This window comes from Polaromonas sp. P1_F2 (genome assembly GCF_056405735.1).
This window is the reverse complement of sequence record NZ_JBFUBN010000007.1, coordinates 111,369-273,016: the sequence shown is the minus strand read 5'-3', so window position 1 is coordinate 273,016 and position 161,648 is coordinate 111,369. Positions and strand designations below refer to the sequence as shown.

Here is a 161,648-nt window from a genome sequence, read left to right as displayed (position 1 = left end):
GGGCAAGCGGGAACGGGGACAAAAGACTAAGAAAACCAAATACAACAAGGACTCGCCAAGGCGAGTCCTTGTTTCTCAGGTATTGGTATTCCTTCCCCACCCCTTGTGGATGCGCCGAGGAGCGGAGGTCCAGACGGATCAGGGATCGCGTTGTTTGAGCGAAGCGAGTTTAGCGAGACCCCGTCTGGACTGAGCACCGCAGGTTGCCCGTAGCGAAGCGAAGGGACGCAGCAACCAGGGTCGCCTTTTCTTTGGTGACTTTCTTTTGGCGAAGCAAAAGAAAGTTACTTGCCGCCGGGCAACCCCGGCCAGCAGCCCTCAACAAGAGGCGCACCGCCGGAGCAAGACCGGCCCCTACCCCGCAACCAATTTCAAAAAAGTAATTTCAGAAGGCGCCCCAAACCGTTTGGGCGGCCCCCAATATCCCGTTCCCCGACTCGTATAAACCCAAAGATTCTGCAACTTGTGCAAGCCGGCAGTAAACGGCTGCTGAAACCGCACAAACAGATTCCACGGATAGAACTGCCCGCCATGCGTATGGCCCGACAGCTGCAAATCAAAACCCGCTTTCGCCGCCGCCGCCGCGCTGCGCGGCTGGTGGGCCAGCAGCACGCGCACGGCGTTCAGCGGCGCGCCGCGCAAGGCCGCTTCGGGGTCGCTGCGGTGCGCTGGGTCGAAGTGGCCGGCGCTGTAATCCGTCACGCCGGCCAGCACCAGCGGTTTGCCGTCTTCGCGGCCGGCTGCATCTGAAGGGGGGCGAATCACCACGTGTTCATTCAGCAGCACCGTCAGGCCCAGGCGGCGCAGCTCGTCGACCCAGGCGTGCGCACCCGAGTAGTACTCGTGGTTGCCGGTGACAAAAAAGGTGCCGTGGCGCGACTTCAGATCGGCCAGCGGCGCGGTGTGGGCCGAGAGTTCGCTGACCTTGCCGTCCACCAGATCGCCGGTGATGGCCACCACGTCGGCGTCCAGTGCGTTGACCTTGTCGACGATGCGGCGCAGGTATTGCTGCTTGATGGTCGGCCCGACGTGGATGTCGCTGAGCTGGGCCAGGGTAAAGCCCTGCAGCGCCGGGGGCAGGCCCTTGATGGGCACGTCGACCTTGACCACGGCCGCGGTGCGCCGCGCATTCAAAAAGCCCAGCACGGTGACCAGCACGCCCAGCGCGGGCACGGCTTCGGCCGAGGCGATGCGCAGCCAGGCCAGCGGCAAGCGGCCGGGCGCCAGCAGGTCGGCCAGCCACAGCAGCACGAGGCCCGCGTCGCGCGCCACCGTCAGCACCAGCATCGAGGAGAACAAGCCCATGAACAGCAGGCCCACCCAGGTCAGAACATCGGCTAGCGGTTGTTTCGCGACCCGCCCTGCCATCAGGCCCAGCGGCATCAGCAAGGCCGAGAGTGCCAGGCCCCCGATGAGCAGCCACTGGCCGAGAGGATGGGCTTCAAGCCCCGGCACAAGGCGTGCGCCGATGTAAACATGGAGCAGCGCGGTTACAAGCGCCAGCGGCAGGAAGTTCATGAAAAGTCCAGAGTGATAAGCCCCGCATATGGGTGCAGGGCCCATGCATTCAATGCCGGCGCGGCTTTCTGCGACGGACGGTGACAGCGCACCAAGGCCGTGCGCGCGGCCGATAAGCGTTTCATGCGCTCACAAGTGCGACAAAGCGTGCGCACGAATATGCCGCATCGCGCGCTACCCTCGGCCATCTTTTCTTTTGCCGCCGACACGCCGGCCTCCTCCCGCCATGCGCCTATGACCGTCGCCCTCCAGGCCACCACTCCCGCCACCTTTGAAATCAAGAGCGCCAACCTGCCCCTGGTGGCCTTGCTGCTCAAGTCCACCGACCTCGTCGCCCTGGCACGCGAACTCGAAGCCCGCTTTGGCGATATTCCCGACTTCTTCGACCAGGATGCGCTGCTGGTCGACCTCTCACCGTTGCCGGACTCGGCGGGCGGGATCGACTTTCCCGCGCTGATCAGCCTGCTGGGCGGCTACCAGCTGGTGCCCATCGCCGTGAAAGGCGGCAGCGCCGCGCAGATGGCAGCCGCGCTGCAGGCGGGCTTGCTGCCCGTGCCCGACGCCCACCTGGTGGCGCCGCGGCCCACGGTGGCCGCACCACCCGCGCCGGTTCTGCTGGCGCCGGAACCGGTTCCCCCTGCCCCTGCCGCGCCCCTGGGCGCGCTGGTCGTCGACAAGCCGCTGCGTTCCGGCCAGCAGGTCTATGCACGCGGCCGTGACCTGGTGGTGCTGGCCATGGTCAACGCCGGCGCCGAAGTGATTGCCGACGGCCACATCCACGTCTATGCGCCGCTGCGCGGCAAGGCCATGGCCGGCGCGCGCGGCAACACCGAGGCGCGCATCTTCTCGCTCGCGCTGGAGGCTGAACTGCTCTCCATCGCCGGCGTCTACCGCACCAGCGAACACCCGTTGCCGCCCGGCATGGCGGGCAAGCCAACGCAGGTGCGACTCGTCCCGGGCGACGAGGGCGACAAACTAGTCATGAATGTGATGTCAGCATGAACACCGCCACTTTGCTTCCTCCTGCTCCCGCTCCCGCTGCACACCCGGCCTCCACCCAAAACATCTCTCCCGTTCTCCAAGGAAATTCAAGCATGGCAAAAATCATTGTGGTCACCTCCGGCAAGGGCGGTGTGGGCAAAACCACCACCAGCGCCAGCTTTGCCACCGGCCTGGCGCTGCGCGGCCATAAAACCGCGGTCATCGACTTCGACGTGGGCCTGCGCAACCTGGACCTCATCATGGGCTGCGAGCGCCGCGTGGTGTACGACCTCATCAACGTGATCCAGGGCGAAGCCACGCTGAACCAGGCCCTGATCAAGGACAAGCAGTGCCACAACCTCTACGTGTTGGCCGCCTCGCAGACCCGCGACAAGGACGCGCTGACCAAGTCCGGCGTCGAGAAGGTGCTGAAAGACCTGGCCGGCATGGACTTTGAATACATTGTTTGCGACTCGCCCGCCGGCATAGAGACCGGCGCCTTGATGGCCATGCACTTCGCCGACGAGGCCCTGGTGGTGACGAATCCCGAAGTCTCATCCGTGCGCGACTCCGACCGCATCCTCGGCATGCTCTCGAGTAAGACCCAGCGCGCCATCGCCGGCGGCGACCCGATCAAGGAACACCTCTTGATCACCCGCTACAACCCAGGCCGCGTCGACCAGGGCCAGATGCTTTCGCTCGAAGACATCCAGGATATTTTGCGCATCAAGCTCATAGGCGTGATCCCCGAGTCCGAATCCGTGCTGCAGGCCTCCAACCAGGGCGTGCCGGCCGTGCACATGAACGGCAGCGACGTGTCCGAGGCCTACAAGGACGTGGTCGACCGCTTCCTCGGCGACAAGGACAAGCCCATGCGCTTTATCGACGCGCAAAAGCCCGGGCTCTTCAAGCGCTGGTTCGGGGGGAAGTGATCCATGGCGTCTTTCCTGTCATTCCTGCTGGGCGAAAAGAAAAAGACCGCGAGCGTCGCCAAGGAGCGGCTGCAGATCATCCTGGCGCATGAGCGCACGGACCGCAGCCCCAAGCCCGACTACCTGCCGGCCCTGCAACGCGACCTGATCGCGGTGATCGCCAAATACATTCCCATCAACCCCGAGCACATCAAGCTGAACCTGGAGCGGCAGGATAACCTTGATGTGCTGGAGGTGAAGATTGAGTTGCCTGACAAGAAGTGAGCTCTTGCATGCTCCCGGCGGGCTTGGCTTTCTGTTTTCTCTGCTGAGGGTGGCTGGCCGGGGGTAGCCCGGCGGCTACTCACTTTTCTTTTGCTTCGCCAAAAGAAAAGTAAGCAAAAGAAAAGGCGACCCTGGTTGCTGCGTCCCTCCGCTTCGCTGCGGGCAACCTGCGGTGCTCGGTTCAGGCGGGGTCTCGCTAAACTCGCCTTCGGCTCAAACAACGCGATCCCTGATCCGCCTGAACCTGCGCTCCTCGGCGCATCCACAAGGGGTGGGGAGAGAATACCAATACCGAATACCTAAGAAACAAGGACTCGCCTTGGCGAGTCCTTGTTTGTCTTGGTTTGTTCTTTGTATTTTTCTTCTGTACCCGTTTCCGTTCCCGCTTGCCCCGTCCTGGCTGGGCCGAGGAGCGCAGACGTAGGCGGATCAGGGATCGCGTTGTTTGAGCGAAGCGCAGCGTAGCGAGTTTAGCGAGACCCCGCCGTAGTCGAGCACCGCAGGTTGCCCGAAGCGAAGCGTAGGGACCCAGACTGCGGGTCGCCTTTTCTTTGGTGACTTTCTTTTGGCGAAGCAAAAGAAAGTTACTTGCTGCCGGGCAACCCCCGGCCAGCAGGACTTAGAGGAGAGCACCCCCCCTTGAACAACCCCAAGCACAACGCTACCCTAACCCCATGCCCCAACCCCAAGCCCTCCGCCTCCACCCCGGAGAAGATCTCCGCACAAGCCTGACCAAAGCCTTCGCCGACCTGCAAGCCGGCCAGAACACGACGGCGGCTTGCATCATCTCCGCAGTGGGCAGCCTCTCCCAAGCAGTACTCCGCTACGCCGACCAGCCCGACGGAACGGTGCTGCAAGAACCGCTGGAGCTGATCACGCTGTCGGGCACGCTAAGCCCCGACGGCGTCCACCTGCATGCCTGTGTGGCAACAGCACGCGGCGAGATGCGGGGCGGCCATGTGATGCCGGGCTGCATTGTGCGGACCACGGCGGAGATCGTGCTGGCGCCCCTGCCGGGCTGGGTGTTCACGCGCGAGCATGATGCGCGGACCGGGTTCAAGGAGTTGGTGGCGAGGCCGGCAGGGCCTTCGGCGTGAACACGGCGTCGCATTTGATGTAGGCCTCTTCGCACAGCTGTATGAGCCTGCGGGCAGTGACGGGGGCGTCACAGTGGACGTAGATTGAATGGATCTCACCGCATGCGTGGTGAAAATCCGGTGTGTTCAAGCCGGAAAACAGGAGAGTTGTCATGAAAGCGTTGAACAGCGGTCTGTCGCACTTGGGTCCTCGTTCTGGCGGCGTATGTTTGTCCGCCGTGCTCGCGGCTGTTCTGGGATTTTCGCCCGTGGGTGCGCAGACCACGGGTGGCGCCGCGGGTACGACAGGTAATACAGGCATTACCGGCACCACGGGCACGAACACCAACACGGGGACCGGCACCGGAGGCACCACCATCAACGGCAACAACACCGGCACCACAAGCACCAATACCAATACGGGCACCGGCACGGGCGGCACCAATATCAATGGCGGCAATACCGCCACCGGGGTGCCCGGCACGCCCGGCGCAACGGGTACGAATTCGGGCAGGCCGCTGACCAACCCCCTGAACCGCAACCCGGCACGCCGCGCCGTTGCCAGCGAACCGGCGCAGCCCCTGCCTGTCGATCCCCGGGATTCGACCACGCGGCCGGCGACCGAGCCGGGCACGCCTGATCCGCGCGACAGCACGCGCTAGGTGCTTATGGGCGTCAGAGCCTTGAACGCTCAGTGGGGGTTGATGCGTGAAAGGTCGTGCAGCCACTCGCGGTAGGCGCTTTCGCGCTCGGGTGGCGGTACGCGCAGCAGGGCGGAGGGGTGCAGGGTGACGAGCACCTTGCGCCCGTCCTCGCGTTCCAGGATCTGGCCGCGGTTGGCCATGACCGGCACGGCCTTGCCGAGCAAGGCGCGGGCGGCGGTTGCGCCCAGGGCGACCAGCAGCTCGGGCTGCGCCATGGCGATCTCGTCTTCCAGCCAGTGCAGGCAGGCGGCGATCTCGCGTTGCGCCGGGGTCTTGTGGATGCGGCGTTTGCCGCGCAATTCGAACTTGAAGTGCTTGACCGCGTTGGTCACGAAGACCTTGTCGCGGCCTATGCCGAGCTCGGCCAGCGCGCGGTCCAGCAGGTGGCCGGCGGGGCCCACAAAGGGCTTGCCGGCCAGGTCTTCCTGGCTGCCCGGCTGTTCGCCGACCAGCATGACCCTGGCCTTGCGCGGGCCTTCGCCGCACACGGCCTGCGTGGCGTGTTCGCCGATGGGGCACTCGCGGCAGCGGTTGGTGGCGCGCTGCAGGGCTGTGCGCGAGCGCACCAGCTCGATGATGTGTGTACCGTCCGCGGGTTCCTTGGGTTCCTTGGGTTCTGTGGGTTCTTTTTCCCCTTTTTCCCGTTTGGCCGGCGATGCGGCGCACTCCGCATTCAATTGCTCAGGCCCGGCCGGCATCTGCTTGTGCATGGTTGCCTGTGGTTTCAGCCGTGCCGGAGGGAAGGTGCGCCGGTAAAAGGCCAGCCACAGCTGTTCGCCCGCGTCGGGCGGCGGTGCCTCTGCCGCCTGGGCACCGGGACCGAAGCGTAGTTGCCCGCCGTCCCATTCGAGGCTGCGCTCGGGCGTCAGGATGGCCCAGCGCATTTGTTTGTAGCGGCGCTCAAAAAAGGGCGCGACGGCTTCAATGATGTGGTGTTCGGGCTCGGACCAGGCCACATGCAGCGGGCCGACTTCGGGGTCGGAGCGGAAGGTGTCGTCCAGCACGGTGCGAAAGCGCGTAAAGGCTTTCATCTCATGCATGTCGCGCCGCACGGCCTCGGCCATGCGGCCGGCTTTCACCATGTCGGCGTCGAGCGGGTCCTGCCGCAGGCCGGGCTCGTGGACCAGGCGCCAGAGGATGCGGTACAGCAGGCCGAAGCGGCCCGGGTCGCTGTGCAGGATGACGACCTGGCACAAGGCCATGAATTCGGGCGGCACGCTGACGGCGGGCGCGCCGTTGAACGCGGCCTTGTCGTGGAAGGCGCCACCCGGCGCGCGGGCGGCGGCAAAAAGATCCTGGACAGCGGTGTCGGTGCTGTGCCAGCTGATTTGCTCGGGCAGCATTTGCTGCGCCAGCAGGCCGCGCGCGGCACGGCGGAAGCCCTCGAAGTCGGCCTGGCCCTGCAGCATGACGGGCAGCGGGGCTTGCGGAAAGAGGTCGGTCGTCAGCAGGTCATTCATCACGCCCATGCAAAGATCCTTTCTGCTTCACGTCAGACTTCATGGTGCGGCGGCGGGTTCAACCGCGGCTGTAGGCAAAGAAGCCGACTTCCTGGGTGCGGGCGTCGCATCGGCAGGAAAGAGAACACGAGGGAACATCAAAACACTGTATCAATATACAGTGTTTTGGGGCTATGGACACAGAAGTAAAGGCGAAAACCCTGGCGGCCTGTGGCTTTGGCGCCTAAATCAGCTTGAAGATGGCCGGGCGCGGGGCCCTGGCTTGTCAGCGTGTGGCCGGACGGGCGTTTCGCGGGGGCAGGGCCGCCCGGGCGGCGCGGGCGAGTTTCCGGGCATGGGCTTCCATCACCGCGTAGACCGCCGTGGCGATGCCCAGCGGCGCCAGGTAGTAGATGACGCGGTAGGCCACCAGGGCGGCCAGCAGTTCAGCCTGCGGCATCAGGTGCGACAGCAGGGCGACGAACACCGCCTCCAGCACGCCCAGGCCGGCCGGGATGTGGGTGATGACACCGGCCACGGCGGCCAGCAGCAGCACGCTGACGACGGCGGAAAACTCGATGCGGTGCTGCAGCAGGATGTAGAGGATGCCGGACATGATGAGCCAGTTGCCGGCGCCCATCAGCAACTGCAGGACGGCCAGCCGCGGCGACGGCAGTTCGAGGGTGTGGCCGCGCAGCTCGTAGTGGCGCTGGCGCGTGAAAGTGCAGATGCCCAGGTAGGCCGCGGCCGCCGCGAGCAGCGCGAGGCCGGCCAGGCGCAGGTGGAGGGTGGTGACCGGCCAGTCCAGCGGTAGCGTGGGCGGGTGCAGGCTGAACACCAGCCCGGCCAGCAGCACATACCCCATCCAGTTGGCCAGCATGCTGATGGACATGATGCGCGTGATGGCGCCGGGCTTCAGGCCCAGGCGTGAATACAGCCTGAAGCGAAATGCCACGCCGCCCACCAGCGAGCCGAGGTTGAGGTTGAAAGCATAGCTGGTGAAGGTCACCAGCATCACGGTGGGGGCGCTGAGCTTGTGGCGCGTGTAGTGCCGGCCCAGCAGGTCGAAGCAGCTGTAGAGCGTGAAGCTGGCCGCGGCCAGGGCGACGGCGCCCCAGGCGGCGGTGAGCGGATAGTTCTCGAGGGAATTGAGCACCTCGCCCCAGGCAATGCTGCGCGCCTGCGACACCAGCAGGGCGGCCACCAGCACGAAGAACACGGTGGTGGCGCCGCGCCTGAGCCACGGCCACCAGGGCCGGCTGCGCCAGGGGCCGCGGGCGGGGGGTGGGCTGCGGCTGGCCATCAGGCGCTCACACGGTTTTGGCCTGCTGGCTTACCGCTTCGGCATCTCTGCCGGTGGGGCCGGCAGGGGCGGGGAAGTCCTGGCCGGCGGGCGTGATGCGCGGCGTGTGCGCCGGCAGCCAGCCGGCCCAGGCCGGGTAGCGCCGCAGCAGGTGAAAAACGAAATAGCTGCGCACGGTGCGCCACCAGGTGGGCTCGACCAGGTCGTCGCGCGTCACTTGCTTGCAGCTGTTTTGCATGATCGCGTCCAGCCGCGCGCCCAGCTCCTGGTTGAAGGCGCGGTCGCGGATGACGACGTTGGCTTCCAGGTTCAGCGAGAGGCTCAGCGGGTCGAGGTTGCTGGAGCCGACAGTGGCCCATTCGTCGTCGATGACGGCGACCTTGCCGTGCAGCGGCCGTTCGCAGTATTCGTAAATGCGCACGCCGGCGTCCAGCAGGTGGTGGTAGAGCATGCTGGCGGCGGTCTTGACGATGGCCATGTCGGGCTCGCCCTGCAGGATGAGGCGCACGTCCACGCCGCGCCGCGCCGCGTGGCGCATTTCCCTGAGCAGCCGGTAGCCCGGGAAGAAGTAGGCGTTGGCGATGACGACGCGATGGCGTGCCGTGCGTATGGCCGCGCGGTAGTGCCGCTCGATGTCGTTGGTGTGCTTGCGGTTGTCGCGGGTGACGAACAGCGCGGAGGCCTCGCCCGCCGCTGCGGGGACGCTGTCGCCGCGCCAGGTTCCTGCGAACGAGCGCGCGCGGTTGGAAAAGCGCTCGCGCAGGCCCTCGGGCGGCTCGGCGCCGGCGTTGCGCCGGCCGGCGGCCAGGGCGCGGCGCACAAAGCTGTGGATGTCGGCGACGATGGGGCCTTCGATTTCGACGGCGTAGTCCTGCTTGGCCTGGGGCCCGAAGTCGGCCAGGTGGTCGGCCGAATAATTGATGCCGCCGACGAAGGCGCGCTCACCGTCAACCACCACGATCTTGCGGTGCATGCGGCGAAACAGGTTGGTGCGCCAGCCCCAGAGCCTGGGGCCGGGGTCGAACACATGCAGGCGCACGCCGGCCCGCGTAAGCGTCGAGATGAACTCGGGCGACAGGTCGGGTGAGCCGTAGCCGTCTATGGTCACGTCGACCTGCACGCCGCGCCGCGCCGCCTGGTGCAGGGCCGCATGCAGTTCTTCGCCGACCTTGTCTTCGAACAGGATGAAGGTTTCCAGCACAACTTCACGTTGGGCGGCGGCGATGCATTCGAACACGCGCGGGAAAAATTCCTCGCCGTTCTCCAGCAGGCGGAACTGGTTGCCGCTCACCCATCTAGACATGTCTAGAGCTCGATTTCTGCCGCCAGGGGCGCGTGGTCTGACAAGTGCGACCAGGGCCGCAGCGGCAGCACCACGGGCGCGTGGCCGATGGCGTTGCGCACATAGATGCGGTCCAGGCGCAGCAGCGGCAGGCGCGCGGGGAAGGTGCGCGCCGCATGGCCGTTGGCCTGCACGAAGACCTCGTGCAGCTCGGCGCCTTTTTCGAGCCGCGCGTGGGCGCGGTGCCGCCAGTCGTTGAAGTCGCCGGCGACCACCACCGGGGCATGCGGCGGGATGTCCTTGCGCACCAGGTCGCAGAGCATGTCCATCTGCTGCTCGCGGTGGGTTTCCATCAGGCCGAGGTGCACGCAGATGGCGTGCACGTTGACGCTGCGGCCGGGAATCTGCAGTTCGCAGTGCAGCAGGCCGCGGCGTTCGGGCCCGCTGATGGACACGTCGCGGTTCTCAAACCGCACGATGGGGAACTTGGACAGCACCGCATTGCCGTGGTGGCCGTTGGTGTAGACGGCGTTGCGGCCGTAGGCGAATTGCGGCCAGATGGTGTCGGCCAGGAATTCGTAGTGCGGCGTTTCGGGGTAGTTGTCGAACTTGTCGGCGTGCTTGGCGTGGGTGCCCGTGACCTCCTGCAGGAACACCACGTCGGCGCCCACGCTGCGCACGGCTTCGCGCAGCTCGGGCAGGATGAACTTGCGGTTGAAGAAGGTAAAGCCCTTGTGGATGTTGACCGTGAGCACCTTGAAGGAGAACGAGGACTGCGGACTCACGGCGGCCAGCGCGGTTTGCGTGTCGGCCTCCACGGCGGCCATGTCAACCCGCGTGCCCGCTTTGGGCGGCGTGACGGGTACGGCAACGGACAGCGCATCGGGCGCACCGCGGCGGGAGGCGCCGGAAGGACTTGCAACAGAAGGATCGGGAACGGAAGGTTGCATAAGAAGGGAGGCAAAAGGCAAAGGGCGGGTGATGGAAAACCGGAGGCGCGGACATATCGATACCGGCAAAGAGGCAGCATACGCGCCCGCCGATCACCCTGACGGACATTGTGGCTTCGCGGCTTTCTCCCGAGGTGTAGGACAAAACTTATTTGTACGCCCGGCTGGCGCGCCTCTTGGCCCCTCGGGGAGCCGCCTGCGCAACCACACGCCGCGGGCGCAGTGTCCTACATGGCGCGGCGTGCCTCTCCGGCAAGTCCGCCGCGGCTTGGCGCCTAAATTGAAATCAGCCCCGTTATCGCGTTATCGCATGAGGGCTTGTTTGTTCCACACGCCTTGTTTCTGGGGCCAACCGAAGAGGAAATGACCATGAAGAAGTTTTCAATGAAATCCGTTCCCGTAGCCGCTGCCATCGCAACCGCCTTGCTGATGGGCGGGCAGGTCCAGGCGCAGACCGATACCACGACACCGCCGGGCACGACCAAGCCCAAGGACCAGACCACCGCGGCCCCTGCGGGCGGTGTGGCCAAGACGCCTGAAGCACGCACGGCCGCCAAGGCCGACCGCGCGGCAGCCAAGGCCGAGAAGCGCGAGAAACGGGCAGCCAAGCGCGCCCAGAACTCCGCCGCGCGTGATGCGGCCGCCACCTCGACCGGCGGTGCGCAAGGCCCTGCCGCAGGCGGCACCAAGTAAAACAAGACACCCGCTTTGGGGGAGTGATCCCGCGACCGCGAAGCGGCATGGGCGGGCCACAACGGTCTTCGTTGCGGCCCTGCCGGGTGGTTTGCCCTTGAGGCAGTCCATCGTTTTTTGAAGGAGATTGAAATGTCCAAGTTCTTGATTCGCTCAATTCCCGGCGCCGTGGCGCTGACCCTGGCGGCCGCGCTGGCTGCCCCTGGCGCTTTTGCGCAAAGCCTTGGGGTCGGCGTGGGTGTGGGCGCCGGTGCCGGTGTGAGTGGCAACAGGGCCGCCGGCAACGCCGATGCCGGCCTGGGGGTGAACCTGGGTGTCAATGCCGGCCAGAACGCCAATATTGATGCCTCGACGCGCGCGAACGCAACCGGCGGCGGCGACAGCGGCTCCGGTGCGGTCGGCGGCCGTGTGGGCGCGGGCGTAGGCGCGGGTGCCAATGTCTCCGGTGCGGTGGACGACACCGCACGCGCTACAGGACGCGCGGCAACCCGCACGGGCAACGCCGTGAAGAGCGGCGCCCGGCGCACCTACAACGGCGTGAGTAACGGCGTGGGCAGTGCGGCAGGCAGCCTCCAGGGCGGCGTGCAGGGCAGTGTCCAGGGTGGCGCGGGCGTCAGTGGCGGCACCCATTAAAAACCGGGCCTGAGGCCGGCCGCCCGTTCGCGGGCGCCTCGGCCCAGATCTTCAAAGCCGGGCGCGGGCATGTCCTGCGGGCCGGCTTTTTGCTGCCCCTTTTTTATTTGGGACGCGGCTGCGGTAAATCCTTGTCGGGCTGCAACAGCGTGCCGGCGCGCAACGCCTTCACGGCGCCGGCCACCGCGCTGGCCGCGTTGCGCACCTCGGCCAGCACGGCCTTGTCGGCATCCAGCGTGTCGTGGCTGGTGGCATAGGGTTCGTAATAGCCGATGTAGCGGTCCAGCCGGGCCTGGCTGCCGGCGTCTATCAAGCCCATCCAGTCCAGCCAGTCGCTGAGGCCGCGCCGCGTGCCCTCGATGCCGGCGACGTCGCCGTGCACCACCAGGCCGTAGGCGCGGCCGGCCAGGTGTTTGGGGTAGTCCCAGCCTTTCATCTCGAGCGCCTTGGCTTCTTCCGGCTTTTTGCCGTGGGTGCTGGTGGGGTCGGGATTGCCGCCGTCGGCGCAAACCAGTCGGTCCATCATGAGCTTGAGCGGGCTGGGCGACTGGTACCAGTACACCGGGGTGAGGATCAGCACGCCGTGCGCGGCCGTCCAGCGTTCGTAGATCTCGGCCATCCAGTCGCTGGTCTGCCCCAGCGCATGGTTGGGGTAGCAGCTGCAGGGCCAGTGGCACAGCGGCATCGCGGTGGAGACGCAACCCTTGCAGGGGTGGATGCGCAACTGGTAATCGGAGCTGAGCAGGCTCAGATCCAGCACGTCGGCGTGCATGCCCGCACCTTCCAGCGCGGTTTTGGCGGTGTTGAGCAGGCGCCAGGTCTTGGAGATCTCGCCGGGGCAGGTGCCGTCGTTGCGGGCCGAGCCGCAGACCAGCAGCACGCGGGACGGCGTGGCGGGGTTTTCCCATACAGCCTGCGTCTTCTGCAGGCGCGCGCGGGTTTCCAGCCATTCGGTCGACAGGTCGTAATCAGGGTCGGCGAAACCCTCGCCGGCCTTGCGCGTATGCGGCGCCTTGCGGCCTTCCTTGTACGCATCCCAGGCCAGCGCTGCCAGCCGCTCCAGGGCTTCATCTTCCGCGCGAAAGGCCGGGTCCACAAAAGACTGCATGAAGCGTTCGTGGAACGCCTCGCGCGACAGGACGGCCGGTGCCTGGCCTTTTCGGACTTCGCTCATGGGCCCAGTTTAGTCAGGCCGCGTGGGACAAAGAAGGGCATTCGATAACGTCCTACGCGGGCTTTGGGCGGCGTCCGGCGAAAGCGGATAAGGCACAAAAAAAGCCCGCACCGGTTTGCGGTGCGGGCTTTGGGGAAAGCTCTTCAGTGCGCCGGTGGCTTAGCCCTTTTGCGGGGCCATGCCGCCGTGCTCACGGTGGCCGCCGCGCGGGCCGTGCTTCTTGTGCTCGGCATCAAAGGTTTTTTGCTGCTCGGGGCTCAGCACCGCGTAGAAGGTTTTGGTGGCTTCGCCGCGCTTGTCCATGGCGGTGTTCATTTCAGCCATGCGCTGGGTGCGCATTTCCTTCATCTTGTCGATGCGCTGGGGCGTGGTCAGCTTGTCGAACTCGGCGCGCTGCTCGGGCGTGGGACGCGCGCCGTGGGCGGGCGGCTGCATGGCGGCCGTGTAGCTGGTCCACGCGCCTTCCTGGGCCGGCGTGATCTTGAGCTTGGCCTTGAGTTCGGCCTGGTGCTTGGCGATCATGGCCTGCATCTTGGCGGGGTCATGGCGGCCCATGCGTTCGCCGTGGGGGCCGGCGGGTTTGCCGGCTGCTGGCGGCGAGCCAGCAGGTGGTGCGGGCGGCGTTTGCGCCATGGCGCCGGCGCCCACGGTTGCCAGCAGGCCGGCCAGGACGAGGCTGTTGAGGGAAGCGGAGGGCTTGAATGCGAATTTCATGGAGAACTTCCTTTCAAAGAGAAGATGCCTGAAATCCATCGTCGTGACATACGGCTTTTGGCTTCAGGTTGAAAGCAAGTGTGGTGGTGCTCTGTATCCCCGCCGTTGCCGAGGCGATGAGGGTTTGTAAAGTTAAGGGAAAGCTCACCCCTATCGACACTCACTTCGTGTAGTGCCTTTTCCCCTTCCAGGGGACGGAGCTTGCGTTAACCCCTGTTGGGGCTCACTGCGTGTAGCCCCCTCTCCCCTTGCAGGGGACGGGCGCCTTGCGGCCGGCAAAGCCGGACCGCGGCGCCCGCTGGCAGCATGGCTCACCCCTGCCGTCAGGCGGTGCCGTACAGCAGGGTTTCGAACAAATCCTCGCCGCCCATCTGCCCGCCCTTGAGCATGATCTCCAGTCCGTCGAGCGCGGCTTCGTCGCTGTGCAGGCGGCACAGGGCGACGCCGGGCGCGAGTTGCGCGGCATAGGAAAGGCCCCAGGCCTTGAGCGCCTGCACGGCCAGGCTGGAGGTGTCGCCGCCGGCGATGCCGAGGCGGCGCAGGGGCACGGCCCGCAGCACGCGCCTGAGCAGGGCGCCGCTGGCCTGCGCGAGCGCGCGGCCGTCCACCGGCCAGTCGCAGGCCTGGCCGTCGGCGGCGGTGCAGGCCAGCACGTGGCGGCCCTGGGCCAGCAGCGCCGCGATCTGCGCAGACATCTGCCCGGCATAGGCCGCGTCGGCGGTGAGGCGGGCGGCGTCCAGCGCGACTTGCCGGTAGGAGCTGGCGGCCTGGACCTGCTGCGCCGTCACTGGCGACAGGCTGCCGGCCAGCACCAGCACCGGGCCTGTTGCCGGGGCGATGCGGGGTGCGGCGGCCGGGTCGCCGGACGGTTGCCAGTGCGCGGCCAGGGCCTGCACCACGCTGCTGGGCCCGGCGGCCAGCAGGCGGTGCTTTTGCGCGTGTTGCCAGATCAGCCGGCCGACGGTGGCCAGGTGGCTGTCGTCGGCGACGTCCAGCAGGACCGCATCGGGCTTGCGCGCCAGCAGGCCGGCCAGTTGGCTGTCCAGCGCTTCGGCGTCCTGGCCGTAGTCGGGGTAGGCGATGCCGGCGACTTGCGCCAGGCCCTGCGCGGCCAGGTGGCGCCGCAGGTCGGCCTCGTGCATGGGCGTGATCGGGTGCCGGCTCATGGTGGGATGCCGGTCCAGGCGGTGCACCGCAGGGCCAGCGCCTGCGAACAGGTTGCCGAACACGCAGTAGCGCCGCAGGTTGGGCTGGCCGCCGACGATGGGCACAAAGCTGTTGCCGGCATGCGGCCGCAGGATGCGGATGGCCGCGCCTATGCTGCCGACTTCGGGGGCGCTGTCAAAGGTCGAGCAGGTCTTGTAGTGCATGACGGGCGCGCCCAGGCGCGCGAACAGCCGGCCCACGGGTTCAAGCTCGGCGCGCATCTCGCCGGGGTTCATGGCGCGGGCCGCGCCGGCGATGCCCAGGCAGTCCAGCGGGCCGGCGCGCTCCAGCTGCGCATCGGTCGGCAGGCCGAGGAAAAGCAGGCTGCGCAGGCCGGCGCGCGCGGCTGTGGCCAGGGTATCCGTGGCGCCGGTGAAGTCATCGCCGTAGTAGGCGATTTTGAGAGCGCCGTCGTTCAATCCCATGGTTTATTTGCCGAAGAAGGCCAGGGCTGCCGCGAGTTCAGGCGCGTTACGCGCATGCTCGGCCAATGCCACGCCGGCGCGCGCGGCTTCCCAGGCCTGGCGGATGCTGGCCACGCCGGCCGCGGGCCCGCCCGGGTGCGCGAGTATGCCGCCGCCGGACATGAAGAGCAGGTCGTCGCTCCGGATGGCGGCCCAGGTCGCGGGCACGGTGCCGGCCCACTGGCCGGACGAGAAGGCCGGCATGACGCGGTCGTCAAAACCGGCGGTCAGTGGCGTGTAGCAGTCTCGCGCGGATTCGATCACCTCTTCATCGGCCTGCGAGAACTTGCCCTGCAGGCCGTGCACGTGCATGTGGTCCACGCCGGCCAGGCGCCACAGCGTCTGGTAGGCCTGGAAGGACATGCCCAGCAGCGGGTGCCGCGACAGCGCGCCGTAGCCGTTGCGGTGGCCGTGGAGGGCCAGGCCGGTGTGGCGGCGCAGCGTCTGCATGCCCGAGTAGCCGCACCAGTTGAGGCTGGCCATGACGCAACTGCCGCGTTCGCGCTCGACCAGGTCGGCGTGGCGTTTCATCGCGTCGGTTTCGTCGGTGATGTTGAAGGCCACCATCACGTGCTTGCCGGTGCGCTGCTGGTGATCCCGCACCACGGCCATCACGGCCGGCACGCGCTCACCCAGCGGCGCATGGGCCGGGTTGGCGCAGACCTCGTCGTCCTTGATGAAGTCCACGCCGGCGGCGCACAGGCGGGCGACGAGCTCGGCGGTCTGCGCGGCGCTGAAGCCGACGTTGGGCTTGAGGATGGTGCCGACCAGCGCGCCGCTTGCCACGCCGGTGGCATTGCGTGTGCCGGCGATGCCGACATGCGGCATGTCGAAGAAGGCGCGGTAGCCGGCGGACAGCTTGAGGCTTTCCAGGCGCAGGCCGCTGGCTTCGCCAAGGTCATAAAGATTGCCCGACACGGTGGCCGCCAGCGTCGGCAGGTTGGCGCCCACATTGGCGACCGGGAAGGAGATGCGCACGCGCGCGCGCCGCCACGGCCCGGTATGGCCTTTGCGTTCGAGCAGGGCGTTGGGCAGGCTGGGCGCGTTGACGGATTCGAGTTCGTCGATCTGCTCGACCGTGGCGCGCGCGCGCAGGCGCAGCTCGTCGGTCTCGCCTTCGACGCGCGTGAAGGTGCCGCAGGACTGTTCGCCCGCCATGACTTCGGCGACCTTCTCGGGGGCCAGCGGGGTTTCGATCAGGTAGGTGGCTTCAAAGCGGTCGGCTTGCATGGCGTGCGTCTTTTTTTAGGGGAATCAGAGTTTGCTGAGGTCGGGGAAGGGCCGCACCGGTTCGCTGCCGTCCCAGTTTTCGGAGGAGGCGCGTATCAGGTCGAACATCTTGCCCTTGGGGCCGGCGACTTCGGACAGCTCGATCACGGTCCCGGGGTGGTATTCGGTGTCGAAGTAGATGAAGCGGCCTTTTTCGCCGACCTCGCCGCTCATGACGGGCTTGAAGCCTTGCTTGAGCAGGCGCGCCAGGTCGGCGTCGTAGTCGCTGGTCCAGTAGGCGACGTGCTGCAGGCCGGTGCGGCCGGCGCGCAGGAAGTCGCGGTACATGGAGGGCACGTCGTTGCGCGTCTGGATCAGCTCGACCTGCACAAAACCCGAGTTGGCCAGCGCCACCGAGTTGTGTGGCTCGTGCGCTTCACCCCTGTAACTGTAGTTCTTGATGGGCACCTTGGGGTTGTAGAACCAGGGGCCCACGCCCAGGGTTTTGCTCCAGTAGTCCATCGCGGCTTCGATGTCGGGCACGACGTAGCCCAGCTGGCGGATCTCGCCAAAAAATTTGCTCATGGGTTTGCTCCAGTGAAAGGGTGTTTAGTTTTTAAGGAAGCCGGTGGAGAACCAGGGCACGGCGGCCACCAGTGCCAAGCCTATGAGCAGCGCGCCCATATAGGCCCAGATGTAGGGGATGCCTTCGTCGGGGTCGACCTTGCTGACCGCGCAGGCGCCGTAATAGCCGACACCGAAGGGCGGCGCGAACAGGCCTATGCCCATGGCGAAGATCACCACCATGGCGTAGTGCACGTCGTGCACGCCGACCATGCGGGCGATGGGAAACAGCAGGGGGCCGAACAGCACGATGGCGGGAATGCCTTCGAGCACGCTGCCGAGGATCACGAAGGCGACGATGGACACCGCGAGGAAGCCGTAGGCGCCGCCGGGCAGGCTGCCCATGACGCGCGCCAGGTCCTGCGAGAAGCCCGACTGCGTGAGGCCCCAGGCCATGGCGGTGGCGCAGCCGATGATGAACATGATGGCGCCGGTCAGCGATGCGGTTTCGATCAGCATGGGCATGAGCCGGCGCCACGGGAACTGGCGGTACAAAAAGAGGCCGGCCAGCACCGAATAGAAGATGCCGATGGTGGACACCTCGGTGGCGGTGGCCACGCCCTCGACCACCGCGGCGCGGATCACAAAGGGCAGGATGATGGCGGGCAGGGCGATCAGCAGCAGCTTGCCGATTTCGCGTTTGCTGTGGCGCGCGACGCCGCTCAGGTCTTCATGGCGGTAGCGCCACCAGACGACGGTGCAGAGCGCCGCGCCCAGCACCACGGCCGGCAGCAGGCCGCCGGTGAACAGTGCGGCAATCGACACGCCGGTGACCGAACCTATGGTGATCAGCACGATGGAGGGCGGGATGGTTTCGGTCTGTGCGCCGGTGGCCGACAGCAGGGCCACCAGGTCGCCGGGCTTGGCGCCGCGCTTTTTCATCTCGGGGAAGAGTACGGGCGCAATCGCCGCCATATCGGCGATCTTGGAGCCCGAGATGCCGGAGACCAGGTACATCGCGCCTATCAGCACATAGCTGAGGCCGCCGCGCACATGGCCCAGCAGGCTGGCCAGGAACTGGATCATGGCTTTGGCCATGCCGGTCATCTCGATCAGCGCACCCAGGAAGATGAACAGCGGCACCGCCAGCAGGATCATGTGCGACATGCCTTCGTCCATGCGGCCGACCATGACCAGCAGCGGCGTGGACGTCGTGAGCGCGAGGTAGCCGAAGGTGGCCAGCGCGAAAGAGAAGGCAATCGGCACGCCGGACAGCACGGTGCCGGCGACGACGGCCACAAAAAAGAGGATCAGGTTGAGTTTGCCCAGCGGCTGCAGCAGCGGCTGCGCGAACCAGAACAGCAGGACCACGGCGGCCGTGCCGGCCAGGGCGATGCCAGTCTGTTTGAAGGTGCTGATGCGCAGCAGGCGCAGCACGGCGACGATGACCATCAGCGCCATGCCGATAGGGATGGCCGAGGCACGCCAGGCGTTGTTGACTTCCATCGCCGCGGTGACGATGAAGCTCTCTTCATAAGCGTATTCCGAGGCCGGGTAAATCACCAGCACCAGGAAGGCAATCGACGCTGTGATCGCCAGGGTGTCGAGCAACGCGCGGGTGTGCGGCTGGACCTTGTTGACCAGTGCCGTCATGCGCATGTGCTCGCCGCGGCGCAGCGCGACGACTGCGCCGAGCATGGACAGCCAGAGGAACATGATGGAGGCGAGTTCGTCCGACCAGACCAGCGGCGCATGGAACACGTAGCGCGAGACCACGCCGGCGAAGAGCACAAAGATCTCGGCCAGCACCAGGGCGGCGGCGATGGACTCCACCACAGAACCCAGGCCGCGGTCTGCCTTGTGCGCGAGGTGGCTCAGCGCGTTGGCGGGCGGGGCATCGGCGGGTGCTTGGGGGGATGCGTGGGACATTGGGCGTGAACTCCGGGAAAGGCGGGCGGAAACAGTGAGGCGGTTTGGGTCTTGCTCCTTCCCCCGCTGGGGGAAGGTGGGGATGGGGGCTTGCGGCCGTGGAAAAAGCGCTTGCTCCACCGCCGTCGGCCCCCACCCCTGCCCTCCCCCAGTGGGGGAGGGAGTAAGAGAGGGGAAGAACTCCTTACGCGAGCTTGCCTACGGACTGCTCCAAGAGGCCCCATGCTTCAGCCCCAAAACGCTCTTTCCACTCGTTGTAGAAACCGGCTTCGCGCAGCTTGGCGCGGAAGCTGTCGGCCGTCGGGCGGTTGATGGTGAGGCCCTTGGACTGCAGGTCGGCGACCACGGTCTCGTTGAGCTTCTTGATGTCGTCGCGCTGCTGCAGGCCGGCTTCGTTGATGGCACGGGCCACGATGGTCTTGAGGTCGGCGGGCAGCTTGTCCCAGGCGCGGCCGTTGGCGATGAACCAGTAGCCGTCCCAGATGTGGTTGGTCAGCGAGCAGAACTTCTGCACTTCATACAACTTGGCAACCTGGATGATGGGCAGCGGGTTTTCCTGCGCGTCGACGATTTTGGTCTGCAACGAGGAGTAAACCTCGCTGAACTGCAGGCTGGCGGGCGCGGCGCCCAGGCCCTTGAACATGGAGATGGACAGCGGGCTCACGGGCACGCGGATCTTCAGGCCGTCCATGTCCTTCGCCGTGGTGACCGGCGCCTTGCTGCTGGTGGTCTGGCGGAAACCGTTGTCCCACATCTTTTCAAACGCGTAGAGGCGCGACTTGCTGATGGCTTCGCGCACGTGCGCGCCCAGCTTGCCGTCCATGGCGCCCCAGACCTGGTTGTAGTCGCTGAAGGCAAAACCCACGGCGTTGATGGCGGCCACCGGCACCAGCGTGGCGATGACCAGCGCCGAGGGCGTGAAGAACTCGATGCCGCCGGAGCGCACCTGGGCCAGCATGTCGGTGTCGCCGCCCAGCTGGTTGTTCGGGAAGATCTTGATTTCGACGCGGCCGTTGCTTTCTTTCAGGATGCGGTCGGCGGCCTGCTGGGCGCGGATGTTGAGCGGGTGGGTGACGGGCAGGTTGTTGCCGTATTTGTAGGAGAACTCGGCGGCGCGGGCCATGGAGGGCAGGGCGGCGGCGATGCCGGCGGCGGAGGCTGCGGACAGGGTGCGCAGCACGCTGCGGCGGGTGACTTCGGTCATGGTTTGTCTCCAGTTTTGTTTTGATGTATTTTGATGCATCATTGGGTGAAAGCAGCGCAACGATAGGCGCGGGGCATTTAATCGTCAAACCGAAAAAATGATGGATTTTGATGTATGAGGGTTATCCCTGATGGGTCTGAGGGGCCGCAGCAGCGGGCACGCGTGGTGGACATTGCGCGCGCCGCCGGCGTTTCCACTGCCACTGTAGACCGGGTGCTGAACCAGCGCCCCGGCGTGCGCGGGGCCACCGCGCAAAAAGTGCTGAAGGCTGCGGCCGAGATGGACTACTTGCCGGAGACGGGCCTGTATGCCGCGTTGGCGGCGCCGCCCATGCGGCTGACGTTTTTGTTGCCCGACGGCAGCAACCGCTTTATCCGCATGCTGGGCGACACGGTCGGCTACTCGCAGGAGCACCTGACGCCCTTCAACGTGAAATGCCGCACCGAGCTGTTTGAAAGCTTCAACCCGCAGCAGCTGGCCGCCAGCCTGCAGCAGCAGGGCAAGCGCAGCGAGGGCATCGCCTTCATGGCGCTGGAGCACCCGGCGGTGCGCGAGGCCGTCAGCGAACTCGCCGAAAAAGGCGTGCCCACCATCACGCTGATCTCCGACCTCTCAGGCTCGCAGCGCGCCGGTTATGTGGGCCTGGACAACCGCGCGGCCGGGCGCACGGCCGGCTACCTGGTGGGCCGCTTCATCGCGCCGGGCGCGCGCGGCGGCAAGGTGGCGCTGATCGCCGGCTCGCTGAGCTATCGCGCGCATGAGGAGCGCGAAGCCGGTTTCCTGCATGTGATTGAAGAGATGTTCCCGACGCTGCAGGTGGTGGGCCTGCGCGAGGGGCAGGACGATGCGCAGAAAAATTACCAGCAGACGCGCACGCTGCTCGAGCAATACCCGGACCTCGCGGGCATTTACAACATCGGCGGCGCCTCCGACGGCGTGGCGCGCGCGCTCAAGGAAATGGGGCGCGAGCACAAGGTGGTTTTCATAGGCCACGGCCTCACGCCCGACACGCGCGCCATGCTGATAGACGGCAGCATGGACGCGGTGATCACCCAAAGCCCGCAGTCGGCCATGATGAGCTGCGTGCGCATGTTCACCAACCTGCGTGATGGGCGCGATGTGATGAGCGGGGTCGACGCGGTGCGCAGCCAGGTCATCTTCCGGGAAAACCTGCCCTAAAGCCGGCTCTTGATGGCTGCCGTTGCCACGAAAGGCCTGGGTGCATACAATGGCCCTAGCTTGTCGGGGTGCCAAGGATGTTTCGTAAGGAACGCCAAGGCTGAGATCGCAGTATGCGAGACCCGCTGAACCTGATCGGGGTCATCCCCGCGTAGGGAACAACGCAATTGGCTCCGGCACTCCGTAGCGGCACCCCCAGACGCCGCCCATGGACCTCCCGGCTCCCCAGCAGGCACCCCACCTCCTGGAGAAACACATGGCCAAAACCCGACTCACCGTTGACACCCAAGACCTCACGAGCCGCATCACGCGCGCGCCGTTTCCCGGCTCGAAAAAGATCTACATCGAGGGCTCGCGCCCCGACATCCGTGTGCCTTTTCGCGAAGTCACGTTGACCGACACCCTCGTGCACGAAGGCGCCGGTGAGCCGCGCCGCGAAGCCAACCCGCCCCTGCGCCTGTACGACGCCTCCGGCGTCTACACCGACCCGGCCTCTCCCATCGACATCACGCGCGGCCTGCCGCCGCTGCGCGGCGCCTGGATCAACGAGCGCCAGGACACCGAGGCCCTGCCCGGCATCAGCAGCGCCTACGGCCGCGAACGCCTGAACGACCCGGCCCTGGCCGCGCTGCGCATGGCGCATGCGCCCGTGCCGCGCCGCGCCAAAGCCGGCGCCAACGTGTCGCAGATGCATTACGCGCGCAAAGGCATCATCACCCCCGAGATGGAATACATCGCGGTGCGCGAAAACCTGGTGCGCGCGCAACTGGCCGAGCGCCTGGCGACCGAGCGCATGCCGAAGAAGGGGCACTCTTTCAACGCGTCCATACCCGAGCAGATCACCGCCGAATTCGTGCGCGACGAGGTGGCCCGCGGCCGCGCCGTCATCCCGAACAACATTAACCACCCCGAGAGCGAGCCGATGATCATCGGCCGCAACTTCCTGATCAAGGTCAATGCCAACATCGGCAACTCGGCGGTCACTTCGAGCATCGAGGAAGAAGTCGACAAGCTGGTCTGGTCGATCCGCTGGGGCGCAGACACCGTGATGGATTTGTCGACCGGCGAGAACATCCATGAAACCCGCGAATGGATCTTGCGCAATTCGCCGGTGCCGATTGGCACGGTGCCGATTTACCAGGCGCTCGAAAAAGTCAACGGCAAGGCCGAGGACCTGACCTGGGAAATCTTCCGTGACACGCTGATCGAGCAGGCCGAGCAGGGCGTGGACTACTTCACCATCCATGCCGGCGTGCGCCTGGCCTATGTGCCGCTCACCGCGAACCGCCTGACCGGCATCGTTTCACGCGGCGGCTCCATCATGGCCAAGTGGTGTTTGTCGCACCACAAGGAAAGCTTTCTGTACGAGCGCTTTGAAGAGATCTGCGAGATCATGAAAGCCTACGACGTGTGCTTTTCGCTGGGCGACGGCCTGCGCCCGGGTTCTATCGCCGACGCGAACGACGAAGCGCAGTTCGCCGAGCTGCACACGCTGGGCGAGCTCACGCAGATCGCCTGGAAGCACGATGTGCAGGTGATGATCGAGGGCCCCGGCCACGTGCCGCTGCAGCTCGTGAAGGAAAACGTCGACAAGCAGCTCGAAGCCTGTTTCGAGGCGCCTTTCTACACGCTGGGCCCGCTGATCACCGACATCTCGCCGGGCTACGACCACATCTCCTCGGCCATGGGCGCGGCCAACATCGGCTGGTACGGCACGGCCATGCTGTGCTACGTGACGCCCAAGGAACACCTGGGCCTGCCGAACCGCGACGACGTGAAGCAGGGCCTGATCGCCTACAAGATCGCTGCGCATGCGGGCGACCTGGCCAAGGGCTACCCGGGCGCGCAGATGTGGGACAACGCGGTCTCCAAGGCGCGCTTCGAGTTCCGCTGGGAAGACCAGTTCCGCCTGGCGATAGACCCCGACACGGCCATGGCCTACCATGACGAAACGCTGCCGAAAGAGAACGCCAAAGTGGCGCATTTCTGCTCCATGTGCGGGCCGAAGTTCTGCTCGATGAAAATCTCGCAAGAGGTGCGCGAGTTTGCGCGGCTCAACCCGGCCACCACTACACTGGCGCCGGCGGCGGGGACGATTCCGATCAAGCAGATCGCGACCGGGTTTGAAGAGAAAGCCAAGGAGTTCCGCGAAGGCGGCAGCGAGATTTATTCTTGATGAAATAGTCCCCCTCCTATCCCCTCTCCCTCTGGGAGAGGGTTAGGGTGAGGGCTCCCCGAGTTTGATGGATTTTTATGGTTGACATGCCGCTGGCCCCCACCCCAACCCTCCCCCAGTGGGGGAGGGAGTAAAACCATGAGCGCACTCCACATCGGCATCGCAGGCGCGGGCCTGGCCGGCCGCACGCTGGCCTGGCGCCTGCTGCGCGCCGGCTGCCGCGTGAGCCTGTTCGATGCGCGGGCGCGCGGCGATGCCGCGACGGCTTCCATGACGGCGGCGGCCATGCTGTCGCCGCTGGCCGAACTCGCGGTGTCCGACGCCGCCGTGTTCGCGCTGGGCCAGCGCTCCATGCAGCTGTGGCCGCAATGGATAGGCGAGCTGGCCGATGCGGGCCTGCCGGTGTATTTCCGCCATGAGGGGACGCTGGTCGTGGCGCATGCGCCCGACCAGAGTTCACTGTCGCATTTCGCGGGCTTGTTGCAGCACAAGCTGCCCGAGGCCGTGCGCGCGCAGGTGCACACGCTGGACGCGGCCGCGCTGGCCCGTGCCGAGCCGGCGCTGGCCGGGCGCTTTGGCAACGGCCTGCTGCTGGACGGCGAGGGCCAGCTAGCCAATGACCAGTGGATGGCCGCGCTCGCGGTGGAGATAGACCGGCTGGGCGGCACGTGGCTTGAAGGCGTGGCGGTCGACGCCGTGGAAGACGATCACATCGAGTGCGCGGGGCAGACCTACGGCGTGGATGTCGCGGTCGATGCGCGCGGTGTGGGTGCCAGGGAAAGCTGGCCGCAACTGCGCGGCGTGCGCGGCGAGGTGCTGACCGTTGAATGCGCGGGCGTGAGCCTGCAGCGCCCGGTGCGCCTGATGCACCCGCGCTACCAGCTGTATGTGGCGCCGCGCCCGAATCACCAGTTCGTGGTTGGCGCGACGGAACTTGAATCGGAAGACACCGGGCCGGTGACTTTGCGCTCCACGCTGGAGCTGGGCAGCGCGCTGCACAGCCTGCACCCGGCCTTTGGCGAGGCAAGGGTGTTACGCCTGGCGGCAGCTTTGCGCCCGGCGCTGGATGACCACCGGCCAACGATTGCGCAGCGGCATGGCGTGTGGCATATCAACGGCCTGTACCGCCACGGCTACCTGTGCGCGCCGGCGCTGGTCGAGGACCTGGTCCATCAACTGTTGGGACAGAACCATGAGTGACATGACAACGACGATCAACATCTCGCTGAACGGCGAAAGCATTCAAACCGACGCGCCCACCTTGCAGGCCTTGCTGCTGGCGCGCGGCTACCCGTTGCAAGGCGCGTTTGCCTGCGCCATCAACAACAGCTTTGTGCCGCGGCCGCAATGGCCGGAACGCGCCTTGAACAACGGCGACCGCATAGACATCGTCACCCCCATCACCGGAGGCTAGGCCATGGACACCACCACTGTTTCATCCCCCATCGCCCACGGCAATCCCTGGACCGTCGCCGGCGTCACCTTGTCCAGCCGTTTCTTCCTGGGCACCTCGCACTACCCTTCGCCGCAGGTGCTGGGCGACGCGGTGCGCGCCAGCGGCACCGAGGTGCTGACGGTGGGCCTGCGCCGCCTGCAGCCCGAAAGCGGCGGCGGCAACAGTTTCTGGCAGCGCGTGCAGGCCATGAACTGCCGCATCCTGCCCAACACGGCGGGCTGCCATAGCGCCGAAGAGGCTGTCACGCTGGCGCAGATGGCGCGCGAGATTTTCGGCACGCCCTGGATCAAGCTCGAAGTCATAGGCGACGACTACACGCTGCAACCCGACACCGTGGCGACGCTGGAAGCGGCGACCACGCTGGTGAAGGAAGGCTTTGCCGTGTTCGCCTACACCACCGACGACTTGGTGATGGCGCAGCGCCTGCATGCGGCGGGCTGCGCGGCCGTGATGCCCTGGGCCGCGCCCATCGGCACGGGCCGTGGGCCGCTGAACCCTTATGCGCTTGAAACCATGCGCCGGCGTTTGCCCGATGCGGTGCTGGTGGTCGACGCCGGCCTGGGCCGGCCCTCGCATGCCGCGCAGGTGATGGAGCTGGGCTTTGACGCCGTGCTGCTGAACACCGCGGTGGCACAGGCCGGCGACCCGGTGCGCATGGCGCGCGCCTTTGCCGACGGTGTAGCGGCCGGCCGCGCGGCGTATGAGTCCACGCCCATGCCTGAGCGTGCGGCGGCACAGGCTTCTACCCCCACGGTCGGTGTTCCCTTTTGGCACGCACCTTGATACGTGACCGGTCCGTTCACTCTTGCTCCCTCCCCCACTGGGGGAGGGCAGGGGTGGGGGCCGACGGCGCTCGATCATTTCAAATGCTTCAGCTTCCCCTTCGCAGAGCCCCCATCCCAACCTTCCCCCAGAGGGGGAAGGAGTAAAAAAACCAGTCCGGAATGACTCTCATGAATCCAGCCCCTTTTGCCCCACTCACCGGCCCCATCGGCTTTTATCCTGTCGTGCCCGATGCCGCCTGGGTGCTGCGCCTGCTGGGCTGGGGCGTGCGCACCATCCAGCTGCGCATCAAGGCGGCGGACCACGACGCGGAAGAGATCGCCTGGGAAGTTCGCACCGCCGTGGCGGCCGGGCGCGACGTGCCGGGCGCGCAGGTGTTTATCAACGACCACTGGCAAGTGGCACTGGAAGCCGGTGCCTACGGCGTGCACCTGGGCCAGGAAGACCTGGACACGGCCGACATCGCGGCCCTGCGCGACGCCGGCTTGCGCCTGGGCCTGAGCACGCACACGCCGGCTGAACTGGCGCGGGCCAAGGCGGTGAAGCCGTCCTATCTCGCGATAGGCCCCATCTACCCGACGACGCTCAAGGTCATGCCTTATGAACCGGTGGGGCTGGAGCGCCTGAAAGCCTGGGCGCAGGATGCGGCGCCTTACCCGGTGGTGGCGATAGGCGGGATCTCGCTGGCGCTGGTGCCTGGCGTGATGGCCTGCGGCGTGGATGGCGTGGCGGTGGTCAGCGCGGTGACGCTGGCACCGGACCCGCAGGAGGCCGCGCTGCACGGCTTGCGGCTGGCCAAACGCTAAAAAGAAAAGGGCTGCGGGGAAATCCGGCAGCCCTTTTGCAGTGAACGCCCGCGGCGATCAGGCCGACAGGGCGGGATAGTCGGTATAGCCTTTTTCGCCGCCGCCGTAGAAGGTGTTCTTGTCGGGCGTGTTGAGCGGTGCTTTGGCACGCAGGCGCTCCACCAGGTCGGGGTTGGCGATGTAGGGCTTGCCGAAGGCGATGAGGTCGGCGCCGTCGGCCACGGCTTTTTCAGCGAGTTCCTGGTCATAGCCGTTGTTGACCATCCAGGCGCCCTTGCCGCCGGCCTTGCGGTAGGCGGCTTTGAGCGCTGGGTAGTCGAAGGGCCGGTCATCGAGTTCACGCGGGCCGCCGGTCGCGCCTTCGATGACGTGGACGTAAGCCAGGTTCAGGCCGGCGAGTTGCTTGACCACGTATTCAAACAAGGCCTGCGGCTTGCTGTCGTGCACGTCGTTGGCCGGGGTGACGGGCGACAGGCGTATGCCGGTGCGGCCGCCGCCGACCGCGTCGGTCACGGCGCGAGTGACTTCGAGCAGCAGGCGTGCGCGGTTTTCGATGCTGCCGCCGTAGTCGTCGCGGCGCTGGTTGCTGCCATCCTTGAGGAACTGGTCGAGCAGGTAGCCATTGGCGCCGTGGATTTCCACGCCGTCAAAGCCGGCGGTCTCGACGGCATTGCGCGCCGCCGCCGCGAAGGTATGCACGATGCCGGGTATTTCGCCGAGATCAAGCGCCCGCGGCTCGGAAGTCTCGACAAAGGTCGGCACGCCGTTTTCGATCAGCACCGTTTTCGTCTTGGCGGTGATGGCCGAAGGCGCGACCGGCTTGCCGCCATTGGGTTGCAGCTTGGTATGCGAAACACGGCCCACATGCCACAGCTGCACAACGATCTTGCCGCCTCTTTCATGCACGGCATGGGTGACTTTTTTCCAGCCGTCCAGCTGCTCGCTGCCGTACAGGCCAGGCACGTCGGCATAACCTTGGCCCTGGTGGCTGACGGCGGTGGCCTCGGTGATCAGCAGGCCGGCGCTGGCGCGCTGGGCGTAATAAGTCCGGGCGATGGCCGGCGGCACGGCGTTGGGTGAACGGTTGCGCGTGAGCGGCGCCATGACGATGCGGTTGGCAAGGACGAGGTCACCGGCTTTGTTGGAGTCGAATAAGGTGGGCATGGAAAGGTCCTGAATGGGGGCTGAATGAAAAACAGGGCCAGTTTGGCCCTGTTTCGATTGGCTTGCCCAACACGGGTTGCTGGTTTCGTGCTATTGACCGATGTCCTGTCCCCCCTCCCCGATCCCGATCCCGACCCCGACCCCGACCCCGATCCCGATCCCGATCCCGATCCCGATCCCGATCCCGATTGCCCCGTCCTGGCTGGGCCGAGGAGCGCAGACGTAGGCGGATCAGGGATCGCGCTTGTCTGAGCGAAGCGAGTTTGCGCGAGACCCCGCCGTAGTCGAGCACCGCAGGTTGCCCGTAGCGAAGCGTAGGGACCCAGACTGCGGGTCGCCTTTTCTTTTGCTTACTTTGCTTTTGGCGAAGCAAAAGAAAAGTGAGTTGCCGCCGGGCAACCCCCGGCCCCGGAACGCAACCCAACATCAGCGTCCGAGACGCTAAAAATTATTTAAGCAGCCCTTCATGTTTCATAGCCGCCTGAACAGCAGGCCGCGCAGCAACGCGGTCACGAAAGGACGCAATATTAGAAAACCCAGAAATATCCACCCCAACCCGAGGCGCCCACCCAGTAACAGCAAACAGGTAAGGGTCGGCAACACTAAAGACATCGCCCATCAGGTACTGCTTGCCGCCAAGCTGCCCCTCCACCCACTTGAGCCGCGACAGCACCTTGTCGATAACGATGGTCTTGTAGTCGGCCGGCGTGGCGGCATTGAACAGCGGGGTGAAGCCACGGTGCAGTTCCATGCCGATGAAGGTCAGCCAGGACTGCAGCTTGTAGCGCTCCAGCGTGCCGTTAGCCGGCGCGAGTTTTTTCTCCGGCACCTGGTCGGCGATGTACTGCACGATGGCCGGGCCTTCGGCGATGCGCGTGCCGTCGTCGAGTTCGAGCAGGGGCACGTAACCGAGCGGGTTGATGGTGTAGTAATCGGTGCCGTCTTCCAGCTGGTGGGTCTTGGTGGGCGCCAGCACGTGTTCGAATTTCAGACCGGACTCATGCAGCGTGATGTGCGGGGCGAGGGAGCAGGCGCCGGGGGAGTAATAAAGCTTCATGGTGTCTCATCCTTTGTGGTGGGTGGCGGACTGTGGCGGGAATGTCGCACAGCCCCCGATGCTAGCCGGATCGGCGGGTTTTTGCTGCGGGCGCGCGCCGAGCGCAGGCCACAATAGCCGCATGGCAAAAGTTTTCAAATGGGTGGTGTTCCTGGCGCTGGGCTTGATGGTGTTGCTGGCGGTGGTGGCGTTCACGCTGCACCGCTGGGTGAGCACCGACGGCTTCAGGCAGCGGATGGAGCGCGAGGCCACCGCCGCGCTGGGCGTGCCGGTGGCGCTGGACCGCGTCGCCGTGGACGTCTGGCCGCTGCCGGCGGTGGCGCTCAGCGGCATTTCGGTGCAGAGCAAGCCGGCCATCACGGTCGAACGTGTGGAGGTGCGGCCGCAGTGGCAACCGCTGCTGCAAGGGCGGCTGGTGGTGTCGACCTTGCTGGTGCGCCGGGCGGTGCTGCCGCAGCAGGGCATTGATGCTGTGCTGCTGCTGTTGCAAAAGAAGAAACCCGCGGCGGCCGCCGCGCCCGCGCAAACGCCGGCCGGGCAGCCGCAAACCGCGCAGCTTGACTGGCTGCCGCGCCGCACGGTATTGGACGAGGTGACCTGGATCAGCGCCGCGGGCGCGCCCACCACGGTGCAGGCCGACGCCCGCTTTGGCGACGACGGCCTGCCCGACAGCGTGGCGCTCAAGCTGCTCAAGGGCAACCTGCAGGGCCTGGAAGCCAGCCTCAAGCGAGAGGAGGCAAAGCCCGCAGCGCCGGGCGCCGCCGCCGCCGGCGACGAATGGGGTCTGCGCATCGACGTGGGCGGGGGGAAGGTGGAAGGCAAGCTGGGCTTGAAGAAGGTTCCATCGGGTTCCGCCGCGCGCCCCGGTGAAGAGCTGATGCTGCACGGCAAGTTGCAGACCCGCGATGTCGAGGTGGCGGCGCTGACCGCGCCCAGCAAGTCGCTGACCGGCAAGCTCGAGGCCGACACCACGCTCAGTTCACGTGCCGCGACCACGGGCGCGCTGGTCGATGCGCTGCAGACCCAGACCACCTTCACCGTGCGCAACGCCGTGCTCAATGGCTTGGACCTGGCCAAGGCGGTCAGGACCATAGGCCTGAGCCGCGGCGGCCAGACGCAGCTGGACACCCTGGCCGGCCAGGTGAGCACGCAGGGCAAGTCGGCGCAGCTGACCAACCTGGTGGCGAGTTCGGGTGCGCTGAGCGCGACCGGCAATGTCGCCATCTCGCCGGCCAAGGCGCTGAGCGGCCGTGTCAGCGTGAACGTGGCGGGCGACAGCAAGCTGGGCAATGCCATAGGCGGCGCGGTAGGCGTGCCCCTGACGGTGGGCGGCACGCTGGACAACCCCGAAGTCACGCTGTCGCGCTCGGCCCTGCTGGGCGCGGCCATAGGCACGGCCCTGCTGCCCGGCGTGGGTACCGGCGCCGGCGCCAACCTGGGCGACCGCGTGGGCGAGGGCTTCCGCAGCCTGTTCGGCAAGTGACCTTCGTGCGGCCTCGCACAGTGGGGCTGCCGCGCTAGCAAAAGAATAGCGATCCGGGGAACCGCGTCCTTGTCCTACAGCGGCAAGCGGGCGCTGCTGATGGGGCCCCCGGCCATGCACTTTTAGCATGGGGACTCACCGCGGCGCTTTCGTCGCGGCGCACAACCTGGGTCCCCGGGCCGCATGCCGTTTGCGCATGGGCCGGACCCTGACACCTTCTACAGGAGGCCAAGATGCTCAAGTACGCGATTATTTTTGCGCTGATTTCACTGATTGCCGGTGCCCTGGGCTTCGGCGGCGTGGCGGCGGGCGCCGCCGGCATTGCCAAGATCCTGTTCGGGCTGTTCCTGATCCTGGCCGTCATCTTCCTGCTCCTGGCGGCCCTGGGCGTGGGCGCGGCGAACAAGGTGCTGAAGTAGATGACGCTGCAAAAGGCGGATCGTGCCCTCGTGCCGTCATCGATGGTGTCGCGGTTCCGGCAACGGCTGTTCCAGCCGTGGTCGGGGCCGCGCGCACCGGCGGTGGCGCAGCCGCCTGAAGCGGTCGCCAAACGCAAGATCACGTTCCAGGCCAGCATCGCCGAATTCCTGCTGGTGAACCGCCTGCGCGCACGCCGCCGCGCCGCGCCTTCCGCCGACGTGCTTGAGCGCGCCGCGCGCATTGTTTTTGTGACCTGCCAGAACTGGTTCACCAAACCGGGCCGCGGCAGCCCCGACCACCGCACCCGCCTTTGACGGCTCCCACACCCCAACCCATGCACACCGCCCGGATTGAATCCCTGCTGGAATACGAAGTCGGCAGCCCCGCGCACTTCCTGTTCAACATCGAGACGGCTTTTCATGAAGGCCATCATGTGGTGGAGGAGCGCCTGACCATCACGCCCAGCATGAAAGTGCGCAACTTCTGCGACGAGCGTAGCGGCAACCGCTTCATACGCCTGGATGCACCCAAAGGCCGCCTCTCCGTCAATTACTGCGCGAGGGTGGAGCTGCACCCGGCGCCCGTCCCGCTGCACCTGGACGAAACGCCGGTGACCGGAGTGCCGGACGACGTGCTGCGCTACCTGATGCCCAGCCGCTATTGCGAGTCGGACGTCATGAGCCGCGCGGCGCAGCAGCTGTTCGGCCAGCTACCGCCCGGCATAGGCCGGGTGCGCGCGATCGAGGGCTGGATCCACGAATCGATCGGCTATCTGCCCGGCTTCAGCAATTCCACGACCACGGCGCAGGAGGTGTTCGTGCAGCGCGCGGGCGTGTGCCGCGACTTCGCGCACCTGGGCATCACGATGTGCCGCGCCCTCAACATCCCGGCACGGCTGGTGGTGGGCTATGTGCATTTCGAGGAGCCGCCGCAGGATTTCCACGCGGTCTTCGAGGCTTGGCTGGAAGGGCGCTGGGTGATCTTCGACCCGACGCGCATGGCGCCCATAGACCGCCTGGTGCGCGTCGGCACCGGGCGCGACGCCAAGGACGTGGCCTTTGCCACCATCTTCGGCGACGTGCAGATGATCCGCAAGGAACTGACGGTGGACGAAGGCGACGAGCCGCCGCACCCGCCCGGCGCCACGCAGCCGCACCCTGTGCTGACCGTGGTGAGCGCCTGACTTTTACGGTTGTGCCTGGGCCGTGGCGACCGGCGCGCCCTGCCGCTTGAGCACCAGCAAGCCGAACAGCGTGGCCGTGACGTACATGCTGAAGGAGTAGATCGCCGCGGGCAGGGCCAGCTGGAAGTTGTTCAGCACGGCCAGCGCGATGAAGATCGCCAGCGTCGCGTTGTGGATGCCGATTTCATAGCTGATGGCGGTGGAGATCGGCTTGTCCAGCCCGGTCGCCCGGGCCACGTAGTAGCCGGCCAGCAGGCTCACGAGGTTGAAGGCCAGCACGGCCGGGCCTATGGCCGCGAAGCCGCCGCTGAGCGACTGCCATTCCTTGACGACCGCGCCCACGGCCACCACCACCAGCACGATGATGCTGAAGATCTTGGTCGGGTTCTCGCTGCGCGCGGCCCAGCCCGGCTTGACGGTGCGCAGCCACATGCCGACGGCCACCGGCACCAGCACGATGACGATGACCTCCACCACCTTGCCGAACTGCAGCGGCACCACCTGTCCGGTCTTGGCGAAAGTGTTGATGGCCCAGTTGGCGATCACCGGCATGGTGACGATGGACAGCAGGGTGTTGATGGCGGTCAGCGAGATGTTCATCGCGACGTTGCCGCCGAACAGGTGGCTGAACAGGTTGGCCGAGATGCCACCGGGCGAAGCCGCCAGCAGCATCAGGCCCACGGCGAACAGCGGCGGCACATTCAGCAGCACGATGATGGCGTAGCAGGCTACAGGCAGCACGATGACCTGCAGCAGCAGCGCCACGATCACGGCCTTGGGGTATTTGAGCAGGCGCGTGAAGTCCTCGAGCTTGAGCGTCAGGCCCAGGCCCAGCATGACCAGCGCGAGCGCCGCGACCAGCATCTGCGCGACGACGGGTGAGCCGCTCATGACTTGTAGCTTTCATCGAGTTTGTCGAGCTTGCGGATCAGCGAGGGCCAGACGAACGCTCCGCCCATGCCGCCGGTCTGCACGCGCATGGCCTCGGCCACGCCCTTGACGATCAGCGGGTTGACTTCCGTGAGCGGGCCGCCCGCTTGTGCGTCGAGCTGGATGCGGCAGGTGTTCTCGAAGGTGTACATGCTGAGGAAGGCGTCGGCAATCGTCTTGCCCACGACCAGCAGGCCGTGGTTGCGCAGCATCAGGAAGTTGGCATTGCCCAGGTCGGCCTGCAGGCGCGGCTTTTCGTCGTCGCGGAAAGCCACGCCCTCGTAAGCGTGATAGGCCAGCGAGGCCAGCACAAAGGTCGATTGCTGGCTGATGGGCAGCACGCCGCACTGCTGGGCGCTGATAGCCACGCCGGCGCGCGTGTGGGTGTGCAGCACGCAGCCGGCGTCGGCGCGGGCTTCATGCACCGCGCTGTGGATCACAAAGCCGGCCGGGTTCACCGGGAAGGGCGAGTCGATCACCTTGTTGCACTGGCCGTCGACCTTGACCAGGCTGGACGCGGTGATCTCGTCGAACATCAGGCCGTAGGGGTTGATCAGGAAGTGGTGCTTGCCGGCGCCCGAAACCGATTCGGGCAGCTTGGCGCTGATGTGGGTGAAGACCAGGTCGCTCCAGCCGTAGAGCGCGACCAGGCGGTAGCAGGCGGCGAGGTCGCAGCGCAGCTGCCATTCTTCGGCGCTGACGACTTCTTTCAGAGAGGGGATGTGCATGGGGTTTGTCTCCGGGAGTAATGGTTTTAATGAGCTCAGGTGCACGATACGTCTGTGCTTGACGTGGAACTGTCAAAAATTTGACAATTGGCCGCATGCCTATCGTTCCCGCGACACCTCCCCCGCTCTCGCCCATGGCGCGCATGTCGGCCAATCCCTGGTTTGGCGCGCTGCCGCCGGCGGATCGGGAAGCGCTGCTGGGCTCGGCCGAGGTGCTGCGCCTGCGGCCCGGCGAGATGCTGTTCCGCCAGGGCGATGCGCCGGGCGGCTTTTACGGGCTGCTGGGCGGGATGCTCAAGATCTCTTCCCTGCGTGAAGACGGGCGCGAGGCCATCCTGGTGGTGCTGGAGGCCGGCAACTGGATAGGCGAAATCTCCTTGATGGACGGCGAGCCGCGCACCCACGATGCCACCGCGATGTCGGCGGCCGAGGTGCTGGTGGTGCCGCAGGCGGCTTTTGCCGCGCTGATGGAGGGCGCACCGTTTGCCCGGGCGATTGCGGGGCTGCTGGCGGCACGCGTGCGCTCGCTTTACGGCATGGTGGAAGACGCGGCGCTGCGGTCGACCCGCGCGCGCGTGGCGCGCCGCCTGCTGCTGCTGGCGCGCGGCGACGCCACGCTGGCACTGAAGGCCCGGCCGGTGGTGCCGGTGTCGCAGGAGGCGCTGGCCATGATGCTGGGCGTCAGCCGGCAGACGCTGTCGGTGGAACTCAAGGCCATGGTGGCGCAGGGCGCGATCGCGCTGCGCTACCGGCGCATAGAGATTGTTTCGGCGGCTCGGCTGGAGGCGCTGGGAAACGTTTCTCGCTAACCCGCAGTGGGCCGCGTGTCGTGTTCAAGCCGGCCCAGCCAGGCCATGGCCGCGCCCGCGTCGGCGCCGCACATCTCGGCCGAGGGCATGAGCTGGCCGCAGACGGCGGGCCGCTCGGGCCGGCCGAAGATCAGGCACTGGTTGGCATCACCCAATTGCACACAGCGCACGCCGGCCGGCTTGCCTTGCGGCATGCCGGGGATGGCGGAGCTGATGGACGGCGCGATGCAGCAGGCGCCGCAACCGGGGCGGCAGTTCATGGGGGATGGCTCGTGTGAGATCTAGGGAAGCCGGGTTTAGTCAGGCTTGATTTTCGCGCGTTCGGCGACCAGCTTCCAGCGCGCCTGCTCGGTCTTGATGAAGGCGCCGTACTGCGCCGGCGTGTCGCCTATGGGCAGGGCCGTGTCGCCGCGCAGGCGCTCGGTGGCCTGCGGGTTGCGCATGGCCTTGTTGCAGGCTTCGGCGATGCGGTCTATGTTGGCCTGCGGCATGTTGGACGGGGCGTTGAGGCCGTACCACTGGGTCATTTCAAAACCGGGATAGCCGCTTTCGGCGACCGTGGGCACGTCGGGCAGCTGGGGCAGGCGTTCCTTGGTGCCGGTGGCGATACAGCGCAGCTTGCCCGACTTGATGTGCGCCAGGATGGCGGGTGCGCCCACGCTGGCGGCTTCAAGCCGGCCGGCCAGCAGGTCGGTGAGTTGCGGGCCGGTGCCGCGGTAGGGCACGTGCAGCACAAAAATGCCGGTGGCCATCTTCAGGTATTCAAACGCCAGGTGGCCGGCGCTGCCGTTGCCGGCCGAGCCGTAGTTGAGCTGGCCCGGTTTGGCTTTGGCGAGGGCGATGAACTCTTTCAGGTTGTTGGCCGGCACGCTGGCATTGATCACATAAAGGCTGGGCACCTTGGCCAGCAGCGAGATGGGCTTGAAGTCCTTGTTGGTGTCGAAAGGCAGCTTGTCGAAGATGAAAGGGTTGACCGCCATGGTGCCAATGTGGCCCAGGATGATGGTGTGTCCGTCGGTGGAGGCCGCGCATTCCTGCATTGCGATGTTGCCGCTGGCGCCTGGCTTGTTTTCGACAAACACGGTCTGGCCCAGGCTCTTGGTCAGTTCATTGGCGGCCGAGCGCGCGACGATTTCCGAGCTGCCGCCGGGCGCGAAAGGCACCAGCAGGCGTATCGGTTTGCTGGGCCAGCCGGCCTGCGCGTGCAGCAGCCCCGGAAAGGCCGAGACCGCGGCCAGTGCGCCGCCGGCCTTGAGGCCGAATTGCAATGCGCCGCGGCGCGTGTTCGTCTGTTTCATCTGATGTCTCCGGATCGTTGTCGTTGGTCCAATATAGGACCGTACGCGAGGTGTGCCGCTACGTGATTCCGCTAATGAGGCTAACCCCATGCGCTACATGAAGGATGCGTCGAAGCGTTCGCGCGCGGCCTTCAGGCTCTGGTGGTTGCGCTCGGCCCAGTTGTCGAGCGGGATCAGGGTTTCGCTGAGGGACTGGCCCAGCGCGCTGAGCTGGTATTCCACATGGGGCGGCACGGTCTGGCGGTCAAAGCGCAGGACCAGGCCGTTGCGCACCAGTTCCTTGAGCGTCTGCGTCAGCATCTTTTGTGAAATGCCTTCGATCTTGCGCATCAGCTCGTTGTTGCGCACCGGGCCCTCGGCCAGCGCCGGGATCACCAGCAGCGCCCACTTGCTGGCGACCAGCTCCAGCGCCTGGCGCGAGGGGCAGGCCTGGCTAAACACAGTTGAGGAATCGGCGGGGAGGTCGTGGGGAATTGTCATGGTTACCAGAAGGTGCGTACTTGTCTATGGGTAATCGTAAACCTAAGCTGGCGGCTCTTTGATTTTTTCCCTCTTTAACCCTCTTAACCCTGTTACCGAAAGAACGACCTCCATGGCCTGGTTTTATCTACTCGCCGCAAGCATCGTCGAAATCGCGATGGCCTTGCTCCTCAAATCCTCACAGGGCTGGACCCGGCTCCTGCCCAGCGTGCTGGGCGTCGCGGCGGCGGGCGCCAGCATTTTCTTTCTGACGCATGCCGTCAAGACCTTGCCGGTGGGCACGGCCTACGCGATCTGGACCGGCATAGGCTCGGTCGGCGTGACCGTGATCGGCATCCTCTGGATGGGCGAGAGCGCCTCGGCGCTGCGCCTGCTGTGCGTGGCGCTGGTGGTGGCCGGCATGGTGGGCCTGCGCCTGCTGGACGGCACGGCGTGATGAAGCCGGCACGGAGAAAACCATGACCCATCTGCTCTTTATAGAAGCCTCGCCGATGCGGGCCGCATCAACCTCGAGCACCGTGGCTGCTGCCTGGCTGGAGGCGTATCGCGAGGCGCATCCTGAGGACACAGTGGACACGATCAATGTCTGGGATATTGATTTGCCGCCGTTTGACGCCGACATGATTGCCGCCAAGTTCGCCGTCTTGCGCGCGCAGAATGCGAGCGCTCCGCAGCAGGCGCTGTGGGCGCGTGCGGTGGCGGTGTCGCAGCGCTTCAATGCGGCCGACTATTACATCTTCAGCCTGCCGATGTGGAATTTCGGCATCCCTTACCGGCTCAAGCATTTCATCGACGTGGTGACCTTGCCGGGGCAGAACTGGAGTTGGTCGCGGCAGGCCGGCTACCAGGCCCTGCTGCCGGGCAAGCGCGCGACACTGGTGTATTCGAGCGCCGGCGCTTACCCGCTGCAGCCTGATGAAGACGATTCGGATTTCCAGAAGCCGTATATGCGGCGCTGGCTGCGTTTTCTGGATGTCGCGGTCGACGCGGAAATCAGTGCCGCGCCGACATTGGTGGCGCCCGAGGAGCTGGCGGCGACCAAGGCTGGTGCGATGGAACGCGCGCGTGCCCTGGCCTCAATTCTTTAATTAGTCAGGCCGTCAGCCGGGCGCTGGCGAACAGCACTTGGTCGATCACGGCCTGCACGTTCTTCACGTGCGCTTCGTTGCCCATTTTTCCGTCGACATCAAACGCATCGGCGGCGCGGCCCAGGGCAAAAGCCTTGGGCGCCACCCAGCACTGCGCGTTGAGCAGCAGCGGCACCAGGTGGCTTTGCGAACGCAGGCCGCCCAAGGCGCCGGGTGAGGCGCTGAGCACGCCCACCACCTTGCCGGTAAAAGACTTGAAGCCTTCATGCCAGGCCGGGTCGCTCTTGACCGGGCTGGAGACCCAGTCGATGGTGTTTTTCAGCAGGGCGGTATAGCTGCCGTTGTATTCGGGTGAGCAGATGATCCAGGCCGGGTGTTCGTACATGAGCTGCTTGAGTTTCATGACGTCGGGCGGCGTGCCTTTGGCCTCAAGGTCGGCGTTGTACATGGGGATGTCGTAGTCCGCCAGTTCAATATGGGTGACTTCGGCGCCGCTGGCGCGCGCCAGGGCAGCCGCGACATGGGCCAGTTTGCGGTTGTAGGAGTTCTGGCGGATGCTGCCAGCGAAGATCAGGAGTTTTTGGGGGGCGGTCATCGTCCGATTTCACCACAGGCCGCAGGGTGAAAAACTGCGTGCAGGGTGCCTTGCAAGCACGAACCCGTTAAAATGTACAAAACATTGAAATTTGTACAAAATGCATACCATTGCTCTCAGTGAATTCCGCGCCCACGCATCTGCCATGCTTGACCTGGTGGAGCAGGGCGAAACCGTCCGCATACTCAGGCACGGCAAGCCGGTGGCTGAACTGGTGCCTCTCAAGGCCGAAGAAGACGCCGCCAAAGTACCGAGCTGGAAAACCCCGTTCGAACCCGTGGTCCTGCCGCCCGGCGTATCGCTGTCACAGGCGGTGCTCGACGAGCGGAATGAATCACCATGGTGAAGAAGGCGCAAGCCGCTTATGCGGCACAGGCCGCTACCGCCACCCGGGCGGCGGCGCGCGACGGCGAAGCGCGGCTGATGTTTGATGCCTCGGCGCTGACCAAGCGCTATGCCAGCGAAGCCGGGCGCGACCGGGTGCTGATGTTGTTCGAGGCGGCCAGCGAACTGCTGGTGGCGGCGCACTGCAAGACCGAGGTGGCCTCCGCGCTGCTCAGGCGCAGGCGCGATGGCAGCTTGCCGGCACCGGAATTTGACCGGGCCTGGGCGGCCGCGCAACGCGACGTGGCCGACATGACCCTGGTCCCGCTGGACGCGCATGTCGAGCGCTTCGCTTTTGCCGCGATGGAGCAGGGCCCTTTGCGCGGCATGGACGCCCTGCATGTGGGCAGCGCACTGGCCAGCCGGGTGGACCTGTTCGTCACGGCGGACCGGCGCCAGGCACAGGTGGCGCGCGGCATGGGCCTGGCCACCGAATTGATCGAGAGCTGAGAAGTTAATAGAGTGAGTAGCTGGTCGCAAGGCCCAAAGGTTGGATATGTTTTACCCCCAAGAATTTGATGTGATCGTGGTTGGCGGCGGCCATGCCGGCACCGAGGCCGCCCTGGCTTCGGCCCGCATGGGCTGCAAGACTTTGCTGCTCTCGCACAACATCGAGACGCTGGGCCAGATGAGCTGCAACCCGTCCATCGGCGGCATCGGCAAGGGCCACCTGGTCAAGGAAGTGGACGCCCTGGGCGGCGCGATGGCGCTGGCCACCGACGAAGGCGGCATCCAGTTCCGCATCCTGAACAGCTCCAAGGGGCCGGCCGTGCGTGCGACCCGGGCGCAGGCCGACCGGATTCTTTATAAGGCAGCCATCCGCCGCAAGCTCGAGAACCAGCCCAACCTGTGGCTGTTCCAGCAGGCGGTCGACGACCTGATGGTGGAGGGCGACCGGGTGGTCGGCGCCGTCACGCAGGTCGGCATCAAGTTCCGATCGCGCACCGTGGTGCTCACGGCCGGGACTTTCCTGGACGGCAAGATCCACGTCGGGCTCAACAACTACTCGGCCGGCCGGGCCGGCGACCCGCCAGCGGTTTCGCTGTCGAGCCGGCTCAAGGAGCTCAAGCTGCCGCAGGGCCGACTCAAGACCGGCACGCCGCCGCGCATCGACGGCCGCACGATTGACTTCAGCAAGTGCACCGAACAACCCGGCGACGGCATGCCCGGCGGGATCGAAGGCCCGGTGCCGGTGTTCAGTTTTATGGGTGGCGGCATCGCCCACCCGCGGCAAATGTCCTGCTGGATCACCCATACCAACGAGCGCACGCACGACATCATCCGCTCGGGTTTTGACCGCAGCCCCATGTTCACCGGCAAGATCGACGGCGTCGGGCCGCGCTACTGCCCCAGCGTCGAAGACAAGATCAACCGCTTCGCCGACAAGGACAGCCACCAGATTTTCCTGGAGCCCGAAGGCCTGACGACCCACGAAATCTATCCCAACGGCATCTCGACCAGCCTGCCTTTCGACATCCAATACGAGCTGGTGCGATCCATGGCCGGCATGGAAAACGCCCACATCCTGCGGCCCGGCTACGCCATCGAGTACGACTACTTCGACCCGCGGGCGCTGAAATCCAGCTTTGAAACCCGGGCGATTGGCGGCCTGTTCTTCGCCGGCCAGATCAACGGCACGACCGGTTATGAAGAAGCGGCGGCCCAGGGCTTGTTCGCCGGCGTCAATGCCGCGCTGCAATGCCAGGGCAAGGATGCCTGGCTTCCCAAGCGTGACGAAGCCTACCTGGGCGTGCTGGTCGACGACCTGATCACCAAGGGCGTGACCGAGCCCTACCGCATGTTCACCAGCCGGGCCGAGTTCCGCCTGATGCTGCGCGAGGACAACGCCGACATGCGCCTGACCGAAAAAGGCCGGGAATTGGGCCTGGTCGACGACGCCCGCTGGGACGCCTTTAACCGCAAGCGCGACACTGTTTCACGTGAAACAGCCCGGCTCCGGGCGATCTGGGTCAACCCCAACAACCTGCCGGTGGCTGAAGCCGAACGGGTTTTGGGCAAATCCATCGAACGGGAGTACAACCTGCTCGACCTGCTGCGCCGCCCGGACGTGAACTATGCCGGGCTGATGTCGCTGGAGGAGGGCAAGTATGCCAACCCCGAACTGGCGGCCGAAGCCGCAGCCAGCGACGACATCGCCAAAAGCGTGATCGAGCAGATCGAAATCACGGCCAAATACGCCGGCTACATCGACCTGCAAAAGACCGAGGTCGAGCGCGCCGCCCACTACGAAAATCTCAAACTGCCGGCCGACCTGGATTACCTGCAGGTCACGGCCCTGAGTTTTGAGGCACGCCAGACCCTGGCCAAACACCGGCCCGAAACCCTGGGGCTGGCTTCGCGCATCTCGGGCATCACACCGGCCACCGTGTCCCTGCTGCTGGTGCACCTGAAAAAGAACCTGTGGAAAAACACGGTTCCGCTCCAGGCGGCTGACGTTTCTTCCGAAAAAGCCCAAGCCTGATGCGGGCCGGTGAACAGGAATTGCGCGCCGGCCTGAAGGCGCTGCAGCTGGACCTGGGCGATGTCCAGGTCGGCCAGCTGCTGGATTACCAGGACTTGATCGGCAAATGGACCAAGGTCTACAACCTGACGGCCGTGCGCGATCCGGCGGAAATGATGACCCATCACCTGCTGGACAGCCTGGCCGCGGTGCTGCCGCTGCGCCGCCATCTGCAAAAAACCGGGCTGGGGCAGGGCGCCCGCTTGCTGGACGTGGGGTCAGGCGCCGGCCTTCCGGGCGTCGTCATCGCCATCTGCTGTCCGGAAGTGGCGGTCACCTGCGTGGACACGGTCGCCAAAAAAGCCGCTTTTATCAAGCAGGCGGCGCTGGCGCTCAAGCTGCCCAACCTCTCGGGTTTGCATGCCCGGGTCGAAACCATCACCACGCCGTTTGAGGTGATTTGCTCCAGGGCCTTCGCTTCGCTGGTGGATTTCACCAACTGGTCCGCCGCTGCCTTGGCCCCGCAGGGTGCCTGGATGGCGATGAAGGGCAAACACCCGGCCGACGAAATCGCCGCCTTGCCGGCCGGGGTTGAAGTGTTTCACGTGGAACAGTTGCAGGTTCCGGGGCTGAATGCCGAGCGCTGCATTGTCTGGATGCGGGAAAAAACCAACGCCTGAACCGGGTGGGTCGGGAGCTTGATCCCGCCCGGCCCGTTGTTCGGGCACAAAAAGAAACCTTCGCGGACGCCGAATCGGGCCTGATCGGCCTCCTTTGGCATTCCGGCGGCACACCCCTGTCGTAAACTCGAGCACTCGCGCTTCCTCCTCTCTACTTTCTGGAGAACCTCCATGTTGGGCTCATTCGTCGGCATTGCCGACTACGGCGCTTTTGTCGTTGCGATCATTGTGTTTCTGCTGATTCCCGGCCCGGGCAACCTGGCGCTGATCACCTCGACCAGCAAGGGCGGGATCGCGGGCGGCCTGGGTGCGACCTTCGGCGTGATCGCCGGCGACCAGGTTTTGCTCTGGGCGGCGGTGGCTGGTGTGTCGGCCATCATGGCGGCTTACCCCACGGCTTTCCATATCGTCCAGTGGGCCGGCGCCATTTACCTGGCCTGGCTGGGCATCAAGATGCTGATGGCCAAGCCCGGCGACGCGCCGCTGCTGAACATCAAGCCCCGCCACTACTTTCAGCAGGCCATGATGATCACCCTGCTCAATCCCAAGGCGATTGTTTTTTACATGGCTTTCTTCCCGCTGTTTGTCGATCCGGCCCAGCACCAGGGCCTGAAGACTTTTGCCGTGATGGCGGCCACGATTGCCGGTCTGACTTTCCTGTACGGCCTGTGCTCGGTCATGATCACCTACCACCTGGCCGAACGCATACGCGCCAACCCCAAAATCACGGTCGTGCTGAACAAGCTGGCCGGCGTTTTCCTGATCGGCTTCGGCCTCAAGCTCGCGGTCTCCAAGTAAGCCGTCATCGCATTTCGCGTCCTCTTTCGAACAAAAACTAAAAACACACATGGCCAAAATATTCTGCGTAGCCAATCAAAAGGGTGGGGTAGGGAAGACGACAACGACAGTGAACCTGGCCGCGGGCCTGGCGAAAGTCGGCCAGCGGGTCTTGATGATTGACCTGGACCCGCAGGGCAATGCGACCATGGGTTCCGGCGTGGACAAGCGCAAGCTGGAGATGACGGTCTACGACGTGCTGCTCGAATCCGCTTCGGTGGCCGAGGCGCGTGTGCACAGCGAGAAATGCGGCTACGACGTGCTGGGCGCGAACCGCGAACTGGCCGGCGCCGAGGTTGAGCTGGTCGACGTCGAGCGCCGCGAAAAACGCCTCAAGCTCGCGCTGGCCGAAGTCGACAGCCAATATGACTTCGTGTTGATCGACTGCCCGCCATCCCTCAGCATGCTGACCCTCAACGGCCTGTGCTGCGCCCACGGCGTGATCGTGCCCATGCAGTGCGAGTACTTCGCGCTCGAAGGCCTCACCGACCTGGTCAACACCATCAAGCAGGTGCACGCCAACCTCAACAAGGACCTGCAGATCATCGGCCTGCTGCGCGTGATGTTCGACCCGCGCATCACCCTGCAGCAGCAGGTCAGCGACCAGCTCAAGGAACACTTCGCCGACAAGGTTTTCAACACCGTGATTCCGCGCAACGTACGACTGGCCGAAGCGCCCAGCTACGGCCTGCCCGGCGTGGTGTTCGACCCGGCCTCCAGGGGCGCGCAGGCCTTTGTCACCTTCGCCGAAGAGATGGTCGACCGCATCAAGGTGATGTAAGGTGGGCGGCTGAAAGTCCCCGAAAACAGGCAACTTTCAGCTATTAATTTAATAGCAAATCAGTGTTGCCGATCTTCCCGAGCATGAACCCCCGCAACGTCCTCATACTTCCCGGCTGGAAAAACAGCGGCCCCGGCCATTGGCAAACCCTGTGGGAAGAGGCCGACGGCTACACCCGCGTGGAGCAGCACAGCTGGATGCATCCGCTGCGCGGCGACTGGACGGCGCGCCTCGAAGACGTGCTGCTGTCCTGCGACGAGCCCGCGGTGCTGGTGGCGCACAGCCTGGGCTGCATGCTGGTGGCGGCCTGGGCCAGCCATTCGCGGAATGTTCACCGCGTCAAGGGCGCGCTGCTGGTCGCGCCGCCCGACGTGGAACGTGACGACGTGCGCGAGATGCTGCCCAGCTGGGCACCGGTGCCGCTGCAAAAACTGCCGTTTGACAGCGTGGTGTTCGCCAGCAGCGACGACCCTTTCTGCGGGGCAGGGCGGGCGCGGCAATTCGCGGCGTCCTGGGGCTCGAGCTTTGTGGACGCCGGACCGCGCGGCCACCTCAACGCCGACAGTGGCCTGGCTGACTGGCCAGAAGCCTACCTGCGGCTGCTCCAGCTCAAGGAGCTGACTTCCCCGGCCATCGAGCCTTCACCCAACATCACGCCCCGGCCATGAGCTCATTTTTTCACCCTCGCCCGCGCGCGCGTTGCCTGCAAATTGCCCTGGTAGTGCTGGCGGCCTGGGCAAGTGCCTCACTGCACGCCGAGCCCGACGAAGAGCTGCTAGGCAAGGCGCAGGGCTACCCCCTCGGCAACACCAGCACCTGGTACAGCAATCCTTATCGTGTCGGCTCCTGGTCGGCCATGGACAAGGTGCCCGGTGTGCGGGTCCGCGTGGTCGCGCGCCCGGCCGAAGCCAGCCCACTGCCGCGCGCGGCCAGCCCCGCGTCCATCAGCTACCGCTACAAGAACACCAACTACACGCTGGCCGACTACCTGGACCGCCAGCGCACCACCGGCCTGCTGATTCTGAAAAACGGCGAAATCATCGCCGAGCATTACCGCTACGGCCGCAAGGACGACGCGCGGTTTTTGTCCTTCTCGATGGCCAAGAGCGTGACCTCGCTGCTCATCGGCAAGGCGCTTTCGATGGGGTTGATTGCCTCGCTCGACGACCCGGCCGAGAAATACGTCAAAGATCTCGCCGGCAGCCCTTATGGCGCCACCACCGTTCGGCAGCTGCTGCGCATGAGTTCTGGCTTGACGTTTACCGAACGCTACGACGGCAAGGACGACATCGCGCGTCTGTCGCGTGCCAGCGCCGGCGCACTGGGCGCTGGCAAACCGGTGGATGTACTGAAGTCCATCACCGACCGGCATTCCCCCGCGGGCGAAAAATTTGTTTACGCCAGCGGTGAGACCGACGTGCTGGGCCGCGTGGTGGTGGCCGCCACCGGCAAGAACATGACCGAGCTTACGACCGAGTGGCTGTGGAAACCGATGGGCGCCGAACACGATGCCTTCTGGCGTGTTTCCAGCGATGGGCAGGAACAATCCTTCGGCGGCTTCAACGCCAGCCTGCGCGACTGGGCGCGGCTGGGGCAGTTGCTGGCCAATGACGGCCGTGCCATCGATAAGGCCACCGGCAAGCCGGGCGCGCTGCAGGTCCTGCCGCTGGACTACCTGCTGGACGCCACCGACGCAACACGCCAGCCGCCGGCATTCAAGCCGCGCACGGCCACGCCCTACTTTGGCTACGGCTACCAGTTCTGGCTCATGCCGATGCGGTCGCGCACTTTCGCCATGCAGGGCATCCACGGCCAGACGGTCTATGTGCAGCCCTCCACCGGCATCGTGCTGGTGATGACCTCGGCCTGGGAGCAGGCCAGCGGCAAGCAGGACGCACAACCTTACGAAGAGCGCGACGCCCTGTGGCGCGGCGTGCTGCAGTCCCTGGGTGGCAGCCTCACGCCCCCCTGAACACTGCGCCATACATACATAAACATTGACGAATTGAAGGAAAAGAAAACATGGTCACGAAAAAACCCAAAGGCCTGGGCCGCGGACTTGAAGCACTGCTGGGCCCCAAGGTCAGCGAAAGCGCGACTGACGCTGAGAACGCCAGCAGCACGGCCAACAGCCCCGGCCTGCCGGCCTCACTGCGGCTGGAAGACATGGTCGCCGGGCAGTACCAGCCGCGCACGCGCATGGACGAGGGCGCGCTCTACGAGCTCGCCGAATCCATCAAGGTGCAGGGCATCATGCAGCCCATCCTGGTGCGGCGCCTGACCTCCGGCAGCAACGACGGCAAGTATGAAATCATCGCCGGCGAGCGGCGTTTCCGCGCGGCAAAACTCGCCGGCCTGGACAGCGTGCCGGTGCTGGTGCGCGACGTGCCCGACGAGTCGGCCGCCGCCATGTCGCTGATCGAAAACATCCAGCGCGAAGACCTGAACCCCCTCGAAGAAGCGCATGGCCTGCAGCGCCTGGTCAAGGAGTTCGGCCTCACGCATGAGCTCGCCGCGCAGGCCGTGGGCCGCTCGCGCAGCGCAGCTTCCAACCTGCTGCGTTTGCTGAACCTGGCCGACCCGGTGCAGACCATGCTGATGGCCGGCGACCTGGACATGGGCCATGCACGCGCCTTGCTGGTCCTGGACCGCGCCGCACAGATCACCGCGGCCAACCAGATTTCCGCCAAAAAGATGTCGGTGCGCGAGGCCGAAAGCCTGGTCAAAAAACTCAGCGCCGAGTTCTCGCTCAAGCCGCAAAAAGCCACCAAGGAAAAATCCCGCGACACGCGCCGTGTCGAGGAAGAACTGGCCGACCTGCTGATGGCCGACGTGGAAGTGCGCGTCAAAAAACAGGTCAAACGCAACGGCCGGCGCGAAGATATGGGCGAGGTGGCCATCCAGTTCGCTTCGATGGACGAACTCAACGGGCTCATAGAGCGGTTGCGCGGCGGCAAATAGCAGGCTGGAAGTTTCCCCAGTATTCGTCTTCCGCCCCCGTGTCCTCGCTCCCGATTGCCCCGTCCTGGCTGGGCCGAGGAGCGCAGAGACAAGCGGATCAGGGCAAAAACTTGTTTGAGCGAAGCGAGTTGTTTTTGACCCCGCTTGGCTCGAGCACCGCAGGTTGCCCGTAGCGCAGCGAAGGGACGCAGCAACCAGGGTCGCCTTTTCTTTGGTGACTTTCTTTTGGCGAAGCAAAACAAAGTTACTGGCCGCCGGGCCACTCCCGGCCAGCAGGTCTTAGAGGAGGGCGAGGGCGCGCAAGCCTGAGTAAGACCTGGCCCGCTCTCAGGACAGCGAGAAAATCTTCCCCGGGTTCATGATGTTCTTCGGGTCCAGCGCGCGTTTGATGGTGCGCATCATGTCGACCGCGCCGTCACCGGTTTCCGTCACCAGGAAGTCCATCTTGTGCAGGCCCACGCCGTGCTCGCCCGTGCAGGTTCCTTCCAGCGCCAGCGCGCGGCTCACCAGCTTGTGGTTCAGCGCCTCGGCGACTTCGCGTTCCTTGGGAATCGTCGGGTCTATCAGGTAGCCGAAATGGAAGTTGCCGTCGCCGACGTGGCCGACCAGGAAGTAGGGGATGCCGCTGGCATCGACTTCGGCCACCGACTCGAGCAGGCAGTCGGCCAGGCGCGAGATCGGCACGCAGGTGTCGGTGGAAATCGCGCGGCAGCCGGGCCGCGACTGGATGGCCGCGAAGTAAGCGTTGTGCCGCGCCGTCCAGAGGCGGGTGCGTTCTTCCGGCGTGCTGGCCCATTCAAAGGCATTGCCGCCGTGGCCGCTGGCGAGCTCCTGCACCAGCTCGGCCTGCTCTTTCACGCTGCTGGGGGAGCCGTGGAACTCCATCAGCAGCATGGGCTCTTCGCGCAGCGAGAGCTTGGAGTGCGCGTTCACCATGCGCACGGTGTTGTGGTCGATCAACTCGACGCGCGCGATCGGCACGCCCATCTGGATCACCTCAATCGTGGTGCGCACGGCGGCTTCGATGCTCGGGAAAGAGCACACCGCGGCCGAGATCGCCTCGGGCAGCGGGTAGAGCTTGACGGTGACTTCAGTGATCACGCCCAGCGTGCCTTCGCTGCCCACCATGAGGCGCGTCAGGTCGTAGCCGGCCGATGATTTTTTGGCGCGTGTGCCGGTGCGTATGACGCTGCCGTTGGCCGTGACGACTTCCAGCGCCAGCACGTTCTCGCGCATGGTGCCGTAGCGCACGGCATTCGTGCCGCTGGCGCGCGTGGCGCTCATGCCGCCCAGGGTCGCGTCGGCGCCGGGGTCTATCGGGAAGAAGAGGCCGGTGCTTTTGACTTCCTCATTGAGCTGCTTGCGCGTGACGCCCGGCTGCACGGTGACGGTCAGGTCTTCGGCGTTGATGGACAAGACCTTGTTCATGCGGCTCACGTCGATGCTGATGCCGCCCTGCACGGCCAGCAGGTGGCCTTCGAGCGAGGTGCCCACGCCGAAGGGGATCACGGGCACGTTGTACTGGCCGGCCAGCTTCACCGCATCGGCCACGTCCTGCGTGCTTTCGGCGAACACCACGGCCGAGGGCGGCGGTGCGGCGAAAGAGGATTCGTCGCGGCCGTGCTGTTCGCGCACCACGAGGGCCGTCGAGCAGCGCTCTGCAAAGCGGGCCTTCAGGGCGTCGATCAATGCCTGGGGCGTTTCACGTTGCTGGATTTCAGGGAGCAGGTGCTGGGGAAGGGGGGCGTTCATTGTTGTCTCCGGGTCGGTGGCACAGTTTACGACGTGTACGTAGTTTCTGCCACTGAAGGCGCCGGAGCCCGCAGCCAAGGCCGCGGGGGGAGCTGCGTGCTGGTGTTGTGGAAGGCGAAAAAAGCGGGGCGATGGTCACCCCGCAAGAATCATCAGGAACCCAGCGCGGCCTTGGTGAGTTCGGCCAGCGAGATAAAGGAGTCGTGGTTGGCGTCGATCTGGTCGAAACGCAGCGCCACGGCCGGCAGGTGCTCGGCCTCCTGGCGGTCCAGCTTGCCGTCCTTGTTGGCATCGGCGCGGCCGAAAGCCGCCTCGACGTCCTGGGGCGTGGTGCGGTTTTGCGGGACTGCGCCCGGGGTGGCGGAGGGCGCCGTCTGGGAGGGCGGGCTGTTGGGGCTGGCCGGCGAAGGCGGGGCGGTCTGGGCCCGCGCGGCGCCTGCGGCACCCGCGGCCAATGCGGCCACCAGCAACACGCTGCGCAACTCAAAGCCGGGAATAGAATGTTTTGAATGTTTTGCAGCGGATGTTGATGTTGCTGTCGTGTGCATGATCATGCGGTGAATCCTTCAAAGAGTGAACAATCGGCCATTGCAACGCAGGCGGCGCAAGCAGGCCAGCAGTTTTTCAGGGTGTTGCCTCACTCACATGATGGGCTACGACGACACATTTTCTTGCCTGGCGTAACGCTGCCCTGGTCCCTTTTTAGTCCCTTTGCTCCATTGACTTTCTTCACAGCGCCTTCAACGCGCCTTCGCACCATGGCCAACAGACTTTCACAGATCGCAACCCGCACCGGCGACAACGGCACCACCGGCCTGGGCGACAACACACGCGTGTCCAAGGACAGCCTGCGCGTTCACGCCATGGGCGACGTTGATGAATTGAACTCGCATATCGGCGTGCTGCTCTGCGAAGAACTGCCGGCCGGCGTGCGCGAGCTGCTGGTGGAGGTGCAGCACCAGCTCTTCAACCTCGGCGGCGAGCTGTCCATCCCCGGCTTTGAATTGCTCAAGCCCGAGGCCGTGGCGCTGCTCGACGAGGCGCTGGCCGAACATAACGCCCATCTGCCGCGCCTGGCCGAGTTCATCCTGCCGGCCGGCTCGCGCGCCGCGTCGCTGGCCCATGTATGCCGCACCGTGGCGCGCCGCGCCGAACGCGCCGTGGTGGCGCTGGGCGCGGCCGAGCCCCTGAAGGAAGCACCGCGCCAGTACCTGAATCGCCTGAGTGATTTGCTGTTTGTGCTGTCGCGGGTGCTTAACCGCATGAACGGCGGCGACGACGTTTATTGGAAGAGCGAGCGAATGGCGCGCGCGGCGACTGAATAAGAGACGCTAGATGTCATAGCTCGCGGCGCCCGGCTCATCGCTCAAGGTTTTCTCGACCACGGCACGGTTCAAGGTGGGCGCGAACGATTCGATAAACGCATAGACATAGCCGCGCAGATAACCGCCGCGGCGCACCGCCAGCTTGGTGAGGTTGATGCCGAACAGCGCGCCCGCGTCGAGCGCGCGCAGGGCCGTATCGCGTTCGGCCTCATACGCAATGGAGGCGACGATGCCGACACCCATGCCCAGTTGCACATAGGTCTTGATCACGTCGGCGTCCATGGCCGTCAGCACGATGTTGGGTGACAGGCCGCGCTGCGTGAAAGCGCCGTCGATGTGCGAGCGGCCGGTGAAGCCGGTGTCGTAGGTGATCAGCGCGAAGCGCGCCAGGCTCTCCAGCGTGAGCGGGCCGTCCAGCAGCGCGTGGCCGGGCGGCACGATGACCGAGTGCGTCCAGCGGTAGCAGGGCAGGGCGACGAGTTCGGGGTAGTCGTTGAGCGCCTCGGTGGCGATGCCCACGTCGACCTCGCCCGACATCAACATGTCGGCCACCTGTTTGGGCGAGCCCTGGTGCAGATGCAGTTTCACATTGGGGAACTGGCTGCGGAACTCCTGCACCGCGGGCGGCAGCGCATAACGCGCCTGCGAGTGTGTGGCGGCGATGGACAGCAGGCCGCTTTGCTGGGCCATGAATTCCTGGCCGGCTTTTTTCAGGTTGCTGCTCTCCAGCAGCAGGCGCTCGATGATGGGCAGCACATGGGCGCCCGGCTCGGTCAGGCCCGTCAGGCGCTTGCCGGCGCGCACAAAGAGTTCAATGCCGAGCTCTTCCTCGAGTTCGCGGATCTGCCGGCTGACTCCGGGCTGCGAGGTGTGCAGGGCATTGGCCACGTCGGTCAGATTGAAATTGCATCGCACGGCCTCGCGCATCGAACGCAGCTGCTGGAAATTCATGGTGGCGAAGGCGCGCGGCGCGCGGTGTTGAAGAAGTCAAAACACCGGATTGTGGGCAGCCGTTCTTATTTGGGGAACGACTGATTAGTTCGTTTTAAATCACTAAAACATCCTAAGGCTCGTGCTCGAGGGAATGCGGACCAGCCCTAGACCCGCGTCAGCATGCGCTTCGGCAGCCAGCCGGAGAAAGCGGGCAGCAGCGCGTTGATGCGCCGCACGGCCTCGTCCTGGCAGAACTGGCGCGCGACCAGCTGGAATATCTCCCCGCGCAACAGCCACAGCTGCTGAGCGGTGTAGGCCTCTTCGATGCGCCAGCGCATGCGCTCGCACATAGGCCCTTCGCATCGGTACAGCGCATCCTGGACCAGAAACCGCAAGGACTCCAGCTGCTGCCTGGGTGCTTCCTCGGCGCTCTCATGCAGCCAGCTGTGCAGCGACTTTTTCCATGCCATGGCGGTTTTCACTTGTGGATGGGCGCTGATGCGGCGGAAGATTCAAAAGGCCGGCGTTCAGCGCGCGAAGCGGCCTTCACGGTCCACGATGGAGAGGTCCGCGAACTCCAGGCCGGTATGGTCTTCGGGACCGAAGCTCACCTCCAGCCCGCCCAGGTCGAAACGCTTCATGCCTTCCAGGGCCGCCAGCAGCGTCTCGCGCGTGGGGTTCTTGCCGGCGCGCCGCAGGCCTTCCACCAGCACCTTGGCGGCGGCATAGCCTTCCAGGATGGCGGGCGACAGTGCGATCTTTTTGGCCTTGGCCAGTTCCGTGGCTTCCTGCACCATCGTGTAAGCGTAAGAACGCTCGGACGGATAGACCTGCGTGACGATGACGCCGCGCGCGTGCTCCCCCAGCGCCTTGACGAAGCCCGCCGATGCGTTGTTGGACAAGGTCACCACGCGCACGGACGTCTTGGCGGCGCGCAGGGCCTTCACCCCTTCGGCCACGGCGTTGGCCGATCCTATCCACAGCACGGCCTGCGCATCGCTTGCCAGGATGGGCGGGACGAGCAGGCTGTAGTCCGGCTTGCTGCGGTCGGCTTTGAGGACCACCGTGGGTTTCAGCTTTGCCTGCGTGAAGCCCTTGTTGGCGCCTTCCAGGCCGTCACGGCCGAAGGAGTCGTCTGCATGCACCAGCGCGATGCGCTGTATGCCCAGTGTGTGCAGGTGCTCGATGGCTTTCTCGGCTTCGCGCTGGTAGGTTGCGCGCACATTGAAGACATAACGGTTCACCGGCTGGTGCAGCACCATCGCCCCGGTGGAAGGGCCCACCAGCGGCATGTGGTTGGCCAGCAGCACCGGCAGCACGGCTTCGGTGGGGGGCGTGCCGCGCGTCAGGAACAGGGCGATCGCGCCACGCTCGGCCAGCTGCTGCGCGTTCTCGCTGGCCAGCTTGGGATCGAATTTGTCGTCCAGCGACACCAGTTCCAGCTGCCGGCCTGCGATCCCGCCCTTGGCGTTCACCGCATCCAGCCACAGGCGCGCACCCTCGGTGTTCTCCTTGACGCCTGCGGCGACGGGGCCGGTGAAACCGGCTGTCTGGCCGATCAGGATCTGCGCCTGCCCCGCGCCACACAAGACGGCTAATAGCGCCGCGACCCATCGTTTTGCGTTTTTCGTGTCCATTTGTTACCTTTCCGCCTAATTGAGCCGAACGATACGAAGGAGCACTCATAAGATCAAATACGAGATGGAAGGACTTTCAAGATAAAAAAAATATGGAGCAGCCCATGGATGCAAGCCTCAATCGTGTGGCCGTCGCAAGCTACTGTGTTGTTTTTAAAAGGGAAAACTCCTGGGAAACCCAGACAGGGGTGCTTGACGAGTGCCGCGATGCGGACCCATTCAGGTGCCATAACCGAGGTGGCCGTGCGGAGGCCGTAATTCGTTTCAATAAGTAACTTGGCGCGTGAGCAGGCATCAAAGCCGGCGCGCCGTCACCCCATGTGGACCTTGAACCGCGTCACTCCGGCCGCAGCATCGCCATCGTGATGCGCGAGACGCAGGTCAGTTCGCCCGCGTCGTTGTGCAGCTCTATCTGCCAGACCTGGGTGCTGCGGCCTATGTGCACGGGCCGCGTGATGCCGGTGACCCAGCCGCTGGTCGTGCCCTTGAGGTGGTTGGCGTTGATGTCCAGCCCCACGGCGCGGTGGCCTGCGGGCGCCGCAAAGGCCGCGCCGCAGGAGCCCAGGGTTTCGGCCAGCGCCACCGATACGCCGCCGTGCAGCAAACCATAGGGTTGCACCGTGCGGCGATCCACCGGGACTCGCGCGCGTATGAAGTCGTCCCCGACCTCGAGGAACTCGATGCCCAGGTGCGTCACCGCGGTATCGGCATTGGCGGCGGTGAGTAGTTCTACAGAGATAGGCTGCTTCCAGATGCGCATGATGTCGGGGTTCCACGGGATGTCGGTCTCCCGACTATACGGTTGCGGCCTACAAGAGGTGGGCAGCTTGTCGCCTCGGCAAGCGCCGCGCCGGGGCCTAAGCTGACAGGCATGAGAGACCTGCTTCGATGACACGCGCGAACAAGTGGCTGCTGGGACTGGGCGTCGCGGTGCTCGTGGTGGGCGCGGCGTGGGTCGCCCTGCTGCGCTGGCTGCCGTCCGACGAGGAGCTGGCCCGCCGCGCCTCGGTGGAGCTGGAGGCCCGGCTGGGCACCAAGGTGCGCGTGGGTGCACTGCACTGGCGTTTGTTTCCCTCGCCCGCGGTGGTGATGGAAGACGCCGCCACCGAGCAGCCCCAGCCCATCCTGATCAAAAAACTCACGGCCTATCCCGATGTGTTCGCGCTGTTGCAGCGCCGCATCAAGATAGACCGGGCCGACCTGGAGGGCGCGGTAGTCCCCCAGCTCTCGCTGCGCGGCCTGGGCAGCGGGGGCGAGAAAGACGAGGCGGCGGCCGAAGAACTGCCGCTGGCGCGCTTTGTGTTCCGCGACGTGACCTGGATCTCGCGGCGCGGCATTGCGGTGGTGTACGACGGAGAGGTCGACTTCGACCCAGGCTGGCGTCCGCGCAAGGCCGAGTTGCGCCGGCCGGGCTTCAGGCCGGCCACGGATCTGGCGCTGACCCGCCAGGGCCAGGAGGACCGCTGGGCCGCGCGCATCCATGTCGGCGGGGGCACGGCGGACGGCGAGATCAGGCTCGACTTCCGCGCCGGCGGCCGCATGCACCTGGAAGGTGAGCTGCAGCCGAAGGACGTCGAAGTCGAAAGCATGTTGGCCGCCTTCAACCGCCGCTCCATCATCGCCGGCAAGGCCTCGGGCGAAACCACGCTGTCGGCCAACGGCGATACGGTGGGAGAGCTGGCGCGGTCGCTGCACACGCAGACACCCTTCACCATCGGCAAGTCCACCTTGCTGCGCTTTGACCTGGACAAGGCCGTGCGCACCGCCGGCAAGGAGCACGCCGGCCAGACGCCGCTCGACTCGGTCACCGGCCGGCTCGATACGCAGAACACGCCGCAGGGCATGGTGGTCACGTACACGGACCTCAAGGCGGCATCGGGCTCGCTGACCGCGTCGGGCCAGGCCAAGGTCGCCAACCGCCGGATCGAGGCCGAGTTCGCCGTCGACCTGGTGGACGGCATTGTCGGCGTCCCGCTCAGCGTCAGCGGCCCGCTGGATAATGTCGCGTTCTCCGTGCCCAAGGGCGCCATCGCGGGCGCCGTGGTCGGCACGGCCGTATTGCCGGGCGTGGGCACCGCCATAGGCGCCCGTGTAGGTGCCACGCTGGGCAAGATCTTCAGCCCTGGGCCGGCGCCGCCCGCGTCCGCGCCACCGCCGGCCCGCGCGGCCAAGCCTCCCGCCAAGGCCCGTTGAGCACCTGGGAGGGGTGGATACCCTGTCCCGCCCCAATGCCTTTGCAAGCCCGCGCAGGCGGCAAACGCGTAAAATCGCCCCTGAATCCCGAGCGCCATTTGTAAGCCCTCGCTTTTGCACAGGCTCACCAGCGGCAACGATCCCGCACCATCCATCAAGGCCCTTGACATGCCACAGCAGCTACACGTCGTGCCCACGCCACTGGAACGAGCGCTTGACCAGAACGAGTCCGTGAAAGACACCGTGGAGCAGTCGGCCGCCGAACTGCTGGTGATCAACACGGTGCTCAAACAGGAAGTCCCGCCGCATGTGCAGACTGGCGACGTGGCCCAGGCACTGAAAAAAACCGACGCGCTGGAAACCCGCATCCAGGAATCCGCCGAAGACCTGGCCCAGGTCAACGAGGTGCTGGAGCAGCAGATCGATGAACGCGCCGACCTGGAGCGCGAACTCAGGGCCACCAAGGCCGCCCTGGCCAAGGCTACCGGCCAGTCTCCGGCACGCTAAGCGCGCAACACGCCGGGTCCTGCCCCGGCTTCGCGCCGTCACAGCGCAGTCATCGCTGTGTCATCCATTTGTCAGGGTTTCTACCTAGAATCGTTGAGAGTTAAACGATTTACCTGCTGCTTTGCGCGTCGCCGCGCCGAGTGGCGGGCCGTTTTTAGCCCGCAAGGCCGCACGGCCTTGTCCTCTCCGGCTTCACGGCCGTCCCCCTTTTGTTTTGGAGATTCGCGATGTTTCGCCGCCGCTTCCTTTCGTTCGCCCCTCAATTGACTGCCCTTGCCGCCGCTCCCGCTTTCATCCGCAATGCCTACGCCCAGGACGGCCTGACCGCCAAGGCCATCACCATCGGTTGCACGGGCGCGACCAGCGGCCCGCTGGCCGGTGTGGGCGCCGAACTCAAACAAGGCGTGGACGCCGCCATGGGCCAGATCAACGCCAAGGGCGGTGTGAACGGCCGCACGCTGCAGTTCCAGATGATGGACGACGCCTATGTGCCGCAGCGCAGCGCCGACAACGTCAAGAAGATGATTGGCGACGGCAGCATTTTTGCGCTGATGTCCTGTATCGGCACGCCCAACAACACCGCCATCGTGCCGCTGATTGAAGAGTCCAACCTGCCTTACGTCGGCCCGCGCTCGGGCGCTTCGTCGCTGCGCAAGCCCGGCATGCGCAACGTGTTCCATGTGCGCGCCAGCTATACCGAAGAAACCCAGCGCCTGGTGCAGCGCATCGTGAGCATGGGCATCAAGGACCTGGCCGTCGTCTACCTGGACAACGACTACGGCAAGGAAGTGTTGATCGACGTCAACCGCGCGCTGCAGGCGCAGGGTGCCAAGGCCGCGGTCCAGGCGGCACTGGCCGTTGACGGCAAGAACCTCAATGACGTCGTCGGCCAGGTCGTCGCGGGCAAGCCCGGCGCCGTGTTGCTGGGCACCGCCGGATCGGCTTCCGTCGGCCTGATTGCCGCGCTCAAGAAGGCTTCGCCCATGCTGCCCATTGCGGGCCTGAGCGTCACGCTGGCGGGCGACGGCATCAAGGCGCTGGGCGCGGCCGGTTCCGGCTTGGCGCTGACCATGGTGTTTCCCGATCCGTACCGCGCCAAGCTGCAGGTGGTCCGCGACTACCAGGCCGCGATGCGCGCCACCGGCCAGCAGGAGTTCTCGCCTGTCAGCTTTGAGAGTTACATCAACACGCTTGTCATGGCCGAGGGCCTGGAGCGCGCCGGCCGCGAGGTGACGCGCGCCAAGCTGCGCAATGCACTGGCCGGCCTGCAGAAGTTCGACCTCGGCGGGTTCAGTGTCGATTACGCTGCGCCGCCGTTCGCGGGCTCGAAGTTTGTGGAGCTCGGCGTGCTGGGCGCCGGCGGCCGTTTTATCGGTTAAATCCGCCACGCTGGGGTTAGAAAGGCCCGGCCGGTCCTATGGACTGGCCGGGCCTTTGCCATTTCCGCCCTTCGGCCGGACCAACGGCAGCGCGGCGTCGCCGAGCGGACAGGCCCGCGATGTGCAATCATTTAGACTTAAAGTATTCGGCCGCCACGCGGCCGTTGTCCTGTATGGGGTCCGCGCGGCCCCGTCTTTTCTTCGGCCCGCCTGGCCGTCCCCACTCCGGAGATTTTCGCGATGTTTCGCCGCCGCTTTCTTTCGTTCGCCCCTCAACTGGCCGCCCTCGCCGCCGCTCCCGCTTTCATCCGCAATGCCTACGCCCAGGAAGGCTTGAGCGCCAAGGCCGTCACCATCGGCTCTTCGGGTGCGCTCAGCGGCCCGCTGGCCGGCTTCGGCGCCGATCTCAAGCTCGGCGTGGAGGCCGCCATGGGCCAGATCAACGCCAAGGGCGGCGTGAACGGCCGCGTGCTGCAGTTCCAGATGGTGGACGACGCTTATGTGCCGCAGCGCACCTCGGACAACGTCAAAAAAATGATAGGCGACGGCAGCGTCTTCGCGCTGATGTCCTGCATAGGCACGCCCAACAACGCGGCCATTGTGCCGCTGATCGAAGAGTCCAACCTGCCCTACGTCGCGCCGCTGACCGGCGCCTCCTCACTGCGCAAGCAAGGCATGCGCAATGTGTTCCACGTGCGCGCCAGCTACACCGACGAAACCCAGCGCCTGGTGCAAAAGCTCGTGGGCATGGGCATCAAGGACCTGGCCATCGTCTACCTGGACAACGGCTTCGGCAAGGAAGTGCTGGCCGACGCCTTGCTGGCGCTGCAGGCCCAGGGCGCCAAGGCGGCCGCGCAGGTCGCGCTGGCCACCGACGGCAAGAACCTCAATGAGGTCGTGAGCCAGGTCAGCGCCGCCAAGCCCGGCGCCGTGCTGCTGGGCACGGCGGGCGCCGCCTCGGTGGGCCTGATCGCCGCGCTCAAGAAGTCCTCGCCCATGCTGCCGGTGGCGGGCCTGAGCGTCACGCTGACCGCCGACGGCCTGAAGGGGCTGGGCGCCGCGGCTTCGGGCCTGGCGTTGACCATGGTGTTCCCCGACCCTTACCGCGCCAAGTCCCAGGTGGTGCGCGACTACCAGGCCGCCATGCGCGCCATCGGCCAGCAGGAGTTTTCGCTGGGCAGCCTGGAGAGCTACGTCAACACCCGTGTGCTGGCCGAAGGCCTGGAGCGCGCCGGTCGCGACGTGACGCGCGCCAAGCTGCGCACCGCGCTGGGCAGCGTGCAGAAGTTCGACCTGGGTGGCTTCAGCGTGGACTACGCCCCCGCATCGCCCTTTGTCGGCTCCAAATTCGTGGACCTCGGCGTGCTTGGCGCCGCCGGGCGTTTCCTGGGCTGATCCCGCTACGGCATCCATGAAAAAGCCCCGGCTGGTCATGCACCAGCCGGGGCTTTTTTGATTGGAGCCACTTTAGAGCTTGCGATTCAGCAGCGCGTACAGCAGGATGGCGCCGAAGGTGGCCGTGCCTATGCCGCCCAGCGCGAACTGGCCGAAGCGCAGCGTGAAGTCGCCCGTGCCCAGCACCAGCGTGATGGCCGCGACGATGAGGTTTTTGTTGTCCGAAAAATCCACCTTGTTGTCGACCCAGATCTTGGCGCCGGCCACCGCGATCAGGCCGAACACCACGATGCTCACGCCGCCCATCACCGGCAGCGGGATGGCCTGGATCAGCGCGCCGAACTTGGGGCTGAAGCCCAGCACCACGGCGATCAGCGCCGCCACCACGAAGACGGCGGTCGAGTAGATCTTGGTCGCGGCCATCACACCGATGTTCTCGGCATACGTCGTCACGCCCGTGCCGCCCGCCGTGCCCGAGACCATGGTGGCCACGCCGTCGCCGATGAAGGCCCGGCCCATGTACTGGTCCAGGTTCTTGCCGGTCATGGCCGTCACCGCCTTGATGTGGCCCAGGTTTTCCGCCACCAGAATGATGGCGACCGGCGCGATCAGCAGCATGGCACTGGCACTGAATACCGGCGCCGTGAAGCCCGGCAGGCCGACCCAGGCCGCATTGGCGATGCCCGAGAGGTCCATCGGCTTGCCCAGCCCCAGGCCGTTGGTCAGCACCGCATAAATCACGCTGGCCGCGATCAGCCCGACCAGGATCAGCAGGCGCTGCACCATGCCGCGCGTCATCACAGCCACCAGGGCCACGCTGACAAAGGTCACCACCTGCATCCATGCGTCAAAGTTGCCGGCGGCCATGTTCTTGACGGGAATGCCCGCCAGGTTCAGGCCTATCACCGCCACCACCGCGCCCGTGACCACGGGCGGCATGAAACGTTCTATCCAGCCCGTGCCTATGGACTGCACGACCACGCCGATCAGCGTGTACAGCGCGCCGCAGGCGATGATGCCGCCCAGCGCCACGCCCAGGTTGGCGTTGGGCCCCTTGCCGGCATAGGCCGTGGCGGCGATCACCACGCCGATGAAGGCGAAGCTGGAACCCAGGTAGCTGGGCACCTTGCCGCCGGTGACGATGAAGAAGATCAGCGTGCCTATGCCGCTCATCAGGATGGCGATGTTGGGATCAAAACCCATCAGGATGGGCGCCAGCACCGTGGCGCCGAACATCGCGATCACGTGCTGCACGCCCATCACCGCGGTCTGCGGCCAGGGCAGGCGTTCGTCGGGGCCAATGACGCCGCCCTGTTGCAGGATCGCGCTGCTTTTTTCCGTCCAGTCCAGCATTCCCATCATGTCTCCTCTTTGTAAAAGTGAGGCAATGCTAGGGGGAATGTCGTCTGTGCACAAGGCTGACGCTCCTATTCCCTCTCCCCCTGGGAAAGGGTTAGGGTGAGGGCCGGCGGCCTTCAATCAAGCAAGGCGAAACACCAACGCCGCGAGCCCTCATCCCAGCCCTTCTCCCAGAGGGAGAAGGAGCGACCCCGGTCAGGCCAGGAAGGCGGCCACCTGCCTCAGCACCTCGTCGTCCTTGAGGATCTTGCGGTGGCCCAGGCCTTCGGTGGCCAGCAGGCGCGCGCCGGCGATCGCTTCGGTATAAGCCACGCCGTCGGCGAAGCGGTTGATGCTGTCCTGCCGGTCATGCACCACCAGCGTGGGCAGGTTGATGCGCGGGCCGACCGCCGCGGGCTCGAACTGCGGCATCAAAATGCCTTCCCGTGCCTCGATGCGCCGCTGCATGGCCGCGCGCGTGGATTCGCGCAGGCCAAATACGTGGGCGAACAGCCGCGTGTATTCGAGCGGCGAAGCAGGCGGCGCCAGTAGCACCAGCCGGCCAGCGGCCAGCCCGCGGCTGGCTGCATAAGCGCCGGCGTTCGCCGACAGCGAATGCGCCACCACCGCGCGCAGGGTGTGGCCCTGCTGCAGCAGCCGCGCCGTCACGTATTCCAGCACACGCGCGAACTGCGGCAGGTTGCTGACCGAGCCGCCGCTGCGGCCGTGCGCCGGCATCTCGACGATCACGGGACGCAGGCCTTGCGCGCTGAGCTGGTCGGCGAGCGCCAGCATCTGCCCGGCATGGCCGCCCCAGCCGTGCACCAGCAGCACGACAGGGCCGTGCGGCGCGACGGGGCGCGAATACAGCGTGAGGCTGGCATCCTCAAACGGCCATTGCTCGATGTGCCAGTCAGGGCTCCAGCCACGGCGGCGGCTGATCCACTTCGGTGGCAGCGGTGTGCCGAACAGGCGGTAGGCCGCACGCACGGCCAGTGCCGGCCACAGCTGCTGCGAGGCGCCCAGGCCCCAGCGGAAGATGCGCGTCAGTGGGCTGGCGTTGTAGAAGGCCGAGGTGGCCTGCAGGGAGGTGCGTGTCATGGCGTTATCCTCTTCTTTTCTTCTCTGTGGATGTCAGTACCAGATCCAGTCTTCGTTGCTGCGCGGCAAACTGCGCAGCGAAGCCAGAACCGCCGTCCCGGCGCGAACGCCAAGAAACACGCCTAAAGCAATGATCAGAATCAACATGATTTCCTCATTTATCCGCACAGTCGTGCGAAATTAAAAGTTACCCAAACACTGAAAAAGGCGTTGCCGCCCCTTTCGCCTTTTTTTGTCTCTTATTGGTTGGTGACTGCCTCGGTCTGGTAGCTCTTGATCAGGCGCTTCCAGGATGCCTGAGCCCGTTCGGCCGCGCGGGGGTCGCGCAGAAAACGGGCATCGTGCAGCATCCCCATGGCGATGCTGCTGATTTCCATGACCAGCTGCTCGGCGTCGGTGCCGTCCTTCAGGTGGCCGGCCTCCACGGCCTGCAGCACGGTGCGCCGCAACGCAGCGCGCCAACGGGTGATCTCGCTGAACAGTGCGTCGCGCAGTTCGCCTTCGCGGTCGTCCAGCTCAAAGGCGCCCGCAGTGTAAATGCAGCCCGACTTGGCCTCGACATCGCGCGTGCGCACAATCCAGCGCTGCACGATCGTCTCCAGCCGCGGCAAGCCCTTGGGCTGCTGCATGGCGGGCACAAACACATCGGCAATGAAGCGCCGGCCGAATTCTTCAATCACGGCCTTTTGCAAAGCCTCGCGTGAGCCGATGCGTGAAAACACGCCGCTCTTGGAAAGACCGATGCGGTCCGCCACAGCCTGCAGGGTGATAGCCTCCAGGCCGTCCGCCGCGGCCAGGTCAAGACCTGCGCCGATGATGGCGGCGCGGGTCATTTCGCTTTTCTGGGTTTTGGCGTCCATGGCGCGAATATTAGCACGATTGTGCGAAAGAGTAATCCCCTCCCGAAAACCCGGTTTTGGACACTTCTAGCAGGCGGCCACGCAATCGATCTCAATGTCAAAGTGGCCCGGCCAGGCGGGCACACAGACAAAGATCCGGGCCGGCGGGTCTTTGGGAAAGTACCGGGCATAAATCGTATTGACTGCCGCGAACTTCTCGACCGAGGTGCAATAGACGTTGCATTTGAGCACCTGCGCCAGCGAAGAGCCCGCCGTTTCCAGGCAGCGCTTCATCTGCTCCAGCACCAGCTCGGTCTGGCATTCAAGGGAGGCATTGATGACTTCGCCCGTGGCCGGGTCAAACGGTGGCAGGCCCGATACGTAAACGGTGTCGTCATGGCGCGTAACGACCGAGGTGGGCGCTTTCCATCGCTCCAGCCAGGTGGAAATGGGTTCGACGCGAATGATTTCTTTGGCCATGGCGATGCTCCGGGTGAGGTGTGGGGTACTGTTGTCTTTGTACCCCGCAAGGGAGCGGCCATGCTTCGCGCCAGGACGAAGCATGGATCTGCCGCTAACGGCGGCGCCTGGCAGGCGTGGCCGGCTTCTTGGGCAGCAGCCCCACAGCCGCCCTGGCCAGGGCATCGGCCTCGCGGTTGCGGTGGCGCGGGATCCACACCAGCCGCGCTGACGCGAAAGACCGCAACTCGGCGCGCACTTCGTCAAACAGTGCGGCCAGGCGCACAAAGGGCTCGAGGGCGGTCCCGGACAGGTGTTCCACGACCACGCTGTTGTCGCAGTGAACGACCAGCTCGGTGGCTCCACGCTGCCTGGCTTCCTGCAGCGCCGCCATCAGCGCGCGCAGCTCCGCCTCGTTGTTGCAGCCCCGGCCGTCCGCCTGGGTAGACAGCGAGTGCCGCGTGCCGTCAGGCGCCGTGAGCACCGCGCCCAGACCCATGCGGCCGGGGTTGGGCACGGCGCTGCCGTCGCAGTGGATCAGCCAGGGCTCGTTGTTCAACAGGCGCTTTCAGGCGGCCGTCTCCGCAAGGCCGGACGGCCTACTTCCAGCCCGGCAGTGCCGGTTCGCAGGCGGCTGCGGACGGGCCGGCCACGGCCGGTGAGGGAACCGACATCAGCCAGCCGCGCAGTGTCCTGATCACCTGGCGCTCGCACGCCTGGCTGAGGACCTGCGCCCGCTCCATCTTCTCGGCTTCGCCTTCGCGGTAGCGCACCGTGCGAAAGGCGGTCGCATCACCGGTCACGGGCGGCGCCGTCTCCTGCAGCGCCAGCGCCAGGGAATGCGCCAGCAGGCTTGCGCTCTCAGCCTTGAGTGCAGCGCCCGCGTCGTCCTTCCAGTACCTTTGCATGTCCGGCGCCATCCGGGGCTGCGACACCACGCGTACCGTGGACTGGTAAAGCGGTTTGTTCATCTCGCCGGGCGGGTATACCGACACGACGTTGTCCAGCACCAGGGCCCGCTGGTCCTGCGTCATGGAAAAGAAGGGCAGGCTTTCCACCACCCATCCCGTGCCGCGCGCCTGCGCCGGGCCGGCCAGCGTCTTGGCGCCGCCCCATGGCGTCTTGTCGAGGGCGGCTTGCATCAACTCCGTGTGCTTGTAGTCGTCCAGCACCGGCCGGTAAGGCCCTAGCACCATGTCCGCCTTGGCTTGCAGCGCCTGCTTCTGCCGGTCATTCTGGGAATCCGCCAGCAGGCCGTGCGTGATGATCGCCGCGATAAAGCCCCCCACGTGAGGTGCGGGATACATCATGCCTGCGCCCTGGCTACCGGCCGCATCCATGCTGGCCAGGCCCCGGTAAGCCACCGCCTCTTCCTTGGGCGAGAACAGCGACCACGAGACATCGGCCGGTATGGCATGGGCCGGCGACAAGCCCAGGCCCGCGAGGGCCACGAGGGCCGAACCGAGGAAACCTGTTTGCCGGTGTTTCATGGGCGCTGTTTCAATTGGCCAGCGGCCGGAGGAAATTGTCCTTGCCGATCTCCAGCGCCTGGTAGTAGGCATTGGTCAGGCCGGGGAACGCCGTGGGTTCGTCCCACTTGCCGTCGGCGCTTTTGGCCACGTACACCGGCAGGTACCACTCATAGGTATTGGTCGTGAGGTTGACCATATAGCCCGTGCCGCGCACAAGCGCCTTGGGGTCGCCGCTGGCGATGTAGCCCGAATAATTCCTGACGAAACCCACGGAGTGGACATCAAGCACCAGCAGGCTGTCGACGCCGTACTTTTGTTTGAATGGCGCGAAATTTTTGGCCGCGGCATTGGGGCTGGTTGAACTGGTGTCCAGCAAGGCGGTCATATCCAGCGGCTCATCGATAACGATGGCGTTGACTCCCTTCTGGCGCAGCGCGGCGGCCGCCTTGTCCTTCAGCCCCGGCAGGTCTTCCAGCGCCAGGGTGGCCGCGTGCTTGTTCAGGGTGGAGTTGGCCGCGTTGGCCGTGATGATGCAAAGCAGGCAAGCGGCCCCGTTGATATGCATTTCAGGTTTGGGCAACTGCGTCATGGCCACACCGACCCGCTGATTGTTTGACTTCAGCGCGGCCGGCGCAAAGCTCACCGGCGACTGGACCTTGGTGGCGCAACCCGAGAGGATCAGGGCGGCCGCGGCCCACATAAAGGCTGAAGAGCGAAAAAACATGAAACGTATCCAGGAGTTACAGACACTGGGAATATAAGCGACGGCCTGCCCGTCCGACTTGGTTTATGGTTGCGCCCATGTTCCAGATACGCCACTACCAGAACTGGCTGCAGGCCACACGCGGCCTGTCCTTCGACAACTACGATGCCTTGTGGCGCTGGTCGGTCAGCGACCTCGACGCCTTCTGGCAAAGCATCTGGGATTTTTTCGAGGTCCAGTCGCCCACGCCGCACACGGCCGTGCTGGGCCGGCGCAGCATGCCGGGGGCGGAATGGTTTCCCGGCGCGCAGGGCAATTACGCGCAGCAGGTGTTCCGCCATGCGGCCGCGGCCGAAGCGGCGGGCGTGCCCGCCATCCTGAGCCACGGCGAAGCCAGCCTGGCGAAGGGCGAGGCGGCGCACGAACTCGGCTGGGCCGAGATGCGCCGCCAGGCGGCCTCGCTGGCTTTGCACTTGAAGGCCCAGGGCGTGCAGCCCGGCGATCGCGTGGCGGCCTACCTGCCCAACACGCCTGAAACCATGGTCGCCTTTCTCGCGACGGTCAGCCTGGGCGCCGTCTGGAGCGTCTGCGCGCCCGACATGGGCACGCCCGCCGTACTGGACCGCTTTCGCCAGATCGCGCCCAAGGTGCTGATCGCCTGCAACGGCGTGCACTACGGCGGGCGCGACATGGCGCGCGATGAGGCGGTGGCCGAACTGGTCGCGGCCCTGCCCAGCGTCACGCATGTGCTCATCCACGAGATTCTTCCAGCCTTTGATCTGCCGGTCGGCCACGCGCGTTTCGCGCAGGCCGTCGCGCGCGACGATGCCCAAACCGCGGACTTCGAGCCGCTGTGGCTGCCCTTCGACCATCCGCTGTGGATCGTCTATTCCAGCGGCACCACCGGCCTGCCCAAACCCATCGTCCACGGCCATGGCGGTGTGGCCTTGGTGGGGCTGGCGCTGCTGCGCCTGCACAACGACCTGGCGCCCAGCCATGCCGACCCGGCGAACCCCGAGCGCTTTCACTGGTACAGCTCCACCGGCTGGATCATGTGGAATGTGCAGGCCGCCAGCCTGCTCAACGGCACGACCTGCTGCATCTACGACGGCAACCCGGCCGGCACGAACAAGGACAAGCCCGACTGGACCACGCTGTGGCGCTTTGTCGCGAACACCCGCGCGACCTTCTTCGGCGCGGGCGCGGCCTTCTTTGCGAACTGCATGAAGGCAGGGATCGACATTGCGCAATGTGGAGATTTGAGCCGACTCAGAACCCTGGGGACGACGGGCTCGCCGCTGAGCGAAGACACGCAGCGCTGGGGCACTGCGCAATTCGCAAAGATTGGAAACCCCAACATCTGGTGGTGCAATATTTCTGGCGGGACTGATTTCGCCGGCGCCTTCATAGGCGGCAACCGCGAGCTGCCCGTGGTTCCCGGCGAAATGCAATGCCGCATCCTCGGCTGCGCCGTCGACGCCTGGAACGACAAGGGCGAGTCCGTTGTCGATGAAGTCGGCGAACTGGTCTGCACCCAGCCGCTGCCTTCCATGCCGCTCTACTTCGTCGGCGACAAAGACAACCAGCGCTACCTGGCAAGCTACTTCGACACCTACCCCGGCGTCTGGCGCCACGGCGACTGGCTCAAGGTCACGCGCTCGGGCAGCTGCATCATCTACGGCCGCAGCGACGCCACCATCAACCGCCACGGCCTGCGCATGGGCACCAGCGAGCTCTACAGCGCCATCGAGGCGCTGCCCGAAGTGCTGGACTCCATGGTGGTCGACCTCGAATACCTGGGGCGCGAAAGTTATATGCCGCTCTTCGTTGTGCTGCGGCCCGGCCAGGTGCTCGATGAGGCGATGAAAGCCAAGCTCAACCAGGCCGTCAAGACCGCGCTGTCGCCTCGCTTCGTGCCCAACGACATCTTTGCCGTGCCCGAAATCCCGCGCACGCTATCCGGCAAGAAGCAGGAGTTGCCGATCAAGAAATTATTGTTGGGCCAGCCGCTGGAGAAGGTGCTGAATCGCGACGCGATGGCCAACCCCGCTTGCCTGGACTGGTACGTGGCCTTTGCGCAAAAACGTGCCGCAGGTGATCTGCGGGATTGAGCAGGGGGCTCACACCCGCGCGCGCAACCACTGCGCCAGGTCCGTCATGACCCGCAGGCCGACAGGCGACACCGCCGTGAAATGGATACAGGCATGAATCGCCTCCGGGTAATGCCGGTGCGCCACCTCCACGCCGGCCGAGGCCACGCGCTGTGCGAGGGCGTGGCCTTCGTCGCGCAGCGGGTCGTGGCCCATGGTGGCGACCCAGGTGGCGGGAAGGCTGGCCAGGCCGCCTGAGTCCAGCAAGGCAAAGTCTGGGTGCTTGGCCGCATCGGCCTGCTTGCCGAGGTAGCTGGCCATAAACCACTGCATCACATCCATGGTGAGAAATTTGCCTTCGTTCTCTGGATAGGACGCGCTGGGTTGGCTGGGGTGCTGCGCTACGGGATAGATCAGGCCCAGGGCACGGACGGCTTTCGCGTTCACGCGGCGCGATGCCACCAACGCGAGTTGCGCGCCGGCGCTGTCGCCGGCCACCGCGATGCGACCGGCGTCGCCGCCCAGCGCGGCGGGGTTCGTGAGCACCCAGCGCAAGGCGGCCTCGACGTCGTCCGGCGCGGCGGGGAAGGGATGTTCGGGCGCCAGCCGGTAATCCACCGCCACGACCAGCATGCCGCTGTGGTGGCACAGCGTGCGGCAGACCTTGTCATGGGTCTCCAGGTCGCCTATGACAAAACCGCCGCCATGTGCGTAGAGCAGCACGGGCCAGGGGCCTGGGGCGTCGGGGCTGTATGCGCGCAGGCACAGCGGGCCGCCCGGTCCGGGGAAGCTGATGTCTTTTACCTTCCCGATGGCCGGGGCCGGCAGGCCCAGTGTGTCGGCAAGTTCGCGGTACACCTGCCGTGCGATGGCGGGGGGCAGGCTTTCCAGGGGCGGGTTGCCCTGCGCGGCGGCCTGGGCGAGAAAGCCGGCCAGGCCAGGATCCATATCGGCCGTTTCCAGCACTGGCTTCACAACAGCATTCATTCGGGAGTCTCCTCGTGGGTGGGTCATGTGGTCATCTAATTAATTTGCCGTCGCGCGCGCGCATGCCGATCTCGACATGGTCCGATGCGTGGTGCCGCTCCCGGCCGAACGAGAGCCTGAAGCCGCCCAGGTCCAGTGCGCCAAGGCTTTCAATCGCCTCGCCGAGGCGCTGGCCGTCGGCGCGCGGGCCGGCACGGCGCAAGGCTTCCGTGCAGACACGCAGGTTCAGGTAGGACTCCAGGCCTTCGAAGGTCATCGCCTCGGGGCCGATGAAATCGTCGGCATCGCGTTCCAGTTCACGCACGATGGGCAGGCGTGCCACCTCGGGATTCGGCACCACGCTGGTGTAGCCCACCAGCCGGTTGCGAAACAGCCGTGTCAGCTGCGTGAGCCCGGCCGTCGACAAGGTGGCGACGGTGGACGGCACGCTGTCATAGGCCGAGGCCGGAAGCCGGCCCAGCGCATCCAGCACCTCGTTACCCAGGTTGAGGACCAGCGCTTGCGGCGCGGCCTTGGCCACGTCACGGAACGCGGCTTCGATGGACGCCAGGCGCGCGTCGGCCGTGATGCGCGTGACCTGGCGGCCGTCGCGCTGCAAGGCAGCCATCAGCGCCGCGGTGCGCGCCGGCTCGGAATCGTCGGCGAGTACCGCCACCCGGGTGACGCCTATGGACGCCAACTGGCGTGCCAACGCATCGGCCTCCCGCGCATCATCCGGCCGCAGGCTGAAAACATGGCGGACATCGGGAGAACGCAATGCCGAAGCGCCCGACATCGGTCCGACCAGCGGCACGCGAAGTTCGCGCGTGGCCTGGGCGGCTTCAAGGCAAGCCCGCTCGCCCAGGCAATTGGCGATCAGCACCGCCTTGTGCCGGCTCACCAGGGTGCGCAGGTTGGCCGCCACACGCCTGGGGTCGCCGCCGTCATCCAGCGTCACCAGCTCGATGGGTCGCCCGGCAATTCCGCCCGACGCGTTGATGCGCTCCACATGCGCGCGGGCACCGGCCAGCACACGGTTGGCGACCGGAAAACCCGCGCCGGTGAGCGGCAGCGACTGGCCGATGACCAGTGCCTCGGGCGCGGCATGGCTTGCCGCGGCCGCGCATAGCAGCATCGCCGCCGCAAGAAGCCTGCGCGTGTGGCGGGCCAGCGTGTCGCTACAGCGGCTCATACCGGCACTCGTGCATCGATCGGCGTGGGCAGGGCTACTGCCGGCCGCAGCAGGAAATACCCGAGCGCAGGCAGCAGCACCAGCGCCCCTACCATGTTCCACACAAACATGAAGGCCAACAAGATGCCCATGTCGGCCTGGAACTTGATCGGCGAAAAAGCCCAGGTGCCGACGGCCAGAGCCAGCGTGATGCCGGTGAGCAGCACGACGCGGCCAGTGAACTGCAGCGCGTGGTGGTAGGCCTCGGACAGGCTGGCGCCTTCACGCATGCGGGCCAGCGTGATGCTGAGCACATACAGCGCGTAGTCCACACCTATGCCCACACCCAGCGCGATCACCGGCAGCGTGGCGACCTTCACCCCCATGCCCAGGCCCACCATCAGCGCTTCGCACAGGATCGAGGTCAGTACCAGCGGCAGCACCGCCACCACCACCGCACGCCAGGAGCGGAAGGTGATCCAGCACAGGATCACCACCGCCGCATACACCCACAGCAGCATCTCGCGCATGGCCTTGCCCACCACGATGTTGGTGGCCGCGTCTATGCCGGCGCTGCCAGCCGCCAGCTTGAAGCTCACGTCGGGCGTGTTGTTGAAGGCCGCGAAGCGCTCCACGTCGGCCACCACGCGCGCCAGCGTCTCGGCCTTGTGGTCTTTCAGGTAGACGTAGAGCGCCAGGAATGAACAGCTCTGGTTGAAGAGCTCGCGCGGCGCCCGCGTCTGCACGCCGCCCAGGGCGCCTTCGTTGGGCAGCAGTTCAAACCACTTGAAGTTGCCCTCGTTGTAGCCCACCATGGCCAGCTTGGACAGCGCGGCCATGGAGTTGGTGGATTCCACCCCGGGCAGTTGCTCCAGCTGCCAGGCCAGGGCGTCCACCTTGGCCAGCGTGCCATAGGCCGTGCACTTATCCGCGGGTGTGGTCACCATTACGGTCAGGATGTCGGCGCTGGCCGCGTAGTGGGCGATCTGATAGGCGTTGTCCTGGTTGTAGCGCGAGCCGGGCCGCAACTCGGAGGCGCCGGGATCCAGGTCGCCGATTTTTAAATGCAGGCTGGCGGCATAGCCACCCGCGGCCATCAGAGCCGCAACCACCACCGCCGCCGTGGCCCAGCGCTTCTGCGTGAAATGGTCCAGCAAGGCCCACAGCCATGAACGTTGCGTCCCTTGCGAGGTTTCCTGGCGCAGGCTGCGCGCCGCCGCTGCGGGCGCCACACCCACATAGGACAGCAGGATGGGCAGCAGCACGAGGTTGGTGAAGATCAGCACCGCCACGCCTATGCTGGCGATCAGGGCCAGGTCCTGGATGACCTTGATCTGGATGATGACCAGCACCGCGAAGCCCACGGCATCGCAGAGCAGCGCGGTCAGGCCCGCCACGAAGAGGCGCCGGAAGGTGTAGCGCGCGGCCACCACCCGGTGCGTGCCGCGCCCTATGTCCTGCATGATGCCGTTCATCTTCTGTGCGCCGTGGCTCATGCCGATGGCGAACACCAGGAAAGGCACCAGCACCGAATACGGGTCGAGCTCGTAGCCCAGCAGCGCCAGCAGGCCGAACTGCCAGACCACCGCCACCAGCGAGCAGGCCACCGCCAGCGCCGTGCTGCGCTTGCAGCGCGTGTAGCCGAACAGCACCACCGTGGTGATGGCCAGGGCCAGCAGGAAAAACAGCAGCACCTGGTGCAATCCTTCGATGAGGTCGCCCGCCACCTTGGCGAAGCCGGTCACGCGGACCTGCAGCGTGTCGCTGCCGTATTTGGCGCGCAGGACTTCGATCTGCCGGGACAGCTCGCCGTAATTCAGCGCTTGCCCCGTCTCGGGGTTGCGGTCCAGCAGCGGCACGAACACGATACTGGACTTGAAGTCGCCCGCGACCAGCTGGCCGATCTCGCCCGAACGCTCGACGTTGGCGCGCAAGCCGGCCAGGCTGGCGGGCGAACCGTCGTAGGCATCGGGGATCACCGGCCCGCCGTCCAGGCCTTCCTCGGTCACGGCCACCCAGCGGGTATTGGAGGTCCACAGCGACTTCATGAAAGGACGGTCCACGCCGGGCAGCAGGAAGATCTCGTCATTGATCTTCTGCAGCGCGTCGAGGTAGGCCTTGTCGAAGATCGTGCCCTGCCGGGCCTGCACCACCAGCCGCAGCGCATTGGCCTGGCCGCCCAGGTCGCTCTTGTGCGCCAGGTAGTTGACGATGTAGGGGTGGCCCGTGGGAATGGTTTTTTCAAAACTGGCGTTCAGCCGCAACTTGGTGGCCTGCCAGCCCAGCAACAGGGTGAGCAGCACGCACACCGCCATGACCCAGGGCCGGTGGTTGAAAAAAGCGCGCTCAAGCAGCGTGCCCGAGCGCGTGTCGAAATCTTCAAGCCGCGCGACAACGGGTTGGGTGGAGGAGGATGAATCGGCGTGCATAAAGTCTTGCCGCGTGCGCGGCGCTGGTCTCCGGAGGTTCTCTTCTTTTTTCTTTTAGCTGGCGGGCAGTTCCACACGCCGCATGCCGCGCAGGCTCGCCAGCACCAGGCCGCCGTCGGCCGCCAGGGCGGCACCGGAAACCGGAACGGCTTCACGCGCCGGGATGCGCTTGAGGGCTGGCCCGTCCGCGCCGCCCAGCAGGGCATCGCCCGCCTGGCTCACCAGTACAAAGCCGCCGCCCGGCAAAGCCATGCCGGTCCCGATCGCCATGGGCAGGCCGGTGTCCAGCTTGTCCCAGTGCAAGCCTTCATCGGTGGAGCGATACGCCGTGCCGCGCAGGCCGTAGGCCACCAGCGCGCCGCCGCGTGTTTGCAGCAGGCCGAAGAAACTGCCCTTGTAAGGCGACGCGAGCGCGCTGAAGCTGGCGCCGCCGTCGGTGGAGCGCAGCAGCAGGCCTTGTTCGCCGGCGATCACCAGCGTGCGGCCGCGCGCGCGCACGCCGTACAGGTGCAGGTTCTTGGCGTTCGGCAGCCGCGGCCCCAGGGCCGTCCAGTTCTTGCCGCCGTCCGTGGTGGCGAACATCAGGTTGTAAGCGCCAACGGCAAAGCCGCGCTGGGCGTCGATGAATTCGAGGTCGAAAAAAGGTTTGTCCGCGCCTTCTTCCACCAGGCGCTGCGCCTGCGCCATGGCGCCCGCATCGCCTGAACGCTCCGCGGCCTGCTTCACGAGTTCGGCCGCCTGCACGCCGTCGAGCTGTTTCTGCCAGGTGGCACCGCCATCCACGCTGTGCAGGATCACGCCCAGGTGGCCCGCGGCCCAGCCGTTACGCGCGTCGGTAAAACACACGGCGGTCAAGGTGGCTTGCACAGGTACCTGCGCCTGCCGCCAGCTTGCGCCATGGTCGTCCGACAGCAGCACCGTGCCGCGCTCGCCGACCGCCACCAGCCGGTCGCCGGCCCGTGCCACGGCCAGCGTGGCCGCGGCCAAGGCCTTGGGTGTGAGCAGCGCGGCTTGCGACAGCACGGCCGGCGCACCGGCCGCCCAGGCGGGCAGCGCGGCAATCCCGCCCAGCCCCGCCAGGACGGCCTGCCGACGGGTGGGTCCGGCCATCAGCGCGCACCTTCGCTGGCGAGCGACTCGGCGCTGAAGAAGGAGCGCGGGATCGGCGGCTGCACTTCGTACTGCTTGGGCAGTTCGTTGGAGGCCATGTTCAGGTAGTAGGCGCCGGTCTGCATGTCATAACCGCCCCACAGCACGATGTTGGTCACCGCCGGAATGTCGGGCGCCGTCAGCATCAGCGCGTAGTTGGTGCGCCAGAGCTGGCCCTTGGCGTCCCAGCCGTCGAACAGCGCGATCTGCCAGGAGTCCTCGTCGATGTAGTACTTGCGCTTGGGCACCACGTGGCGCTTGCCGGCCGCCAGCGTGGCCTCGACTTCCCACACGCGATGCAGCTCCCAGCGCACCTGCGCGGGGTTCAGCGTGTTGGGCGTCACCAGGTCTTCGATCTTCGCGGAGGCGGCGCGGTTGTTGTTGTAGGGGATGTAGATTTCTTTCTTGCCGACCAGCTTGAGCTCGTGCTTGTCGATGGGGCCGAACAGCGTGAACGCCTCATCGAACAAACCTATGCCGGAGGTCACCGAGTCGGGCGTGTCATAGGCCACGGAAGGCGCCTTGCGCACGCGGCGCTGGCCCACCAGGTATTGCCACAGCCCGCGCGGCGCGGCTTCCGAAACGCCGTCGAGCGCCAGGATGGCCTCGCCCGCCTTGGAGCCCGGCGCGTTGACCACCAGCTTGCCGTACTGGTAGTAGCCGTCGAACTTCTCGGCGCTGCCGTCCTTGTCGTAGAAGGCCTGGCGTATGGTCTGCGTGCCGCCGGAGGCCATGGTGCGTTTGCCGTCGGAGGTCACCACCCACACGCGCATCGGCATGGCGAAGTTGCCGCCGCGCCAGGCCGTGCGCTGGTTCCACATGGCTTCATAGCCGTCCTTGGGAATCGGGAAGGGCGTGCCGCCAAAAGCGCCTTCCATGCCGTAGCCGCCCTCGATGGTCTTGGCCCGCGTGGCATTCTTGAAGGTGTTGTCGTACACCGACTGCGGCGCCGCCGCGGTGCGGTGCGTGGGGTAGACGTCGATGCGGAAATCGGGGTACTTCTTCATCAGCGCCTGCACGCCGTCGGTCAGCTTGTCGGCATGCTGCGCCATGTTTTTGGCGTTGATCGACAGGATGGGTTTTTCGTTGGGATACAGGTCGGGCCGCGCATCGCCGTTCTTGTAGCCCGGCGCGGCCTTGGCCAGGCCCCCTTCCCAGGGCGGGATGCTGCCGTCCTTGTTGCCGGCTTTCTCGGCGCCCATGGGCGTCAGCGAGGACTTGAGTTTGGCGGCCTCTTCGGCGGTGACGGCGGCCTGGGCGGACATGGCGCCGGCCAGCAGGGCGGCCACGAGCCATGAATGTTTTGCGGTGTGCATCATGATGGTTGTCTCGGTAATGTTTTTCAGAAAGTGCGGGAAGCGGTGAAGGAAACGTAGTTGCGGTCTTTCAGGCTCTGCCCATAGGACAGCATGCGGGTGGGGGTGCTGGGGTCCGTGACGGTCAGGGTGTTTTCCTTGCCGAAGAAGGCGGTGTAGTTCAGGGCGAAGTTCCAGACGTTCTGGTATTTGCCCTTGATGCCTATGCTCACGTCGCCCGCGTTGCTGGCGCCGCCGGCAAAATTGATGACGGCCGAGGAGCGGCCGCCGAAGTTGTAGCCCAGGCCCAATGGGATGGACAGGTCCAGGCCCGGCAGCACCTGGAAGTACTGCGGCTCGAAGATCATGCGAAAGGCCGCCGCGTCGCGCGTGGCGTTGGGGTCCAGCCCGCCGAAGCCGACGGCGCTGGGGTTTTTGCTGACGCTCAGCAAGCGGTTCCAGGCCAGCTCCGCCACCAGGGCGCCGCCGTCCCACAGGCCGGACTTGTTGAGCACATAGATGCCCGACAAATTCACGTGCGCCGTCCTGCCGGTGGCATAGCAGGGGTTGGAAGCCGAACCGTCGCAGTTGGCCGGCGGCATGAAGGGCGCACCGCCCAGCACGGCCGGGTCGCTGGCCAGCGGCGCATTGCTGCGCAGCGAACCTTCGAGCGCCCAGTTGAGTTGCCCTATCGACGAGGTGACGCTGGCGCCCACGGTCTTGATGCCCTTGGCATAGACGTTGTGCACATTGCCGTTGATCAGGTCGAACACCGGGACGGCCGGGGTCTTGTCGTTGTAGCGCGCCGCGTACAGGCCGAACTCATAGTTGCCGCCGGCCGGCGCCCAGCGCAGCTGCGCGCCGAACTGGCCGCTGTCGCCCGGCTTCTGGTCGCGGCTGGTGTCGGTGGGCAGCACCGGCCCGCCGAGGTAGACGCGGCCGCCGCCTATGTAGTCCTGGTTGGAGAAATAACTGCCGACCCCGGGGATCTTGCTGGGCCGCCACTTGAGCTGGTAGTAGCCGCCCAGCGTCACGCCCTCGGCCACCTGCAGCGTGCCGGAGATCTGCTCCACCGGCAGCAGCACTTCCTTGAACTGCCAGTTCGGCACCGAGACGATTTTGGCGATGTCCACCGGGCCCTGCGCGTTGGCGATGCCGTTCTGGCCGAAGAACACGCTCTCGCCGTACTGCAGCGCGTGCTTGCCGACGCGTATCGAAGCCGGCATGCTGCCGAGGGATCCCTTGCCCCAGACAAAGGCGTCGAGGAACTCGTCGCCGCGGCCGTGCTGGTCCCGGGTGGCGGGCACGAACTGGTTGACGGGCTGGCCGGCGAAGTTGCTGACGCCGGCCGTGCCGTCGTTGGCGTTGGCGCGCAGGTACTGCGAGTCGTACCAGGCGGAGTGGCTGATGCGCAGGCCCCAGTTGCTGCGGCTGTAGTCGAACTCGGTCAGCAGGTCGGCGCGGTTGGAGATCAGGCCCTTCTTGAAGTTGAGGTCGCCGTCGTTCTCGTTGGTGACGCCGCCGTCGCCGCGGGCGGCCGGCGAGGTGAGCAGCGCGGACGGGTCTTTCATCCGCCAGGCCAGGCTGTACTTGGGCGTGAAGTCCAGGCGGATCTTGGTGTCGGGGTCGCTGGACTCCAGCTCGAAGGCATGGGCCGGCAGCATGCAGGCCAGGCAGCTCAGCGCCAGCGTGCTGAGCCTGAAGGGGGTGAATAGTTTTGTCATGATTTTGTCTCCTCGTTATGTGTCGTGTTTGTCGTGGGTTGGGGATGGATGCCCTCGCATCCTTGGCGTGCCGTCGCTAGAGGTAGTCAGATATAGGTGGAGGCCAGGCCGCCGTCGACAGGAATGTTGGCGCCGCTGACCCAGCGCGCGGCATCGCCGCACAGCCAGGCGATGACGGGTGCGATTTCGTCGGCAAAACCGGGGCGCAGCATGCGGTGGGCATCGGCCTGGACGCGCTCCTGGCCCAGCATGGCCACGAAGTCGCCCAGGATGGGCGTAAACACCGGGCCGGGCGCCACGCAATTCATGCGCACGCCTTTGCCCAGGAACCACTCCTGCGATTGCGTGGCGTTCCAGACGATCAGGGCTTCCTTGAAATACTGGTAGCAGGTGGCCTGCGGCACCGGGTGGCCGCGCAGCCATGCGGCGCCGGCTTCGAAACCCTTGGCGGCCGCCAGCTCCTTGTGCAGGGCCAGCCGCTGCGGCCATTCGGCGCCCAGGATGGACGCCACGTTGACGATGCTGCCGCCGCGCGGCATGCGCGCCAGCACTTTTTCCGTCAGGTGCCGCAGGCCCAGGTAGTTCACGCGGGCCACTAGCTCGCCGTCGGCCGTGCCCGGCACGCCGGCGATGTTGCACAGGGCGTCGACGTGCATCGGCAACTGGGCCACTGCGGCGTCTATCGCCGCGGCGGTGCCGAGGTCGGCCTTGATGAAGCCGTCCAGCGTCAGGCTGGGATCGTTGCGGTCCATGCCGATGACCGCCGCGCCCTGGAAGCGCGCCAGCCGGGCCACCTCGGCGCCTATGCCGGACGAGGTGCCGGTGATGACAATGGTTTTGCCTTGCAGGCTCATAGAGCCTCCGCTAGCGTTGGGCCGGTATCGGCATGGGGTTTCATCGGTGTCTCCTTGAAATAATTTGGGGGAAAGCCAGCTCAGAACGGGAACATGGGCGCGGTGTCCTTGACGGTCATCCACTGCCATTGCGTGTACTCCTCCCAGTCGGACGGGCCGCCCACGCTGCTGCCGTTGCCCGCGATGCCGGGGCCGCCGAAGGGGTTGACGCAGTCGTCGTTGACGGTCTGGTCGTTGATGTGGACCATGCCGGCCTTGAGTTGCTGCCCCACCGCCATGGCGCGGCCCACCGAGCGCGAGATCACGGCGCAAGCCAGGCTGCCGCTGTTGTTGTTGGCCAGCGCGACCGCTTCCTCGTCGCTGCCGAAGGTGACGATGTTGGCCACCGGGCCGAAGGTCTCCTCGTCGAACACGCGCATGCCGGGCTTCACGCCCGACAGCACCGTCGGCTTGTAGAACAGGCCGTCGTAGCTTCCGCCGGCTTCCAGCTTGGCGCCGGCCTTGATGCTGTCCTGCACGATGGCATGCACGCGGTCGCGCTGGCGCGCGTCGATCAGCGGCCCGAGCGCGACCTGGCCGGTGGCGCCGTCGCCGACAGGCAGGTGCGTGGCCTTGGCGACCAGGCGCTGCAGCAGCGGGGCCGCGATGCTCTGGTGCACCAGGATGCGGTTGGCGGCCATGCAGATCTGGCCCTGGTGCAGGTAGGCGGCCCAGGCGGCGTTGCTCGCGGCGATGTCCAGGTCGGCGTCGTCCAGGATGATCAGCGAATTCGCACCGCCGAGTTCCAGCGACACTTTTTTGAGGTGCTTGCCCGCGAGCTCGCCGATGCGCCTGCCCACCGCGGGCGAACCGGTGAAGGCGATCATGGGCACCCGCGGGTCGGTGACCAGAGCCTCGCCGGCTTCGGCATCGCCGGGCAACACATGCAGCAAATCCCTGGGCAGGCCGGCTTCCGCAAAAATGCGCGCGATCATCAGGCCGCCGGTCACCGGTGTGCGGATGTCGGGTTTGATCACCACGGCATTGCCCGCGGCCAGCGCCGGCGCCACCGCGCGCAGCGTCAGGATCAACGGAAAGTTGAAGGGCGAGATGACACCCACCACGCCGTGCGGCACGCGGCGGGCGATGCTGGTGCGGCCCGGCACGCTGGGCAGCACATGGCCCTGGGGCTGCAGCGGCATGGCGGCGGCCAGGTGGCAGATGGTGATGGCTTCGCGGATTTCATGCTGCCCCTTGGGCAGGATGCCGCCGGTTTCCCGCGTGGCATACAGCGCGAGTTCGTCGAAGTGCTGCTGAAACAGCGCGCCGGCGCGGCGAAAGACGTCGGCCCTTTCACGCGGGGGAAGGGCGGCCCAGGCTTGCTGCGCGTTGGCCGCCGCCCGCGTGGCTGCGGCCACATCCGCCGCGTTGGCGATGCCCACCGTGCACATCACCTTGCCGGTCGCCGGCTCGACCACGTCGCGCTTCCCGCCGCCCAGCGGCGCTTGCGCCAGCGCGGAAAAATCCAGAAATGCCATCGCGTCGGATACACCCATTTGCTTTTGTCCTTACGGTTGTTTGATCAGCTCGCCACATCGGCGCGTCGTGCTCCTGTATCGCAATGCATGTACCAGCGCCGCGCGCCAGGGCCCGCTTGCTGCGCCGCACCCAAGGCGTTTTCACTGGGAAAACCGGGACATACCCTAGGTGTGTTTGCTGCGGCGCAGCACATGGAAATCCCCCATGTTTTCTTGATCAAATAGTTATAAAGTTGAATCAAATTTCACCAATTGATCAAATCAAATCAATCAAATCGAGGAGCAAGGCCATGCGTGTATCCGATCGCATTTCCCTGGCCGAGGTGGCCCGGGCCACCGGGGTCGCGCTGGGCAGCTTCGACAGCGCATCGGTGGCCAAGGCCTTGGGCGGGTTTGCCAGCACGCACATAGGCGGCGACACGCACCCGACGATCGCGGACATCAGCGAATGCCTGTTCTTTTCGCCGGGCGACGGGCGCATCTGGCTGCAGGACCAGCGCATGGTGCTGCTGCACACCGAGGCGCTGGGTTCCATGCGCCGCGAAATGATCGACAGCCTGGGCATCGAAAAAGCCCGCGGCCTGTTCACCCGCGCCGGTTACGTCAGCGGCGCCCGCGATGCCCAGCTGGTGCGCAAGCACTGGCCCGACGCCGACCCGCCGGCGGCCGCCATGGCCGGCACGCGCCTGCACGCGCTCGAGGGCGTGGTCAAGGTCGAACTGGTCAGCGTGACCTACGATCCGGACACCAGCGGCTACGAAGGCGAATTCATCTGGCACAACTCCAGCGAGGACGATGAACACATCGCCGCCTACGGCATAGGCGGCTCCCCGGCTTGCTGGATGCAGGTGGGTTATGCCACGGGCTACGTCAGCACGCTGTTCGGCCGTCTCATCGTTTTCCGGGAAACCATGTGCCGGTCCATGGGCCAGGCGCAATGCCGGGTGGTCGGCAAGTCCGCCGACAAGTGGGAGAACATTGAAGAGGACATGCGTTACCTGAACGCGAGGGAGTTTGTCGACACCGCGGCCTATGCGCGCAGCGAAGCGGGCCCGGCCGACCTGGCGCCCAGCGAAGCGCCGGCCGGCGACGCGATGGTGGGCGCTTCATCGGCCTTCAACGCGGCCTGCCACCAGTTGAGCCGGGTGGCGCGCACCACCGCCACCGTGCTGTTCACGGGTGAGTCGGGTGTGGGCAAGGAGAAGTTCGCCAGCATGCTGCACAGGATCAGCCCGCGCAAGGACCAGCCTTTCATTGCTGTGAACTGCGCGGCCATCCCGGAAACCCTGATCGAGTCCGAGCTGTTCGGCGTGGAGCGCGGCGCCTACACCGGGGCCAGCCATTCGCGGCCGGGCCGCTTTGAGCGGGCCAGCGGCGGCACCCTTTTCCTGGACGAAATCGGCATGCTGAGTTTTGTGGCGCAAGGCAAGCTGCTGCGCGCCCTGCAGGAGGGCGAGGTCGAGCGCGTGGGCGGCACGCGCGGCATCGCGGTCGACGTGCGCGTGGTGGCCGCCACCAATGAGGACTTGCGCCAGGCCGTGCGCGAAGGCAGGTTCCGCGAAGACCTGTTCTTCCGGCTCAATGTGTTCCCCATCCACCTGCCGCCGCTGCGCGAGCGGCGCGACGACATTCCGTTGTTGATGAACCATTTCCTGAACCACTACCGGCGCAAGCACGGCTGCAACACCGGCGGCTTCACGCAGGCCTCGGTGCGCACCCTGCTGAACTACGGTTTTCCCGGCAACATCCGCGAACTGCAGAACCTGATCGAGCGCGCGGTGATCATGGCCGATGCCGACGGCTTGATCGACGTGCACCATTTGTTCACCGGCGGCGAGACCTTGAGCACCGAGGTCATGACCTTGCGGCTGCAGGGCAGTTCAGGCACCTTGAACTTCGATGGGGCACAGGCATGCGCGAATCCCGTGCCCGCGAGCACCGCCGCTTCATCGCAGTCCCTGGAGCAAACCGAGCGCGACACGCTGGAACGCGCCATCTCCGCCTGCCAGGGAAATCTTTCGGCGGCGGCGCGGCGGCTCAACACCACGCGTGCGAAGCTGGCCTACAGGGCCAGGAAACACAGCCTGATTTGAGTCGTCCAGGGCGCCGCGCGCGGCGGCTTGTCCGTCATGGTCGCGGCGGGCACAATCCGGCGGGATACCGGGGGTTTTATTGGACGACTTTGATTTTCGGCGCCTGGCGCGCAGCGACTTTCCGCTCCTGAGTGGCTGGCTGGCCCAGCCGCATGTCGCCCGCTGGTGGGACGCCGACCCGTCCCTCGACGCGATCGAGGCCGATCACGGCGGCTGCATTGACGGCACCGAACCGGCGGAGGTGTTTATCGCCTTGCGCCAAGGTGAACCGATCGGCTTTGTCCAGCGCTTCCGGCTGGACAGCTACCCGCAATACCTGGCCGAACTCGCCCCGATTCTTCCCGTGCCGGCTGCTGCGTGCAGCATCGACTACCTGATTGGCCCGCCCAAGGCCCTGGGCCGAGGCTGGGGCAGCGCAATGATCGCCGCATTTGTGCGCCAGCTCTGGCGCGATGACACCGATGCGCCCGCGCTGGTCGTGCCGGTGCATGCCGACAACACCGCCTCATGGTGCGCGCTGGAGCGTGCCGGCTTTGTGCGCGCGGCCAGCGGCTTGCTGACGCCCGACAACCCGGCCGACAACCACAAGCATTTCATTTACCAGCTGGACAGGCCTGAACGCGTGTGAGCTGCTGATCAACGTGCCGGCGCCAGCGCCCCCAGGTAGGCCCGCACCCTTTCGTCGCGCGCCAGCGTGTCGAAATCCGGCGCCTCGCTGACCGCGCCCTTATGCACAAAGATGAAACGCTCGCAGCATTGCCGCAGGATGTCGACGTGATAAGGCTCGTTGGGATGCAGGCATAAAAACACCAGCCGGCCGTTGGCCTTGAGCTTGGCGAAGAAGTCGAGCATGAAGCCGATGTAGCCGTCCTGGGTGTTGAACTGCGGCTCGTCGAACAGGTGCACCAGCGGCGAATCGCTTTGCGCGTGCGCCAGCATGAAGTCGGGTTTGGTCTTCTGGAAGGACCGCACCTGGTAGGACTGGTGGTAGTGGATCGCCAGCCGGTCGCGTTCACGCGTGCGCACCTGGTGGATGTCCTGGCCGTTGACCAGCACGCGGCCCGCGCTCGGCAGGTTGCTGCCGGTGATCAGCTCGAACAGCGTGGTCTTGCCGGATCCGTTGGGGCCCATGACACCGACCACGCAGGGTTTGTGTACTTCGAAATCGGCGTTCAGTGAAAAGGTTGTGGTCTTGCGCAAGAGGCCGCGCTGGTATTGCTTGGCGACGTTCTCGACACGTAAAAGTGGATGGCTCATGCTGGCTCAAACTCCCAAAAGCTGCCGGCACAGCGCGGCGTCGTTGCGCAGGTCGGCCGCGGGGCCCTCGTGGACGATCACGCCCTGGTTCATCACATAGGCGCGGTTGGCCACCCGCAGCGCGCTTTGCACGTTCTGCTCGACCACCAGCACCGCGATGCCTTCGGCCTTGAGCCGGCTGATGGTCTTCATCACGTCCTGCACCACCTTGGGCGCCAGGCCCTGGCTGGGCTCATCAAAGAGCACCAGGCCGGGCGAACCCAGCAGCGCGCGCGAGATCGCGACCATCTGCATCTCGCCGCCCGAGAGGTTTTCGCACTCCCGGTGCATCAGGTACTCGAGCGCGCTGAAGATTTCAAAACACTCTTTCTCGTGCCAGGAGCGGAAGCGCGTGGCCTTGCGCGCGATGGCCAGGTTGCGCGCCACTGTCAGCGTCGGGAAGATGCGCCTGTCGTCAGGCACCCAGCCCATGCCGGCCTTGGCGATTTCGTGCGTGGGCAAACGCGTGATGTCGCGCGCGTCGAAGGCAATGGCGCCCTTGCGCGGCGGCGTCAGGCCCAGGATGGAGCGCAGCAGCGTGGTCTTGCCCGCGCCATTGGGGCCCAGCAGCGCCACCACCTCACCGGCGCCGACTTTGAGCGACACGTCGAACAGCACCTGCGTTTCGCCGTAAAAAGTGTCTATACGTTCCACGGCCAGCATGTCCGCCGGCTGTGACACGGCCTGGACGACGGATTTCAGCACCGCGCTCATGCCAACGCTCCCAGGTTGGAGCGGCGCACCCATTCGTTTTGCCGCAACTGGTCTGGCGTGCCCTGGCTGATGACCTGGCCCCAATGGATGACGGAGATCTGGTCGGCGAGCTTGAAAAGAAAGTTCATGTCGTGTTCGATGATCACAATCGTGAGCTGGCGCTTGAGTTCTTTCACCAGCTCCATGAGGCGGGCCGTGCCTTCGGCGCCCAGGCCGGCGGTGGGCTCGTCAAGAAACAGCATGCGCGGCTCCGCCGCCAGCGCCACGCCGATCTCCAGCGCGCGGCGCTCTCCGTAAGACAGGCTGCTGGCCAGCGTGCGCTCCTTGCCCTTGAGGCCCACGCGTTCGAGGATGGCAGCGGCCAGTTGCTGCGCCGTGCTGTCGGCGCCCAGGTCGCGCCAGGGGTTGAAGCCCTGCCTGCGCACATGCGGCGTAGCCACCAGCACGTTGTCGAGCGCGGTGTAGCTGTCGAACAGATTCATGATCTGGAAAGAGCGCGATACGCCCTTGCGCGCGATCTCGCGCGGCGACAGGCCTGTGATGTCTTCACCGGCAAAGGTCACGCGGCCGCGGTCGGGCTTGTAGCGGCCCGTCAGCACGTTGAAGCAGGTGGTCTTGCCCGCGCCGTTGGGGCCCATGATGCCGTTGAGTTGGCCTTCCTCGAAGCTGAGCGTGATGTCCTGCAGCACCACCTGGGCGCCAAAACGTTTGGAAAGGCCGCTGGCCTCGAAGAGCTTCACAGCGCACCTCCCGCGTGGACCGGCTTGGCCGGCGCGTTGCGGCGCGGCCTGGCTTTCCAGGCTTGCCATGCGCCGGCGACGCCTTCAGGTTTGAACAAGACCATGGCCATGAAGATCAGCCCGTACCAGAGCAGCCAGGTCTCGGTGTAGGCGCCGAGCAGGTCGCGCGCCAGGATAAAGAAAGTCGCGCCTATGACGGGCCCCCAGAAGCTCACCAGCCCACCGCCTATCAGCACCATCATCACGACAAAACCCGAGTTGTGCAGGCTCATCACGTTGGGGTAGGCCGACTGCTGCGCCATGGCGAACAGTGCGCCGGCCAGGCCCGCGACGGCGGTGGAGAGGGTGAAGGCCAGCCACTTGTAGAGCCAGACGTTGTAGCCCACAAAGGCCGCGCGCATTTCGTTCTGCTTGATGGCGCTGAAGATGCGGCCCAGCGGCGAATGGATCAGCCGCCACAGGCCCAGCAGCACCAGTGCGAACAGCGCCAGGCAAAAGAAAAAGAGGGCGTTGTTGCCCGAAAGGTTGAAAGACACAAAACCGAAATCGGCAGGCAGGCGCTTGATGTTGAGCAACCCGTCTTCACCGCCCGTGACGGTATGCCATTTGTTGGCGATGAACCAGAACACCTGGCCGAAGGCAATGGTGAGCAGCGCGTAATAAATGCCGCGCCGGTGCGAGATGAACAGCGCCACCAGCGCGCCCAGCGCCGCCGTGACCAGCACCGCGCCGGCCAGGTCGAACCACAGGTTGGGCCAGACCTTGAGCTGCAGCAGGCCGAAGGCGTAAGCGCCCGTGCCGAAGAAGGCGCCGTGCCCGAAGGAGGGCAGGCCGGTGAAGCCCAGCAGCAGGTTGTAGCCCAGCGCGAACAGCACCCAGATCATGATTTCCAGGGCCAGGTATTGGTACAGCCCGACGCGACCCACCCATAGCGGTGTGGACAGCAGCACCAGCAGGGTGGCGAGCATCGGCAGGGGGATCAGCGGCGCGCGGCCGGAGGCGAGTTGCATGGGGACCTTGTCTCTTCGTTTGTTCTGGCTGATTGGATGAAGGAATAAAGCGCTGGAAAAGAAACGTTGAAAGAAAAGCTGAAGAAGGGCTGGACAGAACAGAATATACGTTCTATTATTTAAACAAGCAAGAACATTTATTCTAATTTGATGCGACGCAGGCCCGGCCCGTCCATCGCATTCCCCAGGCGACAACGACATATGGACTCTGCAACGACTTACGAAGAACTCAAGGCGCTGATTGGCCGGACTTACCCGGACATGTCCAAGCAGCTGCAGCGCATCGCGCGCTTCGCGCTTGAGCAACCCAACGACCTGGCGCTGGGCACGGTGGCGACGGTGGCCGAGGCCACCGAGGTGCAGCCTTCGGCCATGATCCGTTTCGCCAACGCGCTGGGCTATGGCGGTTTTTCCGAAATGCAGCAGGTGTTTCGCGGCCACCTGCTGGAGCGTTCCGACAGCTACCGTGAGCGCATAGACCAGATGCGCCGCAAGCAGCTCAACGGCGAGCGCGCGCCGGCCGGTGTACTGCACCAGCTGGTGGGCGAATCGGTGGCCGAGCTCGGCCACCTGGAGGAAAGCATCGCCCAGGCCGACCTCAAAGCGGCCGTGAAACTCATGGCCTCCGCGCCGCGCATCCACGTGCTGGCCCAGCGCCGCGCTTTCCCGGTGGCGGGCTACCTGGCTTATGCGCTGAGCCAGCTTGAACTGCGCACCCATCTGCTCGACGGCACGGGCGGCATGCTGCGCGAAAGCCTGCGCTCCATCGCGCCCGGTGACGTGCTGATCGCCGCGAGCTTTCGCAACTATTCGCCCGAGGTCATCGAGGCCGCGGCCATCGCCGCCAAACTGGGCGCCTCGGTGATCGCCATCACCGACGGCCCCATCTCGCCGCTCAAGGCGCACGCCAAGGTTTGCCTGGAGCTGGCCGACGATTCGTCCAAGCCCTTCCGCTCGCTGGTCGCGCCGCTGTGCCTGGCGCAGGCGCTGGTGGTCAGCACCGGCCACCAGCTGGCCGAGCAGGGCGCCGCGAAAACCAAGGCCAAGCCGGTAGCAGCCAAGGCCACGCGCAAGGGGGCCGCATGACCCGTCCGCTGGATTTGATCTGCATGGGCCGCGCCGCCGTCGACCTGTATGGCGAACAAATCGGCGGCCGGCTTGAAGACATGCAGAGCTTCAGCAAATACCTGGGCGGCTCACCCGCCAACACCGCCGTGGGCGTGGCGCGCCTGGGCCTGAAGCCCGCCATGCTGACGCGCGTGGGCGACGAGCACAACGGCCGCTTTGTGCGCGAAACCCTGGCGGCCGAGGGCGTGGACGTGAGCCACGTCGCCACCGACCCCAAGCGCCTGACCGCGCTGGTTTTCCTGGGCATCCAGGACCGCGACACCTTCCCGCTGGTGTTTTACCGCGACAACTGCGCCGACATGGCGATCGGCCCGGACGATTTCGACGCGGCCTTTATCGCCTCATCCAAGGCCTTGCTGATTTCGGGCACGCACCTGTCGCAGCCGCTCACCTATGAAAGCTGCACCCGCGCCATGGCGCTGGCCAAGGCCGCGGGCACACGCGTGGTGCTGGACATCGACTACCGCCCCGTGCTCTGGGGCCTGACCAGCCCCGGCATGGGTGAGCAGCGCTTTGTGCCCTCGGGCGAGGTCAGCGCGCACCTGCAAACCGTCATCGGCCAGTGCGACCTGGTGGTCGGCACCGAGGAAGAGATCCACATCGCCGGCGGCAGCACCGACACGCTGGCCGCCTTGCGCCGCCTGCGCGAGCTGACGGCCGGCACATTGGTCGTCAAACGCGGCCCCATGGGTTGCGTGGTGTTCGACGGCGCGATTCCCGATTCGTTGGAAAAGGGCCTGCAAGGCCCGGGCTTTCCGGTCGACGTCTACAACGTGCTGGGCGCGGGCGATGCTTTCATGTCGGGCTTTCTGCGCGGCTGGATTCCGGGCGAGCCGCTCACGCGCTGCTGCGCCTATGCCAATGCCTGCGGGGCGCTGGTCGTGTCGCGCCATGGCTGCGCGCCGGCCATGGCGAGCTGGGAAGAGCTGCAGTTTTTCCTGGAGCGCGGCTCGGCCACGCGCCGCTTGCGCGAAGACGCGAAACTCGAACACCTGCACCGCGCCAGCACGCGCACACGCCGCTGGGAAGAGCTGGTGATCCTGGCCTTCGACCACCGCATGCAGCTCGAAGAAATGGCTGCGCGCCACGGTGCGGGCAATGAGCGCATCCCTGTCTTTAAATCCTTGATCGCCGAGGGTGCGCGCCGCGGCGCCGGCCAGCGCGCCGGTGTGGGCGTGATCGTCGACGGGCGTTTCGGCGAAGACGTGCTTCCTTCGGTCACCGGCAAGGGCTGGTGGGTGGCGCGACCGGTCGAGCTGCCGGGCTCACGCCCGCTGCAGTTCGAAGCCGGCGCCGGCCTGGGCGCGGCGATGCGGACCTGGCCCGGCGAGCACGTCGCCAAGTGCCTGGTGTATTACCACCCGCACGACACGCCAGCCCTGCGCGAAAGCCAGCTGGCCAAGCTGCGCGACCTGCAGCGCGCCAGTGTCGACAGCTTCCACGAATTCCTCATCGAGGTCATTCCGCCCAAGGACATGCCGGCCGACGACGACACCGTGCCGCTGGCGCTGGAGCAGATCTACCAGGCCGGCATCTTCCCCGACTGGTGGAAGCTGCCGCCCGCCGCCAGCGCGGCCGCCTGGGAAAAGATCGCCACGGTCATTCACCAGCACGATGCCCATTGCCGCGGCGTGCTGGTGCTGGGCCTGGAAGCCAGCGAGGAAAAGCTAGCCCAGAGCTTTCGCATCGCGGCGCCGCACGCCATCTGCCGCGGCTTCGCGGTGGGGCGTTCGATTTTTGCCGATGCCGCGAACGGCTGGTTCTCGGGCGCCATGGACGATGCGGCGGTCGTGAAAGACATTGCCGAGCGTTATGCGCGGCTGATCGTGCTGTGGGACCAGGCGCGGGCAGGCAAACGGAGCGGCGCTTCAGCCGGTGCGGCTGAAGCCGTGAACTGAAAACAAGAAACAAGACGGAGACAACATGACACCTAAAATCGGATTTATCGGCATCGGCATGATGGGCCACGGCATGGCCAAGAACCTGCTGGCCAAAGGCTTCGGCCTGACATTCAAGGTCAACCGCAACCGCGACAACCTGGCCGACCTCATCGCCGCCGGTGCGAAGGAAGCCAAAACCAACGCCGAATGCGCGCAGGCATCGGACATTGTGTTCATCTGCGTCACGGGCTCGCCCCAGGTCGAGGACATCGTCTACGGCAAGGATGGCTTGCTGGACAGCGGCCGCAAAGGCCTGATCGTGGTCGACACTTCCACCGCCGAACCGGCCTCCAGTACCCGCATCCGTAATGACCTTGCGGCCAAGAGCATCAAGCTGGTCGATGCGCCGCTGGCGCGCACGCCCAAGGAGGCCGAGGAAGGCCGGCTCAACACCATGGTGGGCGCCGAGCCTGAAGACTTCAAGACGCTGGAGCCGGTGCTCAAGGCCTTCTGCGAAAACATCTTCCACGTCGGCCCGCCCGGCCATGGCCATGTGCTCAAGCTGGTCAACAACATGATGGCCATGAGTTTTGCCGCTTCGATCGCCGAGGCCTTCGCGGTCGCGGCCAAAAGCGGGCTGGACCTGAACCGCCTGTACGACGTGATCTCGGCCGGCGGTGTGAACTGCGGCATCTTCCAGATGATGGCGACCAAGACGCTCAAGGAAGGCGATGTCACCGGCTTCAAGTTCGGCATCGCCAATGCGCAGAAAGACCTGCGCTACTACACCCACCTGGCCGAGATGCTGCCCGTCACCAGCTTTATGGGCGAGGCCACGCACCAGAGCCTGATCCAGGCCAGCAACGCCGGCTTCGGCGACAAGCTGATCGCCTCCCTTTTCGAAGCACAGGAAAAACTCAACGACGTCAAGATCGTTCCCCGTTAAGCCCATCCCTCAACACGCAGGAGACAAAACCATGAGCGACATCAACAACAACGACACAAGTCCCGAATCCAAACCCGAGGCCACGGCCACTTCGCGCCGAACGCTGCTCAAGCATTCCAGCCTGGCGCTGGTGGGCGCGGGCCTGTACGGCGCGGCACCTTTTATGGGCCCGTGGAAGCACAACCACGCCTGGGCGCAGAGCGGCCAGAAGAAGCCGCTGACCATTGGCCTCACCATGGACGCCTCGGGGCTGTACGCGGCCTCGGGCGCCGAGGAGCGCCTGGGCGCCATGATGGCGATCAAGGAATTCAACGACAAGGGCGGCGTGCTGGGCCGGCGCATCGAGGCCATCCACATCGACACCGAAACCACGCCGGCCACCGGCTCGCGTGTGGCCGAACGCATGATCACGCGCAACGAGGCGGCCTTCCTGATAGGTGCGGTGCACTCGGGCGTGTCCAACGCCATCTCGCAGGTCGCGCAGAAGTACGGCACGGTGTTCCTCAACACCAACTCCAGCAGCCCGACCGAGGCCGGCAAGGACTGCCACCGCACCAAGTTCGTCTGGGACGGCAACGGCACCAATTTTTCCAACGCCATCGTCAAGAACGCGATCAAGGCCAGTGGCAAGAACTGGGTGCTGCTGACCAACGACTATGTGTGGGGCCACACCACCTCCAAGGCGACACGCGCCATCGTGGAAGCAAACGGCGGAAAGATCGTCGATGAGTTGCTGGTGCCGCAGAACACCCGCGACTTTTCGTCCTACCTGCTCAAGCTGCAGCAGCTCAAGCCCAATGTGGTGGCCACGGCCGTGGGCGGCGACGACATCAAGGCGCTGCGCCAGCAGGTGGTGCAGCTCAAGATGAACCAGACCATGGCCTGGATCAACAACCAGCAGGACTGGCCCGACGTCTATGGCCTGGGCCCCGAAGCTATCTTCGGCGTCTTCGGCACCACCTGGTACTGGCGCCTGAACCTGCCCGGCGTGAAGGAGTTCGTCGCGGCCTACCAGAAGCAGTTCCCGGGCATGGCGATACGCGTGCCGGGCAATGTGTACCACAACGGCTACATGGCCACGCGCGAACTGCTGCGCTGCGTGGAAGAAGCCGGCACCACCAACAACATCGCCGTCATCAAGAAGCTCGAGGGCCGCAAGATGAGCGCCGCCGACCGCCTGCAGCACTACGACGCCTGGATGGACCCGGTCACCCACCAGTGCCAGCAGACGATTTACATGGCCAGCTACAACGACCAGCCGGCCGAGAAGGACGACATCTTCAAGATCCTCACGCAGGCCGATCCCAAGGACGTGATGGACAAGGATTCCGCGGGCGCCTGCAAGCTCGAGAGCTACGACGCGACGCCAAGCTACGAAGCCTGACCGGCCCTTGACCTTCAAAGACCGACATGGATTTCCTGCTCCAGCTTATTCCGCATCTCGTCAACGGCATCTCGCTGGGGCTGTTGTTCGCGCTGATCGCGCTGGGCTTCATGCTGATCGTGGGGGTGATGGAGACCATCAACCTCGCGCACGGTTCGCTGTTCGCGCTGGGCATGTACTTCGCGCTCTTCCTGATCGCGCCGCAGCTGGGTATGTTTCCCAACCTGCAGGCCTGGTACATGAGCTTGCCACTCGGAACGCGCTACGGCGTGGCGCTTGTTTTTGCGCCGATTTTTGTCGGCATCTTCGGCATGCTGCTGGAGCTGTGCATGCGGCGTACCTACGGCCGCGACCCGCTGTACGGGCTGCTGCTGACCTTCGGCGCTGCCCTGGTGATTGAAGAGGGCATACGGCTGGTGTGGGGCTCGTCGGAAAAGCAGCTGATGCTGCCCGAGGTGATCTCCGGCGCTTTCCTGATGGGCGACCTGGTCTATTCAAAGTACCGCTTCTTCGCCAGCGGCTTTGCCGTCCTGATGATTGTGCTGCTCTGGGTGTTTTTGCAAAAGACACCCTACGGTGCCATCATCAAGGCCGGCGCGCACGACAGCGAAATGGTACGCGCCCTGGGCATCAACCTTTCGCGCCTGCGCCTCTTCGTCTTCGGCCTGGGCGTGGCGCTGGCCGCCATCGCGGGTGTGGTCATGGCGCCGATCTGGGGCATACGCCCGCATGTGGGCGTGGATGCGGTGGTGCCGGCTTTCCTGATCATTGTGCTGGGCGGTGTCGGTTCGCTGTGGGGCGCGGTGATTGCGGGACTGATGGTCGGCATGGTGGTGGGGCTCACAGGGTCCTATGCATCCGAGTGGTCGCTGATGTCCATGTACCTGTTGTTCATTGCCGTTGTGACTTTTCGTTCGCGCGGCCTCTTCGGAAAAAAGAGCGTTTTAGACGCTTGATTCACTCGTCTCAGCAGAAAGCTATTTGAATGAAATCGCTTCAAGACAAAGTCGCGCTGGTCACGGGCGCGGCCGGCACCATGGGCCTGGCCGTCGTCAAGGCCTTGCTCGAAGACGGCTGCAAGGTCGCGATGGTCGATGTGAGCCATGAGCGCAACCGCGCGCTGGCCGATGAGCTGGGTTCGCGTGCCCTACCGTTCTCGTTTGACATCAGCGATGCGGCCGCCGTCAGCGACGGCCATGCGCTCATCGTCAAGGCCTTCGGGCCCGTCGACATCCTGGTCAACAACGCCGGCATCCTGTCGAACAACAAGGTCGAAGCCACCGAAGCCGGTGAATGGCGGCGCGTGCTGGGCGCCAACCTGGACGGTGCGTTTTACCTTGCGCAGCAGGTGGTGCCGGCGATGAAGGCGCGGCGCTTCGGCCGCATCATCAACACCAGCTCGCTGGCGGCCAAGACCGGCGGCCTGACGGCGGGTACGGCGTACTCGGTGTCCAAGGGCGCGATGAGTTCGTTGACCTTCTCGCTGGCGCGCGAGCTCGCACCCTTTGGCGTCACGGCCAACGCCGTCGCGCCGGCTTACGTCAAGACGCCCATGATCACCGAACAGCTCAACGAGGAGCAGCGCCAGAAGCTGCTCAAGGACATCCCGGTCGGCCGCTTTTGCGAACCCGAGGAATTCGCGCATGTGGTGCGCTTCCTTGCTTCGCCGCTGTCGGGTTTCATTACCGGCGAAATCATTGATCTCAATGGCGGCCTGTTGATGGACTAGGGCCTGTTAGCACTATGTTTGCAAGATGCGTTGCGAGTCAAAAAGGCCTTGAGCAAGGCGCAAAACGCAGGCGGGGTGAACCCCGTCAAGGCTTTGCAACGCCGCGCAAGGCCTTTTTGATCGCAACCCGAAGGGAATGGGGTGAAAACGGCGCCACTCGGCGTTGCGCTCCTAGCGCAGACACCCGGTCTGGGCGTCGTCGCGCGCCTTGATTGGCGCCGTTTTCACCCCATTCGCATTTGTAAACATAGTGCTAACAGGCCCTTGGCAGGGAAAGCCCTTTCGCCGCCCGCCCGCTTTGCGCCCACAATTTCGCCATCCATGAGCAGCATCACACCCTCCATCGATTTCAGCACCGCGCTGACAGGCCTGTTTGACCTGCACGGCAAGACCGCTTACGTACCCGGCGGCTACGGTGGCATTGGCGAGGCGATTGCCTGGGGCCTGGCGATGGCCGGCGCGCGTGTCGCGGTGTCGGGCCGCGACGAGGCCAAGGCGCAGGCCGTGGCCTCGGCCTTGCAGGCGGCGGGACATGAAGCCATGGGCCTGGCCATGGACGCGCATTCGGTGACGCAGATGCAGGCTTCCGTCGACGCGGTGGCCGGGCGATGGGGCGGCCTCGACATCCTGGTGAACTGCGTCGGCATGCAGCGCGAGCAGGCCTTGCTAGAGGTCACCGAAGAAGCCTTTGACGAAGTGCTGCAGGTTAATCTGAAGGCCGCGATGTTTTTAGCGCAGGCGGCAGCCAGACAGCAGATCGCAGGCGGCAAGGGCGGCGCGCAGGTGCATTTGCTCTCGGTGCGCGCGCAGCTCGGTTTGCGCGGCCGTGGCTACTCGGCCTACAGCAGCAGCAAGGGTGGCCTGGTCATGCTGATACGCCAGCACGCCAGCGAACTCGCGCCGCACGGCATCACCGTCAACGGCATCGCGCCCACGGTGGTACAGACCGAGATGGCGCGCCACTGGCTGGAAAATCCCGAGACGCGCAAACAGGTGCTGGAGCGCATTCCGCTGGGCCGCGTGGCGGACCCGCAGGACGTGGCCGGCGCGGCGGTATTTTTTGCGGCGCCCGCATCCCGGTTTGTCACGGGCCAAGTGCTTTACCTCGACGGCGGTATTACCGCTTCCCAGTAACTCCACCCGCCAGTGCCGCGACGGCATGCTGCACGCCGCCGCTGCCGATGGGAATGCCCTGCACCCGCAGGGCTGCTTCCACGCCGGCCAGGCAGCCCAGGATCATCGCTGGGTTCATGTCGCCCAGGTGGCCTATGCGAAAGCTGCGGCCGGCCAGCGGGCCCAGGCCGCCCGCGATGGCGACCTGGAACTGCTCGCGCGCGACCGCGCGCAAGGCTTCAGGGTCTATGCCGGCAGCCACGGACACCGTGGTGACAGAGACCGAGCGCGCGGCCGGCTCGCGCACAAACAGGCTGAGCGCACCGCCTTCACTCCAGCCCTCGACGGCGGCATGCACGGCGCTGGCGATCATCCGGTGGCGGGCGACGACTTGCTCAACGCCCTCGTGAAAAATCAATCCCAGTGCGGCCTCTAGGCCGAAGAGCAGGCTTTGCGGCGGCGTGCCGCAGAACTTGCGATAGCTCAGCGGGCTTTGCCGACGCGCCCAGTCCCAGTAGAAGCGCGGTGAGGGGTTGGCCGCGGCGACCTTCATCGCGGCGGCGTCTGCGGCCACAAAGGCCAGGCCGGGCGGCACCATCAGGCCTTTTTGTGAAGCGCCCAGTACGACGTTGGCGCCCAGCGCATCCATGGCAAAGGGCGCCGCGCCCAGCGAGGCGACCACGTCCACCACCAGCAGCGCGGGATGCGCCGCGGCATCCAGCGCCTGCCGGATCCGGGCGAGGTCGCTGGTCATGCCGCTGGCGGTGTCGGTGTGGACTGCAAACACGGCCACGATGGCGTGCGCGGTGTCGGCGCGCAACGCGGCTTCTATCGCCGGCACGTCAATCGGATAACCCTCGCGCCAGGGCGTGCGCAGCACTTTCGCGCCCATGGCCTCGGCCTGCACGGCCCAGGATTCGGAGAAATGCCCGGTGCCGGCGATGAGCACCTGCTGGCCGGGTGCGAGCAGGTTGGCGATCACGGCCTCCCAGGCGCCGTGGCCGTTGCAGGCATACAGGAAGACGTCGGCCTTTTCGGTTTGCAGCAGCGCCTTGAGCCCGGTCTCGCAGGCCTGGATCACACGATCAAGCCGCGGGTCGGCCAGGTCCATGGGCTGGCGCCGCATCGCGTCCATGACCTCGTCGGGCACCCGCGTGGGGCCGGGTGAGTGGAGGAATCGGTGGCCGGGGATGCGTGGGTGGGGCGTCATGCGGAAAAATTATGCGCCTGCCGGCTTGCGGTTGACCAGTACGATGCCGGCCGCCACGGTGGCCAGCGCCACCAGCAGGCCGGTGGTCACGCTTTCTTTCAGCCACAGCGCGCCGAACAGCAGCGCGAACAGCGGCGTAAAAAACACAAACACTGAAATTTTGGTGGCCGGGTAGCGCCCCAGCATCCACATCCAGGCCAGGTAGCTGGCAAAGGCGCCTATCACCGTCTGCAGCAGCAGGGAGGTGATGGCGAAGGGGCTGAAGTGCCAGGACCACTGCTCGCCCAGGTAGAGCGACAGGAAGGGGAACACGGCGGCGCTCACGGCCAGCTGGTAGAACAGCAGCTTTTCGGCGGAGATGCTGACGAGTTTGGTGGCACGGATCACGACGGTGGTCAGGCCCCACAGCATGCCGGCGGCCAGTGCCAGCAGGTCGCCGCGCGCGGTCGAGGCATGGTCGCCGGTGAAACCTTCACGCAGCGCGAACACCACGGCGGCAAACGCGCACAGCAGGCCCAGCCATTGCAGGCCGCGCAGCCGTTCGGACTTGACCCACAGCGGCACCAGCGCCGCGACCCAGAAGGGCGAGGTGTACAAAAACACGGTGAGGCGCGAGGCGCTGGTGTATTGCAGGCCCACATAGATGCAGGCGAACTCCGCGCCGAACAGGGCGCCCGCCAGCAGGCCGGCTTTGAGTGAGCCGTCGCGGCTGAACAGCGGAATCTTGCGCCACAGGCACCAGAGCCACAGCAGGACGGTGGCGCCGACGAGGCGCAGCGAGGCCTGGAACATGGGCGGGATCTCGCTGATCGTGGCCTTGATCAGGACCTGCTGCAGGCCCCAGAACAGGCAGCAGCCCAGCAGCAGGGACATGGCGAGGGTGTCTAGATGCGTCTTGCGTGTCATGGGTGAGGGGGCTAGAAATTCGGGGTGTGGATGCTAGGGTTGAAGCCTTGAAATGATCGACCGCCGCTGGCCCCCACCCCTGCCCTCCCCCAGTGGGGGAGGGAGTAGAAGCCAGTAGGTAAAGCTGCGGGGGGTCAGGATCATTCCGTTTATTGCTCCTTCCCCCTCTGGGGGAAGGTTGGGATGGGGGCTCTGCGAAAGGGGCGCGGCTAATGCCGCCGGCTACAACGGATGCTCTGTATAAAACTTGCCGCCGTGGAACAGCAGCGGCGAGGCGCCCGCGCGGTGGCCGCAGCGCTCGACTTCACCCACGAAGATCACGTGGTCGCCTTCCTCGTAGCGGCTGCGGTTGAAGCATTCGAAGTGGGCGGCCGCGCCGTCCAGCAGCGGCGCGCCGCTGGCGCCTTCGGTGTGGGCCACGCCGTCCCAGCGGTCCGCGCGCCCGCTGGCAAAGCGTTCGGCCAGCGCTTTCTGGTCGGCCGCGAGGATGTTGATCGCGTAGTGCGAGCCGGTGCTGAGCGCGGCCATGGAGCCCGCCGCGCGCGCCAGGCTCCAGAGCACCAGCGGCGGTTGCAGCGACACCGAATTGAAGGAGTTGGCGGTCAGGCCCACCAGCACGCCGGCCGGCGTGCGGGCGGTGACGATGGTGACCCCGGTGGCGAACGTCGCCAGCGACGCCCGGAATTCTCGCTGTGAAAAACTGGGGCTGCTCGCTTGGCGAGGGATGGCGGGAGTCGGCATAGACAGCTAATTTAACTGATGCCGGCGGGGCCTGTTTGCGCCAGGGTCTAGGCGGGCCGGTCGGCGCAGGCCGCGGCGGCGCCGGTTAAACTTGCGGGCATGCCGTTTCGCCGCTTTGCCCTTTGCCTGCTTGCTACTTATTTGATAGCGACGGGTGCCCAAGCCGCTTCGCCTTGCGCCGAATACGCGGCCAGGCTGCCGAACGTCAAGCGCGAACTTTGCGATGCGGCCCAACTGCAGCCCTCGGGCGCGCGCTCGGTCAGCGGGCAGGCGCTCTGGGTGCGCGACATCAAGCCGGACAACGCCAGCCTGCGCGTGCTGGTGGTGGGCGCCATCCACGGCGACGAGCTGTCCTCGGGCGCGGTGGCCCTGCACTGGATCAAGCTGGCCGCGCAGCCGCCGCAGGACGCGCCCCAGGTAGTCCACTGGCGTTTTGTGCCGGTGCTCAATCCCGACGGCGTGCTCTCCAGGCCGCCGCGCCGCGTCAATGCGCATGGCGTGGACCTGAACCGCAATTTCCCGACCCCCAACTGGGAACGCGACGCCAGGGTCTACTGGGAAAAACGTACGGGCAAGGACCCGCGCCGCTGGCCCGGCCCCAAGCCGCTGTCCGAACCCGAGTCGCGGTTTTTGCATGAGCAGATGCAAAGCTTCAAGCCCCAGCTCATCGTCAGCATCCATGCGCCTTACGGCGTGCTCGACTTCGACGGCCCTTCGGTGCCGCCTTCGCGCCTGGGGCGGCTGTACCTGGACCAGGTCGGCATCTTCCCGGGCTCGCTGGGCAACTACGGCGGCATCCACAAAGGCGTGCCGGTCGTGACCATAGAGCTGCCCAACTCCACGCGCACCCCGCTGGACGCCGAGATGCGCCAGATGTGGCTGGACCTGCTGCGCTGGATGAGCGAGCGGGGGATAGGGCAACAGGGCGTGGAACATACGCCGCGCGTGCCTTAGCGCCGCTCTTAATCCTCGAAAAGGTTTCTAGCGCAACATGCTGGACATGGCCGACAGGCTGTTGACCATGCGCACCGCGGCTTCCACCGAGGGCGCGTCGAAGCCGACTTCGTCCCCATCCAGCCGGCGCAAGGCCGGCCATTGGCAAAACAGGTCGGCCAGCGCCGGCGACTGGGTCTGGATGCGCACGGCGATGCGACCCGGCAGCACGTAGGGACGGGCTGAACCGTGCTGTGCCAGCGCGGCGGCCACGCCGGCGCGAATGGCGCCGCAGGCCAGGGCCGGGGACAGGCTGATGCCGCTGGTCTGGCCTGTGGCCCGCTTGGTTTGCACAAAAGTGGCATGCGGAAACAGCGGGCGGTGCTCCTCGATGAACACGTCGTCGCCGCTGGCCATCACCACCGGTACGCCGTACTCGCCGGCCAGCGCGCCGTAAATCCCGGCCTCGCCCAGCTCAAGGCCGTTGAAGTACACGCGGGCAAAGGCAAAGCTGTTGATGGTGTGCGCCAGGATGCCGCGGCCTTGCGCGCGAGAGTGGTAGCCGATCATGCAGACCGCGTCCACGCCGTCGTCGACGCCGGCCATCATGCTCAGGTAGCGCGGCTTTCCCATGACGGCCTGGGCGCGCGCGTCCAGCAGCTCGGCCGGCATGTTGCGAAAACTTCCATGTGAATCGTTGACCAGCACCTCGGTGGCCCCCGCGTCGAAGGCGCCGGCGATGGCGGCGTTGGCCTCGTGCGTCATCAGCAGGCGGGCGCGTTCGTACTCGGGATTGCCGGCCCGCACCTGCTCGTGGTGAAAGACGCCGGCAACGCCTTCGATGTCGGTGGAGATCAGGACTTTCATGGGGAATCCGGTGAAGGTAGAAAAGAAGATGAGGATGGGGATGAAGGCCAATCCGGCAGCAGGTCGTGCAGTGCGTTGCGATGGTGGCCGCCTCGGCCGGTGACGGCTCGCGCCTGCCACAGGGCATGGAGGATGGCTTGCTCGGTGCTGTCGGCAACCGCCTGGAACAGCGGGTCGATCAAGCTGTCGTGCAGCATCGCCACGGCGGGCATGGGCCTGGCGGTTTGCTGCGGCACGGTGTAGGCGGTGGAAAACGCCAGGGCGATGTCGCCGCTGCCGTGGCCGAACACCGAGCCGGTGCGGGCCAGCCCGGCGCCGGCGCGCAATGCCAGCCGGCGCAGCTGGCGCGCGTCAAGGGGGGCATCGGTAGCAATCAGCAGGATGATGGAGCCTTTTTCGGGCTCTGCCGTTTGTGCCTGATGTGCCACCAGCCGGGCGCCAAGGACCTGGCCCGCCAGGACCAGTTGCGGCAGCTGGCCGTAGTTGGCCAGCACCAGGGCGCCGACAGTGTGCTCGCCGCCTCCCCGGGCCGGCACGCGGCGCGAGGCCGTGCCGATACCGCCTTTGAGCCCGAAGCTCGACATGCCGCGCCCCGCACCGACCGAACCTTCCTCAACCTCCACGCCGGCCTGCCCGCAGGCCTGCAGGTAGTGCTGTTCCGTGACGGCCATGCGCTGGATGTCGTTGAGAAAGCCGTCGTTGCATTCAAACACCAGCGGGTTGACCGTGGGCAGGCCGCGTCCTGTTTCGGGATTGGCGGCGACGCACTGCCGGATCTGCGCGGTGGCCACGGCGGCGACCGAAAAGGTATTGGTGAGCGCAATCGGCGTTTCCAGCACGCCGAGCTCGTCGACCTGAAGCAGGCCCACGCTCTTGCCGAACCCGTTGAGCACCACGGCCGCTGCCGGCACCCGGTCGCGGAACAGGTCGCCGGCATGGGGGCGCACCACCGTCACGCCCGTTTGCACCTCGTTCGCGTCCAGCGTGCAATGGCCCACGGTGACGCCGGCGACGTCGGTGATGGCGTTGCGGGGCCCCTGTGGCAGGCTGCCGATGCGGGGCAGCAGGTGGCGCGGTGTCACGAAACCTTGCCCCGCTTACTGGCGGTCGATCTTGGGGTCCAGCGCATCGCGCAGGCCGTCGCCCAGCAGGTTGAAGGCCAGCACGGTCAGGAAGATGGCCAGGCTGGGGAACAGCGCGATATGCGGCGCATTGAGCATGTCGGCGCGCGCCTCGTTGAGCATGGCGCCCCATTCCGGCGTGGGCGGCTGCGCGCCCAGGCCGAGGAAGGAAAGGCTGGCGGCCGTGATGATGGAGGTGCCAATGCGCATGGTCAGGTACACCACCACCGAGGACACCGTGCCCGGCAGCAGGTGGCGCAGCATGATGACCGAGTCGGGCGCGCCTATGGAGCGCACCGCCTCGATGTAGGTCTGGTGCTTGAGCGACAGCACATTGCCGCGCACCAGGCGCGCAAACGCCGGCACGCTGAAGACGGCCACGGCCATGATCACGTTGATCATGCCGTTGCCCAGGATCGCGACGATCCCGATGGCCAGCAAGATGCCGGGAAAGGCAAACAGCACGTCGGACATGCGCATGACGATGCGGTCCCACCAGCCTTCGTAGTAGCCCGCCAGCAGGCCCAGCAGCGTGCCGATCACGGCGCCCACGGCCACCGAGACCAGGCCCGCGGCCAGGGAGATGCGCGCGCCCATCAGGATGCGGCTGAAGATGTCGCGCCCCAGCGCGTCCACACCGAACCAGTGTTTGGCCGAGGGCGGCGTGTTCAGGGCGTCGTAGTCGAAGAAGTTCTCGGCGTCGAAAGGGCTCAGCCAGGGCGCGAGCACCGCGACGAGCACCAGCAGCAGCACAAAACCACCGGCCACGAGGGCCACGCGCTGCTTCTTGAATTTCCGCCAGAACTCGGCGGCGGGCGTGCGCACGGCGAGGGCGGCCGGCGGCACGTCCGCGGCGGCGGTGCTTGGGGTTTCGGTGGTGTTCACTTGAAACGGATGGTCGGGTTGATGATGGCGTAGAGCATGTCCACCACCAGGTTGATCAGGATGAATTCGAGCGAGAACAGCAGCACCAGCGCCTGGATCACGGGGTAGTCCCGCATCTCCACCGCGTCGACCAGCAGCCGGCCCATGCCGGGCCAGTTGAATACGACCTCGACGACGATGGAGCCGCCCAGCAGGAAGCCGAACTGCAGGCCCATCATGGTGACCACCGGGATCAGCGCGTTGCGCAGCGCATGCTTCACGACCACCACGGTTTCGGACAGGCCCTTGGCGCGCGCCGTGCGCACATAGTCTTCCTTGAGGATGTCGATGAAGGAGCTGCGCGTGAAGCGCGCCATCACGGCCGCCACACCCGCGCCCAGCGTGAGGGACGGCAGGATGTAGTGCCGCCACGAATCGGCCCCGACGGTGGGCAGCCAACCCAGCTGCACCGAGAAAAATTGCATCAGCAGCATGCCCAGCGCGAACGAGGGAAACGAGATGCCCGAGACCGCCAGCGACATGCCCAGCCGGTCGGGCCAGCGGTTGCGCCACACCGCCGACACCATGCCCAGCACCAGCCCCAGCAACACCGACCAGCCCATGGCCGCGATGGTGAGCCAGAAGGTGGGGGCAAAGCGCTCCGAGATCTCCGTGGCCACGGGCCGCTTGGTGCGGATGGACAGGCCGAAGTCGCCTTGCAGCGCATGGCTGAAAAAACGCACGAACTGCTGCGGTATCGGCAGGTCCAGTCCCAGGTCGCGGCGCACCAGCTCCACGGTTTCAGGTCCCGCGTCGGGCCCGGCGGCCAGGCGCGCCGGATCGCCGGGCAGCAGGTGCACGAACAGGAACACCAGCACGGCCACGATCAGCAGCGTCGGCAGCAGGCCCAGCAGGCGCTTGAGAAGGTAGTAGGTCATGCGGTGATCGCGTTTGTCAGGAGGCTGTTGCGGGATTACTTGAGTTCGACTTCGTCGAAGTTGAAGCTGCCGTCCGGGATCACGTAAAAGCCGGCCAGGTTGCGCGCACGCACCGAGAGCAGCCGTTCGGTCACCAGGAAGGCCCAGGGAGCGTCTTTCCAGATGCGCTGCTGGGCGTCGGTGTACAGCTTGGCCTTCTCCGCGCCGCTGGTGGTGACCAGCGCCTTGGCGATGTCGGCGTCCACTTCAGGGTTCTTGTAGTAGGCGGTGTTGAACATCTTGGGCGGCAGGGACTCGGAGGCCAGCAGGGGACGCAGGGCCCAGTCGGCTTCACCGGTGGACGAGGACCAGCCCACGTAGTACATGCGCACCGGAGCCGTTGCAGGGTCCTGCGCGCTCTCCACGCGTTCCACGCGCTGGCCGGCTTCGAGCGCCTGCACCTGCACCTTGATGCCGACCTGGGCCAGCTGCTGCTGCACGAACTGGATCACCTTCTGCGCGGTGGTGTAGTTGTAGGCCGACCACAGGGTGCTTTCAAAACCGTTGGGATAACCGGCTTCCTTCAGCAGCTCGCGCGCCTTGGCCGGGTTGTAGGGCCAGGGGCCCAGCTTGGCGGCGTATTCCACACCGTGGGGCACCACGCCTTCGGCGGGAATCGCATAGCCCGAGAAAGCCACCTTGACCAGCGCTTCCTTGTTGATCGCGTAGTTGATGGCTTCACGCACCTTGGGGTTGTCGAAGGGTTTTTGCAGCGTGTTCATCGAGAGGTAGCGATGGATGATGGAAGGCGCGCTGGTCACCTCCAGGCTCGGCTTCTTCGACAGGCTGTCCACCGTTTCGGGCGGCATCGGGAAGGCGAAGTGGGCTTCGTTGGTCTGCATCATGGCCGCGCGCGTGTTGTTGTCCACCACGGGGCGCCAGGTGATGCTGTCCACCTTGGGGTAGCCCTTTTTCCAGTAGCCGTCCCACTTGGCGACTTTCAGGTAGTCGGTGGCTTTCCACTCGACGAACTTGAAGGGCCCCGTGCCCACGGGGTTCTGCGCGATGCCCTTGCTGCCGTACTTGGCCAGCGCCGCGGGCGAGATCATCACGCCCGAGGGATGGGCCAGTGTGTTGATGAAGGGCGAGAAGGGCTCCTTGAGCGTCACGCGCACGGTGGTGGCGTCCACCGCCTCGGTCTTGGCGATGTTCTTGTAGAGGTTGTAGCGCTTGAGCTTGTTCTCGGGGTTGGTGACGCGGTCGAAATTGACTTTCACGGCCTCGGCGTTGAAAGGCGTGCCGTCATGGAACTTGATGCCGGACTTGAGCTTGAAGGTGTAGACCAGCCCGTCCTTGCTGACGGTGTGGCTCTCGGCCAGCACCGGCACCATCTTCATGTCCTTGTCGAAACCGTAGAGGCCCTGGTAGAAGGATTTGGCCATGGCCTGCGACAGCGTGTCGTTGGCGTCATACGGATCGGTGCTGGTGAAATTGGACTGGACGGCAACGACCACGTCTTTGGCGGCATGGGCCGGCGCGGCGGCAAGGCATGCCAGGCCGATCAGGCCGGCCAGCGCGGTGGTGAGGGGGGAGAGACGATTCTTCATGAAAAAACTCCTTGAGGCGAAACGAGGGGCAAACACGGGAGACGGAAAGACAATGCGAAAGGCCGGTGGTGGTCAATGAGGGTGGTCAATAAGGGCCTCCCACCGAATGCCGCGCGACAAAATGCCCCGGCGCCACCTGGTGCAGCGGCGCCACTTGCGGTGCGTCGCCCATGGCGCGTATGGGGCTGGGGATTTCGTCGGCCATGAGTTCGCGCACGCCGCCGCGGCGCGCCGGGTCGGCGACCGGCACGGCCGCCAGCAGGCGCCGGGTGTAGGCGTGCTGCGGGTTCTCGAACACGGCGCGGCGCGGGCCGATCTCCACGATCTGGCCCAGGTACATCACGGCCACGCGGTGGCTGATGCGCTCCACCACCGCCATGTCGTGCGAGATGAACAGGAAGGCGACGCCGAATTCCTGCTGCAGGTCCAGCATCAGGTTGATGATCTGCGCGCGGATCGACACGTCCAGCGCCGACACCGCCTCGTCGGCGATCACCACCTTGGGGTTGAGCGCCAGTGCCCGGGCGATCGCCACACGCTGGCGTTGCCCGCCGGAGAATTCGTGCGGGTAGCGATGGGCCGCTTCGGCCGGCAAGCCCACCTTGCCCAGCAGCCAGCGCACGCGCTCCTGCGCCTCCTCGGGCGATGCGAGCTTGTGTATCAGCATGGGCTCCATGACCGAATAGCCGACCGTCAACCGCGGATCGAGCGACGCAAAGGGGTCCTGGAACACGAACTGGATATCGCGGCGCAAGGCCTGCAGGGCCCGGCCCTTGAGCGCCGAAATGTCACGCCCCGCGACCTCGACCTGGCCGCTGTTGAATTCCAGCAGCCGGGCCAGCGAACGGCCCGTGGTGGATTTTCCGCAGCCTGATTCTCCGACCAGCGACAAGGTTTCACCGGCCTTGAGTTCGAAGCTGAGCTGCTCCACCGCATACACCTGCCGTTGCGCGCGCCCGAACAGCCCGCCCGCCAGCGGAAAGCGCGTGACCAGGTCCTGCACCTTGAGGACCGGCGGCAGGTCGTGGCGCACGGTGTCTGCGGCGCTGAGGGGCTGGCCGTCTTCGGCATCTTTGCCCTGCGGCGCGCCCGGCACCGCAAAGCGCGCCGGCAGGTCCTGCCCGTGCATGGCCCCGAGCCGGGGCACCGCCGCCAGCAAGGCCTGGGTGTAGGGTTGTTGCGGCCTGGCGAAGAGACTGGCACAGTCGCCTTCTTCCACCTTGTCGCCGCGGTACATCACCAGCACGCGGTCGGCAATTTCGGCCACCACGCCCATGTCGTGGGTGATGAAGATCACCGCCATGGCCAGTTCACGCTGCAGCTGCTGGATCAGCGCGAGGATCTGCGCCTGGATAGTCACGTCCAGAGCAGTGGTGGGTTCGTCGGCGATCAGCAGCGTGGGTTTGCAGGCCAGCGCCATCGCGATCACCACGCGCTGGCGCATGCCACCCGACAGCTGGTGCGGATGGCGCCCCAGCACGTTTCTGGCTTCCGGAATGCGGACCAGGTCGAGCATGCGCAGCGCTTCGGCCAGCGCCGCCTTGCGCGAAAGCCCCTGGTGCAGGCGTATCGATTCGGCGATCTGCTCGCCCACGGTGAACACCGGGTTGAGCGAGGTCATGGGCTCCTGGAACACCATGGCCAGGTCGGCGCCGCGCAGGCTGCGCATCTGCGATTGCGAAGCGCGCGCCAGGTCGAGGCGCTCGCCGTTGCGGCGTGTCAGCCACATGCTGCCGCTGCCCAGGCGTCCGCCGCCTTGCTCCACCAGGCGCATGAGGGCCAGCGAGGACACCGATTTGCCGGAGCCGGATTCGCCCACGATGGCGAGCGTTTCCCCGGCATCGACGTGAAAGCCGAGATTGCGCACCGCGTGCACGGTGCGTTGCTCATTGGAAAAACTCACACTGAGGTCCTGGACCTCGATGACGCGCTGGCGGCTTGGCACGGAGCTCATGCGGCGCATCCGTCGGTGTCTTTGGCATCGTCGGCGTAAATCGCGCTCACCGGCGCCTCGCCCACGCGGGCCCAGCCGCGGTACATGCCCTCGGTGTTGAAGGGAAGGCTCAGATTGCCTTGCGCGTCGACGGCGATCAGGCCGCCGCGCCCGCCGATGGCGGGCAGCACGTTCATGACCACTTCCCGGGCGGCCGCATCCAGCGGCATGCCGGCGTAGGCCATGCGCGCGCAGATGTCGTAGGCCGCCGCGGTGCGTATGAACATTTCGCCGGTGCCGGTGCAGGAAATCGCGGCCGTGCGGTTGTCGGCATAGGTGCCGGCGCCTATCAGGGGCGTGTCGCCGACCCGGCCGGCGCGCTTGTTGGTCATGCCGCCGGTGGAGGTGGCGGCGGCCAGGTTGCCCCGCGCATCAAGGGCCACGGCGCCCACGGTGCCGAATTTGCGGCCTTCGTCCAGGGGCGGCGCGCCGGCCGCGCTGGAGCGGAACACCAGGGCCGCGCCGTCGTGGTCCAGCACGGCAGCGTCGGTCGCGAGCGCGCGCCGCAGCTGTTCGCGGCGGGCCTCGGTCGAAAAATAATCGGGCGAGACCATCTCCAGTCCCTGCTCTTCGGCGAAGGCTTCTGCGCCGGCGGCCACCAGCAGCACGTGCTCGCTGTGCTCCATCACGGCACGCGCCGCGCGCACGGGACGGCGTACACGGTTCACGCAGGCCACCGCGCCGGCGCGCAGGGTCGCGCCGTCCATCACGGCGGCGTCGAGTTCATGGGTTTCGTCGTGGGTGAAGACGGCGCCGTGCCCGGCATTGAAGAGCGGGCAGTCCTCGAGCAGCTCCACTGCCAGGCTGACCGCGTCGAGTGCGCTGCCGCCGCCGGCCAGCAGCTGTTGCGCGGGCCGCAGAATGCCCTGCAGGGCGGCGTGGTAGGCCGCGTTTTGTTCCGTGCTGATGTGGCTGCGGCTCATGGTGCCGGCGCCGCCGTGGATGGCGATAAGGGGAAGGGGCTGGGGCCGTGTCACTTGGAAACCTTTGGCAATTTTTGGGTACGGGCTTTGCGGGAAGGCGGTGTTGCGGTGTCCGCATCGGCGCGCAGCCGGCCGGCGTGGTTGCCGTGCAACCAGGGCAGCACCGACTCGGCGAGTTGTGTCGCCGCCATGAGCGAACCTTTGCCGCTGTGGGCGACGGCGCTGCACAAGGCTTCGATCAGGGCCAGCACGGTGGCTTCGGAGTTCGCGAAATACTGGCTCTCGGTATGGGCATACAGCGCGACGGTGGCCAGGGGCGCCAGCGGCGATGTCACGCGGTCGGTCAGTGCCAGCACCGGCACGCCGGCATCGCGCGCGCGGCGCGCCAGCAGGATGGTGTCGCCGAAATAGCGCGGGTAGGCAATGGCGATCAGCAGGTCTTCGGGCTTGAGGCGGGACAGCACGCGCGCGCCGTACGAGGAGCTCTCCACGCTGGCCAGCAGCTGGACGTTGTCGCAGTAAGGGTCCAGCGAACGCTGCAGCAGCCCGCCCAGCCAGCTGCTGCTGCCAAAGCCGGCAATGTAAATGCGCCGGGCCTTCAGGATCGCCGCCACCGCCTGCTCGCAGCTCTGGGCGTCCAGCGATTGGCGTGTCAGTTCGATGTTGCGTTGGGTTTGCGCCAGGGCGGATGCAAACACGTCGGCCACCGTGGCGGAGTGCTCCAGCTTGTTGCGCAGCTTCTCGACCGGGGCCAGCGTGGCTTCGAAGCCCAGCACCAGCGCGGCGCGGAACTGCGGATAGCCGTCAAATTCCAGCGCCCGGGCGAAGCGATTGGCGGTGGCCACGGAAACCCCCAGCGTGGCGGCCAGCTCGTCGATGGGCATGGTGGCCGCCTGCAAAGGGTGGGCCAGCACGTAGTCGGCCATCTGCCGATGGGAGCGCGTCAGCGTCGGCAGCAGGCGCCCAATGCGCTGTGCCATCGAAGGGTTGCCGGGAAATGTCGCCATCAGGTCGGAGCTGAATTAAATGTATATAAATTTACAAACTAATTCATCATAGCGAAATATTTGATCATTTCCAATCGAATTCAGGGTGGCGACGCATTTGCGGTTTCGGTTTCTGGAGGTAATGGTGCCCGCCGTCCGGCGAGGCAGGGATGCGTCAGGACCCGAGCTTTTTGTAGGCGCGGTCCATCTCCACGCTTTTGCTGGTGTCCTTGACGCCGCGTTTCAGGTCGCGCCCCGCCTGCTCGACGACGGGATTGGGTTTGGCATTCGTCATGTCCACCGCCTGGTCGCGTTCGTGCGGCAGTTCCAGGCTGGACTCGACGGCGCCGTCCTTCAGGGTGTCCTGCTCGCCGGGACGCGAGCGTTGCGCACGAGGGTCTTTGGCCGGCATGCCTTTGCCGGAGGGAGGGGCGGCGGGCGTGCCCGGGTCGGGCTTGCCGCGTTGGGAAGAAGTCATGCCCCGACTGTGCGACGGCCGACCGTCCCGGGCTGTCAGCCCGGCAAACCAGGCCCTGTAGGAAAAGGCCACCTGCCGCGCACCATGGCGCCGCGACGCTTCAGGCTGCCAGGAAGGTGGCGGCCTGCGCCACGGCCGCCGCGTCGGCTTTGACCGCATCGGGCGGGCCGCCCTTGCCCCACAGTTCGCCGCCGTAGTTCATGGCCATGAACTGCGCGCACAGCCGGATTGAATCGACCATGGGCTGGGCCTTGGCGCGGTCGCCGCTGGTGGTGACCAGCCACAGCGTCTTTTTCGCCATTTCTTCCTTGAAAGGCAGGCCGGGCACGCGCATCCAGGCGCTCCAGTGGTCCAGATAGATCTTCAGCGGCGCGGGGATGCTGTACCAGTAGACCGGGGCCACGAACACGATGTCGCTCGCTGCCAGGGTCGCGTCCAGCAGGGTCTTCATGTCGCCTTCGGGCATGGGGTACTGGCCTGTGGTGTGGCGCTGGTCCACAAACAGCGGCATTTGCAGGGAGGGCAAATGCTGCCAGGCCTGGGGTGTGCCGGCAGGCAAGGCCGCGGCGGCCTGCTGCGCGAGCCATTCGGTGTTGCCCAGTGCGCCGGGTTCGCGCGTGGAGGTGGTCAGGAAAAGGAATTGGGGCTTGGCATTCATGGCGGCCATGGTAGCGGCAGCCGCGGGCCCGCGCTTGCACGGGGTCGGGGCCCGCGTGCCAGAATAAAGACCCGATTCACCTGAGCCGCCTCGCCATGATCCGTATTCGCGACATCGACCACATCGTCCTGCGGGTCTCGGACCTGATGGGAATGTTGCAGTTTTACCAGCAGGTGCTGGGCTGCAGCCTGGAGCGCCGGCAGGACGCGATCGGCCTGGTGCAGTTGCGAGCCGGGCGTTCGCTGGTGGACCTGGTGCCGGTGGACGGAACCCTGGGCCGGGCCGGTGGCGCGGCGCCGGGCAAGGAAGGCCACAACGTCGACCATGTCTGCTTTCGCGTGGAGCCCTTCGACGCCGGGGCCATACGCCGCCACCTGGCGGCCCACGGCGTGGACGCGGGCCCGGTGGAGTCGCGCTACGGCGCCGAGGGCGAGGGGCCTTCGATCTACCTCAAGGACCCCGAAGGCAATACCGTGGAATTGAAGGGCCCGCCCTGGCCCGCGGGCGGCGCCCAACCCTAAAAGCGCGCCCAGCCTTGCCAGGCCGTGAAGGCCGCGCAGACGATCAGCACCGCGCCCACTCCCCGCGCCATCACCACACTGGCGGCCGGCCGGTCGGCCAGCCACTGGCGCGCGCCAGCGGCGGCCAGTGCCAGCGAGCCGTAAACACCGGTCTGGGTCAAGGCGATGATGAGGCCCAGCGCCACCGCCTGTATCCACAGCGAGCCGTATTCCAGCCGCAGGAACTGCGGAAAAATCGCCAGCATGAACAAATAGGCCTTGGGATTGAGCAGGCAGGTCAGCGCGGCCTGCCGGAAGGTGCGCCACGGCCGGGTTTGCTCCAGTGAGGGCAGGCTGCCGAACACCGAGGTGCTGCGCGTGAGCGACCAGCCTATCCAGGCGATGTAAAGGCTTCCGGCGACCAGCATCACGTTGACCATGCCGGGCACCAGCCGCAGCACAAGGCCCAGCCCCAGCGCGCCGGCCACCACGTGGCAGACACCGCCGGCCACGATGCCGCCGACCGCGAAGAGGCCGGCGCGGCGACCGCCGGTCAGCGAGCTTGCCATGACAAAGGCCATGTCCATGCCGGGCAGGATGATGATGCCCAGCACCATCAGGAAAAACAGCCAGAGGTGGGCGAACTGGTCCATGGTCCTAGCGCAGCGCGGAATAGGCGGGCCGGGCCAGTTCCATCACCCAGTTGGTTTCCCAGTGGCGGCCGCTGTCCTCGGAAAAGGCCTGCTCCCAGCGCGCGCTGACCGGCGTGATGCCGGACCAGGTAAAACGCACGCGCACCGGCCGGCCCTCGTGCATGTCGCTGCCCTCGAAGCGGCCCGTGCCGTCGGCAAACGCGCCCACTACGGGCGGCTGCATCAGGCCGTCGCTGTGGCTGACCCAGTAAATGCTCCAGAGCCGTGTCTGAGGGCTGAAGAAACGCAGCGCCATGCCGATGGTCCGGTTGCCCTCGGCGACCAGGTCGTTCATATTGCCGAGTCCGCCGAGCAGCAGTGCGCCGTCCTGCACGGCCTCGAAACGCTCCCAGTCGGTGCAGCCCGCCAGGCGTTTTTTGAGCCGCTTGTTGCTGACCAGCCAGCGCCCGGTGATGAAGTTGAAGTCGTGCCGCCCATCGCTGAGCTGCGGCGGGTCCAGGGGTCTGGTCAGGGTGCTGGTCATGGTGTGGATAAAGCGCTTGTGGCGTCCAGTGATGATGCGTGGAGGGTGTTGGATGGCTGTGGAAAAACCCAGTCTATGGATGTAATAGGGCTATTTCAGCCCTAATAAAGCGCTAGACTTTTCGCCATGTACTCCCCGACCACCCGTGTATTGACCGTGCTGGAACTGCTGCAGTCCCATGGGCGCATGAGCGGCGCCGAACTGGCGCGGCGGCTGGAGGTCGACGGCCGCACGCTGCGGCGCTACATCGCCAAGCTGGAAGACCTGGGCATCCCGGTGGTGGCCGAGCGCGGCCGCTACGGCTGTTACAGCCTGATTGCCGGCTTCAAGCTGCCGCCCATGATGTTCACCGACGACGAGGCCCTGGCGCTGTCGATAGGCCTGCTGGCCGCGCGCAGCCTGGGGCTGGCCGAGGCCGCGCCGGCCGCGCAAAGCGCGCAGGCCAAGCTCGAGCGCGTGATGCCGCACAACCTGAAAAACCGCATACGCGGCCTGGGCGAGACGGTGACCCTGGACCTGCGCCCCGCGGATGCGCCCGGCGACAACACCGCCTTGCTGGCCCTGAGCGCCGCCGCCCACGGCTGGCAGCGCGTGCACATGGCTTACCAGTCGGCCGAGGGCGAGGTCACGGAACGCGACTTCGACGCCTACGGCCTGGTGTTTCGCCGCGGCCGCTGGTATGCGGCGGGCTGGTGCCACTTGCGCGGCGCGCTGCGCTCTTTCAGGCTGGACCGGGTGCGCGAGGTGCGGGCCCTCAATGTGGTGTTTACGCCGCCGGCCGACTTCGACGCGGTGCAGCACCTGGCGCTGGGGCTGGCCACCATGCCGCGCAGCAACACCGTGCGGCTGTTGCTGCGCACCGACCTGCAGACCGCGCAGATGGAGCTGCCCGACAGCGTCGGCGTGTTCCAGCCCAGCGAGGAGGGTGTGCTGCTGCACAGCCAGACCGACCACCTGGGCTGGTTTGCGCGGCAGCTGATGCGCCTGTCTTTTCCGTTCGACGTGCAGGAGCCTGTCGAGCTCCGTACCGCGCTGCGCGAGCATGCCGAGCGGACGCTGGCACAGCACGCCGCATAAAGGGTTCCACTTCTACTTCAACGCGATAGGTCGTTACGCCGCCTTGCCGTGCTGTAGCACTGTCTGCGGCGACGCGCCTACTCTCGCATTGAAGTAGAAATGGAACTGGAGAATCAGGCGGTCTTGGCCTGCAAACGGCCGCCGCCGCGGTCCTGGCCGTAAAAGCCGAAATTCATGGCCGGGACTTCACCGCTGATCAGCTCGGCGATGGCCTTGCCTGAGCCCGCGCCGTGCGTCCAGCCCAGCGTGCCGTGCCCGGCGTTGACCCACAGCCTGCCCACCTTGGTCTTGCCGATGTAGGGGATGTTGGTGGGCGTGGCGGGGCGCAGGCCGGTCCAGAAGTGCGGCGTGCCGCCCTGCTCTTCAAGGCGGGTGTCGCAGACGCCCGGCAGCACTTCCTCGATGCGCTCGGCCAGCATCTTGCAGCGGGCCTTGGCCAGCGGTGTATCCAGCGAGAGGTCATAGCCTCCGACCTCGATGGTGCCGGCCACGCGCAAGTGGCCGCCGAGCCGGCTCATGGCGCATTTGACTTCGTCGTCGATGGTGCTGACAAAAGGTGCGAGTTCCGGCTTGAGCAGCTTGAAGGTGGCGCTGTAGCCCTTGCCGGGATAGATAGGCAGGTCGACGCCCACGCTGCGCAGCAGCGGCGCCGTGTAAGAGCCGCAGGCCACGACGATTTCGTCGGCCTTGAGCCGGACCAGTTCTTCGTTCTCGCCGCGGATGGTGCGCGGCCGCACGGCGACGGATTCGATGGCGCCGCCGGTTTTTTCCAGCCGCGCTATGTCGTGGCCGTAGAGAAAACGCGCGCCCCGGTCGGCGCAGCGCTGCGCCAGCGCCTGGGTGAAGACGCGGGCGTCGCCGCTTTCATCGCTGGCCGTGTAGGTGCCGCCCACGATGCGGTGCGCGAAGGACTTGAAGGCCGGCTCTATGGCCAGCAGTTCGGCCGTGCTCACCACGCGGCGCGCCACGCCGTATTTGCGCATCAGGGCCGCGGCCTCGCCGGCTGTGTCGAAGGTTTTCTGGTCGGTGAAGTAGTGCGCGATGCCGCGCTCGAGGCGGTTGTATTCGATGCCGGTGGCGGCCACCACGTCCTTGAGCGCCGCGTGGCTGTAGGCGCCCAGCGCCACCAACTGCTGCACGTTGCGCTCGAATGCAGTGTCGTTGCACTGCGCCAGGAACTGCAGGCCCCAGCGCCACTGCTGCCAGCCTTCGCCGAAGGGCAGTTGCGGACGGAACAGCAGCGGCGCGTCGTCCCGGAACATCCATTTCAGCGCCTTCAGCGGCGCGTCCTTGTTGGCCCAGGGCTCGCAATAACTGACGGAAATCTGCGCCGCGTTGCCGAAACTGGTTTCCAGCGCGGCGTCGGGCTGGCGATCCACCACCGTGACCTCATGGCCGCGCTCAAGCAAATGCCAGGCGGTGCTCACGCCAATGATTCCGGCTCCTAAAACGACTACTTTCATCCGAACCCCTTTGGAAGCTTCAAGTGTGAAGGATGTTGCTTTCAATTAATAGAAAAATTAAACTCTCAGTGAAAACATCAGAACAGCTAATAGTGAACTGACCAAAGAGGGGATGCGGAATGAGTACTTTTGACCCGGACGCGCTTGAATGCCTGGCGGCGATTGTCGAAGAAGGCGGTTTTGAGCGCGCGGCCCAGCGTTTGTCCATCACCCAGTCGGCGGTTTCGCAGCGCCTGCGGGCATTGGAGGCCCAGGTCGGCACCGTGTTGATCGTGCGCAGCCGGCCGCTCAAACCCACCTCGGCCGGCCAGCTGTTGCTCAAACACACCAAAATGCTGCGCCTGTTGCGCGCCGACCTGGAGCGCGACCTGAAAGAACTGGCGCCCAGTTCGCTGGGCGGCGCGCGCGAAGAAGAGCGCATCTCGATCGCCATCAACGCCGACAGCATCGCCACCTGGGCCTTGCCGGCCCTGACCGAGCTGGTGCAGCAGGGGCTGCCCATGGAGATCATCCACGACGACCAGAATTTCACCCATGAATGGCTGCGCGAAGGCCAGGTGCTGGGCTGCGTGACCACGCTCAAGCAGGCGCTGCGCGGCTGCAAGGTGGAGCCGCTGGGCGCGATGCAGTACATCGCGGTGGCGGCGCCGGCCTTCGCGCAAAACCGCCTCGGCCTGCGCGACGGCGCGGGCGACCGGCAGGCCGCGCCCGGGTTGACGCAGTACAACTTCCGCGAGGTGCCCTTCATCGCCTTCAACCGCAAGGACGAGCTGCCGGTCGATTTTGTCAGCAAGGCCTTCGGGCTCAAGCGCGTCACCCTGAGCCAGCTGTTCGTGCCCTCGTCGGAAGGCATGGTCAGGGCCGTGCTGGCGGGCTGGGGCGTCAGCGTGGTGCCGCGCCTGCTCGCGCAGGGCCTCATTGACCAGGGCCAGCTCGTCAATGTGGCGCCCCATTACACGCTGCCCATCCAGCTCTATTGGCATTGCTGGAACCTGGAGTCCGAGGTCCTGGACGCCCTGACGGCCGCGCTCAAGCAGTCGGCGGCCCAGTCGCTGGTGCCGTAACGCAGCGCTGCGGCACGGCGATGCGGGGGCTGAGACCAGCCCCTTGGTATTCAATTTCCCGCAGCACGGCCCCGCCTGACCCTGTAGGACAGCGCCGAAGACTGCCACTAAAGGCCTCAATTCGGGGACTAATCCCATTTACAAAAGCCGGGTGCGTGCGCACACTGCAGAAACTATGCAGGGCGCGCCGCGGCATGGCAGGGAAAGGCACAAGGTAACAGGAATGCTGGGATGGCTCGGGCTGCGTACCCGTCTGGTTCTGCTGGTGCTGCTCGCGCTGCTCCCCGTCTTCGGCCTGCTTGTCTATTCCGCGGAGCAAAGCCACCGGGCCGCGTTGCGGCTGGCGCAGTCGGACCTGCTGTCGGATGTCCTGATGCTCTCGACCCGCGAGCAGCGCACGGTGGACATGGTCCACGAGTTGCTCAACGGCATCGCCAGCGGGCCGCACATCAAAAACCTGGTGCCCGGCCTGTGCGGCCAACACCTGAAAAACCTCCACGCCGAGCATCCCGAAATCACCAACATGGGCCTGGCCGCGTCCGACGGTAACTTGCTGTGCGACGCGCTGGGTACGACCAACGGCCTGCGTATCGATGACCGGCCTTATTTCAAGCAGGTCATGGCGGGCCAGCGTTTCGCGGCGGGCCGTTATGCCACGGGCCGCGCGAGCGGGCGTCCCGGCATCGGTTTCGCGGTGCCCGTACGCAACGAGGCCGGGAACATCAGCGGCGTGGCTTTCGCGGTGCTGGGGCTGCCCGCGCTGGCGGAATCGCTGGCGGATGCGCCCACCATGCCGGGCGCCCGCCTGTCCGTGCTGGACCGGGACGGCACGGTGCTGGCCGTGTCCCCGTCGGCGCCGTCCTGGCTGGGCCAGCCGCACCCGGACCCCATCGTGCAACAGGCGGTGCGGGAGCGCCAGCAAGGGGTTCAGCATGCGGCGGGCATGCAGGGCGCGCCGCGGGTCTATGCCGTGGCGCCCGTGCCGGGCGGCGGACGCGAGGGCCTGGTGGTGGCGATCAGCGTTCCGGAAGCGGTGATCGCGGCGCCCAGTCATGAGGACCTGGTTCTCGAGCTGCTGGCGCTGGCGGCGATGGCGCTGATCGGCGTGGCCTGCGCGCGCTGGATGGGCAACCGGCTGATCGTCAACCCCGCCAAGGCGATCCTGAAAGAGGCCAACGAGGTGGCCCAGGGCAACCTCGGGGCGCGTGTCAGGCTGGGGCCGCTGTACCAGGGCGAGCTCGGCGAAATCGGGCGGACCTTCAACCGCATGGCCGAGTCGCTGCAGGCCCGGCAGCGGGAACTCGACGCCATGCTGGACCGCGTCGACAAGGAGCGGTCCCTGCTGGACCTGATCCTCAACAGCATGAACGAGGGGGTGATCGCCACGGACACCGAAGGCCGCTTCCTGCTGTTCAACGCCACGGCGCGCGTGTTGTTCAACGGGGCGCCGGATCCCGGCATGCGGATAGCGGACTGGCGCCGCGGCCATGAGCTGCTGATGCTGGACGGCAGGACGCCCTACCCCACGCCCGAACGCCCGCTGACCCAGGCCGCGCGCGGCATCCGCATTGACAACTGGGACCTGGTGTTTCGCCGGCCCGGCGCGGAGGACAGGGTGCTGCGCATCAGCACCCGGCCGCTGCGCGACGCCGCCGGCATGCTGGTCGGCGGCCTGGTCGTATTCAACGACATCACCGCCCAGAAGGCGGCGGAAAACTTCGCGCGGGCGCAGGAGCAGGTGCTGGCCCTGATCGCCGGCGGGGCGCCCCTGGCGCAGTCGCTGGAAGCCATCGTCCGCCTGATCGAAGACAGTTCGCCGGACAGCCTGTGCTCCATCCTGCTGGTGGAGGACGGCAAGCTGCACCTGGGCGCCGCGCCCAGCTTGCCCGACCGCTACAACCAGGCCATCGAAGGCCTGCCTGTCGGTGAGGGTGTGGGCGCCTGCGGCACCGCCGCGTTCCGCAACCAGCTGGTGGTGGTGGAAGACACGCAGAGCGACCCGCTGATGCAGGACTACCGCGAGCTGATGCGGGAGCACGGCCTGCTGGCCTGCTGGTCCATGCCGGTGGTGTCGACCGACGGCGAGGTGCTCGCGACGTTCGCGATCTACCGCGCTTACCCGTGCAGGCCCCAGGCCGCTGAGATCGAGCTGATCGCCATCGCGGCGCGGCTGGCCGGCATCGCGCTGGCGCGCGTGCGCGCCGAGGCGGCCCTGGTCAGCAGCCAGGCGCGCTTTCGCGAACTGGCGGAAAACATCCAGGACGTTTTCTACAACGTGGATCCGCGCACCGGCCGCCTCCTCTACATCAGCCCCGCCTATGAAAAGATCTGGGGCCGCAGCCGCGAAAGCCTGTTTGCCGACCCTCTTTCGTACGCCGATGTCGCGTTGCCGGAGGACACCCATTTGCTCAAGGAGGCCAGGAAGCGCAATCGCACCGGGCAAGCCTCCGACACCGAATACCGCATCCTGTCCACGGACGGCCAGATTCGATGGATACGGGACCACGCCTACCCGGTGATGAACGCTTCGGGCGAACTGGAGCGCGTGGTGGGTACGGCGCGCGACATCACCGATCGCAAGCTCGCCGACCTGGCGCTGGCCAGCACCAATCGGGCGCTGCAGATGCTGAGCCGCTCCTGCATCGCCATCAACCGCGTGGACGAAGAAAGCGAACTGCTGGCCGAGGTATGCCGCGTCGCCGTCGGCGTGGGGGGCTATCGCATGGCCTGGGTGGGTTATGCGCAGGACGACGCGGAGCGCCGCATTTTGCCCGTGGCCCACGCCGGCGAAGAAAACGGCTACCTTGCGGCGATCCGCCTGAGCTGGCGCGACGACGATGCCACCGGCCAGGGCCCGGCGGGCCAGGCCGTGCGCAGCGGGCAGCCCCAGCAGACCGGCGACATCAGTCAGGCCGAGAGCCGGTTCTACTGGCACGCGCCGGCCCTGGAGCGCGGGTTCCTCAGCGCGATCTGCCTGCCGCTGCGCGACGGCCCGCGCAGTTTCGGCGTGCTGTGCCTGTATTCGGGCGAGGCACAGAATTTCAGCGCCGATGAGGTCAGGCTGCTGCAGGAGCTCGCGGACAACCTGGCTTTCGGCGTGATCGGCTTGCGCGCGCGGCTGGAACGCCGGCGCAGCCAGGAGGCCGAGCGTCAGGCCGTCATCAAGATACGCGAGCAGGCTTCGCTGCTGGACCGGGCGCAGGACGCCATCATGGTCCGCAACCTCGATCGGACCATACGCTTCTGGAACAAGGGCGCCGAGCGCCTTTACGGCTGGACGGCCGAAGAGGTGCTCGGCAAGAGCATGGAAACGTTCATGTACCCCGATCCCCAGGTGCTGATCGACAGCATGGCCCGAACGGTGGCCAACGAGGGCGACTGGAGCGGCGAACTCGAGCAGCGCGCGCGCGACGGCTCGATGGTGTGCATCGAAGCGCGCTGGACGGTGGTGCGCGACGAGCGGGGCCAGGTCAACGGGGTGCTGGGCATCAACACCGACATCCACGAACGCAAGCGCGCGCGCGAGGAAATCCTGCGGCTCAATGCCAGCCTCGAGGAACGTGTGCAGCAGCGCACCGCCCAGCTCGAATTCGCCAACAAGGAGCTGGAGGCTTTCTCCTACTCGGTGTCGCATGACCTGCGCAGCCCGCTGAGCGCCGTGGACGGCTTCAGCGACCTGCTTGAGCGGGCCATGGCCAAGGCCGAAAGCAGCCCCCTGACCGAACGCAGCCGGCATTACCTGGCGCGCATACGCGCGGGGGTTTCACAAATGGGCGAGTTGATCGACGCGATGCTCACGCTGGCGCAGGTGTCGCGCTCCAGCCTGCGCTGGGAGCGGGTCGACCTCAGCGCGGTGGCCGAAGCCCTGCTGGCCGGCTATCGCGAGCGCGAACCCGACCGTGCCGTGCGCCTGCATGTCGAACCCGGCGTGACGGGCCAGGGGGACCCGCGGCTGCTCAAGCAGGTGCTCGACAACCTGATCGGCAATGCCTGGAAGTTCAGCGCCAAACAGGAATACACCGAGATCAGCTTCGGCCGCGAAACCGGCAAGGACGGCGAGACGGTGTACTTCGTGCGCGACCAGGGTGCGGGCTTTGACATGGCCTATGTCGAAAAACTGTTCGGCGCCTTCCAGCGCCTGCATGCGCTGTCGGAGTTCGCCGGCACCGGCGTCGGCCTGGCCACGGTGCAGCGCATCATCGCGCGCCACGGCGGCAAGGTGTGGGCCGAGTCACAGCCGGATAAAGGCGCGACGTTTTATTTCACGCTGGGTGTGGAGACAGCGTAACCCCCGTCCAGGCTCACTGCGTGTAGCCTGTTCCCCAAAGGTGATGCACCCCTGTCCAAGCTCACTACGTGTAGCTTGTTCCCCCCTCTAGGGGGCGGCGCCTGCGGTCTGGCAAAGCCAGTCCCGCGGCCCCTGTTGGTATTGAACGGCTTGCTTCGCATTGCACCTGGGGCGCTGCATGCTGCGCGCAAGCGTGGGGCCCTAAAAAGTCTTTTGCTGGAGTGTCTCGCGCAAGGTCTGGGCTTTGTCGGCGTCGAACTGCCCTTCAACCCGTGCCAGCACCTCGCCCTGGCGGTTGACCACCACGGCGTAGACCTGGTCGGTGCTGCCCAGGCCGGCGGAGCGCACGAAGCTGGCGCGGTCGGTGAACACCGGCACCAGTTTGGCCCGCTCGGTGTCGGCGGGGTAATGTTGAAGCAGCCTGTTTTCAACTGCGCTGCGGCCCGTCATCGTGCCGGGGTCGTTGACCACCGGCATGCGCATCCAGGTGATCGAAGGGTCGTTGCGTAAATTCATGCCCTGGATCCAGCTCTCGACCTGGGCGTGCTGGCCGCGCTTGAAGGTGATCAGGGCGAGGGTGCGGTCGGAGGGCAGGCCCTCGGGCACCGTGACCGGCTGTCGCAGCAGGGTTTGCGCCATGAAGGCCGGCAGGCGGCCCATCACGCTGGAGTCATTGGGCGCCGCAAGCGCGAGTGCAAAGGCCAGGCCGGCGGCGGCAAGCCAGGCGCCAAGATAGGACACATTGCTTTTCATGGTGCTCTCCCCGATAAGGGTGCGGTGCAGGAAGTCCTGCATGAACCCTTCATGCAAGATACATGCAAGCCGAACGGCGCGCAAACCCACAATTGGAACAAAGTGTTATCACCTTGCGATGATGCTTTGCTTTCGTGTTGCAGGCCCTCGTTGGGTCATGCGCCGCGCGGGAAGTTCAAAAAAAGTGGCGCGGCCGAATGCGCCATGGCGCTATGACTTTAGTCAGCAGCGGCGTGCGGACGGCGCGCTGATAAGAATGCTATTGGACTGCTATTGAACTGTTGAGCTATTGACCGATGCCGATCAGCAGTTCAGGCAAATAGCCCTCCTGCTCACCCTTGCGCGCATAGCCCAGCGGGTTGGCCACGACGCGGCAGCCGCGGCTGGTGTAGTCGATCGCGCAGTGCAAATGCCCGTGCAGCCACAGGTCGGCCAGCGGCAGCAGCTCGTCGAGAGCATTGCAAAACCCCGCCGTACCCGGCGCCAGGCCGTAGCGCGGGTCCGCGCTGAGCAGGCTGGGCGCGAAGTGGGTCACGGCCACGGTGGGGCCGTCGAAGGGTTGGGCCAGCGCCTGCCGCAGCCAGGCCTGGCTTTTCAGGCCCTGCTCGCGCACATCGGCCGCCAGCAGGGGCTCTCCGCCTCTGAACGAATGATTTTTGCTGAGGTAGAAGTTGGCCGCGCGAAAGGCTTTCTCGCGCGCCTTCAGCTGTTCACTCAATGTGATGTCCGCCTCCTGGGCTTGGCCCCCGCTCAGCGCGTCGAAGTCGGTCCACAGCGTGCTGCCCACAAAGCGCACGCCTTGCAGCACCACGCTTTCCTGCTCCAGCCAGACCATGCCCAGCCGCTCGCAAGTCTCGCGCAAGCGCGCATGGGTGGCGTCAAAGTCCAGGCCGTCGTATTCGTGGTTGCCCGGCAGGAAGAGCACCGGGGTCGGCCAGCCCGCGCCACCCTGGGCCACGGACAGGGGCGAAAAACGCGCCAGGCCGAAATCGGCGACGCCGCGTTCGCCCAGCAGCGAACCCTGCTGGTAGGAGCCGATGTCGCCGGCCAGCACCAGCAGGTCGGCGCCGGGCACCGGCCTGGCCGTGAAATCGGGGTTGCTTTCGAGATGCAGGTCGGACAGGAGCTGGATGTTCACCCGTCGATTGTGCGGGAAGACGGACCCTGCCCAGGGTGAGGGCTTTTCGCTTGCGCCGCCGCTGGACTATGCGCTGCGCTAGATTCCATAGGGCATGGCCATGCATGGCTGGAACAGGAGCCGCTTGTGACGCAGATCGAGATCAGGAACGCCGCCGTCGCGCGAACCTTCGCGGCCTACCCGCCGGACTTGCGGCGCCGCTTGATGCTGCTCCGCGGGCTGATCCTGGACACCGCGGCCGCCACGCCCGGCGTCGGCGAGATCGAGGAAACGCTCAAATGGGGGGAACCGGCCTACCTCACGTCGGCCAGCAAAAGCGGCAGCACCCTGCGCCTGGGGCCGGTCAAATCCAGTCCTTCGCAGTACGCCCTCTACTTCAACTGCAAGACCACGCTGGTGGACACCTTCCGCACGCTGTTTCCGCGGGAGCTCCGTTATGAAGGAAACCGCGCCATCGTGCTGGACGCCGCCGACGCGCTGCCGCGTGATGCGCTGGCGTTCTGCATCCAGGCGGCCTTGACGTATCACCGGAGGAAACCCTCATGAAACCCCGCATCACCCTGATCACCCTGGGCGTTGACGACCTTGAGCGCTCGCTGGGTTTTTACCGCGACGGCCTGGGACTGGCGACGCCCGGCATCGTCGGTCAAGAATTCGAGCACGGCGCCGTGGTCTTCCTCGACCTGCAGCCCGGCCTCAAGCTGGCGCTGTGGCCGCGCGGCAGCCTGGCGCACGACACCGGCATGCCGCCCTCGCAGCGCGGCGTGCCGGGCTTTTCACTGGCGCACAACGTGGCCTCGCAGCAGGAGGTGGACGCGATGATGGCCGAGGCCGCGAAAGCCGGCGCCGTGATCACCAAGCCGGCAAGCGCGACCTTCTACGGCGGCTATGCCGGCTACTTCCAGGATCCGGACGGCCATCTCTGGGAAGTGGCGTGGAATCCGCAGTTCGAGCTGGCCGATTAGGGCCGCGAGCCTGGGTGATGTCAGGCCAGCGGCGCCGGCAAGCGGACCGTGAAGGTCGTTCCCTGCCCGGGCTGGCTGCTGACCTCGATCTCGCCCTTGTGCAGGTCCACGCATTCCTTGACGATGTGCAGGCCTATGCCGGTGCCGGAAATATTGCCCACGTTGGTGCCGCGATGAAAGCTGCCGAACAGGCGCGGCAGGTCGGCCTCCGGAATGCCTATGCCCTGGTCGCTGATGCGCAGGTGCATCTGCTCGCCGACGCCGCGGACCGCGAATTTCACCGGCGTGTCCGGGTCTGAATACTTGAGCGCGTTGCCCAGCAGGTTAATCACCACGTGGCGCAACAGCTGCTGGTCCGCTGTGCGCGGCGCATCCAACCCGTCGCAGGTGAGGGACACGCGCGCGGCCTGCGGGTTGCCGCGCTCGAGCTCGGCCATCACCTGCACCAGCCAGTCGGGCACCACCAGCGGGGCCGCCTCGAACTTGAATTTGCCCAGCTCCAGGCGGCTGGTCAGCAGCACCTGCTCGACCATGTTGTTCATGCGCGCCACGGCCGTCTTGATCTGGCCCAGCAGCTCGCGGCGCTCTTCGGCCGGAAAGCTCGCGCCGTAGGCATCCAGCAGCTCCACGGACGACAGGATTGCGGCCAGCGGTGTGCGGAATTCGTGCGAGGTGACCGCCACAAAGCGCGACTTGAGTTCCGACAGCTCGCGCTCGTGCGCCAGCGCCTTGAGCATGTCCTCCTCAGCCTGGCGCTTGAGCGTCACGTCGGTCAGGAAGTTGAGCGTGGCGGGCGTGCCTTCCCACTCGAACATCACCGCGCTGATCTCGAGCCAGCGCGTGATGCTCTGGCTGTGCTGCACGCGGAACTGGTAGTGGTTTTCGACGCTCTCCCCGCGCAGGCGCTTGCGGTGGTTGCCGAGCACCCGCTCGCGGTCGTCGGGGTGGATGAACTCGATGAAGGGCCTGGACTTGGCGGTTTCCTCGTCCAGCGCGGTGAGTTTCAGCGCCTTGGGGTTGGCATAGAGGATGCGGCCGCCAGCCGTGACCAGGATGCCCTCACTGACGTTTTCGACCACCGCGCGGTATTTGGCCTCGGAGTCGGTGCGCCGGCCGATCTCCACGCGCAATTGCTTGGAGGTGTCGAGCTGCCAGGTGATGTTGGTGGCGAGGTGGATGACGCGCAGCAATTGCCCCGAAGGGCTGTGGATGGGCAGCGCGCGCTGGCTCAGCCTTGCGACGTCGCCATTGGGCCTGCGCACGCGGTATTCCTCGCTGCGCTTGACGGCGGCCTGCTGCAGCTGGCGCACCCGGTCGCGGTCCGCGGGGTCGACCTGATCCAGCCATTGCCAGGGATCGCCCGCCAGTTTCTCGGCCGACAGGCCCCAGAAGATCTCAAAAGCCGGGTTGGTGTAGCTGATGCGGCCGCTGGCCGGGTCCCATGACCAGAGCATGGCGTCGATATTGGCGGCGATCTGCCGCAGCAATTCCTCGCCCGGCAGCGAAGCAGGCGTCACAGCCGACGTCGGTGCGGGGTGGGGTGCGGACATGCAGGGAGCATAGCCGCTGCGGCGGCGTGATTTTCTCCCGTTAAACCCCGGCCATGTGGGCCAGCGGATCAAACTATGCATGTTTTGCATGAGTTTGGCCCCGCCTTAGGCTTGAAACCCTAGGGAAAACCCTTATTCTTGATTCATCGCCAACTTTTCACCCCCTGCCGGGTGACTTTCGACATGTATAGCCTGTTTGCCCAGATCGCCCGTTTCCTGCCTTCCGCCGCCGGCGTGGCCCCCGTCAATGGCGTGGCCCATAACCTGATGGAACGCGCCGAAGCCCGTGCCGGCCGCAACCCCCAGCAAGCCCAGGAACTGCGCGACGCCGCCCGCGCTTACCTCAGCGTCGTTCGCTAAGGCCCGCTCCGCCTCAAGGCGGAGCACCCTCTTAAAGCTTCACGCCCGCGCCCTTCACGGCCGGCGACAGCACGGCCACCTGCTCCTTGACGAAGCCGGTGAACGCCGCCGGGCTCATGGCCTGGGTGGTGATGCCCAACTCCAGCATCTTCTTTTTGATCTCCGCCGTGGCGAGAATCTCGTTGCACGCGGCGTTGAGACGCGCCACCACGTCGGCCGGCATGTGCGCCGGCCCGCTCAGGCCGAAGAAGTTGTCCAGCACCAGTTTGCGGTAGCCGAACTCAAGCACGCTGGGCACATCCGGCACCAGCGGTGAGCGCGCCGCCGAAGTCACCGCCAGCGGCACCAGTTGCCCGCTCTTGAAGTAAGGCACAAACGCCGTCAGCACGTCGATGCCGATGGGGATCACGCCCGCGATCAGGTCCGTCGTCATGGGCGCGCCGCCACGGTAGGGGATGTGCTGCAGGTTCACGCCCATGGCTTTTTTCATCAGCTCACCGTAGATGTGGCCGATGGACGCCGGCCCGCCCGAGCCGAAATCCAGCCGGCCGGCCTTGCGCGCCTGCGCCTCCACGTCCGTCATGGTCTTGATGGGCACATGCGGGTTGGCTATGACCACGCAGGGCGCGTTGCCGATCAGCGCGATGTGGGTAAAGCCCTCCACCGGGTCGTAAGGCTGCTTTTCCAGCGCGAACGGGCCTATGGACACCGGCGTCGAATTGCTCAGCATCAGTGTGTAGCCGTCGGCAGGCGCCTGCGCCACCACCAGCCCACCCACGCTGCCCCCCGCACCGGGGCGGTTGTCCACCACCACGGCCTGGCCCAGCTTTTTGCCGAGTTGCTCGGCCATGACGCGCGCGACGATGTCGCTGGCGCCGCCGGCCGGGAAGGTCACGACGATCTTGATGGGTTTGTCGGGCCAGGCCGCGAAGGCCGGCAGGGCGAGGGACGCGGCACCACCGGCGAGAAGTTTCAGCGCGCTGCGGCGTGCGAGGGGCCGGCGAAGTTCAAAGTGGGACATGGAGCGTTCCTGCGGACAGTTGAGTGCGAAACTGTGTGCAAAAACCGTGCCCCAGGCCCCAAAACCGTTCAAATGAGGGGCGGTGCGCGCCGGGGCGCCGGAATATCGCCGGCAAATCCAATAGTCGCCTGCGCACGTCGCCCCGCCTCGGGATCAGCGCCACAGCTCTCCACTCAGGGACACATCCTTGACCATGCGCTCTTCCAGGTAGGCGTCCTTGTACGCGGAACGCACGATTTTCCAGGTTTCACTGCTGGCCGGAAGGTCCGTGCGCGCCGAGATGATGGTGCGAAACGAGATATGGCCGACGCCGGTGAATGACGCTTCGGCGCGCAGGGCCGCATTGCAGTTGATCGTCTCCCCGGGGCCGATCATTCCAGGGGGGCAAATGTCGGCCCGTATGTCGCCGGGCTTCAGTGCCAGCTCCGAGGCGCGCATATTCGGCAGCGGGTGCAGGGTCAGGGCGATGCGTGGCTGGCTCACGCGGATGGCGCGGCGGCCTGCATTGGTCAGGGAAAAACCGAAGGAAACGGTGTGGTCCTGCCAGGCGACCTTTTGCTGGAACTTGACCTGCAGGTTGGGAGCCAGGGAGTCCACCAGTTCATCGACCGCCTTGACCCGCTCCAGCCGCTTGCGTTCCGCGGCTTGGGCGTCGGGCACCACTGGCTTCTGGACGGGTTCCGGAACCGGTTCGGGCGCGGCCTTGGGCAACTGGATCTCGGCCTTCATCTGCTCCATGTTGGCGCGCAATGCCTCGGTCTGGGCCTTTGCCTCGGCGAGCTTTTGTTCAAGGTGCTGCTGGTTGGTGTGGCTGTCGGCCATCAGCTGCTGCATCAACCGCTGGGCCTCCTTCTGTGCCTTGGCCGCCGGGCGGTCTACCAGCAGATAGCGCGCCGCACTGCCTCCCACCACCATCACCAGGCAGGCGATCAGCAGGAAAACCAGGGTGTCGTATCGCTGGGCCCCGCCATCCTTGACGGGTTTGGGAGGCGGGAGGGGCGCCAGGGGAATGGGGGGCATCTGTTTGTAAGCCATGGGCAATGACGTGGGTGAATGAGGTTATGGGTTGGGTGGGTTGATGGATCAATGGTTAACGGGTGAGGAGCCAGCAGCCCGGCCATCCGCTTCGGGGCGTCGGGTTCACCATTGCCGAGCAGCCCATGCCGTTCGGTTGTGAACTCAAGCCTTGAGGCCGGCGGAACCCGAAGCTATGCCTCGCCGGAGGACAAGGCAGTTCCGGTTGCAAGCGCAACCCTCCTCACCTCATTGACATTTTTTAACAAGCATTCTTTAAAAAACTTCCGTTGGGTGGGGCGCACTCTCCAGGGCGCATGCCTTAGTTTGACTTTGCTTTACGTTACATTTTTTTGCAAGTAGACCGTTTGGCAACGTTCAATGTCTCGATTGCCGAAGAGCAAAACCAAAGAATTAATTTGATGAGATGGCGCTAGCCGGGGAGAGTTGGGACCGCGCCCGAAAGCCCAAAAAGCTGTGTGGTGCGCTGAATAAAGGCCGCCGGATAGGGGGAGCTGGACCTTGAATCGCCCGCTGTCGCATGGGCGTTGTGTGCCGCCACTTGAAACCGGAAGGCCGCAGCGGGCCAGTATCGGTTGACATGCTGCCAGCGACCTGCGCCGGGCCGGACGGGCTTAAGCCGATAAACCCTTGCCGTGCGTGCCTACCAGCGGCTGCGCAGCCCCACCAGCACGGCCAGCGTGCGCTGGGCCGAATTGTGTTCGGCCTGCAGGTCGGCGAAGAGGTCCATGCCCTTGCTGAGGCTGCCGGTGGCGCCCAGGCCGAGGATCAGCGTGTCCCGCTTCAGCGCCGCACCCGAAACCTGAAACGGTGAGGCCGTCGCCGCGCCCTGGAACTGCGCCGTCATCGGCGTGTTCAGGTCACCAAACTCATGAGCCCAGACCACGCGGGGTTCAATGCGGATGCGGCCGGCGTCAAAAGATGCCTTGGCCCCCAAGGTCGACTTGGCAGAGTTGACCGTTTGCCCCGCAACCTGCAAATTCAGCGCGCCCGCACCTGTCTCTGTGAAACCATCTGCCTTGTTTCTGCTGAGCGAGAGCCCTGCCAGTGGCTGCAGCGTCCAGCCGTTCATCGCGATGGCATAGCTGGCCTCGCCGTAGGCCGACAGGGTGTTGCTGTCGAAGTCAGATGAAGCCACGCGGTTCAAGGCACCGATGGTGATGTTGCGATCAAGATGGTTCTTGCCCCGGCCCATGCTGGCGGAGCCGCTGAGGTTCCAGGGGCCGGCGGCGTAGCTTCCGTACACCGCGAGTGCGGTGCTGCGTGTCTTGCCGCTTTCGTTGTTGTCGGTGGAAAGCCGCGACGTGCCGCCAGTGGCCGCAACGCCGAGGCGAACACCGTCTTTCACTTCTGTATCGAATCCGACGCTCAGGCCCGAACTGCGCAAGACGCTGGCGGCTGAATTGCCGTCGTCGTTGGTGTTGCCGTGCCCCCCGAAGCCGCGCACCCAAAAGCCCTTGCCCGCAGCGTCCTGCGAAGAAGAAAGCGCAGACACACCGTCACTCAATGAAAATTTCTGTGGCGCTGAATCAGAAACAGGCGCCATCAAGTCCGACAGGTGGTCGTTCGCCGCCAGCAGCACCGGCCGGCTGGTGAATGAGTTGGCAACCCCGTTGGCCGCATTCGCCTGTGCACCCAGCCTAGCCTGCAGCTGCCCGCCGAAACCGGCAGCAAAGCCGGCACTCGCACGCCGAAGGGCAACAATGCCGGCGCCGCTGGCGGAGTCATACGCAGCCCTTGCCTGCGCTGCTGACAGTCCTGCCAGCGTGGTTTGCACGGTTCCCATGTCACCGGTGTTGCCTGCGTTCTGCAAGGCCGTGGATGTGGCGATCTGATTCGGCGTGACGGCCACCGACGCGAAGCTGATGTCGTTGCGCGCGAGTGTCAGGAAGACGTTGTTGGCGTCGTAGCCCAGTGTCGGCGTGAGGAAGGCCAGGTTGGAAGTGACGCCGGCAAAGTTGCCGGTGCGCCCGCCCGCCGCGTTGAGGATGGTGTACTGCGTGTTGGCAGCGTAAGTGCCGGCACCGGCCTGCACATCGACGGTGCCACCGTTGATCGTTGCGGTACCCGTGGCATTGATGCGGTCGTTCGCACCGGCTGCATCCACTTCGACGCGATAGATCGAGCCAGCAGCAAAGTTCAGGTTGCCGTTGACCGTGAGCGTGCCGATGGAGTTGCCCGGCGCCAGCACGCCACCCGAGGCGATGGTGGTGCTGCCCAGCGTGCCGTTGCCGCCCAGCGTGCCGCCGTTGTTGACGGTGACGGCCGAGTTGGCAATGGCGCCATTGACCGACAGCGTGCCGGCGGACACCGTGGTCCCGCCCGTGTAGAGGTTGGCGCCTGTCAGCGTCAGCGTGCCGGTGCCAACCTTGGTCAGGCCGGCGGCTCCGCTGATCACGCCGTCCAGGGTCAGTGCGTTGGCGCCGCCCGCTGCGAGGTTGGCATTCAAGATCACGTCGTTGGACAGTGTCAGGCCGGTCGTGCTGTCGAGGGTTGAACTGCCGCCCACTGTCAAGCTGCCCGAGGCCAGCGCAAGCGCATTGCCGACAGTCAGGCTGCCGGCATTCAGGGTCACGCCTCCAAGGAAATTGTTGGCGTTGTTGAGAGTGAGGTTGGCTGTGCCGTTCTTGGTCAGCCGGCCTGCACCGGCGACCACACCGCCCACTGTCAGGTCGGCTGAGCCACCCATGCTGAGGTTGGCCGCCAGGTTCACGTTGTTGTTGACTGTGACGGCCGTCGCAGCGTCCAGCGTGGTGCCGCCTGCTGCGTTCAACGCTCCCGTGCCCAGCGCGCTGCTGGACGCCAGCATCAGCGTGCCGGCATTCAGCGCCACCGTGCCCGAGAAGTTGTTAGCGCCCCCCAGTGTCAGGCTGGCCGCGCCGTTTTTGATCAGACCGCCGCCGCCGGTGATGTTGCCATTCAGGCGCAGCGCGTTGGCGCTGGCAATGGTCAGGTTGGCGTTCAGCGTGACATTGTTGGTCGCCGTCACCAGGGTGCTGCTGCTGAGCGTGGAGGCGCCGCCGACTGTCAGGCCGCCGGTGCCAAGGGCTGCGTTGTTGCCCAGTGTCAGTGTGCCCGTGTTGAGCGTGGTACCGCCAGTGAAGGTGTTGGCACTCGTCAGAACCAGGGTGCCGGAACTGCTTGTCTTGGTCAGGGATCCCGCGCCTGAAATGACGCCAGAGGCCGTCAGCGTGTTGACGCCCATGTCCACTGTGGCGTCGCCACCCAGGATGAGATTGCCCAAAGCCAGGCCCGTGTTGACCGCCACGATGTCGGCCGTGGCGCCGCTGCCAATTTCGACAGCGCCCGTCAGTACCGAGCCGGTTTGCAGCACCAGCGTGTTACTGCCGCCGGTGAAGGTGATGGCGTTGGCGCGGACATTACCGGCTGACAGGCCGCCGCTGATGCTGCCCGCATTGATGATGGACAGGTCACTGCCGATGACGCCCGCACCGCCTTGTCTGAAGGCGTTTGTTGATGTGGCCCCCGCCGCTCCGCCCTCGCCATTGCCGCCGTTGCCGCCGCTTCCGTACATAAGGGAAGTAGAGCCGCCGCCATTGCCGCCGGTGATGCTGCCGTTGTTCGTGAAGCCAATCAGCCCTGCTGCTGCCACACCCGCCCCGCCATTGCCGCCATTGGCGGTGCCGCTAGTCTGGAAGGTGAATCCCCCGTTACCGCCGTTGCCACCGTTGATGCTTCCACTATTCGTAAAACTGGTCAGGCCTGTGGCGGCAACCGCACCGGCCCCGCCCCCACCGCCGCTGCCGCCGTTGGTGCCAACGCCGCCGCTGCCGCCGTTGCCACCGGTCAGGCTGCCACTGTTCGTGAAACCAGTGAGCCCTGTGGCCGCGACCGCACCGGCCCCGCCCCCACCGCCGCCGCCGCCTCTGGTGCCATCGCCTCCGTCGCCCCCGCTGCCGCCAACGACCGCGACCGTGTTGGTGCTCCCGTTCGTGGTGATAAGCACGCCGGTCCCGCCGCCACCGCCACCCCCGCCGACGCCGCCGACCGGATTGCCGTCGCTGCCGACGCCGCCATTACCGCCAATCCCGCCGCCGGTGCCGCCGGTGCCGCCGTTGCCCGCGCCGCCAGCCCCACCAGCGCCCGTTCCGCCGCCGACTGCGCCCAGTGCGAATTGCCCCCCGCCGTTCCCGCCATCGCCCCCTGCCAGCGCTGGTGCACCGCCCAGCAAAAACGTGAGCGCCAACACACCGCCGGCGACTGCTGTCCGGCTGGCCCCGCCGCTGCGCTTGCCACGGGCAGTGCTTATTTCAGACACAGCGACCCAGGCGCCAAGTGAGGGGTTCCAGATGCTGCGGTGGGATATGTTCATGGTTCAGAGAAAGCGTGACTGCAAAAACGTGCCACGCGATTAAAGACGGGTGCAGCAACGCCGTAAATACCGCAAAGGGGTTAGACCGCGTTTTGGAGCGGCAACGGTCGGGCCGACATTGCTATGTTATTAATAGCAGGTGACGCACGCAGCGATTAGGTTGGAGCGCTATTGGGGTCGAAGAACCAATGTCGGGAAGCTGCAGGCTCGAGAACTATTTACGCGGCCCAGGTTGACGCCAGAACCTCGCGCAATGCCGATTGCAGCGCCTGCGGCTGGCAGGGCTTGCGCACCACGGGCACGCCGCTGTGGGCGATGCGCTGCAGCTGGGCCGGTGCGGTTTCGCCGGTGACGACAAGGGCGCGCAGGTCGGGTAGCTGCTCGCGAAAGGCGGCGAGCACCGTCAGGCCGTCGCGGCCCTCGGCGTCGCCCAGGTGCAGGTCGGTGACCAGCAGGTGGGGTCGCGTGCTTGCTTCGCTGCCTGCTTGCACTAGCCAGGTGAGGGCGGCTTCAGCGCTGCCAAACGACTGTACCGGCAGGCCCAGTTCGCCTACGGCCTGCGTGGTGGCGGCCAGCGCCAGGGGGTCGTCGTCGAGCACCAGGGCCTGCCAGCCGGTGAAGCCGCCGGACGATGYATCGCCTGCTGTCTGCGGCAGCCCGATGCGGGGTGCTGGGCCGGTATGTACAGGAAGGGCGACGCTGAACAGGCTGCCGCGGCCGGGCGCGGACTTCAGCGCCACGTCGGCATTCATTTGCGCCGCCAGACGCTTGACGATGGCCAGGCCCAGGCCGAGCCCCGCCTGTTCTTTGTCTTGTGGCAGACGCACGAACGCGTCGAAGAGGCGCTGCTGGTTGGCTTCTGAAATGCCGGGACCGGTGTCGACGACGCCGATATGCACCTGGCCGGCCTGCAGCCGCGCAAACAGCAGCACCGCGCTGCCGCTGGTGAACTTGATGGCATTGCTGGTGAGATTCAGCACGATGCGCTGCAGCGCGTCGGGCGGTGCGTTGACCCACAGCTCGGGCCGGGCACGCACGCGCAGCTGAATATTGCGCTGCGCTGCGGTGGCGGCCAGCGTGCCGGCGACGGAATCCAGCAGCGCACCGACGGGCAGCGCTGAGGCGGCCAGCGGTGTGGCGCCGGCATCGAGCTGTGCCAGGTCGAGCAGGCCTTCGAGCAGGCCGTTGAAAGCCATGACGCTGGCTTCCAACTGGCCGGCCATGCGCTGGGCCTGCACGGCCGCGGCCTGGCTGCTGCCCGTGAAGGCCTTGGCCAGCGTGGTTTTGAGGCCTGACGCGAACAGGCCGGCGGCGTAGGCGGGTTGGCGCAAGTCATGCGTGGCGGCGGCCAGCAGCGCGGTCTTGTCGGCGCTGGCCAGCTCGGCCCGGTCGCGCGCGGCGGCAAGGTCGCTCACCAGCTGGGCGTTTTCAAAACGCAGCTCGATGGAGTCGCGCAGGCTGCGGTTCAGGCCGCGGCCATAACCCAGGCACACCAGCATGAAGACCAGCGTCAGCAGGCCGAAGCCGGCAAACTCGCGCTGGCCTTCGGTCATGCAGCGCAAGGCGAACGGCAGCACCGAGGGAATCGAATAAGCCATGAAGGCCGGGTAGTACACCGAGAGCGAACCGAGCGCGCCGCTGACCATGCCGCCCAGCAAAAAACCCAGGAACAGCGTGGGCACGTAGGCCTGCGGATCAAACGCCATCAGGCCCAGGATGCCCCAGAGGCAACCCGACATGAAAGAGCCGGTGGCAAAGGCTCGGGCCGCGCGGCGCGTGCTGTGGATGTCCAGTTGCTGGCCGGGCGTCGCCTGCACGCGCCTGAAGAAGCGCCGAACCATGACAAAGCGGCTGGCTGTGAGCAGCACCACTGCGCCCAGCCAGCCCCAGAGCAGTTGGCCGGCCAGTGGGTCGGCGTGGCCGGACGGCTGCAACACCACGGCAGCGACAGTACCCGCCAGTAGTGTGCCGAGGAAGGTGCTGGTGGACTGTTTGTACAGCGTCTGGACCTGCTCGAACAACACAGGATGGGCAGAGGTCATGGTGCGTAGAATCCGTCTGGGTTGGCATGATGCCGGTGGGTGTACAGCCCATGCTGCCCGCTATCCAATCCCCTCGGCCCCGCCGATCGTAGTTGATTCCTTTGCCTGGACGACATGACGCAAACACCGATACGCCTGCTGCTGGCCGATGATCATGACCTGGTCCGCGAAGGCCTCGCTGCGCTGATGGCCTCCTGTGATGACATCGAGGTGGTGGCGTCGGTCGCCGGCAGCGACAGCGCCATCACCGAAGCGCTGGCGCTGGCGCCCGATGTGGCGGTGGTCGACTTCCAGCTGCCGCCCGAGGACGGCGTGGCCGTGGCCCTGGCCCTGCAGGCCGCGCAAAGCCCGACGCGCGTGCTGCTCATCACCGGCAGCCAGGAGCGTGCCGACATCGAACGCATTTTTGCCAGTCCGGCGCAGGGCGCATTGCACAAAAGCGGCGGGGCAGGCGAGCTGCTTGCCGCGATCCGCGCGCTGGCCGAGGGCGACCTGCATTTTTCCGAATCCATCGCCGCACTGCGCCAGCCGCCGGGCATTGACGCGCTGGCCGAGCTGCGCAAGCTGACCGAACGCGAAAAGCAGGTACTGTGCTCGGTGGCGGAAGGCGCATCCAGCAAACTGATTGCCGCCAGCTTATTGCTGCAGCGTGAAACCGTGCGCACACACAGGCGCAACCTGATGCTGAAGCTGGGCATGCACAACAGCGCCCAGCTGACGGCCTTCGCGATCCGCGCCGGCCTGATCTAACCTTCGCGCTGGCCGGCAGGCTCAGGCGGAGAAGGCCTGGTCGGCCGCCCGCACCAGCGCCTGGCGTAACCACGCATGCGCGCTGCGTTGCTGCGAGCGGCGGTGCCACACGGCGTCCACATGCACCGGCGACACGTCGAACGGCAGCGGGCGCAGCACCAGTTGGTCGGCGATGCCGGTCACCCTGACGAAGTGCCGCGGCAGCACGGTAAGCAGGTTGGAATTGGCCACCACCCGCCCCGCGGTGAAGAACTGGTTGACGGTCAGCACCACATGGCGCTCCCGGCCCAAGGACGCCAGGGATTCGTCGATAAAGCCGTAGGGCCGGCCCGAAAAGCTCACCAGCATGTGGCGCGCGGCGCAAAAACGGTTGAGCGTGAAAGGGCCGGTGGCCAGCGGGTGGTCCTTGCGCATCACGCAAACATACTCGCCGTCGTAGAGCCGCTGGTGCAGGAAGGGCAGGGGCTCGCCGCTTTGCGCGTGCGCGGTCAGGTCGGCCAGCAGCGAGGGAAAGTAGCCGACGGCCATATCGCAGGTCTCTTCGTCCAGCATGCGCCGCGGGTCCCGGGTGGTGAGCGGCACCACCCGCATCGAAACGCCGGGGGCTTCCTGATCCAGCGTTTCGACAAGGCCGGGCATCAGCTCGGCCGCGGTCGCGTCGGCCATGGCCAGCACAAAGGTGGTGTTGGCCGTGCCGGGCACAAATTCGCTGGGGACCAGCGACTCCTGCAGCTGCTGCAGCGCCTCGCGCACGGCCGGCCAGATGGCCAGGGCGCGCGACGTGGGCGCCATGCCCTGGCCGCTGCGCTGCACCAGCTCGTCGCCCAGGGTCTCCCGCAGCCGGCGCAGCGCATTGCTGACGGCGGGCTGGGTCAGCGACAGGTTGCGGGCCGCCCGCGTCAGGCTGCGCTCGGCCATCACTTCGTCGAAAACACGAAGCAGGTTCAGGTCAAGCGTCCGGAAATTAAGGGGATTCAAGGAAGTGGAAGGGGGTGGAGGGGGTAGGTGAGCGGGTTTGGCCCCGGAGTTATCACCATTGTGAATGAATTACATCATAAAGATAAAGTTGAGTAACATCAGTGATAACCCTAATATCCCCTTACCCGCTGAGATATCTGTGTCCTGGCGGGGATAACCAATCGGGAGTTCCTCATGACCAGCTTCGTCAATATCAAACATTCCACACAGCATCCCGGCGTTGTCCGTGCTGAGTCGGCCTTTGGTGCCGTACGCCAGCTGGGCCATGCATTCTCCGGCACCCGCGGCCTCGCCACGCTGCTCTTGTCCGCCGTCGCGGCCGCCGTCATGGTGGTGGCTTACCAGGTGATGGACAGCGTCACCGAAGGCCATCTGCTGGTGATGTGGATCGCCCTGTGGGCCATCGCTTTCGCCACCTTGGCACTTTTTGCCGGCAGCGCACGCAATGCCGCCGCCCGCGTCAAGGCCGGCCTGGACAGCTGGTCGCGCAGCCTGGCCGAAGCCCGCGCCGACCAGCGCCTCTGGCAAGCCGCCCGGAACGATCCCCGTGTGATGGCCGACCTGCAAATGGCCCTGCAACGCGCGGCCGATGTTGAAGAAGTCGCAGCCGCTCCCGCCGTCAAGGCTGAGCGTGCCGAGGCTTCCAGCGGCGCCTCGTTGCTGCGCGCCTACCATCGTAGCTACTACATCTAAGCTTTTAGTTGCTGGATGTGGCGCCGTCCACGCGGCGCCCACAAAAAAGCCACCTTGTCAGGTGGCTTTTTCTTTGCCTCGTCGCCGGGTGGCTTCAGGGGCGTGAGGCGCGGCGCAGATCGTGCGCCGCACCCGCATGGCGGGCCGGTCAGGCAGCCAGGCGGCGCTCGATCGCGGCTTTGGTCTCCCCCAGCTCTTTCGGCAGGTGATGTTCGAGTTGCTTGAACAGTTCGGCGTGCAGCTCCAGTTCTTTCAGCCAGGCGGCTTTGTCGATGCTGGTCACGGTGTTGAACTGCTCGGCGCTGAAGTTGAGGCCGGTCCAGTTCAGGTCTTCGTAGGCGGGGCTGATGCCGGTGATGTGCTCGGAACCCTTGCCCGTGCCTTCGATGCGGTCGATCATCCACTTGAGCACGCGCATGTTCTCGCCGTAGCCGGGCCAGACGAACTTGCCGTCTTCGCCCTTGCGGAACCAGTTGGTGGTGTAGATCTTGGGGATCGTGGCGCCGGTGGCTTCCAGCTTCTTGCCGACGTTGAGCCAGTGCTGGAAGTAGTCGCTCATGTTGTAGCCCATGAAGGGCAGCATGGCAAACGGGTCGCGGCGCACCACGCCGGCCTGGCCGGTGGCGGCTGCCGTGGTTTCCGAGCCCATGGTCGCGGCCATGTACACGCCTTCGACCCAGTTGCGCGCTTCGGTGACCAGCGGCACGGTGGTCGAGCGGCGGCCGCCGAAGATGAAGGCGTCAATCGCCACACCTTTCGGGTCGTCCCAGGCGCTGTCGAGGGCCGGGTTGTTGATGGCTGCCACCGTGAAGCGGGCGTTGGGGTGGGCGGCCTTGGCGCCGGTTTCCTTGGCGATCTGCGGTGTCCAGTCCTTGCCTTGCCAGTCGATCAGGTGGGCGGGCTGGCCGCCGGTGTCCTTTTCCATGCCTTCCCACCACACGTCGCCGTCGTCGGTCAGGGCGACGTTGGTGAAGATGACGTTCTTGTCCAGGCTCGCCATGCAGTTCGGGTTGGTGTGGAAATTGGTGCCAGGCGCCACGCCGAAGTAACCGGCTTCGGGGTTGATGGCGTAGAGCTTGCCGTCGGCGCTGGGCTTGATCCAGGCGATGTCGTCGCCGATGGTGGTGACTTTCCAGCCGTCAAAGCCGGCCGGCGGCACCAGCATGGAGAAGTTGGTCTTGCCGCAGGCGCTCGGGAAGGCGGCCGCCACGTGGTATTTCTTGCCCTGGGGGTTCGTCACGCCGAGGATCAGCATGTGTTCGGCCAGCCAGCCTTCGTCGCGGCCCATGTTGGAAGCGATGCGCAGTGCGAAGCACTTCTTGCCCAGCAGCGCATTGCCGCCGTAGCCGGAGCCGTAGGACCAGATCTCGCGCGTCTCGGGGTAGTGCACGATGTACTTGGTCTTGTTGCAGGGCCACTTCACGTCCTTCTGGCCTTCGGCCAGCGGCGCGCCCACGGTGTGCACGCAGGGCACGAAGTCGCCGTCCACGCCCAGCACGCCGAACACCGCCTGGCCCATGCGCGTCATGATCTTCATGTTGACGGCCACGTAGGGGCTGTCGGAGAGTTCGATGCCGATGTGCGCGATCGGCGAGCCCAGCGGGCCCATGCTGAAAGGCACCACGTACATGGTGCGGCCCTTCATGCAGCCGTCAAACAGGGGTTGCAGCGTCTGGCGCATCTCGGCGGGCGCCATCCAATTGTTGGTCGGGCCGGCGTCTTCCTTTTTGGCGGAGCAGATGTAGGTGCGGTCTTCCACGCGGGCGACGTCGCTGGGATCGCTTTGGGCCAGGAAGCTGTTGGGGCGCTTGGTTTCGTTGAGTTTCTTGAAGGTGCCGGCGTCGACCAGCTGCTGGCACAGGCGCTGGTATTCGGCGTCGCTGCCGTCGCACCAGTAGACGTCGTCGGGCTTGCACAGGGCCACCATGTCGGCGACCCAGGCGATCAGTTTCGCGTTCTTGACGTAGCTGGGTGTGTTGAGCTTGAGGCCCTGCATCACGGGTTGGTTCATCGAAAAACTCCAAAGTTAAAAAGCGTTATTTCGGGAAGCGTCGCGCGGCAACCGTGGGCATGGTCCTGTGCTTGAGACGCTTGTCGAAATAAGGCTTGAGGGCTTCCGGACAGCTGCGGCGTGAGGCAAAAAGCGGTCGGAAGGACCTGCTTTTCCACCTCCCACGGGTCGGCCGGAGAATTCATTTTAAGAACAACGGCGCGGGTTACCTTGCGGTTACCGTCAAAAGTTATGCAGAACTTGCATGAGGTTATGCATAAGCCGTGCAGGGGTTCAGGCAGTCATGACATGAGGGTATGGAATGCCATGGGACGCTGTCGGGCCGAGGTTTTCTCTGCGGAAAAGGGCCGGAAAAGAGTCAGAGGGCGCTGGGGCCGGAAACAAAAAAGTCCGCAAGGTGCGGACTTTTGGGGGAAGCGAAGGAGAGGCGGGAGGGTTTCAGGCCATGTAGATGGCGATGAAGGCCAGCAGGAACATCAGCACGCCGCCGACCACGGGCAGAACAATGGGGATCACGGGGATGATGGCGTCAACGGCATCCTGCTCCTGGGCGGGCGTGGCGCTGTCGTGGGCGGCATTGGTGGTGTGGCTGGCTGGACTGGACATGGGGGTTCCTGAATTGCTTGAAAGTCTGGGCAGATTTTACCCGCATGCCGCGATGGGCCGCAAAGGGGCCGGCGGCCGCCTTTGCGTTACCCTTTAGCCATGCCTGTTTGTGGAAGGAAAGCATGAAATCCCCAGTCCCATTTCAACCCTGGTTGCGCGCCGTTTCCGCCGGCGCAGTCCTGTCCGCGCTGGCCCTGCTGTCGGCCTGCGCCACCGGCGGCCCCAACAGCGCCTCGGCCAGGCCGGTGCTCTATCCCAACGCCACGCTCAACCGAGTCGGCGACGCCCAGGGTCAGGCCGAAGCCAATGCCTGCATGTCGCGGGCCTCGGCCGCCGGACTCAGCCCGTCGCAAAGCGGCAATGAAGTGGGCCGCCGCGCCGGCGAAGGCGCAGCCGTTGGCGGCGTGGCCTCGGCCGTGGGCGCGCTGATCACGGGGCGAGGCGGAGAAGGCGTGCTGCGCGCCGGCGCCGCGGGTGCCGCCGTGGGCGGCTCGGCGGGCGCGGTGTCGGGCGCTTTCCACAACGACAAGCCCAACAGCACCTACCGCAGCTTTGTGCAACGCTGCCTCAGCGAACGCGGCTTTGAGGTGATCGGCTGGAACTGAACCGCCGGCCGATAGCCGCGCTCAGTGCTGCTCCGAGGCCTCAAAGCCGGCCGCGTTGACCGCCGCCAGCACCTGCTGGATGTGGTCGCGCCCGCGCGTCTGGATCACCAGCTCGATCTCCACGTTCTGGGCCGACAGCATGGTGAAGGCGCGCTGGTGGTGCACTTCGTCGATGTTGGCGCCGGCGTCGGCCACGGTGGCGGTGATTTTCGCCAGTGAGCCAGGAATGTCGCGCACGCTGACCTTGATGCGCGCCAGGCGCCCGGCGCGCACCATGCCACGCTCGATGATGGCGGCCAGCAGCAGCGGGTCGATATTGCCGCCGCACAGCACCAGGCCGACTTTTTTGCCGGCAAAGCGCGCCGGGTATTTGAGCAGCGCCGCCAGCCCGGCCGCGCCCGCGCCTTCGACCAGGGTTTTTTCGATCTCGAGCAGCATGACCATGGCCTGCTCGATGTCGCCCTCGTCCACCAGCACCAGGTCGTCCACCAGCTTGGCGATGATGGCCCGCGGGATCACGCCCGGCGTGCCGACGGCGATGCCTTCGGCAATGGTGCTGGTGCCTTGCGGATGCTGGGTGCCCTTGATGGCATTGACCATGCCCGGGAAGCGGGAGGTCTGCACGCCGATGATTTCAATGCCGGGCTTGAGGGCCCTGGCCGCCGTGGCCATGCCCGCGATCAGGCCGCCGCCGCCCACGGCAATCACCAGGGTGTCCAGTTCGGGCACGGCACGCAGCATTTCCAGCCCCACGGTGCCCTGGCCCGCGACGATGGCTTCATCGTCATAAGGGTGCACAAAAACCAGGCCCTCGCGCTCGGCCAGCAGCAGGGCATGGGCGCGCGACTCGTCGAGCGAATCGCCGTGCAGCACCACCTCGGCGCCAAAGCCGCGGGTGCGCTCTATCTTCACGCCCGGCGTGAAGCGCGGCATCACGATCACCGCCCGCAGGCCGAGGCGCTGCGCGTGGTAGGCCACACCCTGGGCATGGTTACCCGCGCTCATCGCGATCACGCCGCGCCGCCGTTCGTCGGCTGACAGTTGCGCGAGCTTGTTACAAGCGCCACGCTCCTTGAAGGATGCGGTGTACTGGAGGTTCTCGAACTTCAGGAAAATCTGCGCGCCTGTCAGCTGCGACAGCGTCCTGGATTCCACGCACGGTGTGTCCAGCAAATGGCCCTGCAGCCGCTGGGCGGCCTGTTCGATGTCGGTAAGGCTGAGCATGATTTCCTCTGTGGCGATGTACGGGATTGTGCCGGGTGATTGTCCGCGTGTAACGTTAGCGATTCTGTGGCGCATTTCACACGTAAGGGTTCAAGTAGCGTCTTCCATGATGCTTCAAGCTGCGTTATGGTGGAGCCTCGTTGAGCCCCATGGCGCCCAGGCGTTCATGGCCAAGGTGATAGGTCACGCAATGAGGCAAGGTGCACAGGCAATGTCAACCAGCGGTGTAGTTGCAACAGGGAGGTTTGTCCATGAGCAAGCGTTCCGTTAGCGAGCAGCAGTGGCTGCTGTCCCCCGGGCTCAAGGAAGCCCCGGTGCTGGACTTGATGTGTTCGCATTTCGTGCTGACGCTGGCCGCCCGCCAGGGCGCCAAGTTTAACGTCAGGCGCGACCTCAACAGCCTGCTCTCGCTCTCCGGCCGGCACTTGGTCTGGCCACTGCCCGCGCTGCAGCGCCTGCGCGAATTCCTGGTCCGCCGCTGCAAGGACAACGAGTTCTGGCGCGGCCACGAAAGCCTGACCGACGCCGAATTCATGGCGCGCCACGGCGCCTGGCGCGGCCCCTATGAAGAAGGCACGCTGTTTTTCTACCTCGATGAACACGCCAAGGACCAGCCCAAGGATTTGCTTTCCGTGCTGGCCGCCACCGGCGAGTGGCTCACGCACGCGCTCAAGAAGCAATCGACCCTGGTCGAAAAAAACATCGATGCGCTGGCCAACCTGCTGCAGCTGAACCGCGCCGAGCGCGCGCTGCTGCTCTATGGCACGCTGGCGCGCTACCAGCGCGACCTGCGTTCCCTGCTGGTGGAGTTCAAGGTCAACAACGCCCCCGAAGCCTATGCCGCCATCGCCGACGTGGCCGGTGTCAAGGCGCCCGAAGTCGCCGAGGCGCTGCGCGCCGGCTCGCGGCTCGAACGCATCGGCATGGTCGAGAACCTGATCTCCGAGCACAACATCACCGACCTCGCCGACCTCATGAAGGTCAGCGAGAAACTGCCGCCCGTGCTGATGCGTGAATACCGCGACCAGAACGAGCTGATGGCCGTCTTCACGCGCCCCGCCGCGCACAGCAGCCTGGGCCTGGCCGATTTCGCTTTTGTGCAGGAGGACGCGCAGGTGCTGGTGTCCCTGCTGCGCAATGCCGTGGCCGCCAAGGAGCAAGGCGTCAACGTGCTGCTCTACGGTCCGCCCGGCACTGGCAAGACTGAGCTGGCCAAGGTCGTCACGCAGGCCGCCGGGCTGGACCTGTTCGAAGTCGAATACGCCGACCGCGACGGCAATTCACTGAGCGGGCGCGACCGCTACCGTTCATTGCAGATCGCCCAGGTCTTCCTCAAGGGCAGCACGCACTCGGCCCTGCTGTTCGACGAGGTGGAAGACGTGTTCCCGCCCATCTCTAACGAAGCCGCGCAGCTGATGGCGCGCTCCGAACAGCTGCCGGTGCCGGCCAGCGGCTCGGTCAGCGGCAAGGCCTGGGTCAACCAGATCCTCGAGTCGAACACCGTGCCCACGCTGTGGGTCACCAACCGCATCGAACAGATAGACCCGGCTTTCCGCCGCCGTTTCGCCTATCACCTTGAGTTGCGCTCGCCGCCGCCCGGTGCGCGCGAGGGCGTGGTGCGCAAGACGCTGGAGGGTGTGCAGGTCAGCGACGCCTTCGTGGCCAAGCTCACGGCGCGCAAGGGCCTCACGCCCGCGCAGATACGCACGGCGGTGCGCTTTGCCCGGCTGGCCAGCGCGCCCGAGGAAAAAATCGATGCACAGGTCGACGGCGAAGCCTTGCAGGCCATCCTGGCCGGCGGCCGGCCGCTGCTGATGGAGTCGCTGATCGAGCGGCAGCTCAAGAACGCCGACGTCGCGCTCGGCAACAAATCCGAAAGCGCGGGCCGGCGCAGCGTCACCACCTACGACCTGTCCATGCTCAACGTCGAGTCGCGCTTTGAAGTGCCGCGCATCGTCGAAGCGCTCAAGAGCCGCGGCCATGGCAGCCTGTGCTTCTACGGCCCGCCCGGCACCGGCAAAACCGCGCTGGCCGAACACATCGCCAAAGCGCTGGACCTGCCCCTGATCATCAAGCAGGCCAGCGACCTCATGAGCAAGTACGTCGGCGAGACCGAACAGAACATGGCCGCCATGTTCCGCGAGGCCGAGTCCGAAAAAGCCGTGCTGCTGCTCGACGAAGCCGACAGCTTCCTGCAGGACAGGCGCGGCGCCCAGCGCACCTACGAAGTGACCGAGGTCAATGAAATGCTGCAGGGCATGGAGCGCCACAACGGCATCTTCATCTGCACCACCAACCTGTTCGACAGCCTGGACCAGGCGGCGCTGCGCCGCTTTACCTTCAAGATCAAATTCATGCCGCTGAGCCGCGAGCAGCGCGAAGCCATGTTTGTGGTTGAGGCCTTGGCCGGCGACGCCGCCCTGCTGGGCGGCGCCTTGCGCGAGCGCCTGGGCAAGCTCACGCAGCTGTGCCCCGGTGATTTCGCGGCCGTCAAGCGTCAGGTCGACATCCTGGCGGCCGAGTTCACGGCCGAGGAATTCCTCGCGCAGCTTGAGGCTGAGCACCGCATCAAGCCCGAGGTGCGCGAAGGCCGCAACATGGGTTTCCTGCAGTAGCCCCTTCTGGATTACACGCAGGCCAGGCTGGCTTGGTGTTTCTTTCGTATGGCTTCGCTGACCTCCAGCTGCGCCTGCCGCACGATGCGGCCGTCTTCCATCCACAGCAACTGGCCGGGCTGCATCTGCTGCCAGTTTTCGTTGCGCGTCAGCGGCTGGGTGGCGACCACGCAGAGCCGGTCTTCCGGGTTGTTGGTCTGGGCGAAATCCATGCTGAGGTCGGCGTCCACCAGGCTGGCATTGGAAAACGGCCATTCACGCACCAGGTACCACAGCCGCGTCGAGCAGTGCGCATACAGCGACTGGCCATTGGACAACAAATAGTTGAAAACGCCGAATTCGGCGGTGCGCTCGCTCATGGCGCACAGCGTGTCGAACACGATGTCGGCCGAGCAGGGCTCGCGCGGGCTGATGCGCTTGAGTTCTTCCATCAGCGCGCAGAACGCCCGCTCGCTGTCGGTGGTGCCTACAGGCTGGTAATTGCCGGCGGAGTCCGGCTGGTAATCGATCAGGTCGCCGTTGTGGGCGAACAGCCAGTGCCGGCCCCAGAGCTCGCGGGTGAAGGGATGGCAGTTTTCCAGCCGCATCGGGTCGCCCTGCGTCGCCTTGCGGATATGCGAGACCACGTTGCGCGACTTGATCGCGTAGTGCTTGAGCATTTCGGCGACCGGTGAGGTCGCCGCCGGCTGGGCGTCGACAAAAAGGCGGCAGGCCTTGTCTTCAAAAAAACCGATGCCGAAACCGTCCGCATGGTGGTCGGTCAGGCCGCCGCGCGCGGCGAAGCCGGTCAACGAAAACCGAAGGTCCGCCGGCTTCGCCGAATTCATTCCCAGGAGTTGGCACATGGGCTGTAGTCTAATGCCCCAGAATTTTGGACAGGAAATCCTTGGCCCGGTCGGTTTGCGGATGGTTGAAGAACTCGGTGGGCGTGTTCTCCTCGACGATCTGGCCCTGGTCCATGAAGATCACGCGGTCGGCCACCGCCTTGGCAAAGCCCATTTCGTGCGTCACGCACAGCATGGTCATGCCCTGGTTGGCCAGTTCCATCATCACGTCCAGCACTTCCTTGATCATTTCCGGGTCCAGCGCCGAGGTGGGCTCGTCGAACAGCATGATCTTGGGCGTGAGGCACAGCGCCCGGGCGATCGCCACGCGTTGCTGCTGGCCGCCCGAGAGCTGCAGGGGGTACTTCTGTGCCTGCTCGGCGATGCGCACGCGCTCCAGCTGCACCATGGCGCGCTCGATCGCGTCTTTTTTCGACAGGCCCGCCACCCAGGTCGGTGAGAGCGTGAGGTTTTCCAGCACCGTCAGATGGGGGAAAAGGTTGAACTGCTGGAACACCATGCCGACCTGGCGGCGCACCGCGTCAATCGCCTTGATGTCGTCGCCCAGCAACGAGCCCGCGACGGTGAGTTTGCCTTCCTGGTAGTCTTCCAGCGCGTTGATGCAGCGGATCATGGTGGACTTGCCCGAGCCCGAAGGCCCGCAGATCACCAGGCGCTCGCCTGGCTTGACTTGAAGGTCGATGTCGCGCAACACGTGGAAGTTGTTGCCGTACCATTTGTTGACCTTGTCGAAGTGGATGGTGGGTTCGCTCATTTTGTTATTTCCTGTTCAACGGGCTTTGCCCACGGCGAGCCGGCGTTCAATCCACAGGCTGTAGCGCGACATGGCGAAGCAGCAGGTGAAATAAATTGCGGCAATAAAAATATAGGCTTCGATCTTGAAAGGGCGCCAGTTCGGGTCCGAGCCCACGGCCAGCGACAGCGCGCCCGTAAGTTCGTACAGCGATACGATGGTCACCAGCGAGGTGTCCTTGAAGAGCGAGATGAAGTTGTTCATGATGCTGGGGACCACGGTGCCCAGGGCCTGCGGCAGCACGATCTTGCCCTGCGTCTGCCAGTAACCCAGCCCCAGACTGGCGGCCGCCTCGGTCTGGCCCTTGGAGAGGGACTGCAAACCGCCGCGCACGATCTCGGCCATGTAGGCCGCAGCGAACAGCGTGATGCCGACGATGACCCGCACCAGCACGTCCGGCGACTGGCCTATGGGCATGAACAGCGGGAACATGAAGCTGGCCATGAACAGCACCGAGATCAGCGGCACGCCGCGTATCAGCTCGACGTAGATGACGCACAGCGTGCGTATGGCCGGCATGTTGGCGCGGCGCCCCAGCGCCACCACCACCGCGATCGGGAAGGCGATGGTCATGGAGATCACCGTGAGCATCACCGTCAGCGGCAGGCCGCCCCACTGGTCGGTCGTCACCTTGGCCAGGCCCAGGACACCGCCGCTCATCAGCGTGAAGAAGGTCGCCAGCACCGCGACCCACAGCAGCGCCAGCCAGGGCTTCCAGAACCAGCGTACGCAGCTGGCTACCACCAGGCCCAGCAGCAGCAGGGTGGCGAGTTCTGCGCGCCAGTGTTCGGGTTGCGGGTAGCGGCCCAGCAGGATGATGCGGCCCTTTTCGCGGATCACGCCCCAGCAGGCGCCCACGCCGCGCGCGGCCTGGCAGGCGTCCGGGTCGGCCGCGGTGACGGCATGGAAGATGCCCCACTGCGCGATGTTCGTGGCCGCCCAGACCAGCACGGCAAGCACGACAAGGGAAATCACCGTATTGCCGATGCTGGAGAACAGGTTGTTGCGCAGCCAGGGGCCGACACCCTCCATCTTGATGGGGGCGGGGCGGGCTGCGATCGGGACAAAGGTTTTGTTCATCGCTCAACGCTCCTTGATGGCGGCACGGCTGTTGAACCAGTTCATCAGGCCGGACGTCGCCAGCGAGGTGCTCAGGTAGATCAGCATGATGATGGCGATGCACTCCACGGCCCGGCCGGTCTGGTTCAGCGACGTGTTGGCGATGGAGACCAGGTCCGGGTAACCCACCGCGACGGCCAGCGAGGAGTTCTTGGTGAGGTTGAGGTACTGGTTGGTCAGCGGCGGGATGATGACCCGCAGCGCCTGCGGCAGCACCACCAGCCGCATCGAGTGGCCGCGCGACAGGCCCAGCGAGGCGCTGGCCTCGTGCTGGCCCAGCGACACCGAGGCGATACCGGCGCGCACCACCTCGGCCACGAAGGCGGAGGTGTAGAGCACCAGGCCCAGCAACACCGCGAGGTACTCCGGCGACAGCGCCCCGCCGCCTTCGACCTGCGACTCGGTCAGCAGCGGCATGTTCCATTCGTTGGGCGCGCCGCCCGCGAGCCAGCCAAGCACCGCGCCGCCCACGACCAGCGCCAGAGACACCCAGAACACCGGCCGCGGTTTGCCGGTCAGGTCAAACTGCTTGCGCGCGTTGCGCGCATAGAACACGCTGGCCGCGACACCGACCAGGGCGCCCACAAGCGCCAGCGTCTGGCCCAGCTTCCATACCGGCGAAGGGTAGGAGAGGCCGTTCTTGCTGACATAAACCCATTTGCCGATGTGCAGGGCCTGGTCGATGGCCGGCAGGTATTCGGTGAACAGCAGGTACCACATCAGCAGTTGCAGCAGCACCGGGATGTTGCGGAAGGTCTCCACGTAGCCGTAGCACAGCGCGCGCACCAGGGCGTTGCGCGAGAAGCGGCCCACGCCCAGCAGGGTGCCCAGGGTGGAGGTCAGCACGATGCCGACCACCGCCACGCGCAGCGTGTTGACCAGCCCGACCAGGAAGGCTTTCCAGTAGGGGTCTATGGAGTCGTAATTGAGCCAGCCTTCGCCGATGTCGAAGCCGGCCGGCTGCATCAGGAAGTCGAAGCCGCTCTGGATGCCGCGGGTCTTCATGTTGGCCATGGTGTTGCTCACCAGCAGCCAGATCAGGAAGACGATCAGGCTGACGGCCAGCACCTGGTAGACGATGGCGCGCGCCTGCTTGCTGCGCCAGGAAAAAACCTTGCGCCGCGTGGCCGGAGCCGGGCGCGGGGGAATCAGGGAGTGCTCGGACATAAACGGGGTACCCAAAAAAGCGGGCCGCTCGACAACGTGTGGTTGTGAGCGGCCCGTTGCGTTAGCGCATCGGAATCAGGTGATCAGGTCAGCGCACCGGCATGGCGTACATCTGGCCGCCCTTGTTCCACTGGTTGTTCTGGCCGCGCGGCAGCGCCAGCGGCGTCTTGGGGCCGACGTTGCGCTCGAAGATCTCGCCGTAGTTGCCGACGGCCTTGACGGCGCGCACCAGCCACTCCTTGTCCAGGCCCAGCAGCTTGCCGGTGTCCTCGCCGCTGCCGGTCAGGCGCATGACCACGGGGTCCTTGCTGTCCTTGGTCATGGCGTCGACGTTGGCCTGGGTCACGCCGTACTCTTCGGCTTCGACCAGGCCGTACACCACCCACTTGACGATGGCGAACCACTCGTCGTCACCGCGGCGCACCATGGGGCCCAGCGGCTCCTTGGAGATCAGCTCGGGCAGGATCAGGTGGTCGGCGGGAACCTTGGCTTCCTTGTTGCGCACCGAGGCCAAGCCCGATGCGTCCGTCGTGTAAGCCTGGCAGCGGCCCGAGAAGTAGGCGGCGTTGACGGCCTCCTGCTTTTCAAACACCACGGGCTTCATGTTCAGGTTGTTGGCCTTGGAGAAGTCGGTCAGGTTTTTCTCGGTCGTGGTGCCGGACTGCACGCAGACCGTGGCGTTCTTCAGCGACTTGGCGCTTTTGATCTTGCTTTTCACGGGGACCATGAAACCCTGGCCGTCGTAATAGGTGACGGCGGTCATGTGCAGGCCCAGCGACGCGTCGCGGGTCAGCGAAAAGGTGGTGTTGCGCGAGAGCACGTCGACTTCGCCGGATTGCAGCGCGGTGAAGCGCTGCTGGGCGTTCAGGGGAACCCATTTGACCTTGCTGGCGTCGCCCAGCACGCTGGCGGCGATGGCCTTGCAGGTGTCCACGTCAAGACCGGTCCAGGCGCCGTTGCTGTCGGCGGAGGAAAAACCCGCCAGGCCGACGTTCACGCCGCAGATGACCTGGCCGCGTGCCTTGATGGCATCCAGTGTCTTGCCGGCGTGGGCGGGCGCCATCGCAGCAAGGGTGAGGCCGGCGGCAGCCAGCGTGGCAAGGCCATGTTTTTTTGCGATTTTGATCACGGGATTCTCCAGTCAGTGAAACTTATGAGGTCCAGCACGATGCGTGCCAGCGCCGAAATGCTAACCCAAGCACTGCGTGCGCCATGCGGGTGCAAAGGCCTATTCGCTCGGGATAAACCCTTGCGAAAAATGCGTCATGAGCTTAACGAGGGGTTGATATGCACGCCAGGCATGGCGCATGGACGCAAAGCGGAAGATTTCCCGTCCCGGCCGCCGCCTTGCGCTGGCCCGGCCGCCCCAAAACCGGGCACAACGGTCTTCTTTACGGCCCGCCTGCGCTGCTGATACAGCCGCTGCCAGCTCAGTCTCTGGCAAGTCCATTGGTACGAATCTTGCACTTTTCCTCTGCGAGAGCTGAGATTTATCGCCCCCGGCTTTGCCGGGTTCTAAGGCGCTTGCCGCGGACTTCTTCCCGGAACTCCGAACCGCCCCCCGTTGGAGCCTGCGACCGTGCGAGTGCTTGTCACGTCTCAATGTGCGTTTTGGAAGGTCAATAGCGATGGCTTTTCTTGAGGACTTGCGTGCAGCGCAGGAAGGCGCTTTGTCCCTGGGCTTCTGGGCGCTGCAGGTATACCGGCTGGGGCATTTGCGCTACCGGTTTCAGTCCAGGCTGGTGCGTTACCCGCTTGGCGCCCTGCATCTGGTACTGGCCAAGCTGGCTGAAATGTTCTGCGGCGTCACGATCGGGGTCTCGGCCCAGATCGGGAGGCGCCTCGTCATAGAACATTCCGGCGCGATTGTGGTGCATGGCAAGGCCGTCATCGGGGACGACTGCATCATCCGCCAGGGCGTCACCATCGGCAACCAGCGCATGGACAGGCCGCTGGACGCGCCGCACATCGGCAACCGTGTGAACATCGGCGCCGGCGCGAAGATCCTTGGGGCCATACGGATTGGGGATGACGTTGACATTGGCGCCAATGCGGTGGTAATCACGGACGTCCCCGCCGGCGCGCTTGCCGTGGGTGTGCCGGCCCGCATTATTTTGCGAGGTAAAAATGATGCAGCCCTCTGAAGCCGCAGGTGCCCCATGCCGGGTGAGCATCGTCATCAAGGCCCTGAACGAAGAAAAGCGCATCGTCGCCGCAGTGGAGAGTGCGCTGACGGCCGTCCGGATGGTCGGTGGCGAGGTGGTGCTCGCCGATTCCTGCTCCAGCGACCGCACCGTGGCGTTGGCGTCTGCTTATCCCATCCGTATCGTGCAACTGGCACGCGCCGATGAACGCTGCTGCGGCGTCGGCCCCCAGCTGGGTTACCAGCATTCGGCGGGCGAATTTGTTTACATCCTGGACGGCGACATGGAAATGCTGCCCGGGTTTTTGCCGGAGGCGCTGGCCTTCATGCAGGCGCACCCCGACGTGGCCGGCGTGGGAGGGCAAGTCGTTGAAATGAATACCAGCAGCCTGGAATATGTGGCGCGCGTGGAGCGGGGTTTGGGCCACATGCAGGCGGGCACGGTGGACCGGCTGGACATGGGCGGCCTGTACCGCAGGGCTGCAGTGGAGCAAGCCGGGTATTTTTCAGACCGCAACCTGCACAGCTATGAGGAGTTTGACCTGGCCATGCGCCTGCATGCCAGGGGCTGGAAATTGTGGCGCCTGGGCACCGATTCCGTGCGGCACCATGGCCACGATGCGCCTCCCTACCAGTTGCTGGTGCGCCGCTGGCGCAGCCGCTACATCTGCGGCCTGGGCGAAGTGCTGCGCGCGGCCTGGGGCGAGTCGCATCTGGGGCTGGTGCTGACGCGGGTGCGCGAGTTGCGGCTGTATGTCGCCGTGCTGGGATGGTGGGCCGTGCTGCTCGCCGTTCTGGTGGCCCCCCTGCCGTGGACAGTGCGCATCGCGGCCTTCTCCTGCATTGCGGCGGTACCCATCCTGTTGATGGCATGGCGAAAACGCAGCGCCACAAAAGCCGTGTTTTCGGTCGTGTCGTGGTGTTTTAACGCTGCCGGCCTGGTTCGCGGGCTGTTGACACCGCAGCGCCCCGCCCGCGCGGCCATAGACAGCGTCGAGATCCGAAATACGCCCGGCGCGGTTTAAGCGGCCAAGGCGTACCGCGCGGGTTTCGGCCGCCGGCTTGCGAAGGCCTAAGCCGTTGCCGCGCAGACGCGCAGCACTTCGGCCCCGTAGGCTTCGAGCTTTTTGACGCCGATACCGCTGATGCCTTCGAGGTCGGCGACACCTTGCGGTGCGCGTTCAGCAATCGCGCGCAAGGTTGCGTCGTGGAAGATCACGAAGGCCGGCAGGTTGTGCTCGCGGGCAACTTCAGCGCGCCAGGCTTTGAGGCGCGCCAGGCGCTCGAGCGCGCCGGCATTGAGCGCGGCTTCGGCCAGGCCCTTGACCGAGGTCTTGGTCACGCGCTTGCCGCGCCCGCCGGCCTTGGCGCCCGCAGCCTGCTCGCGCAGCACCACGCTGACCTCTCCCTTGAGCACCTGGCGCGCATCGGGCATCAGCTGCAGCGTGCTGAAGGCCTCGGCGTCCACGCGCACCATGTTGCGCGCGATCAGCTGGCGCAGCACGCCGCGCCATTGCGCCTCGGCCAGGTCCGCGCCTATGCCGAAGGTGCTGAGCTTGTCGTGCCCGTGCTGGGCCACTTTTTCGGTGGCCTTGCCGCGCAGGATGTCCATGATGTGGCCGGCGCCGAAGCTGATGCCGCTGGCCTGCTGGACGCGGTAGATGCAGCTGAGCATCTTGCGTGCCGCCTCGGTGGCGTCCCAGACGGCGGGAGGGTTCAGGCAGTTGTCGCAGTTGCCGCAGGGCTGGCTGTCCTCGCCGAAATAGCCGAGCAGGCTGACGCGCCGGCAGCGCGTGTCTTCGGCCAGCGTCAGCAACGCGTCGAGCTTGCCGCGCATCACTTGCTTGAAGTCTTCGCTGGCGGCCTCGCTGGTGTCAATCATGCGGCGCTGGTTCACCACGTCCTGCAGGCCGTAGACCATCCAGGCGTCGGCGCTCTGGCCGTCGCGTCCGGCGCGGCCGGTTTCCTGGTAGTAGCCCTCGATGTTCTTGGGCATGTCCAGGTGGGCGACGAAGCGCACGTCGGGCTTATCGATGCCCATGCCGAAGGCGATGGTGGCGACCATGACGATGCCGTCCTCGCGCAGGAAGCGGTCCTGCCGTTGCTGGCGTAGCGTTGAATCAAGCCCCGCGTGGTAGGCCAACGCCTTCAGGCCCGCGTCCTGCAGCATGCCGGCGATCTCTTCCACGCGCTTGCGCGACTGGCAGTAGACGATGCCGGCTTCGCCCTCGTGCTCGGTCTCGATGAAACGCAGCAGCTGGCGCGTCGGGTCGGTCTTTTCGACGATGGTGTAGCGGATGTTGGGCCGGTCGAAGCTGCTGACGAACTGGCGCGCGTCCTCGAGCTTGAGGCGCTCGATCATGTCCTGGCGTGTCAGCGCGTCGGCCGTGGCCGTCAGCGCCATGCGCGGCACGTCGGGGAAGGTCTCGTGCAGCAGGCTCAGCGAGCGGTATTCGGGCCGGAAATCGTGGCCCCACTGGCTCACGCAGTGCGCCTCGTCGATCGCGAACAGGCTCAGCAGCCCGCGCTCGTGCAGCGAGGCCAGCAAGCCCTTCATGCGCGGCGTGTTGATGCGCTCGGGCGCGGCGTACAGCAGGGTCAACTCATTGCGCAGCAGCTGTTTTTCAAGCTGGCTGCTTTCGTCGAAACTTTGCGTGGAATTGAGGAAAGCCGCCGACACGCCGGCCTCGTGCAGCGCGCCGACCTGGTCGTGCATCAGCGCGATCAGCGGCGAGATCACCACCGTCACGCCGTGGCCGGCCTGCTGCCGCACGATGGCCGGTATCTGGTAGCACAGCGACTTGCCGCCGCCCGTGGGCATCAGCACCAGCGCGTCGCCGCCGCGCACCACGTGGTCCACGATGGCTTCCTGCGGGCCCCGGAAGCTGTCGTAGCCGAACACCTCGGCCAGTACATGCAAAGGGGTGGGAAGGGGGGAGACAGGGAGTGAGGACAAGGTTGGAATGGAATTGATGCGGTGAAGCCTGCTGCGCGGACGCCGGGAAGGCGAAGGCTACATCTGCTCCCAGGGCAGGCCGTCAAAGCGCCAGCCCGAGAGTGTGGAACGCTGGAACTGCTCGTCGAGTTCGCCCTCGAAGCCGTGCACCACATGCTGCACGTCTGTGAAGCCGGCCGCCTCCAGCGCCTTGCCGGCGTCCAGCGTGCGCTTGCCGGAGCGGCAGATCAGCAGCACCGGCTGCGCCTTGCCCGCAGCCTCGCGCGCCACGGCCTCGGCGAACTTCTGCGCGTCGGGCTGCAGGTCGGGGTACTCGTACCACGGCACGTTGACCACGCCCGGCGGACGGCCGACATACAGCGACTCGATTTCCATGCGCACGTCCACGAACAGCGCATCGGGATGCGCCTGCAGCCAGGACCAGGCTTCTTTGGGTTGAAATTTTTTCATGATGGAGTCAATACCCCTATTGTCGTCTAAGGCCCCCACGCTTGTCGCTTCGCGTACTGCGCTGCCCCCCGAGGGGGCGTGTTTTCCTTGGGGGCGGCCCGGCGGAAAACAGGGCGGCCATTTCGGAGTCTGTCGAAAAAACCGCGGCCGCTTAAAATTAGGCCATGAAGCCAATCACCTACACCCGCGGCCAACAACTGCCGGCCATCCTGGAACAACGCATCGCCATCCTCGACGGCGCCATGGGCACCATGATCCAGCGCTTCAAATTGAACGAGGCCCAGTACCGCGGCGAGCGTTTCAAGGACTTCCACAAGGACGTCAAGGGCAACAACGAATTGCTGAGCCTCACGCGCCCCGACGTGATCCAGGACATCCATGAAGGCTACCTGGCCGCTGGCGCCGACATGATTGAAACCAACACCTTCGGCGCGACCACGGTGGCGCAGGGCGATTACGACATGGCCGAGCTGGCCGTCGAGATGAATTACGAGTCGGCCCGCATCGCGCGCGCCGCCTGCGACAAGTTCTCCACGCCCGACAAGCCGCGCTTCGTGGTCGGCGCCCTGGGCCCCACGCCCAAGACGGCCAGCATCAGCCCCGACGTCAACGACCCCGGTGCGCGCAACACCAGCTTTGAAGAGCTGCGCAAGGCGTACTACGAACAGACCGAGGCCCTGGTCAAGGGCGGCAGCGACGTGCTGCTGGTCGAAACCATCTTCGACACGCTCAACGCCAAGGCGGCGCTGTTCGCCATCGACGAATACTTTGACAACTCCGGCGAGCGCCTGCCCCTGATCATCAGCGGCACCGTGACCGACGCCTCGGGCCGCATCTTGAGTGGGCAGACCGTGACGGCTTTCTGGCACAGCGTGCGCCATGCCGCGCCGCTGGCGATCGGCCTCAACTGCGCGCTGGGCGCCACCCTGATGCGCCCCTACATCCAGGAGCTGGCCCGCGTGGCCGGCGACACCTTCATCAGCTGCTATCCCAATGCCGGCCTGCCCAATCCCATGAGCGATACCGGCTTTGACGAGACGCCCGACGTGACCTCGCGCCTGCTGCGCGAGTTCGCCGATGAAGGCCTGGTCAACATCGTGGGCGGCTGCTGCGGCACCACGCCGGACCACATAGGTGCGATTGCCCACGCCGTGGCCCCCGTGGCCGCGCGCTCGCGGCAGCGCGGCGGCTTCTACAAGGAAGCCGCCTGAGGGTGAGGGGCCTTCCCGGCCACCTTATCCCTTTCTTCCCGTCCCGGCCGTTACAAAGTATCCAGGCGGGATCACCCCCGGCGCGTCACATTTAACGGCTATAGTCAGGCCCGTTTGTCAGGCCTGGTTTTCACCATCCGGCGCTGCGCCCTGCAGCCTGCCCATGGCCGGACACAACACAACATCACAACTAAGGAAATCATGAACGTGCGTTCATTCATCAAGATCGCCGCGGCATTCGCCGTGGCCACGGCCGCCCTGGGGGCCCATGCGCAGCTGGCGCCGCAAAAACCGGTCACCATCATCGTCCCGTACCCGGCCGGCGGCCCGCTGGACAATGCCGCGCGCATCCTGGCCGAAAAGCTGCGCCCCCTGCTCAAGACCGAAGTGACGGTCGACAACCGGCCCGGTTCCGGCGGCAACGTGGGCGCCGCATTGGTCGCCAAGGCGCCGGCCGACGGCCATACGCTTGTGATGGGCGCGGTGGCCACCCACGCCATCAACCCCTGGCTCTACCCCAACATGCCTTATGACGCGCTGAAGGACTTCACGCCCATCACGCTGGTGGCCCGTGTGCCCAATGTGCTGGTCATGAATGCCGAGACGGCGAAACGCCTGAACATCAAGGACACCAAGGACCTGATCGCCTATGCGCGCAAGAACCCCGGCCGGCTGAACTACGCCTCCGGCGGCAACGGCAGCGCCGGCCACCTCGCGGGCGAGCTGTTCAAAAGCCTGGCCAAGATCAGCGTGGTGCACCTGCCTTCCAGCGGCTCGGCCCAGGCGCAGACCGGCCTGTTGTCCGGCCAGACCGACCTGATGTTCGACAACCTGGCCTCGGCCAGCGCCAACATCAAGTCGGGCAAGCTGGTGGCCTTCGGCGTGACCACCATCAACCGCTCCAGCAGCTTCACGGAGATCCCCACCATCAACGACGTGCTGCCCGGCTTCCACATCAGCACCTGGTTCGGCATCTTCGGCCCGGCCAACCTGCCCAAAGCCACGACCGACCAGCTGCAAAAAGCCTTCGCTGCCGCGCTCAACACGCCCGACACGGCCGAAAAATTCGCACGCATGAGCGCCACGCCCAGCCCCATGACCTCGGCGGACTTCGCCTACATGGTCATGAAAGAGCACGCCGATTACGGCCGCCTGATCAAAGTCGCCAAAATCAAACTGGATTAAGTAGCACTCCGTTCCCCGGGGCATTCGCACCGGGGGATGGCGCAACAGGGCGTTCAGCCGGTAAAATACCGGCAACCCAAGGAGCGTTGCAGCGGACCCCGCGTCCGTCAGGCTTGGGTTACAGGCGACCCTTTCGGCGTTGCCTGCGGCAACGACGCTCACCTTGGCCTTAAGGTGAGTCCGTGTCTGAAACCGAAAATTCCGTCTTTGTCCCCCCTATGAAGCTGTCCGGCCTGGAGCCGGTCAACATCGGCGCGGGCACCCTGTTCGTCAACATCGGCGAGCGCACCAACGTCACCGGCTCCAAGGCCTTCGCCCGCATGATCCTGAACGGCGAATACGAGCAGGCCCTGGCGGTCGCTCGCCAGCAGGTGGAAAACGGCGCGCAGATCATCGACATCAACATGGACGAGGCCATGCTGGACAGCCAGGCCGCCATGGTGCGTTTCCTGAACCTGATCGCCAGCGAACCCGACATCGCCCGCGTGCCCATCATGATCGACAGCTCCAAGTGGAGCGTCATCGAGGCCGGCTTGCGTTGCATCCAGGGCAAGGGCATCGTCAATTCCATCTCGATGAAGGAGGGCCTGGAGCCCTTCAAGCAGCAGGCCAAGCTGCTCAAGCGCTACGGCGCGGCGGCCGTGGTCATGGCTTTCGATGAAAAAGGCCAGGCCGACACCTACGAGCGCAAGGTCGAGATCTGCGAGCGCGCCTACCGCGTGCTGGTCGACGAGCTCGGCTTCCCGCCCGAGGACATCATCTTCGACCCCAACATCTTCGCCATCGCCACCGGCATCGAAGAGCACAACAACTACGCGGTCGACTTCATCAACGCCACGCGCTGGATCAAGCAGAACCTGCCGGGCGCCAAGGTTTCCGGCGGCGTGTCCAACGTGTCCTTCAGCTTCCGCGGCAACGACCCGGTGCGCGAAGCCATCCACACCGTGTTCCTCTACCACGCGATCCAGGCCGGCATGGACATGGGCATCGTCAACGCCGGCATGGTCGGCGTGTATGACGACCTCGATCCGGTGCTGCGCGAACGCGTCGAGGACGTGGTGCTCAACCGTACGCCGGTCTACAAGCCGGGCGAGGCCGAACTCACGCCCAGCGAGCGCCTGATCGAAGTCGCCGAAACCGCGAAAAGCGGCGCCAAGGACGACAGCAAGAAGAACGAATGGCGCGCCCTGCCTGTGCGCCAGCGCCTGTCGCACGCGCTGGTCCACGGCATGAACGAGCACATCGTGACCGACACCGAAGAGGTGTACCGCGAGATTCTTGCCGAGGGCGGCCGGCCGCTGCATGTCATCGAAGGCCCGCTGATGGACGGCATGAACGTCGTCGGTGACCTGTTCGGCCAGGGCAAGATGTTCCTGCCCCAGGTGGTCAAAAGCGCCCGCGTGATGAAACAGGCCGTGGCGCACCTGCTGCCCTACATCGAGGCCGAGAAGCTGCTGCTTGAAGCCGCCGGCGGCGACGTCAAAACCAAGGGCAAGATCATCATCGCCACGGTCAAGGGCGACGTGCACGACATCGGCAAGAACATCGTGACCGTGGTCCTGCAATGCAACAACTTCGAGGTCGTGAACATGGGCGTGATGGTGCCCTGCCACGAAATCCTGGCGCGCGCCAAGGTCGAGGGCGCCGACATCGTCGGGCTGTCGGGCCTGATCACGCCCAGCCTGGAGGAAATGCAGTACGTGGCCGCCGAAATGCAGAAGGACGAGCACTTCCGCATCAAGAAAATCCCGCTGCTGATAGGCGGTGCCACCACCAGCCGGGTGCATACGGCCGTCAAGATCTCGCCGCATTACGAAGGCCCGGTAGTCTATGTGCCCGACGCGTCGCGCAGCGTGAGCGTGGCGCAAAGCCTGCTGTCCGACCAGGCCGCCAAATACATTGAAGACCTGTATACCGACTACGACAAGGTGCGCACCCAGCACGCCAACAAAAAGCAGGTGCCGATGTGGCCGCTGGCCAAGGCGCGCGCCAATGTCACGCCCATGGACTGGGCCGGCTACACGCCGCCCGTGCCCAAGTTCACCGGCCGGCGCGTGTTCAAGAACTTCGACCTGGCCGAACTCGCGCAGTACATCGACTGGGGCCCTTTCTTCCAGACCTGGGACCTGGCCGGCCCGTTTCCGGCCATCCTCAAGGACGAGGTGGTGGGCACCGAGGCCGTGCGCGTCTATGCCGACGCGCAGCGCATGCTCAAGCGCCTCATCGAAGGCCGCTGGCTGACCGCCAACGGCGTGATGGCGCTGTACCCGGCCAACAGCGTGGGCGACGACATCGAGATCTACACCGACGAGACGCGCAGCGAGGTCGCCATGACCTGGTACGGCCTGCGCCAGCAGACCGAAAAAACCGCCATCGACGGTGTGATGCGGCCCAGCCGCTGCCTGGCCGACTTCGTCGCGCCCAAGGGCGTTGCCGACTACATCGGCGTTTTCGCCGTGACCGCCGGCATAGGCGCCGAGAAGAAGGAAAAGTATTTCCTCGACGACCACGACGACTACTCGTCCATCATGCTCAAGGCCCTGGCAGACCGCCTGGCCGAGGCCTTCGCCGAAAGCCTGCACCAGCGCGTGCGCAAGGACCTGTGGGGCTATGCGCCGGCCGAGTCGCTGGACAGCGAAGCGCTGATCGCCGAAAAATACCAGGGCATACGCCCCGCGCCCGGCTATCCGGCCTGCCCCGACCACAGCGTCAAGAAAGAGATGTTCGAGCTGCTCAAGGCCGGCGAGATCGGCATGGCCCTGACCGAGAGCCTGGCCATGACGCCGGCGGCCAGCGTCAGCGGCTTTTACCTGAGCCATCCGCAAAGCACTTACTTCAACGTCGGCAAGATTGGCGACGACCAGCTGCAGGACCTGGCGCAACGACGCGGGCTCAAGGCGGCTGAGCTGCAACGCCTGCTCGCGCCAAATCTCTAAGCCCGTGTAATTCGCGTTTACGCCGGCTTTGCCGGAGAATAAGCTGCGTTTACATAAATACACGGCCGCTTGCCAGTGCGTGTTTACCTTCGCGGCATGGGAAACGTTGAACACCTGTTGATTCAGCCAACGCCGAGCAAGCGATTTGATTTCACCTGAGGGAATTGCCATGAACACATCCACCGAAAACCTCCAGCCCGGCCAGCAGGCCTCGTCGGCCAGCAAGCCCCTGTGGGCCGCCGTCGGCATTTTGGGCGTCGCCGTCCTGGCCATGGGCGGCACCATGATTTACCAGATGCGCAACCCGCCCGTCACCTCCCCCGTGGCGCTGGCTGCGCCGCAGCCGGCACCGGTGGCCCCGGCAGTCGCGCCGCCCGTGGCCGCAGCCGCCACCGCGGCTGACGACCTGGCTGAAAAGCCCGCCGCAGCCCCCGCCAAGCCCGCGCCCGTGCCTGCCAAAAAAATCGCCAAACCCACGCCCAAACCGGCGCCCGCGCCCAGCTACGCCGGCATCTCGCCCGCTCCCGGCCCCACGCCAGCACCGGTTGTCGTCGCGCAGGTCTGCCATGTGTGCGGCGCCGTCGAATCGGTCACGCCCGTTGAACGCTCCACCAAGCCCGCAGGTGTCGGCGCGGGCGCCGTTGCCGGTGGCGTGCTGGGCGCCGTGCTCGGTAACCAGGTCGGCCATGGCGGCGGCCGCACCGCAGCCACCATCCTGGGCGCCGTCGGCGGCGGCTTTGCCGGCAATGCGATTGAAGGGCATATGCGCAAGGAAACCGTCTACCAGGTCGGTGTGCGCATGGAAGACGGCTCGCAGCGCATGGTGGAAGTGGCGCGCGCGCCCAGCGTGGGCAGCCGCGTGACGGTGGAAGGCAATGTGCTGCGCACCGGCGACGGCGCCACCTACGGCCCCAAGCCGGCGCCCGCACCCGTGGCTGCACAGCCTGCCGCCGAGCCTTCTCCGTACTACAACCGCTGACCGGCCCGGCCGGCATGGCTCCAAGCGCCCCGCAACGCCAGGTTGCGGGGCTTTTTTACGCCCGCCGCCCCGGGGGCCCGGCGCTATGATGGCCCGGCTTATGACAAGGGGTGGTGGACTTCGCGTCATTGAAGTGAGTTGAAATAAAGCCCCGCCCCTCCGGCCGCCTCGCGGCAGCACAACGGCAGAAACATGTTCAGACTTGCGTTGATTCTTTTTGGCGGCGATGCGCTGGTCGGGCGCTGGAAAATTTTCATGGCGGCCGGCGTGGTGGCCGCGCTCTTCGGCGCCGCGCTGCTGGTCGACCTGGTGGACGGCGTAGCCGATGTCGCCACCTGGGTGCTGGGCGCGGTGCTGCTGGCCCAGGGGCTTGTCGAGATGGTGGTGGGCGCAACCCACGCGCGAATGCGGCGCCGTTTCGAGCTGCTGCGCGGCGCGACCATGGTGGTGTGTGCCTGCCTGGTGCTGGACTTCCCCTGGGACAACGCGATCGCCGCCGGCATCCTGTTTGGCGCGGCTTTCACCTTCAACGGCCTGATCCGAATCGTCTCCAGCTGGTTGATCCGCTACCCCAGCTGGCGCAAGTCCAACCTGACAGGCTGGGCTTACCTGCTGCTGGCGCTGCTGCTGTTCACCGACTGGCCCGTACCCTCCAGCATGAACGTGTCCCTGTGCACCGGCCTGGCGCTGGGCGTGGGTGGCTATGTCCTGATGCGTGGCGCCTGGCGGCTCAGGCGCCTGCCGCGCGGCTCCCGGCTGGCGGCCGTCGAGCTTTACAGCGGCACCCGGGTGCTGCCACCCGACGCGGCGCCGGCCACCCCCGAGGTGCTGGCCGCGAACGCCGCCGCCGGCCACATGATCGTGCATGTCTGGACGGCGGTCGACGGGGTCGACGACAAGCAGGACCGCATACGCCTTCCGCTGATCGAGCGCTACATCGCCTCCATGACGAAGAAGGGCCGCGTCTCAACCGGCCACATCGCGCTGGAGTGCGAAGACGGCCTGTACATCAGCCACCACCCGCGGGTCCGCCTGGCCATCACGCAGGCCAACCTGGTCGGCCACCTGCGTGCCACTTCGGGCAACGACCATCCCGGCGTCTGGCTGCCGGCCTATGCCGAAGAAGCCGCGGCGACCCGGCCTTCCACCCACAAGCTGCATTTCCGCGTCTACAACAGAGCCTACCTGCAGGCCTTCTGGGACGTCTACCACCAGGACGACACCTACAACCTCACCAGCCGCAATTGCTCCGTCGTGGTGACGCAGGCCGTGGACGCGGCCATGGAAGGCGTTTTTGCCGACAAGCCTTTCTGGCGCACCCTGCTGCGGCTGGCGCTACACCCCGACGTCTGGATGGCCGGCAGCGCGCGCGTGCGCGCCGAAGCCATGGCCTGGACGCCGGGGCTGGCGCTCGACTACGTGAGCGCCGTGCGGCGCATCACCCATCCGCGCCACGACCTCAAGGTGCATCTGTCGCGGTGGTGGAAGACGCGCAAGGCGCGCAGGCCGCGCGCGAACTGAAATCCACCGGTATCAATGGGCCGCCTTCAGCGCCCGCCGGTACTGCACCGCCTCCGCCACATGCACCGTCTGCACGGCCTGCGCACCGGCCAGGTCGGCGATGGTTCGGGCCACTTTCAGGCAGCGGTGGATGCCGCGCCCCGACCAGCCCAGCCGGGCGGCGGCGGTGTTGAGGAATTTCGCGGCTGCGTCGTCGAGCTGGCATTGCGCGTCTATGGCGCGGCCTTCCAGTGCCTGGTTGGTGCAGCCTTGCCGGGCCGTGGCGCGGTCGCGCGCCGCGACGACACGAAGCCGGATGTCGGCCGTGGCCTCGCCGGGCGGGGCGTTCACCAGTTCATCGGCCGCCAGCGCGCCGACTTCCACATGCAGGTCTATGCGGTCCAGCAGCGGGCCGCTGAGTTTGCCCTGGTAGCGCGCCACCTGTTCGGGCGAGCAGCGACAGGTCCGCAAGCTGGAGCCGAGGTAGCCGCAAGGGCAGGGGTTCATGGCCGCGACCAGCTGGAAGCGGGCCGGGAATTCGGCGCGCTGGGCGGCGCGCGAGATGGTGATGCTGCCGGATTCCAGCGGCTCGCGCAGCGCCTCGAGCGCCGCGCGCGGGAACTCGGGCAGCTCGTCGAGGAACAGCACACCCCGGTGAGCCAGCGAGATCTCCCCGGGCCGCGGTGGTGAGCCGCCGCCGACCAGGGCCACGGCGCTGGCAGTATGGTGCGGCGCGCAGGTCGGGCGCTGCGCCCACTTGTCCAGCGAGAAGCGGCCGCCCAAAGAGGCCACGGCCGCGCTCTCAAGCGCCTCCTCGGTGGTCATGGCCGGCAGCAGGCCGGCAAAGCGCTGGGCCAGCATGGACTTGCCGGAGCCGGGCGCGCCCATCATCAGCACGCTGTGCCCACCGGCCGCCGCGATTTCGAGTGCGCGGCGTGCCGCGGCCTGGCCTTTCACGTCGGCCAGGTCCAGGTAGGCCGATGGTGCGGGCAGCGCCGCCGGTTTCACTTGCGCCCAGCCGTCCAGTGATTCAACGGGGGCGTCTCCCGGCAAGAACTGCCTGACGACGTCGAGCAAATGGTGCGCCCGGAAAATCTCCGCGCCCGGAACCAGGGCTGCCTCCTGGGCGCTGGCGTCGGGCAGGACGAGCTTGGGCAAGGCGCCTGCGGCGGCGCGTTCGGTGCGCGCCAGCGCCAGGCTCATGGCGAGCGCCCCGCGCACGGGCCGCAGGTCGCCGCCCAGGGAGAGTTCACCGGCGAATTCATACCCTTCGAGCTTGCGGGCGTCGACCTGGCCGCTGGCGGCCAGGATTCCCAGCGCGATGGCCAGGTCGAAGCGGCCGGAATCCTTTATTTACCCGTCACAGGTTTGCATACATCCCACCCAGGCTGAATACAGACTCGGCCGAAGGCCTACCTATGGAGCCCTCCTCAACGGGGGGAGTTTGCTTAAGGCTACTTGGACTCCACCAGGTACCGGCTCATGACTCTTTTCATCATTTCCGGGAGTCCATAGTCCAGTCCCTCAGCGAGCCTGAGCAACACACTTATCGTTGGTTGTTTACTCGCAACCTCAATGAGTGATATGTAAGGCCGATCCAAGTCGCATCTGCCCGCGAGATCTTCTTGGCTCAGTTTCAATGCCAAGCGGCGAGCCTTGATCTCGATAGCTAGAGCTCGCATTAAGGGTTCATTTTTGCTTGGCCGCATCTAGTGCGACTATTGCAAAGCTGTATACTTTTGACACGTGTCTATAGACAGCTAAAACATCGCATTGGGTACACAAGGACAGCTCATGCTTGAAGCTCTTCGCCCTAAAGCCTCAACAAGCCTAAGAGAGTTGACGCGCCTGACGGCGTCTGATGATGCCCAACACCTGCTACTCCCCTCCGCTCTCAAAGAGACGGTTCTTCTTTGCTTGGCCAGAGACTTAAGAATGGTTGAACGCCTCTCGTTTGAGGGGGGTGAACTTGATGCGCCACTCGCACCTTCGCTATTCGTGGTCTGTGAGCTCTTGATGCGGCCCGGCACCAAGCATCACGCAAGCGGTCAATTCCAAATGACAGAAACTGGTCTTGCACGAGCGATCAAGGTTCTGCAGTGTGCAATCGAGAGAGAAATAGTCAGTCGCATAGTGGGAATACGCAGCGAACTAAATGAGGACGATTTTTTTCTCGCCGAACTCGACCGAATTCAGTGCGAGGAAGAAGCCGACAGATGAACCGATCTCAGACCGCGCGATTACGAAGCTCTTCCCGGGTTCGGCATGGTAGAGGTCCACGCGTTCAGCAGGAATTAGCCGGAGACATGCGCAATGGATAGCCAACACGACGCCAAATTTATTGAAGCCCTGCAGGAGGTAGGACTTGCCCCTATGCTTTCGCCAACTCGGTACATCAGCATGCTCGGCATAGACGCCAAAACACTGGCTCGAAATGCACGTGTCCCAGTGAGCACAGTCACCAAGACTCCGGATGCCGCCAATATCCAACGGTATCTGAGGAACAGTCTCCGCGTCATTAAGGCGGCATATGACGTCTCGGGTGGTGATCTGGCGAAATCGTTGCATTGGTTTCGAACAGAACCACTTCCAATGTTCCGCCAGAGAACCGCGGAGCAAATGGTTTCTGCTGGCCAGGTGGACGACGTTATCCGCCTGATTGATTCTTACCGCGCCGGCGCGGCAGGCTAACCACCTGCAATTTCGCCAGGAGTATTCAATGCAGCTCAAAGGTATTGAGGCAGTCAGCGTGGTCGATCAGATCAGGTGCGATCGATGTGATAAAGAAGTCCATCGCACCGGGTCCGATTTTGAACAAATGACGTCCATTGGCTTTGACGCGCGCTATGGTTCGATTTTTGGTGATGGCAATCGGGTGGAAGTCGATTTATGCGAGCCATGCTTGCGTGCAACCCTCGGTAACTGGCTTAGAGTGCGAGCGCCCTGGAGTATTGATCAAATGCCCTTGTGGCAAGTTTCGGCCGCTGTCGGGCGGCCGCTACCAATCATGGACAGCCAGAATCCCGGTCGCTTTATACATCCATACAGAGTACTGACAGCCCAGGAGATGGCTGATCATCTAAAGTGTTCGCCGGAGGTGGTCTATGAACGCGCACTCGCCGGCGAACTCATTTTCCTGCCGTCACAGTCTCGAGTCGACGACCGGCGCTACCCGGCGTTCCAACTCGATGAACGCCTGGACAAGTCGCTGCTGAGGAAAACCATCCAGGAATACCGAGATGCCGACGTCAACTCGACCCTACTCTGGAGTTTCCTGCGGTCCCCGCAAAAGATATATGCCGGCCTGACTTCTATTGAAATGTTGCTCGGCGGCATGCCGCCTCAATATGACACGCTGACACCCGAAGAGAGATCTGAGATCTTTCTCGATGTGGTCGCTGAAGAGATTTCGCGCGTGCGCTGGTAGCCTATTCGATAAAGAAAAAGCTCGAACAGTCGTCCAGACTTCTGTGCTTTTCCCCACGACGCCGACCTCACAACTAGAAAAGTGCCTGCAATGAGCGTCATCACTTCTACAGCTCCAATAATTGCGCATGGACGAGCACAGGTGCTAGCCACCTCCACGACAGCTGAAGCCGTCACCAAAACGAACAGCAAAGCCAAAGCAGCGGCAAGCCACAACGGCAATCTAGTTTCAAAAAACCTTTCACGCTGGGTCTTCAACCATCTTCTCCTGCCCATTTCAATTGAGCGAGAGCCTATTTACTTCCAGCCCATTAAGAGCTTGCGGGACCAGAAGATTTTTGACCTACGCGTCAAAGCCATGAGGTGCTTCCTCAGCTACGAAGAGCTGCGGGATGGAATTCTGGTGCACTCAGGATTGGGTGGCCTGGTCACGCGAGTCCTTACCAAGCTACCCATTGAAACGGGTCAGGTCCAGCTACGGATTTCATCTACCAGAAAGTAATTGCCATGGAAAAGTTGACACCTTGGTTTGATGCCAAGTTACATTCTCCGTCCCGCGAGGGATGGTACGACTGCAAAGAATGCAACGCCAGGCATTATTTTAGGGATGGGCTTTGGTACAGAAACCAAAAATCAATCCGTGACGGAAACATGACGATCCGGAAGATGCACTGGAGAGGTCTGAGACGGGAGTCATTGGTTACAGGATTTTGATTTTCTACTCTGAAGCGCTGTGGCCTTTGTGTTCAACAGAAACCGCAAGGAAGTGCGTATGAATTCCTCCGATGTGACCGGGGAAGGTACTCCCGACGACGAACTAGAAGTCTTGGTGCCGGAAGACTTCCCTCACGATCCGTTTCCGGCTGTGTTGGCCGGCGCGCAGCCGAAAGTTGTTGCACGTGAGGTCGATGGCCGCTATGTCGTCGGCCTGACTGAAGAGGAACGCCGTGGACGGTACCTCATGTGCCTAGATCTTGTAGAGCAACTGACCGGCTACACCGAGAGGAAGCGCATTGAACGCCACGATCTGACTTTGACCAGGCTATTGGATGAAGTCGATGTCGGCATCAGGCGTAAGGGATGGGAGCTTGGCAAAGTCGAGTTCGACTGGATCATGAGTAGATTGCGATCGCATTTCTGTGAAGCCTAAAGAGCACGAATGTGACGCGTATGCATACGCTTGCCACCCGCCCATTCGAGGATATGCTTGATGCCCATGAGTTCCCCCGAGCCTTCGCCCAGTTATCCGCGCACCTTGGATTTGAAAGGGATGCTCCGGCGTTCGGTGGAGCTCGACCTCGCGGCGCTCGACATCCTGCGGCCAGAGTCCTATGAGTTGCACGAAGAGGCGCTCGACACGGTTCTTAGTTTCAGCGCGGGCGAACTTGGCATCCAGCACGCGCGAGCGATTCGAACGTTGGTGGCCGAAGGCTTCGATCCGTCGGCGGCGTCATTGTTGCGGCTCCAATTCGAGGCGCTGGTCAGATCGATCTGGCTCGCTTGGGCCGCCGAAGAGAAGCATCTTTTGGCGCTCGATGCCGAAGTATCGCTGGACGCTGAGCTCGCGGCCGGCAAGGCGCTGCCAGGCGTCACATCAATGATCAAAGCTTTGCGCGATGTTGGCCCGTCGGGGTGCTTTGAGATGCTCGACGGATTCCGGGCAATGATCCTGCCGACGCTGAACTCGTTCGTGCATTCCGGCTTCCATCCGTTGAAGCTGCGAAGCGCCGGCTACGATGAGAATTTGATGATTCGATTCTTGAAAGACTCTAATGCGATCTTCACCATGACAGCCATGCAGCTTGCCGCCCTCACAGGCGACTCGGAGATCATCTCGCCGATGTCCAAAATTCAACCGCACTTCGCCGACTGCCTGCCACCTCTTCTCAGATCAAGCGCGTAAGTGTGCCGGTGCCATTTCGAGGACTCAACTTCTATATTTGCTGTACAGCTAAGAATGCATCAATAGCTAAGGAGTGTGAAATACATTCGTCATTCAGAAGTCGAATATATTCGACTATCCCTATGGCTTCTGCTAAGGTGCCAGCATGGCCATCCTCAGTGAACTTTCGCATGTTGTAAAACGCCAGAGATCCGACATGGGTCTCAGCCAGGAACGTCTTGGTGAGTTGGCAGGCCTATCGCGTGCAACGATCAACGAGCTTGAAACCGGGAAGCTAGCCAATCTAAGTCTCACGCGTGCCGAACGCTTAGCTAACGTGTTGGGTTACGGCCTGGGGGTGACGGGCATCCGCAAGTCAAAATCAAATGAACAACCTGGCAACGCGCTAGAAATGGCAGCACGTTCAGGCAGCATTAGCTACAGCGAGCCTATACCGCCCGCCACCCTGCGTCACGCACTGGTCACCGGCACAATTCCTCCCAAGCACATTGCACAGATGCGGGCCGTGCTTGACGAGGCCCCGTTGAGCGTGCTGTCTGCGGCCGTGGCTCAAATAGAGTTGGAGGACGGTGAGCCGAGCAAGGTAACGTGGCAGAGAATGCGCCAGCTGGCAGCGGTAATGGCCTGTACCCGCGATATCTGGTCCTGACTGTCCGCCTAGAATCGGTTGCGGAGTTTGGTCCCTTTTTTATCGACCTGAGCGAAACCCAAAATGGGCAATATGTCTTTTAATAACAAGCACTTGGCTGGGCTTTCAGCGGCCAGGTTATACCGCAGGCGCGATGTTATACCGCAGACCTTGCGGTATACATGACGTTAGGCTCACCATGACACTTTCGTCTGTCTTAGTCACTCTTGTGGAGTGGATTGAGGCTCATGCAACGACTGTCGGCCTAGTCAAGTGGGTAGTTGTTGGCCTGCTTGCTTGGGCTCTCGGAGTTTTTCGCTTCTTGCGAGCGAAGCTAAAGAGGCCAACGCTAGAGATTGAGTCATTCACTAGTCGGTGCATCTGGCAAGAAATTGGCGTCGTGGACGGCAACGACCACAACGCCAGAGTCGTATTTCTCCTTGAGGCAGGAATTAACAATCCAACAACAAATCCAATTGTTGTTCGCGACTTCACTCTTAAGGTGAGAAGGCTAAAGGGCTGGCCAGTCCGCAATCATCCGCTGAACGCAGTCACATTGCCTTCTCGCGTGCGGCACAGAATGGGCGACATCACAAGGCTCCTTAAGAATTGGTTCTCGAATTTTTCCGAGGGGTCGGATGACCTAACCCTTGGCGGTCGGATAGAGCCGAGAGACTGCCACTCCGGGTTTTTGCTTTTTGTCTCAGCCTCTTGGGGCTACCTGCGGCCCCTAGTAAAGGACGGCGCCGTCCCCGTAGAACTCCGCGCACGCCTGACGACCGGGGAACGGTTGGTTGCTCGTTCAAACATCGTTCTTATGGCTGATCATGCCGCCTTTGAGGCAATGGTTCCCGGAATACTCAATCATGTCCAAAACAGAAGCACCTGGAACATCATTCGAGCGCAAGCCTAACCCCTCCTTCAAGCGGACGCCTGACGGCGCCGCTTAAGTCAAACGTTAGACATCAGAAAAGACATGCCGTCCCTTGCGTCCGTCTACGAAAAATTCGGTGAAGTCGCTGAGGCGGCGCAACTGCTTGAAACCCAGGTCGGCAATGCCCTGTTGGCCTTCGCTGTGACTGAGCATGGGCTGGTCGAGCGCAGGAACTTGGCACTAGCGCGCAAGGTATTCACCGAGATTGACCGCAAGACGCTCGGGCAGTTAATTTCAAACTTCAAGGTCAAGAGCACTATCCCAGTTGATCTCGAGCAACTTCTTGCGTCGGCGCTCCAAGAGAGGAATCGGCTCAATCACGCCTTCTACAGAGAGCACAACTTTCGCCGAAACTCGGAAGAGGGGAGGACCACAATGCTGGAGGACCTCGAAGTCATGCACGAGCGCATCATTGCGGCTTACGTAGCTTTGCTCCGTGCCGACGGGTTTGATCTCGAGCAAGAGCGTGCGGCTGCTTTGCCCATGAAGCACCTCCCGCTGGCAGTGAAAAGGGGTTCTGATGTCTAACAAGTCGGCCAACACGGATCCACACCTGCACAAGGCGGCTTCGCCGCAAGGGGTGTGGTCCGGTTGCCTCCAGCGTTAGAACCCACCGGCATCCTATGCTCATTCGCCAGCTCAATCTGAGCAGTGCTTCCACTCTGCAAAAAATCCGCGGCGTGGTGGATATCGAAGGAACGTTGGGGCGGCCAGCGGAGCGCCAACGTGCGCTCACGACCGAGTTCATTGAGAACCAACTTCGCGCGCCATTTGAGACCTTCG

152 protein-coding genes, 2 pseudogenes and 2 riboswitches (1 of these 156 only partly in view) are annotated in these 161,648 nt (G+C 65.4%); of the genes and pseudogenes, 73 read left to right on the top strand and 81 right to left on the bottom strand.

Annotation, left to right across the window (positions count from 1 at the left end; all coding sequences use genetic code 11):
- Positions 1-354: 354 nt before the first annotated feature.
- On the bottom strand, positions 355-1,518 hold the full coding sequence (locus tag AC1D0O_RS16190) for a metallophosphoesterase (RefSeq protein ID WP_477654528.1): 1,164 nt from the start codon (positions 1,516-1,518) through the stop codon (positions 355-357).
- Between the two features lie 234 nt (positions 1,519-1,752).
- Here AC1D0O_RS16190 and minC point away from each other — a divergent pair, with 234 nt between their 5' ends.
- The 5 genes from minC (at position 1,753) to AC1D0O_RS16165 (ending at position 5,433) form a co-directional block, all read left to right on the top strand.
- Complete coding sequence (gene minC / locus AC1D0O_RS16185) at positions 1,753-2,520, top strand: septum site-determining protein MinC (RefSeq protein WP_477654533.1); 768 nt, start codon at positions 1,753-1,755, stop codon at positions 2,518-2,520.
- A 92-nt stretch (positions 2,521-2,612) separates the two neighbouring features.
- Positions 2,613-3,431 carry a septum site-determining protein MinD gene (minD, locus tag AC1D0O_RS16180; RefSeq protein WP_436155618.1) on the top strand — a complete coding sequence of 273 codons (819 nt, stop codon included), beginning with the start codon at positions 2,613-2,615 and terminating at the stop codon, positions 3,429-3,431.
- A 3-nt stretch (positions 3,432-3,434) separates the two neighbouring features.
- On the top strand, positions 3,435-3,695 hold the full coding sequence (gene minE / locus AC1D0O_RS16175; RefSeq protein WP_436155619.1) for a cell division topological specificity factor MinE: 261 nt from the start codon (positions 3,435-3,437) through the stop codon (positions 3,693-3,695).
- 674 nt (positions 3,696-4,369) lie between these two features.
- On the top strand, positions 4,370-4,792 hold the full coding sequence (locus tag AC1D0O_RS16170) for a PPC domain-containing DNA-binding protein (RefSeq protein ID WP_477654527.1): 423 nt from the start codon (positions 4,370-4,372) through the stop codon (positions 4,790-4,792).
- A 152-nt stretch (positions 4,793-4,944) separates the two neighbouring features.
- Positions 4,945-5,433 (top strand): hypothetical protein, encoded by a 489-nt coding sequence (locus tag AC1D0O_RS16165; RefSeq protein WP_477654526.1) that lies wholly within the window; start codon positions 4,945-4,947, stop codon positions 5,431-5,433.
- A gap of 29 nt (positions 5,434-5,462) precedes the next feature.
- Here the strand turns inward: AC1D0O_RS16165 and AC1D0O_RS16160 are convergent, their stop codons facing one another.
- The 4 genes from AC1D0O_RS16160 to AC1D0O_RS16145 all read right to left on the bottom strand — a co-directional run bounded on the left by AC1D0O_RS16160 (position 5,463) and on the right by AC1D0O_RS16145 (position 10,326).
- Complete coding sequence (locus AC1D0O_RS16160) at positions 5,463-6,944, bottom strand: UdgX family uracil-DNA binding protein (protein WP_477654525.1); 1,482 nt, start codon at positions 6,942-6,944, stop codon at positions 5,463-5,465.
- Between the two features lie 256 nt (positions 6,945-7,200).
- Positions 7,201-8,217 carry a lysylphosphatidylglycerol synthase domain-containing protein gene (locus AC1D0O_RS16155; RefSeq protein WP_477654524.1) on the bottom strand — a complete coding sequence of 339 codons (1,017 nt, stop codon included), beginning with the start codon at positions 8,215-8,217 and terminating at the stop codon, positions 7,201-7,203.
- Between the two features lie 7 nt (positions 8,218-8,224).
- Positions 8,225-9,520 carry a cardiolipin synthase ClsB gene (gene clsB / locus AC1D0O_RS16150; RefSeq protein ID WP_477654523.1) on the bottom strand — a complete coding sequence of 432 codons (1,296 nt, stop codon included), beginning with the start codon at positions 9,518-9,520 and terminating at the stop codon, positions 8,225-8,227.
- 2 nt (positions 9,521-9,522) lie between these two features.
- On the bottom strand, positions 9,523-10,326 hold the full coding sequence (locus AC1D0O_RS16145) for an endonuclease/exonuclease/phosphatase family protein (protein ID WP_436156228.1): 804 nt from the start codon (positions 10,324-10,326) through the stop codon (positions 9,523-9,525).
- Between the two features lie 492 nt (positions 10,327-10,818).
- Here AC1D0O_RS16145 and AC1D0O_RS16140 point away from each other — a divergent pair, with 492 nt between their 5' ends.
- Both AC1D0O_RS16140 and AC1D0O_RS16135 read left to right on the top strand, forming a co-directional pair.
- Positions 10,819-11,142, top strand: a complete 324-nt coding sequence (locus AC1D0O_RS16140; RefSeq protein WP_477654522.1) for a hypothetical protein — start codon at positions 10,819-10,821, stop codon at positions 11,140-11,142.
- A gap of 132 nt (positions 11,143-11,274) precedes the next feature.
- A complete protein-coding gene (locus AC1D0O_RS16135) occupies positions 11,275-11,775 on the top strand; it encodes a hypothetical protein (protein WP_477654521.1) in 501 nt (166 codons plus the stop codon).
- A 103-nt stretch (positions 11,776-11,878) separates the two neighbouring features.
- Here the strand turns inward: AC1D0O_RS16135 and AC1D0O_RS16130 are convergent, their stop codons facing one another.
- The 7 genes from AC1D0O_RS16130 to AC1D0O_RS16100 form a co-directional block, all read right to left on the bottom strand.
- A complete protein-coding gene (locus tag AC1D0O_RS16130; RefSeq protein ID WP_477654520.1) occupies positions 11,879-12,949 on the bottom strand; it encodes a flavodoxin family protein in 1,071 nt (356 codons plus the stop codon).
- A gap of 159 nt (positions 12,950-13,108) precedes the next feature.
- A complete protein-coding gene (locus tag AC1D0O_RS16125; protein WP_477654519.1) occupies positions 13,109-13,663 on the bottom strand; it encodes a Spy/CpxP family protein refolding chaperone in 555 nt (184 codons plus the stop codon).
- Positions 13,664-13,986: 323 nt separating this feature from the next.
- Complete coding sequence (locus AC1D0O_RS16120; RefSeq protein ID WP_477654518.1) at positions 13,987-15,294, bottom strand: four-carbon acid sugar kinase family protein; 1,308 nt, start codon at positions 15,292-15,294, stop codon at positions 13,987-13,989.
- 3 nt (positions 15,295-15,297) lie between these two features.
- A complete protein-coding gene (locus AC1D0O_RS16115; protein WP_477654517.1) occupies positions 15,298-16,563 on the bottom strand; it encodes a ribulose-bisphosphate carboxylase large subunit family protein in 1,266 nt (421 codons plus the stop codon).
- Between the two features lie 24 nt (positions 16,564-16,587).
- Positions 16,588-17,127, bottom strand: coding sequence for a VOC family protein (locus AC1D0O_RS16110; RefSeq protein WP_477654516.1), 540 nt, complete (start codon positions 17,125-17,127; stop codon positions 16,588-16,590).
- Between the two features lie 24 nt (positions 17,128-17,151).
- Entirely contained in the window at positions 17,152-19,035 is a 1,884-nt protein-coding gene (locus AC1D0O_RS16105; protein WP_477654515.1) for a TRAP transporter large permease, read from the bottom strand.
- Between the two features lie 184 nt (positions 19,036-19,219).
- Positions 19,220-20,239 (bottom strand): TRAP transporter substrate-binding protein, encoded by a 1,020-nt coding sequence (locus AC1D0O_RS16100; protein ID WP_477654514.1) that lies wholly within the window; start codon positions 20,237-20,239, stop codon positions 19,220-19,222.
- A gap of 114 nt (positions 20,240-20,353) precedes the next feature.
- On the opposite strand from AC1D0O_RS16100, the gene AC1D0O_RS16095 reads away from it, so the two are divergent.
- The 6 genes from AC1D0O_RS16095 (at position 20,354) to thiE (ending at position 26,639) form a co-directional block, all read left to right on the top strand.
- Positions 20,354-21,418, top strand: a complete 1,065-nt coding sequence (locus AC1D0O_RS16095) for a LacI family DNA-binding transcriptional regulator (protein ID WP_477654513.1) — start codon at positions 20,354-20,356, stop codon at positions 21,416-21,418.
- Positions 21,419-21,472: 54 nt separating this feature from the next.
- Positions 21,473-21,593: riboswitch (TPP riboswitch) on the top strand.
- 81 nt (positions 21,594-21,674) lie between these two features.
- The gene (gene thiC / locus AC1D0O_RS16090) at positions 21,675-23,594 is read left to right on the top strand and encodes a phosphomethylpyrimidine synthase ThiC (RefSeq protein WP_477654512.1); all 1,920 of its coding nucleotides are present in this window, start codon (positions 21,675-21,677) and stop codon (positions 23,592-23,594) included.
- Between the two features lie 138 nt (positions 23,595-23,732).
- Positions 23,733-24,794 (top strand): glycine oxidase ThiO, encoded by a 1,062-nt coding sequence (gene thiO / locus AC1D0O_RS16085; RefSeq protein ID WP_477654511.1) that lies wholly within the window; start codon positions 23,733-23,735, stop codon positions 24,792-24,794.
- Positions 24,787-25,008, top strand: coding sequence for a sulfur carrier protein ThiS (gene thiS / locus AC1D0O_RS16080; protein ID WP_477654510.1), 222 nt, complete (start codon positions 24,787-24,789; stop codon positions 25,006-25,008). Before thiO ends, thiS begins: the two co-directional genes overlap by 8 nt.
- Before the next feature lie 3 nt (positions 25,009-25,011).
- Positions 25,012-25,833: a thiazole synthase gene (locus AC1D0O_RS16075; RefSeq protein WP_477654509.1), complete on the top strand. Its 822-nt coding sequence runs from the start codon at positions 25,012-25,014 to the stop codon at positions 25,831-25,833.
- 170 nt (positions 25,834-26,003) lie between these two features.
- A complete protein-coding gene (thiE, locus tag AC1D0O_RS16070; protein ID WP_477654508.1) occupies positions 26,004-26,639 on the top strand; it encodes a thiamine phosphate synthase in 636 nt (211 codons plus the stop codon).
- A 57-nt stretch (positions 26,640-26,696) separates the two neighbouring features.
- Here thiE and AC1D0O_RS16065 read toward each other — a convergent pair whose 3' ends face one another.
- Together AC1D0O_RS16065 and gstA are read right to left on the bottom strand one after the other, a co-directional pair.
- Positions 26,697-27,803 (bottom strand): alkene reductase, encoded by a 1,107-nt coding sequence (locus tag AC1D0O_RS16065; RefSeq protein ID WP_477654507.1) that lies wholly within the window; start codon positions 27,801-27,803, stop codon positions 26,697-26,699.
- Positions 27,804-28,251: 448 nt separating this feature from the next.
- Positions 28,252-28,860, bottom strand: coding sequence for a glutathione transferase GstA (gene gstA / locus AC1D0O_RS16060; RefSeq protein WP_477654506.1), 609 nt, complete (start codon positions 28,858-28,860; stop codon positions 28,252-28,254).
- 121 nt (positions 28,861-28,981) lie between these two features.
- Between gstA and AC1D0O_RS16055 the strand changes: the two genes are divergently transcribed.
- The 4 genes from AC1D0O_RS16055 (at position 28,982) to AC1D0O_RS16040 (ending at position 31,946) form a co-directional block, all read left to right on the top strand.
- Positions 28,982-30,343 carry an AsmA family protein gene (locus AC1D0O_RS16055; RefSeq protein WP_477654505.1) on the top strand — a complete coding sequence of 454 codons (1,362 nt, stop codon included), beginning with the start codon at positions 28,982-28,984 and terminating at the stop codon, positions 30,341-30,343.
- Between the two features lie 233 nt (positions 30,344-30,576).
- Complete coding sequence (locus AC1D0O_RS16050; protein ID WP_413330032.1) at positions 30,577-30,762, top strand: DUF1328 family protein; 186 nt, start codon at positions 30,577-30,579, stop codon at positions 30,760-30,762.
- On the top strand, positions 30,763-31,077 hold the full coding sequence (locus AC1D0O_RS16045; RefSeq protein ID WP_477654504.1) for a hypothetical protein: 315 nt from the start codon (positions 30,763-30,765) through the stop codon (positions 31,075-31,077). It begins immediately after the preceding gene.
- A 20-nt stretch (positions 31,078-31,097) separates the two neighbouring features.
- On the top strand, positions 31,098-31,946 hold the full coding sequence (locus AC1D0O_RS16040) for a transglutaminase-like domain-containing protein (RefSeq protein WP_477654503.1): 849 nt from the start codon (positions 31,098-31,100) through the stop codon (positions 31,944-31,946).
- A 3-nt stretch (positions 31,947-31,949) separates the two neighbouring features.
- Here the strand turns inward: AC1D0O_RS16040 and AC1D0O_RS16035 are convergent, their stop codons facing one another.
- Positions 31,950-32,837 carry a bile acid:sodium symporter family protein gene (locus tag AC1D0O_RS16035; protein ID WP_477654502.1) on the bottom strand — a complete coding sequence of 296 codons (888 nt, stop codon included), beginning with the start codon at positions 32,835-32,837 and terminating at the stop codon, positions 31,950-31,952.
- A complete protein-coding gene (locus tag AC1D0O_RS16030) occupies positions 32,834-33,604 on the bottom strand; it encodes a class II aldolase/adducin family protein (RefSeq protein WP_477654501.1) in 771 nt (256 codons plus the stop codon). Before AC1D0O_RS16030 ends, AC1D0O_RS16035 begins: the two co-directional genes overlap by 4 nt.
- 95 nt (positions 33,605-33,699) lie before the next feature.
- On the opposite strand from AC1D0O_RS16030, the gene AC1D0O_RS16025 reads away from it, so the two are divergent.
- Positions 33,700-34,413 (top strand): Crp/Fnr family transcriptional regulator, encoded by a 714-nt coding sequence (locus tag AC1D0O_RS16025; RefSeq protein ID WP_477654500.1) that lies wholly within the window; start codon positions 33,700-33,702, stop codon positions 34,411-34,413.
- On the opposite strand, the gene AC1D0O_RS16020 is transcribed toward AC1D0O_RS16025, so the two are convergent.
- The 3 genes from AC1D0O_RS16020 to AC1D0O_RS16010 form a co-directional block, all read right to left on the bottom strand.
- Positions 34,410-34,673, bottom strand: coding sequence for a YkgJ family cysteine cluster protein (locus tag AC1D0O_RS16020; RefSeq protein ID WP_477654499.1), 264 nt, complete (start codon positions 34,671-34,673; stop codon positions 34,410-34,412). The genes AC1D0O_RS16025 and AC1D0O_RS16020 overlap by 4 nt on opposite strands.
- A gap of 36 nt (positions 34,674-34,709) precedes the next feature.
- Positions 34,710-35,711, bottom strand: coding sequence for a Bug family tripartite tricarboxylate transporter substrate binding protein (locus AC1D0O_RS16015; RefSeq protein ID WP_477654498.1), 1,002 nt, complete (start codon positions 35,709-35,711; stop codon positions 34,710-34,712).
- A gap of 93 nt (positions 35,712-35,804) precedes the next feature.
- Positions 35,805-36,191: a winged helix-turn-helix transcriptional regulator gene (locus tag AC1D0O_RS16010; RefSeq protein ID WP_477654497.1), complete on the bottom strand. Its 387-nt coding sequence runs from the start codon at positions 36,189-36,191 to the stop codon at positions 35,805-35,807.
- Between the two features lie 112 nt (positions 36,192-36,303).
- Between AC1D0O_RS16010 and AC1D0O_RS16005 the strand changes: the two genes are divergently transcribed.
- Entirely contained in the window at positions 36,304-36,627 is a 324-nt protein-coding gene (locus AC1D0O_RS16005) for a DMT family transporter (protein ID WP_436155579.1), read from the top strand.
- Between the two features lie 22 nt (positions 36,628-36,649).
- Positions 36,650-37,279: an FMN-dependent NADH-azoreductase gene (locus AC1D0O_RS16000; protein ID WP_477654496.1), complete on the top strand. Its 630-nt coding sequence runs from the start codon at positions 36,650-36,652 to the stop codon at positions 37,277-37,279.
- Positions 37,280-37,283: 4 nt separating this feature from the next.
- On the opposite strand, the gene AC1D0O_RS15995 is transcribed toward AC1D0O_RS16000, so the two are convergent.
- A complete protein-coding gene (locus AC1D0O_RS15995; RefSeq protein ID WP_477654495.1) occupies positions 37,284-37,874 on the bottom strand; it encodes an NADPH-dependent FMN reductase in 591 nt (196 codons plus the stop codon).
- A gap of 100 nt (positions 37,875-37,974) precedes the next feature.
- On the opposite strand from AC1D0O_RS15995, the gene AC1D0O_RS15990 reads away from it, so the two are divergent.
- The 9 genes from AC1D0O_RS15990 (at position 37,975) to AC1D0O_RS15950 (ending at position 45,978) form a co-directional block, all read left to right on the top strand.
- Positions 37,975-38,220 (top strand): type II toxin-antitoxin system Phd/YefM family antitoxin, encoded by a 246-nt coding sequence (locus tag AC1D0O_RS15990; protein ID WP_477654494.1) that lies wholly within the window; start codon positions 37,975-37,977, stop codon positions 38,218-38,220.
- Positions 38,214-38,708, top strand: coding sequence for a type II toxin-antitoxin system VapC family toxin (locus AC1D0O_RS15985; protein ID WP_477654493.1), 495 nt, complete (start codon positions 38,214-38,216; stop codon positions 38,706-38,708). The genes AC1D0O_RS15990 and AC1D0O_RS15985 overlap by 7 nt, the downstream gene beginning before the upstream one ends.
- A 46-nt stretch (positions 38,709-38,754) precedes the next feature.
- Positions 38,755-40,740 (top strand): tRNA uridine-5-carboxymethylaminomethyl(34) synthesis enzyme MnmG, encoded by a 1,986-nt coding sequence (gene mnmG / locus AC1D0O_RS15980; RefSeq protein ID WP_477654492.1) that lies wholly within the window; start codon positions 38,755-38,757, stop codon positions 40,738-40,740.
- A complete protein-coding gene (rsmG, locus tag AC1D0O_RS15975; protein ID WP_477654491.1) occupies positions 40,740-41,399 on the top strand; it encodes a 16S rRNA (guanine(527)-N(7))-methyltransferase RsmG in 660 nt (219 codons plus the stop codon). The genes mnmG and rsmG overlap by 1 nt, the downstream gene beginning before the upstream one ends.
- 171 nt (positions 41,400-41,570) lie before the next feature.
- Positions 41,571-42,197, top strand: a complete 627-nt coding sequence (locus AC1D0O_RS15970) for a LysE family translocator (protein WP_477654490.1) — start codon at positions 41,571-41,573, stop codon at positions 42,195-42,197.
- Positions 42,198-42,246: 49 nt separating this feature from the next.
- Positions 42,247-43,017, top strand: a complete 771-nt coding sequence (locus AC1D0O_RS15965; RefSeq protein WP_477654489.1) for a ParA family protein — start codon at positions 42,247-42,249, stop codon at positions 43,015-43,017.
- Positions 43,018-43,100: 83 nt separating this feature from the next.
- Positions 43,101-43,685, top strand: a complete 585-nt coding sequence (locus AC1D0O_RS15960; RefSeq protein ID WP_477654488.1) for an RBBP9/YdeN family alpha/beta hydrolase — start codon at positions 43,101-43,103, stop codon at positions 43,683-43,685.
- Positions 43,682-44,989 (top strand): serine hydrolase domain-containing protein, encoded by a 1,308-nt coding sequence (locus AC1D0O_RS15955; RefSeq protein ID WP_477654487.1) that lies wholly within the window; start codon positions 43,682-43,684, stop codon positions 44,987-44,989. The genes AC1D0O_RS15960 and AC1D0O_RS15955 overlap by 4 nt, the downstream gene beginning before the upstream one ends.
- A 50-nt stretch (positions 44,990-45,039) precedes the next feature.
- The gene (locus tag AC1D0O_RS15950; protein ID WP_477654486.1) at positions 45,040-45,978 is read left to right on the top strand and encodes a ParB/RepB/Spo0J family partition protein; all 939 of its coding nucleotides are present in this window, start codon (positions 45,040-45,042) and stop codon (positions 45,976-45,978) included.
- Between the two features lie 327 nt (positions 45,979-46,305).
- Here the strand turns inward: AC1D0O_RS15950 and AC1D0O_RS15945 are convergent, their stop codons facing one another.
- A complete protein-coding gene (locus AC1D0O_RS15945) occupies positions 46,306-47,730 on the bottom strand; it encodes an FAD-binding oxidoreductase (protein WP_477654485.1) in 1,425 nt (474 codons plus the stop codon).
- Positions 47,731-47,882: 152 nt separating this feature from the next.
- On the bottom strand, positions 47,883-48,284 hold the full coding sequence (locus AC1D0O_RS15940) for an EF-hand domain-containing protein (RefSeq protein ID WP_477654484.1): 402 nt from the start codon (positions 48,282-48,284) through the stop codon (positions 47,883-47,885).
- 204 nt (positions 48,285-48,488) lie between these two features.
- Here AC1D0O_RS15940 and AC1D0O_RS15935 point away from each other — a divergent pair, with 204 nt between their 5' ends.
- On the top strand, positions 48,489-49,055 hold the full coding sequence (locus AC1D0O_RS15935; RefSeq protein WP_477654483.1) for a cob(I)yrinic acid a,c-diamide adenosyltransferase: 567 nt from the start codon (positions 48,489-48,491) through the stop codon (positions 49,053-49,055).
- A 6-nt stretch (positions 49,056-49,061) separates the two neighbouring features.
- Here AC1D0O_RS15935 and AC1D0O_RS15930 read toward each other — a convergent pair whose 3' ends face one another.
- From AC1D0O_RS15930 to AC1D0O_RS15915, 4 genes are all read right to left on the bottom strand, one after another.
- The gene (locus AC1D0O_RS15930; protein ID WP_477654482.1) at positions 49,062-50,006 is read right to left on the bottom strand and encodes a CysB family HTH-type transcriptional regulator; all 945 of its coding nucleotides are present in this window, start codon (positions 50,004-50,006) and stop codon (positions 49,062-49,064) included.
- Between the two features lie 146 nt (positions 50,007-50,152).
- On the bottom strand, positions 50,153-50,458 hold the full coding sequence (locus AC1D0O_RS15925) for a hypothetical protein (RefSeq protein ID WP_477654481.1): 306 nt from the start codon (positions 50,456-50,458) through the stop codon (positions 50,153-50,155).
- 57 nt (positions 50,459-50,515) lie between these two features.
- A complete protein-coding gene (locus AC1D0O_RS15920) occupies positions 50,516-51,625 on the bottom strand; it encodes an ABC transporter substrate-binding protein (RefSeq protein ID WP_477654480.1) in 1,110 nt (369 codons plus the stop codon).
- 337 nt (positions 51,626-51,962) lie between these two features.
- Complete coding sequence (locus tag AC1D0O_RS15915) at positions 51,963-52,385, bottom strand: hotdog fold thioesterase (protein ID WP_477654479.1); 423 nt, start codon at positions 52,383-52,385, stop codon at positions 51,963-51,965.
- Positions 52,386-52,513: 128 nt separating this feature from the next.
- On the opposite strand from AC1D0O_RS15915, the gene AC1D0O_RS15910 reads away from it, so the two are divergent.
- From AC1D0O_RS15910 to AC1D0O_RS15895, 4 genes are all read left to right on the top strand, one after another.
- Positions 52,514-53,818, top strand: coding sequence for a hypothetical protein (locus tag AC1D0O_RS15910; RefSeq protein ID WP_477654478.1), 1,305 nt, complete (start codon positions 52,514-52,516; stop codon positions 53,816-53,818).
- Positions 53,819-53,986: 168 nt separating this feature from the next.
- Positions 53,987-54,325, top strand: a complete 339-nt coding sequence (locus tag AC1D0O_RS15905) for a hypothetical protein (RefSeq protein ID WP_477654477.1) — start codon at positions 53,987-53,989, stop codon at positions 54,323-54,325.
- Between the two features lie 227 nt (positions 54,326-54,552).
- The gene (locus tag AC1D0O_RS15900) at positions 54,553-55,704 is read left to right on the top strand and encodes an ABC transporter substrate-binding protein (protein ID WP_477654476.1); all 1,152 of its coding nucleotides are present in this window, start codon (positions 54,553-54,555) and stop codon (positions 55,702-55,704) included.
- Between the two features lie 240 nt (positions 55,705-55,944).
- Positions 55,945-57,099: an ABC transporter substrate-binding protein gene (locus AC1D0O_RS15895; RefSeq protein WP_477654475.1), complete on the top strand. Its 1,155-nt coding sequence runs from the start codon at positions 55,945-55,947 to the stop codon at positions 57,097-57,099.
- A gap of 72 nt (positions 57,100-57,171) precedes the next feature.
- On the opposite strand, the gene AC1D0O_RS15890 is transcribed toward AC1D0O_RS15895, so the two are convergent.
- From AC1D0O_RS15890 to AC1D0O_RS15860, 7 genes are all read right to left on the bottom strand, one after another.
- Positions 57,172-58,458 carry a solute carrier family 23 protein gene (locus AC1D0O_RS15890; RefSeq protein WP_477654474.1) on the bottom strand — a complete coding sequence of 429 codons (1,287 nt, stop codon included), beginning with the start codon at positions 58,456-58,458 and terminating at the stop codon, positions 57,172-57,174.
- A gap of 195 nt (positions 58,459-58,653) precedes the next feature.
- Positions 58,654-59,538, bottom strand: coding sequence for an alpha/beta hydrolase (locus AC1D0O_RS15885; protein WP_477654473.1), 885 nt, complete (start codon positions 59,536-59,538; stop codon positions 58,654-58,656).
- Between the two features lie 239 nt (positions 59,539-59,777).
- Positions 59,778-60,398 (bottom strand): TetR/AcrR family transcriptional regulator, encoded by a 621-nt coding sequence (locus AC1D0O_RS15880; RefSeq protein WP_477654472.1) that lies wholly within the window; start codon positions 60,396-60,398, stop codon positions 59,778-59,780.
- 66 nt (positions 60,399-60,464) lie between these two features.
- On the bottom strand, positions 60,465-60,857 hold the full coding sequence (locus tag AC1D0O_RS15875) for a RidA family protein (protein WP_477654471.1): 393 nt from the start codon (positions 60,855-60,857) through the stop codon (positions 60,465-60,467).
- A gap of 94 nt (positions 60,858-60,951) precedes the next feature.
- Positions 60,952-61,395, bottom strand: coding sequence for a ribonuclease HI family protein (locus tag AC1D0O_RS15870; protein ID WP_477654470.1), 444 nt, complete (start codon positions 61,393-61,395; stop codon positions 60,952-60,954).
- A gap of 40 nt (positions 61,396-61,435) precedes the next feature.
- Positions 61,436-62,326, bottom strand: coding sequence for a hypothetical protein (locus tag AC1D0O_RS15865; protein WP_477654469.1), 891 nt, complete (start codon positions 62,324-62,326; stop codon positions 61,436-61,438).
- 10 nt (positions 62,327-62,336) lie between these two features.
- Positions 62,337-63,032, bottom strand: a complete 696-nt coding sequence (locus AC1D0O_RS15860; protein WP_477654468.1) for a hypothetical protein — start codon at positions 63,030-63,032, stop codon at positions 62,337-62,339.
- Positions 63,033-63,109: 77 nt separating this feature from the next.
- Here AC1D0O_RS15860 and AC1D0O_RS15855 point away from each other — a divergent pair, with 77 nt between their 5' ends.
- A complete protein-coding gene (locus tag AC1D0O_RS15855; RefSeq protein WP_477654467.1) occupies positions 63,110-65,122 on the top strand; it encodes an acetoacetate--CoA ligase in 2,013 nt (670 codons plus the stop codon).
- A 9-nt stretch (positions 65,123-65,131) separates the two neighbouring features.
- Here AC1D0O_RS15855 and AC1D0O_RS15850 read toward each other — a convergent pair whose 3' ends face one another.
- The 8 genes from AC1D0O_RS15850 to AC1D0O_RS15815 form a co-directional block, all read right to left on the bottom strand.
- Entirely contained in the window at positions 65,132-66,088 is a 957-nt protein-coding gene (locus AC1D0O_RS15850) for an alpha/beta hydrolase (RefSeq protein WP_477654466.1), read from the bottom strand.
- 31 nt (positions 66,089-66,119) lie between these two features.
- Positions 66,120-67,259, bottom strand: coding sequence for an ABC transporter substrate-binding protein (locus AC1D0O_RS15845; RefSeq protein WP_477654465.1), 1,140 nt, complete (start codon positions 67,257-67,259; stop codon positions 66,120-66,122).
- Entirely contained in the window at positions 67,256-69,667 is a 2,412-nt protein-coding gene (locus AC1D0O_RS15840; protein WP_477654464.1) for an efflux RND transporter permease subunit, read from the bottom strand. Before AC1D0O_RS15840 ends, AC1D0O_RS15845 begins: the two co-directional genes overlap by 4 nt.
- A gap of 54 nt (positions 69,668-69,721) precedes the next feature.
- Complete coding sequence (locus AC1D0O_RS15835; RefSeq protein ID WP_477654463.1) at positions 69,722-70,777, bottom strand: WD40/YVTN/BNR-like repeat-containing protein; 1,056 nt, start codon at positions 70,775-70,777, stop codon at positions 69,722-69,724.
- On the bottom strand, positions 70,777-72,135 hold the full coding sequence (locus AC1D0O_RS15830; RefSeq protein WP_477654462.1) for a DUF1329 domain-containing protein: 1,359 nt from the start codon (positions 72,133-72,135) through the stop codon (positions 70,777-70,779). The genes AC1D0O_RS15835 and AC1D0O_RS15830 overlap by 1 nt, the downstream gene beginning before the upstream one ends.
- Positions 72,136-72,158: 23 nt before the next feature.
- On the bottom strand, positions 72,159-73,835 hold the full coding sequence (locus tag AC1D0O_RS15825; RefSeq protein WP_477654461.1) for a DUF1302 domain-containing protein: 1,677 nt from the start codon (positions 73,833-73,835) through the stop codon (positions 72,159-72,161).
- Between the two features lie 86 nt (positions 73,836-73,921).
- Entirely contained in the window at positions 73,922-74,689 is a 768-nt protein-coding gene (locus AC1D0O_RS15820) for a coniferyl-alcohol dehydrogenase (RefSeq protein ID WP_477654460.1), read from the bottom strand.
- 80 nt (positions 74,690-74,769) lie between these two features.
- Positions 74,770-76,224, bottom strand: a complete 1,455-nt coding sequence (locus AC1D0O_RS15815) for a benzaldehyde dehydrogenase (RefSeq protein ID WP_477654459.1) — start codon at positions 76,222-76,224, stop codon at positions 74,770-74,772.
- Positions 76,225-76,496: 272 nt separating this feature from the next.
- Here AC1D0O_RS15815 and AC1D0O_RS15810 point away from each other — a divergent pair, with 272 nt between their 5' ends.
- Both AC1D0O_RS15810 and AC1D0O_RS15805 read left to right on the top strand, forming a co-directional pair.
- On the top strand, positions 76,497-78,299 hold the full coding sequence (locus tag AC1D0O_RS15810) for a sigma 54-interacting transcriptional regulator (RefSeq protein WP_477654458.1): 1,803 nt from the start codon (positions 76,497-76,499) through the stop codon (positions 78,297-78,299).
- A gap of 79 nt (positions 78,300-78,378) precedes the next feature.
- Positions 78,379-78,927, top strand: coding sequence for a GNAT family N-acetyltransferase (locus AC1D0O_RS15805; protein WP_477654457.1), 549 nt, complete (start codon positions 78,379-78,381; stop codon positions 78,925-78,927).
- An 8-nt stretch (positions 78,928-78,935) separates the two neighbouring features.
- Here the strand turns inward: AC1D0O_RS15805 and AC1D0O_RS15800 are convergent, their stop codons facing one another.
- From AC1D0O_RS15800 to AC1D0O_RS15785, 4 genes are read right to left on the bottom strand one after another with little or no spacing between them, the layout of a single operon-like run.
- Positions 78,936-79,556 carry an ATP-binding cassette domain-containing protein gene (locus AC1D0O_RS15800; protein WP_477654456.1) on the bottom strand — a complete coding sequence of 207 codons (621 nt, stop codon included), beginning with the start codon at positions 79,554-79,556 and terminating at the stop codon, positions 78,936-78,938.
- A gap of 6 nt (positions 79,557-79,562) precedes the next feature.
- Entirely contained in the window at positions 79,563-80,309 is a 747-nt protein-coding gene (locus AC1D0O_RS15795; protein ID WP_477654455.1) for an ABC transporter ATP-binding protein, read from the bottom strand.
- On the bottom strand, positions 80,306-81,049 hold the full coding sequence (locus tag AC1D0O_RS15790) for an ABC transporter ATP-binding protein (protein WP_477654454.1): 744 nt from the start codon (positions 81,047-81,049) through the stop codon (positions 80,306-80,308). Before AC1D0O_RS15790 ends, AC1D0O_RS15795 begins: the two co-directional genes overlap by 4 nt.
- Entirely contained in the window at positions 81,046-82,059 is a 1,014-nt protein-coding gene (locus AC1D0O_RS15785) for a branched-chain amino acid ABC transporter permease (RefSeq protein ID WP_477654453.1), read from the bottom strand. The genes AC1D0O_RS15790 and AC1D0O_RS15785 overlap by 4 nt, the downstream gene beginning before the upstream one ends.
- A gap of 201 nt (positions 82,060-82,260) precedes the next feature.
- Between AC1D0O_RS15785 and AC1D0O_RS15780 the strand changes: the two genes are divergently transcribed.
- From AC1D0O_RS15780 to AC1D0O_RS15750, 7 genes are all read left to right on the top strand, one after another.
- Entirely contained in the window at positions 82,261-83,145 is an 885-nt protein-coding gene (locus tag AC1D0O_RS15780) for a MurR/RpiR family transcriptional regulator (protein ID WP_477654452.1), read from the top strand.
- A complete protein-coding gene (locus AC1D0O_RS15775) occupies positions 83,142-85,085 on the top strand; it encodes a bifunctional 5-dehydro-2-deoxygluconokinase/5-dehydro-2-deoxyphosphogluconate aldolase (protein ID WP_477654451.1) in 1,944 nt (647 codons plus the stop codon). Before AC1D0O_RS15780 ends, AC1D0O_RS15775 begins: the two co-directional genes overlap by 4 nt.
- Before the next feature lie 25 nt (positions 85,086-85,110).
- On the top strand, positions 85,111-86,013 hold the full coding sequence (locus AC1D0O_RS15770) for an NAD(P)-dependent oxidoreductase (protein ID WP_477654450.1): 903 nt from the start codon (positions 85,111-85,113) through the stop codon (positions 86,011-86,013).
- A gap of 31 nt (positions 86,014-86,044) precedes the next feature.
- Positions 86,045-87,397: an ABC transporter substrate-binding protein gene (locus AC1D0O_RS15765; protein ID WP_477654449.1), complete on the top strand. Its 1,353-nt coding sequence runs from the start codon at positions 86,045-86,047 to the stop codon at positions 87,395-87,397.
- A gap of 26 nt (positions 87,398-87,423) precedes the next feature.
- On the top strand, positions 87,424-88,353 hold the full coding sequence (locus AC1D0O_RS15760) for a branched-chain amino acid ABC transporter permease (protein WP_477654448.1): 930 nt from the start codon (positions 87,424-87,426) through the stop codon (positions 88,351-88,353).
- Between the two features lie 29 nt (positions 88,354-88,382).
- The gene (locus tag AC1D0O_RS15755; RefSeq protein ID WP_477654447.1) at positions 88,383-89,126 is read left to right on the top strand and encodes an SDR family NAD(P)-dependent oxidoreductase; all 744 of its coding nucleotides are present in this window, start codon (positions 88,383-88,385) and stop codon (positions 89,124-89,126) included.
- Between the two features lie 321 nt (positions 89,127-89,447).
- On the top strand, positions 89,448-90,260 hold the full coding sequence (locus tag AC1D0O_RS15750; RefSeq protein ID WP_477654446.1) for an SDR family NAD(P)-dependent oxidoreductase: 813 nt from the start codon (positions 89,448-89,450) through the stop codon (positions 90,258-90,260).
- On the opposite strand, the gene AC1D0O_RS15745 is transcribed toward AC1D0O_RS15750, so the two are convergent.
- The 3 genes from AC1D0O_RS15745 to AC1D0O_RS15735 all read right to left on the bottom strand — a co-directional run bounded on the left by AC1D0O_RS15745 (position 90,244) and on the right by AC1D0O_RS15735 (position 93,096).
- Complete coding sequence (locus tag AC1D0O_RS15745; RefSeq protein ID WP_477654445.1) at positions 90,244-91,449, bottom strand: pyridoxal-phosphate-dependent aminotransferase family protein; 1,206 nt, start codon at positions 91,447-91,449, stop codon at positions 90,244-90,246. The two genes, AC1D0O_RS15750 and AC1D0O_RS15745, sit on opposite strands and share 17 nt — an antisense overlap.
- A 9-nt stretch (positions 91,450-91,458) precedes the next feature.
- Positions 91,459-92,355, bottom strand: a complete 897-nt coding sequence (locus AC1D0O_RS15740; RefSeq protein ID WP_477654444.1) for a DMT family transporter — start codon at positions 92,353-92,355, stop codon at positions 91,459-91,461.
- Positions 92,356-92,577: 222 nt separating this feature from the next.
- Positions 92,578-93,096 (bottom strand): flavin reductase family protein, encoded by a 519-nt coding sequence (locus AC1D0O_RS15735; protein ID WP_477654443.1) that lies wholly within the window; start codon positions 93,094-93,096, stop codon positions 92,578-92,580.
- Positions 93,097-93,195: 99 nt separating this feature from the next.
- On the opposite strand from AC1D0O_RS15735, the gene AC1D0O_RS15730 reads away from it, so the two are divergent.
- A complete protein-coding gene (locus AC1D0O_RS15730; RefSeq protein WP_477654442.1) occupies positions 93,196-94,050 on the top strand; it encodes a M14 family zinc carboxypeptidase in 855 nt (284 codons plus the stop codon).
- Between the two features lie 27 nt (positions 94,051-94,077).
- Here AC1D0O_RS15730 and AC1D0O_RS15725 read toward each other — a convergent pair whose 3' ends face one another.
- From AC1D0O_RS15725 to AC1D0O_RS15680, 10 genes are all read right to left on the bottom strand, one after another.
- Entirely contained in the window at positions 94,078-94,896 is an 819-nt protein-coding gene (locus AC1D0O_RS15725; RefSeq protein WP_477654441.1) for a M55 family metallopeptidase, read from the bottom strand.
- Positions 94,893-95,978 (bottom strand): DmpA family aminopeptidase, encoded by a 1,086-nt coding sequence (locus AC1D0O_RS15720; protein ID WP_477654440.1) that lies wholly within the window; start codon positions 95,976-95,978, stop codon positions 94,893-94,895. The genes AC1D0O_RS15725 and AC1D0O_RS15720 overlap by 4 nt, the downstream gene beginning before the upstream one ends.
- A gap of 15 nt (positions 95,979-95,993) precedes the next feature.
- Positions 95,994-96,902 carry a glutathione ABC transporter permease GsiD gene (gsiD, locus tag AC1D0O_RS15715; RefSeq protein ID WP_477654439.1) on the bottom strand — a complete coding sequence of 303 codons (909 nt, stop codon included), beginning with the start codon at positions 96,900-96,902 and terminating at the stop codon, positions 95,994-95,996.
- A complete protein-coding gene (gene gsiC, locus AC1D0O_RS15710) occupies positions 96,899-97,819 on the bottom strand; it encodes a glutathione ABC transporter permease GsiC (RefSeq protein ID WP_477654438.1) in 921 nt (306 codons plus the stop codon). Before gsiC ends, gsiD begins: the two co-directional genes overlap by 4 nt.
- A gap of 35 nt (positions 97,820-97,854) precedes the next feature.
- On the bottom strand, positions 97,855-99,405 hold the full coding sequence (gene gsiB, locus AC1D0O_RS15705) for a glutathione ABC transporter substrate-binding protein GsiB (RefSeq protein WP_477654437.1): 1,551 nt from the start codon (positions 99,403-99,405) through the stop codon (positions 97,855-97,857).
- Positions 99,406-99,490: 85 nt separating this feature from the next.
- Positions 99,491-101,359 carry a dipeptide ABC transporter ATP-binding protein gene (locus AC1D0O_RS15700; RefSeq protein ID WP_477654436.1) on the bottom strand — a complete coding sequence of 623 codons (1,869 nt, stop codon included), beginning with the start codon at positions 101,357-101,359 and terminating at the stop codon, positions 99,491-99,493.
- A complete protein-coding gene (locus AC1D0O_RS15695; RefSeq protein ID WP_477654532.1) occupies positions 101,356-102,321 on the bottom strand; it encodes an isoaspartyl peptidase/L-asparaginase family protein in 966 nt (321 codons plus the stop codon). Before AC1D0O_RS15695 ends, AC1D0O_RS15700 begins: the two co-directional genes overlap by 4 nt.
- A 50-nt stretch (positions 102,322-102,371) precedes the next feature.
- A complete protein-coding gene (locus AC1D0O_RS15690) occupies positions 102,372-103,328 on the bottom strand; it encodes a MurR/RpiR family transcriptional regulator (protein ID WP_477654435.1) in 957 nt (318 codons plus the stop codon).
- Between the two features lie 154 nt (positions 103,329-103,482).
- A complete protein-coding gene (locus tag AC1D0O_RS15685) occupies positions 103,483-103,785 on the bottom strand; it encodes a hypothetical protein (protein ID WP_477654434.1) in 303 nt (100 codons plus the stop codon).
- Positions 103,786-103,885: 100 nt separating this feature from the next.
- Entirely contained in the window at positions 103,886-104,452 is a 567-nt protein-coding gene (locus tag AC1D0O_RS15680) for a flavodoxin family protein (protein WP_477654433.1), read from the bottom strand.
- A gap of 86 nt (positions 104,453-104,538) precedes the next feature.
- On the opposite strand from AC1D0O_RS15680, the gene AC1D0O_RS15675 reads away from it, so the two are divergent.
- Positions 104,539-104,964: a VOC family protein gene (locus AC1D0O_RS15675; RefSeq protein WP_477654432.1), complete on the top strand. Its 426-nt coding sequence runs from the start codon at positions 104,539-104,541 to the stop codon at positions 104,962-104,964.
- On the opposite strand, the gene AC1D0O_RS15670 is transcribed toward AC1D0O_RS15675, so the two are convergent.
- Positions 104,961-105,596 (bottom strand): LysE family translocator, encoded by a 636-nt coding sequence (locus AC1D0O_RS15670; RefSeq protein WP_477654431.1) that lies wholly within the window; start codon positions 105,594-105,596, stop codon positions 104,961-104,963. The genes AC1D0O_RS15675 and AC1D0O_RS15670 overlap by 4 nt on opposite strands.
- Before the next feature lie 4 nt (positions 105,597-105,600).
- Entirely contained in the window at positions 105,601-106,119 is a 519-nt protein-coding gene (locus AC1D0O_RS15665; RefSeq protein WP_477654430.1) for a hypothetical protein, read from the bottom strand.
- 126 nt (positions 106,120-106,245) lie between these two features.
- Between AC1D0O_RS15665 and AC1D0O_RS15660 the strand changes: the two genes are divergently transcribed.
- On the top strand, positions 106,246-107,196 hold the full coding sequence (locus AC1D0O_RS15660) for a helix-turn-helix transcriptional regulator (RefSeq protein ID WP_477654429.1): 951 nt from the start codon (positions 106,246-106,248) through the stop codon (positions 107,194-107,196).
- 113 nt (positions 107,197-107,309) lie between these two features.
- On the opposite strand, the gene AC1D0O_RS15655 is transcribed toward AC1D0O_RS15660, so the two are convergent.
- Positions 107,310-108,659, bottom strand: coding sequence for a D-amino acid dehydrogenase (locus AC1D0O_RS15655; protein ID WP_477654428.1), 1,350 nt, complete (start codon positions 108,657-108,659; stop codon positions 107,310-107,312).
- Positions 108,660-108,778: 119 nt separating this feature from the next.
- Between AC1D0O_RS15655 and AC1D0O_RS15650 the strand changes: the two genes are divergently transcribed.
- On the top strand, positions 108,779-109,723 hold the full coding sequence (locus AC1D0O_RS15650; RefSeq protein WP_477654427.1) for a LysR family transcriptional regulator ArgP: 945 nt from the start codon (positions 108,779-108,781) through the stop codon (positions 109,721-109,723).
- 223 nt (positions 109,724-109,946) lie between these two features.
- Complete coding sequence (locus AC1D0O_RS15645) at positions 109,947-114,011, top strand: PAS domain S-box protein (RefSeq protein WP_477654426.1); 4,065 nt, start codon at positions 109,947-109,949, stop codon at positions 114,009-114,011.
- 201 nt (positions 114,012-114,212) lie between these two features.
- Here AC1D0O_RS15645 and AC1D0O_RS15640 read toward each other — a convergent pair whose 3' ends face one another.
- Positions 114,213-114,764, bottom strand: coding sequence for a hypothetical protein (locus tag AC1D0O_RS15640; RefSeq protein ID WP_477654425.1), 552 nt, complete (start codon positions 114,762-114,764; stop codon positions 114,213-114,215).
- Positions 114,765-115,050: 286 nt separating this feature from the next.
- On the bottom strand, positions 115,051-115,902 hold the full coding sequence (locus AC1D0O_RS15635) for a metallophosphoesterase (RefSeq protein WP_477654424.1): 852 nt from the start codon (positions 115,900-115,902) through the stop codon (positions 115,051-115,053).
- A gap of 126 nt (positions 115,903-116,028) precedes the next feature.
- Here AC1D0O_RS15635 and AC1D0O_RS15630 point away from each other — a divergent pair, with 126 nt between their 5' ends.
- Complete coding sequence (locus AC1D0O_RS15630) at positions 116,029-116,448, top strand: DUF1801 domain-containing protein (RefSeq protein WP_477654423.1); 420 nt, start codon at positions 116,029-116,031, stop codon at positions 116,446-116,448.
- Complete coding sequence (locus tag AC1D0O_RS15625; protein WP_477654422.1) at positions 116,445-116,867, top strand: VOC family protein; 423 nt, start codon at positions 116,445-116,447, stop codon at positions 116,865-116,867. The genes AC1D0O_RS15630 and AC1D0O_RS15625 overlap by 4 nt, the downstream gene beginning before the upstream one ends.
- A 20-nt stretch (positions 116,868-116,887) precedes the next feature.
- Here the strand turns inward: AC1D0O_RS15625 and AC1D0O_RS15620 are convergent, their stop codons facing one another.
- Complete coding sequence (locus tag AC1D0O_RS15620; protein ID WP_477654421.1) at positions 116,888-118,417, bottom strand: sensor histidine kinase; 1,530 nt, start codon at positions 118,415-118,417, stop codon at positions 116,888-116,890.
- A 183-nt stretch (positions 118,418-118,600) separates the two neighbouring features.
- On the opposite strand from AC1D0O_RS15620, the gene AC1D0O_RS15615 reads away from it, so the two are divergent.
- The gene (locus AC1D0O_RS15615; RefSeq protein ID WP_477654420.1) at positions 118,601-118,777 is read left to right on the top strand and encodes a hypothetical protein; all 177 of its coding nucleotides are present in this window, start codon (positions 118,601-118,603) and stop codon (positions 118,775-118,777) included.
- Positions 118,778-118,808: 31 nt separating this feature from the next.
- On the opposite strand, the gene AC1D0O_RS15610 is transcribed toward AC1D0O_RS15615, so the two are convergent.
- The 4 genes from AC1D0O_RS15610 to AC1D0O_RS15595 all read right to left on the bottom strand — a co-directional run bounded on the left by AC1D0O_RS15610 (position 118,809) and on the right by AC1D0O_RS15595 (position 127,208).
- The gene (locus AC1D0O_RS15610; RefSeq protein WP_477654419.1) at positions 118,809-119,798 is read right to left on the bottom strand and encodes a Bug family tripartite tricarboxylate transporter substrate binding protein; all 990 of its coding nucleotides are present in this window, start codon (positions 119,796-119,798) and stop codon (positions 118,809-118,811) included.
- A 153-nt stretch (positions 119,799-119,951) separates the two neighbouring features.
- The gene (locus AC1D0O_RS15605) at positions 119,952-120,833 is read right to left on the bottom strand and encodes a hypothetical protein (RefSeq protein ID WP_477654418.1); all 882 of its coding nucleotides are present in this window, start codon (positions 120,831-120,833) and stop codon (positions 119,952-119,954) included.
- A gap of 643 nt (positions 120,834-121,476) precedes the next feature.
- Complete coding sequence (locus AC1D0O_RS15600) at positions 121,477-125,166, bottom strand: autotransporter domain-containing protein (RefSeq protein WP_477654417.1); 3,690 nt, start codon at positions 125,164-125,166, stop codon at positions 121,477-121,479.
- Between the two features lie 218 nt (positions 125,167-125,384).
- Positions 125,385-127,208 (bottom strand): ATP-binding response regulator, encoded by a 1,824-nt coding sequence (locus AC1D0O_RS15595; RefSeq protein ID WP_477654416.1) that lies wholly within the window; start codon positions 127,206-127,208, stop codon positions 125,385-125,387.
- Positions 127,209-127,322: 114 nt separating this feature from the next.
- Here AC1D0O_RS15595 and AC1D0O_RS15590 point away from each other — a divergent pair, with 114 nt between their 5' ends.
- Positions 127,323-127,958, top strand: a complete 636-nt coding sequence (locus AC1D0O_RS15590) for a response regulator transcription factor (RefSeq protein ID WP_477654415.1) — start codon at positions 127,323-127,325, stop codon at positions 127,956-127,958.
- A 21-nt stretch (positions 127,959-127,979) separates the two neighbouring features.
- On the opposite strand, the gene AC1D0O_RS15585 is transcribed toward AC1D0O_RS15590, so the two are convergent.
- Positions 127,980-128,936 carry a LysR family transcriptional regulator gene (locus AC1D0O_RS15585; RefSeq protein ID WP_477654414.1) on the bottom strand — a complete coding sequence of 319 codons (957 nt, stop codon included), beginning with the start codon at positions 128,934-128,936 and terminating at the stop codon, positions 127,980-127,982.
- A 174-nt stretch (positions 128,937-129,110) separates the two neighbouring features.
- Here AC1D0O_RS15585 and AC1D0O_RS15580 point away from each other — a divergent pair, with 174 nt between their 5' ends.
- Positions 129,111-129,629 carry a hypothetical protein gene (locus AC1D0O_RS15580; RefSeq protein WP_477654413.1) on the top strand — a complete coding sequence of 173 codons (519 nt, stop codon included), beginning with the start codon at positions 129,111-129,113 and terminating at the stop codon, positions 129,627-129,629.
- A 148-nt stretch (positions 129,630-129,777) separates the two neighbouring features.
- On the opposite strand, the gene AC1D0O_RS15575 is transcribed toward AC1D0O_RS15580, so the two are convergent.
- Complete coding sequence (locus tag AC1D0O_RS15575; protein ID WP_477654412.1) at positions 129,778-131,640, bottom strand: phosphoenolpyruvate carboxykinase (GTP); 1,863 nt, start codon at positions 131,638-131,640, stop codon at positions 129,778-129,780.
- A gap of 438 nt (positions 131,641-132,078) precedes the next feature.
- Positions 132,079-132,246 carry a hypothetical protein gene (locus AC1D0O_RS15570; RefSeq protein WP_436155687.1) on the bottom strand — a complete coding sequence of 56 codons (168 nt, stop codon included), beginning with the start codon at positions 132,244-132,246 and terminating at the stop codon, positions 132,079-132,081.
- A 122-nt stretch (positions 132,247-132,368) separates the two neighbouring features.
- Between AC1D0O_RS15570 and AC1D0O_RS15565 the strand changes: the two genes are divergently transcribed.
- On the top strand, positions 132,369-132,851 hold the full coding sequence (locus AC1D0O_RS15565; protein WP_477654411.1) for a glycine zipper family protein: 483 nt from the start codon (positions 132,369-132,371) through the stop codon (positions 132,849-132,851).
- A gap of 21 nt (positions 132,852-132,872) precedes the next feature.
- Here the strand turns inward: AC1D0O_RS15565 and AC1D0O_RS15560 are convergent, their stop codons facing one another.
- The gene (locus AC1D0O_RS15560) at positions 132,873-134,075 is read right to left on the bottom strand and encodes a threonine ammonia-lyase (protein WP_477654410.1); all 1,203 of its coding nucleotides are present in this window, start codon (positions 134,073-134,075) and stop codon (positions 132,873-132,875) included.
- Between the two features lie 251 nt (positions 134,076-134,326).
- Here AC1D0O_RS15560 and AC1D0O_RS15555 point away from each other — a divergent pair, with 251 nt between their 5' ends.
- Entirely contained in the window at positions 134,327-136,690 is a 2,364-nt protein-coding gene (locus tag AC1D0O_RS15555; RefSeq protein ID WP_477654409.1) for an ATP-binding protein, read from the top strand.
- 82 nt (positions 136,691-136,772) lie between these two features.
- Here AC1D0O_RS15555 and AC1D0O_RS15550 read toward each other — a convergent pair.
- The 5 genes and pseudogenes from AC1D0O_RS15550 to AC1D0O_RS15530 form a co-directional block, all read right to left on the bottom strand.
- A pseudogene (locus AC1D0O_RS15550) lies at positions 136,773-137,535 on the bottom strand (class II glutamine amidotransferase); the annotation flags it as partial.
- A 10-nt stretch (positions 137,536-137,545) separates the two neighbouring features.
- The gene (locus AC1D0O_RS15545) at positions 137,546-138,289 is read right to left on the bottom strand and encodes an amino acid ABC transporter ATP-binding protein (RefSeq protein ID WP_477654408.1); all 744 of its coding nucleotides are present in this window, start codon (positions 138,287-138,289) and stop codon (positions 137,546-137,548) included.
- 15 nt (positions 138,290-138,304) lie between these two features.
- On the bottom strand, positions 138,305-139,408 hold the full coding sequence (locus AC1D0O_RS15540; RefSeq protein WP_477654407.1) for an amino acid ABC transporter permease: 1,104 nt from the start codon (positions 139,406-139,408) through the stop codon (positions 138,305-138,307).
- A gap of 3 nt (positions 139,409-139,411) precedes the next feature.
- Positions 139,412-140,614, bottom strand: a complete 1,203-nt coding sequence (locus AC1D0O_RS15535) for an amino acid ABC transporter permease (RefSeq protein ID WP_477654406.1) — start codon at positions 140,612-140,614, stop codon at positions 139,412-139,414.
- Positions 140,615-140,702: 88 nt separating this feature from the next.
- Positions 140,703-141,677: an amino acid ABC transporter substrate-binding protein gene (locus AC1D0O_RS15530; RefSeq protein ID WP_477654531.1), complete on the bottom strand. Its 975-nt coding sequence runs from the start codon at positions 141,675-141,677 to the stop codon at positions 140,703-140,705.
- Between the two features lie 565 nt (positions 141,678-142,242).
- Here AC1D0O_RS15530 and AC1D0O_RS15525 point away from each other — a divergent pair.
- On the top strand, positions 142,243-142,758 hold the full coding sequence (locus AC1D0O_RS15525; protein ID WP_477654405.1) for a serine O-acetyltransferase: 516 nt from the start codon (positions 142,243-142,245) through the stop codon (positions 142,756-142,758).
- Positions 142,742-143,782: a glycosyltransferase family 2 protein gene (locus AC1D0O_RS15520; protein WP_477654404.1), complete on the top strand. Its 1,041-nt coding sequence runs from the start codon at positions 142,742-142,744 to the stop codon at positions 143,780-143,782. Before AC1D0O_RS15525 ends, AC1D0O_RS15520 begins: the two co-directional genes overlap by 17 nt.
- 47 nt (positions 143,783-143,829) lie before the next feature.
- Here the strand turns inward: AC1D0O_RS15520 and recQ are convergent, their stop codons facing one another.
- Positions 143,830-145,713, bottom strand: a complete 1,884-nt coding sequence (gene recQ / locus AC1D0O_RS15515) for a DNA helicase RecQ (RefSeq protein ID WP_477654403.1) — start codon at positions 145,711-145,713, stop codon at positions 143,830-143,832.
- A 57-nt stretch (positions 145,714-145,770) separates the two neighbouring features.
- Positions 145,771-146,163, bottom strand: coding sequence for a rhodanese-like domain-containing protein (locus AC1D0O_RS15510; RefSeq protein ID WP_477654402.1), 393 nt, complete (start codon positions 146,161-146,163; stop codon positions 145,771-145,773).
- 164 nt (positions 146,164-146,327) lie between these two features.
- Here AC1D0O_RS15510 and AC1D0O_RS15505 point away from each other — a divergent pair, with 164 nt between their 5' ends.
- From AC1D0O_RS15505 to AC1D0O_RS15485, 5 genes are all read left to right on the top strand, one after another.
- Positions 146,328-147,374: a homocysteine S-methyltransferase family protein gene (locus tag AC1D0O_RS15505; RefSeq protein ID WP_477654401.1), complete on the top strand. Its 1,047-nt coding sequence runs from the start codon at positions 146,328-146,330 to the stop codon at positions 147,372-147,374.
- 201 nt (positions 147,375-147,575) lie between these two features.
- Positions 147,576-148,559, top strand: coding sequence for a Bug family tripartite tricarboxylate transporter substrate binding protein (locus AC1D0O_RS15500; RefSeq protein WP_477654400.1), 984 nt, complete (start codon positions 147,576-147,578; stop codon positions 148,557-148,559).
- Positions 148,560-148,631: 72 nt separating this feature from the next.
- A riboswitch (S-adenosyl-L-homocysteine riboswitch) is annotated at positions 148,632-148,726 on the top strand.
- A 15-nt stretch (positions 148,727-148,741) separates the two neighbouring features.
- Positions 148,742-151,495: a methionine synthase gene (gene metH / locus AC1D0O_RS15495; protein ID WP_477654399.1), complete on the top strand. Its 2,754-nt coding sequence runs from the start codon at positions 148,742-148,744 to the stop codon at positions 151,493-151,495.
- Positions 151,496-151,664: 169 nt separating this feature from the next.
- Entirely contained in the window at positions 151,665-152,474 is an 810-nt protein-coding gene (locus AC1D0O_RS15490) for a glycine zipper 2TM domain-containing protein (RefSeq protein WP_477654398.1), read from the top strand.
- Between the two features lie 192 nt (positions 152,475-152,666).
- Entirely contained in the window at positions 152,667-153,995 is a 1,329-nt protein-coding gene (locus AC1D0O_RS15485; RefSeq protein ID WP_477654397.1) for an HdeD family acid-resistance protein, read from the top strand.
- A gap of 12 nt (positions 153,996-154,007) precedes the next feature.
- Here the strand turns inward: AC1D0O_RS15485 and AC1D0O_RS15480 are convergent.
- Positions 154,008-155,324 (bottom strand): annotated as a pseudogene (locus AC1D0O_RS15480) (YifB family Mg chelatase-like AAA ATPase); the annotation flags it as partial.
- A gap of 104 nt (positions 155,325-155,428) precedes the next feature.
- Positions 155,429-155,656, bottom strand: a complete 228-nt coding sequence (locus AC1D0O_RS15475; protein ID WP_477654396.1) for a helix-turn-helix domain-containing protein — start codon at positions 155,654-155,656, stop codon at positions 155,429-155,431.
- 112 nt (positions 155,657-155,768) lie between these two features.
- Here AC1D0O_RS15475 and AC1D0O_RS15470 point away from each other — a divergent pair, with 112 nt between their 5' ends.
- The 10 genes from AC1D0O_RS15470 to AC1D0O_RS15425 form a co-directional block, all read left to right on the top strand.
- Positions 155,769-156,194 carry a hypothetical protein gene (locus AC1D0O_RS15470; protein ID WP_477654395.1) on the top strand — a complete coding sequence of 142 codons (426 nt, stop codon included), beginning with the start codon at positions 155,769-155,771 and terminating at the stop codon, positions 156,192-156,194.
- A gap of 93 nt (positions 156,195-156,287) precedes the next feature.
- Positions 156,288-156,665 carry a DUF2384 domain-containing protein gene (locus AC1D0O_RS15465; protein ID WP_477654394.1) on the top strand — a complete coding sequence of 126 codons (378 nt, stop codon included), beginning with the start codon at positions 156,288-156,290 and terminating at the stop codon, positions 156,663-156,665.
- A gap of 28 nt (positions 156,666-156,693) precedes the next feature.
- Entirely contained in the window at positions 156,694-157,401 is a 708-nt protein-coding gene (locus tag AC1D0O_RS15460) for a hypothetical protein (protein WP_477654393.1), read from the top strand.
- A 90-nt stretch (positions 157,402-157,491) separates the two neighbouring features.
- Positions 157,492-157,902, top strand: coding sequence for a hypothetical protein (locus AC1D0O_RS15455; protein WP_477654392.1), 411 nt, complete (start codon positions 157,492-157,494; stop codon positions 157,900-157,902).
- A gap of 270 nt (positions 157,903-158,172) precedes the next feature.
- Positions 158,173-158,550 carry a hypothetical protein gene (locus AC1D0O_RS15450; protein ID WP_477654391.1) on the top strand — a complete coding sequence of 126 codons (378 nt, stop codon included), beginning with the start codon at positions 158,173-158,175 and terminating at the stop codon, positions 158,548-158,550.
- A gap of 66 nt (positions 158,551-158,616) precedes the next feature.
- Positions 158,617-159,303, top strand: a complete 687-nt coding sequence (locus tag AC1D0O_RS15445) for a DUF6988 family protein (RefSeq protein WP_477654390.1) — start codon at positions 158,617-158,619, stop codon at positions 159,301-159,303.
- Positions 159,304-159,448: 145 nt separating this feature from the next.
- Entirely contained in the window at positions 159,449-159,952 is a 504-nt protein-coding gene (locus AC1D0O_RS15440; RefSeq protein ID WP_477654389.1) for a helix-turn-helix transcriptional regulator, read from the top strand.
- A gap of 178 nt (positions 159,953-160,130) precedes the next feature.
- A complete protein-coding gene (locus AC1D0O_RS15435) occupies positions 160,131-160,844 on the top strand; it encodes a hypothetical protein (RefSeq protein WP_477654388.1) in 714 nt (237 codons plus the stop codon).
- Between the two features lie 63 nt (positions 160,845-160,907).
- On the top strand, positions 160,908-161,393 hold the full coding sequence (locus tag AC1D0O_RS15430; protein WP_477654387.1) for a hypothetical protein: 486 nt from the start codon (positions 160,908-160,910) through the stop codon (positions 161,391-161,393).
- Between the two features lie 95 nt (positions 161,394-161,488).
- Positions 161,489-161,648, top strand: the start of a protein-coding gene (locus tag AC1D0O_RS15425; RefSeq protein ID WP_477654386.1) for an N-acetyltransferase family protein. 344 nt of this gene lie beyond the right edge of the window; the window shows 160 of its 504 coding nt (coding positions 1-160); its start codon is at positions 161,489-161,491; the stop codon falls past the right edge of the window.

What these genes read in the sequence shown, in the direction of transcription:
- AC1D0O_RS16190 (WP_477654528.1), bottom strand. Translation starts at nt 1,518, where the DNA reads ATGAACTTCCTGCCGCTGGCGCTTGTAACCGCGCTGCTCCATGTTTAC.
- minC (WP_477654533.1), top strand. Translation starts at nt 1,753, where the DNA reads ATGACCGTCGCCCTCCAGGCCACCACTCCCGCCACCTTTGAAATCAAG.
- minD (WP_436155618.1), top strand. Translation starts at nt 2,613, where the DNA reads ATGGCAAAAATCATTGTGGTCACCTCCGGCAAGGGCGGTGTGGGCAAA.
- minE (WP_436155619.1), top strand. Translation starts at nt 3,435, where the DNA reads ATGGCGTCTTTCCTGTCATTCCTGCTGGGCGAAAAGAAAAAGACCGCG.
- AC1D0O_RS16170 (WP_477654527.1), top strand. Translation starts at nt 4,370, where the DNA reads ATGCCCCAACCCCAAGCCCTCCGCCTCCACCCCGGAGAAGATCTCCGC.
- AC1D0O_RS16165 (WP_477654526.1), top strand. Translation starts at nt 4,945, where the DNA reads ATGAAAGCGTTGAACAGCGGTCTGTCGCACTTGGGTCCTCGTTCTGGC.
- AC1D0O_RS16160 (WP_477654525.1), bottom strand. Translation starts at nt 6,944, where the DNA reads ATGGGCGTGATGAATGACCTGCTGACGACCGACCTCTTTCCGCAAGCC.
- AC1D0O_RS16155 (WP_477654524.1), bottom strand. Translation starts at nt 8,217, where the DNA reads ATGGCCAGCCGCAGCCCACCCCCCGCCCGCGGCCCCTGGCGCAGCCGG.
- clsB (WP_477654523.1), bottom strand. Translation starts at nt 9,520, where the DNA reads ATGTCTAGATGGGTGAGCGGCAACCAGTTCCGCCTGCTGGAGAACGGC.
- AC1D0O_RS16145 (WP_436156228.1), bottom strand. Translation starts at nt 10,326, where the DNA reads ATGGCCGCCGTGGAGGCCGACACGCAAACCGCGCTGGCCGCCGTGAGT.
- AC1D0O_RS16140 (WP_477654522.1), top strand. Translation starts at nt 10,819, where the DNA reads ATGAAGAAGTTTTCAATGAAATCCGTTCCCGTAGCCGCTGCCATCGCA.
- AC1D0O_RS16135 (WP_477654521.1), top strand. Translation starts at nt 11,275, where the DNA reads ATGTCCAAGTTCTTGATTCGCTCAATTCCCGGCGCCGTGGCGCTGACC.
- AC1D0O_RS16130 (WP_477654520.1), bottom strand. Translation starts at nt 12,949, where the DNA reads ATGAGCGAAGTCCGAAAAGGCCAGGCACCGGCCGTCCTGTCGCGCGAG.
- AC1D0O_RS16125 (WP_477654519.1), bottom strand. Translation starts at nt 13,663, where the DNA reads ATGAAATTCGCATTCAAGCCCTCCGCTTCCCTCAACAGCCTCGTCCTG.
- AC1D0O_RS16120 (WP_477654518.1), bottom strand. Translation starts at nt 15,294, where the DNA reads ATGGGATTGAACGACGGCGCTCTCAAAATCGCCTACTACGGCGATGAC.
- AC1D0O_RS16115 (WP_477654517.1), bottom strand. Translation starts at nt 16,563, where the DNA reads ATGCAAGCCGACCGCTTTGAAGCCACCTACCTGATCGAAACCCCGCTG.
- AC1D0O_RS16110 (WP_477654516.1), bottom strand. Translation starts at nt 17,127, where the DNA reads ATGAGCAAATTTTTTGGCGAGATCCGCCAGCTGGGCTACGTCGTGCCC.
- AC1D0O_RS16105 (WP_477654515.1), bottom strand. Translation starts at nt 19,035, where the DNA reads ATGTCCCACGCATCCCCCCAAGCACCCGCCGATGCCCCGCCCGCCAAC.
- AC1D0O_RS16100 (WP_477654514.1), bottom strand. Translation starts at nt 20,239, where the DNA reads ATGACCGAAGTCACCCGCCGCAGCGTGCTGCGCACCCTGTCCGCAGCC.
- AC1D0O_RS16095 (WP_477654513.1), top strand. Translation starts at nt 20,354, where the DNA reads ATGAGGGTTATCCCTGATGGGTCTGAGGGGCCGCAGCAGCGGGCACGC.
- thiC (WP_477654512.1), top strand. Translation starts at nt 21,675, where the DNA reads ATGGCCAAAACCCGACTCACCGTTGACACCCAAGACCTCACGAGCCGC.
- thiO (WP_477654511.1), top strand. Translation starts at nt 23,733, where the DNA reads ATGAGCGCACTCCACATCGGCATCGCAGGCGCGGGCCTGGCCGGCCGC.
- thiS (WP_477654510.1), top strand. Translation starts at nt 24,787, where the DNA reads ATGAGTGACATGACAACGACGATCAACATCTCGCTGAACGGCGAAAGC.
- AC1D0O_RS16075 (WP_477654509.1), top strand. Translation starts at nt 25,012, where the DNA reads ATGGACACCACCACTGTTTCATCCCCCATCGCCCACGGCAATCCCTGG.
- thiE (WP_477654508.1), top strand. Translation starts at nt 26,004, where the DNA reads ATGAATCCAGCCCCTTTTGCCCCACTCACCGGCCCCATCGGCTTTTAT.
- AC1D0O_RS16065 (WP_477654507.1), bottom strand. Translation starts at nt 27,803, where the DNA reads ATGCCCACCTTATTCGACTCCAACAAAGCCGGTGACCTCGTCCTTGCC.
- gstA (WP_477654506.1), bottom strand. Translation starts at nt 28,860, where the DNA reads ATGAAGCTTTATTACTCCCCCGGCGCCTGCTCCCTCGCCCCGCACATC.
- AC1D0O_RS16055 (WP_477654505.1), top strand. Translation starts at nt 28,982, where the DNA reads ATGGCAAAAGTTTTCAAATGGGTGGTGTTCCTGGCGCTGGGCTTGATG.
- AC1D0O_RS16050 (WP_413330032.1), top strand. Translation starts at nt 30,577, where the DNA reads ATGCTCAAGTACGCGATTATTTTTGCGCTGATTTCACTGATTGCCGGT.
- AC1D0O_RS16045 (WP_477654504.1), top strand. Translation starts at nt 30,763, where the DNA reads ATGACGCTGCAAAAGGCGGATCGTGCCCTCGTGCCGTCATCGATGGTG.
- AC1D0O_RS16040 (WP_477654503.1), top strand. Translation starts at nt 31,098, where the DNA reads ATGCACACCGCCCGGATTGAATCCCTGCTGGAATACGAAGTCGGCAGC.
- AC1D0O_RS16035 (WP_477654502.1), bottom strand. Translation starts at nt 32,837, where the DNA reads ATGAGCGGCTCACCCGTCGTCGCGCAGATGCTGGTCGCGGCGCTCGCG.
- AC1D0O_RS16030 (WP_477654501.1), bottom strand. Translation starts at nt 33,604, where the DNA reads ATGCACATCCCCTCTCTGAAAGAAGTCGTCAGCGCCGAAGAATGGCAG.
- AC1D0O_RS16025 (WP_477654500.1), top strand. Translation starts at nt 33,700, where the DNA reads ATGCCTATCGTTCCCGCGACACCTCCCCCGCTCTCGCCCATGGCGCGC.
- AC1D0O_RS16020 (WP_477654499.1), bottom strand. Translation starts at nt 34,673, where the DNA reads ATGAACTGCCGCCCCGGTTGCGGCGCCTGCTGCATCGCGCCGTCCATC.
- AC1D0O_RS16015 (WP_477654498.1), bottom strand. Translation starts at nt 35,711, where the DNA reads ATGAAACAGACGAACACGCGCCGCGGCGCATTGCAATTCGGCCTCAAG.
- AC1D0O_RS16010 (WP_477654497.1), bottom strand. Translation starts at nt 36,191, where the DNA reads ATGACAATTCCCCACGACCTCCCCGCCGATTCCTCAACTGTGTTTAGC.
- AC1D0O_RS16005 (WP_436155579.1), top strand. Translation starts at nt 36,304, where the DNA reads ATGGCCTGGTTTTATCTACTCGCCGCAAGCATCGTCGAAATCGCGATG.
- AC1D0O_RS16000 (WP_477654496.1), top strand. Translation starts at nt 36,650, where the DNA reads ATGACCCATCTGCTCTTTATAGAAGCCTCGCCGATGCGGGCCGCATCA.
- AC1D0O_RS15995 (WP_477654495.1), bottom strand. Translation starts at nt 37,874, where the DNA reads ATGACCGCCCCCCAAAAACTCCTGATCTTCGCTGGCAGCATCCGCCAG.
- AC1D0O_RS15990 (WP_477654494.1), top strand. Translation starts at nt 37,975, where the DNA reads ATGCATACCATTGCTCTCAGTGAATTCCGCGCCCACGCATCTGCCATG.
- AC1D0O_RS15985 (WP_477654493.1), top strand. Translation starts at nt 38,214, where the DNA reads ATGGTGAAGAAGGCGCAAGCCGCTTATGCGGCACAGGCCGCTACCGCC.
- mnmG (WP_477654492.1), top strand. Translation starts at nt 38,755, where the DNA reads ATGTTTTACCCCCAAGAATTTGATGTGATCGTGGTTGGCGGCGGCCAT.
- rsmG (WP_477654491.1), top strand. Translation starts at nt 40,740, where the DNA reads ATGCGGGCCGGTGAACAGGAATTGCGCGCCGGCCTGAAGGCGCTGCAG.
- AC1D0O_RS15970 (WP_477654490.1), top strand. Translation starts at nt 41,571, where the DNA reads ATGTTGGGCTCATTCGTCGGCATTGCCGACTACGGCGCTTTTGTCGTT.
- AC1D0O_RS15965 (WP_477654489.1), top strand. Translation starts at nt 42,247, where the DNA reads ATGGCCAAAATATTCTGCGTAGCCAATCAAAAGGGTGGGGTAGGGAAG.
- AC1D0O_RS15960 (WP_477654488.1), top strand. Translation starts at nt 43,101, where the DNA reads ATGAACCCCCGCAACGTCCTCATACTTCCCGGCTGGAAAAACAGCGGC.
- AC1D0O_RS15955 (WP_477654487.1), top strand. Translation starts at nt 43,682, where the DNA reads ATGAGCTCATTTTTTCACCCTCGCCCGCGCGCGCGTTGCCTGCAAATT.
- AC1D0O_RS15950 (WP_477654486.1), top strand. Translation starts at nt 45,040, where the DNA reads ATGGTCACGAAAAAACCCAAAGGCCTGGGCCGCGGACTTGAAGCACTG.
- AC1D0O_RS15945 (WP_477654485.1), bottom strand. Translation starts at nt 47,730, where the DNA reads ATGAACGCCCCCCTTCCCCAGCACCTGCTCCCTGAAATCCAGCAACGT.
- AC1D0O_RS15940 (WP_477654484.1), bottom strand. Translation starts at nt 48,284, where the DNA reads ATGATCATGCACACGACAGCAACATCAACATCCGCTGCAAAACATTCA.
- AC1D0O_RS15935 (WP_477654483.1), top strand. Translation starts at nt 48,489, where the DNA reads ATGGCCAACAGACTTTCACAGATCGCAACCCGCACCGGCGACAACGGC.
- AC1D0O_RS15930 (WP_477654482.1), bottom strand. Translation starts at nt 50,006, where the DNA reads ATGAATTTCCAGCAGCTGCGTTCGATGCGCGAGGCCGTGCGATGCAAT.
- AC1D0O_RS15925 (WP_477654481.1), bottom strand. Translation starts at nt 50,458, where the DNA reads ATGGCATGGAAAAAGTCGCTGCACAGCTGGCTGCATGAGAGCGCCGAG.
- AC1D0O_RS15920 (WP_477654480.1), bottom strand. Translation starts at nt 51,625, where the DNA reads ATGGACACGAAAAACGCAAAACGATGGGTCGCGGCGCTATTAGCCGTC.
- AC1D0O_RS15915 (WP_477654479.1), bottom strand. Translation starts at nt 52,385, where the DNA reads ATGCGCATCTGGAAGCAGCCTATCTCTGTAGAACTACTCACCGCCGCC.
- AC1D0O_RS15910 (WP_477654478.1), top strand. Translation starts at nt 52,514, where the DNA reads ATGACACGCGCGAACAAGTGGCTGCTGGGACTGGGCGTCGCGGTGCTC.
- AC1D0O_RS15905 (WP_477654477.1), top strand. Translation starts at nt 53,987, where the DNA reads ATGCCACAGCAGCTACACGTCGTGCCCACGCCACTGGAACGAGCGCTT.
- AC1D0O_RS15900 (WP_477654476.1), top strand. Translation starts at nt 54,553, where the DNA reads ATGTTTCGCCGCCGCTTCCTTTCGTTCGCCCCTCAATTGACTGCCCTT.
- AC1D0O_RS15895 (WP_477654475.1), top strand. Translation starts at nt 55,945, where the DNA reads ATGTTTCGCCGCCGCTTTCTTTCGTTCGCCCCTCAACTGGCCGCCCTC.
- AC1D0O_RS15890 (WP_477654474.1), bottom strand. Translation starts at nt 58,458, where the DNA reads ATGGGAATGCTGGACTGGACGGAAAAAAGCAGCGCGATCCTGCAACAG.
- AC1D0O_RS15885 (WP_477654473.1), bottom strand. Translation starts at nt 59,538, where the DNA reads ATGACACGCACCTCCCTGCAGGCCACCTCGGCCTTCTACAACGCCAGC.
- AC1D0O_RS15880 (WP_477654472.1), bottom strand. Translation starts at nt 60,398, where the DNA reads ATGGACGCCAAAACCCAGAAAAGCGAAATGACCCGCGCCGCCATCATC.
- AC1D0O_RS15875 (WP_477654471.1), bottom strand. Translation starts at nt 60,857, where the DNA reads ATGGCCAAAGAAATCATTCGCGTCGAACCCATTTCCACCTGGCTGGAG.
- AC1D0O_RS15865 (WP_477654469.1), bottom strand. Translation starts at nt 62,326, where the DNA reads ATGAAACACCGGCAAACAGGTTTCCTCGGTTCGGCCCTCGTGGCCCTC.
- AC1D0O_RS15860 (WP_477654468.1), bottom strand. Translation starts at nt 63,032, where the DNA reads ATGTTTTTTCGCTCTTCAGCCTTTATGTGGGCCGCGGCCGCCCTGATC.
- AC1D0O_RS15855 (WP_477654467.1), top strand. Translation starts at nt 63,110, where the DNA reads ATGTTCCAGATACGCCACTACCAGAACTGGCTGCAGGCCACACGCGGC.
- AC1D0O_RS15850 (WP_477654466.1), bottom strand. Translation starts at nt 66,088, where the DNA reads ATGAATGCTGTTGTGAAGCCAGTGCTGGAAACGGCCGATATGGATCCT.
- AC1D0O_RS15845 (WP_477654465.1), bottom strand. Translation starts at nt 67,259, where the DNA reads ATGAGCCGCTGTAGCGACACGCTGGCCCGCCACACGCGCAGGCTTCTT.
- AC1D0O_RS15840 (WP_477654464.1), bottom strand. Translation starts at nt 69,667, where the DNA reads ATGCACGCCGATTCATCCTCCTCCACCCAACCCGTTGTCGCGCGGCTT.
- AC1D0O_RS15835 (WP_477654463.1), bottom strand. Translation starts at nt 70,777, where the DNA reads ATGGCCGGACCCACCCGTCGGCAGGCCGTCCTGGCGGGGCTGGGCGGG.
- AC1D0O_RS15830 (WP_477654462.1), bottom strand. Translation starts at nt 72,135, where the DNA reads ATGATGCACACCGCAAAACATTCATGGCTCGTGGCCGCCCTGCTGGCC.
- AC1D0O_RS15825 (WP_477654461.1), bottom strand. Translation starts at nt 73,835, where the DNA reads ATGACAAAACTATTCACCCCCTTCAGGCTCAGCACGCTGGCGCTGAGC.
- AC1D0O_RS15820 (WP_477654460.1), bottom strand. Translation starts at nt 74,689, where the DNA reads ATGAGCCTGCAAGGCAAAACCATTGTCATCACCGGCACCTCGTCCGGC.
- AC1D0O_RS15815 (WP_477654459.1), bottom strand. Translation starts at nt 76,224, where the DNA reads ATGGGTGTATCCGACGCGATGGCATTTCTGGATTTTTCCGCGCTGGCG.
- AC1D0O_RS15810 (WP_477654458.1), top strand. Translation starts at nt 76,497, where the DNA reads ATGCGTGTATCCGATCGCATTTCCCTGGCCGAGGTGGCCCGGGCCACC.
- AC1D0O_RS15800 (WP_477654456.1), bottom strand. Translation starts at nt 79,556, where the DNA reads ATGAGCCATCCACTTTTACGTGTCGAGAACGTCGCCAAGCAATACCAG.
- AC1D0O_RS15795 (WP_477654455.1), bottom strand. Translation starts at nt 80,309, where the DNA reads ATGAGCGCGGTGCTGAAATCCGTCGTCCAGGCCGTGTCACAGCCGGCG.
- AC1D0O_RS15785 (WP_477654453.1), bottom strand. Translation starts at nt 82,059, where the DNA reads ATGCAACTCGCCTCCGGCCGCGCGCCGCTGATCCCCCTGCCGATGCTC.
- AC1D0O_RS15780 (WP_477654452.1), top strand. Translation starts at nt 82,261, where the DNA reads ATGGACTCTGCAACGACTTACGAAGAACTCAAGGCGCTGATTGGCCGG.
- AC1D0O_RS15775 (WP_477654451.1), top strand. Translation starts at nt 83,142, where the DNA reads ATGACCCGTCCGCTGGATTTGATCTGCATGGGCCGCGCCGCCGTCGAC.
- AC1D0O_RS15770 (WP_477654450.1), top strand. Translation starts at nt 85,111, where the DNA reads ATGACACCTAAAATCGGATTTATCGGCATCGGCATGATGGGCCACGGC.
- AC1D0O_RS15765 (WP_477654449.1), top strand. Translation starts at nt 86,045, where the DNA reads ATGAGCGACATCAACAACAACGACACAAGTCCCGAATCCAAACCCGAG.
- AC1D0O_RS15760 (WP_477654448.1), top strand. Translation starts at nt 87,424, where the DNA reads ATGGATTTCCTGCTCCAGCTTATTCCGCATCTCGTCAACGGCATCTCG.
- AC1D0O_RS15755 (WP_477654447.1), top strand. Translation starts at nt 88,383, where the DNA reads ATGAAATCGCTTCAAGACAAAGTCGCGCTGGTCACGGGCGCGGCCGGC.
- AC1D0O_RS15750 (WP_477654446.1), top strand. Translation starts at nt 89,448, where the DNA reads ATGAGCAGCATCACACCCTCCATCGATTTCAGCACCGCGCTGACAGGC.
- AC1D0O_RS15745 (WP_477654445.1), bottom strand. Translation starts at nt 91,449, where the DNA reads ATGACGCCCCACCCACGCATCCCCGGCCACCGATTCCTCCACTCACCC.
- AC1D0O_RS15740 (WP_477654444.1), bottom strand. Translation starts at nt 92,355, where the DNA reads ATGACACGCAAGACGCATCTAGACACCCTCGCCATGTCCCTGCTGCTG.
- AC1D0O_RS15735 (WP_477654443.1), bottom strand. Translation starts at nt 93,096, where the DNA reads ATGCCGACTCCCGCCATCCCTCGCCAAGCGAGCAGCCCCAGTTTTTCA.
- AC1D0O_RS15730 (WP_477654442.1), top strand. Translation starts at nt 93,196, where the DNA reads ATGCCGTTTCGCCGCTTTGCCCTTTGCCTGCTTGCTACTTATTTGATA.
- AC1D0O_RS15725 (WP_477654441.1), bottom strand. Translation starts at nt 94,896, where the DNA reads ATGAAAGTCCTGATCTCCACCGACATCGAAGGCGTTGCCGGCGTCTTT.
- gsiC (WP_477654438.1), bottom strand. Translation starts at nt 97,819, where the DNA reads ATGACCTACTACCTTCTCAAGCGCCTGCTGGGCCTGCTGCCGACGCTG.
- gsiB (WP_477654437.1), bottom strand. Translation starts at nt 99,405, where the DNA reads ATGAAGAATCGTCTCTCCCCCCTCACCACCGCGCTGGCCGGCCTGATC.
- AC1D0O_RS15700 (WP_477654436.1), bottom strand. Translation starts at nt 101,359, where the DNA reads ATGAGCTCCGTGCCAAGCCGCCAGCGCGTCATCGAGGTCCAGGACCTC.
- AC1D0O_RS15695 (WP_477654532.1), bottom strand. Translation starts at nt 102,321, where the DNA reads ATGAGCCGCAGCCACATCAGCACGGAACAAAACGCGGCCTACCACGCC.
- AC1D0O_RS15690 (WP_477654435.1), bottom strand. Translation starts at nt 103,328, where the DNA reads ATGGCGACATTTCCCGGCAACCCTTCGATGGCACAGCGCATTGGGCGC.
- AC1D0O_RS15685 (WP_477654434.1), bottom strand. Translation starts at nt 103,785, where the DNA reads ATGACTTCTTCCCAACGCGGCAAGCCCGACCCGGGCACGCCCGCCGCC.
- AC1D0O_RS15680 (WP_477654433.1), bottom strand. Translation starts at nt 104,452, where the DNA reads ATGGCCGCCATGAATGCCAAGCCCCAATTCCTTTTCCTGACCACCTCC.
- AC1D0O_RS15675 (WP_477654432.1), top strand. Translation starts at nt 104,539, where the DNA reads ATGATCCGTATTCGCGACATCGACCACATCGTCCTGCGGGTCTCGGAC.
- AC1D0O_RS15670 (WP_477654431.1), bottom strand. Translation starts at nt 105,596, where the DNA reads ATGGACCAGTTCGCCCACCTCTGGCTGTTTTTCCTGATGGTGCTGGGC.
- AC1D0O_RS15665 (WP_477654430.1), bottom strand. Translation starts at nt 106,119, where the DNA reads ATGACCAGCACCCTGACCAGACCCCTGGACCCGCCGCAGCTCAGCGAT.
- AC1D0O_RS15660 (WP_477654429.1), top strand. Translation starts at nt 106,246, where the DNA reads ATGTACTCCCCGACCACCCGTGTATTGACCGTGCTGGAACTGCTGCAG.
- AC1D0O_RS15655 (WP_477654428.1), bottom strand. Translation starts at nt 108,659, where the DNA reads ATGAAAGTAGTCGTTTTAGGAGCCGGAATCATTGGCGTGAGCACCGCC.
- AC1D0O_RS15650 (WP_477654427.1), top strand. Translation starts at nt 108,779, where the DNA reads ATGAGTACTTTTGACCCGGACGCGCTTGAATGCCTGGCGGCGATTGTC.
- AC1D0O_RS15645 (WP_477654426.1), top strand. Translation starts at nt 109,947, where the DNA reads ATGCTGGGATGGCTCGGGCTGCGTACCCGTCTGGTTCTGCTGGTGCTG.
- AC1D0O_RS15640 (WP_477654425.1), bottom strand. Translation starts at nt 114,764, where the DNA reads ATGAAAAGCAATGTGTCCTATCTTGGCGCCTGGCTTGCCGCCGCCGGC.
- AC1D0O_RS15625 (WP_477654422.1), top strand. Translation starts at nt 116,445, where the DNA reads ATGAAACCCCGCATCACCCTGATCACCCTGGGCGTTGACGACCTTGAG.
- AC1D0O_RS15620 (WP_477654421.1), bottom strand. Translation starts at nt 118,417, where the DNA reads ATGTCCGCACCCCACCCCGCACCGACGTCGGCTGTGACGCCTGCTTCG.
- AC1D0O_RS15615 (WP_477654420.1), top strand. Translation starts at nt 118,601, where the DNA reads ATGTATAGCCTGTTTGCCCAGATCGCCCGTTTCCTGCCTTCCGCCGCC.
- AC1D0O_RS15610 (WP_477654419.1), bottom strand. Translation starts at nt 119,798, where the DNA reads ATGTCCCACTTTGAACTTCGCCGGCCCCTCGCACGCCGCAGCGCGCTG.
- AC1D0O_RS15605 (WP_477654418.1), bottom strand. Translation starts at nt 120,833, where the DNA reads ATGGCTTACAAACAGATGCCCCCCATTCCCCTGGCGCCCCTCCCGCCT.
- AC1D0O_RS15600 (WP_477654417.1), bottom strand. Translation starts at nt 125,166, where the DNA reads ATGAACATATCCCACCGCAGCATCTGGAACCCCTCACTTGGCGCCTGG.
- AC1D0O_RS15590 (WP_477654415.1), top strand. Translation starts at nt 127,323, where the DNA reads ATGACGCAAACACCGATACGCCTGCTGCTGGCCGATGATCATGACCTG.
- AC1D0O_RS15580 (WP_477654413.1), top strand. Translation starts at nt 129,111, where the DNA reads ATGACCAGCTTCGTCAATATCAAACATTCCACACAGCATCCCGGCGTT.
- AC1D0O_RS15575 (WP_477654412.1), bottom strand. Translation starts at nt 131,640, where the DNA reads ATGAACCAACCCGTGATGCAGGGCCTCAAGCTCAACACACCCAGCTAC.
- AC1D0O_RS15570 (WP_436155687.1), bottom strand. Translation starts at nt 132,246, where the DNA reads ATGTCCAGTCCAGCCAGCCACACCACCAATGCCGCCCACGACAGCGCC.
- AC1D0O_RS15565 (WP_477654411.1), top strand. Translation starts at nt 132,369, where the DNA reads ATGAAATCCCCAGTCCCATTTCAACCCTGGTTGCGCGCCGTTTCCGCC.
- AC1D0O_RS15560 (WP_477654410.1), bottom strand. Translation starts at nt 134,075, where the DNA reads ATGCTCAGCCTTACCGACATCGAACAGGCCGCCCAGCGGCTGCAGGGC.
- AC1D0O_RS15555 (WP_477654409.1), top strand. Translation starts at nt 134,327, where the DNA reads ATGAGCAAGCGTTCCGTTAGCGAGCAGCAGTGGCTGCTGTCCCCCGGG.
- AC1D0O_RS15545 (WP_477654408.1), bottom strand. Translation starts at nt 138,289, where the DNA reads ATGAGCGAACCCACCATCCACTTCGACAAGGTCAACAAATGGTACGGC.
- AC1D0O_RS15540 (WP_477654407.1), bottom strand. Translation starts at nt 139,408, where the DNA reads ATGAACAAAACCTTTGTCCCGATCGCAGCCCGCCCCGCCCCCATCAAG.
- AC1D0O_RS15535 (WP_477654406.1), bottom strand. Translation starts at nt 140,614, where the DNA reads ATGTCCGAGCACTCCCTGATTCCCCCGCGCCCGGCTCCGGCCACGCGG.
- AC1D0O_RS15530 (WP_477654531.1), bottom strand. Translation starts at nt 141,677, where the DNA reads ATGGCGCCCGCCCACGCCGGCAAGACACTGGATGCCATCAAGGCACGC.
- AC1D0O_RS15525 (WP_477654405.1), top strand. Translation starts at nt 142,243, where the DNA reads ATGGCTTTTCTTGAGGACTTGCGTGCAGCGCAGGAAGGCGCTTTGTCC.
- AC1D0O_RS15520 (WP_477654404.1), top strand. Translation starts at nt 142,742, where the DNA reads ATGATGCAGCCCTCTGAAGCCGCAGGTGCCCCATGCCGGGTGAGCATC.
- AC1D0O_RS15510 (WP_477654402.1), bottom strand. Translation starts at nt 146,163, where the DNA reads ATGAAAAAATTTCAACCCAAAGAAGCCTGGTCCTGGCTGCAGGCGCAT.
- AC1D0O_RS15505 (WP_477654401.1), top strand. Translation starts at nt 146,328, where the DNA reads ATGAAGCCAATCACCTACACCCGCGGCCAACAACTGCCGGCCATCCTG.
- AC1D0O_RS15500 (WP_477654400.1), top strand. Translation starts at nt 147,576, where the DNA reads ATGAACGTGCGTTCATTCATCAAGATCGCCGCGGCATTCGCCGTGGCC.
- AC1D0O_RS15490 (WP_477654398.1), top strand. Translation starts at nt 151,665, where the DNA reads ATGAACACATCCACCGAAAACCTCCAGCCCGGCCAGCAGGCCTCGTCG.
- AC1D0O_RS15485 (WP_477654397.1), top strand. Translation starts at nt 152,667, where the DNA reads ATGTTCAGACTTGCGTTGATTCTTTTTGGCGGCGATGCGCTGGTCGGG.
- AC1D0O_RS15475 (WP_477654396.1), bottom strand. Translation starts at nt 155,656, where the DNA reads ATGCGAGCTCTAGCTATCGAGATCAAGGCTCGCCGCTTGGCATTGAAA.
- AC1D0O_RS15470 (WP_477654395.1), top strand. Translation starts at nt 155,769, where the DNA reads ATGCTTGAAGCTCTTCGCCCTAAAGCCTCAACAAGCCTAAGAGAGTTG.
- AC1D0O_RS15465 (WP_477654394.1), top strand. Translation starts at nt 156,288, where the DNA reads ATGGATAGCCAACACGACGCCAAATTTATTGAAGCCCTGCAGGAGGTA.
- AC1D0O_RS15460 (WP_477654393.1), top strand. Translation starts at nt 156,694, where the DNA reads ATGCAGCTCAAAGGTATTGAGGCAGTCAGCGTGGTCGATCAGATCAGG.
- AC1D0O_RS15455 (WP_477654392.1), top strand. Translation starts at nt 157,492, where the DNA reads ATGAGCGTCATCACTTCTACAGCTCCAATAATTGCGCATGGACGAGCA.
- AC1D0O_RS15450 (WP_477654391.1), top strand. Translation starts at nt 158,173, where the DNA reads ATGAATTCCTCCGATGTGACCGGGGAAGGTACTCCCGACGACGAACTA.
- AC1D0O_RS15445 (WP_477654390.1), top strand. Translation starts at nt 158,617, where the DNA reads ATGAGTTCCCCCGAGCCTTCGCCCAGTTATCCGCGCACCTTGGATTTG.
- AC1D0O_RS15440 (WP_477654389.1), top strand. Translation starts at nt 159,449, where the DNA reads ATGGCCATCCTCAGTGAACTTTCGCATGTTGTAAAACGCCAGAGATCC.
- AC1D0O_RS15435 (WP_477654388.1), top strand. Translation starts at nt 160,131, where the DNA reads ATGACACTTTCGTCTGTCTTAGTCACTCTTGTGGAGTGGATTGAGGCT.
- AC1D0O_RS15430 (WP_477654387.1), top strand. Translation starts at nt 160,908, where the DNA reads ATGCCGTCCCTTGCGTCCGTCTACGAAAAATTCGGTGAAGTCGCTGAG.